This is a genomic window from Pseudomonas sp. ASL4 (genome assembly GCF_056680395.1).
This window is the reverse complement of the sequence record NZ_CM155280.1, coordinates 5422018-5647861: the sequence shown is the minus strand read 5'-3', so window position 1 is coordinate 5647861 and position 225844 is coordinate 5422018. Positions and strand designations below refer to the sequence as shown.

Genomic DNA, 225844 nt, shown 5'->3' with positions numbered 1-225844 from the left:
GGTTGTTCCAATATCATACCTACAATCGTAACCATCATAGATATTCTTACTGCAACTGTCGGCAAAAACTTGATACAGGGGCGAAACAAGAAGCATCGTACCCAGCAGGATAACCTTAGGGTCCATGAAAGCTCCGTTCGAAAGAACTCGATATCACAGGCAAAATTATTAGGCCGCGCGATCACACACATGAGTTTATTTATTGGCATACAGGAGGATGTATGAATATCTTGGTGTCTCGAACTCATTGAACTAGTCAGGGGACAGGGGCACTTTGCTTACCCGAGCGAATCAATAAAGGGTGGCAAGCTGCCATTATCTATACAGGCTGAGCACCTCACACTAAGTTTCCGCTATAAAAATTTATTTTTATCAGGCGCACCGGGGTGCTTCATGCGATTACCGTTCCCGGCCAAGGCGAGACGTGGTGCTTTCGATGACGTCCGATTTGGGCCGACCTCTGCCGGTCACGACAGGCAGAAATCGGCCCCGGCTATCGTTTCAACACCAACATGGGCCAGGGAGCCCAAATCGAGCATCCCGACGGTCTGATCGGAGGCATTCGACCTGCCGCCCTCCCACCAATGCGCAGGGTCGTCCGATGCATCGGTTCTTCAGCATCCCGCTAGGGCAACGTGTCGCGCTTGGCAAGGATGCTTGCCATTTCCGCCATGTTCTCGGTCCCCCAGGTGCACAGCGGGATGATCGCGTCAGCCAAGCTGCGACCGAGCGGGGTCAGCGCGTAGTCCACGCGCGGCGGCACTTCCTTGTAGTCGGTCCGCGCTAGCACTTGATCGGCCTCCAAATCCTTCAGTTGCTGGATCAGCACCTTGTCACTGACGCCCTGGACCAAGCGCTTTAGTTCGCCATAGCGCTTTGGGCCGTCGCGCAGGAAAAACAGGACCAGCGGTTTCCACTTGCCCGAGATGATGCGCAGCGTGGCGTTCAGCCCGCAGCCGGGGTCGCAGGTTTCAGGAGGTGTCGTCATATTGGGTACTTACCTAAAAGTGCATACTTGTCGTTAGGTAATCAGAGTCGCATAGTCGTCCTCCAGCAAGCAACTCCCTGCTTCCATGCAACGCTTAGGAAGGATGCACGACATGACCAGACTGAATGGAAAGACCGCCGTGATCACCGGTGGCGCAACCGGCATCGGCCTCGCCGCGGCAAAACGCTTCATCCAGGAGGGCGCCTTCGTCTTCATCTTCGGCCGCCGGCAGGAAGCGCTCGATGCCGCTATAACCGAACTCGGGCCCAATGCCCGCGCGGTGAAGGGCTCTGTCTCCGATCTGGCCGACCTCGACCGACTTTACGCGGCGGTGAAGGCCGAGCGCGGAACCCTCGACATCGTCTTCGCCAATGCCGGGGCGGGAAGCCAGCTTGCGCTCGGCAAGATCACCGGCGAGCACATTGACGAAACCTTCGACACCAACGTGAAGGGGACGATCTTCACGGTCCAGAAGGCGCTGCCGCTGATGGGCGAGGGCGGCTCGATCATCCTGACCGGATCGAGCGCCGGCACCACGGGCGCCCCGGGAATGAGCGCCTACAGCGCGAGCAAGGCGGCAGTGCGCAACCTCGCGCGGACCTGGGCGGAGGACCTGAAGGGCAGCGGCATCCGGGTAAATGTGCTGTCGCCCGGGGCAACGGCGACCGAACTCGCGAAGGAAGCGCTGGGCGAGGAGGGACAGAAGGCCTACGCCGCGATGACTCCGCTTCAGCGCATGGCTGATCCGGCGGAGATCGGAGCCGTGGCCGCCTTTCTCGCGTCTCCGGATAGCAGCTTCATGACCGCCAGCGAAGTCGCCGTTGACGGCGGTCTTGCGCAACTCTGACGCCCTACGCCTAGGCGCTCCATTCGATTGTTCGGCGCGTCGTAGGACTCGGTAAACCCAAGGAGAACTTATGAGCTACGCAATTATCGGCTTCGGCAATATCGGCCAGGCCCTGGCCAGGGCGTTTGCCCGCAATGGCATCGAAGTAGCCGTTGCAACCACGCGCGACCCGGAAAGCTTTGCATCCGCCGCGGCCGCGATCGGACCCGAGATCATTCCCAAAACACTGGCGGACGCGGTCAAGGCGGACATCGTCTTCCTGGCTGTCCGTTTCGAGTCGCACCCGGACGTCGCGAAGGCGTTGCCGACCTGGAAGGGGAAGACCATTATCGATGTGACCAATGCCTACGGCGTGTCCCCTGAGGAACTGGGAGGAGAACCTTCTTCCAGGGTTGTCGCGCAGGCCTTCACGGGTGGACGACTGGTCAAGGGCTTCAACCATTTGGGCGCTGCCGTCCTTGGCCAAGACCCGGCCGTACAGGGTGGCAGGAGAGTCGTGTTCCTGGCGAGTGACGATGACGGCGCCGCAGCGGAAGTTGGTGCGCTTGCAGAAAATCTCGGTTTCTCGCCGATCACACTTGGCGGACTTTCGGAAGGTGGACTGCTGGTGCAGGCGCGCGGAAATACCTGGGGCCAACTGATCTTCAAAGACTTGGTCAAGTTCGACTGATAAATAGCGATCGCAAATTTTGAGGCGGTCCTGGCCACAACTTATGTGACCAGGTAAGTGCTCAATAATGAAGGAGAGGAATGATGATGCTTAATAATGAAAAAATAGTCAGAGAGCTTTGCGCCGCTGCGGAAGGGCAAGGAACGGATATCGAGAAGTTTGTTTCCATGTTCTCTGAGGAAGGATACATGTGGGATATGGCATCCGGCATGAAGTTTCGCGGGAAGGCCATTGGTGAGTCTATCGCGGGTATGGTCAGTGCGTTCCCCGATGTCCACCGTGAGATATTCAACATCCATGTCGCGGGAGACGTCGTCGTTGTCGAACTCGCGATTCGCGGCACGCACAAAGGTGATCTGCCTCTTCCTTCAGGGACGCTGGCTCCCACGGGCAAGAAGATAGATGTTCCGTCATGCGATGTTTTTCACCTCGAAGGCGGGAAGGTCATTTCTTTCCATTGCTACAACGAGGCTTCCGCGATGCAGCAACAACTTGGCCTCGTCCCCGGCTGAATGACCGACACCACGCGATCCGATGCAAGCGAAATGGAGACGTCTTTATGAGCATTCAAGAGAATATCCAGGTTGTGAAGGACTTTTTTGCAGCAATGGGCGGAGGCGATAGGCAAGGTCTGCTGGCGTTGTGTGCAGAAGATTTCGAGTGGATCATTCCGGGGGAGGATTGGCCGCTGGCTGGCACGCACCGCGGGCACGCGGGATTGGCGGACGTGCTTCAGAAGGCTTCCGCAGAACTGGAAACATCCATGGAGCCCCCCGAGTTTGTAGCGCAGGGCGACCGGGTTCTGGTCGTCGGCGTCGCTACGGGGAAAGTCAAAGCCACGAACAGGACGTTTGAGGATTATTTTGTCTTCGCCATCACTGTTCGCAATGGCAAGCTGACGAACATTCGAGAATATGTCGACACGCAAGCACTGGCCCGGGCCTCCGAGTCGAACGCGAGTCCGTTGCCCTGACCCATCGAACTCACCCGAAACAATTCGCAAAGTCAGCGAATACGTTGAACAGCGATAACGGCGCCAAGTTCGACGCATTCGCAAGTGCATTTCCTGATGTTCACCGTGAGCTATTCAGCATCTATGTCGCGGAGAATGTCGTAGTCGTCGAGCTCGCAATTCGGGGGACGCATAAAGGTGAGCTGACACTTGCCTCAGGGACTGTCGCTGTTGATAACGGCACGTTATGTACCTTACTAACGCCAACTGCGCGCCTCGTTGACTGACGAACCAGGCAAATCGAACTTGGTATAGGCGCCGATCCACGAGTGACTGCGGACTCACCTTCATCGCACCAGGCTGGATGCAACCAATGCAACCTCATGGCCTCATATAAATACAAGCAGCGCCATGGGGGCAGGTACCCTTTGCAATGGCCGATTGCGATTTTATCCCCATAGACAGGTGATTTTTTTTATGACGATGGCTGAAAAAAAAACACGTGGACTGGTTGGTTGAGCAATCGATGCTTCATGCCGCAAGACAGCGGGCCAAACTCTACTCGGGGCAAGGTCGATTGTGGCAACAGCCTTATGCTCATACTCGGCCCCGTGACGCTTCGGCTTTGGCTTCGGTGTGGTTCACCGCGTATCCGGCATCGATTGTCACGCGCGAAAATGGCAGCGTGCTGGAGGCTCTGGGGGATGAAACGTTATGGCACGCGCTGTCGAGAATCGGCATTCAGGGTATTCACAATGGCCCGCTGAAAAGGTCGGGCGGCCTCTTGGGCACCGAATATACGCCCACGATTGATGGCAATTTTGATCGCATCAGTTTCGACATCGACCCGCAACTGGGCACCGAAGCACAGCTTCAGGCACTGACTCGCATGGCCGCCGCGCACAACGCGGTGATCATTGATGACGTTATCCCTTCGCATACCGGCAAAGGCGCGGATTTTCGTCTGGCCGAAATGGCGTATGAAGATTATCCGGGCCTCTACCATATGGTGGAGATCCGCGAAGAAGACTGGCCACCTACCGGACATCGCCGAAGGTCGCGATGCTCAGAACCTCAGCCCATTGCAGGTCGACGTGCTTCGAGACAAGCATTACATTGTCGGCCAGTTACAACGGGTGATCTTCTTCGAGCCCGGGGTCAAGGAGACCGACTGGAGCGCAACACCGATCGTCATTGGCGTCGACGGCAAGCCGCGGCGCTGGGTTTATCTGCATTATTTCAAGGAAGGGCAGCCTTCGCTGAACTGGCTTGACCCGACCTTCGCCGCGCAGCAGATGATCATCGGCGATGCACTGCACGCCATCGACGTCATGGGTGCGAAAATTTTGCGCCTGGATGCTAATGGATTCCTCGGTGTAGAACGCAAACTCGATGGCACTGCCTGGTCTGAAAGCCATCCGTTGTCGATTACCGGTAATCAATTGCTGGGCGGCGCGCAAGAGCCTGACTCACACCTCCAGATTCGACGTTTTTGGGCCTAAACCGCAGAGCCAAACAGACCGCAAACTCACCCGACTTTTTGCTGTTTTGGTGACAAACCATTTTGCCGGTAGTTGGCACCGATTGAGTGCCGCTGAGCCCACGAAAGATCCGTCGGCCGCGGCTTCTAGCGGTCAGCTCGGAATCTCTTGCAAGGTCCTGGTCGGTGCCAAATCTGCTGCTAACTCACACCAGACGATATTCTCTTGGCCCCGTGGATGGTTTTTGGGCTATCGCCGAGGCCACCAGCCAAGTATCAGAGAAAAGGTCTACGTTGAAAGCATTCCCCAGAACATGCCGATCACTACGAACGCCATTGCTATCGTACAGCTCCAACCCAACACCTTAAGCCCTGGGTGGATGACGAAAGAACCCATTATTTTTTCGTGTGATGCCATCAACATCATGATGAACATGATAGGTACCGCAATGACACCATTGACGACTGCACTCCAAAGCAATGCCTTAATGGGGTCAATCGGAGCAAAGCAGATTAATACCCCCAATAATGTTGCCGCAGTAATGATGCTATAAAAAGCTTTGTCTGCTACCGGCTTGGCCGCGAGGCTGTTCTTCCAATTAAATGTTCCGGCTACTGCATAAGCTGCGGAGCCTGCCAGCACGGGGACCGCTAACATGCCGGTGCCAATGATGCCTGCACTGAACAACCAAAACGCAAACTCGCCCGCAATCGGCCGTAAAGCACTCGCCGCCTGTGCAGATGTTTGAATATCTGTGTTGCCATGCATATTCAGCGTGACTGCCGTCGTCAACATTATGAAAAACGCAATGATGTTGGAAATACCCATCCCCACCATGGTGTCCATGTTGATGCGCGTAAAGTTAGCTCTCGCCTGGTTTGGTGCATCAATCAGCGACTGAGCCTTGGGGTCAGCCTCCATGTCTTCAACTTCCTGTGAGGCTTGCCAGAAAAAAAGATAGGGGCTGATGGTTGTGCCAAAAATGGCAACCACCATGATTATGTACTCCGGCTTCCAGGACATCCGGGGCCATAAAGTCCGGTGAATGACCTCTGCCCATGGAATATGCACGGCAAACATAATGCCCACATAAGCCAGCAATACCAGCGTCAGCCACTTGAGTACTCGCACATAGCGCTTATAGGGGATGAAAACCTGTAGAAGCAGAGAAACCACACCAAAGCCGACTGCATAGAAGTGAGGCGATCCGCCTATCAACAGCTTCAACGCCGCGCCCATCGCTGCGATGTCGGCTGCAATATTGACGGTATTGGCAAACATCAACAGGGCGACGATGCTATATAAAAAAGGTCGAGGGTAATGTTTTCGTATATTGGTCGCTAGCCCGTGCCCGCTAACCCGGCCTATTTTCGCGCTGATGATCTGAATGCCGACCATCAAGGGAAAGGTGAAAAACAAAGTCCAGAGCGTATTCAGGCCAAATTGCGCGCCGGCTTGCGAATAGGTCGCGATACCGCTTGGATCATCGTCCGCTGCGCCAGTGATCAGGCCGGGCCCGAGCTTTCTTATCCATGAGCGATGGGCAACAACCGGAGGCTTGTCTATGAGTTCTTTGTTGTTCATTTCTTATTTCTCAGGGACATGGGATGCCACATCTCGTTTTGACTGAGGCGCTTTAACGGGAGTTCCGCAATGTTTATCCGCGGGATTTTTCCAGGCTGAAGGCTTTCAATGGTGAGTTATTGAATCTCCTAATGCTCCAGGGCGTAGCGTCGGCAGTGATTCAGGTATCCCTCTTCATGCTTCCCTACCAGTTGCACAACGCTGGTCCATAGCCAGGACGGCGCATCCAGCTGTCCTGTCCGGTTTACCTGTAATTCAGCGATCCAGCTTTTTCGAGTTGCCCGATCCATCTGCCGCGCATGTGCAATTCCAACAACGCGTGCGAGGTACCCTGCCGTGTGCATGGCATCAATCTCGCTTAATTCATCCAGTTCAAGCTTCATGTCCTGAGGCAGCAACTCTCGGATAAAAAAGCCGTGGTCCAGAAAACGCGTCGTGATCATTCGTTCACCGAGCGAAGGTGAAAGTTGCCGGGCTCCCTCCAGCACTCTTTTGCCGTTGTCGCGCGGCATATGAGCTCGAGCTGCCCGAGGCGCCGCGGCACCTACGGCTTCCTTGATGTCGATCAAACAATATTCCTGTGCTGCTTTTTCACCCACCCCCAGCAGCACCGCGTAACGCAACAAACCGAGCGAACTGCATCCTTTTACCCAGTAAGCCGAATCTAAAAGCTCTACATCAGCGCCATTGGGTCTTCCCTTCAGAGAAGTGACCAGTTGATGGATTTCCGGGGACGCACAAACGGTTTGTATTGCTGCATTTTCTTTTCGGGACAGTGGCCAGAAGTGTTTTCCCAAAGGAATGGTGGGACGGGCATTTTCAATACGTTCCCGGGCAAGATTTTTCCATGTTCGTTGCACGGCACTGCGCATGCTCGCCTTTACTTGGGCTGGGCGCGGGGGCGCTTCATCGGGTCGATCAGCGAACGCTTGCTCATAACCGCGCATCATTTCTTCCAGCATTCGAGCCGTTGTGACACCAGGTAAGTCAGAGCCTCTGGCCGCAGTCGCCAACGACAGGGCCAGACGCACAAGATCATGCGCTGGATTACCGATGACGGCCTGGTCCAGATCGCGAATATGTATATCAATTTCGCCTTTGGAGTTCGCTGTAGGTCCAAGATTGCCTGCATGGCAATCACCGCATATCCAGATTGCGGGCCCTTGAGGCAAGCGCCGGCCTGATTGACTGTGTAGCCATTCGTAAAACTGGACGGTGCTGCCTCGAACATAGGCGTGTGCCGAGCGAGCCATCTTCTTGTTGCGTAGCTGAGTCAAATGCGGAAGGCGTTGCGATGGGCGGGGAGGGGTCATGGAAATAGCTCGGCGTGGGCAACGGTTGACGCTTGGATCAGGCTAAATGTTTCAAAGTGATTCAGGATTTATTGAGCCTGATCTGGCCACCCTTCGTCAGCAAAGCGTGCTGTTGGAGCAGAGCTTCGGTCTTCGCCGTTTGGTGTGGGGCCGTGATTGGCCCCATACGCAACATGAAGACAGCATCAGTTACGGACGGCGGTGGAGCAGCTTCACGCTCTGGAGTGCTCGACACAACTGATGCATTCGTTGCAGCAATCCAAGCGCCAGAAACAATTGATCAGCGGACTGGATGTGCACATCCAGAATCTGGACAGACGGCTCGGCACCAGGCGCACCATTGATAGAGCGCTGTCACGCAGTCTCTGAACGGGCAGTCTGATTAGTTGATCCGACGTTTTGAACCTTCTCATTTTCGGGTAGATCAAACGTGTACAGCGTCAGGCATTGCCTGCCCGGAGATGATCAGATGAAACGCACAACTGCATTAATGTTAGTAATTACAGCCACCCTGCTGCTCGGTGGGTGCTGGCCGTATTGGCATGATGGGCATGGGCATGGAGGTGATCATGGTCGCTACTACGGAGGTCAGGAGTCCCATCGCTACTAGTTCCCAAGCCCAATCCGAAAAGATTGGGCTTTTTCATGGCTGCCAAAAACCTGCTGTCAAACAGTGCCCCATCCTTCCCTGACGGCCCGTCGAATCCCTTCCAGCAGCATCGCAAACGCCGGGTTGTCATTGTTCTCGCGCCAGATCAAATGCAGTTCGCTTTGCACCCCTTCGCCCAAGTCGATATCGCGGAACACCACATTCTTGAACACGACGCTGGTGGCGCAACGCGGCACCAGGGCCAGTCCCATTCCAGCGTTGACCAGGGCCAGAATGGTCAGGGATGAGCCCAGCCACTGCACGTATTCCGGGGCGATACGGGCCGAGCGCAGCATACCGGTCAGCAGTTCGTTGAACGGCGGGTAGGCGGCGTGGGAGTACATTAAAAACGGTTGGGCATCGAGGTCCTGCACCGACACGACTTCTGCGCTGGCCAGCCGATGATTACTGGGCACTGCCAGCACAAAAGGTTCGCGCACCAGGCATTCAGTGGCGTAACCCGTTTCCAGCAACGGCGCGCGGACGATGCCCAGGTCGATGCGGCGAGCACGCAGGGCTTCGTGTTGCTGGTAGGTGTTCATCTCCGACAGATCGATTTTGACGTGGGGCTGTTTGAGCCGCGCTTCGGCAATCACCTTGGGCAGGAATTCATACACCGCGCTGCCGACGAAACTGATGTTGACCGAGCCGATGTCGCCTTCGGCAAAACGTCGGGCGGTGGCGGCCGCTTGCTGGGCGCGCTCCAGCAAGTTCTGGGCTTCGATGAAGAAGGCGCGACCGGCCGCAGTCAGGGCGACACTGCGGGTGGTGCGGGTGAACAGCTCGACGCCCAAGTGGTGTTCCAACAGTTGAATCTGTCGGCTCAGCGGTGGTTGGGTCATGTTCAACCGTTCGGCGGCGCGACGGAAGTTGAGTTCGGTTGCGACCGTGGTGAAGCAGCGCAGCTGGGTAAGCTCGAACATTGATCTAATCCAGGTATCAATCGAATGCCAAGTTAGATTAGACGGGATCAATTACCGCGTCCATGATCGACTCGCCCCTAAAAAAACAAGATCGGGAGTCGCCCCTTGAAAACCCTTCAGAGTGCACCGCAGCCCACGGTACTCGCCCGTGCCGCGGCCAAAGTGAAGCGCCATGTGCTGCCGCTGTTTGTGGTCATGTTCATCGTCAACTACATCGACCGTGTGAACATCGGTTTCGTGCGCAGCCATATGGAAACTGACCTGGGCATTGGCGCGGCGGCCTATGGACTCGGCGCCGGTTTGTTTTTCGTCGGTTATGCGTTGTTTGAAGTGCCGTCCAACATGCTGCTGCAGCGTTACGGCGCTCGCGTCTGGCTGACGCGGATCATGTTCACTTGGGGCTTTGCGGCCATGGCGATGGCCTTCGTCAAAGGCGAGACCAGTTTCTATGTGCTGCGCTTTATCCTCGGCGCGGCAGAGGCCGGGTTTTTCCCCGGCATCATTTACTACTTCACCCAGTGGCTGCCGGCGTCCGAGCGCGGCAAGACCATGGCGGTGTTCCTCCGCGGTTCGGCGATAGCCTCGGTAATTTCCGGCCCGGTGTCCGGGGCGCTGCTGAACATCAACGGCTTGAGCCTGCATGGCTGGCAGTGGATGTTCCTGATCGAAGGCTTCGCTTCCATCGTGCTCTGCGGTTTCGTCTGGTTCTGGCTGCAATCCCATCCGCGCGAGGCGAAATGGCTAAGTGAAGAGGAGCGGGGCGCGTTGATTGCCGCCATCGCGGAGGAACAGCAGACCCGTGAAGCCGCGAAAGGGCCCAAGCCCTCGATGTTCAAACTGTTGGCCGACCGGCAGATTGCGCTGTTCTGTTTCATCTACTTTTCCATCGCGTTGACGATCTATGGCGCCACGTTCTGGCTGCCGAGCATGATCAAGAAAATGGGCAACCTGGGCGACTTCCAGGTCGGCCTGTTCAACTCGGTGCCGTGGATCATTTCCATCGTCGCGATGTACGGCTTCGCCGCGATGGCCAGCAAGTGGAAACACCAGCAGGCCTGGGTCGCGCTGACGCTGGTGATTGCGGCGTTTGGCATGTTCATGTCCACCACCGGCGGCCCGGTCTTCGCCTTTGTCGCGATCTGTTTTGCCGCCATCGGCTTCAAGGCTGCGTCGGCGCTGTTCTGGCCGATTCCCCAAAGTTATCTGGATGCACGCATTGCGGCGGCGGTGATCGCCTTGATCAACTCCATCGGCAACCTGGGCGGCTTCGTCGCGCCCACCGCGTTCGGTTTCCTGGAGCAATCCACCGGCTCCATCGAAGGCGGGATGTATGGCTTGGCGGCGACCTCGTTGGTGGCCGCCGTGGTGATCTTCTTTGCTCGCACAACCCCTCGCAGCCGCATTGGCAAATCAACCGACGTCGTGGTGCCGAGCCACGCCGCAACGCATTAAGCCCTGGATATAGATCAATCGGAGCCTGACCTTGAAAATCAAACGAGTGACCGTGACCCCCATCGCCTTCCGCGATCCGCCACTGCTTAATGCCAGCGGCATTCACGAACCCTTTGCGTTGCGTTCGATCATCGAAATCGAGAGCGACAACGGCTACATCGGCCTCGGCGAGAGCTACGGTGATGCCCCGGCCCTGGCGATCCAAATGCAACTCAAGGATCAACTGATCGGCCTCGATCCGTTCAACCTCAACCAGTTGCGCGCCATCGTCCAGGCCACCGTAGCAGCGAACAAAACCACCAGCGTTGCCGGCGCCGAACTGGCGCCCGGTTCCCACGCAAGCAAAGCCGTGAGCAACGCTTACTCAGCCTTCGAAGTCGCGTTTCTCGACCTTCAGGCGCACTCGCTGAACGTGCCGTTGGTGGACCTTTTGGGCGGTGCGATCCGTGACGAAATCCCGTTCAGCGCCTACCTGTTTTTCAAGTATGAGCAGCACATTGATTCGCCCTATAAGCCAGACAATTGGGGCGAGGCGCTGAACGAAGAGCAGATCGTTGCCCAGGCCCGGCGGATGATCGAAACCTACGGCTTCAAGAGCATCAAGCTCAAGGCCGGCGCATTGGAACCGGAACATGAAGTGGCGTGCATCAAGGCGTTGAAGAAAGCGTTTCCCGGTTACCCGCTGCGGATCGACCCGAATGCTAACTGGTCGCTGGAAACCTCGATTCGCATGGCGGAATTGCTAGGCGATGACCTGCAATATTACGAGGACCCGACGCCGGGTCTGGAAGGCATGGCCGAACTGCACAAACGCACCGGCCTACCGCTGGCGACCAACATGGTGGTCACCGATTTCGATGAATTTCGCCGCAGCGTGGCGTTGAACAGTGTGCAGATCGTGCTCGCCGACCATCACTATTGGGGTGGTCTGCGCGACACGCAGGCCCTGGCCAAAATGTGCCAGACCTTTGGTCTTGGCGTGTCCATGCATTCCAATTCGCACCTGGGCATCAGCCTGATGGCCATGGCTCACGTCGCAGCTTCGGTGCCGAATCTGGATTACGCCTGCGACACCCATTACCCGTGGCAGGAGCCGGATGAAGAGGTGATCAAGGGCGGCAAACTGCCGATTGTCGATGGCTGCGTGAAGATCACCCGGGCAGCGGGTTTGGGTCTGGAGCTGGATCACGATCAGTTGGGCAAACTGCACGATCAATACCTGACGTGCGGTATCCGCCAGCGCGATGACGTAAGGCAGATGCAGCGCTATCAGCCGGATTGGAAGACCGTCAAACCTCGGTTTTGATAAAGAAAAACGCCACTCAATCGAGTGGCGTTTTTGTTTGGGCTTCAGTTGCAGTCAACCAAACTCTTGCAACGCATCCAGCATCGCTTCACGAAAATAGGTCTTCGAGGCTCGATCACACAGGATGTGAAAACTGTCCTGCTGCGCGGTACTTGAGTTGATCACGATCACGTTGATCCGCGCCGCCGAGGTTTGCGCCACGGCGCCGGGGCCGAAGGCCAGAGGACTCAAATCGACGCCGCAGAGCTTGGCCATGACGTTAGCCAAGTGTTCACCACTCAGTTGAAAACAGGCATGGCTGTCCTGACGTGGCAGCAGGTAGTTGGCTTGGTGATCCAGCTCCCAACGGGCTTCTTCATCGGCGATACGCTGGCCCAGGTCCGCGGGGCTACCCAGCAACAGGTATTCGGTCTGGGACAACCGCGCAACCTGGCTGCCATCGGCTTGAGGCACTACACGGTTGGGCGCGTCCGGCAGGACAAAGTCCCGACCTTGCAGGTACGCGGCGCTCTGCGCGCCACGAAAACCCACCCGTGGCAGGTCAGTCAGATCCGTCAGCGTGCAGCCCGGCAAAGGCGCGAGGGCATGCTGCCCGACAGTGTGTTGTTCTCTGAGGCTGGTCATGGCTTAAAGCTCCTGCCGTTGGTTGTCGGGATCGAAGAAGGGCAGCTTCACCACCTCGGCCTGCAGCACAATGCCGCCTTCGACACGGATCGGAATTCGCTGGCCGGGTTGGCTCTGGTCGATGTTCGCGTAGGCCAGGCCGATGATCTTGTCGAGGGTGGCGGAATACTCGCAGGAGGTGACGTTGCCGCTGATGTCCGGGCCGTTGAGTACCAGATGACCTTCAAGCGGTTGCAGGCTGCCTTTGGGCAGGGTGAAACCCACCAGTTTGCGTTTCAGCGGTTGGGCGTCGAGGATGTCCACCGAACGGCGGCCGACGAAGAACGGCTTGTTGCGACTGACCGCCCAACCCATGTCGATTTCTGCCGGGTGGGTCATGCCGTCGGTGTCCTGGCTGATGATCACATGGCCTTTTTCCAGGCGCAGCAGGCGCTGGGTTTCCACGCCGAAAGGGCGAATGTCGTGGGCCTTGCCGGCCTCCATCAGCGCATCCCACAGCGCCAGCCCGTGCCGTGCCGGGACGTGGATTTCATACCCCAGTTCGCCGACAAAACCGACCCGCAACAGCCGCGCCTTGATACCCGCGACCGTGCCCTGGCGCACGCCGAGATAAGGGAAGCCTTCGGCGCTCAGATCAAGGTCGCTGCAAACCTTCTCCAGCACTTTGCGTGAATCAGGCCCGGCGACGTTCACCGCGCAAATGGCGGCGGTGACGTTGGCGACGTCCACGTCCAGCCGCCATTGCGCGTTCCACTTGAGCATCTGTTGATAGATCCGGTCGACGCCGCTGGTGGTGGCGGTGACGTAGAAGTGGTTCTCGGCAAACCGCGCACAGACGCCGTCGTCGATCACCACCCCGTGTTCGTCGGTCATTAGCGCGTAGCGAGAACGACCGATCGGTTGCTTGAGGAAGGCGAAGGTGTACATCCGATTGAGCAGCTCGGCAGCATCCGGGCCGCGCACATCGAGGCCGCCTAGAGTCGAGACGTCGATCAGGCCAACCTTGTTGTGCACGTGCAGGGCTTCGGCCTGCATGCAGCGTTCGCGATCCTTGGCGCTGCCGTAGTAGGCCGGGCGCTGCCAGATGCCGGCGGGCATCATCTTCGCCCCGGCTTGCAGGTGGCGGGCATGCATCGGTGTTTGCCGGTAAGGGTCGAACGCGCGACCGGCGACATGCGCCAGTTTCTCTGCGACAAAGGGAGGGCGTGCCGTGGTGACGCCGGTTTCGCTAATGTTGCGTTGGGTCGCCCAGGCGACCAGCCGTGCGGTTGGCAGCGCCGAGTGACGGCCCTGGGACGGGCCCATGCCCACGGTGGAGTAGCGCTTGACCAGTTGCACGTCGCGATAACCGATCCGGGTGGCGTTGACGATGTCAGCGACTTGCAGGTCTTCATCGAAGTCGACGAAGTCCTTGCCCTTGGGGTGCGGGAAGATTGGCCAGTTGAAGTTGACCTGGCCTTCTGTACCAAAAGGCGCACGCTGGGTTCCGACCTCAAAACCCAATGCGAGCGCCGCATCGGCACCGGCGTTCACGCCATCGGCGATCACGTTGTCCAGCCCATGGCGGCCATTGACCGAGCCGGCGACGCTGAGGTTTTTCGGCAGGCCGCTGAGGGTGAACTCGGCGCGCTGGTCGTCGTAGGCGAGTTTGCCACCGGCCTGGCATAGCAATTGATAGACCGGCATGTAACCGGCTGACATGCACAACAAGTCGCAGTCCAGGCGTTGTCCGCTGGCGGCGACTTGACCTTGGGCGGTGATCTGGCGCACCTCGACGCCGTTGATATGGCGCATTCCTTTTTCGTGCAGGGCTTCAAAAACGGTGCTGTTGCTCAGGCAAGGAATCTTACGTTGCTCCACGGCGTGCAGTAGGGCGGAGTCTCCCGGTGCATGGCGCAAGTCCACCAGAGCAACCACTTCCACACCTTGATCATGCAGATCGAGGGCGGCGAGGTAACCGTCATCGTTGCCGGTCAGCACCACCGCGCGTTTGCCGGGTTTGACCGCGTACAGTTTCATCAAGCGTTGCGCGGCGCTGGTCAGCATCACCCCGGGCAAGTCGTTGTTGCGAAAGATCACCGGCTGATCGAACGAACCGCTGCACACCAGGCACTGGCGGGCGCGCACCTTATACATCCGTTTGCCCTGGATCACCGGCAGGTAGTTGTCGGTGAACCAAGCGTTGCAGGTCGCTTCGGTCAGTACCTGAATATTGGCGTGCTGTTCCACTGCCGCCAGCAACTCGTGGCGCAGGGTTTCGCCGCGCTGGCCTTCGATGTTGAAGCGGCCATAGGTCAGCGAGCCGCCGAGCACCGCTTGCTGTTCGATCAGCAACACCTTGGCTCCGGCATTGGCGGCGGTCAGCGCCGCGTGCAGGCCGGCGGGACCGGCGCCGATCACCGCGACGTCGGTGAACAGGTAGGCCTTGTCGTAGTACTCGGGCTGGAACTTAAGGTCGAGCACGCCGAGGCCGGCCTTCTTGCGAATGATCGGCTCCCAGACTTTCCACATGCCCTTGGGCTTGTAGAGCGAGCGGTAATAGAAACCCACCGGCATGAATTTGGAGAACTTGCCCAAGTAGGCGTCGCGGTCGTTGTCGAGCGAGCCGTTGACGTTCTGCGCCGTGACCTGCAAACCGGCATACAACGCGTGCGCATCGGCCAGCACATTCGGTTCTTCAGGCAATTGCACCAGGCTGTTGGCGTCCTGCCCGGCCATGGTCAGCGGGCCACGCGGACGGTGATATTTGAACGAACGCGAGAGCAGGAAACGCCCGTTGGCCAACAGGGCGCTGGCGATGCTGTCGCCCTGGAAGCCTTGGTAGTGTTGGCCGTCGAAACTGAAATCCAGAGGCTGATCACGGTCGATCAACAGGCCCATCGGGGCGGGGAGGCGGTTCATCCGGCGATCTCCTTGGCGGCGTTGAATTCGACGCGGGTGCTGAACAGTTCTTTGGGGTCGAAGGTGCGCAGGATTTCGTCGGTGACGGTGTGTCGCTCCGCCAGAAACCAGTAGCTGGAGGGGGTGTGCATCCACCACTCACGTACCACGCCGGCGAGGTTGTCGGTGTTGAACACGTAATCGGCCCATTCGCCGTCGCTGCACGTCAGCGGATCGGGCATCGGTTTGAATTCACCGCCGTAGGTGAACTCGCTGATATTGCGCGGCCCGTTGAGCGGGCAAATCATGATTTTCATCGTCTGCTCTCCGTCAGTGGCTGGCCGCTGTGGCGCCCATTTCGTTGACTTGCTGGAAGGTCGAGAAGCGCTCAAGGGCAAAGGGCTTGATCAGGTCCGGGACCTTGCCGCCACTGGCGACCAATTCGGCCATGGTCTTGCCGCAAATCGGCGTGGCCTTGAAACCCCAGGTGCCCCAGCCGGCGTCGAGGTAGTAATTCTTCACCGGCGACAAACCCATGATCGGGCTGTAATCCGGGGTCATGTCAGTGATGCCGGCCCATTGGCGCATCAACTTGGCGTTGGCCAGGAACGGAAACATTTCGATGGCATGGGCCAGCAGGCTTTCCTTGAGTTCCATCGTCGAGCGCGTGTTGAACAGCGGATAGGGATCGGAGCCGCCGCCGAATACCACTTCGCCACGGCTGGTTTGCTGCACGTAGCAGTGCAGCGCCGAAGAACTCACCAGCGGATCGAGGAACGGCTTGAACGGCTGGGTGACCATCGCCTGAAGTGGGAAGGTCGTAATTGGCGAGCGAATCCCGGCCTTGGCCATCAACAGCGAACTGTGCCCGGCAATCGCCTGCACTGCGCAGCCGCACTTGATGGTGCCGCGATTGGTTTTGACCGCGGTGATCGCGCCGTTTTCGATGATCAGGTCCTGGACTTCGGTGAGCTGATGAATTTCCACGCCGCGCTTGGCCGCCTGCTTGGCGTAGCCCCAAGCCACCGCGTCGTGACGGGCAGTGGCGCCGTCGATGTGCCAGAGGCCGGCGATCACCGGCAAGTGGCCAGGATCGAGGTTGAGGCTGGGCACCAGTTCGCGGATCTGCTGGCGGTCGATCATCTCGGTACGCCCGCCAAAGTGTTTGTTCACTTCCGCTCGCTGGCGGAACGAACGCACCGTGGCATCGGTGTGGGCGAGGGTTAGTTGGCCGCGCTCGGAATACATGATGTTGAAGTCGAACTCGTTGGACAGCGACTGGAACATCCGCACCGACTCGGCGTAAAAACGCACGCCTTCGCTGGTCAGGTAATTGGAGCGAATCACCGCTGTGTTGCGCGCGGTATTACCGCCGCCCAGGTAGGACTTCTCCAGTACCGCGATGTTGGTGATGCCGTGGTACTTAGCCAGGTAATACGCGGTGGCCAAGCCATGGCCGCCGGCACCGATGATCACCACGTCATAGCTCGATTTGAGTTCTTTGGGTGGCGGCAAATCCACCTCCACCGGGTACTCCGAACTTAGCCCGTATTTCAATAGATTGAATGGCATACGGCCTCCGATTGGCTGCGTTGGGCCTGGTGTTGATTAAGGGCGGCGGTCACGGTGTTCTTCATCAAAAAGGCGATGGTCATCGGTCCGACTCCACCGGGTACCGGGGTGATGGCGGCGACGTGGGGCAGGGCGCTGTCGAAGTCGACGTCGCCCACCAGACGGCTGCGGCCATTGTCGTCGATGCGGTTGATACCGACGTCGATCACCACCGCGCCAGGCTTGAGCCAACTGGCGTCGATCAGTCGTGGTCGGCCGACGGCGGCGATGACGATGTCTGCCTGGCGACACAGGGCTTGCGCATCACAGCTGCGCGAATGCAGCACAGTCACCGAGCAATCGGCTTTTAGCAGCAGGGCCGCCATGGGTTTGCCGACGATGTTTGAGCGGCCGATCACCACCGCGTGCTTGCCGCGCAGATCGCCGCAGGTTTGTTCCAGCAAGTACAGGCAGCCGCTGGGCGTGCAGGGCGTGAGCACCGCGCGACCCTGGCTGAGGCCGCCGACGTTTTCACTGTGAAAACCGTCGACGTCCTTGGCCGGATCGATGGCTTGCAGTGCCCGTAATTCGTTGATGTGCGCCGGCAGCGGCAATTGCAGCAGGACGCCATTGATCGAGTAATCGGCATTGAGCGTGGCGATCAGGTTCAGCAGTTGTTCGGTGCTGGTGTCCGTGGACAATCGGTACTCCAGGGAGCGGATGCCGACTTCTTCGGCGCGCAGGATTTTATTGCGTACATAAACCTGGCTGGCCGGGTCGCTGCCCACCAGAATCACCGCCAATGCCGGTTGAATGTCTTGCTCGCGCAGGCTGCCCACGTCCTCGCGGACCTGTGCCAACACCCGGGCTGCGGCGGCTTTGCCGTCAATCAGTTTGGGCGCGCTCACCGGAAAACCACCGTTCTGTCCTGGTTGAGGAAAACCCGGTGTTCGAGGTGGTACTTGACCGCCTTGGACAGGGCCACGGTTTCGGTGTCGCGGCCAATCGCGACCAGATCGTCGGGCATGTAGACGTGATCGACGCGCTGCACTTCCTGCTCAATGATCGGCCCTTCGTCGAGGTCGCTGGTGACGTAGTGCGCGGTGGCACCGATCAATTTCACGCCACGCTGGTACGCCTGGTGATAGGGCTTGGCACCCTTGAAACCGGGCAGGAACGAATGGTGAATATTGATCGCGCGGCCCGAGAGTTGCTTGCACAAGTCATCGGAGAGGATCTGCATATAGCGCGCCAGTACCACCAGTTCGGTGCCGGTGTCGTCGACGATCTTCATTAGTTCGGCTTCCTGCCGGGCCTTGGTGTCCTTGGTCACGGGTAGGTAGATGAAGCGAATGCCTTCGCGTTCGGCCATGGGCCGCAGGTCTAGGTGGTTGGAGACGATGGCGGTGATGGTCATGTCCATCTCGCCCTTGTGGTAGCGGTAGAGCAGGTCGGTCAGGCAGTGGTCGAACTTGCTGACCATCAGCAGTACACGCATCGGTTCGCGGGTGTCGTGCAGCTCCCAGCTCATGTCGAAGGCGCTGGCGACGTCGCTGAAGCCGTCCTTGATCTGCTGCAGGTCGCCTTGATGCCCATCGTTGAAACGGAACACCGCGCGCATGAAAAACCGGCCGCTGAAGTCATCGTCGAATTGCGCCATCTCCCCGATGTAGCAACCGTTGTCCGCCAGGTAAGTGGTGACGGCGGCGACAATGCCGGACACCGCGGGACAAGTGATTTTGATGATGAAATGGTTTTTTTCGTGTTGCATGACACGTCCTCGGGATGATGGCGGCAGCTCATCGCATAGCGAAAAAAACGTCAGCGGACAGAGACCTCGTCCATGAGGGTGTTTTCTTATGGGGAATAATATATTCCTGATGTTGGCTTTATAAGGGGAATGGTTGGGTGGCGTCTAGGGATTTTTGTGAAAGTTTTTTAACTGGTGGGAAAATTTTTGAGCGGAAAGGTGAGGGGGCAGGGTCTGATTATCGAGGGGGATTGAGTACATATCCGTTGCTGCGGTCATGGCTGCTGGCGGTTTCGCTCCTACAGCGAGTCCCTTTTTCAAACGCCAAAAAGGAACCAAAAGGCTTTGCCCCTCCATTCGGTGCCTCGCCTAGGCTCGGCATGCCCTCACTCCGGCATTGCTCCGGGGGCCCGCCGCCATCGGCCATCCATGGCCGGGGGCGGCTACCGCGGCATCCATGCCGCGGTGCCCCCTACGCAACGCCTGCGTTCGGCCTCTGGGAAAGGGGCAGGTAGATCAAGATCAAAAGCAAAGCAAAGCAAAGCAAAGCAACAGCAAGATCAAAAGATCGCAGCCTTCGGCAGCTTCTACGGGTGGACGCGCACTTGAGATCAGGCCGGCCGGTCGGCCGCCTCGCTTTTGATGTTGACGCACCGCCCCCTCGAGAGGCCGAGTGGAGGTTCTGCGCAGTGGGCAACCCGGCATGGATGCCGGGTTAGCCGCCCCCGGCCATGGATGGCCGATGGCGGCGGGCCCACGGAGCAGGACCGGAGCGAGGGCATGCCGAGCCTGGGCGAGGCACCGAACGAAAGGGGCAGAAGCGCTTTGGTTACTTTCGCGCTTTTCGAAAGTGACCCGCTGTAAGAGCGGAACCAATAGCCGCCGCTACCGAAGAAATGGATATGTACTCAAAAAAAGAGCTCACCAGGAGTTTCAAACTCACTCCTTATCGTTGCCATAATTCATGATCGACAACAGCCGAATCGGCACCAGCACCAATTCCTCCGGCCCATGGGGAATTTCCCCTTCAAAGGTCAGGCTGTCCCCAGCCTCCATGCGATACAACTGATTGCCGTGGCGATAAATCAACTCGCCTTCGAGCAAGTGCAAGAACTCGGTGCCAGGGTGGGAGAAGGTCGGAAACTCCTCGCTCGCGTCATCCATGCTCACCATGTACGCCTCGAAACTCTTCTTCGGCCCACGGGTGTGGTTGAGCAAGTGGTAGGTATGGCCTTTCTCGGTCCCACGGCGCACCACTTCCATCCCTTGGTCAGCCTTGACCAGCAGTGCGCTGCCACCTTGCTGGTCGTATTCGCTGAACAACTTCGAGAGTGGCAAACCCAGCACGTCGCACAGACGGCTCAGGGTATCGAGGCTGGTGGAGACCTGGGCGTTCTCGATCTTGCTCAACATGCCTTGGCTGATGTCCGCAATCTTGGCCACGTCGGACAGTTTCAAATCCTGGGCCTGGCGCTGACGCTTGATCTGCATTCCCAGGTATTGCTCAAGCTTGAGGCGCGGGGCGGTTTCGGTGGGCATAGTCATCAGGTCCTGCACGGTTTCCGTTCAGTAATATTAGTTTCGCACTGAGAAAGTGCAAAGCGCGAGTCTTGGCTCGCCGGTTGTCGGCGGTATTCCCACCGGGAAAAGAACTTTCCCATATATACAGCACAAAAGCGCCTTTTACGGCGCCTCGACGTTTCACTCGCGAATCTGGCAAGGGCTTTGCATTCCTATTGGGAAACTAACTTTCTTTTTAGGAATAAAAAGAACTTAAGGCCTACCCACAATTGTTTTGCCTTTCGCGAGGAGTGACGAGCAATGTTGCCAGCAGAAACCCAGCGCATCATCGACAAGCACGGGATCAAGTACGTGCTTGCGCAGTTTGTCGATATTCACGGTGCGGCCAAAACCAAGTCGGTGCCGATCTGTGGTCTCAAGGCCGTCGCCGAAGAGGGGGCGGGTTTCGCCGGCTTCGCGATCAGCGGCATGGGCATGGAGCCCCACGGCCCGGACTTCATGGCCCGTGGTGACTTGTCGACCCTGACACCGGTGCCTTGGCAGCCGGGTTATGGCCGGGTGGTGTGCATCGGCCATGTCGATGGCAAACCGCATCCTTATGACAGTCGTTATGTGCTGCAACAGCAGGTGCGGCGCCTGGAGGAAAAGGGCTGGACCCTCAACACCGGCCTGGAGCCCGAATTCAACCTGATGCGCCGCGACGAAAGCGGCAAGCTGCAACTGGTCGACATCAGCGACAACCTCGACAAGCCTTGCTACGACTACAAGGGCCTGTCCCGTTCCCGAGTGTTCCTCGAACGCCTGACCGAAGCCTTGCAGCAAGTCGATTTCGAGATCTATCAAATCGATCACGAAGACGCCAACGGTCAGTTCGAGATCAACTACACCTACAGCGACGCCATGACCTCGGCGGACCGCTTCACCTTCTTCCGTATGGCCGCCGGCGAGATCGCCAATGACCTGGGCATGATCTGTTCGTTCATGCCTAAGCCCGACCCGAAACGCGCCGGCAACGGTATGCACTTTCACCTGTCGATCAGCAGCGCCGAGAACAAAAACCTGTTCCATGATGCCAGCGACCCGAGCGGCATGGGCCTGTCGAAAATGGCCTATCACTTCGCTGCCGGACTGCTCGCCCATGGCCCGGCGCTCTGTGCCTTCGCGGCGCCCACGGTCAACTCCTACAAGCGTCTGGTGGTGGGCAATTCATTGTCCGGCGCGACCTGGGCGCCAGCCTTTATCGCCTTCGGCGCCAACAACCGTTCAGCCATGGTGCGGGTGCCTTACGGGCGCCTGGAATTTCGTCTGCCGGACGCTGGTTGCAATCCCTATCTGGTCAGCGCCGCAATCATCGCCGCCGGTTTGGACGGCATCGACCGGCAGCTGGAAATCGACACCGTTTGCAACGAAAACCTCTACAGCCTGAGCCTCGAACAGATCGCCGCGCGGGGCATCAAGACCCTGCCGCAATCACTCAAGGAAGCCTGCGATGCGCTGGAAGCCGACCCGCTGTTCGCCGAGGTGCTGGGCCCGCAGATTGTGGGCGAGTTCATCAAGCTCAAGCGCATGGAGTGGGTGGAATACAGCCGTCACGTCTCCGATTGGGAGATCCAGCGCTACACCGAATTTTTCTGACTTTTTGCATAGACAACCATTCGGGCACCCGGCACGGCGTCGAGTGTTCACTGCCTCCGAAGGAGACTTGATATGTGTGGAATCGTAGGTCTTTATCTGAAAAATCCGCAGCTGGAATCCCAGCTCGGCAAGCTCTTCGAACCGATGTTGCAGGCCATGACCGATCGTGGCCCGGACAGTGCCGGCTTCGCCATTTACGGCGATGAAGTGGCGGACGGCTGGGTCAAGCTGACCCTGCAGGCGACCACCGAAGGCTTCGACTGGAAAGCCCTGATGGGCGAACTGGAAGGGCGCCTCGGCTGTTCGCTGGACTGGTTCCAGAACGCCAGCGCCGCTGTGCTGAAGATCCATGCCGAAGAGGCACCGGTGCGTCTGGCCCTCGCCGAGCTGGCGCCGAGCATCCGCATCATGAGCGCCGGCCAGAGCATCGAAATTCTCAAGGGCATGGGCTTGCCGCAGGAAATTTCCCAACGCTTCGGCCTCGCCGGTATGAAGGGCAGCCACATCATCGGCCACACCCGCATGGCCACCGAAAGCGCGGTGACCATGGAAGGCAGCCACCCGTTTTCCACCGGCGCCGACCTGTGTCTGGTGCACAACGGCTCGCTGTCCAATCACTTCCGGCTGCGTCAGGAACTCAAGCGCGAAGGCATTCATTTCGAAACCGACAACGACACTGAAGTCGCCGCCGGTTACCTGACCTGGCGCCTGCAGCAGGGCGACTCGCTGAAAGAAGCGCTGGATCATTCGCTGGAAGAACTGGACGGTTTTTTCACCTTCGCCATCGGCACCCGCAACGGTTTTGCGGTGATCCGCGACCCGATCGCCTGCAAGCCAGCGATCCTCGCCGAGACCGACGATTACGTCGCCATGGCCTCCGAATACCAGGCGCTGTCGAGCCTGCCGGGGATCGAACACGCCAGGGTCTGGGAGCCGGCACCGGCCACTATGTACATCTGGGAACGCGAGTCAGCTTAAGGAGCGCACACATGAAAACCATCGATCTTTCCACGGCCAGCGTGCGCGACCTCAATCAGGCACTGCACGACCAGGCCAAAAACGTCACCGACCACGAGTGGCTGGTGACCCATGCCAACGGCAAGCACAACCTTGCGGTCGGGGTGAACCAAGCCGTGTCCATCGATATCCAGGGCCACGCCGGTTACTACTGCGCTGGCATGAATCAACAGGCCTCGATCACCGTCCACGGCAACGTCGGCGTCGGTTGCGCCGAGAACATGATGTCTGGCTACGTGCGGGTCAAGGGCAGCGCGTCCCAAGCGGCCGGGGCCACGGCCCATGGCGGCTTGCTGGTGATTGAAGGCGACGCCGGTGCGCGGTGCGGGATTTCCATGAAGGGCATCGACATTGTGGTCGGCGGCAGCATCGGTCACATGAGTTGCTTCATGGGCCAGGCTGGTCGGCTGGTGGTCTGCGGCGACGCCGGCGATGCGCTGGGCGATTCGCTGTACGAAACCCACATCTACGTGAAAGGCAGCGTTGAGTCCTTGGGCTCGGACTGCGTCGAGAAAGAGATGCGCGCCGAGCACCTGCAAGAGCTGCAAGAACTGCTCAATCGCGCCGGTTTCGAACACAAGGCGGCTGACTTCAAGCGCTACGGTTCGGCCCGCCAGTTGTACAACTTCAAAGTCGATAACGCGTCCGCGTACTGATCCGCGCGAGGAGAACAGATATGAGCGACCCAATTAGCCAAAAAGCCCCTCCCGTGCTGCGCGAGTCGGCCACCTTCGACCGCCTGACCATCCAGGAAATCCAGCGTGCCGCCGAGACCGGCATCTACGACATTCGCGGCGGCGGCACCAAGCGCAAGCTGCCGCATTTCGATGACTTGCTGCTGCTCGGCGCCAGCGTTTCGCGCTACCCGCTGGAAGGCTATCGGGAGAAGTGCGGTACCGATGTGATCCTCGGCAACCGCTTCGCCAAGAAGCCGATTCACCTGAAGATCCCGGTGACCATCGCCGGCATGAGTTTCGGTGCCTTGTCGGCCAATGCCAAGGAGGCCTTGGGCCGTGGCGCGACCATCGCCGGCACCAGCACCACCACCGGTGACGGCGGCATGACCCCGGAAGAACGCGGCCAGTCTCAGCACTTGGTCTATCAATACCTGCCGTCCCGATACGGCATGAACCCGGACGATTTGCGCAAGGCTGATGCCATCGAAATCGTCCTCGGTCAGGGCGCTAAACCCGGTGGTGGCGGTATGTTGCTGGGCATGAAAGTCACCGAGCGGGTGGCCGGCATGCGTACCTTGCCGATCGGTGTCGACCAGCGCAGTGCCTGCCGTCACCCGGACTGGACCGGGCCGGATGACCTGGCGATCAAGATTGCCGAGCTGCGGGAAATCACCGACTGGGAAAAACCGATCTACGTGAAAATCGGCGCCAGCCGGCCGTATTACGACGTCAAGTTGGCGGTGAAGGCCGGCGCCGATGTGATCGTGCTCGACGGCATGCAGGGCGGTACTGCAGCGACTCAGGAAGTGTTTATCGAACACGTCGGGATTCCGATCCTGTCGGCCATTCCCCAGGCAGTACAGGCGCTGCAAGAGATGGGCATGCATCGCAAGGTTCAGCTGATTGTTTCGGGCGGTATTCGCAACGGTGCCGACGTGGCCAAGGCCATGGCGCTGGGGGCGGATGCAGTGGCCATCGGTACGGCGGCGCTGATTGCCTTGGGCGACAACCATCCACGGCTGGACGAGGAGTTGAAGAAAATCGGCTCGGCCGCCGGTTTCTACGACGACTGGCAGAACGGTCGCGATCCGGCCGGGATTACCACGCAGGATCCGGAGCTGTCCAAACGTCTGGACCCGGTGGAAGGCGGTCGGCGTCTGGCCAACTATTTGCGGGTGCTGGTGCTGGAAGCCCAGACCATGGCCCGGGCTTGTGGCAAGTCGCACCTGCATAACCTTGATCCTGAGGATTTGGTGGCGTTGACGGTGGAATCGGCAGCCATGGCCCGAGTGCCGCTGGCGGGGACCAACTGGGTTCCGGGTTCCGGCACTGGCTACTGAGGCTGAATGAAAAACTTGTGGTAAGGGGGCTTGCCCCCGTTGGATCGCGTAGCGGTCCTGAATCCGGCAACCGCGGTCCTTCAGACAGACTTCGTTCGCCGTTCTGCGACCGCTTCGCGGCCGAACGGGGGCAAGCCCCCTCGCCACAACAGCTCGCTCGCCACAGTTATAGGCGCGTCTGAAAGACCGCAGCATGTTTATTTGATCATCAAGAGGCCTCTAAAGAGGCCCGCGCTCATTCACTTCGCTCACTGCCAGACACTTCCCATTTCTTTTGCAGGAGCTTTGAACATGGTCAATCGTCTTCTCGGCAAATCCCTTCTGGTCTTACTGGCGGCCAGCGCACTCGCACCGCTGGCACAAGCGGCCGATGCGCCCACGTTGAACACGGGCAGCACCGCCTGGATGATCACCGCGGCGGTGTTGGTGTTGTTCATGTGTTTGCCGGGCCTCGCGTTGTTTTACGGCGGTCTGGTGCGGGCGAAAAACATGTTGTCGCTGTTTACCCAGTGCTTCGGCGTCGCCGGTCTGGTCGGCATCACGCCAGCGTGCGCGTATGTCGGCGTCGGTGGGGCGCTGGCCATCGGCCTGTTGTGCGGGGTGTTCTGCTACTTGAGCGTCACCGTGCTGAAACGTCGCTTCGGCTATGACGACAGCCTCGACGTGTTCGGCTTGCACGGCATCGGTGGGATGATTGGCGCGGTATTGACCGGGGTGTTCTGCGTGCCATCGATGGGCGGATTGGTCGAAGGCGTGACCATGGGCGCTCAGGTCGTGGCGCAAATCAAGGGCGTGGTGCTGACGACGGTTTACTGCTTCGCCATCAGTTGGGTCATTCTCAAGGTGATCAACGCTGTGATCGGCTTGCGCGCCGATGAGTCGGTGGAGGAGATGGGGCTGGATCTGGCGGAGCACAACGAGCGTGCCTACAACCATTAATCATTGCTGTTGATCAACACGGCCCACCTTCGAGTGGGCCGTTTTCGTTGGGCTCAGCGCAACGCGGCGGCGCGCTGCAACTGGCTGGCGATCAGGGTGTTTTTCAGCAGATAGGCAATCGTCATCGGGCCGACGCCCCCCGGTACCGGCGTGATCGCGCTGGCGACGGTGCGGGCGCTGGCGTAGTCGACGTCGCCCACCAGATGGCTGCCGGATTCGTCAGAAATGCGATTGATCCCGACATCGATCACCACAGCCCCGGGCTTGAGCCAACTGGCGTTGATCAAATGAGGACGACCCACCGCCGCAACAACAATATCCGCCAGTCGACACAGCGCCGGCGCATCGACGCTGCGCGAATGCACCACGCTAACCGAGCAGTGGGCCTGCAACAACAAGGTTGCCATCGGTTTACCGACGATATTCGACCGACCGATCACCACCGCGTGCAAGCCGCTGATATCACCGCACGTCTCTTGCAGCAGGCGCATGCAGCCGCTGGGCGTGCACGGCGTCAGCACTTCCATGCCTTGCACCAGGCCGCCAACGTTTTCGCGATGAAAACCGTCGACGTCCTTGATCGGGTCGATGGCATGGATCACTGCCGCCTCGTCGATATGCCCCGGCAATGGCAGTTGCACCAGAATGCCGTTCACCGTGACGTCGGCGTTCAATTGGGCAATCAGTTCCAGCACTTGCGCCTGGCTGGCGTCGTCCGGCAGACGGTATTCAAGTGAGCGAATCCCGACTTCCTTAGCCCGCAGCAGTTTATTGCGCACATACACATGACTGGCCGGGTCGTCGCCGACCAGCAGGACCGCTAATGCGGGATAAATTTGCTGTTCGGCCAGGGCCAGAACCTCTTCCCGGACTTCATTGAGAACCAGGGCAGAGATGGCTTTACCGTCGATATCCCGGGCCAGTGTTGGGGTACTGCTGATCAAATGCGTCACCGTCGTCATTGAAAGAGCAGGGCGCAGGTTACCAGTCGATGGCTGCTGACTACCACCCGCAGAGGATGGACAGGATGTCGCGGGCGAGATGCGGTCTGTCAAACACCGCAAAACAACTGTGGGAGCGGGCTTGCTCGCGAAGGCGTCAGATCCGGCACCGCTTAAACATGTTTAACGACGGCCGTTTAAAGACACTCGCCGTTACGTCCCAAAGGCTACGACGCCTTGCGCCGTTACCTACGCGTAAGACAGAATCCGCCGGCTTGTGCGTCTTTGGGGTGGGCTATATCGTTTCCCGGTCACTGAAAAACAGTGATCGGGTTTGGTAGCCCATTCATGAGATCTGCATAGCATCACCATTCGCGGCGTCTTTCGTCTCGGCATTATGGTGGTCATGCGCAGGGCACCTTCGGGTGCGCCGGTTTCTCATGTCCGGTCTACCAACCTGCGTATGGCCGCCACCCTTCGTTTGGTAGCGAGGTTGGTTGGCTCCTTTATTGACTACATGAGAGATCTATCTATGTTCAAAGTCACACCGAATCCCCCAACTCTTGATCCAGTACCCTTCGACGCCTCTCTTGACCCCAAGAAACTGAAAGAGGCGGCCGACCGCGCGCTCAATTTCTACCTAAACCCCGGGGCGCCGAAAGAGCCGATACCGCCCCGCAAGCCCGGCATCATCTTCCTTATCGACCCCACGGTGGATGACGAAACGCTGCTGGTCCAAGCCTGCGAATCGTTGGGTTCGGCAAGCGACATGGCGAGTGAGATCGCCAGCTTAATGGACGGCCCACAGCGCAATAAGATGCTGTTGCTGCAACAGGCGATCATGTTGAGTGGGTTAGTGGTCAATCGCGTACTGGATAACCATAAACCTGGGTAGTCGCCAGGCATTGTAGGAGCGAAGCTTGCTCGCGAAGACGGCGGCATAGTCAAAAACTATGTCGCCTGATACACCGCTTTCGCGAGCAAGCCCGCTCCCACATTAAATCGCTGATGTCTTGGGATCAGCGAAACGCCGGCACCACTTGTTTGATAAACAGCTCCAGCGATTTTTTCTTCTCGGCATGGGGCAAGCTGTTATCGCACCAGAAGCTGAACTCGTCGACCCCCAGTTCCTGGTAATACTTGATGCGCGGAATGATTTCTTCGGCGGTGCCGATCATCGCCGTTTTGTGCAGGCTCTCCAGTTCGAACTCAGGGCGAGCGGCGAATTTCTCTTCCGGGCTTGGTGCCAGGAAACCGTTGACCGGCACTTCCTTGTTGCCGAACCAGGCGTCGAAGGTGCGATAGAACTTCGAGATCGCCTTGGCCCCGACTTTCCAGCCTTCAGGATCATCCGCCGCGTGCACGTGGGTGTGACGCAGCACCATCAGTTGCGGGCGTGGCACGTCTGGATTGTTGTCCAGCGCTGCCTGGAATTTGTTCTTCAGGTCGAGAACTTCTTCGTCGCCTTTCATCAGCGGCGTGACCATGACGTTGCAGCCGTTGGCCACCGCGAAGTTGTGCGAGTCCGGGTCGCGGGCGGCGATCCACATTGGCGGGTTGGGCTTCTGGATGGGCTTGGGCACGCTGGTCGAAGTGGGAAATTTCCAGATATCGCCATCGTGGGCGTAATCACCTTGCCACAGGGCGCGAATCACCGGGACCATCTCCCGCAGCGCCTGGCCACCGGACGAAGCAGGCATGCCGCCGGCCATACGATCAAATTCCACCTGGTAAGCGCCGCGGGCCAGGCCGACTTCCATGCGGCCGTTGCTGATCACGTCCAGCAGCGCGCATTCGCCAGCGACCCGGATCGGGTGCCAGAACGGCGCGATGATGGTGCCAGCGCCGAGGTGAATGGTGGTGGTCTTGGCGGCCAGGTAGGCCAGCAGCGGCATCGGGCTCGGCGAGATGGTGTATTCCATGGCGTGGTGTTCGCCGATCCAGACCGTGCTGAAGCCACCGGCCTCGGCCATCAGGGTCAGTTCGGTCAAGTCTTCGAACAACTGACGATGGCTGATGCTGTCGTCCCACCGTTCCATGTGCACGAACAGGGAAAATTTCATGACGCTTACCTCGGATTTTTATTTTTGACGGTCGGTTCAAGCCAGGACGGGCAGGGCGCCCATTTTGCCGTGGCAGTAAACCAGTGGGCCGGTGGTGCGTTGCGGCACAATCAGGTTCTTCACCGCGCCAACCATAATCGCGTGATCGCCACCTTCGTATTCGCGCCACAACTCGCATTCGATAATCGCCGTGGCATTACTCAGCAGCGGGTTGCCCAGTTCACTCAAGGTCCACTCGATGCCTTGCGCCTTGTCCTTGCCTTTACGGGCGAAGGCATAGGCTTCGTTTTGCTGGCCACCGGAAAGCACATGGATGGCAAAGCGTTTGTTCTTGATCAGGATCGGATAGGAATCGGAACTGTAGTTGGGGCAGAACAACACCAGGGCCGGGTCCATGGACAGCGAGCTGAACGCGCTGGCGGTGAGGCCGACGATCTGCCCGTCGTCGTCCAGCGTGGTGATCACAGTCACGCCGGACGGGAACGAACCCATGACTTGTTTGTAGATGGCGGCATCGATCATTGGACGGTCCTCGGACGGTGTACGACGGATTATTATGCTTGTTGGTCTGATGGTATACCGTAATACATCGTTTGCAAGGGCTTTTTGAAGTGAGGCGATAGGCGTAACGTCAGTCAGATAAGCGATAGAAACAGCGATGAATAACCTGTGGCGAGCTTGCTCCCGCTGGGCTGCGAAGCGGCCCCCGCTCTATCTAAAAAGAAGGGGACTGCTGCGCAGTCCAACGGGAGCAAGCTCCCTCGCCACAGTTTCTAACCGGCGCTTGCAGGTCAATGGGCGCCAGCAGCCTTGTTCAAATCGCTTTCGGCCCATTGCGTATAAACGCAGGCATCCGCAGTCGCCCAGCGCACTCGCACCGGATCGCCGGCCTTGAGCGGCATGCCCGCGGCGGACAACGCCTTCACAGTCATCGAGGTCCCGCCCGAGGTCACCACGCTGCACGTCTGGCTCTCACCGAGAAACAGCACTTCCACAACCTTGGCCGACACTTCGTTCCAGCCGGCGGCCAACGGTTCCTGAGTGGCTTGTTCGACGCTCAGTGCCAGGGCTTTTTCCGGGCGGACCATCAGCAGCACATCCTGATCGGTATGCAGGCCGGCAGTCAGGCGAATCGATAGTGACTGACCTTCAAAACTGGCTGCCGCATTGCCCTGGGCCTTGAGCTTGAGGAAGTTCGAGTTGCCGAGGAACGAGGCGACAAACGCATTCGGCGGGTTCTGGTACAGGTCGTAGCCGCTGCCCAAACCGACGATTTTGCCGTGGCTGAAAATCGCAATGCGCTGGGACAGGCGCATGGCTTCTTCCTGATCGTGGGTCACGTAGACGATGGTGATGCCGAGGCGCCGATGCAGCTGACGCAGCTCATCTTGCAGATCCTCGCGCAGCTTTTTGTCCAGTGCGCCGAGGGGTTCGTCCATCAGCAGGATGCGCGGTTCGTACACCAGCGCCCGAGCGATCGCCACGCGCTGTTGCTGGCCGCCGGAGAGTTGCGAAGGGCGGCGATGGGCGAACTGTTCCAGTTGCACCAGTTTGAGCATCGCATCGACCCGACGCTCGCGCTCGGCGCTGGCCAATTTGCGAATCGCCAGCGGGAACGCGATGTTGTCGCGCACCGACAGGTGCGGGAACAGCGAATAACGCTGGAACACCATGCCGATATCACGCTTGTGCGGCGGCACGTTGACCAGCGATTGGCCGCTGACCAGGATCTCGCCGCTGCTCGGGGTTTCGAAGCCGGCGAGCATCGACAACGTGGTGCTTTTGCCAGAGCCGCTGGAGCCGAGGAAGGTCAGGAATTCACCGTCCTGGATGTCCAGCGAGATGTTGTCCACGGCGGCAAAGTCGCCGTAGTGCTTGTTCAGATTGCGCAGGCTGACCAGGGTCTTGTTGTTCTGCTGCGCAGGGTCTTTGATCACGGCACTCATTACTTACTCCTGGGCGCTCAGGCGCTGATTGCATTGCGCCGGCGCAGGGCGGCGGCGATCACCATGACCAGTACCGACAGGCCGATCAGCAGCGTCGAGGCGACGGCGATCACGGGTGTCAGGTCCTGACGCAGGGTGGTCCACATTTTTACCGGAAGGGTTTGCAGGGTTGGGCTGGCCATCATCACGCTCAGCACCACCTCGTCCCACGACACCAGGAAGGCGAACAGCGCACCGGCGACCATGCCCGGACGGATCGCCGGAAAGGTCACCTTGAACACCGCTTGCAAGCGCGACGCACCGCAGATCACCGCTGCATCCTCGATCGACTGATCGAACAGCTTCAGCGAGTTGATGATCGAGATGATGGTGAACGGCAGAGCAACAATCACGTGGCTGACGACGAAGGCAAACATCGTCCCGGTGTAACCGAGTTTGAGAAACAACGCGTACACCGCCACCGCGATGATCACCAGCGGCACGATCATCGGCAGGGTGAACAAACCGTAGAGCATTTCCCGGCCAGGGAAGCGGCCGCGCACCAGGGCGAAAGCGGTCGGCAGGCCGAGGGCCACGGAGAAAATCGTGGTCAGCACCGCTACCTTCAGGCTGGCGAACGCCGCGTTCATCCAGTCGGCGTTAGAGAAAAACTGGCCGTACCATTTCAGCGTCCAGCCCGGCGGCGGGAACACCAGCCACTGGGAGGAACCGAACGACAGCAGCACGATGAACACAATCGGCAACAGCAGGAACAGCGCGATCAGGCCGGTGGTGAAATACAGGCCGAACCGCATGCGCCGGCTCATGGCATTGGGGGTCAGGAGCATGACGGCTTACCTCGCGTTGCTGGCGCCAACCGGGGATTCCGGCTGAAGCTTCAGGTAGAAGTAGAACAACACCAGCGTGATCACAATCAGCAACGCGGCACCCGCACTGGCCAGGCCCCAGTTAAGGAACGACTGCACCTGCTGGATGATGAACTCGGGCAGCATCATGTTCTGCGCACCACCGAGCAGCGCCGGGGTGACGTAGTACCCGAGCGACATCACGAACACCATCAAGCCACCGGAGAACAACCCCGGCCGGCACAGCGGCAGGAACACCCGGAAGAAGTTGGTCCAGGGGCTGGCGCCGCAGATCGAGCCGGCTTGCAGGATCATCGGGTCGATGGCCTGCATGGTCGCCTGCAACGGCAGGACGATGAACGGGATCATGATGTAGCTCATGCCGATCACCACGCCGGTCAGGTTGTGCACCATTTCCAGCGGCTGATCGATGATGCCCATGGCCATCAGCGCCTTGTTGATCACCCCGGAGGCTTGCAACAGCACCAGCCACGAATAGGTCCGCGCCAAGAGGCTGGTCCACATCGAGAGCAGCACGATGCTGAGGATCCAGCGACCCCAACCGCGCGGCACCAGGGTAATCGCCCAGGCCAGCGGAAAGCCCAGCAGCAGGCTGAACAACGTCACCAGCCCGGCCACCGAAAAGGTGTTGAGCAAGACCCGCGCATAAGCCGAGTTGGCGAACAATTGCTGGTAGTTGCCAAGGCCCGGTTCCGGCTCAAGCACACCGCGCAGCAGCAAACCGATCAACGGCGCCAGAAAGAACAGGCCGAGGAACAGCAGGGCGGGGACCAGATTGCCGGCCCCGCGCCAACGCTGAGCCAGCGAAGGGGTTTGCTTCATCACAGCCGCCTTGCCAGGAGCGCCAGCGGCGCTCCCGATCGGAGTGGATGGACGGGACGCGGCCGTCATTTTCATTTGACCAGCCATTCGTTCCACCGTGTCGCGATGGCCGAACCGTTTTTGGCCCAGTACGCGAAGTCTAGAGTGATCTGATCCTTAGCGTAGGCAGTCGGCAGGTTCGGGGCCAGTACCGAGTCCAGGCGCGCGACGCTGTCGACGTTGACCGGGGCATAGGCTGTCAGGTTGGAAAAATCCGCCTGACCCTTGGCGCTGCTGGCGCTGGCCAGAAACTTCATGGCCGCCGCTTTGTTTTTCGTGCCTTTAGGGACCACCAGAATGTCGGCCATGACCAGGTTCTGTTTCCAGCTCACGCCGACCGGTGCGCCGTCTTCTTGCAGGGCGTGAATTCGACCGTTCCAGAACTGACCCATGCTGACTTCACCGGAGGCGAGCAACTGCTGCGACTGCGCGCCGCCGCCCCACCAGACAATGTCTTTCTTGATGGTGTCGAGTTTCTTGAAGGCGCGGTCCAGGTCCAGCGGGTAGAGCTTGTCGGCAGGCACGCCATCGGCGAGCAAGGCCAGTTCAAGCACGCCAGGACTCGGCCATTTGTACAGGGCGCGTTTGCCGGGGTAGGTTTTGGTGTCGAACAGGGCGGACCAGTCCTGGGGTTTGGCGGCGCCGAGCTTGCCTTCGTTGTAGCCGAGGACGAAGGAGAAGAAGAACGAACCGACGCCGTAATCGGAGACAAAGCGCGGGTCGATCTTGTCGCGCTGGATCGCGGTGAAGTCCAGGGGTTCGAGCAAGCCTTCGGCGGCGGCGCGCAGGGCGAAATCGGCCTCGACGTCGACCACATCCCACTGCACGTTGCCGCTTTCGACCATGGCTTTGAGTTTGCCGTAGTCGGTCGGGCCGTCCTGGACGACAGTGATGCCGCTGGCCTTGCTGAACGGATCGGCCCAGGCCTGCTTCTGCGCATCCTGGGTACTGCCGCCCCAGCTGACGAAGTTGACGCTTTCAGCCGCGATTGCCGCGTGGCTGACTGTGGCCAATAAACCTGCAAAAAGAATTGCAGTTGCACCTTTGTTCAACACCATTTTCACGCCCTCATTTGTTGTGTTTTTGAGCGGGTTGTTGATGCCCGCCTATCGGGAGCAGTAGGTCCATCGGGGCCTTAAAGGCGACCGTGCCAAGGGCTTTTGTTTGTGCTGTCCCTGGCGGGCGCACTTGGCAAATTTGTCCGGCCTATGGAATATCATATTATGGTATTCCAAACTTTGTGCAAGCACTTTGCCTTACCGGCTATCAGGCAGAAGTGGGTTTTTTTGGTCGGGTTAACTCAAATATTGGCTGGTTAAGAGATGGAGCGAACAATGAATTACCTGTGGCGAGGGAGCTTGCTCCCGCTGGGCTGCGCAGCGGCCCCAACAATGGGACTGCTGCGCAGTCCAACGGGAGCAAGCTCCCTCGCCACAAAAGCTCATTAACACCATCAAAAATCTGGATTCACTCGGTAAACGGGATGCTCTCAACCACTTCCAGGTCGTAACCAGTCAAACCGGCGTACTTCAATGGCGGGCCCAAGTGACGCAGCTTGCCCACGCCAAGGTCTTGCAGAATTTGTGCCCCGGTGCCTACTTCAGAATAGATGCGCGACTGTGAGCGGCTGAACTGCCGAGGCGGCTGGGTCAGTTGCGGCACCCGCTCCAGCAGCGCTTGCGACGACTCGTGGTTGGCCAGCACCACCACCACGCCGCGACCTTCTTCGGCCACGCGCTGCAACGCTGCCCACAGCGTCCAGTTCGACGGTCCGCTGTACTGCGCGCCCACCAGATCGCGCAGCGGATCGATCACATGCACGCGCACCAACGTCGGTTCATCCCGGCGCACATCGCCCATGACCATCGCCATGTGCACGCCGCCCTCGATTCGGTCTTCAAAGGTGATCAGCCGGAATACGCCATGCACCGTCGGCAGCTCCCGTTCGCCGATGCGCACCACGGTGTGTTCGGTGCTGAGGCGGTAGTGAATCAGGTCGGCGATGGTGCCGATCTTGAGCCCGTGCTGGCGCGCGAACACTTCCAGATCCGGGCGCCGGGCCATGGTGCCGTCATCGTTCATCACTTCAACGATCACCGAGGCTGGTGTGAGGCCGGCCAGGCGCGCCAGGTCGCAACCGGCTTCGGTGTGCCCGGCACGGGTCAGCACGCCACCTTCCTTGGCCCGCAACGGGAAGATATGACCTGGTTGCACAATGTCGGCGGGACCGGCGTCGGAGGCGACGGCGGCTGCGACTGTACGCGCGCGGTCGGCAGCGGAGATGCCGGTGGTCACGCCGATGGCGGCCTCGATAGAGACCGTGAACGCCGTGCTGAACACGCTGGCGTTGGTCGGCACCATTTGCTCCAGGCCCAGGCGCTGACAGTGTTCATCGGTCAACGTCAGGCAGATCAAACCACGGGCCTCGCGGGCCATAAAGCTGATGGCTTCGGTGGTGCAACAATCGGCGGCGATCAGCAGGTCGCCTTCGTTTTCGCGGTCCTCGTCATCGACCAGGATCACCATTTTGCCTTGGCGATAATCTTCGATGATTTCTTCGATGCTGTTGAAGGCCATGCTGGGATTCTCGATGATTGATGGATACGTAATGTGGTATACCATAATACAAAATAAACCGAGAGGTCACTATGAAGGCGTATTGGATTGCTCACGTGGATGTCACCGACCCCGATCAATACAGCCACTACACCCAGCGCGCGCCAGCGGCGTTCGCCTTGTACGGCGGGCGAATCCTGGCGAGGGGCGGGCGCAGCGAGGCGATGGAAGGTCGGCAGACGCTGCAGCGCAGCGTGGTGATTGAGTTCGACTCTTACGAGCAGGCGCTCGCCTGCTACCACTCCGAGCAATATCAAGAGGCGAAGCGGCACCGCGCGGGTGCGGCGTTGGCGCAGGTGATCATCGTCGAGGGCGTGGCGCCGGCCTGACAAACGCCACATAACTTGTAGGAGCGAGGCGTGCCCGCGAAGGCGATTTCAAGGACGCCATCGCGGGCAAGCCTCGCTCCTACAAAGCATGGCGCACGACACTGATCACATCGTCAGCGGATAAAGTGAATCCTGCCGCTGTCGTCGTTGCCGATATAGATGCCATAGACCCCGGCCTGGCGTTCCTCGATGTAGCGTTCAAGGATCTGCCGGATTGCCGGGTAGTAGATGCTTTCCCAAGGAATGTCCTCGGGCGCGAAGAATTTGTAGTCCAGGGTTTCCGGGCCGTACTGGCCGGTGATCTCCAGCGCGATGGCGCGGAAGATGATGTACACCTCGCTGATCTTCGGCACGCTGAAGATCGAGTAGGGTGAGAGGATTTCCGCGCGAACGCCGCTCTCTTCCCAGACCTCGCGCAACGCTGCCTGCTCGGTGGTCTCGCCACCTTCCATGAAGCCCGCCGGCAAGGTCCAGGTGCCCGGACGCGGCGGGATCGCGCGTTGGCACAGCAGGTACTTGCCGTCCTGCTCGATGATGCAGCCGGCGATGATTTTCGGATTGATGTAGTGGATGTAGCCGCAGGCGCGGCACATCAGGCGCTCGTGCGTATCGCCCGGCGGCAGTTGGTGACCGAGGTCACTGCCGCCACACTTTGGGCAAAAGCTCGGGCTGAACATGTTCAGCGACCTATGCGCGGTTCTTTGAGCGCGATAGGGGCGGTGATTTCAGGCATTTCACCGGTCTCTTCCTGCTTGCTCTTGAGGTAATCGAGGGCAACCTTGGCGGCGGAGCGCACGTGATCGACGCAAGCCTGGTGGGCGACCAGCGGATCACCGCTCTTGATCGCCTCGACCATGCGTTCCATTTCCTGGTTGCTGGCGCCGCGACGGTTTTCCTGGGACACCGAGGTCGCCCGCAGGTAGCTGATGCGCGCCTGCAACTGGCGCAGTTGCGTGGCCGCGACATGGTTGCCGGAGCCTTCGAGCAAGACGTCGTAGAAACCTTGAACCGAATCGATCACCTGTTGCAGTTCGCCGTCCTTGAGGGCCTCGCGGTTAACCTCGAGGGCTTTTTCCAACGCCTTGATGTCCTTGGCCTTGGCGCGCAGGGTGAACAGCTGGACGATCAGGCCTTCGAGCACGCAACGCAGCTCATAGATATCGCCGGCGTCGGACAGGGTAATGATCGCAACCCGTGGGCCCTTGGCATCGGCGAACTCCACCAGGCCTTCGGATTCCAGGTGACGCAAGGCTTCACGCACCGATGTGCGGCTAACGCCCAGGCGATCGCACAGATCGCGTTCGACCAGACGGTCACCCGGCAGGAGCTGGAAGTTCATGATGGCGCTTCGCAGTTTATCCAGCACGATTTCGCGCAGGGTAATGGGGTTGCGATTGACCTTGAAGCTGTCGTCGAGTGGCAGGCGTTTCATGGGGTCCGCTCTGAGTGTGGCTGTCCATGCAAAAGAGTACTTCGATCCAGGATCATCCGTGCTCGGTCAGATCAAACAGCCAAGGGTTAACTTGAGGCCTCGGCATCGGCTTCGGCGAAGGCTTCACGGGCAAGCCGGAAACTGTCCACGGCAGCGGGCACTCCGCAATATATGCCGACCTGAAGCAGAATTTCGCGTATTTGCTCACGACTCAGGCCGTTACGCAAGGCGCCGCGCACATGCAGCTTGAGTTCGTGCGGCCGGTTGAGGGCCGAGATCATGGCCAGGTTTATCATGCTGCGTTCTTTAAGCGACAAACCCTCCCGGCCCCAGACATGGCCCCAGCAGTATTCGGTGACCATCTCCTGCAACGGTCGGGTGAAGTCGTCGGCGTTGTCGAGGGAGCGCTGCACATAGGCTTCGCCCAGCACTTGAGTGCGGATCTTCAAGCCTTTTTCGTACTTCTCGTTGTTCATCTCTATGCCTCACATGCAAGCCCGCTCCCACAGGGTTATTCAGTAACCCGTCAGCTGAGTGTGGGCAGCGGGCCCAGCTTGCCTTTGTGATAGATCATCGGCGTTACCGGCAGCTCGGGCAGGATCAGGTTCTTCACCGCGCCGACGATGATCGCGTGGTCACCACCGTCGTATTCGCGCCACAGTTCGCACTCGATGATCGCCGTGGCCTTGCTCAACAACGGGTTGCCCAGCGCGCTCAAATGCCAGTCGATGCCATTGGCCTTGTCCTTGCCTTTCCCGGCAAAGGCGTAGGCCTCGGCGGTCTGGTCGGCGGACAGCAAGTGAATCGCAAACTGCTTGCTGTCGCGCAGGATCGGGTACGTGTCTGAAGCATAGTTGGGACAGAACAACACCAGCGCCGGGTCGATCGACAGCGCACTGAAGGCGCTGGCAGTAATGCCAACGATGCCGCCGTCCGGGTCCAGGGTGGTGACCACCGTGACCCCGGACGGGAAGGAGCTCATGACTTCTTTATAAATGCCGGGTTCGATCATTTTGCAGACTCCTAGCGCATCACAAACGGGTCAGGCATCGGCGCCTGGGAGAGGTTGATCCACACCGTTTTCAGCTCGGTGTAGGCCAGCACCGAATCGATGCCGCTTTCGCGTCCATAGCCGCTGTTCTTGAACCCGCCAATTGGCGCCATGGCCGACACGGCTCGGTAGGTGTTGACCCAGATGATCCCCGAGCGCACATCCCGAGCCAGGCGATGGGCGCGGCCCAGGTCGCGGGTCCAGATGCCGGCGGCGAGGCCGAACTGCGAGTCGTTGGCAATTGCCAGCGCTTCGGCTTCGTCCTTGAAACGAATCACCGACGCTACCGGGCCGAAGACTTCTTCCTGCATGATCTTCATCGAATTGCTGTCGCATTCGAACAGCGTCGGCTCATAGAACCAGCCGTCACCCAGATTCTGCGGACGCTTGCCGCCGAGCTTCAGGCGCGCGCCTTCGGCAATCGCGTCGGCGACCAAACCTTCGACCACCGCCAATTGCTGCGCCGTGGCCATCGGGCCCATTTCGCTGGCGTCATCCTGTGGGTTGCCGATGCGGATACGCTTGGCACGTTCCACCAGACGCTCGACGAATTCGTCGTAGATTTCGTCTTGAACCAGCAGTCGCGAACCGGACACACAGCTCTGGCCCGAGGCGGCATAGATTCCGGCGATGGCGCCGTTGATGGCGCTGTCGAGGTCGGCGTCGGCGAAGATGATGTTCGGCGACTTGCCGCCCAGTTCCAGCGACAGCTTGGCGAAGTTTTCGGCGCTGCTGCGCACCACATGCCGCGCGGTGGCAGCGCCGCCGGTGAAGGCGATCTTGCGAATCAGCGGATGGCGGGTCAGGGCCGCGCCAGTGCTCGGGCCGTACCCGGTGACCACGTTGACCACACCCGGCGGAATGCCGGCTTCGAGGGCCAGTCGCGCCAGTTCGAGGATGGTTGCCGAAGCGTGTTCGGACGGCTTGATCACGATGGTGTTGCCCGCCGCCAGGGCTGGCGCGAGTTTGATCGCGGTCAGGTACAGCGGGCTGTTCCAGGGAATAATCGCCGCGACCACGCCCATGGCTTCGTGCACGGTGTAGGCAAAAAGGTCGGGCTTGTCGAGGGGCAGGGTGCCGCCCTCAAGCTTGTCGGCGAGGCCGGCGGTGTAGTGGAAAAACTCTGGCAGGTAGCCAACCTGGCCACGGGTTTCGCGAATCAACTTGCCGTTGTCGCGGCTTTCCAGTTGGGCCAGTTGCTCCTTGTTCTCGGCGATCAAGTCGCCCAGACGCCGCAGCAGTTTGCCGCGAGCAGTGGCGGTCAAGCTGCGCCATGCCGGGCCGTCGAAGGCAGTTTGCGCCGCTTGCACGGCGCGCTCGACGTCGGCCTCATCCGCATCGGGCAGTTCGGCCCAAGGCTGGGCCAGCGCCGGGTTCAGGCTTTCAAAAGTCTTGCCGGACAGGGCATCGACCCATTCACCGCCGATGCACATCTGGAAGCGTGCGAGTGTCATGCAACGATCCCCTTTATAGGTTTTTGTTGGGCGTGCGCAGTGTCGAGAAACTCCAGCAACAACTGGTTGACCAGGCGCGGCGACTCTACCGGCATCATATGCCGTTGCTCGGCGAGTACGGCAACTCGCGCGCCGGGAATACGCTCGGCCAGTTGCTCGGCCATTTGCGGCGTCGAGCCCGGATCGAGTTCACCGGTCGCGACCAGCGTTGGCGCCTGAATGCTGCCGAGGTCTTCGGCTCGGTACATGTCCTGGGTGGCGAACAATTCGTAAGTGGTCAGGTAACCCTGCGGATCATTGCCGGCCAAGGTCTGGCGCAGGGCGGCGATTTGCGCCGGGTTGGCCGCTTGGTATTCACGACTAAACCAACGCGACAACGCGGCCTCGGCGTTGGCATCCGGCCCGTGTTCGGCGGCCTGAGCAGTGCGTTCGATGACGCCGGCGCGTTGTTCGGCGCTGCGATTGAACACGCTGTTGAGCACCACCAACCCTTGCAGGCGTTGCGGGTAGTGCAAGGCAAACGCCCGCGCCACCAGCCCGCCCATGGAGAAACCGATCACCGTTGCCTGGGGCAAGTGCAGATGATCGAGTAGTTCCAGCAACTGGTCGGCATAACCGAGCAGGCCGGTGCCACTTTGTGGTCGAGGACTGGCGCCGTGGCCGAGCATGTCGTAGGCGATCACGCGGTATTTTGTGGCCAGGCCAACGACCTGGCCGCCCCACATTTCTTTGTTCAGGCCCACGCCGTGGATCAAGACCACGGGCTGGCCTTGGCCGGTCGCCAGGTAACTGGTGCCAGCCGGGGTGCTTTCAGCGGTGAGCCGAATCATGGAGCGCTCCTGCATGCTTTTTTATTGGTGTTGCACCGACGCAATTACTGGGCTTTTTCAGCGGCCAGTTCTTCCAGGTCGATGTAACGGTTGCCGATGCGGGGGTGCAGGCGGCCGCCATCGGCGCAACCCAGCACCACGACGATTTCGTCGGCACGCGGCGCGTCTTCGATCTTCATTTCCAGGGTGATGTAGTGCGAACGCAGGCCTTCGTCGTCCTTGTGCATCATCGGAATCTGGATCGACGTGCCCGGGCCACCGCGCTTGTTGGTGAAACTCAGGTAGCTCTTGGCCTTGACCGCTTCACGGTAGTGATTGCCGAAACGCAGGGTGTGGATCACCGCCGAGGCGTGTTCGATCTCGCCGTCAGCACCGACCACCGCGGCTTTGCCATAGGCTTCGATCTTGTCGGCGCCGCCGATGATCTTCACCAGGCGTTCCACCATCAGCGCGCCGAGGTCGGAGCAGTTGGCGCGGATTTCCGGCTTCAAGTCTTCGACAAAGCCACGGCCCAGCCACGGGTTTTTCATCACCACCGCCAGGCCAACCATGGTCACCGGCGTGTCGGTGGCCTTGCCGCCTTCGATAAAGGTTTCTTCGACGTAGCTGACGATCTTGCGGATTTCGAAACTCATGGGCGGCTCCATATTCAGGGTAAGAGTGTCTGTGCGTATGATGGTATACCATAATACTAGTTGCGCAAGACCCTGTAAGGAGTTTGTGTTGGAGGGAGGCGACCAGCGGCGGGGCGGGGAGTTTTGCGAGGGCGTGCTGATTCTGGAGCGAAGCACAAAACCTGTGGGAGCGGGCTTGCTCGCGAAGAGGCCGTGTCAGTCGATATCAATGCCTCCTGACACACCGCTTTCGCGAGCAAGCTCGTTCCCACAAGGGCTCTGTGGTTAGCCAAGCTAAACACTGAAGTTGGCCGGCATTCAGGACGCCTGCCGATATCGCCCCGGGCGTCTATCCCTTCGCCATGCTGGAAAAACATCAACTGATGCGTGAGCTCGACCGCAGCGTGGTGCACAGCGTGATCGACCGCTTGCTGCAAAACGAACACCTGCGCCTGGGCTGCAACATCTCTGCCCAAAGCGCGATCGTCGACAGCTACTGGCAGCAGATCCTCGCGCAATTGCGCGACGCGCCCTCGGTGGCCGCGCGGCTGGTGATCGAAATCACCGAAAGCGCCACACCGCCGAGCATCTCGGCCGCCATCGAGTTCGTCCTGTGCCTGCGCGAACTCGGCTGCCGGGTGGTCATCGACGACTTCGGCGCAGGCCTGGGCACCCTGGAGTTCATCCGTCAGACCCGCCCGGACATCGTCAAGATCGACCAGGGTTACCTGCAACGCGCGCGCCTGGAAACCAACAACGCCCAGACGCTCGGGCACTTGGTGCAACTGTGCAAAACCCTGACGCCGTGCGTGATCATTGAGGGCATCGAGTCCGAAGCCGATCGTGCCCTGGCCACTGCGTGCGGTAGCGAGTGGGGGCAGGGTTATCTGTTTGGCCGGCCACGAATGGATGCGCTGGGTGAGCGGTGCGTCGTGCAATCGATGGAGACTGAATCGGGGTCAATTGGCTATTGAAGCCCGATAGGCTCAATGTTGAGTAAATCCGGAGTCTGTGGTCCGTTTATGATTGTCGGGCGCCATAAATAAATTGCCAGGGGTCTATTGGCATCCTTCAATCAAGTCGATGACATACATAAGCTTGAGTCTGATACGGAAACTCAATAGTTTCACGCCCACGCAGGGATGGATGGGTCTGGATCAACGCCTGCAATTGCTCAACAACTTTCGCTTTCTCTGCGGGAGGCAGCGCAGCAATGAAACTCACTGACATGAACCGGTCAATGATCACCTCTTGGGCGCTGCCGGTCTGTGTATAGGGAAAGCAGGTCACTTCGGGATCAGAAAAGTAGCGGCCGATGAAGGGCCGTCGCCAGTTCCCGTTGTGAAAGCGTGGAGTGTCGCCTTCGTAGGGAGTGATGATGTCGGTGATGGCTGCCACCCAGTCGACCGACTCATCGCGTACGTTCCAGATCAGCCCGAGTCGGCCGTTCGGTTTGAGCACTCGGTGAATCTCGGCCAGCGCCGGTTCGGTCGCGAACCAGTGAAAGGCCTGAGCGCATACCAGCGCCTGAGCCGTTCCAGATTCGAGTGGGATCGATTCGGCCGTTCCCTCCAGGATCAGGACGTCCGGCAGATTTTTGGCAAACTCGGTTCGCATGGCTTCAACCGGTTCGATGGCAACCACATCGATGCCCAAGGATTTGAGCAGGCGAGTGAACTTGCCAGTGCCGGCGCCCAAGTCGATGACTGTCGATTCGGGATCGATACCGAGCGTTTCCCTGAGCCAGGCCTTAAGGTCGGCTGGGTAGTCCGGGCGGCCATGAGCGTAGGTACTGGCTTCTGTCGAGAAACCCAACTGAGCCGTCTTATGAACACCGGTCATGATCAGCAACTCTCTTTGTGAAGGGCGATTATGAAGCGCGCAGTATCAGGTTTCGTTTCCTTGCCTGGTGGAGGCGCGTCGGTCCACTTGCTTCCAATCTATAGCAAAACGCGCCAGGTATTTTCGCAGCCGATCAGCATCGTTGGGTTGTGTCCTGGGCTGACGGGACACACCAACAGACGTCGATGACAGCCTTCAGTTGCAAGCGATCAAACAGATCGATCTCGACGTACTGGTCAAGTGCAAAACGCAGGGCGCTGATCGGTTACGGCCTACTGCCCCAACCGCGCCATCGTGTGCTGCATCGGCTCCAGCGACACACTGATCAACCCGTCCAGCGGCCGATTCAGCTCTTCAACCAGCAGAATCGTCGCGGCCGTCGATACCGCGCACATCAACAGCACCACCAAAATCGTGGCGTTGCGCGGGGCGAACAAGCCGAACGAGCCGAAGATGATCGACAGCCAGGTGATTAGAATCACCAGCATGATCGGCGGGATCGACTGGTTGGCTTTCAGCAGGGTCAACCAGCGTGCGGCGAACACCGCGTCCATCATCTGCAACGCCGAGGCCTTCAGGCTGCGTTGGTTGTCGGTGCTTGGGGAAAGTGCGGCGACTTGCTGTTGCAGGGCTTCGGAGCGCGTGATCGCCTCGGGGCTGTCGAGCATGGCCAATCGGGAGCGATCCCGGGAGGCGAGGGTTTGCAGGATTTGCTCGTAATTGTGTTTGAGTTGCGTGCGGATCGGCTGGGTCTCCGGGCCATAGCGCGCCAGCACCCGGTCGAATTCGACCACCTTGGCCGCGGCGCCCTCCAGCTCCGCATTGGTGGTATCGAACGTGCCTTTGGCCGAAGAAACCAGCAGGCCCAGCACCAGCGCCGACATGGTCGCAATCAGGCCGGTGGCGAGCTTCAGGACGGCGACTGACTCATCGTTCAGGTGATGCGCGGGCAATCGCTGCCGCACGTACGAGCCCAGCAAAGCACTGCCGAACAGGCAGCAGAACGCGATCAGTGCGATCACCAGATGATTCATTCAACCTCCGTTGATGCGGTCTTCGGGGTGCGACGTTTTACTGGTACTTGATCACAATGCCTTTGAGTTTTCGGCCCTGAATGGTCTGGATATCGCGATTCCACAACGGCCCGCTGACGTAAGCGGCCACCGGTTGGATATGGTCATAAACCACCACCACCGCGTTGCCTCCTAGCTTGGCGGACTCTTCCCGCAGTTTTTGTTCGACATCGGTAATCGGTGGCGCCGGGTCGAGGTTCGCATCGACCAGCACTTCACCCAGTCGCACATGCGGGCGGGTCGGTTCGGTGCGCAGCACTTCGACCTGGCTGGCGACGGTAGGCGCTGGATGTTCTACGCCGACGTAGGCGGTGGTCTGCGCGTTGACGGTGGCGCAACCGTTCAGCGTGAGCATCGCGGCGGCGAGTCCTGCGGCAAGTATCGACAGTTTGAATCGGCTGGACCAAGTGAAGGCATTGTCTGGCATGGCTTGCTCCGGCAAGGAAATCCGTTACTGCACGGGATGGCTTGTTGACGGTAGCAGACGGTCACGGAGTTGCCAGAGAGATGGATGCTGGCACTAACCTTGTGGTGAGGGGGCTTGCCCCCGTTGGACTGCGTAGCAGTTCCTTTTTTGGGGCCGCTTCGCAGCCCAACGGGGGCAAGCGCCCTCGCCACAGGTTTCTGGTCGATCAATGGATATCAGCAGACAGCCCAACCTTTCGAGGTTGGGCTTTTTTATGGCTGGAAGAAATGATGTTTCAGCGATGTGCTTACTGATCTTTCTCGCAGTTAACCATCCACGCTACGCCAAACCGGTCCACCAGCATTCCGAAGCGCGCGGCCCAGAACGTTGCTTCCAGCGGCATCTGTACCGTGCCGCCGTCCGCCAGTGCCGTAAACACGCGCTCGGCTTCGGCCACGCTGTCGACATTCAACGAGATCGAGCAAGCGCTCATGTCATCGGTGGGGCGGTCGGGGGTGGTGTCCGAACCCATGATCGCCTGGTCTCCCACCGACAGGCGGGTATGGATGATCAGGTTGTGATAATCCGCCGGAACGTGATCTTTGGCCGGGGTTTCGCCGAAAGTCATCATGGCGTCGATGTGGCCGGGCAGGGCCTGGGCGTAATAAGTGAAGGCAGCTTTACAGTCGCCGTTGAAGATCAGGTAGGGATTGATTTTCATGCTGTGCTCCCGGTAACCGAGGGGGTCTGGAGGCCAGGGCGACCGCCAGTTTCAATTGGATTGACCCCAAGTAGCAAAGCGTTAGATACGAGGTTTTGCCGGGTTTGTTCAGACGTTTTTTCTATAAATCGGGTGCGCCTTATTGCCTAAGGCTGGTCGCTGGACCTGTGGCGAGGGAGCCTGCTCCCGCTGGGTCGCGTAGCGGGCCCACTTTATCCCCAACAAGAGAGGGACCGCTGCGCAGTCCAACGGGAGCAAGCTCCCTCGCCACAGGGGGACGCAGCAAACGCTCGACGGCGCCGCTCACCAGGTTTTCCAGCAGTTCATCGCGCTCCGCGTCACCCAGCGGATGCTGCGCCAGCCAGCCGGGCGCGCTGTTGAGCAGATTGCCAATCGCGTGCCCGACGGCCAACTGGCCCTGTTCACTGAACCGGGATTTGCTCCCCAGCATTTGCAACAGCGTGCGTTCGTATTGTTCGCGTAACTGCCGAACCCGCGTCTGCTGATCGTCATTCAGGCAACCGCTGTCACGCTCCGCCAGACGAAAATGCCAGGGCATTTCCCGATGCAGGTTCAGGTGTGCCTGAATCAGGCTGGGCAGGGTGTCGCGCCTGGGCTTTTTCTCCAGCCGTCCAAGGGTTGCCAGCAGTTCTTCATAGAACTCTTCTATCAGGTCCAACAGCAAGTGCTGTTTGCTCGGGTAATGGTGATACAACGAGCCCGGGGCGAGCCCCAGGCACGTGGCGAGCTCGCGCATGCCGACCTGGCCGAAACCCTTGCTGGCGAACAGCTCCAGCACTTTGTCCCGGTACTCGGCGAAGCGCGAACAACGCTCAGGCATAGGCATGGAAGCCGCGCCCCGTTTTGCGACCCAGGTAGCCGGCGGCGACCATTTCCTTGAGCAGCGGCGCCGGGCGATATTTGCTGTCGTTGAAGCCGTCGTAGAACGCTTCGAGAATCGCCAGCACGGTGTCCAGGCCAATCAGATCCGCCAGGGCCAGCGGGCCAATCGGCTGGTTGCAACCCAGGCGCATGCCAGCGTCGATGTCGTCGGCGCTGGCCAGACCTTCCTGAAACACCAGGATCGCTTCGTTGATCATCGGCACCAGAATCCGGTTCACCACAAAGCCGGGACGGTTGCCGGCGGTGATCGCGGTTTTGCCCAGGGTGGTGGCCATGTCCAGCGCCAACGCGTGGGTTGCGTCGCTGGTTTGCAGGCCTCGAATCACCTCGATCAACCCCATCACCGGCACCGGGTTGAAGAAGTGCAAGCCGATGAAACGCTCGGGTTGGCTGATGCTGGCGGCAAGTTGGGTAATCGAAAGTGACGACGTGTTGGAGGCGATCACGCACTCGGTGCCGACCTGCGCGGCAATCTGTTGCAGGACGCGCAGCTTCAGGTCGAGGTTTTCAGTGGCGGCTTCAATCACCAGTTGCACGCTTTGCAGGTTGCTGTAGTCGGTGCTGGTGCGGATTTTGTCGAGGGCGGCGTGTTTCTGCTCTTCGGTCAATGTCGCTTTGGCGACTTGCCGATCGAGGTTCTTGCCGACGGTCGCGACAGCCTTTTGCAGCGCGCTCTCGCTGATGTCGATCAAGGTCACGTTGAAGCCAGCGGCCGCGCAGACTTGCGCAATACCGTTGCCCATGGTGCCCGCGCCGATCACGCCGATGTGTTGCAGATTCATGCTTGAAATCCTTGCGATCAAACCCATCGATACCTTGGCCGCCATAACGGCCGAAGGCGTACTATGGCCGCGAGTCTAAAACCGGCAGGGCGGTTGTCCTATGCCGCAACTGTTCAACGGCACTGGTGTTTTTTGCCATTCGGGTGATGGGGAGAAAAGCGTTCACATGCGGGAAACGGACTCAGTGGCGGCCTACTTCATGCAGGCGATGATCCATGGGCTGGCGCACAATCCCCAGCGCCTGACGGCTGTGCTTGAACAAGCTCAAATCGACCCGGCATTGCTCGATCAGCCCACGGCCCGGGTGCCGGCCAGCGCTTTTGCCGCGTTGTGGTTGATCCAGATTCGCGAGCTCAACGACGAATTCTTCGGCCTCGACAGCCACGGCATGCCGCCGGGCAGTTTCGCCCTGATCTGCCGGGCGCTGATTCAGGAACCCGACCTGCACAAAGCCATGCGCCAATGCCTGGTCAACTTCGCCCTGTTCCTCCAGGACTTTCGCGGCACGCTGACCGTGCGCGGCAAGCGTGCGGTCATCAGCCTGCAAACCCGTTCGGCCGACAGTGACCTCAGCCGTTTGGGCGAAGAAACCTTCCAGGTGCTGATGATCAGCCTGCTGTGCTGGCTCGGCGGGCGACGCATCCCCATCGACCGCGCGGATTTTCGCCATGCGCGTGTCTCTCTCAGCGACGACCGTTTGCTCTGGGGCCCCAACCTGACCTTCGGCGCCGAACGGACCGAAATCGAATTCGCCAGCCACTACTTACGCCTGCCGGTGGTGCAGGATCTGGCCTCACTCAAAGTGTTCCTGCGCACCGCGCCGCAATGGCTGGTCATCCGCTTTCGCAACCAGCACGGCCTCGCGTCTCAGGTTCACCAACGCCTGCGCAACAGCCATTACAGCCAATGGCCGACCTTGCAGGCCTTCGCCCTCGAACAACACCTGAGCCCCAGCACCTTCCGCCGCAAACTGGAGCGCGAAGGCTGTTCGTATCAGGAGATCAAGGATGAGGTTCGGCGCGGGGTGGCGTTTGAGCAGTTGCGCCAGAGCAAGGCGAGTATTGGTGACATCGCCGAGCAGTTGGGATTTCAGGAACCGAGCGCGTTTCATCGGGCGTTCAAGAAGTGGACGGGGGAGAGTCCGGGGCGGTATCGGGCGCGGTTTGAGGAAAAAGCGAGGAGTGTGGATTGACGCAGAATTCAGGGCGACAGACCACCATCATCCAGCGGTGGTCTATTACCTGATGTGGTTCAGGAGGGGCGGCGAATTTCTACATAGAAGCGGCTAGATTTGTTTCGGAAACGCCGCGTCTGCCTTCAGCTTCGGAAACCTGATGCAGTTGGCTACGTGCCGTCCCGAATCCCATCTTAACTTCCTGCCAGACGAAAATATTCTTTCCGGGTGCGGCGTCGACTTTCAACATCGTGAAGTTTTCAGCGTCTGAGCCAATGGTGTGTCGTCCGGGTGCGACGTCAGTGACGAGGTAGGTATTGGCAGAGGTTGCGCCGACAAGCCTTCCATCGACGTTAATTGTCATTTTTATCCCCCCGCCAAAATTTTCATTGCGATAAATGTAGATTCTCGACATATCCGGGGAGGCACCGAAGCGTTTCATTTCGGCATCTTGCTGCGGATCTCCCATCGGGACGGATGCGCACCCGGCGGTGAAAGCTGCAAGAGCGCTGACGAGCAATAGTTTTTTCAATGAATATCCCTATTTCAGAACGGATTGAACGCTTGGGTCTTCGCCCGTCGGCAATCCTCGTTCGCCGAGGTGTTCTGCGTCAAGCGCTGGTCAGACGCTCATGTCTTGCATACGACCGTGTGTCGAGCTGAAGTACCATGGCGCATCGTCGTCCGTCTTTGCCGAGCCCATCGTCCTATGCCAACCCTCACCCGTTTCGCCGCTCTGCTCGACCAGGCAAAACGTGCCTTGCTGCTGGTCTGGGGCACCTCCCGCGGGTTGTTTCTGGGGTTAGTCCTGGCAACCCTGATTGCCGGCGTCCTCCCAGCCCTTGCTGCATGGCTCGGCCAACGCATCGTCGACGCGGTAGTGACCGCCATGCAATTGCACGCGCAGCAGGGCAGTGCGCCGTTGTGGCCGGTGGTGCGTTATGTGTTGTTTGAGGCGGGTGTGCTGGCGTTGTTGTCCGGGACTCAACGGGCGCTGTCGGTTCAGCAGTCGCTGTTGCGGGTGCAGTTGGGGCAGAAGGTCAACACGATGATTCTGGAGAAGGCCCAGACGTTGTCGTTGGTCCAGTTCGAGAACTCGGAGTTCTACGACAAGTTGGTTCGGGTGCGGCGCGAGGCGTCGACCCGGCCGTTGGCGTTAGTGATGAAGTCGTTGGGGCTGATCCAGAACCTGATCGTGCTGATCAGTTTCGGTGTGCTGTTGGTGCATTTTTCACCGTGGGCGCTGGTGTTGCTGGTGGTCGGGGCGTTGCCGGTGTTTTTTGCCGAGGCGCATTTCTCCGGGGATGCCTTCCGGTTGTTCACCCGGCGGGCGCCGGAGAGCCGGCAGCAGAGTTACATCGAGACGCTGCTGTCCCACGAAAGTTTTATCAAAGAGGTCAAGCTGTTCGGTTTTGCGCCGCTGCTGTTGAAGCGTTATCGCGACACGTTCAAGCGGCTCTACGCCGAAGATCGCCGCCTGACCCTGCGCCGCGATGGCTGGGGTTTTGTCCTTGGTTTGCTGGGCACCGGGGCGTTTTATCTGGCGTATGCGTGGGTGGTGGTCGATACCGTTCACGGCAATATCACCCTCGGGCAGATGACCATGTATCTGGTGCTGTTCAAACAGGGACAAACCGCCGTCAGCAGCAGCCTGAGTGCGATCAGCGGTTTGTACGAGGATGGTCTTTACCTGTCGGCCCTTTACGAATACCTGGCCGAGCCGGTGGTGAGTGATACCGGCCATCTGACCGTGGGCGTGGTGCCCGGTGATGGGTTGCGTTTCGAGAATGTCGGGTTTCGTTACCCGGAAGCCAGTCGCGCTGCGCTGGAAGGCATCGACCTGCACCTGGTGCCGGGTCGCAGCATGGCGCTGGTGGGGGAGAACGGTTCAGGCAAGACCACGCTGATCAAGTTGCTGACCCGGCTCTATCGCCCCGATCAGGGCCGCATCCTGCTGGACGGCAGCGACCTGCAAACCTGGGAAGAAGATGCGCTGAGACGGCGCATCGGGGTGATTTTCCAGGACTATATTCGCTATCAATTCTCCGTCGGCGAGAACATCGGCGTCGGCGATACCTTGGCTTTCGACGATGAAAAGCGCTGGAAGGAAGCCGCTGCCGAAGGCATGGCTGCGCCTTTTATCGAAGGGTTGGATCGCGGTTATGCCACGCAACTGGGGCGCTGGTTCGCCGGGGGGCAGGAGTTATCGGGCGGGCAATGGCAGAAGATCGCCTTGTCCCGCGCCTACATGCGCCGCGATGCTGACATCCTGATTCTGGACGAACCCACCTCAGCCCTTGACCCGGCGGCGGAAGCGGCGGTGTTCGAGCATTTCAGCCGGCACACCCAAGGTCGCATGACCTTGCTGATCTCCCACCGTTTTTCCAGTGTGCGCAATGCCGACCACATCATCGTGCTGGATCAGGGGTCGATCCTGGAACGGGGCGATCACGACAGTCTGGTGGCCGCGGGCGGGCGTTATGCGCAGTTGTTTGACTTGCAGGCGCGGGGTTATCGCTAGGCTTCAAGTGTCCCGGGAACTCCGGTTCACGGCTGCGACCTGAGCAGGTTTGGTGTTCATCAGATTTTCGATGGCCTGGCGATACTGGCTGCCGCCCAGGCTCATGCTGTTGTTGTGCGTGCCGCCGGGCACCAACAGCAGGCGCTTGGGTTCGTTGGCGGCATTGAACAACTGCTCGCTGAAGCGCGGGGGCATAAACGCATCGGCCAGGCCATGGACCACCAGCAGCGGCATGCCGATGTCAGTAATCTTGTCGATGGAATCGAATTTCTGCGACAGCAACCAACGCACCGGCAGCGATTTTACTGGCAGGTTCTCGTCGGCCACTTGCGCGACCGCATCCCCCAGCGAGGTGAAGGTGGACTCAATCACCAACCCGCGCACCGGCACTGCAACGTGGTTCTTTTTCGCCTGGGCGGCCAGGTCGGCCGCGAGGTCGATGGCCACCGCGCCGCCCAACGAGTGACCGTAGATCAGGCGTTTATTGGCGTCCGGTTGCATCGTCTTGAAGCGTTCCCAGGCGACGTGAGCGTCTTCGTAAACGCTGGCTTCCGACGGCAGATTACCCTTGCTCTGGCCGAACCCGCGGTAGTCGATGGCCAGCACCGAAAAGCCCATGGCCCGTAGTTGCTCGATGCGAAACGCCTGGCCGGTGAGATTCCAGCGCACGCCGTGCAAATAGAGGATCGACGGCGCATCGCGGCGCGCGGCCGGCCACCACCAGGCATGCAGGCTTTGATTGCCCTTGAAGCTGGAAGGCTTGATGTCGAACTCTTGAACATCCTGCGGCAAGCCGTGATACCAGCTGGCGGTGCCTGGCTCGATCCGAAACAGCAATTCGCGTTCTTTGTACTTGAGCACCCCGCAACTCACCGGCAGACCGACGATCAGCAGTGCCATGCACAGCAACGGCAACCAGCGCCGACCCAAGCGGCTCATGAAGGTAGAAAACATGCAGCGGTCCAGTCGATCAAGGGAAAGCACGGGTTTTAACAGATGCGCGCCGGGGACGGGGGATTAATTCGACAGCCGTATGTTGCACAGTGTTATGCGTTACCTCCATCCCCTGTGGGAGCGAGCAGGCTCACTCCCACAGTGGATCTGTGTCGTTCAACCGATCAATGTCCACCGCAGTCCCTTGTAGGAGCGAGGCTTGCCCGCGAAGGCGTCAGCGCAGTCAGTATTGATGTCGTCTGACACTCCGCCTTCGCGGGCAAGCCTCGCTCCTACGGGATTTGCGCAAAGCCGCTCGTCTTTGCCTGCCCACCTGCCCAATAAAAAAGATTGAATAATCACATTAAATGTTATTTAAATAACAAAACAAGAACGCCAGCCATCAGCCTGGCAGCCGCAACAAGGTGGAATAGCAATGAGCAAGATCGCAGTCATCGGCAGCAATATGGTGGATCTGATCACCTACATCGACCGCATGCCGGCTCAGGGCGAGACGCTTGAAGCGCCGGGGTTTGCCCTGGGTTGCGGCGGTAAAGGCGCCAATCAAGCGGTGGCCGCAGCCAAGCTTGGGGCAGATGTGTTGATGCTGACCAAGGTCGGCGATGACATGTTCGCCGACAACACCTTGGCCAACTTCCAGCGCTTCGGCATCGACACCCGCTACGTGCAGCGTGTGCCGGGCGTGTCCAGCGGCGTGGCGCCGATCTTCGTCCAGGCCGACTCGCACAACAGCATTCTCATCGTTAAAGGTGCCAACGCTCATCTCGTCCCGGCCGATATCGACGCCGCTGCGCAGGCCCTGCGTGAGTGCGCGCTGATCGTGCTGCAACTCGAAATCAATGTCGAAACCGTTTACTACGCCATTGCGTTCGGTCGAGAACACAACATTCCCGTGCTGCTCAACCCAGCGCCAGCCCTGGCGGGGCTAAGCCGCGAACACCTGGCGCAGCTGGATTTTCTGGTGCCCAACGAATCGGAACTGGCGCTGATCAGCGGCCAGACTGTCGACTCCCCTGAGTCAGCGCTAAAAGCCGCAAAAACCCTGGTCGCCAGCGGCATTCGCCATGTGATCGTGACCCTCGGCCAGCAAGGCGCGCTGTACGTCGGCGAAGAGGGTGAGTTCCAGATTCCCGGCCTGCGGGTCGCCGCCCGCGACACCACCGGCGCCGGGGATGCGTTCATCGGTTGCTTCATCCAGCACTGGAGTCGCGACCGCGATATCCGCGCCGCCATGACCCAGGCGGTCGCCTATTCCGCCTGTTCGGTCACCGGCCTGGGCACCCAAACCTCCTACCCGGACGCTACTGCATTCGCTGAATTCCAGCGCAACCTCGACGCCTGACGTCGAGCTGATTCACCCCTTAAAACTCACCGGAGAACAACAATGACAAAGCCTCCGCTCCAACAGACGCCCGATGGTTTTTACCTGAACCGCACGCCCTGGTTCGCCTTCATCTTGCTGTGCAGTATCTTCGCGCTGTGGGCGGCGGCCGCGAGCATGAACGACGTGCTCATCGCACATTTCAAGAAAGCCTTTCTGCTCAGCGATTTCCAGACTGCATTCGTGCAGTCGGCGTTTTACCTCGGCTACTTTTTCGTAGCAATTCCGGCGGCATTGGTGGTTCGGCGATTCAGCTACAAGACCACCATCCTCATCGGTCTGATGTTGTACATGCTCGGTTGCTTGCTGTTCTTCCCGGCAGCATCGACGGCCAAGTACGGTATGTTCCTGCTGGCGCTGTTCGTGATCGCGGCAGGCCTGTCGTTTCTCGAAACCGCCTGCAACACCTATTCGACCCTGATGGGCCCACGGGAAACCGGCACCCGTCGCCTGAACATCTCCCAGACCTTCCACCCGTTCGGCGCGATGGCCGGGGTGTACGTCGGCAGTTTCGTGATGTTCAAGGACACCGACGCCACCCGCGAGCAGCTCACGCAAATGAGCGCCTCGGACGCGGCGATCCAGCAACTGCAAATGATCCAGTCCACCTTGCTGCCGTACAAATGGATGATCGCGGTGCTGGTGCTGATGTTCATCCTGATCGCCATCACCCGGTTTCCGAAGTGCAAGGGCAATCAACCGAGCAACAAGAAAACCGCCAGCCTCGGCCAAAGCCTGTCGCGGTTGTGGGGCAACAAGCGTTTCACCTTCGGCGTACTGGCGCAGTTTCTCTATGTCGGGGCGCAGGTTGGTGTGTGGAGTTTCACCATTCGCCTGGCCATGCAGTTGGGCGGGATGAACGAGCGCAGCGCATCGTGGTTCCTGCTGACGACCTTCGCCGCCTACTTCGTCGGCAAAATGATCGCCAACGTATTGATGCGCAAACTGCACCCGGCCAAGGTGCTGGCGGTGTATGGCGTGCTGTGCATCGTGTTGCTGGCCTACACCATCCTGGTGCCGAACATCACGGCGGTGTATGCGGCGGTCGGTGTGAGTGTGTTTCTCGGCCCGTGCTGGCCGACCATTTATGGCCTGACCATCGACGGCCTCGGTGAAGACACCGGCGTTGGCGGTTCACTGTTGGTGATGAGCATTGTCGGTGGCGGGGTGATCCCGATCTTCCAGGGCCTGCTCTCCGACTACAGCGGCGGCAACATGCAACTGGCCTACAGCGTGCCGTTGCTGTGCTTCATCGTGATCGTCGCCTACGCAGTGCGCTGCTTGCGTCATTCCGCCAGTGAGCGGGCGCCGGTGGGTGTGGCGGTGACCTCATGAGCACGCGGATCAATCTCTATCCGGCACTGTTTGGCGACGCGCCGAAAACACTGCTGGAATCTGCGCACTTCAAGGTCAGCGCCAGCACTTATCCCAGCGGTGTGCTGGCGCTGGAAATGACCAACAGCCGTGGAAAACTGGTGGTGCTGCCGTATCAGGGCCAGATGATCTGGGACGCCGTGTTCGACGGCTGCGACCTGACCATGAGCAACCTGTTCAGCCAGCCAAAACCGAGCCCGACGGTGATCGGCACCTATGGCTGTTTCATGTTCCACAGCGGCTTGCTGCGCAACGGTTGCCCCACGCCCGACGACGACCATCCGTTGCACGGCGAGATGCCTTGCGCGGCGATGGATCGCGCCTGGCTTACGGTCGGCGAAGACAGTGCCGGACCCTTCCTGCGCTTGGGCGGTGAGTATGAATACGCCCAGGGTTTTGGCGACCGCTATCTGGCCAGCCCGAGCGTGACCTTGCGTGCCGACTCGGGGCTGTTCGATATCGCCATGAACGTGACCAACCTGGCCGGCAAACCCATGGACCTGATGTACATGGCCCATATGAATTACGCCTACGTCGAGGGCGCCCGGTTCATCGAGCCGTTGGGGTTTGAAAAGGTGCGTTTGCGCAGCAGCGTGCCGGCTCACGTGAAACCGACGCCGGCCTGGAGCCATTACATGGAGCAGTTGGCGCTGGAGCCGGAACAGTTTCAATCCCTGGACCGCCCAGACCTCTACGACCCGGAGATCGTGTTTTTCTTCGACGGCGTGCGCGCCGATTCAAATGGCGATGCGCATTTTCTGCTGAGTCATCCGGACGGCGCGGCGTTCTACACGTGCTATCGCCCCGACCAATTCGACCATGCCGCGCGCTGGATCCTGCACAACGCCGATCAGCAAGTGGCGGCGTTCGTCTTGCCCGCCACCTGTGAGCCGGAAGGCTATCGCGCCGAGTCCGCCAAAGGCCATGTGCGGGCATTGGCGGCGGGGGAGACGGCGGCGTTCAAGGTCACCACCGGATATCTCAAGAAGGCCGAACAACAGGCCTTGATCAGATGATCAGTTGCGCGCCGCTGGCGGCAATCGCGTCGCGGTAGGCCTTGGGGATTTTTTTGTCGCTGACCACGTACTGGAAATCCTCAAGGGCGGCGAAATGCGCAGTGCGCACCGTGTCGAACTTGCTGTGGTCGGCCAGCAGCAAGCGCTGTTGCGCCTGGCGCAGGACCTTCTGCTTGACCTCCACTTCATTGAAGTTGAAGCAGGTCACGCCGAGGTCCTGGCTGATGCCGGCGGCCGAGACAAAGGCCCAGGTCAGGCGCACATTGTCGAGGATGCCGGTTTCGCTGGTGTTCTCGAACACCTGGTTTTTGCGGTGGAACGTGCCGCCGCAGACCACAATGTGACAGTTGGGTTTTTGCGAGAGTTTGAGCAGCACGTTCAGGGAGTTGCACACGGCGGTGAATTCGAGCTCGTCGGGGATGAAATCCACCACAAACGGCGTGGTGGTGCCGCAGTCGAAGAACACTGTGTCGCCGGGCTGGATAAACCGTGCGGCGAGTTTGCCGATACGGCGTTTTTCCTCGACGTGCCGGGTGTCCTGTTCGGCCACGCGGTAATCGCCGGGTTCATTGCCGTCGTGGATTTTGGTGATGTAGCCGCCGAGCAGGCGCAGGTGGTCGGTGTACTTGCTCAGATCGCGGCGCAGGGTCATCTCCGATACGTCCAGCAACGCCGCCATTTCGCGCAGGTGAATGGCGCTCTGGTCTTGCAGGGCTTGTTGAATCAGCTTGAGACGCTCGGCTTTTTTACTGTCCACAGGCATTCCGGGGTTGATTGTTGATGTTATTTAAGTAACATTAATTGTTAGTTTTGTAACGTTTTTGCGCAAATGATCCTCGATTGTGGCGCAGGGGCATTTGAATATACAAACAGGAGTTTTTGCGATGGCCCATCTCCCACCCCAGGCACTGGCGCAGTACATCGATCACACCTTGTTGGCGCCGGACGCTTCCCGCAAGCAAATCGCCACCCTGTGCCGCGAGGCGGCGGAACATGGCTTCTATTCGGTGTGCGTAAACTCCGGGCAAGTGCCCCATGCTGCGCAGTGTCTGGCGGGGCACAGCGTCAAGGTTTGCGCGGTGGTCGGCTTCCCGCTGGGCGCCGGGCTGAGCGACACCAAGGCCTTCGAAGCCGAGCGGGCGATTGCGGCCGGCGCTGGCGAGATCGACATGGTGTTGAACATCGGTGGATTGAAGGACGGTTTGTACGCCGAAGTTCAGGCCGACATCGCCCTGGTCAAACAAGCCTGCGGCAGTGTGCCGCTGAAAGTCATCCTGGAAACCTGCCTGCTCACCGACGCCGAAAAAGTGAAGGCCTGCGAAATCTGCCGCGATCTGAACGTTGCGTTCGTCAAGACCTCCACCGGTTTCAGCCACAGCGGCGCCACCGTCGAGGACGTCGCCCTGATGCGCCGCACGGTGGGTGCAAACATTGGCGTGAAGGCCTCGGGCGGCGTGCGCGATTACCCGACCGCGCTGGCGATGATCGAGGCTGGCGCGACACGCCTTGGCAGCAGCTCAGGCATCGCAATCATCGGTGGCGCCGAGGCGGCGGGTGAAGGCTACTGATCAGTCCATCTGCAACACAATCTTGCCGATATGATCGCCGGCTTCCATCCGCGCGTGAGCCTGTGCGGCGTCGGTGAACGGGTAGACCTTGTCGATCATCGGCAAGCAACGCCCGGCCGACAGTACCGGCCAGACGTATTCGTACAGCCCTTGGGCGATGGCGGCTTTTTCTTCCTTGGTGCGCGAGCGCAGCAGTGAGCCGGTGATGATTGCGCGTTTGGCCATGATCGCGAGCAAGTCGACGTCGTTGGCGTGGGCGCCGCCGAGGAAGCCGAGCATCACCAGCCGACCTTCCATGGCCAGTGCTGCGACGTTGTTGTTGAAGTACGAGCCGCCCATGATGTCGAGGATTACGTCGACGCCTTTGCCGGCGGTTTTTTCGGCAATGACCTGGGCGAAATCCTGATCGCGATAGTTGATCGGCCTGGCGCCGAGTTTGCGAATCGCTTCGCATTTTTCCTCGCTGCCGGCGGTGGCGAAGGCCTCTACGCCGAACTCGCGGCAGAGCATCAACGCGGTGGTGCCGATGCCGCTGGTGCCGCCATGAATCAATGCGTGTTGACCTTTGCTGGCGCCGCCCATTTCAAACAGATTGGCCCACACCGTAAAAAAGGATTCCGGAATCGCTGCTGCGTGAATCCAGTCCATGTCATCGGGAATCGGCAAGGTCTGGCTGGCCGGGGCAACGCAATATTGCGCATAACCGCCGCCATTGGTCAGCGCACAGACCTTGTCGCCCAGCACAAACTCACTGACCCCTTTGCCGACCGCCACCACTTCACCGGCCACTTCCAGCCCGGGAATCGGGCTCATGCCAGGTTTCATCGGGTACTTGCCGGCACGCTGGATCACATCGGGGCGATTGACTCCGGCGGCATAGACGCGGATCAGCACTTCACCGGCGGCAACCACCGGCATCGGCACATCCTTCGGTTGCAGGACTTCGGGGCCGCCGGGCTGGGTGATTTCGATCAGGGTCATGGTTTGGGGCAGGTTCATTTTTTGGGTTCCTGTGCAGAAGATCGTTAATAAGTGGGACCGTGTGGTGTTGCTGAAGATCAAAAGATCGCAGCCTCGTTTTACTCGACAGCTCCTACAGGGTGTACGCGATCCAATGTAGGAGCTGGCGCAGCCTGCGATCTTTTGATCTTGGCTATCAGCCGCATCGCCAATTCCAAAACCAATGCAACCACAATGGCCCCACACGCAATCACAAACAACAACGTGTGATGCCCGCCACTGGCATTGAATATCCCTGAATAGGCAAACCCGGTCAGCGCTTGAAACGCGGCGAACGAAGGCTATCTCTGGCGTGCAGCCTATCGGGGATTGCTGCTGCGGTAATGCAGCGATTTCGCGCTACAGTGATGCGTATATGCATCAGTAGGTGAGCCGCATGAATTGGGATGACGCACGGGTGTTTCTGGCGGTTTGCCGAGAGTCGACGCTGCGCGGCGCGGCACGGGTGTTGGGCGTCGATCAGGCCACGGTCGGGCGGCGGGTCACGGCGCTGGAGAAGTCCTTGAGCGCGACGTTGTTCCTGCGCACCTCTGAAGGTTATGCGCTGACGGCGGTGGGTGAAGCGGCGTTGCAGGCCGTGGAGAAAATGGAGGTGTCGGCGTTGGAGCTGGAACGGCAAATCCTCGGCCTCGATGATCGGCTGAGCGGCACGGTGCGGGTCAGCACAACGGACTCGCTGGCCATCGATTTCCTGATCCCGGCGATTGCCCGGTTGCACGACAAACACCCGGATGTGCGGGTGCAACTGGACGCGTCCACGCAAATGATCAGCCTGGCCAAGCGCGAAGCCGACATCGCAGTACGCAACGCGCGGCCGGACAACCCGGACCTGATCGCCCGGCGCATTGCGCGTTGGCCGGTGGGGCTGTTCGCTTCTCAACGCTACGTGGACACCCACGGTGTGCCGGAGCCGGGGTCGGCGTTCGAAGGGCATGACTTGGTGGTGTATCAGCCGTATCTGGCGAGCAACAAGGAGATGACCCTGGTTTCGGAGCCGTTGAGTCGTGGGCGGATTGTTTCGAGTCTTGGCTCAAGCCTGCTGGTGCGGCGATCCATCGCGGCGGGGATCGGGCTCGGCGAGCTTGCGGTGTACATGGGGGAAAGGGATGGGCTGGTCAGGTTGTGGCCAGAACGCACGCGACCGATGCCCTATGACGTGTGGCTGGTGACCCATGCGGATCTGCGGCATACGGCGCGGGTGAGGGCGGTGATTGATGAGATTGTGGCGGGGTTTTCCGGTACGAATGAGTGAAGTCCCGCCAAGTAACGGTCGAGCACATGACCTGTGGCGAGGGAGCTTGCTCCCGCTGGGTCGCGAAGCGGCCCCAAAACCTGCAACCGAGGTGTATCAGGTACACCGAGTGCGATGGATTTGCGACTGCTTCGCAGCCGAACGGGAGCAAGCTCCCTCGCCACAGGAAATGTGCCGGGCTGATAAATATCTGGGGGCACAAAGGCCCCCAGATCATTCACGGTCATGGCATTTCCGGCAATTCCTGCGGCCGCAAATCAAACACCAACACTTCGGCATCCACGCCATTGCTCAAGGTCAGCACCTGTTCTTCGCGAACCCGCACGCCGTCGCCTTCCTGCAACTGCACGCCGTTGAGTTCAACACTCCCACGAGCGACATGCACATAGGCGTAGCGGTTGGCCGCCAGTTCCAGGGTTGCGCTTTCCTTGCCGTCGAACAGCCCGGCATACACTCGCGCATCTTGGCGCACCGACAGCGAACCCTTGGCCCCGTCCGGGGAGATGATCAGTTGCAGGCGCCCACGTTTTTTCTGGGTACTGAAGTGCTCTTGCTGATAGCGCGGTTTGGCGCCGCTGACCTCAGGAACGATCCAGATTTGCAGAAAATGCACGCCACGGGTGGCCGAGTGGTTGTACTCGCTGTGGGCCACGCCGCTGCCGGCGCTCATCAACTGCACGTCGCCGGGGCGGATCACCGAACCGGTGCCCAAGGTGTCCTTGTGTTCCAGGGCGCCTTCGAGCACATAGGAGAAAATCTCCATGTCCCGGTGCGGGTGCTGGCCAAAGCCTTTGCCGGCTGCCACGCGGTCATCGTTGATCACTAACAGATCGGAAAAACCCTGCTCTTTCGGGTTGCGATAGTTAGCGAAGGAAAAGGTATGGAACGACTTCAACCAACCGTGATTGGCCGCGCCGCGATCCGAGGCTTTGCGAAGGGTCAGCATGATGAAATCTCCTGTCAGGACGTGAATTCGTCCGAGTGAGGAGAAGGTTAATGGTTACTGCTCGATGCAATAAGTAGATGAAAACTGAAATACTGTCCCGTTCAGGTTGACAGTTTTGTGCGCGGGGTCACGTACGCATATTTGATACAAAGGCCATAATGCACAGCGAACAAAACCTGTGGGAGCGGGCTTGCTCGCGAAGGCGGCATCACATTCAACGTTGTGGGTGCCTGATACACCGCTTTCGCGAGCAAGCCCGCTCCCACAGTGGATCGGTGTTTAACCGACGGGCAGTTCTCTTTTTATAACCTCAGTGATGTCCACTCCATGAAAACCGTGGCAATGGTGCTGTTCCCCAACTTTCTCCTGCTCGACATGGCCGGGCCCATGGAGGTGTTTTCCATCGCCAACCGTTATCTGGAACCGGCCGACCACTATGTGTTGTCGATGATCGGCACCGAGCACGGTCCGTTGCGTGCTTCCAATGGCGTCAGCGTCCAGGCTGACTTGCATATCGATCAGGCCTGCGACGGTTACGACTTGCTGCTGGTGCCGGGCGGTCCCGGTGCCTACAACGAAAAAAGCGAGCCTCTGCTGGCCTGGCTGCGCGGGGCCGTTGCCCGGGCCGAGCGTTATGGCTCGATCTGCACCGGCGCGTTTGTGCTCGGGTATGCCGGGTTGCTGGACGGTTTTCGCGTCACCACTCACTGGCACTACACCGAGCGGCTGATCAAAGGTTTCCCCAAAGCCACGGTTCAAACTGACCAGATCTACGTTGAGGACCGCAATCTCATCACCTCCGGCGGGGTCACTGCTGGTATCGACCTGGCTTTGGCAGTGGTCGCCCAGGACCACGGCAAAAAAGTCGCCCAGGATGTGGCCAAAGTGCTGCTGGTGGTGATGAAACGCCAGGGCGGGCAGGCGCAGTTCAGTCCGCTGATGGCTGCTGTCGCCCCGCACGAAACCCCCATTACCCGAGTACAGAACTACGTACTCGAACACCTCGACGAAGCCTTCAGCATCGAACGCATGGCGAGCCTGGCGAACATGAGTTCGCGGCACTTCGCCCGGCTGTTTGCCCGGGAAGTGAACATGACGCCCATGGAGTTCCTGCAAAGTGCGCGCATTGACCGTGCGCGAAATCTGCTGGAAACCAGCGACGCACCGCTCAAGACCGTGGCCTACAAAAGCGGCTTCGGCAGCGTGCGGCACATGCGTTTTTTGTTTAGTGAAAAGCTCGGTTTGACCCCCGCGCAGTACCGCGAACAGTTCAGCTAGAGCGGTTGTGTCCGTTATGCGCACCGCGATGTCCGTAATGCTCCCAGTACGGTAGTTGTGTGGTCATCGATGCCTGCCAAGATACCCGTGAACTCTTTGCGATGGAGATGCGGGAGCCTGGATGGACGTGCTCGACGGACTTTGCAGTACCTTGAGCCGACCAGGTTTTCAGCACGAGAACGTGCATGAACAGCCTCAGAGATTTAACCAGCGATGCGGCGCTGCGGTTCGGCCCCTACGCGTTCCACCCCAACCAACGGCTGATCCTGGACGGTGATCGGGCGCTGCGCATGGGCGGGCGGGCGCTGGACATTTTGCAGGTGCTGGTCGAACGCGCCGGCCACGTCGTCAGTAAGGACGAATTGATCGCCCGGGTCTGGCCGACGTCGGTGGTCGAAGAGATTAACCTGCGCGTACACATCGCGGCTCTGCGCCGGGCCCTCGGTGATGGCCAGAACGGCGAGCGCTACATCGTCAACATTCCGCAGCGCGGCTACAGCTTCATCGCCCCGGTCGAACGTGTGCTGGAAGGCACGCCGGTGTTCATCGACAGCTTGCATAAGCCCCAGCACAATCTGCCGGCACGACTCACATCGATTACCGGTCGAGATTCGATCGTCGGCAGTGTGGTGCGCCAGTTGCCGGTTCGACGGTTCATGACCCTGGTCGGCCCGGCCGGGATCGGCAAGACCACCGTGGCCTTGCGCGTGGCTGAGTTGCTGTTGCAGCACTACCGCGATGGTGTCTGGATCATCGACTTGGCAGCTATCGACGACCCGTCGCAGGTGGTCGATCAATTGCTTCAAACCCTGGAACTCGACGCTGGCCTTGCGCCGCTGGCGCCACGGCATGCGTTGCTGGTGCTCGACAACTGTGAACACCTGCTCGAACGCTGTCGCACCTTGGTCGATGATCTGTTGGCCGCCGCGCCGCGCCTGTCGATCCTGGCCACCAGCCGTGAACCGCTCCAGGCTCTCGGCGAAACCGTGTTGCGGTTGCCGCCCTTGGCGGTGCCGCCAGCCTCGGCATTGCACAATGTGGCCGAAGCCATGGGCTACTCGGCGGTGCAGCTGTTTGTCAGCCGTGCCCGTGCCCGTCAGCAGGGCTTTACTCTGCGCGAGCAAGACCTCAAAGCCGTGCGCGACATCTGTCGGCGGCTCGACGGTTTGCCCTTGGCCATCGAGCTGGCCGCCGCGCAGATTGATGCATTGGCGCTGGTCGGGCTGCACGCGCAACTGGACAACTGTTTCCAATTGCTGACCCAGGGCCGACGCACCGCCGTGCCACGCCATCAGACCCTCAAAGCCGCGCTGGACTGGAGTTACGAACGGCTGAGCCCGCTGGAGCAAACGGTGTGGCAGCGCTTGGCGGTGTTCAAAATGGCCTTCACCCTCGACGCGGTGATTGGCGTGATCAGCTGCGCCTCACTGCCGCCCATGCACCTGTTGGACGTGGTGGAACGACTGGCGCGCAAATCGCTGCTTTCAATAGAGCAGGGCAGTGGCGTGCCCCGTTATCGCTTCCTTCACACCACGCGCACCTATGCCCTGGAGAAACTCGAACACAGCGGCCACCTGCGTGCGCTCGAACTGAGCCATGCGCACTACATCAGCCGCGCGCGCTGGATCTCAGGCGTGCAATTGCCCGGCGAGCTCATCGAGTAAACGCCGGACTTTCGTCAGGTCCGGCGTAGCAAAACCTTCGGTAAATCGCCCATAAATCGGCGCCAGCAACTCATAAGCTCGCTGCGCGTGACCCCGACGCTGCCAAAGTTGCGCCAATGAAGTGGCACTGCGCAGCTCCCAAGCCAGCGCTCCCTGACTTTTCGCCACCGCCAACGCCTCAAGCAGCACCGCCTCCCCCCTGTGGGAGCGGGCTTGCTCGCGAAGGCGCCCGCCCAGACAACCCACCTCTAACAAGTTCTCCTCAGCAACCAACGCCTCCCCCCGAACCCGAAGAATCTCCGCCGTACTCCAACCCGCCGCGCCGCTTTCAGCACGCGCCAACAACGCGCCATCAACAAAACCACCATCCAGCGTCACCATGATCTCTTTCACTAGCCCGACACCCGCTAGCGAAGGCCCCTCGGCCCCTTCAATCACCTGCGCATACTGCCGCGCCCAGTTATAAAACAGCACCACCGAATGCTTCTGCGCTTGCTCCAGCAACATACGCAAGAGTTCGCGGGCGGTAGCCGTGTCGCCGTTGTAATGGGCGATCAGGCAACCGGACAGCGCCAGGGTGTAGCAGATGGACGTGCCGTGGTTGATCTGGATCGCGATGTCCAGCGCCTGCCGGGCAGTGCGCCAGGCTTGTTCCGGCTGGCCTTGCAGCCAGAGAATCCGCGCCAGAATCGTTAGCGCCGCGACGCTCTGATCGTACTGCACGCCAAAACCGTGGGTGAAGCGGTTGAGGTGGCCGCTTTGGGCCATGCGCTGGATGACTTGCTCGGCATGCTCCCGCGCCTGTTGCTGATCCCCGGAAAAGTGCAGCGCCAGCACGCGCAAACGGTGGGTGCTCAGCGACAACACTGCATCGCCGTGCAGCCCCAATCGGTCGAACTGCTGGCTCTGCTCCAGGGCCATTTGATAGTTGCCGCTGCAGAGATTGACCGCCATGTGCCCGGACACCGCCCGCAACTGACCGGCAACGTCATCGTAACGTTCAGCCAGGGTTCTGGCGCTGACGAAGGCGTCGACGGTTTCGGCGGTGCCGCCCTGGGCGTGGTAACAGGAGCTGCCGAGGGCGAGCTTCAGGGCGATGGTCAGGCGAGGGCAGGGCTCGGCGGCGGCATCGAGCAGCGCCAAGGCCCGGCGCACGTACACGCCGTGCTCCTTGAGCAGCGAGAGTTCCTGCCACAGCGGCATTGAGCTGGCGGTCAAGCGGATCGCCAGCATCTGCGGCCCGTTCGCGTGCAAGCCCCATTCGAGGGCGGCGCGGATGTCTTCAAGGCCCCGGGCGTAACGCTCGATCCACAGGTGAGTGGGGGTTTGCTCCCAGTCGTCCTGAGCCTGTTGCATCAAGGCCAGGCAGCGTTCGGCATGCCGTTGACGGGTGTCCGACACCTCTGCGGCCAGGTGAAGTTTTTCCAGGGCATAGCTGCGGGTGGTGTCGAGCAGGCGATAGAACACCTCTTCATCGCCCACTTCCACGTTCAGTAACGACTTGGCCACCAGTTGCGTGATCGAGGCAAGCACCAGGTTGGGTTCGATGTGTTCGCCAACGATCACCGCCGCTGCGGATTCCAGCGTGAAACCGCCCCTGAACAGCCCTAATCGACGAAGGCACGTCTGCTCGCAAACACTGAGCAGTTCAAAGCTCCAGTCCAGCGTCGCGCGCAGGGTCTGATGCCGGCCCAGCGTTGTCTGACTTCCTTGGGTCAGCAGGCGAAAACTGCCTTGCAGTTGCGTCAGCAAGCCATTGATGCCGAGGTCGGCGACTTGCGCGGCCGCCAGTTCGATGGCCAACGGAATGCCGTCCAGACGCTGGCAAATTTCAATCGCCAAGGGCAGCTCTTCATCGCTCAGTTCGAAACTGTCGTGGTTGGCCATCGCCCGCTCGACGAACAATTGCAGGGCGGAAAAACTCAAGGTCTGGGCGCGGTCGAGCACGGCGATGGGTGGCGGGCAATCCAGCGATTCCAGGCGTTGCACGTACTCGCCTTCGGCCCGCAGGCTCTCGCGACTGGTGGCCAGAATATGCACCTGCGGTGCGCCACGCAGAATGCCTTCGCACAGCAGCGCAATCGCATCAATCAGGTGTTCGCAGTTGTCGATCACCAGCAGCATCTGCCGTTCCCGCAGGCAGGTCGCCAGGCTATTCATCGGCTCGCCGTCGTGCAGCGCCAGGTCCAGCAGTGTCGCCAGATGCGCAGTGATCATCGCCGGGTCATTGAGTGGCGCGAGGTCCAACAAGCGAATGCCGTCGCGGTAATGACCGATCAGTTGTTCGGCCACCCGCAGGGCCACGGTGGTCTTGCCGATACCGCCGGGGCCGACCAGGGTGATGAAGCGCTGGCGGGCGAGATGTGTCACCAAGCTGTCCACCAGATGCTGACGCCCGATCAGTCGGGTGCGGCGCACCGGCAGGTTATGTCGGCGCGGTTCGTGGGCCTCGTTGTCGGGGTGCTGCTCGATAGACGCCAGCGAGAACGGCGCCACAAAACTGTAACCGCGCTGAGCCACCGTGACGATGTAGCGCTGGCCGGCCTGACCGTCGCCGAGGGCTTTGCGCAATGCCGCCATGTGCACCCGCAAATTGATGTCTTCGACGACGCTTTTGGGCCACACCTGCGCGATCAATTGCTGCTTGCTGACCACATTCCCGGCGTGCTCCAGCAGGATCAACAAAATATCCATGGCACGTCGACCCAGGCGCAAAGGCTGGTCGCCTTCCAGCACCAGACGTTGTCCCGGGTAGATCCGGTAAGGGCCGAAATGCACGGCCTGATCGGGGGAAAGGGTCAACGGGTTACTCCTGCTTGCATCCGTCTAGTACGCGGTTTCCGAGCATATTCCTCAGGATTGTCCGGCAGTGCAATGAGGGCTCGGCAGACTGTCAGGTATTCGCTGCGACTGTCACGTTCCCTGCACCGCTCGTCACCTCGTATTTATTGGGCGCGAGTGTGACAAAAAGGGCGTTGGGGCATCAGGCGCGGTTTTGTAAATTAACAACGTTTAACTCGTCGAGCATCAGGTCTACGCCCAAAACTCTAGGGCTTCAAGTCCAACGAAGATCTCTGTCTTCGCGCTGTAAAAGGAATGGACACTTCTGGAGGATGCCGGAATGAGCGATGTGGTGGTGGTCTATCACAGTGGCTACGGGCACACCCGAGTCATGGCCGAAGCCGTGGCCCTGGGCGTGGAACGGCATGTGGGCAGCACCTGTCGGCTGATTTCGGTGGAAGACGTGGACACGCAGTGGGAACACTTGCACCGGGCGGACGCGATCATCTTCGGCGCCCCGACCTACATGGGCAGCGCTTCAGCATCCTTCAAAGGCTTCATGGAGGCCACGGCGGCGTTCTACCTGGCTCAGCCCTGGCGCGACAAACTCGCTGCAGGGTTCACCAATTCCGGCTGCCTGTGCGGCGACAAGCTCAACACTTTGCTGCAGATGGCCGTGTTCGCCGCCCAGCATTCGATGATCTGGGTCGGCCTCGACGTGCTGCCGGCGCGCAGCAGCACCGGGCTGTTCGACGGGCAACTCAATCGCCTGGGCAGTTCGCTGGGCGCCATGGCCCAGTCAAATGTCGAACAGTCCCCCGACGACGCACCGCCACCCGAAGACCGTTGCACCGCCGCGCACTTGGGCGAGCGGGTCGCGCGGCTGGCCGAACGTCTGCATCACTCACCGATTTGATCCCTCAACACCCCCAAAGGAGTACGCCTCATGAGCACATTCACCACCCGCGACGGTACCGAGATTTACTACAAGGACTGGGGCACCGGTCAGCCGATCGTCTTCAGCCACGGCTGGCCGCTGAATGCCGATAGCTGGGAATCGCAGATGATCTTTCTGGCGTCCAAAGGCTATCGGGTCATCGCCCACGACCGTCGTGGCCATGGCCGCTCCAGCCAACCGTGGACCGGCAACGACATGGACACCTACGCCGACGACCTGGCGCAGTTGATCGAACTGCTGGACCTGAAAAACGCCGTGCTGTTCGGCTTCTCCACCGGCGGCGGTGAAGTGGCGCGCTATATCGGTCGTCACGGCACTGGCCGGGTCGCAAAAGCCGGGCTGATTTCCTCGGTGCCGCCGCTGATGCTCAAGACCGAAGCCAACCCCGGCGGCCTGCCTCTGGAAGTGTTTGATGGTATTCGTCAGGCCTCTTTGGTGGACCGTTCGCAGCTCTACATCGACCTCGCCAGCGGCCCGTTCTTCGGCTTCAATAAACCGGGCGCCAAACCGTCACAGGGCATGATCGACTGGTTCTGGCTGCAAGGCATGGCCTCCGGCCACAAGAATGCCTATGACTGCATCAAGGCTTTCTCGGAAACCGACTTCACCGAAGACCTGAAGAAGTTCGACGTGCCGACGCTGGTGGTGCACGGCGATGCGGATCAGGTGGTGCCGATTGAGGCGGCGGGGATTGCCTCGGCCCGGCTGGTCAAGGGCTCGACGCTGAAGGTTTATCCGGGCGCGCCGCATGGCTTGACCGATACCCACAAGGACCAACTCAACGAAGACCTGTTGGTGTTCCTTAAGGGCTGATCAAACACCAAACAACTGTGGGAGCGGGCTTGCTCGCGAAAGCGGTATGTCATTCAACATGGATGTTGGCTGACACGACGCCTTCGCGAGCAAGCCCGCTCCCACATGGACGGTGTTCACAGCATTACGAATGTACGCATAACCCTGTAGGAGCACGGCTTGCCGGCGATGGCGTCCTTGAGATCGCCTCAAAGCCTGATCAAACACAAATCAAAACTGTGGGAGCGAGCTTGCTCGCGATAGCGGACTGACAGGCAACTCAGATGTTGAATGTTCAACCGTCATTGCGAGCAAGCTCGCTCCCACATGAATAGTGTTCGGGATTCAGGGGTGTAGGCACAGCTCCGAGGGCTGCGATTTTTTGCGGTTAAACACAGGGGCGCGTACCACCTGACACCGCCACGCAAACGGCGTGATGCCTTCGCTGCGGGTGAAGATGTGGCAGAAGTGCGCTTGATCGCAGAAGCCGCATTCCAGGCTGATTTGCGTCAGGGTCAGGTCGGTGTCGCGGATCAGTTGCTTGGCCCGGCCGATCCGCTGGCAGCGAATCCAGTCCTGCGGCGAGAGGCCGGTGCTGCACTTGAACGCCCGGGAAAAATGACTGCGTGACAGCGCGCAGGCCTTGGCCAGTTCGGTCACTTCCAAGGAGTCGCTCAGGCCTTCGAGAATCAGTTGCTTGACCAGGTTTTCGCGCCAGGGCGCGAGGCCGCCGGTGGTGGTTTTTTGCACTGGCGTGACGGACGCCCTGACGGCGTTGAACTGAACGTGAGCCATGACAAATATCCGTGTCGGTGGGAATGCGCGGGCGCACTGCACGGTGGATCAGCACCTTCCTTATTTAGGAAAGCAGGTCTGTGCAGAGGACTTCATTTTTGGCCGCGAGGCGTTGGCAGGCGAGTTAAACGTTGTTAATTCCACGCCCGGTTCGGGATGGAGAAACCGCGCTAACTCAGCACATCGCTGCAAGTGTGCGAAGGTTGGGTCGGTGCAAGATGGGGGACGTATGGCGCGCCTTGGCAGGTCGCTTTCCTTGAAGACATCAAAGGTGAAGGCATGAAGCATTCTCTGGTTTGCACACTGGGCCTGGCGGTTGCGCTGGCATCCGGTATTTCCATGGCGGCGGCACCGGCTCAGGTCGGCACCCAGGCACCGGGTTACTTCCGCTTGGCAGTGGGCGATTACGAAGTCACCGCACTGTTCGACGGCTACAACGACCTGTCGCCGAAACTGCTCAAGGGCCTGAGCCAAAGTCAGATCCGCGCACTGTTGGCCCGTCGCTCGATTGAAACGCCCGGCGTGCAAACAGCGTTCAACGCGTTTCTGATCAACACCGGCAAGCAACTGATCCTGGTGGACACCGGGGCAGGGCAGTGCATCGGCGCCACGGCCGGCATGCTCTCGGACAATATGAAAGCCGCCGGTTATCAGCCAGACCAGGTCGACACAATCCTGCTCACCCACCTGCACCTGGACCACGTCTGCGGCCTGGTCGACGGCCAGCAAAAACCGGTCTTCGCCAACGCCACGGTCTACGCCGCCAAGGCTGAGGCCGATTATTGGCTCGACCCGCAAGCCATCGCCAAAGCACCCGAAGGCGCCAAGCCGTATTTCAAAATCGCCCAGGATTCGACCGCTCCGTACGTCGCGGCGGGCCGCTTCAAAACCTTCGACGCCGGCCAGTCGCCGGTGCCGGGTGTCGAGGCCACGCTGGAAGCCGGGCACACGCCGGGCAGCACCACCTACCGCTTCACCTCTAACGGCCAGAGCATTTTGTTCATGGGCGATTTGGTGCATAACCTGGCGGTGCAATTCCTGCATCCCGAAGTGTCGATCGGTTTTGACGTCAATAGTCAGCAGGCGATCAAGAGCCGCAACCAGGTCTTCACCGATGCGGCCGCCAGCAAAACCTGGGTCACCGCCGCGCATTTGCCGTTTCCGGGCATAGGTCATATCGCCGCCGAGGGCAAGCATTTCCAATGGGTGCCGGTGGAATACGGCCCATACAAACGAGCGGCGAAAGTGCCGTTGATTGAGTAGAGTTCTGGCACTGTGCTTAGGCAAGGAAGAACACAAAATCTGTGATGAGGGGATTGCCCTTAAGCCAAAGAACGATGAGTAACCTGTGGCGAGGGAGCTTGCTCCCGCTTGAGTGCGCAGCACTCACAAAATCGGCATTGCTGCGAAGATTTTGGGGCCGCTGCGCAGCCCAGCGGGAGCAAGCTCCCTCGCCACAGGGTTTTGCAGTGACTGCCTGGACTGGCTCAAAACACAAAGGACCCACCCTGATGAACCGTAACGACCTGCGCCGCGTCGACATGAACCTGCTGGTGATTTTCGAAGCCCTGATGTTCGAAAAGAACCTGACCCGGGTCGCCGAAAAACTCTTCATGGGCCAACCGGCCGTGAGTGCGGCGCTGGGGCGTTTGCGTGATCTGTTCGACGACCCATTGCTGCTACGCAACGGTCGCGGCATGGAGCCGACGGCGCGGGCGCTGGCGATTCTCAAGGAACTGCAACCGGCGATGGACGTCATCTCCGGGGCGGTCAGCCGCGCCAAGGAATTCGAACCGGCCAGCAGTTGCGACGTGTTTCGCATCGGACTGTCGGACGACGCCGAGTTCGGTCTGTTTCCACCGTTATTGAGTCAGTTGCGGGAAGAGGCCCCAGGCATCATCGTTGTCGTGCGCCGGGCCAACTACCTGCTGATGCCGGCGCTGCTGGCATCCGGGGAAATCTCCGTGGGCGTCAGCTACACCACCGATTTACCGGCCAATGCCAAGCGCAAGAAACTGCGGGACATCCCCTGCAAAGTCCTGCGCGGGGATAATCGGCCTGGCCCAATGACCCTGGACGAATACTGCGAACGGCCGCATGCGATGGTGTCGTTTTCCGGGGACTTGAGCGGCAACATTGACCTCGACCTGGCCAAGATCGGCCGCCACCGCCGCGTGGTGCTGGGCGTGCCGCAGTTCAGCGGTTTGCGCGCATTGCTTGCCGGTACGGAAATGATCGCCACCGTGCCCGATTACGCCGCGTGTGCCTTGGTCGAAGGCTGTGCGTTGCGCGCCGAAGACCCGCCGTTCCACATCGAAGCCGCGCAATTGTCGATGGCCTGGAGCGGCGTGCACGACAACGACCCAGCGGAGAAATGGTTGCGGTCGCGGATCAGTCAGTTCATGTCCGAACCGCTCAATATCCAGACCTCATAACCCCAGACCAACACCCGATCCAATGTGGGAGCAACTGTCATGGTGGTTTTTATTTTGGAGACTTTTCAAAAGACAACCGGGTATCCACGGTTTCAATCCGTGTGATTTTCAACAACCGCGCCACAGGTTTTGTACAGGCCCAGGACATTCGGACAGAAGATCCAATGTGGGAGCGGGCTTGCTCGCGAAGACGGAGTGTCAGCCAGCATAGATATTGAATGACCCACCGCATTCGCGAGCAAGCCCGCTCCCACAGGGGATTTGCTGTGGATGCAGAGTTTGTGGTCGACGGAGATTCATTGTGGGAGTGAGCCTGCTCGCGATGGTGGTTGATCAGTTGATATTGATGGTGGCTGATGGACCGCATTCGCGAGCAAGCCCGCTCCCACAGGGGGTCGGTGTTCAAGCAAGGATCTGTGGTGGGCTTCATGCAGGAGACCACCCGCAAAAAGAGCACGTACATCCAATTTTTCCCCACCTGACCCCGGCACTCTCTCATCAAGTGCCGGCGAAGCCATGCCGGCCATTTATCAATTGCGCAGGTACGCCATGAACGCAGCGGAATGGGATGAATGGGCTCGGGACCTTGGACTGTTGTTTCTGCGGGTCAGCGGCGGGTTGTTTTTGCTGTGGGTGCATGGCTTGCCGAAGCTGCTGGACTACAGCGCGCAACTGCAACAGATCGAAGACCCGTTCCACCTCGGTGCCAACCTGACGCTGATCCTGGCGATTTTTGCCGAGGTGCTGTGCCCGCTGCTGATCGTCGCCGGGGTGCTGGTGCGTTTGGCGTGCTTGCCTATTCTGTGTGTGCTGTTGGTGGCGCTGTTGATTGTGCATCCGCAATGGAGCCTGTTCGAAGGGCAGTTCGGCTGGCTGCTGTTGATTGTGTTCACCAGCATCCTTATCGCCGGGCCGGGACGGCTGGCGCTCAATGATCGTTTCGCCGGAGTCTTTCGTTATGCCTGATGCCAACCACGCCGACGCTGCAAAACCGGGTTTCGAGGAAGTCGTGACCCTGATCGTCAAACACCGGGTCAAGGCCGGTTTCGAGGCGCCTTACGAAGCCTGGCTGCGCAACATCGTGCGCATCGCCGGGCAGCGTGAAGGGCACTTGGGCGTGGACGTGGTGCGCGGCAAGAACGCCGGCCTCGACACCTACACCTGCGTGCTGCGCTTTTGCTCCACCGAAGCGATGCAACTGTGGCTCGACTCGCCGCAACGCCTGGAACTGGTCAACGAAGCCACACCGATGCTGGCTGACGGCGACCAGACCGAGGTCAACCCGGTCAATGAGTTCTGGTTCTCGCCACTGGCCGACGCCGCCTCGCCACCGCCGCGCTGGAAGCAGGCCGTGATCACTTTGCTGGTGATTTTGCCGCACACCTTGCTGGTGCCGCTGATCTGGGGGCCGCTGCTCAAGCTCAACGCCTTCCTGTCCAATTACGTGGTCGCCACTTTCCTGATCACCGTGACCATCGTGGTTTCGGTGGTGTACCTGTTCATGCCTCGGGCGACGCGCCTGTTCGCGCCGTGGCTGACAGCCGACACGTCACATTCCCATCTGCCTGAGGAACCGCGATGAACGCCGATCTGATTTTATTCAATGGCCAATTCCACACCGTCGACCGCGAAAACCCGCAGGCCAGTGCGGTCGCGATCAAGGACGGGCGCTTTGTCGCGGTCGGCACCGATGCCGAGGCCATGGCCCTGCGCGGTTCGGGCACCCAGGTCATCGACCTCAAGGGCCGCTGCGTCATTCCCGGCCTAAACGACTCGCACTTGCACCTGATCCGAGGTGGCCTGAACTACAACCTCGAACTGCGCTGGGAAGGCGTGCCTTCGTTGGTCGATGCCCTGCGCATGCTCAAGGATCAAGCCGACCGCACACCAACGCCGCAATGGGTGCGGGTGGTCGGTGGCTGGAACGAATTCCAGTTCGCCGAAAAACGCATGCCGACCCTGGAAGAACTCAACCAGGCCGCGCCGGATACACCGGTGTTTGTTCTGCACTTGTACGACCGCGCCTTGCTCAACCGCGCCGCCCTGCGCGTCGCCGGTTACACCCGCGACACACCGAACCCGCCGGGCGGCGAAATCGTGCGTGATGCCAACGGCAACCCGACCGGCATGCTGGTCGCCCGTCCGAACGCGATGATTCTCTACTCGACGCTGGCCAAAGGGCCGAAGTTGCCGCTGGAATATCAGGTCAACTCGACCCGCCAATTCATGCGTGAACTCAATCGCCTCGGCCTGACCAGCGCCATCGATGCCGGTGGCGGTTTCCAGAATTATCCGGACGATTATCAGGTGATCGAGCAGTTGGCCAAGGATCAGCAACTGACGATCCGCATCGCCTACAACTTGTTCACCCAGAAGCCCAAGGAAGAGCTCAGCGACTTCAAGAACTGGACGTCGAGCGTGACCCTGCACCAGGGCGACGACTACCTGCGGCACAACGGCGCCGGGGAAATGCTGGTGTTCTCGGCAGCGGATTTCGAGGACTTCCTCGAACCGCGCCCGGACCTGCCGCAAACCATGGAAGACGAGCTGGAGCCGGTGGTTCGCCACTTGGTCGAGCAGCGTTGGCCGTTCCGTTTGCACGCGACCTACAACGAATCCATCAGCCGCATGCTCGACGTGTTCGAGAAGGTCAACCGTGACATTCCGTTCAACGGTTTGCCGTGGTTTTTCGACCACGCCGAAACCATCACCCCGCAGAACATAGAGCGGGTGAGGGCGCTGGGTGGCGGTATTGCGATTCAGGACCGGATGGCGTTCCAGGGTGAATATTTCGTCGAGCGTTACGGTGCCAAAGCCGCTGAAGCGACCCCGCCGATCAAGCGCATGTTGGCCGAAGGCCTACCGGTCGGCGCCGGCACTGACGCCACGCGGGTATCGAGCTACAACCCCTGGACTTCGCTGTACTGGATGGTCAGCGGCCGCACCGTTGGCGGCCTGGAGCTACACGCCGAAGGCCTGTCGCGGCTGACCGCGCTGGAGCTGTTCACCCACGGCAGCGCCTGGTTCTCGTCCGAGCAGGGCAAGAAAGGCCAGATCAAGGTCGGCCAATTGGCAGACGTTGCGGCCCTGAGCGCGGACTTCTTCAGCGTCGATGAAGAAGCGATCAAGTGGATCGAGTCGGTGTTGACCGTGGTTGGCGGCAAAGTGGTGTATGCCGCCGGGGACTTCGAAAAACTTGGCCCGGCCAGCGTGCCGGTGCTGCCGGACTGGTCGCCGGTGGTGAAAGTCCCGGGTCACTGGCGCCCGACCTCGCCGATGCAGGCTCAGGTTCACCATTGCAGCGGGCCGTGCGGTGTGCATTCCCACAGCCATGAAAAGGCGCGCCTGTCGAATGCGCCGGTCAGCGATTTCGCGGGTTTCTGGGGCGCCTTTGGCTGCTCGTGTTTTGCCTTCTGACGAACATAAAAGAGCGCCGGCCCAACGTGTCGGCGCCATAAGCACCATCCCACTACCGAGGAGTTTCATATGAGCAACGTTCCGTACAAACGTCTGAACAAAGATGACGCGGTGGTCTTGCTGGTCGACCACCAGACTGGCCTGATCTCGCTGGTGCAGGATTTCTCGCCCAACGAATTCAAGAACAACGTGCTGGCCCTCGCGGACCTCGCCAAGTTCTTCAAACTGCCGACCATCCTCACCACCAGCTTCGAAAACGGCCCGAACGGCCCGATGGTGCCGGAGCTCAAGGAACTGTTCCCGGACGCGCCGTACATCCCGCGTCCAGGCCAGATCAACGCTTGGGACAACGCAGACTTCGTCAAAGCCGTTAAAGATACTGGCCGCAAGCAGTTGATCATTGCCGGTGTGGTGACGGATGTGTGCGTGACGTTCCCAACCTTGTCGGCCCTGGCCGAAGGCTTCGAAGTGTTTGTGGTGACTGACGCTTCGGGCACTTTCAACGAAACCGTGCAACAAGCCGCTTGGGCGCGTATGTCGGCGGCCGGTGCACAACTGGTCAACTGGTTCTCGGTAGCGTGCGAGCTGCAAGGCGACTGGCGCAACGACATGGAAGGCCTGGCGAACCTACTGTCGCCGCGCATTCCGAACTATCGCAACCTGATGAACAGCTATTCGGTGTTGACCTCGAAATAAGTTTCGCCGCGCACAAAAATGCCCGCCATTGTGCGGGCATTTTTCTATCTGACACACAACACCCCTGTGGCGAGGGAGCTTGCTCCCGCTGGGCTGCGCAGCAGACCCAAAAATCTTTACTATCAGTCCCCATTTTTGGGAGTGCTTCGCCCTCCAGCGGGAGCAAGCTCCCTCGCCACAAAAGCGCGGTGCATCAATGCTTTTGCAGCCACCCCAGAAAACCTCCTTTCTTGATCGGCACCGGTTTAGCCATCAACGCCAACTGACTGTTCTGCTGCCGAACCGCCTGCAACTTATTCAACGCCTGTCCAACCGCGCCACGCTGCTCCATGCAATCGCGGGTCAGGGCTTTGTCGATCCGATAAATGATGCTCGACGTCAACGCCGTAAAGCAGGCCTGGGACGGTGTGTCGGTGAGGATGCTCTGTTCGCCCATGACTTCGCTCGGCCCCATGCGTCCGGCTTCGGTTTGCCCGGTGCCGTCGGGCACGGTGGCGCTGACCACGCCGGTGGCGATGACAAAAAGACTGTCCGGCACTTCATTCAACTCCAGCACCACCTGACCTGCCGCGTATTGCTGCGGGACCATCGCTTGAGCCAGTCGATCACGTTCGTCCTCGCTCAGTGAACGGAAGATTTTCACTTCATCCAGCAACGCCCGCGCCCGGGTCGAAGGCTCGATCCCGCCATCGAGCTGCCGGGAAATACCCGCCGCTTCCAGGTGCCGATGGGCCAGGTCAAACAGTTGATTGCGCACTTCACCTTTCTTGCCCAACTCGGCGATAAATCCGCTGGCTACATACTCGGACATGGTTTCGCCAGCCTCTTTCAACAGCGCTTTCGGCGCCGGGTTGAGCAGCAATGTGCTGCTGCCCTGAAGCGTACGATCCAGCGCATCCAGTACCCGACGCGGGCGGATGTGGTTTGGCACTTGAATGCTGATCGACACGCCGTGCATGTTGCTCGGTCGACTCAGGTTGACGATCTTTGCCTTGGCCGCCACCGAGTTCGGCACCACGGCGGTTGTGCCGGCGCTGGTGAGCAAATGGGTGGCGCGCCAGTCGATGTCGAGCACCTTGCCCTCAACACCGTCGATCACCACAAAGTCATCCACCTGATACGGCTTGGTGGTATTGAGCACGATCCCGGAAAACACATCGCTCAAGGTGCTCTGCAACGCCAGACCGACCACGATCGCCACCACCCCGGAAGTCGCCAGCAGCCCTTTGACCGGGAGCTCCAGTACATAACCGGCAGCGGCAACGATCGCGACCAGAAACACCAACGCGCCGATGACATCCTGCAACAACCGACCGCTGTGACCGATGCGGCGCATCAGCACCAGGCCGATGACTTCGGTGAGTACTCGCGCGGCGTACAGCCACCAGAGAATCCCCAGCGCTGTAGCCCCGAGTTGCGCCACACGGTCGTCGGCGAATATCGGTGCCTGTAATGGGCTGACACCGGCATTGATGATGACCGCGCTGAAGATCAGGAACAGCGTCAGGCGCAGGCCGATGCGGGTGACGCGGTGCTGGATCGGCGCGAGGTGCCAGAGCAGGGCGTCGATCACCAGCAGCAGGGCGCTCCAGGACAGGGGGTGACCGTAGATGAGGGACATGGGCGAACTCCGGAAATGTCGGCGTGGCGCAAAAAAAGATCGCAGCCTCCGGCAGCTCCAACAGGTATTGGTTTTGGGTTCAGAAGCAGTGGCTGTCGCTGCACCATGGACACAGATTAATGGGGTGCCATAAACGGAAAAAGCGGCTATAAAGTGTTTGACTGTCAACCAGGACGTGACAATGAACCCGTTCGAAGATATGCGTATTTTTTGCCAGGTGATGGACTCCGGCAGCTTCACCGCCGCAGCCGATCAACTGGGCCTGTCCAAGCAATTCGTCAGCCGCCGATTGATGCAACTGGAGGAGCGCTTGGGCGTTCGCCTGCTCAATCGCTCGACCCGACGGCTGGATGTCACGCCACTGGGCCAGAGTTATTACGAGTCAGCGTTACGCCTGCTCAGCGAAGTCGAGCAAGTGGAGCAGGGCATCGCCGGCCAGACCACCGAGCCCCGCGGCACCATTCGGCTGAGCGCGCCGTTGTCGTTTGCATTGGCGCATCTGGGCTGTCTGCTGCCAGCGTTTTTGCAGCGCTATCGCGACGTCACCGTGGAGGTGGACTTGAGCGATCGGCCGGTGGATTTGCTCGGTGAGGGTTACGACCTGGCACTGCGCATCGGCGTGCTGGAAGACTCGACCCTGATTGCCCGGCGCATCGCCTCGATTCAGCGGGTTTACTGCGCCAGCCCGGCTTACTTGGCCGAACACGGCACGCCGGCCAAACCCGAAGACCTGCTCAACCATGACTGCCTGCCGTATGGCCACGGTCGTCAGGTGCAATGGCGGTTTGAAGGGAAGGGCAAGCCGCTGACGGTCAACGTCACCGGGCGGATGCGGGTTAACAATGGTGAGCTGCTCAAGGATGCGGCGATTGCCGGGATGGGAATTACCTATCTGCCGACGTTCATTGTCGGCGCGGCACTGAAGGATGGACGACTGGTCCCGGTGCTGGAGGATTTTCGGCCGCAGCCGCTGGCGTTGTCGGCGGTGTACCCGCAGCATCGCCAAGGGTCGCGGCCGGTGCAGGCGTTTATCGAGTTCTTGCGTGAGCGGTTGGATCAGCGTGAGGAAGGGTTATAGAACGTTGACCTGCACGGTAGCGGCTAAATAGCATCATTGGCCCGTCAATCACGATCATTGCGACCTACACTCCCCTCCAAGGCGCGGTCGTATTGACCCGTCAGAAGCAGCAAGGAATCTGCGTTTGTCTCAACGGCAAAGTGACAACGGGAGGGGATATGGGGCACAGCATACTGCTGGTCGAGGATGACGAAATCCTCGCCGAGAACATTCAGACTTACCTGGAGCGCAACGACTTCGAGGTAACGGTCTGCCACTCGGCCGAGGACGCACTGGAGCAACTGGGTGCCTTTGTCCCGGACGTGGTGCTGACCGACAACGCGCTGCCGGGCATGAGCGGTCACGATCTGATCCAGAAGCTGCGCATCAGCGCGCCGGATCTGAAGGTGATCATGATGACCGGTTACGGCAACGTTGAAGACGCCGTGATGGCGATGGAAGAGGGCGCGTTCCATTACGTCACCAAACCGGTGGCCCTGCCCGTGCTCAAGTTGCTGCTGGACAGGGCCCAGGCCACCGACCGGATGGAGCGCATGCTGTCGTTCTACCAGGAACGCGAGGCGCAGAAGTCCGGAGTGCAGGCGTTGATCGGCGAATCGGCGGCGATGCATTCCCTGAAAAACACCATCGGCCAGATGCTCGACACCGAGCGCCGCAAGGCCAACACCGACCTGCCGCCAGTATTGGTGGAAGGTGAAAGCGGCGCCGGCAAGGAACTGGTGGCCCGGGCGCTGCACTTCGACGGCCCGCGCGCCAAGGGTCCGTTTATCGAATTCAACTGCGCTTCGATTCCGTCCAACTTGGTGGAGTCAGAACTGTTCGGCCACGAGAAGGGCGCCTTCGCCGACGCCAGGGACCGTCGGGTCGGGCTGGTGGAAGCCGCCGACGGCGGGACGCTGTTTCTTGATGAAGTCGGCGAGATGGATCTGTTGCTGCAGGCCAAACTGCTGAAACTGCTGGAAGACCGGACTATTTGCCGGGTCGGTTCGGTGAAGGAACGCAAAGTTGATGTGCGGGTGATCAGCGCGACCCAATGCAACCTTGAGCAAATGGTCCAGCAGGGCAAGTTTCGCCGCGACCTGTTCTTCCGTTTGCGGATCATCTCGATCAAGGTGCCGCGCCTGCACGCCCGAGGGCAAGACGTGCTGCTGCTGGCCCGGCACTTCCTGGCCATCCACGGCAAACGCTATGGCAAACCGCGCTTGTGCTTCAGCGTCCAGGCCGAAGAGTTGCTGCTCAGCTACACCTGGCCAGGCAACGTGCGCGAGTTGCGCAACATGCTGGAGCAAACCGTGTTGCTGACCCAGAGCGACACCATTGCAGCCCACCAATTGAACATCTGCTTGAACCTGATGGATGAGCCGCTGATGTTGCCGGAGCCGCCGTACAGCGAACCTCGGCCCACCCGCAATGGCGCCGAGTCGATGAACCTGCCGCAAGTGGAGCGCGACAGGATGCGCAAGATGCTCGACAAGACCGACTGGAACGTCACCAAGTCTGCGCGTCTGCTGGGCCTGAGCCGCGACATGCTGCGTTACCGGATTGAAAAGCTCGGTCTTGAGCGCCCGGACAAGCGTCAGTGGTAGAAGCACCGGTTGGCTGAGGGTCGTTCGTCAGAGAACAACGATGGGCAGGCGGCGCTAAACCCTGTCTGGCCCCCAGGCTGACGCTCAAGGCATTCGCTGATGTCGTCCGCGTTATCCGGATTACAAGATCCCTACAATGACTCAATGTGGTTTTTCCAAGGGCTGATCTAGACTCGTGCCGGTCAATAAAAACGAGATCTGGAGTACGCAATGGACCTGCCGACAAAACAACAGGCTATCGCCAGCAACCGCGATGCCTGGAATGACTCTGCCAGGCACCACAAAGACAATCCCGACTGGCAGACGCTGTTTGATGCAGTTAGTCAGCGGGATTTTTGCTGCATCGATGACACCCTGCGCGGTGTGCTGGAGCAGGTCGGTGTTGAGGGCAAGGACGTGGTGCAACTGGGCTGCAACAACGGCCGTGAAAGTCTTTCGCTGTTCGCGTTGGGCGCCCGCAGCGTGGTGGGGATCGATCAGTCTGCCGCTTTTCTTGAGCAGGCCCGGGAATTGGCGAGCCGTTCGCCTCATGACGCTGAGTTCATCGAAGCGGACATCCATCATTTGCCTGTCGAGCTTCAGAGGCGTTTCGATGTGGCGCTGATCACCATTGGTGTCTTGAACTGGATGCCGGACATCGCCGAATTCTTCCGGCACGTCGCGCAAACCCTCAGGCCCGGCGGCGCGTTGGTGATCTACGAAACCCACCCATTCCTGGAAATGCTCGACCCCGAGGCCGCCGACCCATATCGTCTCGACAGCTCCTACTTTCGCAGCGAGCCGTTCGTGCAACATCAGCCGATCGTCTACGAAGGCAAAGTCGAACAGTCGGCAGCGCCGTCCTACTGGTTCGTCCATACCCTCGGCGCGATCTTCACCGGCGCCATCGACGCCGGATTGCAAATCAGCCACTTCAAGGAATACCCGCACTCCAACCGCGAAGAGCTGTATGACCGGTATGAACGGCAGGTGGCGCAGTTGCCGTTGTGTTTTACGTGGGTGGCGGTGAAACGCTGATTCTTCGAGCCGTAGAATGCGTTGCCTCGACTGACGCCATCGCGAGCAGGCTCGCTCCCACATTGGATCTCCCTGTGACGAAGATCCCCTGTGGGAGCGAGCCTGCTCGCGAACGCGGCCTGGCAGCCAACCCGATTTTGCAGGCGAACTCGGTTTTCAAGCCTGCGCCGTCGCCTCCGCCGCTACTGGCCGTTCCGGTTTGCGCAACGCGTCGAGGCGTGAGCCTTGGTAGCGGGTTTCGCGGTAGAAGCGCCAGCGGCCGCCGAACAGGCCATAGACATGGGTGACCCGGCCTTGCTCCTGGTAGCCCATGCGGATGTGCAGTTTCATGGCCGGGATATTGCGGGTGTCACAGACGTCCACCACCTTGTTGCAGCCCTGGGCCTGCATCGCTTCCCAAAGGTTGACCTGCACATCCACCGACAGACTGGTGCCGAAGTAGGGGCGGGCCATTTCACCGCCGAACTCGAAGAACTCACCGGGTTTGACCGGGAACCAGCAGCCGAAGTAGTGGCGGTCGTGGTAATCCCGCATGCTGCCCCAGATGAAGGCGACGGCGTTGCCTTCTTCGTCCAGGTGCATGTGCCCGGTGTGGCCCTCGGTGGCGAGTTCGGCCATGGTCCCGACGCGATCACCGAAGTATTTGCCGAAGGCCGTGGCGTTGTCCGCGGTAATGGTTACCTGACGCAAGCCGGAATAGGGCCGCAATTTGTGCGGCGGTACCGGGCTGACCAGATCGCGTTCCATCCACAACAGTTCCCAATGGAAGAACACGTAGCGCTTCCAGAATGCCTTGAAGAGGCTGCCCAGGCCTTTTTGTCTGATTCGTTCGCGAAGCTTGCCGATAACGCTCATAAGCCCTCCATGGCGAAAGCCAAGGTGTGGTGGGTGACGCTTTTGATGGGTATGGATCAAGGCTGCACATTCAAGTCAAAGCGCCGGTCTTGGATATGTTGCAACCTATGTAATTCATTCGAGTGCAGCAGCCCCCGTCTGGAAATCCCTGCTCACAACGGCATACGACACCCGCTCGACACCCGCAAGGCGCAGCTCTAAAACCTGCGTCAACGACTCGTCGGGATTCAGATACGCGTCACCAAAGTCGGCCCCGAGCTGGGTTGGATGGGCGACGATCTCCAGCAGCCCGTCGGTCGGCACAGGGGCGTTTCGAAGGTCTACCGGGGTGCAAACATAGTCCGCCGTGGCCCCGGCCAGGTTGAATAAACGCCGATTGAGCAATCCCTTGAACACCCGTTTGGGCAGGCTCAGGTTTTGCCCCAGGTTGCGCGCCAACCGTACGGCCACCCCTTGTCGGGCGGCGAACCGCGCGACGATTTTGCCGATGGGCCAGATGTTGTGCACATGTTGGTGAGAGTCGATATGGCTGGGCCGCACGCCATTGTCCAGGCAACGTTGCCATTGGGCCTCGAGCTCATCCATCACCGCTTCGCGGTCCAGTCGATTGAGCCACAGGCTGTGGCGAGGAAGGTTGAGGTCGAACTCGCCCTGGCGGTCGCAAAACGTCGAACGTCCGAGAATGCCCTGGCTCAGCGGCCGGCCATAAGTCAGGTTAAAGTGCAGGCCGATCCGGTCCTTGAGCAACGGGTGTTGGGCCATGACGCAGGCGGCTTCAAACGCCGGCATGTTGGCCATGGCGGTGGCGGAACTGATGACCCCAGCCTGAAACGCACCGAGGATCACCGCGTTTTCGCACGGGCTAAGGCCGAAATCGTCAGCGTTGACTATGACTTGGCGAGGCATGTTCGCCCTCCGTAGTTTTTTCCGTAGTCGCCGGGGGCTGGGCCGCTGGCGTGGTGACCGTGACAACCGCCGCTGCGCGTTTCGCCCGCCATGTTTGCACGGCCGGTTTGAGCCGTTGCCAGACGCGCAGCGCCAGGCCCAGCGCGAGACCACTGAGGCGCCAGGAATAGAAACTCCAGCGCCAGTGTTCCAGCTGCCCGGTCATGCGCTCGTGGAGTTGATGGCTGGAGTTTTCCAGACTGACCCGCGAGGCATCGATCCAGCGCCAGTTGTCGTCCAGGCCCCAACGAATCCACTCTTCGAGCAGCACCCGGCCGCTGCCCAGGTCGGCGTATTGCGGCAGGAACGCCAGGTTGTAGTCGTACAGCCGACCCTGTTCCAGCAAGCCGAGGCGATAGCTGATGCAGCGCCCATCCAACTCCAGCACCACCACCCGCACCAGACCGCAAGCGGCGAGGGCGGTGAAGGCACGGTCCATCCATTGTCGGTGACGTTCGTCGGCAAAGATGCCGACGCCTTCATCACCTTTCCAGCTCACCGCTTCGACTTCACTGATGGCCTGCAACAGCGGGCCCATGGTCGAGGCGTCCGGGGTGATGCGCCGCACCTGGGCACCACACGCGGCGATGCGTTTGCGTGCGCGGCGCAGTTTGTAACGCGGATCGCCCGAGATTTCCTGGCGATCCGCCTCGCTGATCAGGTGCACCGGCGCCTTGCAACTCAGGCGTCGTTCACCGGTAGAACTGTGGGCCATCCAGACCGCCAGGGCACTTTCTTCACCCGTGGGTTCGGACAGCTCGTTAAGTTGCATCAGCGCGTGGGGTACGCGACGACGGATCACAATCAGTGCCTTGCGGATGCTCTCGGCGTCAAGGCAGGCGAGCAGCGCCAGGCGATCGGTCAGCGGATAACCGAGGTGATGCAACACCCGAAACGGCAGTCCGCCGAAGCGTTCGCGCAACGCCACCAACGGCAGGCACAGCGCCAGTTCATCACCCTGCCAGCCGAGCAGCACGTGCAGACGCTGCCCGTCACTGATCGCCTGTTCCGCGGCGCACAACCAGGCCAGGGTGTTGAACGGCGTGTGGTCCGTCACTCGCAGGCGCAGCGCTTCGTAAGCCGCTGCCGGAAAGTCCGGCGTGCAAAGCGAAGTGCGCCATTCGAATCGCGTTGCCATAAGATCAAGTCACCGTGGCTGCAACAGGTGGACGCGACGGTTTGCGCAAGGCATCCAGGCGCGAGCCGCTGTAACGGGTTTCACGGTAGACGCGCCAGCGGCCGAACAGCTCGTAGACGTTCATGATGCGTCCTTGCTCTTGATAACCCATGCGGATGTGCAGCTTGAGCGCTGGAATATTGTGGAACTCGCAGACATCCACCACCTTGTTGCAACCCTGGGCCTGCATGGCTTTCCACAGTTCCAGTTGCAGGTCCACCGAGAGCGTAGTGCCCCAATAGGCGCGGGTCAGCTCGCCGCCGAACTCGAAGAATTCGCCAGCCTTTACCGGGAACCAGCAGCCGTAGTAGTGCTTGTCGTGATAGTTGCGCGCCGCGCCCCAGATAAAGGCCACCGCGTCCCCTTGGTCATCCAGGTGCATGTGGCCGGTGTAACCCTCACGGGCCAGTTCCGCCATGGTTTCGACGCGGTCGCCGAAGTACCGCGCGAAGGCGCTGGCGTTATCGGGTGTGATGGTGACGACCCGCAGCGGCGGATAAGGCCTGAGGGCGTGTGGCGGGACCGGGCTGACCAGGTCACGCTCCATCCACAGCAGTTCTTCGTGGAAAAATGCGTAGTGTTTCCAAAGGCTCTTGAGGGTGGAGCGCAGGCCTTTTTGTTGGATGCGTTCTCTGAGTTTCTTAAAAGCACTCATTGGATAGTCTCCTGAGTTTCGGCTTGGCGAAGACCTGTGGCGAGGGGGCTTGTCGGAATGCCGCACCACCCCGTTCGGCTGCGCAGCAGTCGTAAACCATTGCATTCGATGTATCTGATACATCGAGGTTGCAGGTTTTGGGGCCGCTTCGCAGCCCAACGGGGCAAGCCCCCTCGCCACAAATTTGGTGTTCGCCGCACCTCTCTCTTAACGGATCGGAATTGGGGGTCATGAAGCGCGCCAGCTCAACGCAAACAGGGTTTGCCCTGGCAGCTCGAAGCTGACGCGACCGTCCTGGCAGCGGTAGGGCGCGTCGCGGCTGCGGTTGTCGGCGCCGAAATAACGCAATGAGCCTTTGTTCAGCGGGCACGCCGCGCCGCTCAGGTCCACACGCTGCAAGCGCGTGCCTTTGTTGACGCCCAGCAGGCTGCGTTGCAGGTCGGCGGCCATGGCGAGCACGTCGACTTCGAACGCGTCGTTTTCCAAGCCCATCACGCTGCCCAGCCAATGCTCCTGAATAAACTGCTGGGCCAGGCCCACGGGTTTGAGTTCGAAATGGTCGTCGCCGAGTACCCGCAACATGCCCTTGGGGTAGTTCGGCTCATCGGCGGCCTGGAACCAGTTGAGCATTTCCAGCAAACCGTCCTGGGACGAATTGATCACCACCGACGCCCACCACAACGCGGCGTAATGGGTTTCCTGATCGTAAGGGCTCAGGCTTGAGCCGCTGGACATGTTGGTCTGGTCCAGCAGCAATGCCTTGCGCGGCCGGCCTTGAGCATCGAGGCCCACCAACTCTGCGGCGCGGCGCACGCTGTCACGGTAGACCCGCGTGGCGAGCAGGTCGCGGATCATCCATTCGTGCCAGGCCAGTGCATCAACCTTGTCCCCTGATTCCGCCAGCAGACGGCGGGCCCAATCGATGCCGCGCTTGTCCGCGGCGTTGTCGGCAAACGGGCCGTTGACCAGCCGTGCACTGGCCGGCATGGCGATGCGGATGCCGGCGCGGGCATTGGCCGGATTGCTGCGAACCTGCCGGGCCATGCTGTTGAAGATGGATTGGTAGTTGGCGTAGCTCGGATAGTTGAGGTTCGGCTCGTCGGCGAAGCCGATGTAATGAGTGCCGTTGCCGCCGAGGGCGCGGGTGCTGGCGAGCCAGGCGTCGAGGCCGCTGTTGCTCAGGGTATCGGCCCGCAAATCGGCCTGGCGCTGGCTGCCGGCTAATAGCGTGATGTCCTGGGTGATGCCGAAGCGATCCTGGTAGACCTGGCGGAACGCATCTTCGTAGTGCGGATTTTTCGCGGTGATGTCGACGAAGCTGTAGTAACTGGCGGCTTTCGCCTTGAGCGCATCGAGCAGCGCATAACTGGAGGCCGGTGGCATCACGTAGGGCAGGGCGACGCCGAGGTTCGGGGTCTTGCCGAGAATCTCCTTGTGCAGGGTCAGCCGGGTCTGGCCGTCGTCTTCGCGCAGGGGCTTGAGCTGCTGCGGATTTTGCGCGAACAGGTTGGCCGTGCCGTCGAGCCAGAACGCCACTTTGCCGCTGCCTTGCAAACGCAGGCGCCAGATTTGTTCGGTCTGGGCCACCGGCAATGCGACCTGATCGAATTGCCAATAGGCCCGATAGGGTTTGAGCGCCAGTGACAGTTGTTGGCCGTCGCTTACCCGCTGGGCTTGCAGGGCGCCGACGCCCCCGTGGAACTTACCGGCGAGTACCGCGTGTTCTCCCGGGGCTACTTTGAAATACAACTCATCGCCGTCATGGGTTTCGGCACTGAAATGCACCTTGGCCGGTTCGAACAAAGCCACCGTGTGTTCATCGTGTTCGACCTTGTAGCGGCGAAAACTGTAGCCCGGAATTTCCAGTCGATAACTGGCGGCGCTTGGCGCCAACGGCCAGCTCTGGGTGCCGCGCGCTTCACTGGCGGCGATCAGGCGTTCGCCCTCAAGTTTGCCTTGGCCATCGATCAGGTAAATGTGTTCTTCGTTGGCATCTGCCTGCCACGCCGGGACCCAGCGCACGGTCACGGTGTCGGGGCGATCCGCTTGCAGGTACAGGCTGCCGTCGCGAATGTCCGTCCAGCGCATCGACGCCGCTTGAGCATCGAGCGCGAAGCCCAACCCCAACAGCAGCGCCAGGCGTTTCATATCGACTTCCGTTGCAGCATGTGCAGCATGGGCGCGACGTCGCTGGGCAGGATGATCAGGGTTTGCCAGACCGGCACGCCGCTCAAGCGGCAATACATCGCGAGCAACGCAATGGTCACTGCAAGGTAGGCGATGGACGAAGCCGCTGCGGCGCCGACGATGCCGTAAGCCGGAATCATCACCAGGTTCAGCGCCAGGTTCAGCAGCGCACCCAAGCCCATCAGCAGCGACACCGTGCCGGGACGATTCTTGCCGAGTAAATCCAGGCGCAGGATGCTCGCGTAGCACAACCCCAACAGCCCGGGCAGCAGGGCGAGCAGGGCCGGATACGCCGGTTGGTAGGCGATGCCGAACAGCGTGACGATCAGCCATTCACCAATGACGGCCATGGTCAGGCACGCACCGAGCATCACCGTGGCGGTCAGGCGCAGGGCCAGCGGGGTCACTTTGTCCATGCCTTCGTCTTGTTGCAGCAGGCGTTTCATCAGTGGCGTGGTGACTGCTTCCGGGACGATCAGCAGCAACTCGGCGGCAGCACTGGCCATCGCGTAATGACCCAGCGCGGTGCTGCCGAGCAGGGCGCCGATGAACAGGTAATCGGAACGCAAAATCACTTGCTGGAACAACAGATCGGGATGGCTGCGGGCGCTGTAGCGCAGCAATTCGTTCTGGCCGGCGCGGTCCCATTGCAGCTTCAGTGGTTGATCGCGCTTGAGCCAGACCCAACCGGCCAACACCACCAGGCTGAGACCCGCCAGCCAACTGATCAGCGCCGCTTCGAGGGCGGCGGTTTTCCACATCCAGAACAACGCCAGAAACAGCAGCAACGGCGCCAGGGATTCCACCAGCCGCAAGGCATTGAACGCGACCACGCCGCCCGAGGCGTTGTGCAAGGTCAGCAAGCCACTCTTGAGTACGGTCAGCGGCACCGCCAGCAGCAGCAGCCAAGCGAGCAAACCCAGTTGTGTGGTGATGTCCAGTTCACTGCCAAATTCCCGGGTCAATGCGACCACCAACAGGGTCAACAGCGCCGCGAGTAAACAGCCGAACACCAGCACTTGGCTCAGCAGCAAGCCCATCGGCCGTTGCTTGGCCGCCTGATAGCCCACCGCCGAATTCAAGCCGCCACTGGTGGCGGCGCTGATCAGGTCGGGCAGGGTGCTGAGCAGCGCAAACAAGCCACGTTCACTTGGCCCGAGAATCCGCGCCAGCAACACGTTGCGCAGCAAGCGCAGGCCAATCATCGCCAGTTTGGTGCCCATGCTCAGGGCCAGGTGCTTGAGGTAGTGGCTGCGGCTCATGGCCGGGCGCCTCGGTAGATGCGCCAGGACAGCAATTCCGGCTTGCGCGCCGCGCGCTGGCTGACGCCAAAACGTGGCAAGGCCAAGGGCTCGCCGTTGCCGCGATAAATCCCGGTGCCGGTGCCCAGCGCAAACGCGAAGTCGTGGTCGGCCACGTGTTGGCGAACCCGCGCGTCGTGGTCGCCGTTGGGGTAGCAATAGACTGGCAGCGGCCGATTGCAGCCGTTCAACAGCGCATCGCGACTGCGACTGAGTTCTTCATCAAGGCGTTGATCGTCGAGGCCGGTGAGGATCGCATGACTCGCCCCGTGAGGACCGAAGCGCACCAGCCCGGTGGCTTCCAGCGAGCGCACTTGCTGCCAGTCCAGGGCCTGGGGCAATGATTCTTCCGGGCATTCGTCGGTCAGTCGACTTAACTCGCCCGGCGACAGGGTTTTAAGGCTTTGCAGGTAACGCAACAACGCCAGGCTGCGGCGTTGAACATCCAGGTCATCCATCAACACCGGTAGCGGTCGGCCGATCTGTTGCAGGCACTCGATCAAGTGGCGCCGGGCTTTTGCGCCATGGCTATCCCAGAGGGTTTCACCGATGCTCTCCCACCAGAAGCGCTGGCGGCTGCCGATGAAATCGGTGGACAGGAAAATGCTCGCCGGCACCTGATATTTTTGCAGCAGCGGGAAGGCATTCACGGCGTTATCGCGCCAGCCGTCATCGAAGGTCAGCGTCACTTTCGGCCGGTCCGAGCGCTGGGTGCCGGGTTGCAGGATGTCCATCAGCGGCACGCAGTCGAAGTGCTTTTTCAGCCAGATCAGCAAGTGCTCGAACGCGTTTGGCCCGACGCACAATTCATTGCGGTGGGGCAGGTCAGCGGCGCGGTCGTTGGCCAGCACCCGGTGCAGCATCAGGATCACCCCGGCGCCGTGCAGTTGACTGCGCCCCACTGATGAATTGAGGTACAGCCAGCCACTGGTGCGTTTTAATAATTGTTTGATCGCCATGGCACGCTCCTTTCATCGATTTTGCTCGGGGTTCCACTGGCTATACCGATGGCCACGCAGGAACTGCCACAGACCGATACTCATCCCGGCAAGCGTCACCAAAAGGAATGCGGCGAGGCGAAAGGGTTTGGGTAACCGGTGTCGCACGTCCAGCAGACCGGCGATGGCCACTGCATAACCGAGCAGTTGCGCCACCAGGAACACTTGATAGAAAAAGTGCTCGTCCCACAGCCAGAAGTTGCTCAGCAACAACGGCACCAGCAGGACTGGCGCCAGCCGCCGGATCAGCTTGTGACTGATCAGCGCAATCGCATACAGACCATGCTTCAGCGGGTTGAGCAGTTCCCGACGCTGAGCGAGGCTTTGCAAGCCGCCGACGGTGACCCGCTGACGCCGACGAAATTGCTTGTCGGCTTCGTCCACGCCGTGGTCGATCACCTGGGCTTCGGGCACATAGATGATGCGTTTGAACGCCACCGGCGCGCAGGTGCTGATGAAGAAGTCATCGTTGACCTCCGCTGGCACGTTCTGGAACAACTCGCGGCGCAAGGCAAGCAGCGCGCCGTCGGCGGACACCATGCAACCGGTGCGGTTCTCCGCCCAGCGCAGCCAGCCTTCGTAGTGTCGATAGAGGCTGTCACCAACGCTCAGGCCATCACCGGTGACCGGGATCACCATGTGCCCGGCGCAGCCACCGACGTCGGGGTCTGCCAGCGGCGCCAGCAAGTGACCAAGCGTCTCGCGGGACCATTGGTTGTCGGCATCGGTGAACACCAGAATGTCGCCGGTGCTCAACGCTACGCCGGCGTTCAGGGTCGCCGCTTTGCCCTGGCGGGGCAGGTCGAGCACGCTGATGCGCGGGTCGATGACCTTGTGCGCGCAGGCCACGGTGTCATCGGACGAGCCGTCGCTGACCAGAATGATTTCGAGCCTGGCAGGCTGATAATCCTGGGCGAGCAGGGTGCGCAGCTTGTGTTCGATGTGCCGTGCTTCGTTGTGCGCTGCGATCACAATGCTGATGTTCAGCGGCGGCGCAGGGTCATGCCGGCGAGGCGCAAACATCGGCGCCAGCAGTGTCAGTAGCAACGGGTAACCGAGGTAGGCGTAGACGGGCAGCAACAGGCACAACCAGAAAATGAATTCAGCCACGGGCGGGCCTCCTGGCATTCCAATGACAAAGGCTGAGGATAAACGCGGCGCCTGCCAGGTGCAGACGCACCCAGTGCAGGCCCCAGAGTTGCAGGGTCAGAAGCAGATCGCGGTGTTTCAGGCTCTGGCGCAGGCTCAGGGCCAGCCCCGGCAGGGAAGTCACCAGCACCATAAACGCCGCATGGTGCGGGAAGCCATTGAGCAGCGCGGAGATCGCCAGGAAGTCGAGCAACCAGACGATGATCGACAGCATCGGAAACCGCAGCAAGCGAAAGCTCAACCCATGGGTACGGAGCAATTGCAGGTGGCTGCCCTGGCGCCACATCTCCTTGCCCATCCACTCGCGCCAACTGCTTTCGTAACCCCAATGCAGGGCGACGCTTTCGTTGACCGCCAACAAGCGCGCGCCGGCTGCACCCAAACGCATGGTGAAGTCTTTGTCTTCACCGGTGCGCAGGGTTTCGTCGAAGCCCCCGACCCGGTCAAACCAAGTGCGGCGCATCAGCAGGTTAGAGGTGGGCAGCCATTGCACCGGGTGCAGGATGTTGCTGCGCGGGCGCAGCGTGCGGCGCTGCCAGGCATCGGCATACCAAGGGGCTTCGGCCGGTGTGTGCAGGTCCAGGCCAAATACTTCGCCTTGGGCCCCTGACTCGAGTTTGCACAGCAGGGTCAGCCAGTCTTCAGGCATCTCGACATCGGCATCGATGAAGGCCAGCCATTCCCCGGTGGCGATGGCCGTACCGTAATTGCGCAGCGCACCGATCAGCACACCGGGCAGCACCAATACCTGCGCACCAAACTGCCGGGCAATCTGCGGGCCCTGATCACGGGAACCGTTATCGACCACAATCAGCTCGCACTCCAGGTTCGCGACATCGGCGGCCTTTTGTGCGGCGAGCAAGGTCCGGCCGATGTGCCGGGCTTCGTTGAACATTGGAATAACGATGCTGATTTTACTCATACCTTGGCCTCCACCAGGGGTGCTTCTTCAGCCTTCAGGCGCAGCACGCTGGTCAGGGCGAGCATGATCCACACGTACTTTTGGCTCGGCGCGCTGAGAAACATCAAAAACAATGTCAGCGACAGAAAGCTCATGCCCAGGTGGGTCATCAGGTCGGTCTGTTCCCAGTTGCGGCGCAGCATCCAGGCGCGGCGGGCGCGGATCAGGTTGTACAAGCCGAGGGCGAGCATGCCGACGAACAACAGGCCGGCGGGAATGCCCAGTTCGCTGAAGACTTCCATGTAAGTGTTGTGCGCCCGGCGATACAAGTCGCCGACCTTGCGGTTGGCGGAAAATGCCTTGGCGTAACCGGTGGTGGCGTAGTGCAGCGGGAAGGTGCCGGGGCCGGAACCCAGCAGCGGGTTCTCGCGGATCATCTGGCTGCCGACCACGATGTACGACGCTCGCCGGCCGAGGGATTCATCGTCGTGCCCCTTGGCCCCGGCGCTGAGCACGCTTAACGACTGGATGCGGGCGATGTAACCCGCCGGCATCGCATAGATTGCCAGCGGGATCACAATCGCCATGCCGAGCATGGCAAATCCCAAATGCCGTGGTCGGATGCGCGGCAACTGCGCGCGATAGTGCCAGACCCCGATGACCAGGCTGAGCATCAACACCACCAGCCCGGAGCGGGATTCGGTCTTGGTCATGCCGCCCAGCAGCAGCAGGCAGCAACCGCCCCAGAACAACCGGTGCAACAGGTTCGGGCTGCGGATCACCAACAGCAGGCCCAAGGGGATGGCGAAGGCGATGAGCAGGGCAAAGGCGTTCGGGTCTTCGAGCAGGCCGGCGGCGCGGCCCTGGTCCTGATACTTGGTGGAAAACATCGCCAGTACACAGGTCAGGCTGACGCTCAGGGTCACCAGTTTGGCGAACAGGTCCAGGTTCAAGTCGCGACCGATCAGCAGGGTAATCACAAACAAAATCAGGCCGACGCTCAGCTCCCGCAGATGCCCGAACGACATGCCCAGGTCATCGCTGTTCATCAGGCTCAGCATGTAGAGGATCATGAACCAGATCAGGTAGCGCCAGATGTTGCTGCGCAGGCGTTCCGACGGCAGTTGATGAATCGCCAGTTGCAGCATCAGTATCAGCGCCAGCGAGGCGCCGACGAATTTGGTCCCTGACAGCGCACTGTCCTTGAAAAAACCTTCGAACGGCACCAGCGCGACGATCCCGAGCAAACCCCAGGTCGGCTTGCGATAGAGCACCGCGACACCCACCAGGCCAAGCACCGCGCCCGGCGCCAGATACGGATAGGGGCTGGCCAGCAAACCGAGGCAGACCAGGCCGAGCAAACTGACGATCGAGAGCGGAAAGATCACGAGCGTGCCTCCCGTGCAGTGCGGATATAAAGCTGCGACCAGCGTTCGGCCAAGGCCTTGAGGTCGTAGCGATCCAGTTGCGTGCGTTTTGCGTTGTTGCTCAACTCGCGGGCCAGCGCCGGTTCCGTCAGCAAGGTGCCGATCTGCCGGGCGAGGGCGGCGCTGTCGGTGGGCGCGGCGAGCAAGCCGTTGTGCCGGTCTTCCAGCACATCGGGTATTCCGCCGACGCCGAACGCCACCACCGGCACCCCGGCCTGCATCGCTTCAAGCAAAATCATCGGCGTGCCTTCGGTGCGTGAGCTGATCACCAGCGCATCGAGTTGTCGCCACCACGGCCCCATGTCGGTCTGGTAGCCGGGCAGGGTGATGCGTTCTTGCAAACCGGCGGTGTTGATCCGTGCCAGCAGGGTTTCCCGTTCCGGGCCGTCGCCAAGCATCACGGCGTCGAGTTGCGGGTGTTGCTGACACAGCGGAATCAATGCATCGAGAAACAGATCCGGGCCTTTTTCACTGCTCAGCCGCCCGACGTAACCGGCCAGCCACCGTGGGTGGTCGACGCTGTGCGGCAGCAGATCGTTGGCCGCCGGCAGGCCGTTGGGGATCACTTGCAGTTTTTCCGCCCGGACACTGGCCTGACGGCACAGTGTGGCGATGCTTTCGGCGACGCAGACCACTCGGTTCACCGAGGCGGTGCGGCACAGTTGCAGGCTGACCCAGGTGTAAAACTTCTGCTTGCGACTGCGTGGCGTAAAACCGTGCTGGGTAATCACCAGCGGCAGACGCAACAGCGTCGCGCCGACCCAGCCAAACAACAGACCTTTGAAATTGTGCGTATTGATCAACGGTTGTTCCGCCCGCCGCTGGCGCAAATGCGCCAGCAACGCCCCCAGCCCCGAGCAGCCGCGACAATCCACCCCGGCCTCGCGAAACCGTGCAATCAGTGCGGGCGGCGCATCGAGAAACAGCACTTGGTGCTGCCCCGGCGTCGCCAGGCAATGGTCGAGCAGCATCCGCTCAGCCCCATAGAAGCCGCCGCTGCTGAGCAAATGAATGATCGGCAGGGCGCTGGAAGGGTTGAGCGGCGCGTTCAATTGCGCACCCAATGCACGAAGCTTGGTACGGTCCAGTTTTTGTGCGGGTTGGTCGGCAGGATGTTTTGATCGTTGATCACCAACAGTACTGGCAGGCCCAGTTCATGGGTGATTTGCGCAGGGTGTTTGAAGCGATGATCGAAGAACTCACGCACGTAGACCAGGGCAATCGCCAGCAACAGACCGGTGAACAAGCCGAACGGGATGATCAGGAACGGCTTGGGAAACGCCGGGTCAGTCGGCTCATATGGCGGGCTGAGTACCCGGGCGTTGGACAGGTCGTTGTCCAGCGAACGGGAGGTGCTGCTTTCGGCAAAGCGTTGGGCATACGTGGAGAACGCCGCGTGCAAGGCGTCGATCTCGGTGTCCATCTGCCGCAGCTTGCTCTGGGTTTCCTGTAACTGGTGGATGCGGTTCTTGAACTCGGCAATGCGCGCAGTTTTCTGATCGATCACCGAGCTGACAATCGCCAGGTCGTTGGTCCGTTCCTGAATCCGGTTGCTGACGATTTTCAGGAACTGCTGGCGGGTGCGTGAGATTTGCTCACGGGTCAGCAGCATCGGTTCACTGCCTGGCTGGAACACCGCCAGATCGTTCATGTAGCGGCTGACCTGAGTGGTCAGTTGCTCACCCAATTGCTTGATCTCCCGGTCTTCAAACGCCACGTTGTCGACGGTGGTGGTGAAGGTGTAGGGGAAGGTGTAGTCGTTGAGCTTGGACGCGTTGGCGGCCGCCAGGCTGGTTTTCAGGTAGTCGAGCCAGCGTTCGCTTTGCAGCCGACGGTCCTGGAACAGATTGAGCGCTTGTTCTTCGGTGTTGATGGCGTTGAGGCGGAAGGTGATCTCTTCCTTGGGATCGGACGAGCCGATGCCTTCAAGCAACGTCAGCCGAGTGCCTTCCAGACCATCGAGACGCACCTGGTACTGCTTCTTCTTGGTTTCATAGAAGCTTTGCGGCAAGTCGATGGATTGCAATTCCTGACGGCTGACCAGGTAGTTTTGCAGCAACGTCGCGACAAACTCGGTGCCCTGATGCGGATCGCCAAAGCTGTAGATGATGGAGATCACGTTGGAGCCCGGCAGGGTTTCGACCTTGAGTTTGTCCATGGCCTCTTGGGTCAGCGCATCCAGGATGGTGTCGCGCACCGGATCGGTCTCCATGCCCAGCGCGGACTTGACCGGGTTGATCACGTATTCGCGCAGCGGGGTGGTGACAAAGCGTTTGAACGGCTGGCTCACCAGTTTGTAGAACACACCAGGGCTGGGTGTGTACTCGCCTTTATCCCGGAGTTCGCTGATGGTCTGACGAATTAGCGCCGGCGAACGCAGGATATTGCTCTCGGTTTCCATATCCGCCAGTGACGGCGGAATGAAACTGGCATTTTCCTGATTCAGGGAGGTCGTCGCGTCGCCCTGAGAGAGTTTCTTGGACTGCACGATCACCTGGGCGGTGATATCGAAGCTTTGTTTGAGCACCAATGGCAAGACCAGGGCGATCACGGCAAAGACCAGGAACACGCGTTTCACCAACTGCTTGTTGGCGAAGAAGATCCTGAAGAACTCATGCAAGTAGTTTTCTTTTGGATTCATGGCCGAGTACCTGGGCGTTAGTTGGTGGTGCTGCCTTTGTTATCGAGGCGGTAGCTGAAGCTCATGCCCACGCCTTGAAACAACACGACGTCTGCCAGTTGCCGGGCCAGTTCACCGGCGCTAGCCAGTTTGGTCTTGGGCACGTAAAGCATGTCGTCCGGTTGCAGGTAGGCGATTTGCGAAGCATCGCCGGCCAGGGCTTTTTCGACGTCATAGTGCACCGCCTGAACGTGGTTGCCGGTGCGGCGCATGATCACCACCGAATCGAGCCGCGCCTTGATGCTGGTACCACGGGCCAGGGTCAGCGCTTCAAGCACCGAGACGGGGCGGCGAATCGGGTAGGAACCCGGCTGGCCGACTTCGCCCAGTACATAGATTTCGTTGCCTGCGGTGGACTTGAGCATTACGTCGACGCTCATCCGTCCCGGCAGGGTCGCGTAGCGTTTGTTGAGGAAGGTTTCCAGTTGGTTGATGGTCATGCCTTGCAGCGGCACCGCGCCAATTTCCGGGAAACTCGCATAGCCATCGGTGCCCACGGTGATCTCGCGGCTCATGCCGGTGGCCGGGTGGTTCATGGCGCTCTTGAGGTTTTGCTCGTTGGTCAGCGGGCTGATGATTTGCACCGTCAGCTGATTGCGGTTGGGCTGGAACAGCTGTTTGCGCTGATAGGCACGCTGGATTTCGTCGCGGGCCTGGTCACTGGTCAACCCGACGATTTTCACCGACGTGTTGGCACCCGGCAGGTTGATGGTGCCGTCAGGCAGCACCAGTTGATTGCCGTTGAGCTGGCTGGCCGCGGTGAAGTTCAGGCCGATCTGGTCACCGGACTGCACGCGGTAGGCTTCAGAGCCGCTGGTGCTGATATGGAAGATCACGTCCAGCACATCCTGAGGCCGCAAGGTCTGTTCGACCCTGGGCATGTCGGTGGCTTGGGCGTTGCCCGGCGTGGCCGTGAGGATCTGCACCGGCATGGTTTGGGTTTCGGTATTGCTGGAGCAACCTGCAAGTGGCAGCAACAGCAGGAGAAGCAATTTGGCGTTCATGGCGTCATCCTTTTCTGGTTGCTTACAGGTTTTTGTAGAGCCATTTAGGCATGTAGTACTTGCGGCGGTTGAACACGCTGCCGACCAGTTTTGCGCCGGCCTGGGTCAGGCGCTGGACGGCGGCCTGGGCCACTTCCCAGCGGGTATCTTCCGAGCGTACGACGATGATCACGCCGTCCACCTGGGTGCTGATGACTAGGGTGTCCGCGGCCGAATACACCGCGTCGCCGTCGACCACCACAAAGCGATAACGGCTGCCGAGTTGGTCGAGCAACGGGCGCAGGCATTCGGCGGTCAGGCGTTCGTTGCCGCGGATGTGCCGGCCGTTGGGCAGCACATGGAAGGGCAGGCTGGAGACCTGCACCACACAATCCTGCAGCAGCGGCGGGTTGTCGGCGTTGAACAGCAGGTCGCGAAAACCGCGTTCTTTTTGCAAGTTGAGCTGAGTCGTAAGGTTGGTTGCCGACTGGCTGGCGTCGACCAGCAGCACCAGGCCGCTGCTCATCTGCGCCAGTTGGCTGGCCAGCGCCAGGGCGCTGGTGGTCGTGCCTGCGCCGGGGTTGGCGGCAGTCAGGAATAGGATCCGCAGATCTTGATCGAGCACGGTCGAGGTCAGGTTGGACTCGCTCGGGTTCGCGATGGTCAGGCTTTTGGTGGATGAACCGTCCATTTAACTCGCTCCGTGGCCGCTGAATACTTTGAAGGGGGTTTTCAACAGGATCTTCAGATCAAGCAACAGGCTCTGCTCGGCGATATAGCTGAGGTCCAACTCAACGCGCTGGTCGAAGTCGATATTGCTGCGCCCGGAGATCTGCCACAGGCCGGTCATGCCGGGGTAGATGCTCAGGCGTGCAAGGTGGTTGTCCTTGTAGCGATACGCGCTGAACGAGGTCGGCCGAGGGCCCACCAGGCGCATGTCACCGGTAAACACATTGATCAGGTTAGGCAGCTCGTCGAGGCTGCTGCGCCGCAAGAACCCACCGATGCGGGTGATGCGCGGATCTTTGTCGATCTTGAAATCGATGGCGTCGGCACCGTGCTTGTTCAGGTGACGCAGGGACTCCTTGAGCTCCTCGGCGTTGGCCACCATGGTGCGAAACTTGTACATGCCGAACGAGCGGCCGCGATAGCCGGTGCGTTTCTGCACGAACATGACCGGGCCAGGGCTGCTGAACTTGATCGCCAGGGCCAGACCGAGCAGCAGCGGCGAAATCAACACCAGGATCATCAGTGCACCGAAGCAGGCGACGACCCGATTGGTGCGCGACAACGTCCAGGGCCGGCCACCGTCACGACCGGTCATCCAGCCGCAACCTTGCATGTGAATAGCGGCGTCCATGCGGATTCGGTGCTCAGGGTCCAGGCGCTTGTCACGGCGCAGTTGCGGAAGGGGCACACCTTTTTCATGTCCAGTCATAGATCCTCCGCTGAAATTCAGCCCTGTAGCTCAGCCGCAAGCGGCATGTGGGCGTGCAGTGGGTAGTAATCGCGGAACCAGGCGATGAAGCGGCCAAGGCCTTCGTCAAGTTCGACGCGTGGATGGAAACCGGTGTCGTCTTCCAGCTCATGGACATCGGCGCAGGTGTTGAGCACATCGCCCGGTTGCAGGGGCAGCAGCTCGACATTGGCTTTGCGGCCCAGGTGCTTTTCCATCAGGGCCAGATAGTCCTTGAGTTCAACCGGGTGTTCGCCACCGATGTTGTAGATCCGCCAGGGCGCCATGCTGCTGGATGCGTCCGGGGATTCGCGGTTCCAGTCGGGGCTCGTGTGCGGTGGGTGCTCGATCAGCCTTGCGATGCTTTCAATGATGTCGTCGATGTAGGTGAAGTCGCGCTGGTGCTGGCCGTAGTTGAACAGCTTCAACGGGCTGCCCTCGACAATCGCCTTGGCAAAACGGATTGGCGACATGTCCGGCCGGCCCCAAGGCCCGTAGACCGTGAAGAACCGCAGGCCGGTGCTGGGAATGCCGAACAGGTGGCTGTAACTGTGGGCCATCAGCTCATTGGCTTTTTTGGTGGCCGCGTACAACGACAGCGGGTGATTGACGCCGTCATGGGTCGAGTAGGGCGTGTGTTGATTGGCGCCATACACCGAACTGGACGAGGCGTAGATCAGGTGCTTCACCGGATGGTGCCGGCAGCTTTCGAGAATATTCAGGAAACCGCCGAGGTTGCTGTCCAGATACGCCTTTGGGTTATCCAGCGAGTAGCGCACTCCGGCTTGGGCGGCCAGGTGAATCACCACTTCCGGTTGCTCACGGGCAAACAATGCATCAATGGCCGAAGCATCGGCCAGGTCAATTCTGGCGAGGTGGAAACTGCCGACTTGCTCCTGTACCCACCGCACGCGATCGTGCTTGAGTTGCGGGTCGTAGTAGTCGTTGAAGTTGTCCAGCCCGCAAACCCGGTGCCCGTCGCGCAACAACCGCAACACACAATGGGCACCAATAAAACCTGCTGCTCCCGTCACCAGAATCTTCATGGGTGCAGCACCTCGGGAACGATGTGCCGAATCCCGATGCCGCTGTAGTGCAATCCGGCGGCTGCCACCTGTTCAGGGTTGTAGAGGTTGCGACCGTCGATGATGACCTTGGAGCGCAATTTGCTCGCCAGCAAGTCGAAGTCCACTACACGGAAATTCTTCCATTCGGTGCAGATCACCAGCGCATCGGCGTCTTCCAGGGTGTCGTCGCGGGTGGCGCACAGGTGCAGGTCGCTGCGGTAGCCGTAGATGCGTCGGCATTCGGACATGGCTTCCGGGTCGTAGGCCTGAACACTCGCGCCCTCTGCCCACAGCGCATCCATCAGATACCGGCTAGGCGCTTCGCGCATGTCATCGGTGTTGGGCTTGAAGGCCAGGCCCCAGACGGCGATGGATTTGCCGGCCAGTCCCTGGGGGAATTGCGCTTTCAGTTTGCTGAACAGAATGTGCCGCTGGGTATCGTTGACCTCGGTGACGCTGCGCAGCAGGCGTAGCGGCATGCCGTTGTGTTCGGCGGTGTGCAGCAGGGCGCGCAGGTCCTTGGGGAAGCACGAACCGCCGAAGCCGCAGCCGGGGTAGATGAAGTGGTAACCGATGCGTGGGTCCGAGCCGATGCCTTTGCGCACCGCTTCGATGTCGGCGCCCAGCAGTTCGGTGAGGTTGGCCAGTTCGTTCATGAAACTGATGCGGGTGGCGAGCATCGCGTTGGCCGCGTACTTGGTCAGTTCGGCGCTGCGGTTGTCCATGAACATGAGCTTTTCATGGTTGCGGCAAAAGGGTGCGTAGAGTTCGGTCAACTGGGCGCGGGCTTCGTCGTCATTGGTGCCGACGATGATCCGGTCCGGGCGCATGCAGTCGGCCAGGGCGCTGCCTTCCTTGAGAAACTCCGGGTTGGACACCACCCGTACGCTCAGGGCGCCTTTGCCCCGGCGTTGCAGTTCTTCACGGGCGGTGGCGGCGACCTTGTCCGCCGTGCCCACCGGCACGGTGGACTTGATGATCAGGGTGCGATCGGCCTCCATGAAGCAGGCGATCTGCCGGGCCACATTCAACACATGGCTGAGGTCGGCGGAACCGTCTTCATCGGCCGGTGTACCGACCGCGATGAAGATCAACTCGGCATGTTCCACCGCATCGCTGGCCTGGGTGGTGAACAGTAATCGGCCAGCCTTGATGTTTTCTTCCAGCGTGCTGGACAGTCCTGGTTCGCTGATCGGCGGGACTGCTTGTTGCAGCTGCTTGATCTTGTTCGGATCAATATCGACGCACAAGACGCGATGTCCGACATCGGCCAGTGCCGCTGCTTGTATCAGGCCGACATAGCCCGTACCAAATACGCTCACGTCCATATTGGCGTGCCTCGTAAGACGGTGGAGAAATCTGAAATGAGACTGTCAAAAGGGGTATAGCCCAGCCTAGGCAAACCATGTCAGCAAAATGACATGTTGCTTTGCTATAACACCCCCATTTTTGGGGGCGATTGGCCATCAAGTGCTTGCTGTTACTGGATTTGCCGCGGTTTTGACGCGTTTTTCACATTTGGAAGAAAGCGATAAACGGTCGAGAGCCCTTAATTACAAGGGCTGTAGCGCCTTGAGTGTGTCAGATTTGAGTCAACAATTTTTTGACGCTTTGGTGAAAAGTCCGGCATTTCTTGCGGTTTGATGGCTCGGTGCTAGTGTCAAAAAATGGCCGACAAACTATTGGCCAAAAGCCCTCGGCGAGCACCGGAAAGACAATGATTCGATATCTCAAAGAGCTGCTGTTAGTTCTCTATTTACTCAAGAATTACGACTATTACCTGGAACGCCTGGGCGCCATGGGTATTGGCGTTGCGGTATTGCTGTTCGGGGCGATGTTTATCGTGCTGACGGTGGCGTTGTTCATGACCGCTTACATCCGCCAAACGCTCATTAGACATCTATTCGCTTTAACGCTGTTTGTGTCGGCGGTGTTCTTTGACGTCTATACGCGGGTGACCGCCGATTACCTGACTTACAGCAGCTTTGTGTCACTGGTTTATTCCGGCGGTTTCATTCAGGAAGCGGCGTACCAGTATCGTGCTCCGCTGATCAGTGGCCTGGTCAGTGGGTTGCTGCTGCTGTTTGGCATCGGGCTCAAGCCGCGTCGGCGATTGCCGTTGCCGGGTGCGCTGTTGGTGGCGGCGCCAGTGCTGGGCGTATTGCTGCTTAGCGCGGTGCTGTTCGTGCGGGCCGGCGAGGGCGCCCGCGGTCTGCCGATCATGTACACGCCGCTGGCCTACCTGAACCTGTTTGCCTATGAAGCGCTGCACAACAGCGTCGGCCCGCGTGAGCCGGTGAAACTGGCGCGGGTTGATCAACCGGTGAATCACGACATCGTACTGATCATCGACGAGAGCATTTCCGGCAACTACCTGGACATCAACGCGCCGTTTGGCGTGCACAGCAATCTCAAGGAGGCTCATCCGGGCGTCGACATCTTCAATTATGGCTACGCCGCCTCCATCGCCAATTGCAGCGCCGACACCAACGTGACCCTGCGTTACGGCGGCACCCGCGCCGACTACGTGCGCATCAACACCACGTTGCCGTCGATCTGGCAGTACGCCAAGAAAGCCGGGTTGCGCACGGTCTACATCGACGCCCAGCGCACTGGCGGCAACCTGCAGAACCTGATGAACGACACCGAGAAAAAGGACATCGACGAGTTTGTGCAGTTCGACCAGACCAGCGTGCGCGACCGCGACATGGCGGCGGCCGCCAAGCTGATCGAACTGCTCAACGATGACACGCCGGAGCTGGTGGTGATCAATAAGGTCGGCGCTCATTTCCCGGTGCACGACAAATACCCGGACGCCTTCATGACCTACCGGCCGACTTTGCCCCGTGGGCAGTTTGTCGAAGTGGCGGACACGGGCAAGCGGGATGGTTTCAACGGTCAGCCCGATGACTGGGTGCTCTACCGCAACGCCTACAAGAACACCTTGCTGTGGAATGTCGGGGAGTTTTTTTCACGGGTGTTCGCCCAGGCGGATTTGAGCCATGCGCTGCTGATCTACACATCGGACCATGGGCAGGATCTGCATGAACGCGGCAATCCGGGACTCAACACACACTGCGGCGGTGACCCGGTGGAGGAGGAAGGGCTGGTGCCATTGGTGGTGATTCAGGGCAGTAGTTTGAAGACGCTGGACTGGTCGGCGCAACTGGCCGGTAACAAGGATCGCTCCAGTCACTACAACATCTTCCCGACGCTGTTGCAGTTGATGGGGTATGACCTAGCGGGGGTGGAGGCGGTGTATGGCAAGCCGTTGAGTGTGCCGACTGCGGATGACTTCACTTTTAACTATCGGTTCAATGCGCGGTTGGGGGCCAAGCCTGCGTGGAAGCATATTGATTTGAAGACGGTCGTTACGCCGGGTGAGCCGGCAACGAGCGTGGTGGTGGGGCAGTAGGTTTTGTATTGCCTGGCCTCATCGCGAGCAGGCTCGCTCCCACATTGGATCTGTGGCGTTCACAATTCCCCTGTGGGAGCGAGCCTCGCGAAGAAAGGTAACGCGCTGGTCAAGCCGTTCAACCCAACGCAATCACCCAAACCGCATTCCCGGATGAGTCGCAGAGATACAGGCGCTTGCCGTCGGCACTGAACACCGGGCTCTGCGGATACTGACCGGCATGAAAACGGCTGACGACCTGCCAGGAGTCGGTGTCGATAAGCGAAATGCTTCTTTCCCCGGTACTGCAACAGCATGCCATGCCACCGTCCGGGCTCAGGATTAAACCATGGGGCAGTGCCGGGGCCGGCAACAGATCCACCACGTCGTAATTCGACAGATCAATCTTCGCGATGATGCCTTCGGTTGTGCGGTAGGGCACATACCCGTAGCCCCCCGTGCGGTCGAGGGCAAATTCTTCGAATGGATCGGGCAACGAGAGGACAGTGGTGATATTGCCGGTTTCTGTATTTATCACCTTCAGTTCATGGTGAAGATAGTCGCAAACGAACAAGCGAGCGTCATGACCCAGAACGGAGGCGCTGATAAAAGGCCCGGTGTCGATACGATCGAGCAGTCTGTCGGTGACGGTATCGATCACACAGATCTGGCCGTGGCTGCGGCTGTTGGCGTTGATGTAAACACGCTCACCCTCGGCATCGACGGCTATCGCATAACCCTCACTGGCAGGGATTTCGCCAACTATCTTGCGTGTCGGAATATCCACGACCACCACCAGCGGTTTGCCCAGCCCGGTCACATAGGCCCGAGTGCCCGTGCGATCAAGGGCGACGGCCAGCGGTTGAATCGGCAGCGCAATGACGGCGCTCACGCGAATGGCCGCGGTGTCGATCAGCGACAGCGTGCTGTCCTGGGTGTTGCAGACGCAGGCTACTGAATCCTGAACGGCCAGTGCCAGGCTGTTCGGCTCATGACCGACCTCAATCACACCGATGACTATCGGCTTGTTCAAGAGCTTGCCAGCGGTTTGCGCTTCGGGACTGTATATCGCGGTTTTCATATTTGAGCACCTGTCCAGCCCAACGCCGGGCGTAGTGCGTTTTCCAACTTCGCAATCAAACGCTCCTTGTGACTTCATTAGATACCCGCGTCTTATTGACCGCTACTGTAAGAACTAACAGGTAGTCTATGGGCGCAAGCGCGTCCGCTATCCTTGCACCACGCTTATCAATCAGGTCTGCCCATGCTGTCTGTTCACGGAGTTTTCAAAAGCTACGCCACCCCGCAAGGTCCGCTGCCAGTGCTGCAAGGTGTCGACCTTGAGTTGAAACCCGGCAGCAGCCTGGCGCTGATGGGCGAGTCCGGCAGTGGCAAAAGCACCTTGCTGCACTTGATCGCCGGGCTGGACAAGGTTGATGGCGGCAGTATCACCAGCGGCGAACATCGACTCGACCAGATGAACGAAGCGCAACTGGCGAACTGGCGGCGCACGGAAATCGGCTTGGTGTTCCAACAGTTCAACCTGATCGGCAGCTTGCGGGTGGAGGACAATCTGGCGTTCCAGGCACGCCTGGCCGGGCGCCACGATCCGCGTTGGCAGGCGCATTTGGTGCAGCGATTGGGCTTGGGCGATTTGCTGCGACGCTATCCGGAGCAGTTGTCCGGTGGGCAACAGCAACGTGTGGCGCTGGGCCGAGCCCTGGCTTCGCAACCGAAGCTGCTGCTGGCCGACGAGCCCACCGGCAGCCTCGATGAAGCCACCAGCGACGAGGTGTTGAAGTTGTTGCTGGAACTGCTCGACGACAGCCCGACGACCTTATTGATGGTCACCCACAGTCCACGGGTTGCCGCGCGATTGGCGCAGAAAGTGGTGTTGCACCATGGTCGTCTGGCTGACGCGGGCGCGCATTGACGTGCGGGTCTTTCGCGAAACCTTACGCGCGCTGCTGAGCCATTGGCGGCAGCACCCGGTGCAGCTTTTCAGTGTGTTGACCGGGTTGTGGCTGGCTACCAGCCTGCTGACTGGGGTGCAGGCGCTGAATAGCCACGCGCGGGAAAGCTACGCTCGGGCCAGCCAATTGATCGGCGGTGAACCCCAAGCCAGCCTGAGTGCGCCCGGTGGCGGGGTGTTCTCCCAGCAACTGTTTGTCGATCTGCGTCTGGCGGGCTGGCCAGTGTCGCCGGTGCTGCAAGGCCGGTTGACGCTCAAGGGCCACGACGATCAGCGCTTGCAACTGATGGGCATCGAACCGGTGTCGTTGCCTGCCGGTTCGGCAGTGGCGGGGCAGGCGTTGGCGATCGGTCGAATCGTCGAGTTTTTCAGTCCGCCAGGCAGTACCTGGATCGCGCCGCCGACCTTGCAGGCCTTGGGTTTGCATGACGGCGACACACCCATTTCCGAGAACGGGCAGACCTTGCCGCCGCTGCGCGCCCAGCCCGACATGGCCCCCGGCGTGCTGCTGGTGGACATTGGTTTTGCCCAGCAGATACTCGGCCTGCCGAATCAGCTGTCACGCTTGCTGTTGCCCAAGGATTTCTCCGCGACCTTGCCGGATCAATTCAAAGGCCAACTGCAGCTCAAAACCAGCGGCGAAGAAAACAACCTCGCTCGCCTCACCGAAAGCTTTCATCTGAACCTGGATGCCTTGGGTTTTCTGTCCTTCGTGGTCGGCTTGTTCATCGTCCACGCGGCGATTGGCTTGGCGCTGGAACAACGCCGGGGTTTGCTTCGAACCCTGCGAGCCTGCGGGGTCAGCGCTCGGATGTTGATTGGCTGCCTCGCCGTCGAACTGGGCGGCCTGGCACTGATTGGCGGGATCGTCGGCGTCGCCAGCGGCTATCTGCTGGCCAGCGTGTTGTTGCCGGACGTCGCTACCAGCCTGCGCGGGTTGTACGGCGCCGAAGTGGCGGGGCAGTTGAACTTGAGTCCTTGGTGGTGGCTGAGCGGTATTGGCCTGAGCCTGCTCGGCGCGTTACTGGCCGGTGCCAACAGCCTGCTGCGGGCGGCGCGTTTGCCATTGCTGGCCCTGGCCAATCCGCAGGCCTGGCATCAGGCTCACGCGCGGTGGTTGCGACGTCAGGGTTGGGTCGCCGCCATTGCAGCCGTGATCGCGCTGCTGGCGTTGATCTGGGGCGACAGCCTGGCCGCCGGTTTTGTGTTGATGGCGGCGCTGTTGCTCGGCGCTGCGCTGGCGCTGCCGGTGTTGCTCAACACGGTGCTCAATCTGCTGTTGCTGCGCAGTCGTTCGGTACTCGGCCAATGGTTTATCGCCGATTGCCGTCAACAACTGCCGGCCCTGAGCCTGGCCCTGATGGCGCTGCTGTTGGCGCTGGCGGCGAACATCGGTGCCGGCAGCATGACCGCCGGTTTCCGCCAGACCTTCAGCGACTGGCTCGAACAACGCCTGACTGCCGAGCTCTACCTCAACCCGCAAAACCCGGCCCAGGCCCGCGAGATGCAAACCTGGCTCCAACAGCAACCGCAGGTCACGGCGGTGCTGCCCAGCTGGCAAGTGTCGATCCAGTTGCAAGGCTGGCCAGCGGACCTCTACGGTGTAATCGACCACCCGGCCTATCGCCAACACTGGCCGTTGCTCGAGGCCTTGGGTGACAACCCTTGGGATCGCCTGGCGAAGGACGACGCGTTGATGCTCAGCGAACAACTGGCGCGGCGGCTGAAGGTGCGTTTGGGGGATCACCTGACGATCCCCACGCCCAACGGCTCGTGGTCGCCGCAAGTGGTCGGGATCTACGCCGACTACGGCAACCCCAAGGGCCACGTGCTGGTCAACGCCAATCACTTGCTGCGTGGCTGGCCGCAACTCACGCCCAACCGGTTCAATCTACGCATCGACCCGGCGGCGATCCCGTCGTTCCTCACGGCGCTGCAAACCCGCTTCGCCCTCGACGACAGTCGTATCGTCGATCAGGCCCGGCTCAAGGGCTGGTCCACCCAAGTCTTCGAACGCACCTTCGCCGCCACCGCTGCCCTCAACAGCCTGACCCTTGGCGTGGCCGGTGTGGCGCTGTTTATCAGCCTGCTGACCCAGAGCCAGAGTCGTCTCGGCCAACTCGCACCGCTATGGGCGCTGGGCGTGACGCGCCGGCAACTGATGCTGCTGAACCTCGGGCAGACCTGGTTGCTGGCGTTGCTGACGCTGATTCTGGCGTTGCCCTTGGGTATCGCGCTGGCCTGGTGCCTGGACACAGTGATCAACGTCCAGGCCTTCGGCTGGCGCCTGCCATTGCGGGTGTTCCCGCTGCAACTGTTGCAGTTGATGGGGCTGGTATTGCTCGCCACATTGCTGGCATCGGCGTGGCCGTTGTACAGCTTGTATCGCACCCAACCGGCGGATCTGCTGAGGACGTTTGCTCATGAAGATTAAGGTCGGCGTGTTGATTTTGGCGTTGTTGAGCGGTTGCGATAACTCGGCACCGGTCGAAAAAGGCTTCGCGGGGCTCGGCGGTGAGGCTTCGGCGTTTACACCGGTGGTGCCGGGTCGGGTGTTCAGTTTTCCGGCGGATCATGGGCCGCATGATGGATTTCGCATCGAGTGGTGGTACGTCACCGCCAATCTCAAGGACGATCAAGGGCATGAGTTTGGCGTGCAGTGGACGTTGTTCCGCAGCGCCTTGAAAGCGACGCCAGAGGTGCCGGGGTGGAGCAATCAAACAATCTGGCTCGGGCACGCGGCCGTCACGTCGGCAACGGTGCATCACGCCGCCGAGCGCTATGCCCGTGGCGGCGTGGGTCAGGCAGGTGTGAGTGTGGCGCCGTTCAACGCGTGGATCGATGATTGGCGGTTTAGCGGTCCTTTGGCCGATATGCAACTCAGCGCCCGGGACAAGGGTTTCAGCTATCAACTGCGGCTGACGTCGACCCGTCCGCTGGTGCTTCAAGGCGATCAGGGCTTCAGTCAAAAATCCGAACAAGGCCAGGCGTCGTACTACTACAGCCAGCCGTTTTTCCAGGCCAATGGTTCGCTGGAAATCGACGGCAAAACCTACACCGTCAGCGGCCCCGCGTGGCTCGACCGCGAATGGAGCAGCCAACCCCTGACCGCCAACCAGACCGGCTGGGACTGGTTCTCTCTGCACCTGGACAGTGGTGAGCAAGTGATGCTCTACCGCATGCGACAAAAGGACGGCGCGCCTTATCTGACCGGCACCTGGATCGACCCCCAAGGGCAAACGCAGTTGCTGCACGGCGACGACATCAGCCTCACGCCCCAGGAAACCGCCAAGGTCGCTGGCCGGGCGATGCCGGTGCGCTGGTCGATCAAAATCCCCGGCAAACACCTCGACATCACTACCACCGCACTGAACCCGAACGCGTGGATGGATCTGCGGATTCCGTATTGGGAAGGGCCGGTGCGGTTGAGCGGCAGTCATGCGGGGCAGGGGTATCTGGAAATGACTGGGTATTAATGCATCCCGGAGCTGCCGAAGGCTGCGATCTTTTGACCTTAATCTTGTCACTTACCCAACCCACCGGAACTCCAACCGCAACCCACCGCTCTACCGTACGAACGCCCCCGCAGGAGTCCGTCATGAGCGACGACCTCAAACCCCCAGACCTCGCCACCTGGCAACGCCTGTTCGACGACACGGCCTACTGGCAACAATCCCCCGACGCCCATTACACCGAACTGCAGCGGGTGGCCGACGACTTGCTGGGGCAGGGCGCCATCGACCTCGAACAATGGCAAACCCTGAAAGCCAGGGCCGAGCAATCCCACAAGGACTCGCCCGCCATCAACGTCGCGCAGGAAGTCGACGACCCCCAAGCCTGAGGAGCATCCCCTGAGGACCATTCCATGAAACCCATCACCGAAACCGAACACCCCGACGAACCCCGGCCACCCGGCGAAGTTGAGCGCGACAACGACGCCCTGCGTCCCACCGACCCGAAAAAACGAGAGGAAAACAGCCAAGGCACCGACAGCGGCGACTCCACCGCGCAAGAAACTGCAAAGACTCCCTGAACAGTGTCTATGCTCATCGGCACGCACGGAGCGCAACCTTGAATGAGCGCCGTGCGCTGCCGCCAATCACAGGGAATGTAATGCATATGAAGCTCAACGCACTGGCCCAGGCCATCACCCTCGCAACCCTCCTGTCCGCCGCCAGCCTCAGCGCCCTCGCTGCCGATATTCCACTGTCTGCCGCCATAGAAGCCGATCAAGTCACCACCAAAGTCCTGGCCGTTGACGCCGCCAAACACCAGGTTGTCCTGGAAGGCGCCGAAGGCCGGCAGGTTCATGTACAACTCAGCGACAAAGCCAAAGACCTCGCCAACCTGAAAGTCGGCGACCAGGTGAACGTCGAAGTGACCCACTCGGTGGCTGCCTACCTCGACACCGACGTCGACAAAGGCCTGCCAGGCTCTACCGAACGCACCGGCGACATCCGCGCCACCAAAGACAACCCGAACCCCGGCGGCGAAGCCTTCCGCCAAGTGCAAGTCCAGCTGAAAATCACCCACATCGACGTGAAGAAAAACCAGGTCACCTTCGAAAACCCGGCCGGCCAATCGAAGACCGTCGATGTTTTGAAGCCTGAAGTTCAGGCGAAGTTGAAGGATTTGAAAGTCGGTCAGAGCGTTGTCGTGACCTACACCGATATCCTGAAAGTGACCAGCCAACACGAAAGTTGAGTATTGGCTCTATATGGAGTGATTATTCTTGTACAGTTTCTTGTATAAGAATAATCAGCTTTGCTGGCCGAGTTGGTGGGTTTGATGTATGTAAATCTGATGTCGATAAATATCTATTAATGTTGTATCCATAAATTTCATGTTTATGTATACGGACATATTCATCGACTTCAATTAAAATGCTTCCCGTTCGCCCAGTGTCAGGGCTCTTTACCGGTGCATGGATTGCCAGGCCATTACACTGGGCGAACACCTTCTTTAAGTGCAAGACGTTAAGATGCGCGGCATTTTCAACTCAAGCATGAAAACCGCCGCCTCCGTTCTGACACGGATGAAACCACTCTCCCTCTACCACCCTGCGCTCTACTGGCTGCGCGTGTGGCAAAAACGACTGTTTCGCCAATTGGCCTGGCGGTTCTCTCGCAAGCAATACGCCGTCTCGCTGAATGCCGCTTCTCGGTTACCACTTCGCTACCTCAAACACACTTCTAAACTGATTCCTGATCAGGGGCGGGTACTGCCGTTTGGGTTCCGGGGCGGCGATTTTTATAACTACGTCGATTTTGTTTTGCACAACCCGGCGGATCGGTGTTTTCAGTTGAAACTGAATTTGGGTGAATAACAGTTGGAAGGGGAGTTGTTGTGTGACCGGGTGAGGGGGGGCCGGTATCACATTTATCAACTTGGGCATCGGTTTGTGCGGGAGGGTGGGTGTACCCCGAGAATGAAATCTGGCGGGATATGCGGACCAAGGGGCAGGGGAGTCAGTTGGTGGTAAGTGAACAGCTGTACAGGAATAGGGTTGTGGTCAAGTACGCAGTCGATAACGCGTTACTTTAAATACCGGTCGTAATATAAAAAAACGGGCGATCTTGAAGTCGCCCGTTTTTGTGAGAATGTCAGCGCGTTATGTGGCCACCCCACGATCCGTCCCTGGTTTGAGAATCAGCAAATCGTCTAACTCTCGATTCCTGCACCGTTCAACAAATGCCAATGCGGCGGCTGAGTCGGTCAGGTACAGCTCATAAGCAGCGCTATCTATCCGATAGTACTCTTCGTAATCCACCATGCGATTGCTCACGGGGATTGAAACGTAAGGCTTGCCTGAAACCTCTTCGATGCCGATGGTGAAGCGCTCGGCTACATTGACTTGTGTGTCGTTGAATTTCATTTTTTCAAGAGTCCGAGTCGATATTCATCGCTATCACCGTCGTTAAACGGAAGGGTACAAGAGCGCCTCAGACCTCTTTTCTCCAACCCGAAAAGATGATGATGGTCCCTTCCTCTTTATCCTTGATCTCGATTTTGTAGGTGCCTCCACCGGCAACCCCATCGACGAGTGCCTTTTTGTCATTCGCACTCAACTCGGCATCTTTTGCTTGTTGCTGATAAAACTCCACGACATCGGAAAACGCCGTGTAGGTCTTCAACATAACCTCGAAATCATGCCGAGGCCGGCCGGCCATTTCGTCGTAGTCACCGTAAATCGGCGCGCCTTTCATGCCTGGTGTGGTGTAAGCACCGTCGACGCCAGCGCCCATTAGATAGGTATTCTTTGGAAGCAGTGGAAGCATCGCCTTAGGGAAATCCGAGGGCAATTGAGCGGCAACCCAGGCGTCTTTTTTCGGCTCCACAGTGATGTATTCGACCGAACCAATTTTCTGCGCCCTGGCACGTCGGTCAGGATTTTCACTTTCCGCCCACATCGCGATCAATGGCGGCAACTGCTTGCTCCAGGCAATAAATAATAGGATCCGCATCAGTCTTCTTCGCGCCTTTCGCCTGAAAGACAGTCAGCACCGTTTCCGGCCCAGGATTACAGGACAACGATTCTTCACTCGATTTGACGGTGCAATGCCCATTGACCAACCCAACAGCGATCAACTGACCCTTTTCGTCTAGCAACAATGCAGCTCGTTCGTTACCGTTGTTACGATCATCCATGGCGGTCAGCATCTTGCGCCCGGCAGGCACACCCTCCTCAAACGTCGAGAACTCTGAATCCAAAGCCCCCAATATTTGCGACACGATCATGTAGTTATCTTTGGTGTAGCTGCCAGCGGCGTAACCGATGAAATCAGCCAGCGCAGCGCGTACTGCTGGATCCTCGTTGAGTTGAGGTGCTCGCTCAGGTGCTGGGTCATCGGTGAGCAACAGCATAGTTGCACCATCTGCGCGGGTTTCTGAGTGAAGTGACAGCGCGGCGGCGTCGTGTGAGACAGCCAATGCCAAAAGCAGGGCGAGGGGGCGTGCGATGGTAAACAAGGGGGGCATTCCTTTGTTGGGTGGTGATCCGGTTACTTTGGGTGCTACTTGTTGGGTGTGATGCGTCTGGTCGCAGTGGGTCTGTTCAACCGTTATAAATAAAATGGGATAGATTTGTTTTCGCTGCGGAAAATAAATCTGTGGCGCCTTTTTTCGATTTGAGTCGATGAGTCCCCCAGTGTGGGGGGTGTTGATAGTGGGCTGCAGAGTAGTTATTGGTGTTTGATTATTCCTTAGAAAACAAAGTGGTACGCTCAATAGGCGGTGTTAAGTAACTGCTGTTACCATAAATCTATTCTCGCACACTCGAATTCAATGATGTTTCCGTTCTCTAATCCACCCGGTAAAAAATCATCGATCGTCAGAAGTATATCCCCGACTGCAAAAATCTGATTTGAGATGTCGACTATTTTGGCTATGACTTTTCTTTCAAGTTTTGTTTCGCTTATATTCCAAATACCCAACGTTGATTTGTCACTAATCATTGCGTTTTTTATCGAAAAGGCGTGGAGGGGCTCAGTTATCTTATCGCCTGTTTTGACACTACATGGTTGAGAGAAAGCAATGCATGTGAAATGTTCGTCACTGATTGTAACCTCCGCCTCTTCAGCTTATTTCGAAATCTATTTAATGCTTTCAATTATCATGTTTTATCACTTCGGTTGTATTGGCTGATATGGATACTTCCACCCAGTTTGTGGGTTAGGTCCAATCGTATCTGTTTTGATTGCTTTTGGCTGCGCTTCCCACCCTAGACTTGGTGCTTTCGATTCGAAGAAAGACACGGGTTTGAGGTGCATTGTTGTGATTTCTCCTGTGGCTCTATCGACTCCTACAAGCAGCCCTTTAGCGCTGCCGGTTCCTCCAGGAATTGCAACATAGCCGTTCAACTCCGGCGCGAAGGTACCATTGCGTATGACAGAATTAGCATCAGCTACATATTGGTCGAGACTATAGTTTTCATGACCGAGAGTTTGACCAATTTCTTGAGCCAAAAGGGGACAGATTTATTTTCAAATTATGAAAATAAATCTGTCCCCATTGTTGATTTTCTTTGCAGAAAATAAATCTTTCCTCTTTTTACTATTGAGGAAAATAAGACTGTCAATTTTTATTTTAGTGTGCGTTTTCGTATCACTCCCACTGTATTGTGAGTCTGTCTGGGCGTTCTGGTGGGATTGTCACCTTTGTGCCGCTAGAAGAAGTCACATGAATAAACTCTTCGTGGAGTTCTATTTTTTCGAAAGGATTTGTTGTGCTTAGTACGATTAGCCAAACCAATTCGTCATTGCTTTTTTTTGTTAGGGATATGAAGCCATCCTCTCCGGATGCTAAACATTCGCCACATTGTATGATGTAGTCTTTAAAGTTTTCTGATATGTAAAGGGTCGCCAGCCCTTCACAAAGCTGATTTTCATCTAAAGCAAAATCTAGTGCTGGCAGCCAAGATTTGTTTTGTAACAACTGACCTTGCTCAGATATATCGAATAGGCAATAAAATCCATTGTTGGACATTATGGAGTTATTGCGAGGATATATTTCCTCCTGCCAGTTATCTTGTATTTTTTGTTTGTCTTCGCGAAACATATTGCTTTACCTATTCGTTAATTTTAGGCAGGGTTTTAATGCCCGTAGCGGGCGCTGGTTTACCATCCACCCAGTTGCGCTGTTCATTCCTTCGCATCTTAAAAGCCTTTTCCCAGGTTTTCTTCGACCCAGGCATGATGTCTTCGGCTGCTACTAGTTCAATAGGTATGTTTCCGAGATCCGCCATTTGAGCTGCTCTTAGTCGCCGATTATCATAAGACACAAGCTGACCATCGACTTCCATTACTCGAATAGGGCCTGATCGCTTCCAATCCCAGGTGCCATTACGCATCTCCTGTTCGTAACCTTGGCCGTTTTTGTTTACACCAGGCTGTGTAAAATTAATATCTTTCGGGTTCGCTGTGCTTGGGCCAACTTTATATTTACGGCCGGAAGCATCAGGTGCATGGCTTTCTCCTGAATCGACACTTGCTCCTGACGGACTAGAGGGGTCTTCAACCGGGATTTTGCACTTTTCCGAGTCTGGACAATTCCCACTCAACCCCAACGGATCCACCCACCCCGTAGGGTTAGGCACGTACTGGTAGTTATTCAACCCACCCGCAAGCTTGATCGGATCCGGCGTCAGAAACCTTCCAGTCCCCGGATTGTAGTAGCGATGCCGGTTGTAGTGTAAGCCTGTCTCAGCATCGAAGTATTGACCCTGAAAACGCAAAGGGTTGTCGATTTCAGCAATGTCCAGCGCTGCAAGGTTGCCATACGCGCGGTATTTCGCCGACCACATGATCTCGCCGCTGTAGTCGGTGAGCTCCTGCGGTGTGCCCAGGTGGTCGAGTTGATAGTAGAAGGGCGTCGCTTTCAGCGGGCCTTCGCCATCAAGCATGGCCAATGGGCGGAAGCTGTCTGGTTCGTAGATGTAGGTGCGATAACGGTTGTCGGCGCTTTCCGCGATCAGGCGTTCGCCTTGCCACATAAATTCTGTGGTTTGGCCGTCTACGGTCTTGGCGATACGGCGGCCGAAGGCGTCGTACTTGTAACTAGCGATGCTGCCGCCGGGCAGGCTGGCGCCAATGAGGCGATGCTGGCAGTCGTAACGGTACTCGGTAACGAGTTTTTGTCCGGTGCCGCGACGTTCGCGGCTCAGGTTGCCGTGAGCGTCGTAGTCATAGTGGCGGTCGCCCTGCATCAGCAGGCGGTTACCTTTGACGTTGGCCAGGTTTGCAGCCTGTTGATCACCTTGGCCGAGCAGGTTTCCCGCCGGGTCGTGGGCGAAGCTTTCCGGGGTAGTGCCACGGACGTTGATCAGGCGGTCGAGCGGGTCATAGTGGTAATTGAGGTTGCCTTTGCGGCTGTCGTCGATGCCGACAAGGTTGCCATTCGCGTTGTACGCATAGCGGCGGCGGAACAGGTTTCGCTCTTGTTGGCTGACGGTATGCGCCTGCAATCGGCCTTGATCATCGTATTGATATTGGCTGAGCAACAGGCCTTGTTGGCGCTGCTGTTCGCGGCCGGCGCTGAACTGGTGGGTGGTCAGGCGCGAGCCGTTGAGGTCGATGCTGATCAGGCCGCCACCGGGTTGGTGGCGATAGTCGACTTTGCTACCATCGGGAAGGCGACAGTGGCTCAGTTGCCCGAGTTTGTCGTACTCATAGCGCAGTGTGCCCCAGCCTTGGTGTTCGGTGATAAGACGGTCTTGCAGGTCATATTCGTAGGCGAGGGGCCAGTTGCCGTCGTTGACGTTAACGAGGTTGCCGCGGGCATCGTAGCTGTAGTGAATTTCTTCACCATCAGCCAAGGTTTTGACCAGCAGGCGGCCAGCGGAGTCGCGTTGGTACTCAGTGATTAATTCGCTGCCGTCATCACCGAACTCGGTTTTCTTCAGCAGTTGGCCGTTGAGGTCATATTCGTAGGCCGTACGACGACCGTCGAAGCCGGTTTCCTGCTGGATCAGCCCATTAGCGTAGTAGTCGAGGTGATACAGCTCGCCGCGTTCGTTTTCGATGTCGCTGAGCAACAGACGTGAGTTGTCGTAGCGGTAGCGCAGTTGGCTACCGTCCGGGTTGATTCGGCGGCTGACCAGATGCAGTCCATCGGCGTACTCATAGCGGGTGACGCGCCCCAACTCATCGCGTTCAGCGGTGACACGACCGTACGGATTGTAGGTAAATGCGCGCGTGGCGCCGCCGGGCAGGGTGATTTGTGCCAGGCGGTTGGCAGCATCCCATTGGTACTGGGTGATCGTGCCTCTTTCGTCCTGACGAGTGATCTGCCGACCCAGTGCGTCATAGCGATATTTGCGTTGACCGCCATCCGGCAGTTGCTCTTCGATCAATTCGCCCAGATTGTTCCAGCCCAGTCTATGACGACTGCCATCCGGGTTCTGGATCTCCAGCAAACGGCCTTTGCTGTCATAACGGTAGTGGGTGGCGTTGCCGTCGGGGTCTATTTGTTGGGTGATGTCGCCCTGGTTATTACGCTCGTATCTCCAGATCGCTTCGTCCCGGCGCAGGACCGTTACAAAGCCGTTGCTGTATTCGTACAGCGTCGGTGTGTCCTCTGGCGGGATGACTGCTTCCAGGCGTCCTGCTTCGTCGTACCGGAACTCTGTAATCGCCCCCAGCGGATCTTTCTCGGCAATCAACCGGCCTTTGTCGTCGTATGCTTTGAGATGTTCTGCACCATCCGGCTCGACTTTGCTGACCAGGCGCGCTTGATCGTCGTGGGTGTAGATTTCTTCACTGCCGTCGGCATTGGTAACGGTGACGCTACCCTTGTCATCCCAAACGTAATGAGCGTCCATCTGCGAAAAGTTCGCCCAGTGATGGATGCAGCGTGACGATTTGCCTTCGTTTTCCCACTCCCAGAAGAAGCTGGCGCCACCGGCCAATTGTCTTTCAAGAATGACGTGCTTTTCATCGTAGGTGTATCGCTCGCTTTCACCGGCAGCGTTCTTCGCTTCAACCAAGTGATGCTGTGCGTCGTAGCGATAACTGACCAATGTCTGGATGGTGCTCCAGGCATCCTCCAGATTGTCTGCCGGGCTGAACTGCTGGTAATCAACGCCGACGATATGTTTGCGATCGTAGCGCAGCAACAAGGCACGACCGGCACCGTTGTCCACACGCTTGATGCGTCCATGAATATCGCGGGTGATGTGCAGACGATTGCCGTATCTACCGCTGATAGCGATCAGCGTGGCGCCCTTGCTGTCGTAGCGGAAATGATAAAAAAGTGTGTGATCGCCGGCCTGGGACAGAATCAGTTCTGATGGATCGTCACCGATGAAAATCGCAGCTTTGGATAAGCTATTGGTGATGGCCGGCCGCTGTTCACTTGGGAGAGGGAACGTCGTTACGCGGTTTTCGTGGTCGGTCCAGATAACTTCGTCGTTGTTGATCTCCACTCGTTGCGCTAGCGCATGGCTCCAGCCGTAGCCGAGACCACAGTCGATTTCTGCGGCACTGGTGCGATACAGACGAGTCCATTCAAATGGAAGCAGTCCGTTGAGTTGACCATCGGTGAGCGTTAGTAATTCTTCACCGGTAACCATCGAAACCGGGCAGCCGTTGACGCAGGTCTCGCGGGTACACGCGACATTTTTGTCATCGTGGTTGGTTGATTGTTTGGACTTGTCATCCAAGTGTTCCGAGGAATGGACTTTCGCGTGGTCCTGCCTGCCCCAACCAATCTTCACTTTGCCTTTTTCAAAGGCCCCTACGGCTGCGCGGGCGGCCACCTTCTTGTATTTATCAATAGATTCCATGAAGGCTTTAAGAATCTTGAAGACGGCTTTTACGAAGCCGACTACGGCCTCAAGAATTTTTGCGCCGTAGTTCGCAAGGCGAACGCCCAAATAGGCAATGCCGGAACCTGCGGCCGCATATGTCAATACCAAGGCCAACACGATGTCGATAAGGATTGTTACCAGAACGCTGGCTGCTTGCTCGGAGAATTTGCCTACGACCACGCTAGGTGGCAATTGAATAAGCCAGAGAGCCGTAGTTTTTAGCAGCAAAAATAAAGCAGCCTGATCACTTGCCAGCAACATGAGCCTTTCCATGGCCGCTGGCGTTTCTTTTGCAAGTTTGATCAGGTCAGTGGCACTTTGACCTAGCTCATGCGCAAATGCTTCAGGATCTTTCAGGATCTCGAATATGCGTTTAATACCGTCAAATGCACCCTTGATTGCATCCCAGGTTCCAGCGGCAGCACCATCGAGTTGCGCCCGGTAGGCTGTCGACAGCGTCTCGGTGGGCCATAGAGGCCTGTAGTTTTTCCATTCGCCATCCAGCCAGGTTTGCAACTGCTGCGTCAGGTTGTCGTAGGAGCCAAATAAGTCGTTAACCTGTTCTTTGGTGACTTGGCTCTGAACGCGGACGTAGTATTTTTCCCCTGCTATTCCCTCGTAGACACCTTTGCCTTGCTCATCAAGCGTGACAGGCTTTGAAGCCCCACCGGCCGTCGGTGTGACATCGACGGTAATGTTGCCTACCGGGATATCGTTAAGCGAGACGAATTTGCTCTCGATCAGCAGCTGCCCGTCTTTTGGGCAAATAGCAACCGTAGAGAAGTCGCTATCGTTGATACTGACGGTCGCGCTCTCGGTCCCGAGTTTGACGGTCCTGTTCATTCCAAATATGGCTGGTCTGTCGAAGAACTGAGGGCCTTTATCCACCCACTGGGCAAAATTGCTTTCGGTCAGTTCACGATAAAGCTTCAGGCTGTCTTTGAAGGTGGCCAGTTGTTCATCAATAAAGGCAACGCGATCCATCAGCCTTGCTCCAGAATAAGGTGGTTTAACAGTGCTTCATTAAGATTTTTCGGAGCATCCGGCCGGCGCACGAAGCGTGCGATTTTCAGCTTCAGGTTGCTCTCGGGATAGGCGGCGTAGATGTCTGGACGTTCCTCTCCCAGCCACTGCATCAGGTTGCCGATCAGGGTCGACTGGTTCTGCTTGGCGAGGCCATCCAACAACCCCTTCGGCACCTCCCACCACGGCCAATCCTTCGCCGGCGGTACCGCTCTCGGCCCAACCTCCACGCTCTGGCCGTTAATCAAATACCGATCAAACACCGGCAACACTTCCCCGGCCGCTTCACCCAACCCTTCAAGAATCGGATAGATATGCCGTCCATCCCAAAACCGGAAGAACACCTCTGTCCCATCCGGCATCCGCACTTGAGTCAAACTCCGCAGATGTTCAAACACCACGTCCGGCGCACTGGTCGAGACTGCCAACCAACCCCAATCCTGGTCATCGGTTTCGGCGATCCACGGCAGGAAGTTGGAGTTGGATTTGATCTCGGTGAGGTAGGGCATCACCGGTTGCCACGCGGCGTAGGGGGTACCGCCCCAGATAGGGGTGACTTGGGTGGCGGGTTCTAATTGATAAAGGCTCTTCAGCGCTTCGGCATCACTGGCGGCGCTGACGATCAAGTAGAGACGTTCACCTGCCTGCAAAGGACGTTCAGCAAGCCATGCCAGCGGGGTCAAAAGATCAGATCGCACAAGCACCTGCCTTGCATTTTTCGCACTCTTCACAGAACGGCGCATTACGTTTCAATGTATTGATCTGCGCCGGGGTCAGGACCTGGCCAGCGGTGTCGGCATCGGCCTGTTTCAGCGCGCCGGGCATCAACGGTGCCGCGCCAGTGCCGTTGCCGGGACTACCCCCGGAATTCATATTGATCACCGGCCCGCTCAGCGTGACGCCGCTGCCGTCGATCTTGATGAAGCTGCCGCCACCCTTTAGGGTCAGTTCGCTGCCGGCTTCGAGCACGACTTTCATGCCGCTGCTCAGGTGAATCTCTTGCCCGGCTTCGATGAATTGCCCGGTGCCCACCTTGATGTGTTGGTTAACGCCCACGGTAAGGTGGTCGTTGGCACGGGTTTCGACTTTGCGGTCGGCGTAGACGGTGTGGTGTTCTTCGGCTTTGAATTCGCTGTAGCTGTTTTGCTCGACGGTGTCGTGGCGTTCGTTGCCGACCCGAATCTTCTGGTCGTGCTCGACGTTTTCGTCCCAGTCGCGCTGGGCGTGCAGGAAGATTTGTTCCTGGCCCTTTTTGTCTTCGATGCGCAGTTCGTTGTAGCCGCCGCCACCCTTGGAGCTCAGGGTTTTGAAAGTGCTGCGGGTTTTGTTGGCCGGCAGGTCGTAGGGGACGACGTTTTCCTTGTGGTACAGGCAGCCGCTGATCAGCGGTTGGTCGGGGTCGCCTTCAAGGAAGCTGACCAGCACTTCCATGCCAATGCGCGGGATGGCGATGCCGCCGTAGTGGGCACCGGCCCAGGCGGAGGAGACGCGCAGCCAGCAGCTGGTCTTGTCGTCGGCCTGGCCTTCGCGGTCCCAGTGGAACTGCACTTTGACGCGGCCGTATTGGTCGCAGTGGATCTCTTCACCTTTGGGGCCGGTGACTACGGCGCTTTGGCTGCCGAGGATCCGTGGTTTGGGGTGGTTCAGTGGCGGCCGATTCGGCACGTCCCACGGGGTGGCCTGGAAACGGTTGCGATAGCCTTGATGGAAGTCGTCTTTCAACGCGGTGGTGTTGCTGGTCACCGACTCTTCCAGCACTTGCGGCTGTTTGCCTTCGTGGAGAATTTCGGTGAGCAGCCACAGGTCGTTCCATTTGGCTTTCGGGTGTTCGGTCAGGGCCAGGAAGTGGCCGCTGACCAGGATCGGCTGATCGCTTCGGCCTTCGGCCAACTGGAAGTTGCTGCGGTGACGTTCGAGGGCACGTTTGGCCAAGTGTTTGCCACGTTCGCGGTCGATGAAGCGACCGGGGTAGTCGTAGTCTTCGAGGTCGGGCAGGGCGTCGCCACGGTTTTCCGCTTCGAGGGTCAGGCGCGGTTTTTCGAAGTCGTAGTCGCGGCGGGTGGTGCGGCTGGTGCGGGTTTCCAGGCGCAGGTCGAAGCGCTTGATCACCGGGTTAGTCGCGACCATGCCGGAGTCTTGCTGGTAGGCCACTGGCGCGAGTTTCGGGAACACCGTCTGGTCATCGCCGAACACCAGTTTGTGGGCCGTGGCGCTGTGCTGGAAGTGGTAGTGGATACCTTCTTCCTCGCACAGGCGCTGGATGAACTGCAGGTCCGATTCATCGTATTGAACGCAGTAGATGCGCTCGGGATAAATCGCCCCGACTTTGAATTCGTAGGCGTTGCTTTGAATGCCGTGCTCTTCGAGGACCATGCCGACGATTTTCGGGACGGTGAGGTTCTGGAAGATGCGTTGGTTGATGCGGTGCGCCAGGTAGGACAGTTGCGGGCGCAGGGTCACCGCGTAGCGGGTCAGGCGTTTGCCGGAATCACCCTGGGCGGCGCGATAGATCTGGCCATGGATGCCGCTGCCGTCAGGCGAGAGCTGCAAGAAGGCCGGTTTGTGCAGCAGCGTTTCGAGGTCCAGGGACGGCTTTTCACTGACCAGCTCCACCTCAAACACAAAAGGCTGGCTGATGGCTTCCCGACCTTGCAGGGCAAGCACCTGGAGATCGTTGTCCAGTCCTTCGATAGTCAGGGCAAAGTGAGTCTGATTGGCCGGCGCGAACATCCCTTGTTCCTCGTGCTGTGCTGCGGCGTAAACCAATACCCGATCAAAGGATCAGCAGACGCAAAATTCTGGAAAGGCGTAAACAACATCGACCAGCAGAGCTGGCCGATGCGTGAAGCGGTCAGCCGCGATTAAGCGACTGGCTGACGCCAGTCATCGGAACCCGAAGTACCGGATACTTCGTGGGTCCAGGTGATTTTGCGGTAGGTGAATTGCACTTCTTCCAGGTGCGTGAAGTGGGAGTTCGACGGATCCTGGCAGTTGTGCATTTTGTTGTTGATGGCGACGATGATCGCGTCTTCCAGTTTGGTGGTGTAGTAGTGCTCTTGGGTCCCTTGGGCCGAAGTGCGGTACCACTGGATAACGATTTCGCTCATGCGCTCGCCGGAGGTCAGAGCAGCTTGCAGCAGTGGCGAAGCCTTGTCGTAGACCTTGGTGATCACAACTGGCTTGTGAACGCGCTGACCGGTTGGTTGGCCGGATTGCGGGTCACGCGGGATGATCACGTCGTGGCTGAAAGCCTGAACCATGACTTGGTCTTCGTGACCTTCTTGGTAGGTGTTGCCAACCGAGTCGGCGGTGAATGCGCCGGCAGTGATCAGACCTTGTTTTTCGCCAGTAACGGACATGTACGCTGGTGTAGCCATGGATGTGCTCCTTGCTAAAAATTTAGGGTGCCCGGGAGGCGAAATCGCCCGGTGGGTGCCTGACTGTTATCAAGGTTCGTGCCAGAAATGTTGAGGGCCAAGTAAACCGGGGGGATGGCCGAGGTTTTTCAATTGCTTGAGTGATTTTCAAGGGAAAACACCCCACAAAGTGCGCAAGAAGTTGCGCAGTACTGCGCAACTTCTTGCGCACTCGGCTGGAGGCCACGGCGGGCTTGGCGCTTAGCGATATTGGAGGGGGGGTTCGAAAAAAAAGTGCGCAACTTCTTGCGCATCAAGGCCATGCGCCATCATTCAGAGGCTGGCGCCGATCTGCTCGACGAATTGAGTGATGGTGGTTTCGTTGCGCCGGTAATAGGTCCACGGCCCGATCCGCTGCGAGGTCACCAGGTTGGCTCGTTGCAGCGCGGTGAGGTACAGCGACACGGTGGACTGCGACAGGCCGACCTTTTCCTGAATGATGCTGACGCACACGCCGATTTCTTCCGGGTCGCGTTCCTGGGTCGGGAAGTGCACGCGCGGGTCCTTCAGCCACAGCATGATTTGCAGGCGTGTGGGGTTGGAAAGGGCTTTGATGATGTCGTTCAGATCAAGGGTCATGGTCGAGCCTGGGAGCCTGTTTGCTGCGTCGAAATAAGCCGAAACCCTGAGGCCGGCAGATCGGCACCTTGAGTCGAAGGCCCGATCTGCCGCGCAGTTTACAGGCTCGGCTGGTAGCGCGGGTAATCGCTGTAACCGGCGGCGGTTCCACCGTAGAGGCTGGAGGCATCCAGTTCATTGAGCGGCCATTGATTCAGCAGGCGCGCCGGCAGGTCCGGGTTGGCGATAAACCAGCGACCGAAACCGATCAGGTCGCCCCAATCAGCGTTCAATACTTTGTCGGCGCGTTCGCCCGAATACTTGCCGGCGTACATCAGCAACCCGCTGAATGCCTCGCGTACGGCTTGGCGAAAGGTGATCGGCAGTTCGGGGGCATTGTCCCAGTCGGCTTCGGCCAAGGACACGTAGGCAATACCGATCTGTTCCATCAGTCTGACGGCTTCCAGGTAAGTTTCGTGCGGGTTCTCTTCTACCAATCCGAGGTAGACCCGCGCTTCATCGGTGCTGGCGAACAGCGGCGCAAACCGTACGCCGACCCGATCCTTGCCAACCACCGTGGCCACGGCTTCAGTGATCTCATACAGAAAACGCAGGCGATTGCTCAGCGAGCCGCCGTATTCGTCGGTGCGCTGGTTGCTGTGGGCGGAGATGAACTGATTGACCAGATAACCATTGGCGCAGTGCAACTCGACGCCGTCGAAACCGGCTTCCATGGCATTGCGCGCCGCTTGGGCGTAAAGCTCAACGAGCTCTTTGACTTGTTCGGTGCTCAAGGCCTGGGGCATGGACGGTTCGGCCAGCGCGCCAGTGCCGGGGCCGGTTTCGATAAACACGCTGACCGCCGTTGCAGGGACGGCCGAAGGTGCGATCGGCGCCGCGCCACCCGGTTGCAGGGAAGTGTGAGAAACCCGGCCAACATGCCACAACTGGGCGAAAATCGGCTTGCCTTCAAGGTGCACCGCTGCGGTGACTTGTTTCCAGCCGTCGATCTGTTCCTGGCTATGAATCCCCGGCGTCCAGGCGTAACCCTGGCCGCGGGGTTCGATCTGGATGCCTTCGGTGATGAGCAAGCCGGCGCTGCTGCGCTGACGGTAGTACTCAGCCATCAGGGCGTTGGGAATGTTGCCGGGTTGAGTGCTGCGCGAGCGGGTCAGCGGCGGCAGTACCAGGCGGTTTTGCAGGGTGAACGGGCCGAGGCGGATGGGCGTGAAGAGGGTGGAACCGGTCATCGGTAAGTCCTGTAAAGCGGAATGAGTGCGTTCGTGCGCCGTCAGCCGTGGCTGAGCAGGGTGCGCTGTGAACGCCTTTATAGGAGTATCACGATATTGTGATATATCAATATCTAAATTCGAAACGGTCCCGTATGATCCGGCCACTCAGTGAAACGAACCACGCAACCGGGTGGTCAATGACTCAGTACCCACGCGCCGTTAAGCGTCCGAATATTCCTGAAATCAAGTGAGAACGACATGAAAGTCCTGATGGTTCTAACGTCCCACGATCAATTGGGAAACACCGGTAAGAAAACCGGCTTCTGGCTGGAAGAATTCGCCGCGCCGTATTACACGTTCAAGGACGCCGGTGCCCAGTTGACCCTGGCCTCGCCCAAGGGCGGCCAACCACCGCTGGACCCGAAAAGCGACGAGCCAGACGCACAAACCGCCGCCACCGAACGCTTTCGCAAAGACTCGGCTGCGCAATCCGCACTGGCGTCGACCGTGCTGCTGAGCAGCGTGAAGGCTGAAGATTTCGACGCCGTGTTTTATCCGGGCGGCCACGGCCCGCTGTGGGATTTGGCCGAAGATAAGCACTCGATCGCGCTGATCGAGGCGTTTTACAAGGCCGGAAAACCGGTCGCGACGGTCTGCCACGCGCCGGGTGTGCTGCGTCACGTCAAGGACGCGGACGGTCAGCCGTTGGTTAAAGGCAAGCGTGTGACCGGGTTCAGCAACAGTGAAGAAGAAGCGGTGCAGTTGACCGATGTGGTGCCGTTTTTGGTCGAGGATATGTTGAAGGCCAACGGTGGGATTTACACAAAAGCCGATGATTGGGCCAGCTATGTGACCACCGATGGGTTGTTGCTGAGCGGGCAGAATCCGGCGTCTTCCGAGGCTACGGCTGAAGCGCTGTTGGCGAAGCTGGCTTAAACATTGGTCGGCTGAGCACTTTCACTGTTTGGCTGACCACTTTAATGGTTTGGCTGAACACCTTCATGTGGCGAGGGAGCTTGCTTGTGGCGAGGGGGCTTGCCCCCGTTGGGGTGCGAAGCGCCCCTCGTGGGTTCTTTCAGATAAACCGCGTTCGCAGGATTGACGACTGCTGCGCAGCCGAGCGGGAGCAAGCCCCCTCGCCACAATGATGTGCACAAACGTCAGGCCAAACTCGGCAATCCCAGAGAGTTGCAGCACTCATCAATCGAGCGCTGCTGCGTCTCGGCATACAACCCCAACTCATCAATCGTCGAGCGCCCCAGCGCTTTTTCGAACGCCTGCTGATTCGAATGCACGCCATAGTGGGTTTGCGCCGCATCCCCCAGGTTCGACTGGAAAATCCCCGCCGCACTGACCGGTAAAAAGTCCTCGTACACCAGCGGTTCAACCCGCACGTATCCGCCGCTCAGCAAGTCATCCAGCGACCTCCCGCCAAGCCCATCCGCCGCCAGGCCTTTTTCCGTCACGAAGTAGCGAAAGTACGCGAGTTCCTGTTGGCGCATGCCCTCGATCGTGTCAGGGAATTCGCCAAAATGCTGAGCCATCAACTCGTTGTAGCGTGCGGCATTGGCTTCGTTCGGGAAGCCCTTCAACTCATCCCGAGCAGCGTTGAGCAAACGATCGTAAAGCGCCCGGCCTTTAGGTGTGAGCGCCGCACCACGTTGCTCGATTTCACCGAAGCGAGCGCTGTGGCTGCCGCGTGTCTCGTCTTGGTCGGTGAAGGCAATCGGCTCGTCCAGCGCCTTGAAACTGGTTTGGCGCAGCAGGATCGGGCACTGCCGGCGCGGGGGGCCTTCGATCACCGCTTTGGGGGTGATGCCGTGGGCCGGCATTTGCGCCTGGACGATGTCGATGTCCAGCGTGCGCGGCGTCAGGTGATTGATGTGCGGGCCTTTGAATGCCACCACGTCAGCGATCAGTCGATGCTGGGCGCTGAGTTGCTGGTATTGCGCGGCGGTGACGGTGGCGCTGTGGTGCCAGCGGAAGGTTTCCAGCGCCTGTTCGACAAACTCCCAGGCTTGTTGTTCTTCAAGCCCGCCCTGGGCTTCGGCCTGCTCGATCAACTCCAGCGCGGCCGGGGTGAAGATTTTGCGTTTATCCAGCACCGATTGGGCGAAGGTGCGCAATTCCAGGTCTTCGATCAGCTCCAGGCGCAGCAGCGAGGTGAACACCCGAAACGGGCTGACCTGCAACGCCGCTTCATGCACCGCGCGAAATGCCGTGGAATGCACCGGCACCCCGGCCGGGGTCAGGTCGTAGTAGCCCACCGGTTGCATGCCCATCACCGCGAACAGCCGGGCGAGGGTCGCCAGTTCAGCCGCGGTGCCGACGCGGATCGCGCCGTGGCGTTCCAGATCCAGGCGCTGGATTTCACCCGTGCTTTCCAATTGCCGGGCGATTTGCGGATCGCTGTCCAGCACATGGCGGTTGGTTTGCTCCACCAGTTCCATCAGCGCGCCGTACAGCGGTACTTCTTCGCGGTACATGTCGGACATCGCTTTGGAGAAGCGTTGGCGGATCAGGTCGGGGCTGACGAAGCTCGGGTGGCTCATGAAAAAAATTCCTGGCACGGTGACAGAGAGGATGGGGGAAAAGATCGCAGCCTTCTGCCGTGCCGACAAACGAAGATTCCTACGGACTTCATTCTCCCAGCGACTGGTCCACCAGTTCGATCCAATGCCTGACCGGTGTTCGTCCGGCGCTGGCGAGGTGGCTTTGGCAGCCGATGTTGGCGGTGACGATCAGTTCGGGGCGGCCGCTTTCCAGCGCGGTGAGCTTGTTATCGCGCAGTTGCCGGGCCAGTTCCGGTTGGGTCAGGGAATAGGTGCCGGCCGAGCCACAACATAAATGACTGTCCGGCACGGCAGTGAGGTTGAAACCCAGCCGGGTCAGCACCGCTTCTACAGCGCCGCCGAGTTTCTGGGCGTGCTGCAAGGTGCAGGGGCAATGAAAGGCAATCCGCCGGTCCGTCGCGGCGCACACTCGTTCCAACGGTTCGACGGCCAGCACTTGCACCAGATCAAGCGCCAGTTCGCTGACCCGCAGAGCCTTGGCCGCGTAGACCGGATCGTCCTCCAGCAAATGCCCGTAGTCCTTGATGAACGCGCCGCAACCGCTGGCGGTTTGCACGATGGCTTCGGCGCCATTTTCCAGATGCGGCCACCACGCATCGATGTTGTGCCTGGCGCGATCCAGCCCTTTGGCCTGACCGTCGAGGTGATAATCCAGCGCACCGCAGCAGCCGGCCTCAGGCGCCGCAATGACGCTGATCCCAAGGCGATCCAGCACCCGCGCCGCAGCGGCATTGGTGTTGGGCGACAGGCCGGGTTGCACACAGCCTTCGAGCATCAACACGCGCCGCGCATGCCGAGGGGCAGGGCGCACACCGGTGGCGGGCAGGTCGTGGGGCAGCTTCGCTTCGACATCCCGTGACAAAAACGGACGGAACGTCGCGCCGATCTGCAGCAACGACTTGAACAGGTTTGGGTTCGGCGCCAATGCCCGCAACCCCTCGCGCAACAACCGTTGACCGGCCGGACGCGGCACCGCTTGGTCGACCACAGCTCGGCCGATGTCCAGCAGGTTGTGATAATCGACCCCGGACGGGCAGGTGGTTTCGCAATTGCGGCACGACAGGCAACGGTCCAGGTGCAATTGGGTCTGCGCGGTGGCGGGGGCGCCTTCGAGCACTTGTTTGATCAGGTAAATTCGCCCGCGCGGGCCGTCGAGTTCATCGCCCAGCAGTTGATAGGTCGGGCAGGTGGCGTTGCAGAAGCCGCAATGCACGCAGGTACGCAGGATCTTTTCTGCTTCGGCGGCCCGCGGTAATTTCCGGGATTGCTCGCTGAGGGTGGTTTGCATGCTAGAGCTCCGCGTACATCCGGCCCGGGTTGAACAGCCCTAGCGGGTCCAGTTGCGCCTTGAGTTGCCGGTGGTAGCGCAGCAGCGCCGGGGCCAGCGGCTGGAACGGTGTTTCACTGGCGCCGTGGCTGAAACAGGTGGCATGGCCGCCCAGTTCATGGGCCAACGACTGGATGTCGTGGGCCTCGGATTTTAACCAGCGTTGTGCGCCGGCCCAGTCGATCAGTTGCTTGCCCGGCAGCGACAAAGGCCCGAGATTATTGGGTAGCGACAGTCGCCACAACGAGGGTCCTTCATCAAAAAATGCCAAGCGTTGTTCATTCAGATCAGCCCAATAACACGAGTCCAGCGGCTCGCCGCCGAGTCGTTGATGGGCAGCCGTCACCGAACCTTCGCCACCCTCCAGCCGCAAATACAAACGCTGACCATCGTGACTCGCGGCGCTGATTGGCAGCGGCTGCTGGCCCCATTCGGCGAGTTTGCTCAGGGCGCGGTCGCTGTCGATTTCCAGGCTGATGCTCAAGCATTGCCGGGGTTTTGGCAGCACTTTGAGCGAGACTTCCGTCAGCACGCCGAGGCAGCCGTAACTGCCCACCAGCAAGCGCGACAGGTCATACCCGGCGACGTTTTTCATCACTTCGCCGCCAAAGCGCAGGTGTTTGCCGAGGCCGGTGATCACCCGCGTGCCGAGGACAAAATCCCGCACCGAACCCGACCATGGTCGCCGTGGCCCGGATAACCCCGTCGCGATCATCCCGCCCACCGTGGCGCCTTCGCCGAATGACGGCGGCTCGCAGGGCAGCATTTGCCCGGCGGCATCGAGTGCCGCCACCAGTTCGCTCAGCGGCGTGCCGGCGCGAACACTGACCACCAGTTCCGTCGGGTCGTAGCTGACAATACCGCGATGGGCGCGGGTGTCGAGCACTTCCCCGGCCACCTCGCGGCCGAGAAACGCTTTGCTGTTGCTGCCCTGAATCCGCAGCGGCGTGGCGTTCTCCCGGGCCTGATTGACCTGCGCGAGCAGCGCCTCGCTGGCATCGAACTCCAGCATCAGAAGCGCTCCAGTTCAGGGAACGGCAGTTGCCCGGCGTGAATGTGCATCGCGCCGAATTCGGCACAGCGGTGCAGGGTGGGGATGTTCTTGCCGGGGTTGAGCAAGCCTTGAGGGTCGAACGCGGCTTTCACCGCATGAAACAGGGTCAGCTCGTCGCTGTTGAACTGCGCGCACATCTGATTGATTTTCTCCCGGCCGACGCCGTGCTCGCCGGTGATGCTGCCGCCGACCTTCACGCACAACTCGAGGATCTGCCCGCCCAATGCTTCGGCACGGGCCAGTTCGCCGGGCTGGTTGGCATCGAACAGGATTAGCGGATGCATGTTGCCGTCGCCGGCATGGAATACGTTGGCGACCCGCAAGCCATGCTCGGCGGCGAGACGGGCGATGCCCTCAAGCACGCCGGGCAGTTCGCGCCGGGGGATGGTGCCGTCCATGCAGTAGTAATCCGGCGACAGGCGACCGATGGCCGGGAAGGCATTTTTGCGTCCGGCCCAGAAGCGCACGCGTTCGGCTTCGTCTCGGGCCTGGCGCACTTCGCTGGCGCCGGCCTGTTGCAGGACTTCGCGCACCCGCTGGCATTCGTCGTGGACATCGGCTTCGACGCCGTCGAGTTCGCACAGCAGAATCGCCTCGGCGTCCACCGGGTAGCCGGCGTGGATGAAGTCCTCGGCGGCGCGAATCGCCAGGTTATCCATCATCTCCAGGCCTGCGGGAATAATCCCGGCGGCGATGATCTCGGCCACGGCGCGGCCGGCCTTTTCCACCGAATCGAAACTGGCCAGCAAAACCTTGGCGACCTGGGGTTTGGGCAGCAGTTTGACGGTGACTTCGGTGATGATTCCGAGCAAACCTTCAGAACCGGTGAACAGCGCCAGCAGGTCGAAACCCGGTGAATCCAGGGCTTCAGAACCCAATGTCAGGCGTTCGCCTTCGACGGTGAGCACTTCCAGTTTCAGCAAGTTGTGCACGGTCAGGCCGTATTTGAGGCAATGCACGCCGCCAGCGTTTTCCGCGACGTTGCCACCGATGGAACAGGCGATTTGTGAGGATGGGTCCGGCGCGTAATACAAACCGAAGGGCGCGGCAGCCTGGGAAATCGCGAGGTTACGCACGCCCGGTTGGACCCGAGCGGTGCGGGCGGCGGGGTCGATGTGCAGGATGTTGTTGAAACGCGCCATCACTAGCAGCACGCCTTTTTCCAGCGGCAAGGCACCGCCGGACAACCCGGTACCGGCGCCTCGAGCCACTACGGGCACCTGTTCTGCGTGACAGATTTCGAGCAGTTTTTGCACTTGTTCCAGCCGCCGGGGCAGGGCCACCAGCATTGGCGTGGTGCGGTAGGCCGAGAGGCCGTCGCATTCATAGGGCTTGAGTTCTTCCTCGCGCCAGAGCAGGTCGAGGTCGGGGACATGCTGGTGCAGCAGGTTGAGCAGGGCGGCTTTGTCCACGTTTGGCAGAACGCCGTCGACGCGCTCGTCGTACAGAATGTTCATTGCGCTGGTCCGTTTCTGCCTTCACTGCCAACCACAGTCCCCTGTGGCGAGGGAGCTTGCTCCCGCTCGGCTGCGAAGCAGTCGCAACCCGGAAAACGCGCACTGACTGAGTAACCGTGGTGTCTGGTTTGGGGGCTGCTGCGCAGCCTAGCGGGAGCAAGCTCCCTCGCCACAAAAGTGGTCCTCGCTCCAATAACTTCCATCACTACAAGAATGCTCACCGCCGCGGTCCCAAAAAATCCCGATACAACCGCGCCGCCCTCGTCGGTTGCTCGACCATCGGCATGTGGCCAATCCCTTCCCAGATGTCCACGCGCAAATTGGCAATGCCCTTGCTCCACACCGCCACGCTGCTGACATCGATCAACCGATCCTTGCGCCCCCACAGCAGCAGTGCCGGGCATTTGATGTCGGCGAGTTTCGGCTCCATCGGCGGGCTGGCGCGAAAGTCCTGGAAAATTTCCGCCAGTTCGTCGCGGCATTGTTCATAGCGCTGGGCGACGGCGTCCAGTATGACGCCGGGTACCCACGGCGGGTTGGCCATGGTCATGGCGTAGAACTGCTGGAATTCTTCCTTGGTGTGAATCAGAAACGGGTTATGGCCCTTGGACAGTTGACGCTCCAGGTCGCTGACTTCCGGGGCGCTGACGCCCGCCGGGTCGATCAGCGCCACCGAGATAATCCGCTCGGGGTAGGTGGCGGCCAGCCATGCCGCGATGTAGCCGCCCATCGAGTTGCCGATCACGTGCACCTTCTCGACTCCGCATACGTCAAGCAACTGGATCATCCGCTTGGCCTGCAGGGCGATGTCGTAGCCGCCACCGGCCTTGAAGCCGGTTTCACCATGGCCGGCGAGGTCGGGGATGATCACCCGGTAGTCGCCGACAAAATGCCGGGCAAAGCGCAGCCAGAGGTTTTTGTCGGCGCTGTAGCCGTGCAGCATCAGTATCCCGCTGGTGGCTTCATACGGCCCGCCTTGCCAGGTCGAGACGGTCATCTCGCTGATCGGCACGACGATCTTGTGCAGCCGATACAGCTTGGCCTCCAGCGCCATGCTCAAGTCATACAGCCAGCGGCCGATGGCCGGGTAACTCAACCAGCTCCAGGCCACGAAAACCGCGATTGCGACAACCAACACAAGCATCAGGCGTGTTCCTTCTACGTGATCAGGACAGAATGTGGTCGGCGGGTTTCAACGCCCGGGTCAAGCGGTGATAGCTGAAACTGAACCCCGGAAACATGGCGATCACATGACCGCTCTTGCTTTGATACCAACTGTGGCAGCCCCCGGACTTCCACACCGTGCGTTCCATTTCCCGGTGGATCATTTCAGTGTAGGTACGTTCTGCTTCGGGGCGCACTTCAATGCTGCGCAGACCCTGTTCTTTTAGTGTGCGGATGCAACCGAGGATGTAATTCATCTGGGATTCGATGATGAACAGCGCCGAAGTGTGGCCAATGCCGGTGTTGGGGCCGGTGACGATAAACAGGTTGGGGAAGTCCGGCAGGCTGGTGCCCAGATAGGCCCGGGGGTACTGGGCCCAAACGTCCTTCAGCTGCCTGCCGTTCTTGCCGGTGACCGGGTAGGAAATGACCCCGTCGGTGGCGTCGTAACCGGTGGACCAGACGATCAGGTCGACGTCGATGTGCTGACCGTCCAAAGTGTTGATGCCGGTTTCGTCGAGGGAAGCGATGCCTTGTTCGCGGCTGTGCAGCGTCACGTTCGGCCGACCCAGCGCCGGGTACAGGGTGCTGGAAACCACCACTCGCTTGCAGCCGATGGTGAAATCCGGCGTCAACTTGCGCCGCAGTTCCGGGTCAGGCACCTGGCGTTTAAGGAAGCGCAGGGCATGTTGCTGAACCATATGAATCGCCGGTTTTGAATATTTGAAGGCGATCACCCGGGTTTCGAATTGCCAGTAGATCATCCAGCGCAGTAGCTTGTAGGCCGGTTTCAGCCCCAGCAACCAACGCTGAAATTTCCCGAACGTTCGATCGGCGCGGGGCAGTACCCAGTGGGCCGAGCGCTGAAACACGTGCAGGTGTCCGACGTTCGGGGCAATCGCCGGAATCACCTGGGCCGCACTGGCGCCGCTGCCGACGATGGCGACCCGTTTACCGCTGTAGTCGTAGGAATGATCCCAATTATTGGTGTGAAAGGTTTTGCCCTGGAAGCGCTCCTGGCCTTCGAAGTGAGGGACCACCGGCTGGCTCAGCGGCCCCGTCGCGTTAATCAGGAACTGCGCGTAGAACGTGCCTTTGGTGCCGGTGTGCACCGCCCAGCGTTTGCCGGCCTCGTCCCATTCGATGCCCTCGACGTTGGCTTCCAGTTCCACTTTGTCCCGCAGGCCAAAGTGCTCCACCACGTACTGGGTGTAGCGGTGCAGTTCGGCCTGTTCGGCGAACATCTGCGTCCACCGGTACGGCGCGAAGGACAGCGAATACAGCGGCGAGGGCACGTCGACGGCCGCACCGGGGTAGGTGTTCTGGCACCAGGTGCCGCCGAAAAAGTCCCGCCGTTCCAGCAGGCGAAAATCGCTGATCCCTGCCTTGAGCAAATTGATCGCCGCGCACTGGCCGCCAAAGCCGCTGCCGATGATCAACACTTCAAAGGTCTGCATGGGCCTCCTTTTTGCCGTTGTTTATCAAATCCTCCCATCATGTATAGCCAAACTGTAGGTGCGCTGCTTCCGCTTTCGTAGGAGCGAGGCTTGCCCGCGATGCTTTCGCTTTTGTGGGAGCCGAGCTTGCTCGCGATACAGGCGCTGCGGTCTATCAGTTCTACCGCGTTATCGTTCTTCGCGGGCAAGCCTCGCTCCTACAGATAGCAAGCTATTCACCGCTAGTCGGTGATGGCTATTTGAGGTTGCCCTGATAGACTGCGTTCACACCCGTAACCCTCGGTGTAATCAGATTCCGTTAGGTGGCAGAGGCCTCTATGGCAAAAACGGGAGGAAAGGGACTTTCACTGGCCAGGAGGCTCTATACGTCGCGAACCTTGGGGTTGGCCCTTGGGTTGTTGTGCGTGAGTGTGGCGATGTACCCGCTCAACCCTGCGCCCTGGGTTTGGGTGGTTATGTTGCTCAATGGCGTGCTCTGGCCGCACCTCGCGTACCAATGGGCCCGCCGCGCCACCATTCCCTACCATGCCGAACACCGCAACTTGCTGGTGGACGCCTTTCTCGGCGGCTTCTGGGTCGCAGCGATGCAGTTCAATCCATTGCCCAGTGCGACCACCATTTCCATGATGGCGATGAACAACGTGGCCATCGGCGGCTTGCGTTTTCTCTTGGCCGGCAGCGTGGCGCAAGTCCTTGGGATCGGCGTCGGATTTTTGATTTTTACCCCTGCGTTCATTCCGCAAACCAGTCCATTGCAGCTGTATGCCTGCTTGCCCTTGATGTGCCTGTACCCTCTGGCTCTCGGCTGGATCTGCTTTCGCCAGGCCCATGTCCTTGGCCGGCAAAAACGTGAATTACTGGCCCTGAGCCGCACTGACAGCCTCACCGGTTTGCTGAACCACGGCACCTGGAAGGATCAACTGGACGTCGAATTCCAGCGTTGTCAGCGACAGAACCAGGGCGGGGCGATTGCGCTGATCGACATCGATCACTTCAAAACCATCAACGACACCTACGGCCACGTCGCCGGGGACATCGTCCTGCGGCAGTTGAGCAAAATGCTCAAGCAAAACCTGCGGGCAGCGGATGTCGCCGGGCGTTACGGCGGCGACGAGTTCTGCGTGATCCTTCCGGACTTGCCGCTCAACAGTGCCGCCGCCACGATGGACGCCTTGCGCGATCGCTTTGCGACGTTGGGCTATGAGCAAAACCCGGCGCTGAAAGTCAGCCTGAGCATTGGCCTGGCGGCCTTCAACCCGACGCACACCGATGCGACCCTGTGGCTCAACGACGCCGACGAGGCGCTCTACGAGGCTAAGACCACCGGACGCAATCGCGTTATCTGTTGCAGTGACGGCAAGCCCCGTCGTGAGATGCTGGATTCGGTTTGACTGATTCACAGCAAATCCCTGTGGGAGCGGGCTTGCTCGCGAAAGCGGTGTGTCAGTCGACATCAATGCTGGATATCAGGGCCCCCTTCGCGAGCAAGCCCGCTCCCACATTTGACCGAGGTTGAACACAAAATCTGTGTAGTACACAGTTCCCTGTGGGAGCGAGCCTGCTCGCGATGGCCGCACCTCGGTCCAAAGCCGAACGCTCAGTGTCGCATCCGGTATAGAGCCTTGCGCCGCAGTCAGGTAGGGTGTTTTTCACCCCCCGACACGAAACAAGGATTGATTCATGACGTTCAAACTCTCTCGCTCCCCACTGGCCACCAGCCTCGCCCTGACCCTCGCCCTCGGCGCTTTCGCTCCCGCAGCCTTCGCCGAACCCCACAAGCAAGTTCTTGCCGACTCCGAGCAATACAAGGCTGAAGCCCTGCAGCTACTGGAAAAACTGGTCAACATCGACTCAGGCTCCGGCTATGAACCTGGCTTGACCCAGGTCCGCGATATCGCCGTCGACGAGCTGAAAAAACTCGGCTTCAGCATCGAACTGATACCGAACACCCCGGATAAAAGCAGCCATGTGATCGCCACGCTCAAAGGCACCGGCAAGGCAAAAATCCTGTTGATGGCGCACATGGACACCGTGTTCAAGGAAGGCTCGGCCGCTGAGCGTCCGTTCCACATCAAGGACGGTCGCGCCTACGGGCCGGGCGTGATGGACGACAAGGGCGGCATCGTCGCCGGGATCTACGCGCTGAAAGCCCTGAAAAATCTCGACTTCAAGGACTATGCCCAGATCACTTTCCTGCTGGATGCCAGTGAAGAAACCGGCTCTGAGGTCGCTACCGACCTGATCAAGAAAACCGCCAAGGCCCACGACGTGACCCTCAACCTCGAACCGGGTCGCCCGGCCGATGGCCTGGTGGTGTGGCGCAAAGGCAGCGCCACCGCAGTGGTCGAAGTGAAGGGCAAAGCCGCCCACGCTGGCGTCGCGCCGGAGTTGGGCCGCAACGCCGCGATGGAAGCGGCGCACCAGATTCTGCAACTGGGCAAATTGGGCGACGAAGCGAAAAAAACCACCATCAATTTCACTGTGATCAAGGCTGGCGACCGCACCAACGTGATCCCGGATCAAGCCATCGCCAAGGCCGATGTGCGCGCGGCGGTGCCGGAAGAGTTCGACCGGATCGAGAAGGACCTGGCGCGGGTGTCCCAGGACAAGTTGATTCCGGATACCGAAGTCACCACCACCCTGCAACGCGGCTTGCCGCCTATGCCGCAGACGAAAGAGTCGGATCGCTTGATGGCCATGGCTCAGGGGATCTACGGCGAAATTGGCCGCAAGTTGACCGAAGAAGGTAGCGGCGGGGCGGCGGATGCGAGCCTCTCTGCGGGAGTGGGGACGCCGACGTTGGATGGGTTCGGGATCGTCGGCGGCGGTATTCACACGCCGGAGGAATATGCCGAGGTGGAGAGCGTGACGCCGCGGATTTACTTGTTGTCACGGATGATTATGGAGTTGGCGAAGCGGTAAGTGGGCGCAGGTCATTCAGGCAAACACTGACCTGTGGCGAGCGAGCTTGCTCCGGGCGGCGATCCGACGCTGGGCTGCGTAGCGGCCCCAAAATTCTGACCATCAGCGCAGATTTTTGTGAGTGCTGCGCACTCAAGCGGGAGCAAGCTCCCTCGCCACAGGGATTTGTGGTGTTGGTGAATTAGAACGGATGTGGTTCAAGCGCGGGCGGTGCAGCGGGAGGCGGGGTTTAAAACTTCGGCTTAGCGGTGTTGCGGCTGACGCTTTCGCGAGCAAGCCCGCTCCCACATGGAGTCAGTGTTGATCACAAAATGTATGTTCAACATTAATTCACTGTGGGAGCGGGCTTGCTCGCGAAGGCGTCCTGTCAGTTCACCCCGGCATACCCGCCAAACGGTCACTCTTTAACGCGCATAAACTCTTCCGCCCAGCGGATGTAATCCTCTGGCTGCGTATAGGTATGCGTTAACTCGGTCGCGCTCAAATCCGACGCCTGGGTAAAGATCTGCCGCTGTTCACGCAAGCTGTCGTAAGTCGCCTTGATCGCCGCAAAGTACGCGCCATGGCCGTCGATGGTGACCCGCACGCCCAGTTCCGCCAGGCGTTTATCGTCGCGCAGCGCCGGGTTGCCGTAGGTGACCAGCATCAGTGGCACGCTCAGGTGTTCGGCGATTTTTTCCAGTTGGTCGAAGTCCTGGACGCCGACCATGCAAATCCCGTCGGCCCCGGCGTTTTGATATTGCTGGGTGCGGCTGATGATTTCCTGGATCGGCAGGATCCCCGCATTGGTGCGGGCGATGATCGCCATTTCTTTGTCGACTCGGGCTTCCAGCGCTGCGCGAATCTTGCCGACGCCTTCAGCGACGCCGATCAAATCGGTGGACTTGCGGCCGAATTGGGCCGGCAGCAGGGTGTCTTCGATGGTCAGCGCGGCGATGCCGGCGCGTTCGAGTTCGACGATGGTGCGCATCACGTTCAGGGCGTTGCCGTAGCCGTGGTCAGCGTCGGCGATGACCGGCAGTTGGGCCACGCGGCCAATACGGGTGGCCTGTTCAGCGAATTCGCTGAGGGTGATCAGTGCGAAATCCGGGGCGCCCAGTACCTGCAACGATGCGACCGAGCCACCGAGGATCCCGACTTCAAAACCCAGGTCTGCGGCAATACGCGCCGACATAGGGTCGAACACCGAAGCGGTGTGGTAACAGGTGTCGGAAGCCAGCAATTGGCGAAAGTTACGGCGCAAATCTTGATGGGAAAGCCTGGACATATGAGTTCCACCACTGCATTGGAATGGAAGGGCTTGAGCAAAAGTGTCAACGCCGAAGGAATAAAAGGCTATCACGCGGGCGGGGTCAGGAGGATGACGAATTTTCAGACAGGTGAAACGATACCGCTCCTTGTGGCACGGGAGCTTGTGCTAATGCCGGTCACTAAAGAGATGAGCGACGCATGACCTGTGGCGAGGGAGCTTGCTCCCGCTCGGCTGCGCAGCAGTCGTAAATTCAGCAAACGCGGTGTGTCTGAAAAATGGGGTGGCAGGTTTTGGGGCCGCTTCGCAGCCCAGCGGGAGCAAGCTCCCTCGCCACAAAGGCGGGGGATCAGGCCGCCACCGCCTGCTGCGCCTGATTCAACAGCGTCACTGCCCGCACCGAATTCCCCGGTTGCAGCTGCAGACGCTTGGCAGTGAGGCGGTCGACGATCAGGCTGTTGCCCACCAGCCGCGCCTTGGCGGTGGTGATGCGGCAGTTTTCCATGCGTTGGTTGTGGATCAGCCACACCGGGGCCTGTTCGTCCGGGGTGCCAATGCCCAGCACCAGCGACTGGCTGTCACGCACGGTGCGGATTTTCGAGACCTGCGCTTCAATCACCGGTCCGCCATCAAAGATGTCGATGTAGTCCTTGTGGGCAAAACCTTCGGCATTGAGGATCTTCAGCGCCGTCTGCGTGTTCGGGTGAGCCTTGCCGATCACAGCCTGAGCCTGTTCGGTAAGCAGACAGGTGTACAGCGGTTGGCGGGGCATCAGTTCGGCGATGAACGATTTGTTGCCCAGCCCCGACAGGTGATCGGCGTGGCTGAAATCCATCTTGAAAAAGTGCCGGCCCAGACTGTCCCAAAACGGCGAGCAGCCTTGTTCGTCGGCACTGCCGCGCAGTTCGGCGATGAGCTTGTCGCCAAACAGCTGCGGGAATTCGGCGACGAACAGCAACCGCCCCAACGACAGCAATCGACCGTTGTTGCCGTAGCGCTGATCGGGGCGCAGGAACAGCGAGCAGAGTTCCGATTGGCCGGTCATTTCGTTGTTCAGGAACAAGGTCGGAATATGCTTCTGGATACCCAGGTCCGGCGACGAACTGACCGTCAGCCCGACCCGGTAGTTGTACCAGGGCTCTCGCATGCCGACGGCCCCCGTCAGGGCACTGACCCCGACCACGCGTTGCTCGTCGTCCTCCAGCACGAACAGATAATCGGCGTCGGCACGTTCGACCTGTTCGGCGAAGGTCCGCTGGGACCAGCGCACGCGGTGGGCCAGGCGATCTTCGTTCGCCGGCAGGGTGGTGAACCCGGGGCCTGCCTGTTGCACCAGCGTCAGCAAGGCGGGCAGGTCGGTGATGTGAACCGGGCGGACAATCATGATGCAGCTCCTTTTGCGCGCGTGCTCGGGCGCTGTCGTTGGGCACGGGTCCCGGTGATGCTCACAGGGCGATCAGCCGGATCGGGCTGCCGTCGGTGACGTTCAGGGCGGCGCACAGGTCGGCGCTCAAGCCCACCGGTTGTCCGGCGGTGTAGTCCAGTTCGGTGATGATGGCCCGGTAATCCTTGAACGAATCGTTGCTCACCAGGTAACTGCCACGGGCGTCGATGGTCTCAACGGGCTGCGCGGTGCCGGTGTGGCTGTGGGCAATAGAGCGAATGTTCGCGGTACGCGCATACAGCGTCGGGCCGCCGTCGAACAGGTCGATGTAGCTGTTGGTTTCAAAGCCTTCGCGCTCCAGGATGTCGAACGCTTCCTGGCCGTCGGGGTGAATCCGGCCAATGCACTCTTGCGCCGCTTTAGGCAGCATCGGCACGTAGATCGGGTATTGCGGCATCAGTTCGGCGAGGAAGGTCCGGCTCTCCAGGCCACAGAGTCGCTCGGCCTCGACGTAAGGCAGGTCAAAAAAGTGTTTGCCCAGGGCATCCCAGAACGGCGACTGGCCCTGATCGTCGCTGTACCCGACGATTTCGGTGATCACCGCCTCTGAAAAACGCGCGGAGTGAGCCGCGATAAACAGCAGCCGGGCCCGTGACAACAACTCGGAAAACGGCGTGCGCACCAGTGCCGCATCAATGTGAAAGCCGCGCAGCAAGGTGTGGCCGCTGAGGTCGTGGCACAACGACAGCGCCGGCACGCCGTGCTCGATGTTCAGTTCCCGTGAGGTGCTGGTGAAGTGGCGGTTGCGCAAGCTGTAGAACGGCTCACTGAAACCGGCGGTGGCAAGGATTTCCGAGCACCCGGTCAGACGTTGGCTGGCCAGGTCTTCGAGGACGAAAAAGTAGTTCTCCGGGCCGTTGCCTTGTACGTCTTTGTCGAACGAGGCGCAGGAGTCGAGAATTTTCTCGCGCAGGCGTTCGCTATCGTCCGGCAGGGACGTGACGCCCACCAGGCTGTCGCGGGCCAGTTGTTGCAACTGGGGCAGGTCGGTTAACTCGACTGGGCGTAAGACCAGCATGGATGTACTCCTGTATCAAAGGGTTCGGCGGTTTGCCGTCGAACCTGACTATCACTGTCGGTGTCCACGCGTTAAAGCAGCGGTCGCCTGATTTGTTGTCAGACGCCGCCCTTTTTGTTGTCAGACGTTGCTCGGGTCCGGCAACGACGTGCTGGCGCCCAGCTTGTTCAGGAAGAACAAATAGACCAGACCCAGAGCAATCCAGATCAAACCGAGCTTTTGTGCATCGACGCCCATGTTGTACATGATGGCCGCGACGATGATGAAGCCGACCACCGGGCAGAGCAGGTGACGGATCACCTGGCCGGATTTCTGCCGGCGCCAGTAGTAGTTGATCACGGTCAGGTGCAGCAGCATGAAGCCACTCAACGCGCCGAAGTTCACCAGGGAGGTGAGGGTGTCCACCGAGTTGATGAACAGGTAGCAAATCACCAGCGACAGCACGGCCACCAGGTAAATGCTGATGTGCGGCGTGTTGTATTTTGGATGGACCTTGGCCAGCACTTTCGGCAGTTTGCCGTCCCGTGCCATGCCGAATATCAGCCGCGATACCGCCGATTGCGAAGTGATGGCCACCGCCACACCCCAGGACAGGGCCGTGGCCACGGCGGTAAGGGTTGCCAGCCAGCTGCCAGCGGCAATTTCAGCAATTTCATAAAACGCGGTGTCAGCGGATTTGAAACCCATGCCGGCAGCCAGATCGGTGGCGATCCAGGTCTGCACCACGAAGATCACGCCCATCACCACCAGGGTAATCAGCGCAGCCTTGCCAACACTGCGGCCCGGGTCCTCTTTGATCTCTTCGGCCAGGGTGGAAATCGCATCGAAGCCAAGGAACGACAGTACTGCAATCGACACCGCTTGCATCAGCAGCGCGAAGTTGAACGTTTCGGGGTTGTACAGCGGCGCCAAGGTCAACTCACCGTGACCGCCGCCGTTGTGCAGGGCATTCCAGGCGTAGAACAGGAAGATCCCCAGCACCACCAGTTGCGCCAGCAGAAAGACGATGTTCATCCGTGCGGTGAAGGTGATGCCCCGCAGGTTTACAAACGTCGCACTGACCAGGAACGCCAGGATGAAACCGACTTTCGGAATATCCGGGTACAGGTGATTCAGCGCCATGGCCGCGTACACGTACAGCAGCGGCGGGATCAGCAGGTAATCAAGCAGCATCAACCAACCGGCAATAAAGCCGACATGTTGATTCAAGCCGCGTTGTGCGTAGGAATACACCGAGCCGGCAATCGGAAAAGCCTTGGCCATGCTGCCGTAGCTGAGGGCGGTAAACAGCATCGCCACCATGCCGATAATGTAGGCCAGCGGCACCATCCCGGGCGCCTCGGCGTTGACGTAGCCATAAACACCGAACGGGGCGATGGGGATCATGAAGATCATCCCGTACACCACCAGATCCGTCAGTGTCAGGCTACGTTTCAACTCCTGCTTGTAGCCGAATTCTTCTATTTCCATGAAGCGTCTCTCCTGGTCATTCCATCGGGCAACTTTTAGTTTTTATTCCGCTACAGCGCACAACGTTTACTTTTTTCCTACAGCAAGGGGGCGAGGTATCCGCTCCAGCGTTCAATTGCCTCGGGCGTGCGCAGCAGATCGTTGCGCACCTCGATCAACACCGATTCCAGCTCGCGAGCATCGCCGTGCACCGGCACGGTCATGTCCCCCAGAGGGTCTATCTTGTACGGCTGATTGCCGGCCACTTTCTTCGAATGCCGGCTCAACCCGTCGATCACCCGTTGGGCGTAATTCCGGGCCCCGCCAAACAGCACGCCGGCTTCCAGCAACCGGGGCTGACCGTAATAAATCGGGGTGAAACTGTGAATCCCCACCACTCGAACTGCTCGCCCTTGCGCCACGCGCTCGTCGATCAGGCTTTGCAAGCGGGTGTGAAACGGCTTGAACAACGTTTCCCGGCGGTACTCCCGGGTGGCTTCACTCAGTTGCTGGTTGCCCGGCACCTGATAAATCTCGCTCTGACCCGGAATGCTGTCCGGGGCATGGCGTGGGCGATTGAGGTCAATCAACAGCCGTGAGTAGTTGGCCGCCAGCAGCGTCACGCCGAGGGTTTCGGACAAGCGCTCAGCCAGCGCCAGGGCACCGATGTCCCAGGCGATGTGCTCACGGGCGGCTTCAAAGCTCAAACCCAGATCATTCAACGCCGGCGGAATAAAACGGCTGGCGTGTTCGCACACCAGAATCAGCGGGTGCTCGGAGGCTTCCCGGATCAAGGTGTACGGGGGCTTGGTGTAGAGCCCAAGTTCAGCAGGTTCAGTACAGACGGGCATAGTGCTCACAAAGGTCGGCGGGCGAGAGCTGTTCCGTCAGCGTCAGTTCCTCGGTTTTCAGGGCGAAATAAGAGTCGAGCAGTGCCTTGGGCAACGCTTCGATCAGCGCCTCACTGTTGCGCAGGCAGTCCAGGGCCTGGGGCAGAGAGGCGGGTAGGGCAACAATGCCCCGGGCCTGGCGTTGTTCTTCATTCAGGGCATCGGGGATTTCATCAGTGATTGCATTCAGTGCCAGGCGTTGTTCGATGCCCAGGCGTCCGGCAATCAGCAGTGCGGCCATGGCCAGGTGCGGCGAGGCGGTGGCGTCCATGGCACGAAATTCGAGGTTGTACTGCGCGGCTACGGATTTACTGCCCAGGGTTACCGTCGGGCAGATCCGCAGCGCCGCTTCGCGGTTGCGCTGGCCGAGGCAGGCATAGGAAGCGCTCCAGTGATGGGGCAGCAAGCGCTTGTAGGACACCGGCGTCGGCGCGGTTATGGCGCAGAGAGCCGGCAAGTAATGCAGGATCCCGGCGGCCCAGTGCTGGCCGAGGGTCGACAGGCCATTGGTGGTGCCGGCGTCGTACAGCAGCGGTTGCCCGGCGAGGTCTTGCAGGCTGATGTGCAAATGCACACCGTTGCACATTGCATGTTCGGTGGTCTTCGGCGCGAAGCTCAGGTCCACGCCCATTTGCCGAGCGACTTCCCGGGTGATTTCGCGCACGTTCACCGCACGGTCGGCGGCGGCGACACCGAGCGCCGGGCGGCAGGTGATTTCGTATTGATGCTTGCCGTATTCCGGCAGGAACATCTCCGGCTCCACGCCACCCGCGCGCAAAGCGCTGAGCAACCAGCCGCCGAATTCGGCACCCTGGCGCTGGGCTTCAAGGGAGAACGCCCGACAATCGGCATCGCCGCTGTCCAGGTTGAATTCGTGTTCGAACGCGGCGTTGACCTGCACCCCCAACTCGGCCCTATAACGTTCCACTTCGTTGCGCAGCAGGGTGCGCGGGCATGTGGCCCACGGCCGGCCATCGGTTTCGCAGAGGTCGCCATGGATGAAGTCCAGAGGCGGGGCATTGGCGTCCGGGCCGTTGCTGACGGTCACCCGGCTGCCCATGTCCGGAATCAATCGCAAGTCACCGTAAGCGCCCCACGGACTGGCCGAGGCGATGACGTCTTGCGGGGTCAGTGCGCTGTTGGCGGGCACCCAACCGATACCGGCGGCTTGATACTGCTCCAGCTCATCGGTGGGAAAGGAGCGACCGCGGGTCACGCCGATCAGGTCGGTGGTGACAATCGTGGTCATCGGGACGGGCAGCAGGCGCGCGCTCATGGCTGCATCTCCTGCAGACGGGCGAGCACGGTTTGCGTGTCCGTAATCCAGCAATAACCTTTGATCGCGTTGAGGCAGGCCTGATGCCGTTCCGGGGTGTAAGTGGCGCAGGCGTCTTCCACCAGCGTCACCAGGTAGCCACGGTCGGCGGCGTCACGCACCGCCATGTCGACGCACTGGTCGGTGACGATGCCGGCGATGACCAGATGCCGCGCCCCGAGGTTGCGCAACACGTAGTCGATGTTGGTGGAGTTGAAGACCCCCGAGGAGCTTTTCGGCAGCACGACTTCGTTTTCTTCCGGGGTCAGGTCCTCGATGATTCGCGCCTGCGGGCATCCTTTGGGCAGGTGCATGTCCGAGAGTTTGTGGTCCAGGGAACGGTCGCGGCCATCGGCGGTGAGGCTTTCGATCAGGGTATGTACTACGTTCTGCCGGGCGCTGCGAAAGGCGCTGAGCAGCCGCCGCTGATTGGGCACTACCTGCATGTGGGTGCGGGTCAGGAAATATTCAGCGTCAGGGTCGTTGAGGTGCGGGTCGAACTGCGGTTCGAGCCAGGCCCGTTGCATGTCGACCAGCAACAGCGCGGTGTGGTCGGTGACAAAAGGCAGGTCGCGCGGCGAGCGGTGGGGGAGCGTAAACATCCTTATTTTTCCTCCAGTAGATGGGTGTCGAATTCAGAACGCAGGGCATCGATGCCTTCCAGGCGATCGGCCAGATCGGGGCTGCGCAAGGTCAGGCAAGCAATCAGTGCTTCAACCTGCGCCAGCGCCGGGACCAGGGTGTCGAACGCCGAGACCGACTCCACCGGCGAGCTGATGATCAAATCGGCCATTTCCCGCAACGGCGAGGTATAGATGTCGGTGAACAGCACTACCCGCGCATAGCGATTTTTCGCGGCACTGGCCACCCGCAAGGCCTGGGACTGGTAGCGGCGATAATCGAACACCAGCACCACGTCCTGGCGCTGTACGTCGAACAGTCGGTCCGGCAACTGGGCGTTGTCTTCCAGGGCAAAACAGCCGGGGCGCAGCAGGCGCAAATGGTTGAGCAAATAGTGGGCGAGGAAACTGCTGAAACGCCCGCCGAAGCAATGCACTTGATGGCGAGCGTCGAGCAACCATTCCACCAGAATCCGTACATCTTCAGGTTGCGTCAGGGCCTGGGTTTCCACCATGGAGCGATGGGTTTCCGCCAGATAATGGCTCCACGGATCATCTTTTTGCAGGTGGGCGCGGGGTTGCAACAGGGTGCTTGGGGAGCGCAAGCGGTGGTCCATGTCGCTGAGCAACGCGTCCTGGAACTCGGCGTAACCGCTAAAGCCAAGTTTTTTGACCAGTCGCACAATGGTCGGGTCGCTGACACCGGCATGCTCGGCCAATCGCGACATCGGGCCCAGTCCGTTACGCGGGTACTGGTCCAGCAAGGCGCGGATGACTTTGCGTTCCGAAGGCGTAAGGTCCAGGCCGGGATCGGTGATCAGGTCTCTAAGAGGGGGCATCCGGGCTCCTGCTGGATGGGTGTGTCGGTTTCATTTCACAATTCACTAAAACAGTATTTATGTAACTCACACTACATGTCTAGTGAATTTTTGCACGCCAGTGTCAGGCCCCAAAACGGGGCGAAACCCCCGTGCCATGGGCCCTACGTGGATGTCGACAGGGCTTGTAGGATATTGCCCATAGCGGTGTCGGAGATTACCGTTTTTCATGATTGAAATAGGCTGTCTGCCCGAGGCAATTGAGCCAAATGAAACGCCCTCAAAGGCCCGTCTTACGGCACAATTGGCCGATTGTTTGCGGCGTTTTGCCGTTTCACATATTCAACAACAGGGTGATTTTCCGTGCAGGTGACCCGTTTGACCTTGATTTGCCACGCGCGAACCGTCGCACAAAAACTGGCGCGTTTTCCTACAGATGAGCCAGTGGAAATGGTTTGGCAATCGGCGAAGTGTTCCCGTCGCGGATCTTCCAAGGTCGCGCCGCGCCTGCTGTGTGGTCCCGAAGCCCGAACCCGCCAGACCGCTGAACTGTTTGGCAGTGATGCGCAAGTGGTCGAGGCCTTGAGGGACTGCGATTTTGGCCGCTGGCAAGGTGTGCGAATCACCGATCTGCAAAAAACCGAACCCGATACGCTCGTGGCATGGCTGGAAGACCCGCATTCTGCCCCCCACGGCGGCGAATCGGTGGTGCAACTCGGTGAGCGGGTGGCGGCGTGGCTGGCAACGTTGGAGGCGACACCGGGCCACATCGTCGCCATCACCCACCCTTACGTGGTTCGCGCCGCGCTGGCGCATGTGCTGCAGAGCACCGCATTCAACCTGATCGACGTTGAGCCGTTGTCGACCATCGAGTTGCGGTTCACCGGGCGCTGGCGGCTACGCTTGATGAGCACTGAGGCTGAAGGAGCGTTTTGATGAAAACTTTGCTGGTGATCGGCATTGGCGCCGGCAACCCGGACTACATCACGATGCAGGCGGTAAAGGCGCTGAATCGGGCGGACGTGTTTTTCCTCATGGACAAGGGCCAGAGCAAAGACAAGTTGATCGATCTGCGGCGTGACATCTGTGAGCGCTACATCACCGATCGCGACTACCGCTTCGTCGAAGCCCATAGCCCGGAACGCGAGCGTGGCGACGTAGACTACAAGGCCAGTGTCGAGGATCTGAACCTGGCCAAGCAGAACACCTTCGAACGGCTGATCAACGAGGAAATGACTGACGGCCAGTGCGCCGGTTTCCTGGTGTGGGGCGACCCCGCGTTGTACGACAGCACCGTGCGTATCTTGCAGGCGATTCTGGCCTCGAGGCACTGCGAGTTTGAGTTCGAAGTGATCCCCGGAATCACCAGCGTTCAGGCGTTGGCGGCGCAACATAAGGTGCCGTTGAATCGCATCGGGCGCTCGATTGAAATCACCACGGGCCGGCGGCTGGCGGCGGGGCAGGTGAGTGATGCGGATAGCCTGGTGGTGATGCTCGATGCGGAAGATTCCTACCATCGGGTGGCGGATCAGGAGACGGAGATTTACTGGGGGGCTTACTTGGGCACGCCGGATGAAATCCTTATCAGCGGCAAGCTCAAGGATGTGGCGGATGAGATTGAACGGGTGCGCAAGGCGGCGCGGTTGGCGAATGGGTGGATTATGGATACCTATTTGTTGCGCAAGCCTTGAGTTTGGCGGTGTCTGGTTGGACGCCATCGCGAGCAAGCCCGCTCCCACATTGGTTTTGTGAACGACACAGACCTAATGTGGGAGCGGGTTTGCTCGCGAAGAGGCCCGCAAGAACACCTCAAAAAACGGCTTGTACCCCGCGCCCAAACCGCTCCCGATACACCGACGGCGGCACCCCGACCACGCTGCGAAACGCCACCCGGAAACTCTCCACCGAACGATACCCGCAATGCTCGGCAATCTGCTCGGTGTTCTGGCGGGTGCTTTCCAGCAACTCCCGGGCCCGGGCCAGGCGTTGATGCTGCAACCAGGTCTTCGGCGACTGGCCGCTGGCTTCGGTGAAGCGGCGCAGAAAGGTGCGTTCACTCATTGCCGCCTCACTGGCGAGGTCGCGCACCTCCAGCGGTTCATGCAAACGCTCCCGCGCCCACTGCATGACACGTGACAAATCACTGCGCGGCGTTGGACTGACCGGTGTAGGAATAAACTGCGCCTGACCGCCGGTGCGCTGCGGCGACATCACCAGTCGCCGCGCCACCGAGTTGGCCACCTGAGTGCCAAAGTCCCGCGCCACCAAATGCAGACAGGCGTCGATACCGGCAGCGCTGCCGGCCGAGGTGATCAACTGACCCGAATCGACATACAGCACGTCCGGGTCGACTTGAATGTTCGGAAAGCGCTCGGCCAGTTCCGTGGTGTAGCGCCAATGGGTAGTGGCGCGGTGACCGTCCAGCAGGCCAGTGGCCGCCAGCACGAACACCCCGGAGCAGATCGACAACAACCGCGCGCCTCGGGCATGGGCCTGACGGAGTGCGCCGAGCAGCGCCTCAGGCACCGGTGCCTGACGATCGCGCCAACCGGGCACGATGACGGTTCGGGCGCGTTCCAGCAGTGGCATGCCACCGTCCGCCAGCACCTGAATGCCACCCATGGCGCGCATCGGGCCTTCATCCACGGCGACGATCTGATGTTCATACCAAGGGAAATCGAACTCCGGCCGGGCCAGGCCGAAGATCTCCACGGCAATGCCGAACTCGAAAGTGCAGAGGCCGTCGTAGGCAAGAATCGCGACTAATCCAGGGTTGGGCAGCATTTGGCGGAAAGTTCCCGGTAGGTGTCTTGTACGCCACTTTAGCGGCAAGTGACGGGTAGATAAAGTCTGCCTACACCCACCGAGACTTTGGAGTACAGCCCATGACCAGCCTTGTTCGCGAGATTTCTGCAGCCCCGTCGGCCATTGCCCTGATGCATTTCAGCAATCGCCTGACCTTTGAAACCGATTGTTCCGACGTCTATGGCAGCCAACAGGCCGGCGAGGTGGATTTTGTGTTGGTGGACACGCGCGGCCCGCTGGCTTTTGAGCGGGGGCATGTGCCGGGGGCGATCAATATTCCGGGGCGTTTGATGAAGGCTGATGGTTTGGCGGTTTATCCGAAAAACACTTTGTTTGTGGTGTATTGCGCCGGACCACATTGCAACGGTGCCAACAAGGCCGCGGTGAAACTGGCGGCGTTGGGCTACCCGGTCAAAGAGATGATTGGCGGGGTGACGGGGTGGCTGGATGAGGGGTTTGAGTTGAGTGTCGAGGGGGTGCCGACGTCAATCGGTTGTGAATGCTGATCATCAAATACCGCTAATCAATTGTGGATAGAGAGCTTCTGTGGCGAGGGGGCTTGCCCCCGTTGGGTGGCGAAGCCGCCCCAAAAATCTCGGTAACGGTCCAGGATTTTTGGGGAGCGCTGCGCACTCCAACGGGGGCAAGCCCCCTCACCACAAGGGTTTGATCGTGGGTTTAGCGTTGGGTTGATGAGTCAGCCCACCAGCCATCCAGCGCCCCCCGCAACCACTCAAACACCGCCGCATGCGCAGCACTGTCATCCTGATCCCGTGGCAACGGCGATTCCTCGCCAAAATGCTGATTGAGCATCACCACCGACTCGGCATCCCACTCCGGGTGAAACTGCAACCCCACTCGCGTCGGCCCGACCCGATACATCTGCTGCTCACACGCCTCACTGCTGGCCAGTAACTGCGCGCCGGGCGGCAAATCGATTGCATCTTCGTGCCATTCCAGCACCTTCAGCACCTGGCCATCAGTGAACGTCACCAACGTCCAGCCCGTTTCCGTGTCGGCCATGCGCCGCACCTTCCCGCCCAGGTTCAAGGCCAATAACTGTGCCCCCAGGCAAATCGCAAACACCGCCGCGCCTTGATCCAGACTGGCCGCCAGCCACTGTCGTTCATTCTCCAGCCACTCTGGCCCAGCGTTGGATTCGTATGGCCCGCCCAACAGAACCACCGGCCCCGCACTCACCGACGGCAACTGCCCAAGATCGGCGCGAAAAACCTTCAGCGTGATCCCGCGCAGCTTCGCCCATTCGGCAATCGCACCGGGACCTTCGGCAGGGTGGTGCTGGATCAGGTTCAATTCGGGCATCACAGTTCTCTTAAGCGGGGGCAGGTGGCGCTCAATGTGCCGCAAAACAGCCTTCATCGCCAGTGACACTCAGCGCCGGTTTTCTTTGCGACTATTCAGTCGGATCAGAGCCAAAATTCTGTAGGTTTTATCCAAAATCGGGTCTTGTCCTACAGTCCTTGCACCGCAGTGGCGCACGCTTCTAAACAGTCCAATCGACGAACCACTTTTCTATAAATATTTGTCGCTTAGGAACAATTTGCCCTGCGGCAGCCGCAATAGACTGCCGGCCACTTCGGTTCTCACACACCGAAACTGCCAATCGAAAGCTGCCAATAAAAGCCTCCGCACACAGGAGTTATAAATGAAGAAGCTAGTGATGTTCGGTGCCCTGGCACTGTCGATGTTGTCCCTGACCGCCGTGGCCGAAGACGCCAAGCCGATCCGCATCGGTATCGAAGCCGGTTACCCGCCATTCTCGATGAAAACCCCTGACGGCAAACTCACCGGTTTCGACGTGGACATCGGCGACGCGCTGTGCGAGCAGATGAAAGTGAAGTGCGTGTGGGTCGAGCAAGAGTTCGACGGCCTGATCCCGGCCCTGAAAGTGAAGAAAATCGACGCGATCCTGTCGTCCATGACCATCACTGACGACCGCAAGAAAAACGTCGACTTCACCATCAAGTACTATCACACCCCGGCGCGCTTCGTGATGAAGGCAGGCACCGACGTGAAGGACCCGCTGACCGAACTCAAGGGCAAGAAAGTCGGTGTGCTGCGTGCCAGTACCCACGACCGCTTCGCCACTGAAGTGCTGCAACCGGCCGGGATTGTCCTGGTGCGTTACGGCTCCCAGCAGGAAGCCAACCTGGACATGGTCTCCGGCCGCCTCGACGCGATGCTGGCGGACTCGGTCAACCTGGACGACGGTTTCCTGAAAACCGACGCCGGTAAAGGTTTCGCGTTCGTCGGCCCGACCTACGAAGACGCCAAGTACTTCGGTGGCGGCGCCGGTATCGCTGTGCGCAAGGGTGACAAGGAGCTGGCTGACAAATTCAGCACCGCTATCACCGAGATCCGTGCCAACGGCAAGTACAAGCAAGTGCAGGACAAGTACTTCAACTTTGATGTGTACGGCGGCGAGTAACCCAGCCGTTTAAAAAAGTGGCCACCGTTGACGCGGTGGCCACTTTTTTATGCCAATCTTCCTCAGAAGAGGAACCTGTGGGAGCGGGCTTGCTCGCGAAAGCGGTGTGTCAGGCAACATCAATACTGACTGACACGACGCCTTCGCGAGCAAGCCCGCTCCCACAGTGGATCTCATCGTTCTGACTATCGGAGTTCCCATGCAACGCATCGACCATCCACTGCCCTGGAGTCATCTGGGCACCGAGCGCAGCCTCAGCGTGTTTCGTTATGGCGCGGGCGCCCGCAAGGTTTATATCCAGGCCAGCCTGCACGCCGACGAACTGCCGGGCATGCGCACGGCCTGGGAGCTGAAGAAGCGCCTGGCCGAACTCGAAGCCCAGGGCCAGTTGCAGGGCGTAATCGAATTGGTGCCGGTGGCCAACCCGATCGGCCTCGATCAGCATTTGCAAGGCGCCCATATGGGCCGTTTCGAACTGGGCAGCGGCAAAAACTTCAACCGCGCGTTCGTCGAACTGAGCGCACCGGTGGCCGCGCTGATCGGTGCTCAGTTGGGCGAGGATGCCGAAGCCAACATCGCGCTGATTCGCCAGACCATGGGCCAGGTGCTCGACGACTTGCCGGCACCGGCGTCGCAATTGGAAGCCATGCACCGCTTGCTGCTGCGTCATGCCTGCGATGCCGATATCACTCTGGATTTGCATTGCGACTTCGATGCAGCGATTCACATCTACGCCTTGCCGCAACACTGGCCGCAGTGGCAATCCCTGGCGGCGCGCTTGAAGGCGGGCGTGGCATTGTTGTGCGAAGACTCGGGCGGCAGCTCGTTCGATGAATCCTGTTCGACGCCATGGCTGCGTTTGGCACGGGCCTTCCCTGAGGCGGCGATCCCACCCGCCAACCTGGCGACGACGCTGGAACTGGGCAGCATGGGCGACACCCGGGTCGATCAGGCCCAGGCCAATTGCGAGGCGATTCTGGGGTTCCTCGCCGAGCACGGCTTCATCAAAGGCACCTGGCCTGCAGCCCCGAGCGAGTGCTGCGAAGGTATGCCGTTCGCCGGCACCGAGTACCTGTTCGCCCCGCACCACGGCGTGGTCAGCTTCCTGCGCGAGGCCGGTGAATGGGTGGAGCAGGGCGATGCGCTGTTTGAAGTGGTCGACCCGTTGAACGACCGGGTAACGACCGTGAAGGCAGGGACCAGTGGCGTGCTGTTTGCGATTGATCGGGGGCGCTACACCGAGCCGGGGACGTGGCAGGCGAAAGTTGCCGGGCGTGAGCCGTTTCGGGTTGGGAAGTTGACTAACGACTGATCCAGCATCTTCGCTGTTTGTCCCGGCCTCTTCGCGGGCAAGCCCGCTCCCACAGTTGATCGCGTTCCAATGTGGGGGCAGGCTTGCTCGCGAAGACGGCATCCGTAACACCGAAAATCCCCAGGCTCGCCGCTCGATGTTAGGGTATCCCCCGAATCCTGCGCCCTGTGAAGGAAGATTTATGCTTAAGTTTCTCGCTCTGTTCATGCTCCTGGCGTCCGCCACGGTCCACGCTGAAACCCCGTTGCACACTGATCTGCCGCTCAAATACCTGGAGCAAGCCAACCCTGATTCGCACAACCAGCCGTTGGTGATTTTTCTCCACGGTTACGGCAGTAACGAGCGGGACCTGTTCGGGATCAAGGATGACTTGCCGGCGCAGTACAACTACCTGTCGGTGCAGGCACCGGTGGCGTTGGATGAGGACAGTTATCAGTGGTTTCGCAAAAAGGGCGAAGGCGCCTACAACGGTGAGACCGATGATCTGAAGACCAGCGGGCAGGTGTTGCTGGATTTCATCGCTCAAGCGGCGAAGAAGTATCACACCGACGCCAACAAGGTGTTTCTGGTGGGGTTCAGCCAGGGCGCGATCATGTCCTACGAGGTGGGGTTGCGTCATCCGGAGGCCGTGGGCGGGATTGCCGCGTTGAGCGGGCGGATTCTGCCGGTGCTCAAATCCGAGCTCAAAAAACCGGATGAAAAACGCCAACAACTGGCGATTTTCATCGGTCATGGCACCGTGGACAAACGCTTGCCTTACGTCGACGGCACTGACGCCGACAGCCTGTTGCAGCACCTGTCACTCAAGCCAGAATTCCATGGCTACGAAGGCTTGGGCCACAACATCAGCGCTGCCGAGATTCAGGACTTGAACGCCTGGTTGCTGCGGCTCAACCCCTGATTCGAACGGGGTTACTTGCCGGTGATCTGGTTGACCAGTGTGTCGTGAGCTGCCTTGTCGTTCGGGCGCGAGATGATCTGAATCACCGCCATTCTGTTGCCGGAGCCGGCCATCAGCGTGGAGGTGAGGGTCTTGCCGCCACCCTGAGTGGCGGTGCTGTCAACCTGGCGCAAACCCAGGCCGGTACTTTTCTGGGTCAGGCTTTTTTCGCTCAACTTGTTGAAGTCCGGCAGGGCCTTGCGTTGTGCCGCATCGAATTCGGACGCCGTGTTGTCGAGGAAATCGCCGTCGTTGTCCTTGACGGTGACACCAGGGGGCAGATTGTTTTCAGCCGCGATCACCACGGTTTTGGTGGCCTCGTTGGCGTACATGGTGCCCGTTGCGCCGGTCGCGCCGGACGGCAGCGGGTTGGCCACGAAGCCCTTGGGCAGGGTGAACGTGAACTTGCCGCCGAGCATCGAAACCTTGGCGGGCGCCGCGTCGCCGGTGGCCTTGGCGGCATAAGCAGTCACGGCCCCCAGGCTGGCAACCGCCGTCAGCAACAGGACAACGGCTTTTTTACTGAACAATGACATCGGAACTCTCCAGGGATGGTCGCGCTAGGTGGCGATCATCCCATGGAGGTTGTGGGTCACTCCAGCCCGAATTCCGCAGCTGTCTGTTCAAACGCAAAAACCTGTGGGAGCGGGCTTGCTCGCGAAGGCGTCGTGTCAGTCAATGCCCATGTTGACTGAACCACCGATTTCGCGAGCAAGCCCGCTCCCACAGGGGATGTAACTGATCAGCTCAATCGGGTTATTGCACCTGATTTTGCGGAAACAGATTGCGGCGGGTTTCTTCATCGAACTCAGCCTTGAGCACCAGTTGTTCCTTCAACCCGTGAGCACGCTGGGCCGCCGGGCGGGCGCTGATTTCGTCGAACAGGCGCTTGACGTTCGGGTACGCCGCCAGACCGTTTTCGCCGAGGACGTACGGCGCGTAGTTGGCCCAGCCCCAGAGCGCCATGTCGGCGATGCTGTAGCTGTCGCCGGCCAGGTATTGATGATCGGTCAGGCGCTGGTCGAGCACGCGGTAGTGGCGTTCGACTTCTTTCAGATAACGGTTTTTCGCGTAGGCCAGGTCTTCCGGCGCGTGGTGCAGGAAGTGCACGGCTTGACCGGAGAACGGCGACAGGCCGGTGCCGATGAACATCAACCAGGACAGCAGCTCAGCCTGACCGGCCACCGAAGTCGGCAGGAAGCGCTGATGTTTTTGCGCCAGGTGCAGGAGGATCGCCTGGGAGTCGAACACCGTGGCGTCGCCGTCCACCAAGGCCGGGACCTTGGCGTTCGGGTTGATCGCCAGGAACCCCGGCAGGTGTTGTTCGCCTTTGAAGGTATCAACGCCGATCAACTCATAGGGCGTTTGCAGCTCTTCCAGCAGCAGGGCGACTTTCATCGGGTTGGGCGAAGGGTGGAAAAAGAATTTCATGGGGTAGGCCTCAGTCAGTGGGTTTGAACTGAGGCTGATGGTGGGCGAAACCCGTTCGATTGACGTACGAGGTTGTTGGTCTACTCGTTCGAAGTTATCGAACGAGTGGTGGGTGCCGGTTTCGCCAACAAACGCCGGGTCACCCCGAGCATGCCCACGGACACCGCCACCCCAAGGGCAAATGCGCTCAAACCGAGGCGGGGTAATGTCAGCGCCAGCACCAGGCAGAACGCCGCGAACGAGTACATGCCAGTGGCGGTGGCGCGCAACAGCGCGGCAGTGAAGGCCGGACCGCGGGTTTGTTGGGAGAACACCGCCATCACGCTGCCGAGTACCGGGAACACCGCGAGCAATCCGCTCCAGCGCTCGCCCACGGTACTGGCCAGTAACGTGACGGCCAACGTCAGCAAAGCCCCGGCGACCATGCGCAGCAGCAGTTTGTCGGACTTGGGCTTTACCCCTGAAACAATCGGTTGGACCGACGGAAACAGGTACGGCGCCGCCAGCAGGGCAGTGGCGGCGGCGATGACCGAGAACGTCAGGGACGGCGGGATCAGCGACAGCACGATGGCCGCCGTGGCCCACACCAGCATGGACGTCGCCAGCGCCCACGGCCAACCGGTTCGTTGAGCGACTTGGGCGTACGTCACGCAGAAGGCAATCATCGCGAACATCGCTGAGAGCGCGGCGGTCGCGGCCTGGGCGGCAAACACCTGGCCTTGTTCAATGGCGAGGAAAAACAGAATCGGCCCGACCACCACCGGCAGCCCCGACAACCAACCGGCCACGCTCGGCCCCCAACGTTTGCCCGCCAAGGAAATCAGCAGCAGAAACCCGGGAATCACCAGCAGTTTGAGCATCAGCACGCACGCACCTCCGACCTGTGTGAGGCGGCCACGTTAGCATCGCGGGCGATGGATTGCTCTAGGGGTTTATGGGTTTTGTATACAAAAATAGGTTTTCAGAAATTGTCCAGAACAGCCTTTAGCGTATAAGTTTTAAAGAGGTCTTCAGCGTACATCGAGCCATCATGAACAGATCACCATCGCGCCTTCGTCACAGTCTCTGGCTGCTCGTGTTGCTCGGCACGCACGCGCTGGCCAGTTGGCAAGACGCACTGCCCGGCGCGCAGATCGTGGGTGCCGGTGAGTTTCGGGTGTTCGGTTTTGACGTCTACAACGCCCGGCTCTGGAGTGCGGCGCGGCCCTTGGCGCCGGACCAGCCATTTGCTCTGGAGCTGATCTACCAGCGCAATATTTCCCGGGACGATCTGGTGAAGGCCAGCGTCGATGAAATCAAACGGTTGTCCGGCTCCTCGGTCAGCGCTGAACAACTGGCCGGCTGGCAGATCCAGATGCAGCAGTCGTTCGTCGATGTCCAGGCGGGCACCCGCATCACCGGGGTGTATTTGCCGGGGCAGGGCGCACGCTTCTTTGTCGGCCAGCAGTTGCAACACGAAGTGAAAGACCCGCAATTCGCCCGAGCCTTCTTTGACATCTGGCTCGACCCGCGCACCCGCAATCCAGAGTTGCGCCAGCAATTATTGGGCACCGCCAAGCCTTGAGGAAATCGCGATCCCCGTAGGAGCTGCCGAAGGCTCGGGCCGCGTTCGGACGATCTTTTGATCTTGATCTTTGGCGAGATTGAAATGGCCGAAGATCGCAGCCTTCGGCAGCTCCTACGCCGGGTGGTGTATAGCCTGGGAGTGGTCGGAACGTCTAAGCTGCGCCTTTCCACCTGTCGACGGATGTTTGCGTGAACTTCAGTTTTTTGCCCAAAGTCGCCACGGCGCCGTTTTGCCCGCCGGAAGTGGCCGGCAGTGTTGCCGTTGACCCCAGCGCTACGTTCTTCAAGCGCCTGCTGCGCTTTGCCGGCCCGGGCTTGCTGGTGTCGATCGGCTACATGGACCCGGGCAACTGGGCGACGGCCATCGAGGCCGGTTCGCGCTTTGGCTACAGCTTGTTGTTCGTGGTGTTGCTGGCGAGCCTGGCGGGGATGGTCGTGCAGTGTTTGTGTTCGCGACTGGGCATCGCCACCGGGCGTGACCTGGCGCAATTATCCCGCGAGCGCTACAGCACTCGCACCGCCCGCACGCAATGGATTCTGGCGGAAATCTCGATCATCGCCACGGATCTGGCCGAAGTGCTTGGCTGCGCCCTGGCATTCCATTTGTTGCTCGGCTGCTCGCTGACCTTCGGCATCGCGCTGACCGCGTTCGACACGCTGCTGGTGCTGGCCTTGCAGAACCGTGGCTTCCGCCGGCTCGAAGCGATCATGCTGGTACTGGTCGCCACCATTGGCGTGTGTTTCTTCGTCGAGCTGATGCTGATCAAACCCTACTGGCCGGACGTCGCCCGTGGCTTCACGCCGTCATTGTCGGCCATCGGCGATGCGGCGCCGCTGTACATCGCTATCGGCATTCTCGGGGCCACGGTGATGCCGCATAACTTGTACTTGCACACCTCGATCGTCCAAACCCGGATGATCGGCCACGACCTGGCCAGCAAGCAGGACGCGGTCAAACTGGCGCGCATCGACACCATCGGCTCCCTGGCCCTGGCGTTGCTGGTCAACGCGGCGATTCTGATTCTGGCGGCGGCTGCGTTTCACGCCACCGGGCATGGCGATGTGGTGGACATCCAGGACGCCTATCACCTGCTCGATCCGCTGGTGGGCGGGGCCTTGGCCAGCGTGCTGTTTGGCGTCGCGCTGCTGGCCTCGGGGCAGAGCTCGACCTTCACCGGGACCATCGCCGGGCAGGTGATCATGGAGGGTTACCTGAACCTGCGGATTCCTTGCTGGCAGCGGCGTTTGATTACTCGCGGGCTGGCGCTGATCCCGGCGTTCATCGGCGTGTGGCTGATGGGCGACAACGCGATTGGCAAGCTGTTGGTGTTGAGTCAGGTGGTGCTGAGCCTGCAACTGCCGTTTGCGTTGTACCCGTTGATCAGCATGACCAACGACCAGAAACTGATGGGGCCGTTTGTGAATCGGCTGCCGACGCGGGTGTTGGCGTGGGGGTTGTTTGGGGTGATCAGTGCAGCGAATGCCTGGTTGATTTTGCAGTTGGTGGTTTGACGCTGAAAGTGTGTTGACTGGGCTGACCTCTTCGCGAGCAAGCCCGCTCCCACAGTGGATCTTCAGCGAACACAAAATCTGTGTACACCCCAATCCACTGTGGGAGCGGGCTTGCTCGCGAAGAACGATAACGCGGTTTACCCACCAAACGCTTCAACCACAAAATCGATAAACACCCGGGTCTTGGCCGGCATCAGCGTGCGGCTCGGGTAGTACAGCGAGATCGGCCCCGCATCCGCGTGCCAGCCCGGCAGCAAGCGCACCAACTCACCGCGGTGGATCTGCGTGACCACATCGGGCAGCACCAGCAGCGTCACTCCCAGCCCAAGCAGGGCGGCTTCGCGCATCGCCGCCGGGTCGTTGAGGACGATGTTTTCGTTCAGCACAGCGCTCTCTTCACGACCGGCCCCATCGCGCATCACCCACTGACGAATCCGCCCGGTGCGCATGCCGCGCATCACGATGCCGGCGTGTTCGAGCAAGTCCGCCGGGTTGGCGGGCAGGGTGCGCCCGGCCAGGTAAGCCGGTGAGGCGACGGCGACGATATCCGCCGTCGCCAGCCGGCGAGAGATGACCCCGGGCGTCAGTTCAAAACCACCGCCAATGGCCGCGTCATAACCTTCGGCAATCAGGTTCACCTGGCGATTTTCGAAGTGCCATTCCGGCCGGATCAACGGATAACGCGCCAGAAAAACCGGCAGCAGCGGCAACACTTGGCCGATCCCAAAGGTCGGCGCCAGGCTGACCTTGAGCACCCCCGCCGGCTCGCCGCGATCACTGCTCACCGCGCTGATCGCTGCCTGCAATGCCTCCAGATTGCCGCCGATGCTTGCCAGAAAGCTGTCCCCGGCCTCGGTCAGGGACAGCTTGCGCGTCGAGCGCTGGAACAGCCGCACGCCCATGTTGCGTTCGAGCGTCGCCACGTTGCGGCTGACGGCGGCGGGGGTCAGTGCGAGCAATCGCGCAGCGGCAGAAAAGCTGCCGGTTTCGGCGCTGCGCACAAAGGATTCGAGGTTGGCGAGGGTTTCCATGGCAGGCACCTGTTAGCAATGCTTGAAAATGATTCAAGCCATTACCGGCTAATCAAGTGCTAATGGCAAGCGCAGTATCGACTCCAACGACAACCCCTTGGAGTGAACAATCATGAGCACTATTGGAATCATCGGCGCTGGCGCTATCGGTACAGTCTTCGCCAAAGCGCTGTCCCGTCAAGGCATCGAATTTGTCATCGCGAACAGCCGTGGCCCGCATACCCTGACGTCGCTGGTGGAAGAACTAGGACCAACCGCCCGTGCCGGCACTCGCGAAGAAGCGGCTGCGCAAGACATCGTGTTGGTCGCGGTGAACTGGCCGAAACTGCCAACGGCGCTGGCAGGCCTGCCGGACTTTGCCGGACGGATCGTGATCGATGCCAACAACTCGATTGAGGTGCCGTCGTATAAAGCGGGGGATTTGCAGGGTCGCGCGTCCAGCGAAGTGTTTGCCGAATGGGTGCCGGGGGCGCGGGTGGTGAAGGCGTTCAATCACTTGGTGGCTCGGTTGCTGGATCGCGATCCGGCAGCGGAGGGCGGCAAGCGCGTGCTGTTTTTCTCGGGCGATGATGCCGAGGCGAAAGCTCAGGTGGCGGAGTTGATTGAGCGGCTGGGGTTCTGAGGGATCGACCTCGGGACGCTGAGTGTCGGGGCACGGCTGGCGCAGTTCCCGGGTGGGCCGTTGCCGATTTTGAATCTGGTGAAGTTTGGCTGAATGCCAGGCAAAAAGAACCCGGTGCATCTGAAGCTACACCGCTCTCACAGACGCTGATCACTTGTGGCGAAGGAGCTTTTGTGGCGAGGGGGCTTGCCTCCGTTGGGTTGCGCAGCAGCCCCAAAATCTCTGTAATAGTCGAAGATTTTTGGGAGCGCTACGCACTCCAACGGGGGCAAGCCCCCTCGCCACAGCAAGCTCCCTCGCCACAAAAAGCTAATCAGCGGCTCAGAAGCACCGGGGTGTTGCCAGACGGCGAACGGATATTCGTGGGTCCCCGCGCCGTCTGTTGAACGCTTTAAGTCCGTTCGATCGCCAGTGCCACGCCTTGACCACCACCGATGCACAGGGTGGCGAGGCCTTTTTTTGCGTCACGCTTGATCATTTCATGCAGCAAAGTCACCAGCACTCGGCAACCCGACGCGCCGATAGGGTGGCCCAGCGCGATGGCGCCGCCGTTGACGTTGACCTTGTTCAAGTCCCATTCCAGGTCCTTGGCCACTGCCAGGGATTGCGCGGCGAAGGCTTCGTTGGCTTCGATCAGGTCCAGTTGGTCAATCGACCAGCCGGCCTTGCTCAGGCAACGACGGGTAGCCGATACCGGACCGATGCCCATGATCGCCGGGTCGACGCCCGCGTTGGCGTAAGCAGCGATTTTCGCCAGTACCGGCAGGCCGAGGGCCTTGGCTTTTTCGGCGCTCATCAGGATCACCGCAGCGGCGCCGTCGTTCAGCGACGAGGCGTTGCCGGCGGTCACCGAACCGTCCTTCTTGAAGGCCGGTTTCAGTTTGCCCAAGGACTCGGCTGTGGTGCCGGCCCGTGGCTGTTCGTCGGTGGCGAAGGACAGCGGATCGCCCTTGCGCTGCGGGATCAGGATCGGCGTGATCTCATCGACAAAACGCCCGGATTCGATGGCGGCCGTGGCTTTTTGCTGGGAGGCCGCGGCGAAAGCGTCCTGTTGCTCGCGGGTCAGGTTGTACTTGTCCGCCAGGTTCTCAGCGGTGATGCCCATGTGGTAATCGTTGAACGCATCCCACAGACCGTCGCTGATCATGGTGTCGACGATTTGCGCGTGCCCCATGCGCAGACCGGTGCGCGCACCGGGCATGACGTAGTTGGACAAGCTCATGTTTTCCTGGCCGCCGGCAATGATCACGTCGGCATCGCCGCAGCGAATCGCCTGGGTCGCCAGGTGCAGGGCTTTCAAGCCCGAGCCGCAGACCTTGTTCAGGGTCATCGCCGGCACGGTAAACGGCAGGCCGGCCTTGATCGCCGACTGGCGTGCAGGGTTTTGCCCGGCACCGGCGGTGAGCACCTGGCCCATGATCACTTCATCGACTTGAGCCGGGTCCAGCCCGGTTTGCGCCAGCAACTGACGGATCACCGCAGCGCCCAGATCAACGGCGGACACACCCGCCAGGGCACCCTGGAAACTGCCAATGGCGGTACGGGTGGCGGCAACAATAACGACGTCTTGCATGGAAAAATTCCTCACTGGGCAGCGAATTGCATTTCCGGAACGTGATCCGGCACGATCAGTTTACCGGCGGTCTTGGCGACAATTTCTTCGACGCTAACGCCCGGCGCACGTTCTTTGAGAATGAACGCGCCGTCCTTGATTTCGAGGTAGGCGAGGTCGGTCAGCACACGCTTGATGCAGCCGGCGCCGGTCAGCGGCAGGCTGCATTTGGACAACAGCTTGGACTCACCGTCCTTGGACGCGTGGGTCATGATGACAATGATGTTGTCTGCGCCGGCCACCAGGTCCATCGCGCCGCCCATGCCCTTGACCAGTTTGCCGGGGATCATCCACGAGGCGATATTGCCTTCCACGTCTACTTCAAAGGCGCCCAGTACGGTCAGGTCGACATGGCCTCCGCGGATCATCGCGAAGGACTCGGCCGAGGAGAAAATCGAAGCGCCAATACGTGCTGTCACGGTTTGTTTGCCGGCGTTGATCATGTCGGCATCGATGGTTTCTTCGGTCGGAAAAGGACCCATGCCGAGCAAGCCGTTTTCCGACTGCAGCATGACTTCCATGCCTTCAGGGATGTAGTTGGCGACCAGGGTCGGGATGCCGATGCCCAGGTTCACGTAAAAGCCGTCCTGCATTTCGCGGGCGACGCGTTGAGCCATTTGTTCGCGGGAAAGTGCCATTGTTGTTATTCCTTCATTCGGGCCGGGGGCTGGGGATCACTTACGCACGGTGCGCTGTTCGATGCGCTTCTCGAACGTGCCGCAAATGATCCGGTCGACGTAGATGCCAGGGGTGTGGATCTGCGACGGCTCCAGCTCGCCGGGTTCGACGATTTCTTCGACTTCGACCACGGTGATCTTGCCGGCAGTGGCGGCCAGCGGATTGAAGTTCTGGGCGGTGTGGCGATAGATCACGTTGCCGAAGTGGTCGGCTTTCCAGCCTTTGACGATGGCGAAATCACCGGTGATGGATTCTTCCATCAGGTACTTGCGACCGTGGAATTCGCGCACTTCCTTGCCTTCGGCAACCGGGGTGCCGACGCCAGTGGCAGTAAAGAAGGCAGGGATGCCGGCGCCGCCCGCGCGCATTTTTTCAGCAAGGGTGCCTTGAGGGGTCAGGTCGACTTCGATGGCGCCGCTGAGCAGTTGCTCTTCGAACATCTTGTTCTCGCCCACATACGAGGCGACAACCTTGCGAATCTGCCGGTCTTCCAGCAGTACGCCGAGGCCGAAACCGTCGACGCCGCAGTTGTTGGAAACCACCGTGAGGTCGCGGGTGCCTTTGCGCTTGATCTCGGCGATGAGGTTTTCCGGGATCCCGCACAGGCCGAAGCCGCCGGAGATCACGGTCATGCCGTCTTCAAGACCTGCAAGGGCTTCCTCGTAGGAACTCACGCGCTTGTCGAAACCTGCCATATGCACCTCTTTTATTCTTTATGGGCGGCTGGCTAGCCGTAGTGGGGATGAGTGTCTCGCCAGAGTATTCATTTGTTAAGTTGATTTTTAAGGTTGATTGATAGATAAAACTCACTAATACCTCTGTAGGAGCTGCCGAAGGCTGCGATCTTTTGACGTTGATCTTTTGTGATCTTCAAGCCGCCGAAAATCAAGATCAAAAGATCGCAGCCTACGGCAGCTCCTACGCAACTGGAGCAAAGCGACCATGACAGTCAAGCAGATCCGCGCCTTTCTGGCCGTGGCCCAGAGCCTGAGTTTTGCCGTGGCCTGCGAGCGGTTGCACCTGTCGCAATCGGCGTTGAGCCTGACCATCAAGGCCCTGGAAGAAGGCCTGGGCGGACGCCTGTTCAGCCGCAACACACGCAACGTGGCGCTGACGCCTGAGGGTGAATCGCTGCTGCCGCTGGCCCGTCGGCTGATCGCCGATTGGGACAATGCCGAAGATGAACTGCGCCAGCGTTTCACCCTGCAACGCGGTCGCGTGACGGTGGCGGCGATGCCGTCGTTTGCCGGCAACCTGCTGCCGCCGATCCTCAAGACCTTCCGCGCGCGTTACCCGAAAGTCAACGTCACGGTGAACGACGTGATCAACGAGCAGGTGCTGGAAATGGTCCGCGATCGGCAAGTGGAGCTAGGCGTTTCGTTTGAGCCGGCTCATAGCTCGTCGCTGGAGTTCACGCCGTTGTACATCGACCGGTTTGTGGCGGTGGTGCCGCATGATTCGGCGTTGACGCAATTGGAGGAGATCGACTGGCAGACCTTGTTGATGGAGCCGTTTATCACTTTGCAGCGACCGTCCACAGTGCGGGTGATGCTCGAAGAACACTTGCAGGCTCGCGGTATGAAGTTGCCGGTGGAGTTTGAAAGTCATCAACTGGCGACGGTGGGACGGATGGTCGCCAGCGGGTTGGGCGTGAGCGCGGTGCCGGCGCTGTGCCGGCAGCAAATGCAGGAGTCGGGCGCGCACTGCATTACTTTGCGTGACCCGGTGGTGGAGCGGGCGATTGGCGTGTTGACCAAGCCGGGGCATGAACTGTCGGCGGCGGCGCAGGCGTTGTTTGATATTTTCAAGGAAGCAAACCTGGGCCAACGCCTGTCTGCCGGATAAACACATAACCCTGTGGGAGCGGGCTTGCTCGCGAAGGCGGAGTGTCAGTCGACGTCAATGTTGAATGTGCCGACCTCTTCGCGAGCAAGCCCGCTCCCACAGGGTTGGGTTTCGTCAGTTTTTAAGTGGTCAGTCGTTGGGTCAGCAAGGGCAGGAGTTTTTCGCAGGACGCCTCGATTTTCATCTCCAAAATGTCATCCGCCCGGGTCTTGCCCAGGTTAATCGCAATCAACGGCTTGCCCTGATCCACCACCGCCCGACACAACCGAAACGCCGAATACGCCATCAACGACGACCCCACCACCAGCAACCCCGCCGCTTGCTCCACCGCCGCCATGGCCTTGGCCGCCGTTACCTGAGCGACGTTCTCGCCGAAAAACACCACGTCCGGCTTCATCCGCGCCTCGCCGCAATGCGGACAGTGTGGCACCTGAAACCGCGCTTCAAACGCCGGGTCGAGCAGGGTGTCGCCATCCGGCGCTTGCACCGCATCGACCCCGGCCAGGTACGGGTTTTGCGCTTCCATCAGCTGTTGAATCGCATCCCGCTCGCTGCGCTGGCCGCAGTCCAGGCACAGCACCCGGTGCAGGCTGCCGTGGAGTTCGATGACGTCATGACTGCCAGCCTGGTCGTGCAAGGTGTCGACGTTCTGGGTGATCAGCCCGCCGATCTGCCGCGAACTCTGCAAACTGGCCAGCGCCTCGTGGGCCGCGTTCGGGTTGGCCAGGCGCACTCGCGGCCAACCGAGCATTGCCCGTGCCCAATAGCGGCGCCGGGACTCGGGGGCGGCGAGGAACTCCTGATACATCATCGGTTGCCGGCCACGGCGCACGCCCTGGTTGTCACGGTAGTCCGGAATGCCCGACGAGGTGCTGATGCCGGCACCGGTCAGGACCGCGAACGGCTGGTCGGCCATTAACTGCTGGAGACGGTCGAGTTGTTCGCGGATGGGGCGGTCGAGCATGTTCAACACTCCGCAGGGCCTTTGAGTGTTTGCAAGATAGCATTTGCCGATCACCCCGACGGATCAAACGCTGATCCCCCCCGTAGGAGCTGCCGAAGGCCGCGATCTTTTGACTTTGTTTTTTAAGATCAAGATCAAAAGAACGCAGCCTTCGGCAGCTCCTACGGGGTGCGGTAGTTATTTACGCGCCTCCAGAATCAGGTTGAACGGCGTTTCCGTGGCCCGGCGGAAATGCTTGAACCCGGCCTCGGTGAACACCTTGCGCAACCGCGCCTCGCCGGCCTGGGCGCCGAGCCCGAGGCCGACTTCCTGGGACAGTGAGTTCGGGGTGCAGATGAACGTTGAGGCCGCGTAGAACAGTCGACCAATCGGGTTGATGTTGTCGTCGAGGGTATCGTTGGCGTAGGGCTCCACGAGCAGCACCGTGCCGTTCGGTTTCAGCGAGTCAAAGGCGTGCCGTGCTGCACCCACCGGGTCGCCCATGTCATGCAGGCAATCGAAATAGCAGACCAGGTCATAGTCGGTGCCAGGGTAACTTTTGGCAGTGCCCTGGAAGAACCGCGCGCGTCCGGCCACACCACCTTCTTCGGCGCGCTGGGTGGCCACGGTGACGGAGGGCGCGTGGTAATCAAACCCGACGAACCGCGAATTAGGGAACGCCTGGGCCATGATCACGGTGGACGCGCCGTGGCCGCAGCCGACGTCCGCCACTTTGGCGCCATCTTCCAGCTTGGCGACCACGCCTTCCAGCGCCGGCAACCACTCGGCCACCAGGTGCGCCTTGTAGCCGGGACGGAAGAACCGTTCCGTGCCGCTGAACATGCACGGATGGTGCTCGCCCCACGGCAGGGCACCGTTGCCGCGCATGGCTTTGACCAGTTTGTCCTTGTCATGGAAAAACGACGCGACCACCCCGATACCGCCGGCGATGTACACCGGGGAGTCTTCGATCGCCAACGCCAGAGCTTGCTCTTCGGGCAGGCGGAACTGGCCGTCACGGTGTTCCATGTAGCCGGAGGCGGCGTGGGCACTGAGCCACTCGCGTAATAGGCGCGGGTTGCATCCGGTCTTGTCGGCGAGGGTTTCGGGGCTGATTGGCTGGCTGTCGGCCATGGCCCGATAGAGGCCGAGTTCTTCGCCGAGAATGACATTGGCCAGCATCGCCGCGCCGCCCATGTCGTTGACCAGTTTGCCCATGAAATCGTTAAGTCTGGCCTCGTCCATCACGTGTGCTCCTGTGAAAGGATCAGGGTCCAGAGGCAGTGTTTTTCGAGGCGTACGCCTCTGGGCGGTGGTCGTGGGAATGAACCCCTGCGGGGTAATCATTAAGTCTAGTTCGCAGCGTGTGCAGCGCTGTGGGAGGCGACGAAGTCCCCTTGTGGGAGCGGGCTTGCTCGCGAAAGCGGACTGTCAGTTAACCAATATGTTGGATGAGATGCCGTCTTCGCGAGCAAGCCCGCTCCCACAGGGAATGTGCAGACTTTCGGCAATCCCGAGGCGCGTGTTACGCCGGTTTAACAGATCGACCGCCATTCATCGGCGAACGCCTGATTCAGGCCAATCACCGGACGACCGGCCACAACGCGGCGATGCCACGGGGCGATAGTTGAGGAGCAGGGTTACTGCCCCAAGCTGTCACCCATAAGAAGCTGTCACCGATAACAAGAAAGAGAGGTTGTCATGCCCAAGTTCATTATTGAGCGCGAGATTCCAGGCGCGGGATCACTGTCAGAACAGGAACTGAAAGGGATCTCGCAAACGTCCTGCAAAGTACTGCGCGAGTTAGGCCCCGAGGTGCAATGGCTGCAGAGCTACGTCACCGGGGACAAGGTCTACTGCGTGTACATCGCGCCGAACGCAGAACTCATTCGGGAACATGCCAGGCAAGGCGGTTTTCCGGCCAACAGCGTGTCGCAGGTCATGAACATCATCGATCCCACTACGGCGGAGTAGTCGTCCGTCAAAGCCTGATCCGTGTTCCAACCCGCGAGGGAGCCACGCTTCATGAGTATACCTATTGATCTTGTTGCCCTGAAAAACCGTCAGATGGTCGCCTGGGCCAGTGGCGACTATGCCGTGATCGGCACCACCTTGCAGATCGTCGGCGAGCAACTGGCCGAAGCCTGTGACTTGCGCTGTGATGAGCGGGTGCTGGACGTCGCCGCCGGTAACGGCAATGCCACACTCGCCGCCGCCCGCCGAGGCTGCAACGTCACCTCCACCGATTATGTGGCAGCGCTGCTGGAACGCGGTGAAGACCGCGCCAGGGCCGAACGGCTGGAGGTGATTTTTCAAGTCGCCGACGCCGAAGCACTGCCCTTCGACGATGGCAGTTTCGACGCCGTCCTGTCGACTTTCGGCGTGATGTTCGCGCCGGACCAGCCCAAGGCCGCCACCGAACTGGCGCGGGTCTGCCGCCCCGGTGGGCGCATTGGCCTGGCCAACTGGACGCCGGAGGGTTTTGTCGGCCAGATGTTCAAGGTGCTTGCCCATCATGTTCCGCCACCGCCCGTAGCGTTACCACCGTCGAACTGGGGCAACGAAGCCTGGTTGCACACGCACTTCAATGACCAAGACTTCCTGACCCAAGTGACGCGCCGGACTTTCAACTTCCGCTACCGCTCGGCTGCGCACTTCATCGACACCTTCCGCAACTGGTATGGGCCGGTGCACAAGGCGTTTGCGGTGTTGCCGGTTGATGGCGCCATAGGGCTGGAAAGGGACCTTGCCGAGTTGCTGAACCGGATGAACCGAGCGGGGGAGGCTTCGCTGGTGGTGCCGAGTGAGTATCTGGAGGTGGTGATCACACGGCGTTGATGATTGGCAATGCAGATCAAATGTGGGAGCGGGCTTGCTCGCGAAGGCGGTGTGTCAGTCACCGCTGATGTTGAATGTTACGGCCTGTTCGCGAGCAAGCCCGCTCCCACACTCAATCGGTGTCTTGCACAAAATCTGCGGCTGACTCGGTCAAGTGGGAGCGAGCCTGCTCGCGATGACGGAACATCAGATCTGCGCAATGTTCACCTCAACCTTCTTCCCCATGCTGATGCGCGGCTCCACCGCATAACCCAGGGATTCATAAAAACCCTTCACGCTTTCATTGGTGCTGACAATCTGCAGATTGATCTTCATGCAACCGCGCGCCGTCAAAGCCTGCTCTGCATGGCGAACCAGCCTGGCGCCCAAGCCTTGTCGGCGCTGCGCCGGATGCACCGCAACCGAATAGAGCCAGCCACGATGGCCGTCGTATCCCGCCAGAACAGTGCCAACGACCACCTCTGCAGCCAGCGCTACAAAAAACAGCCCGTCGGCGATGGCCAGTTTCTTGTCGATCACCAGGCTTGGGGTGTTGTGCGCGGTTTCGTAGCCGAACGCGGTTTCCCAGAGATTGATAACGGCGGTGCGGTGATGTTCGTCGGCGTACTCGACAATCGGGATCATGGTGAGGCCTTTAAATGGGATGGGCTGACGCTATCGTCATGCGACGTGCTCTGTCCACTGTGCAAGCCTGTTGTGGACATACGCTGCGGTCAAAAAGGCTGAACATCTGTGGCGAGGGGGCTTGCCCCCCGTTCGCCTGCGAAGCAGGTGTCAATCCAGCGAATGCGGTCTGCCAGGAGAGTGCCGGGGGCCGCTTCGCGACCCAAACGGGGGCAAGCCCCCTCGCCACAGAGTTTGTGAGGGCCTGAAAATTAAAGCTGGCCCGACAACCACCACATCATGGGAACTGCTTTAATCGAGGTTCCGCAAAATCGGGACGCACGTGCAATGGATGCTTCGAACGCAACAGCCCTGCAAAACCTGCTCACCCGCCGGCGCAGCGTCAGACGTTACACCGACGAGCCCATCTCGCTGAGCGCCGTGCTCAACATTCTGTCTGCCGGGCAGGGCCGCACATCCTCAGAGGGCAAGCGTGCAGCGCCCTCGGCACATGCTTTGTATCCGCTGACCCTGGGCGTTATCGTTCGTCGGGTCGAGGGTCTATCACCAGGTTTCTACATCTTCGAGCCTGATTCGGCGCAGCTCACGTTGTCCGGTCCAAGCCTTGCGGCCGGGGTTCTGAATTGCGCCGCGCTCGGTGATGAAACCTGGCTGGAGGACGCTGCCGTTGTGGTGGTGATCATCGGAAACCGAGACCTGGCCATCCAGCACTTTGCCGAACAGCAAGCGGATGGCTTGCGTGGCGCGCGTTATGTCGATTTTGAGGCGGGAGCGGTCGCGCAAAACATGTACCTGGCGGTGACGGCGCAAGGGCTGGGGTCTGTGGTGGTAATGGGTTTTGACGATGGCGCAATGAAACGTGCTTTGGAGCTGGATGAAACCCGTCAGCCCGTGGCGCTTTTCTGCGTTGGCCAACCGGCAGTTTGATCGGCAGACTGAACATCGCCACTCAACGGATAGCGATTTTTCGACACAGGCAGGAGCCAGTTCGTAGCATGAAAAATACCGATGCACTCTTTCAACCCGATCGCCGTGATGCTTTCGACGAGCCCGCCATGGAGCGTGCAGCCATTGCCTGCATCGGAGCGTTTACCGACGCCTTCAACGCTCGGGACCTGGTGGGCATGGATCGCTTTCTTCACTTTCCTCACGTCATCCTTTCCGGGGAAAACCTGGTGATCTGGGACCGGGCCGGGCAGCTGCCGGATGATTTTTTTGTTGAGTTGACGCGCCAGACGGGCTGGGACCATACGGTTTACCAGGATAAACGTGTGGTCCTGGTGAGCCCTCGAAAGGTCCATTTGTATGTTCGGTATTCGCGCAATCGAGCGGATGGGGCCGTCATCACGTCTCATGAAAACCTGTGGGTGGTGACTTGGGACGAAGGGCGGTGGGGAATAAAACAGCGTTCGTATTGAGCCGCCCGTTCATCAAGACCTCACCGTAGGAGCTGCCGAAGGCTGCGATCTTTTGACGTTGATCTTTTTCGACGGTGCTGAGATCAGGATCAAAGATCGCAGCCTTCGGCAGCTCCTACACAAGATTGTGTGCAGTGGCTGGCCAATTTATTCATTGATCATGATCAACCTTTCATCCGTCCATGCGGCGCAGTCTGGGCTTTGCGCTGAACTCAAGCGCAGGCGCGACCACCGGAGGTGATGATCATTGCGAGGATGAAGGCGGCAATATTCGTTGAAAAGAACCGGATCGTGCTGGAAGACATCGAAGCGGCGTATGAACTGTTTGCACATCAGCGCGACGGCGTGATGAAAGTCGCAATCACCCCTTGAACCCCACATGATCCAGAAGGTAGCGCTGAACCCAATGTGGGAGCGGGCTTGCTCGCGAAGGCGATGTGTCAGTCGATATTGATGGTGACTAACACATCGCCTTCGCGAGCAAGCCCGCTCCCACAGGGGATTTGTGTTGTTCGGGCGATCAGGTGGCTTCGGCGCCCGGTTACTTATTCCGCGAGCCGTCAAACCACTCCATTGCCGTGCGCCAGATGCAGATCCCCAGGAAGTACGCCGACATCAGCAGCCAAAGCCCCATCACCAGCGGGTTGATCACCGGGTGGTTGACCACCAGCGACAAACTGCACAGCAACCAGATGGCGGTTACGGCGATGTTGATCGGCATGAACTTGCGCACCCGAAACGGGTGCAGGAATTTCATTCGGGTCACGGTCAGCAGCGCCAGGCCGATGACGGTGAGCAGCGTCACCCACGGAGACGGGGCGATGATGTACAGGCACAACGCGACGACGTTCCACGCGGCGGGGAAGCCCTGGAAGTAGTTGTCTTTGCTTTTCATGTTGACGTTGCAGAAGCAGAACAGCGACGAGACGAGTATCAGCGACACGGTCAGCAGCAGCGTGTAGTCAGGCAACGGGATGTAGCGGTAGATGAACAGCGCCGGGATGAACACGTAGGTCAGGTAGTCGATGACCAGGTCGAGGATCGAGCCGTCGAAACTCGGCAGCACTGATTGCACATTGACCTTGCGTGCCAGCGCCCCGTCGAGGCCGTCGACGATCAGCGCCACGCCCAGCCACAGCAGGCAATGGACCGGCTGGTTTTCCAGCAGCGCGAGGGTGGCCAGGAAGGCAGTGACCACGCCGGTCGCGGTAAAACCATGGGCGCCCCATGCTTTGAGCCTGGCGATGTGTAAGGTTGATATCACGGGGGCGTTCTCCAAAAAGTGAAGCAAGCCAGTCAGCACCCTTCTATTGGGGGCGTCGGCAAACCGGGTCGGGTTGCAGGTATCGACCGGGAATCCGGGGATAAGGTTCACCACCTTTAAATCTTAGCGCGCTGTAGAAAAATACTTCGGATAAATCTACAGGGATGTTTGCCGAAAGGAGGCACACACACTTTGTGGCGAGGGGGCTTGCCCCCGTTGGGTTGCGAAGCAGCCCCCTATGTTTCCCGCACAGACCGTGTCCACAGGTTTGACGACTGCTGCGCAGCCGAACGGGGGCAAGCCCCCTCGCCACAGGGTTCGCGTGGATGCTGATTTTTGTTACAACACCTTGCTCATAAACACCCGGCTGGTGCCCTCCGGCAGGCATGGCACTTCGCCAAAGCGCTGCCAGCCGTGCTTCTCGTAAAACGCCGGGGCCTGGAAACTCAAGGTATAGAGCACCGCCGAAAGACAGCCGCGACGGCGACCTTCGTCTTCACAGGCCTGGAGCAGTCGTGAGCCGAGTCCGGAGCCGCGCAGCGATTCGGGCAAGTAAAACAAGTCGAGAAACAGCAGGCCTAGCGATGTCCGCCCGGTCATCCCGCCCAAAACCTGTTGGGTCTCAGGATCGCGGATCGTCACCGCCAGTGCCTGCCGGTCGTTGATCCCGGTCGCCTGATCATTAAAAGCACTGAGCCCGGCACTGAGCACGTGCGCGACTTCAGGCTCGATCACGTCGCTGACGACGATCTGATGCTGATCCATGGCTGGGTTGATCCTCTGGGTAGCGGGTTAGCGAGGGTAGAACACTCGCAGCCGATGGTCATCGGGGTCAAGCGCGACGAAGGTGCGACCGAAATCCAGTTCCGTGGGCGGTTGCAGGATGCTCAAGCCGAGGCTGGACCATTTGGCAAAAATTGCATCGACCTGTTCGGCGGACTCAACCGGAAACGCCAGCTCCATGCCGCCGCCGGACATCCCCACCGCCGGCTCAGCGGTGTGCCGCGACCAGAGCCCCAGCTTATAGCCGCCATCAAGCACAAACAGCGCAAAGGTCGGGGATTCTTCCACGGGTTTGAGGTCCAGCAGAAACTCGTAAAACCGCGCACTGACGGCGGGATTTTCGACGAAAAGCAACATATAGCGAGGCGTGATCATGGGACGGCTCCGTTGTAGGTCGCACAAGCATAGAAGGGGGCAGTGTCAGTTTCTGTCAGTAGCGTGAGCGCTCGCGGTTTGACGGGTTCACGTCGGCCAAACGGTGCTGGCGCAATTGCCGGGCGGGGCTATCGTTGCCTGACTGCGTTTTGCCTATTAGCGCCACGCCGATTAATGAGGACGTCGTCATGAACACCAGCGATTTGCTCGAACAACTGTTGCGGGCCGGCCAAGGCTCCACGGCGCAACCGGGTGGCGCTTCGTCGTCCCAGGGAGGCCTGGGCGGTCTCGGCGGATTGCTCGGCGGCCTGCTGGGTGGTGGCGCCGGTTCCAGTGCTGGCGGTAGCGGGTTGGGTGGCTTGCTCGGTGGTTTGCTGGGTGGTGGCTCAGCGTTGGGTGGCTCGACCCAGAGCCGTTCTTCGGGCGGCACCAACTACGCGGCGCTGGCGTCCCTCGGGATGATGGCGTTCCAAGCTTATCAAACCTGGCAGCGCAGCCAGACCTCAGCGCCGCAACAGGCGCCGCGCACAGCCGACCTGTTGTCCGGCCCGGAAGTCGAGGAGCACAGCCACGCGGTGCTGCGCGCGTTGATCGCTGCCGCGAAGGCTGACGGCCGGATCGACGACAAGGAGAAACAGATGATCAGCGCCGAAATCGGCCGCCACACCGACGACCCGCAACTGCAGCAATGGCTCGACGCCGAAGTCGCCCGGCCATTGAACGCCGCCGATGTGGCGCAATCGGCCACCGATCCGGCCATCGCTGCGGAAATGTATTTGGCTAGTGTGATGGTGGTGGACGATCAGCAAGATGCTGAGCGTAATTATCTGGATGAACTGGCGGCGGCGCTGAAGATTGATCCGCAGTTGCAGGTGCATCTGGAGCAGCAGGCCAAGGGCGGTGCGGTTTAGTTGCCCATGTCTTGAGTGATGCGTTGTTTATTCGGCCGCCTTCGCGAGAAAGCCCGCTCCCACAGGGGATTTGTGAACGACACAAATCAAGTGGGAGCGGGCTTGCTCGCGAAGAACGATAACGCGGTCGCTCTGCCGAAACCCCCGCATTCCCTGGAAAAAATCGCCCCTGCCCATGGATTCAATCCCTTAGAATCGCGCCTCGGTTATAAAAACGGCTCAGGGACGCAGTAAATGGCACTCAAGGTAATGGTGATCGGCGGCTACGGAAACTTCGGCAGCATCGTCTGCCGGCATCTGGCGGTGATGTCGGGCATCGATCTGGTGATCTCCGGGCGCGATCCCCGCAAGTTGTCAGCCAAACTCGAAGCATTGAAAACCCAATCCGGCAAAACCTGTGAAGGCTGGTGCGGCGATGCCATGGGCGTCGATTTCAAGTCGGCCCTGAGTTCGCTGGGCGTTCAATTGGTCATCCACACCGGCGGCCCGTTCCAGGGACAGTCCTATGCGGTGGCCGAGGCTTGCATCGAGGCGGGCGTGAATTACTGTGACCTGGCCGACTGCCGCACCTTCGTCAACGGCATTCATGTGCTGGACGCCCGGGCCAAAGGCGCGGGTGTGGCGGTCCTCAGCGGCTGCAGCTCGGTGCCGACGTTGTCGTCGGCGATCATCGATCAGCACCGCGGGCGGTTTAAACGCATCGATTCGATCGAACACGGCATTACGTCCTCGGCCAAGATGCCGGGGCTGTCCACCGTTGCCGGCGTGCTCGCTTACGCTGGCAAACCGATCAAACAGCTGAAGAACGGGCAGGTGCACGAAGTGCTCGGCTGGCAGGACCTGACCTTGCGCAAGATGCCGCAGATGGGGACGCGGGTGCTGGCCAATGTCGATGTGCCCGACATGGACATCTTCGCCGGTCGTTACGGCGCCCACACCTTGCGATTCAAGGCCGGCGCGGGGCTCAAGCTCGGTGGCGTGGCCAACTACTTGTTGGCCCAGGCCCTGCGAACCGGGCTGATTCGCGACTACGCACCATGGGCCGCCCGGTTACACCGCTGGGGCTGCTGGTTCGAACGATTTGGCGATGGCAAAAGTGCGATGTACATCGACGTCCAAGGCCTCGGCATGGATGAAAAGCCACAGTCCTTGACCGTGCAGCTCACCGCGTTCAACGACAAAGGACCCGAAATCCCGAGCTGCGCCGCCGTCGCCCTGGCGGCGAAAATGCTTCAGGGCTATGTGCCCGAACCCGGCGCTCGACCGTGTGTCGGTGAAATCAGCGTCGATGAATACATGGCTGCCATTAACGACCCGGACAATCTGCAGATGTCCGTGGTTTTTTCTGACGGGCAGGGCTGAACATGCTCTACCTCGGCCTCAAATATGCCCACATCATCGCCGCGATTTTTCTGTTTGGTTTCGGTATGGGTTCCTACCTGTATCTGATCGCCGCCAGTCGCACGGCCAATCCGCTGGTGATCGCCCACGTGGCGCGAATGGTGGTGCGGTTCGACACCTGGATCACCACGCCGGCAGGCTTCATTCAAATCTTGACCGGGTATGGGTTGGTGAAACTCAGCGGGCTGCCGTTGACCACGGAATGGGTGCTGACGGCGCTGGTGATTTTCCTGTGCACCGGGGCGCTCTGGCTGCCGGTGCTGGTACTGCAGAAGCGATTGCAGGTGCTGGCGTTGAGCGCGGCGGAAACGGGGCAGGGGCTTACCGTCGAATACGATGCGGTTTACCGCAAGTGGTTCTGGATGGGCGTGCTCGGGTTTCTGGGGATGTTCGTGATTGTGCTGATCATGGTCACCCGAATGACGCCGGGGCAGTGGGTGGGGATGCTTGGGTAGTCTTGCACTTGATTATGATGTTGCTGGATATGCCGTCTTCGCGAGCAAGCCCGCTCCCCCATTTGGAATGCATTCCCTCTGTGGGAGCGGGCTTGCTCGCGAAGAACGATAACGCGGTCTATCTGGCCTAGCGTATAAACGCCTGCAAATCGGCCGTCAGCTTGTTGATCGCCGCTTTGAAGTCATTGACGGTGATCTTCTGACTGGTATTGCTCAACTGCTCGCCAAACACCTTGCGCACCACTTTGGCCACGACCTGGTTGTTGCTCGCGTCCACCAACTCGGCTTCAAGAAACAGCGTGGTGTCCTGAGTGCGATGGCCGGAAGCGGCACTGACCCCGCCAACCACCGCGGCGACCGGTACTACTTCATACCATTGCATACCTTCGTTAGACGCGGTTACACCGGTGATCGCCGCCCGCAGGACAAGCGTTTTGGAGCCTGGCGGTGCTGCCTTGGCACTGCTCACGATGCGGTATTTCTGCCCGAGCACACCTCTGGCGTTGCTGGTCATGTAGTTCTGCAATTCTTGCAGCGTCCGGAGGTCGACTCGATCGTTGGGTTTTGGCGTCGGATACAGTTCCAGCTTCATGAATGCCACGGTGTCATAGGCGTTGGGGTTCCACGACGGGCTGACCCAGCGCATGGCTTTTTCGCCGCTGGTGGTGGTCACTTCCTGAAGGTTGTTGTAGTTGGGCAGGAAGCCCGAGTACTGGTCCTGCTCGGTGACTTTGGAGGTGCAACCGCCCAGCAACAGACTGGCTAGTGCGGCGCCGACGAATATTTTTCGGGACAGGTTCATAGTGCTGTGTGCTCCGTGGGGTAATGTCGTTATTTTTCGATAACGGTAGTTCAAAAACGCCAGGTCATGTTCCCGGTCACGGCTTGAATCCAGGCATTGTCGAACTGACCGGACGTTCGCACGCCTGATACGGTTTTGGTTTGATCCACCGGCATGTCGCCGAGCCAGACCAAGGCCCAGCTGACGTTGACGTCGGTATCCTTGTTCAGCGCATAGGTGGCTCCAGTGCCCAGGCGCCAGGATTCGCCCATGGGGGCGTTCAGCGTGCGGTTGGCGTCCGACACGGCACTGCTGTCATACGCCACGCCGACGTTCCACAACAGTTGACGGGTGGCTTGATATTGCGCGCCGAGCGCCAATTGCCAAGTGTCCTTGAAGTGGGCGTTGACTGTGGTCGATTGCGAACCGGCCGCCGTGGTATCGACCTGCACCGCGACATCGCCGAACTGCGACCAGTCTTGCCAGTTCACCGTGGCCAGCAAGGCCCATTGCGGATCGAGTTGCTGGAAAAGGCTCAGGGTTGCGGTTTGTGGCACTTGCATGTCGAGTTTGGTGTTCAGCCCGTTCAGACGATCAAGTCCGGGACCGGTGCCGTGGATATTGAGCTTGTCTTCGAAATTCAGATCGACTTTGCTGGTGTAGGCCAGTCCGATCCGCGTGCCGGGTTGTGGGGCGTAGATCACACCCAGGTTGGCGCCATAGCCCCAAGTGCTGTCTTCGTATTTAAAATAGCCGTCGCTGCGGTTGGTCAGGCCAAATGGCGAGCGGTCGATTGCTGTCTGGTCCTGCAACATGCCATACATGGCTTTTACTCCAACGCCCACCGACCACTGATCGTTGAAGCGGTATGCCACGCTGGGCACCAGGGACAGTCCGGCAAGGCTGACGTTCTGCGCAAAATAGCGTCCGGACCAGTCATTGTTGTAGTTCGCCGCCAGCCCGAAGTCACCGTAAGAGCCAAAACCAACGCTCCAGTTGTCATCCAGTTGATGACTGATGAAGAAGCTACCGCCGGGGATGGGGTCCAGAGCATTGCCACTGCCGCGGCCTGTACCGTTGGTATTGGCATCCCGGTCGAACGTCAGGTTGCCATAAAGGATTTGCGCACCGGCTGTGATCTGCGTTCCCTGCAAGTAACTCAGGCCTGCCGGATTACTGGCGATAGTGGAGGGGCCTTGAGCCCGAGCGGCGGCACCCGCGTTGGCCAGGCCAACGTTATCGGTGCCAATTTCGTAGAGCATGATGCCGCCGGCATGGGCGTACTGGCAGTAAAGCGCGAGCAGGGTGACGGCGGGCAGGGTGCACGTTTTCTTTTGCATGGAATTCCCCTTTACCTCAACAAACCTCCATCAGAATTGCGGGTGGCGAGCCGTGGCCACCCGCAAGTTCCACTGCTTACTTGGCCATGGCGGCTCGGGCCGCCTCGATCTTGGCCTTGACGGCATCGAGGTTGAAGCTCGCGCCTTTCTGCATCGGCGGATACTCGATCGCCGTCTGCGCCAGTTTGATCACTTGATCCTGCACAAACACGAAGCGCCAGAACTGGAACTTGAACCACTGGAAGTATTCCAGCGAGCCGCTGGCCGCTTGGTCTTCCGGCCAGCCCATGCGCTCGAACGGGTCGAGGCGCAGGTTGGTCAGGATCGGCATGTCCAGCGCGACCTTGGCGCCCAGCCAGCCACCGGGCTGATCGATAAAGCGATACTTGAAGTCATCGATACGAATCGCGCCCAGGGTGCTTTCGCCGAAGTAGAAGATTTCATGGCGATTTGATGGACCTTTGCCGGTGATCATCGGCGTCTGGTCATAGCCGTCGAGGTGAACCTTGTAGGTGGTGTCGCCCAGTTGTTTGCCTTTGAGCAGTTCAGCCGAAATGTTCGGGTTACCGGCCGCCGTGATGAAGGTCGGGAACCAGTCCATGCCGGACATGATGCCGTTGGAGATGGTGTTTGGCGGCACTTGGCCCGGCCAGCGAATGATCGCCGGTACGCGGAAGCCACCTTCCATCACCGTGCCTTTGCCCATGGCAAACGGGGTGGTACCGCCGTCCGGCCAGGTGAAGTTTTCCGCGCCATTGTCGGTGGTGAACATCACGATGGTGTTGTCATCCATGCCGTCTTTTTTCAGCTTGGCCATGACGTCGCCGACGATATCGTCAAGCTGCGCCATCCCCGCTTCCTGCTCCGACCAGCCATTTTGCGAATTACGCATCGCTTCGTATTTGTCAGACAGGTGCGTGACGATGTGCATGCGCGTCGGGTTGAGCCACAGGAAGAACGGTTTGTTGTCCTGTTTGGCCTTGTCGATGAAGGCGAAGGCTTTGGCTTGAATCTCGTCATCGACGGTTTTCATCCGGTCTGGATAAAGCGTCCCGGCGTCTTCGATTTTCTGTTTGCCGACCTTGCCCCAACGCGGCATGACAGTCGGGTCATCCGTGGCTGTCGCCCAACTGTGCACCATGTTGCGCGGGCCGACGGAATCCAGAAGCTCCTTCGGATAATTAGGGTGAGCGGGGTCTTCCATGGCGTCGAGGTGATAGAGATAGCCGAAAAATTCATCGAAACCGTGCACGGTCGGCAGGAACTGATTCAAGTCGCCCAAGTGGTTCTTGCCGAACTGGCCAGTGGCGTAACCCATGGATTTAAGTGCAGTGGCAATGGTCACTGCTTCGGCGGGAATACCAATAGGGGAGCCGGCCTGGCCGACCGTGGTCATGCCGGTACGAATCGGTAATTCACCGGTAATGAAGTTGGCGCGCCCGGCCGTGCAACTGGCCTCGGCGTAGTAATCGGTAAAGCGCATGCCTTCATTGGCGAGTTGATCGAGGTTCGGTGTCCGACCTGCCATCATGCCCTGGTTGTAGACGCCGATATTGGACCAGCCGATATCATCGCCCATGATCACCACGATGTTGGGAGGCGGCTTGTCGGCGGCCATTGACGTTGCGGGTACTGCCATGATCGATAGCAATGCCGTTGCGGCAAACACGGTGGACAGTGATTTACGGTTCATGCCGAGCTCCTGCAAACATTAAACAATGTTTCGAGATGAGCCCCCCTGATAAATCCTCGCTCGATATTCGAATCCCCTGAAAGAGCCTAGGTATGAAGCTCGAAATATCAAGAAAATAAATGATCATCACACCAGAATGCTTGCTGGCATTGATAGCTCGCCCTGTATGAAGGATGAATCGGCGTTGCTTGCGTGAAATTATTGCTGTAGTTTTTCATGAAATTATAAAAACATAATTTCATGGAGCATCCTGTGTTTCAGCAATCCAAGCGACATGTCGCCAGCTATTACGCCCACAGTTGCGCCAATCTCCTGAGCTCTCGGCCTGCGCTGGTGGGGGAGCAAGACACCGAAGTTGTGATCATCGGTGCGGGTTTCAGTGGTCTGCATACCGCGTTGCGTCTGGCTTTGGCCGGCAAGCGCGTAACGCTGCTGGACGCCAGTCGCGTGGCGTGGGCTGCCTCCGGACGTAACGGCGGACAGGCCATTCTTGGCTGGTCGTGTGACATGCCATCACTGGAAGCTGCGCTAGGGTATGAACGGGCAAGGCGACTGTGGGACGGTATGCGCTGGGCCGCACAGGAGTTGCGCGAATTGTCTGGGCGCCATGGTTTCGATTGCGATTATCGCGCCGGCCATCTCTGGACCTCGGTCATGCCCCGTCGGGTCAGTCTGTTGACCGAATGGCAACACGAGGCCAGCCACAAATGGGGCCACGATGGATTGCAGTTCATCCCTCGTGAGCAGTTGCCTGAATGGGTGGCCAGCGAGCGTTATCAGGCCGGTCTCTACGACCCTGAGGGTGCGCACCTCAATCCGCTAAAACTCGCACTGGGCCTGGCGGCTGCTGTCGAGCGTGCTGGCGGCTGTATTCATGAACAAAGCAAAGCGTTGAGCTACCGAGAGGAGGGCGGGCGATTTCTGGTGAACACCGAGCGTGGGTCAATTCGGGCGGATGTGCTGGTGCTTGCCTGTAATGCGTATCTGGATCGACTCGACCCGAAATTGGCCAGTTGTGTATTGCCGGTGGGGACTTATCAGGTCGCCACGGCGCCGCTGACGCCAGAGCAGGCCACGGCGCTGCTGCCGAGCAATGTCTGCGTCACCGACAACCAGTTCGTCCTCGATTATTTCCGGCGCACGCCAGATAACCGCCTGCTGTTCGGTGGTGGCTGCACCTATCTGGGCGGCATGCCCAAGGACATCGCCGGGGCGACGCGACCTTTTCTGGAACGGGTGTTCCCGCAGCTAAAAGGTGTCGAGTTGGAGTTTGCCTGGGGCGGGCATATCGACCTGACCCTCAACCGCACCCCTGACATTGGCCGACAGGGCGACCGCTACTGGCTGCAGGGCTATTCCGGGCATGGCGTCCTTCCAACGCTGGCGGCGGCCCGTGCCGTGGCCGATGCCATTCTCGGCCAGCCGGATGAATTGACGTTGTATCAGGGCCTGAGTAATGGCAGTTTTCCCGGCGGTAAATACCTGGCAGCGCCGCTGGAAGCTATCGGCAAGGCCTGGTATCGGCTGCGCGACAGCATCTGATGGACCATTTTCGGGAATCCCTGGCATGAACAAGCAAGAAGAAATTGCCGCACTCGCGATCCTTATTCACGACCTGCGCAAACACAAGAAATACACCTTGAAGGACCTGGCCGACAAAATTGGCCGTTCGGTGGGTTTTGTGTCGCAGGTCGAGCGTGGCTTGTCACGGCCCACGGTCGCCGACTTGACGGCGATCAGCGAAACCCTGGGCGTGCCAACGACCTATTTCTACAGCTTGCCCAAACCCAAGGAATTGCCATGGGTGACCCGGCCAGACGAACGCCGCACGCTGTACTACGCCAACGGCATTACCGACATTCTGGTTTCACCGAAGATGAGAGCCTCGTTTTCCATGCTTGAAAGTCATCTCGAAGCGGGTGCCAGCAGCGGTGAGCGGCATTTGAGTGACAGCTCGGAACAGGGCGGCTACGTGCTCGAAGGCGAACTGACGCTGTGGCTTGGCGATGATGACGAGCCAGCCACTTTGCAGGCTGGGGACAGCTTTCAATTCGACAGTCACACCCGTTGCCGCTACGGCAATCTCACCGAGCATCTCACGCGAGTGCTTTGGGTCTACACCTGATAACAATAAAAGGAACAACAACGATGGATGCTGCCTGCTCTGATCTGCTGGCCGAAGTGCGTGCCTTTCGCCAACGCTTCCCCGAGGTGCGGTATGTCGATCTCATTTCCCTGGACATTCCAGGGCATTTTTATGGCAAGCGCTACCCCGTAGAAATGCTGGAAAAGGTCGCCGCCGGCAGCGCGCTCAAGCTGCCGCAAAACTGCGTGCTGCTGGGTACGCAGGGAGGGCTGTTCAAGATTGGTGACTACTGCTTCAACGACGGCGACCCGGACGCGTTGCGTCGGCTGGTGCCGGGCACGCTCAAACCGGTGACCTGGGAGGCGCAGCCACTGGGCCAGATGCTGATCACCTCGGATGGCACCCAGAAGCCGATTGTTTTCGAGCCACGCGAAGTGCTCGCACAAGTCCTTGATCGGCTGGCGGGTAAAGGCATTCATCCGGTGGTGGCGTTCGAACTGGAGTTCTATCTGTTCGATAAAAAGCTGCGCGACGGCGTGCCTCAGTTCGCTCGCGATCAGCTGAGCGACGATGCCGATGACCAGCCGAATATGCACATCGAACGCCTGTCGCGCTTTGCGCCCGTACTCGATGAAATGGTCGAAGCCGCGCGGATTCAGGGCATCGATACCACGGTGATCACCGCCGAGCTGGGGCCGGGCCAGTTTGAGATCAACTTTGGTCACCTCGACGATGGGCTGCGTGCCGCTGACTGGGCGGCGCTGTTTTGCCGCAGCACCCGTGGGGTCGCCCTTAAGCACGGTTACCGTGCCAGTTTCATGGCCAAGCCTTACTTGCAGCATCCGGGCAGTGGTATGCATGTGCATGTCAGTCTTTACGACGCGGCGGGTAATAACGTGTTGGCCGCCAACCGCCAACAATCCTTGCGTCATGCAGTGGCCGGTTGCCTGGAGTTGCTGCCTCACTGCATGCCGATTTTCGCGCCGAACCAGAACGCTCTGCGGCGCCTGGGCGGCACGGTGAACGTAGCGACGAAAGCGAGCTGGGGTTACGAGAACCGCGATGCTTGCTTGCGCATTCCCGAGTCAGATTCGAAAAACCTGAGGATCGAACACCGACTGGCCGGCGCCGATGCGAATCCGTACCTGGTGCTGGCGGCAATTCTGGTGGGGTTGGAGCGAGGGTTGGATACGGGGTTGGAGCCGATCCCGTCGCTTAATGACGACCGCAACAGCGGCATCGACTTCCCGCTGGAAATGCTCGATGCCGTGCGTGCCATGCAGCATCAGCCGCAGTTGCGCGAAGGCTTGGGCGCCGAGTTTGTGGATGTGTACTGCGAGAACAAACGCCAGGATCACCTGGCGTTTCTGCAAGAGATCAGCGCTCGCGAATACCGCTGGTACCTTTAAAACCTGAGTCGACATCCTCGTGGGAGCGAGCTCCCACAGGTTGTGCGCCTCAACTGATTTTTCGGCTGGCGCCCTCCCAATATTTCTCCCTGACCTGCCGACGCAAGACCTTGCCGACGACCGAGGTCGGCAGTTCGGTGACAAACACCAGCGACTTCGGCGCCTTGTAGCCGCCCAGCCGAGTACGGGTTTGTGCAATCAACTCTTCGCACGTCACTGTTTCACCCTGACGCAGGATCACTTCGGCATGCACCGCCTCGCCCCATTCCGGATGGGGAATGCCGACCACCGCGGCCATCAATACCGCCGGGTGCGCGGCGAGGGCAGCTTCGACTTCCACCGCGTAGACGTTGAAACCGCCGCTGATGATCATGTCCTTGAGCCGGTCAACGATATACAGATAGCCGTCACCATCGAGATAACCGAGGTCGCCGGACTTCCAGGCACCGTCGTCGAACTCCGCCGCTGTCGCTTCCGGGTTCTCGTAATAACCCTTGATGATGGCTTTGCAGCGAATGCGGATTTCACCGGTTTCGCCCACCGCGAGCGGGTTACCGTCGGGGTCGGCGATGAACACTTCGACACCGGGGGTAGGGCGACCGGCCGATGACAAGTGCCGCAACGCAGCGGCATCGCCGGGTTGGTGAGCGGCCTTGTCCAGCGAGGCGATGATCATCGGCGATTCGGTGGCCGCGTAGCCCTGGACGAAGATCTGCCCGAAACAGGCGACCAGTTCGCCGAGCTTGTCCGGGCTCATGGGCGCGGCACCGTAGATCAGCGTGGTCAGGGACGAAAAGTCCTTGGGCGCCGCCCGTTGCATTTCCAGCAAACGGTAGAGCACGGTTGGCACCAGGAAGGAATGGGTGACCCGCTCCTGTTCGACCTGTTGACGCCAGGACTCCATGTCCAACTGGTTCATGGTCAGGTTGGTGCCGCCGCCATACACCGTCGGGAAAAACAGCATCAAGGTGCCGTGGGACAGCGGCGACACATGCAGCAACCGGGTAGCGCTGGACAGCCCCAGGTCAGTGTTGATGAACGCTGCATCGCGGCAGGCCATCCAGTTGTCGATCGAATACATCGCGCACTTGCCCTTGCCGGTGGTGCCACCGGTGAAGCGCAACATGCAGACGTGTTGGTCGGTATCGAGGCTCACGTCGTTATCGGCATCGGACGCGGCGTCCACCAGCGACCAGAAGCTATGAACCCCGGCCAGTGTGGCTTGCTCTGCGGTGGGCGGGTCCATCACCACAATCTCGCAGCCGCGACTGCGCAGCATGCCGTAGTAACTGTCCAGCAAGCGGGTTTCGATAAACACGACTTTGGGGCGAACCAGATCGATCTGCCGCGCATGTTCGTCGAGCGGGTCGCGCAGATTAGTCATCACCACCGTGCCTTCTTGCTTGAAGGTACTGGGAAACATCATCAGGCTGAGGTTGTCGTTCTCCAGGATCAGCATGAAGCGTTCACCCGCGCGCACCTGCAGCATGTTGCGCAGGACGTCGGCCACGCGGTTGGTCAGCAGGTGGTATTGCTCATAGGTGTAGCGCCGGTTGCGCTCGATGTTGACGATCGCCTCCTGCTCGCGATGACGCAGGGCGAGCAGGCGCATGATCCGGCAAAAATTCATTTTCATGGGTGAGTGCTCTCGGTAGCCCGCAAGGATCGAAACGCCGGGTTACCGGGCACGCATGCGCGACGCAGCATCGAGGCGGATCGTTTCGCCGTTGACGTAGGCGTTCTCGATCAGGAAGGCGCAGCAATGGGCGAATTCGCGGGTGTCGCCCAGGCGCTTCGGTGCTTCCATCTGCTCTTTGAGCGAGTTGAGGATCTTCTCGTCGAGCCCGGCGACCATGGTGGTCAGGAACAGCCCCGGTGCAATGGCGTTGACCCGCACGCCAATCGCGCCCAGCTCGCGGGCCGCCGGCATGTTCAAACCAATAACGCCAGCCTTGGTTGCGGCGTAGGCGCACTGACCAACCTGGCCTTCGTACGCCGCGCCGGACGAAACGTTGATCACCACGCCGCGTTCTTCGCCGGCTTCGGCTTCGTTGTTGGCCATGTGCTCGGCGCACTTGGACATGACGTTGAACACGCCGTTGAGGTTGATCGCCGTCGCCTGGGCGAAACGCGCCAGTGGCGCGGCCTTGCCTTCCTTGCCCAATACTTTGAACCCGGTCGGCACGGCGGCGCCGTTGATGCACACATGGATCGCGCCGAAGCGGGCGATGACGGCCTCGACGGCGTTTTGCACCGAGGCTTCGTCGCTGACGTCGGTTTGTACGAACATTGCGCGTTCGGCGCCCAGTTCAGCCACGGCTTTTTGCCCGGCCTCGACGTTGAGGTCGAAGATCGCCACGCGGGCGGCTTTCTCTTCGATCAGGTAGTGAGCGGTCGCCAGGCCCAGGCCCGAAGCACCGCCGGTGATAACCACGACTTTGTCTTGAATACGCATGTGAGTGTCCCTGTTCGCTGCCCGGCCCAAGTGGGCCGGGTTGTTATTGTTGGAGGTCGAACCGACGGTCGATCAGAACGCGTTGACCCCGGTCAGGGCGCGGCCAATGATCAATTGCTGAATCTGCGTGGTGCCTTCGGGGATCGGCACGATGATCGCTTCACGGGCCAGTTTCTCGACCAGGAAGTCGGTGGTGACCCCGGCGCCGCCGTGAATCTGCACGGCTTGGCGGGCGATGGTCACGGCGGATTCGCAGGCGAAATACTTGGCCATCGCGGCTTCCATTTCCGCCGGGATGCCAGCACCGATCATCTCGGCGGCGCGGTAGGTCAGCAGGCGCGCGGCGTCGACGTTGGTGGCCATTTCCGCGAGCATTGCGCTGATCAATTGGTGGCCGGCAATCACTTTGCCGTGCTGCTTGCGCTCCTTGGCGTAGCGCACCGCTTCTTCCAAAGCGCGACGGCCGATGCCCAGGCCTTGGGCGGCAACGAACACTCGGGAACGCTCGAAGAACGACAGGGTATTTTTCAGCGCTTCGCCTTCGTTGCCGATGATGTTGCTGGCCGGCACCCGCACGTCGTTGAGGAAGATCTGCGCGGTGGACTGGCTGTTCCAGGCCATTTTGTGGATGTTCTGCACTTCGTACGGGTGTTCTTTGCGGTCCAGCAGGAAGTGCGTCAGGCCCTTGCGCGGATCATCGCCGGTGCGGCAGGTGCAGATCAGGAAGTCCGAGTAAGAACCGTTGCTGATCCAGGTTTTTTCGCCATTGATGATGAAGTCATCACCGTCGCGACGGGCGCGGGTTTTGATTTCCAGCACGTTGGAGCCGACGTCGGGCTCGGAGATACCGACGCTGACAAACAGGTCGCCGCTGATCAGGCCCGGCAGGTAGCGTTCGCGCAGATGATCCGGGGCGAGTTTTTCGAGCATTTGCGCGCCGAAGGAGTTGATCACCACTGGCGTCGACAGGTCCACCGAGCAGGCGGCGACTTCTTCGAAGAGCATGATCATGGTCGGCCAGTCCAGGCCCAGGCCGCCGTGGGCTTCGCTGACGGCGCCGCTGATCATGCCGAACTCGGTGAGCTGGCGCATGACCTCGGCCATCTTCTCTTTCGGGATGAACTTGTCGCGGTATTCCTTGTTGAAAATCGGATCGATCTTGTCGGCCAGGAAACGTCGGAAACTCTCGACGGCTTCGAGTTGTTCGGGGCTGCGCATTACGTGTCCCATGGGGTTCTCCTTAAGTATTTTTGTTGGCGAGAATGTTGACGGCGACCACGGCTTCTTCGATGCCGAACAGGCCACCACCGTTTTCCTGAATGGCAATGCGCGCACCCTCGACCTGACGCTTGCCGGCTTCACCGCGCAGTTGCGTGACCAGTTCATGCAGCTGTCCCAGACCAGTCGCGCCAATCGGGTGGCCCTTGGATTCGAGGCCGCCGGACGGGTTGATCGGCATCCGCCCGCCGACCGTGAAATCACCGCGTTCAGCCGCCGGGCCGCCTTCGCCGAATGGCACCAGCATCAGCGACTCGGCGTTGAGGATTTCACCGATGGCCGAGGCGTCATGGACTTCTGCGACATCGACGTCAGCCGGGTCGATGCCGGCCAGGGCGTAGGCCTTTTTCGCCGCCAGGTGCGCGACGATTTTTTCCGGTTCGTCGAGGCCACGATGGGTGCCGGTCTGCACCACGCTGGCCAGCACGCGAACGGCGCGATCGCCGGCGTTTTTCAAGCGCTTGAGACCGTCGGCGTTGCACAGCAGCACGGCGGCGGCGCCGTCGCTGATCGGCGAACACATGAGCGTGGTCAGCGGGTAGCAAATCGGCGGCGAGGCCAGCACTTCATCGATGCTGAAGGCTTGCTGGAACTGCGCCAGCGGGTTGTGCACCGAGTGTTGGTGGTTCTTCGCGGCGACGGCTGCGATCTGTCGTTGCGTGGTGCCGTAACGCAGCATGTGGTTGCGACAAATCGCGGCATACACGTCCATGAACACGCTGTACGGGCGTTCGGAAACCGTGCCCGGCGGCGGCACAATGCCTTCGCCCATGGCCAGCAAGGTGTGCTTGTTTTGCTCGACGGTGGACACGTCCCAGCCGCCATCGAACACGGCAAACATCTTCGCCTTGTCGGGGATGTTCATTTTCTCGGCGCCGACCGCCAGGGCGATGTCGCACTGACCGGCCCGCAGCGCCAGGGTCGCGAGGTTGAACGCCGAGGAGCCGGAGGCGCAGGCGTTTTCCACCGAGAACACCGGCACGCCTTCGATGCCGATGCGGCGCATGGCAATCGGGCCGGGAATGCCGGTCTGGCCCTGCAACATGCCATTGGTCATGGTGCTGTAATACACCGAGCCGACGTCCGCCGTGGTGGCGCCGGCATCCTTCAACGCCAGGCCCACGGCTTCCTCGACCATGTCGTAGACGCTGCGCTCCAGCAAGCGGCCAAACGGCGTCATGCCAACGCCCACTACGTAGATATCGTTCATTGTCTGTTCCTGCTGATTCCGGGGGGTGGGGCGGAGACGTGGCGGCCTAGCGGCCCTTGAAGTTCGGTGCGCGTTTTTCGCCAAAGGCCTGCAAGCCTTCCTGGAAATCGGCGGTGCGCAGGTGCTGGCGCAACATCACTTGCTCATGCAGCAAGGCGTCGTCGCGGGATTTGTCCGCCGAGGCGCGGGCCACTTCTTTCATGCGGCGCAGGGCAATCGGGCTTTTTTTCGCGATCTGGTTTGCCAGCGCCAGGGCGGCGTCGGCGAGTTCGGCATCGGCGTGGACTTCGCACACCAGGCCATAGACTTTCATCTCAGTGGCCGACAGGGATTTGCCGGTCAGCAGCAAGTACATCGCCATGTTCAACGGGATCAGCCGTGGCAATACCGCCGCGCCGCCGGCACCCGGATAGACGCCGAAATTGGCGTGGGCGTCAGCGAGGGTGGCGGTTTGCGCAGCCACTACGATGTCGGCGCACATGGCCAGTTCGAGGCCGCCGGCCATGGTCACGCCGTTGAGGGCGGCGATCACCGGTTTGGGGAAGTTGCGCAACTGGCCGAAGACCTTGTTGGCGCGGTCGAGAAAGTCCGCTTCGCCGGCCGGCAGGCTTGAACCGGCCAACACTTCCTTCAAGTCAGCACCGGCGCAAAAGGCCGGCCCGTTGCCGGTGAGGATCACCACCCGCAGTTCGTCATTGAGGGCAATGTCGTTGAGGCAGTGTTCGAGCTCGGCGAGTGTCGCCAGGTTCAACGCATTCATGGCCCGGGGCCGGTTGAGCGTCAGGCGCGCCACCGGGCCGACGATTTCATACAGCAAGACCTCTTCACTCATGACAACTCCCCTTTATTGTTCTTCGCACTGTTGGCGTCGTTGATGGGCCGATAGTAGGAAGGGCGCCAAGGGCTGCGCAGGTCATTGCAACGAAAGCGGTTGTCCGCAGGGGGAGGTGCAGGTCTTGTGCCCTACGAACACTTTGTGGTGAGGGGGCTTTTGTGGCGAGGGGGCTTGCCCCCGTTTGGCTGCGCAGCAGTCGTCAACCAGTCGGCGCGGTGCGTCAGGCAAATCAAGCTGCTGCTTTTGGGGCTGCTTCGCTGCCCAACGGGGGCAAGCCCCCTCGCCACAAAAGCCCCGCGCCACAAGTGTTATGTGTTCCGCCTCCGCGCCTGTGAAGACAGACGAATTGATCGAGAAGACCGGCAGGTCACGGGCGCTTGCTTGCACCATCGCTACGGCTATCCAATAACAATTAGAGAGAGACCCTGCGATGAAAACATTCCGTGTCGTGCTGACGGTGTCCGTGTTGGCCGCCAGTATTGCCGGTGCTTTGCACTGGTCACGCGGCCAGGCCGGTGTTCCCTGGCAAGCGGTTCAAAACAGCGCAGGGCAGGGCGGCCAGAAAGTGGCGACGGCGGCGACCATTGCGGTCAACGCGGCCACGGCGCACACCATGCCAGCGGTCGATCCGCAGGTCGAAGCCGACATCCAGCACGGATTTATCGCCACCATCCCCGACGCCGAAACCACCGCTGCCGATGGGCATGTGGTGTACAGCCTCAAGGGCTACGAATTTCTCGACAGCGCCGAGGCACCGGCAACGGTTAACCCGAGTCTCTGGGGCCAGGCACGCAAAAGCATGGCCGCCGGGTTGTTCAAGGTCACCGACGGGTTTTACCAGGTGCGCGGTCTCGACCTGACCAACATGACGATCATTGAAGGCCAGACCGGCCTGATCATCGTCGACTGCAACCTCGCCACCGAAGTGGCGCATGCGGCCCTTGAGTTGTACTACCAGCATCGGCCGAGAAAACCGGTGGTGGCGGTGTTTTACAACCACAGTCACGTCGATCACTTCGCGGGCATTCGCGGCATCGTCGATGAAGCGGACGTGAAGTCGGGCAAGGTGCAGATCATTGCCCCGGCCGGGTTCATGGAGACAGCAGTCGCCGAAAACGTGATGGCTGGCAACGCCATGAGCCGCCGCGCCGAATACCAGTTCGGTACCACGTTGCCGCGCAGCGCCCAGGGCCAGATTGACCTGGGCGGCGCGAAGGCGTTGTCCAACGGCACCATCACCCTGATCCCGCCCACCCTCGAACTCAGCAAACCGGTGCAAACGCTGAATATCGATGGCGTCGAGATCGTCAACATGCTGGCCCCCGGCACCGAGGCGCCGGCCGAGTTCATCCATTACTTCCCGCAGTTCAAGGTCCTCGATACCGGTGAATTGGCACTGCCGACCCAGCATCAATTATTGACCCTGCGCGGTGCGACCATTCGCGATGGCCTGGCCTGGTCGAAATACCTCAACGAAGCCCTGCATCAATTCGCCCCCGGCGCCGACATTCTGGTCGGGCAGCATGGCTGGCCGGTGTTTGGTCACGAGCGCGTGGTCAACTATTTGTCCAAGCAACGGGACATGTACAAGTGGTTGCACGACCAGTCATTGCGCCTGATCAACAAGGGCTACAAACCGGTCGAGATGGCTGAATACATGCGTGATCACGTCCCGGCGAGCCTGGCCAGCGAGGCGTTTACCCATGGTTTCTACGGTTCGGTGCAGCGCAACTCCAAGGCTGTGTATCAGCAATACATGGGCTGGTATGACTCCAATCCGGCCAATCTGGATGCGCTGTCCGACACGGATTACGGCAAGAAGTTTGTCGAGTATGGCGGCGGTGCCGATGCGGTGCTGGCCCGTGCCCGCACTGACTTTGCCAACGGTGAATACCGCTGGGTGGCACAAGCCATGAGCCATTTGATCTACGCTGAGCCGAACAACAGCGCCGCGCGTGAACTGGCGGCCGATGCCCTTGAACAACTGGGTTATCAGGCTGAATCGGCGGTCGAGCGCAACAGCTACCTGGCCGCCGCCATGGAGCACCGCAGCGGTGGCAAGAAACTCGCCTCGCCGCTGCGCACCGCCAGCCCCGACATGCTGCGGGCGCTGACCATCAACAATATTTTCGACTACCTGGGTGTGCGGCTGAAGGCTCCGGATGTTGAGGGCAAACACATCGTCCTCAACTGGAACTTCACTGACGTCGGTCCGTCGGGCCAGCGCTACATGCTCAATCTGGAGAACTCGGCGCTGACTTACATCGCCGATTACAACGCTGACAAGGCTGACGCCACGCTCACCCTGACTCGTGAGACGCTGAACGCGATCCTGGCCGAAAAAATGTCTCCGATTGAAGCAGTGTTCAAAGGTGACTTGAAGATCGATGGCAGCAAAATGGCGGTGTATGACGTGCTGGGTTCGTTGGACAAATTCTCCCCGGACTTTGAGTTGGTCGGGCCGAATGCGTCGGCACACTAGAGGCGCAGCGTAAAGGCGCACGGCTTGTCGGCGATGGTGTTCTTGAAATCGCCTTCGCGGGCAAGCCTTGCTCCTACAGAAAGCCATTTTTCGATACTGGAGAGCCTGACCATGCACGCTGCGCTACACGACTCCAACACGCCGGCCGATACGCTCGCCGAACGGGTGGCGGATGTTCTCGCCCGTCAGCAGGCCACCTCTTTGTCCGAAGGACCTCCATCGGCGGACTTGCGCATTGCACGGATCAACCGGGTGATCAAGCTGTTGCTCGATCATCAGCAGCCACTCTGCGAGGCCTTGGCCAAGGACTTCACCTGGCGCAGTCATGACCAATCGCTGATGGCCGATGTGCTGTTGCCGGTGCAGGGGCTCAAATACGCCCGCGACCATGTGCACCGCTGGATGCACCCGCAACGGCGCAAAGCCGAACTGGGCAGCGGTTGGCTGGGCGCCAGGGCCGAGATTCACTTTCAGCCGCTGGGCACCATCGGCATTATCTCGCCGTGGAATTTCCCCATCGCCATCGCGCTGGGGCCGTTGGCCGAGGCGCTGGCGGCGGGTAACCGGGCGATTCTGCTGTTTTCCGACCAGTCCCCGGCCACCGCAGGATTGTTGATTGAGCTGCTGGCCGAACAGTTCGATGACACCGAAGTCGCGGCGTTTATCGGCGGTGCCGAACTGGGCGCGGCCTTCTCCGCGATGCCGCTGGATCACCTGGTGTTTACCGGCAGCCCCCGGGTCGGGCGCCTGGTGATGCGCGCTGCCGCAGAAAATCTGACGCCGTTGACCCTTGAACTGGGCGGTAAGTCGCCGACGATCATCGGCCAGGGCGCTGACCTGGAAAACGCCGCCCGGCGTATCTGGGCCGGGAAGGGCATCAGTAGCGGGCAGGCCTGTATCGCGCCGGATTACGTTTGGGTGCACGAGGCGGATCGCGAGCGGTTGTTGAGCTGCATGCAAGCCGAACTGCGGCGCCTGTTCCCGACGCTGCTCAATAACCCGGACTACACGGCCATGGCCACGCCCGGTCAATACCGACGGATGCAAGCCTGTGTGCACGACGCCCGCCAACACGGTGTACGGGTGATCGAGGTCAATCCGGACAACGAGGACTTGAGCGCTTCGCGCAAGATCGCCCCGACCCTGCTGGTGGACCCGCCGGACAGCACGCTGGCGATGCAAGAGGAAGTGTTCGGCCCGCTGCTGCCGATCCGCAGCTATCGCCACCTCAGCGAGGCGCTCGACTACATCAACGCGCATCCGCGACCGCTGGCGCTGTACTACTTCGGCCACGACCGTGACGAGGCCCGGCATGTGCTGGAACGCACCCATTCGGGTGGCGCCTGTATCAACGAAGTGATGCAGCACCTGTTCCAGAACGACTTGCCCTTTGGCGGCTGCGGCCACTCGGGTTTTGGTCGTTATCGCGGTGGTTATGGTTTCAAGGCGTTCAGCCTGGAACGTTCGGTGTTCACACCACCGTTCTGGGACGTCATGGGCCTGCTGCGGCCGCCTTACGGCACGCTGTTTCAACGGGTGATGGGCGCGCTGTTGAAACCCTGACTCAAGCCATACACAAATCCAATGTGGGAGCGGGCTTGCTCGCGAAAGCGGTGTGTCAGCCAATATCAATGTTGGATGTGATGGCCTCTTCGCGAGCAAGCCCGCTCCCACAATGAGAACAAGGAACTCCTGATGATTGCGTTCAAACCACTTGCCCTGGCAATCTGTTGCCTGGCACTCGGCACCCAGTGTTTCGCCGCACCCAAACGCCCAAACATCGTAGTCCTGGTCGCCGACGACTGGGGCTACAGCGATGTCGGCTCCTTCGGCAGTGAAATCGCCACGCCGAACATCGACACCCTGGCCCGCGAAGGTGTGCGTTTCTCCGATTTCCACGTGACTGCGTCCTGTTCGCCGACCCGCTCAATGCTGATGACCGGCGTCGACAACCACCGCAATGGCGTCGGCAACATGCCGGAAACCATGCCCGACGAACACCTGGGCAAACCCGGCTACAGCGGTGTGCTCAACGACAATGCGATCACCGTCGCCAGCCAGCTCAAGGACGGCGGTTATCACACCTACATCACCGGCAAGTGGCACTTGGGCAAAACCGCCGACACCTTGCCCAACAACCGTGGCTTCGAACGTTCGTTCATCCAGGCCGATAGCGGCTCCGACAACTGGGAAGAGCGGCCCTACGCGCCGCTGTACGACAAGGCTGCCTGGTTCGAGAACGGTCAGCCGGCGCACCTGCCCAAGGATTACTACTCCTCGACCTTTATCGTCGACAAGGCCATGGAATACATCGCGGCGGATCGCAAGGACGGCCAACCGTTTTTCGCCTACCTCGGGTTTCAGGCCAATCATGTGCCGGTCCAGGCGCCCAAGGATGTCATCGACAAGTACCGTGGCCGGTACGACCAAGGCTGGACGGCCTTGCGCCAGGCCCGTCGTGAGCGCGCCATCGAACTGGGGTTGATTCCCGCCGGGAGCGGCATGCAAACCATGGCCAGCACCGCCGACTGGGATGCCCTTGACGAGCATGAAAAACGTTACGAAGCCCGACGCATGGAGGTGTATGCCGGCATGGGCGAAACCATGGACCGGGAAATCGGCCGCCTGATCGCCCACCTCAAAGCCACCGGCGATTACGACAACACAGTGTTTGTGTTCCTCTCCGACAACGGCAGCGAACCTACCGATCCGTACGCAATTCCAGCGATCCGGCTATGGCTGGAAATGCACTACACCCGCGAGCTTGATCGCCTGGGCAGCAAGGGCGCGTTCACCAGCATCGGCCCGAGTTGGGCCAGCGCTGCCGCGTCGCCCCTGAGTGGCTACAAGTTCTTTGCCGGCGAGGGCGGATTGCGCACGCCGTTGATTGTGTCCGGCGTGCCGAGCATGCAAACCAACCGCATCGTCAAAGCGTTTACCCACGTCACGGACATTGTCCCGACCTTGCTCGATGTCGCCGGGGTTGCCGCGCACAGCGGTGAATATCAGGGACGGGCCGTAGAGCCGATGATCGGCAACAGTCTGGTGCCAGTGCTGAAGGGCACAGCGGATCGCGTGCACCCCGAAGACCAGGCCATCGGCTATGAACTGTCCGGCAGCGCAGCGCTGTTCAAGGGTGATTACAAACTGGTGAAAAGCCTGAAACCGGTGGGCAATGAGCAATGGCACCTCTACAACATCGCCACCGACCCCGGAGAAGTGAATGACCTGCAACAGCAAATGCCCGAGCGCTTTGTCAGCATGCAAGCCGACTACGCCGAGTACGCCCGCCTCAACGGTGTACTGCCGATGCCGGCCGGTTATGACTACATGCACCAAGGGCAAATGTATGCCTTGAAGCACGTGGTGATGCCCAAGCTCAAGGCTGCCGCACCGCCGATTGCAGCGGTGCTGCTGTTGTTGGTGGGCGTGCTGGTGTGGCGTCGTCGTCGCAAGCAGGCGGTTTGAATGATGATCGACGAGGTCGATGAGTGGGGGCGCCGGCTGATTCACCGGCGCAAGGTCGAATGCCAGGGCTTTTTGCGCACCGATGGCCTGTGGGATATCGAAGGGCGGTTGAACGACAGCAAAACCCATCCGGTGACCCTTGCTGAAGGCCGGATCGTCGCGGCGGGGCAGACCTATCACGGCATGTGGATTCGGCTGACCCTGGACGATGACTTCATCGTGCGTGAGGTACGGGTGTCGATGCCCGACGTGCCCACCAGCGAATGCCGTGGGGCAATGCCGGCCTATGAAAAACTGCTGGGGGAACGGATCGGGTCAGGGTTTTCGCGGCGGATCAAAGAACTGTTTGGCGGGATCGGCGGTTGCGTGCATTTGACCGAGTTGCTGCTGCCGATTGCCACCACGGCGTTCCAGACGATTCCCATGGCCCGCGCGATGGTTGCGCCGCGTACGGCCGAGGATGTCGAGGCTTATCGTGATGCTACCGGGCGGTTGCTTAACACCTGTCACGCGTTGCGCGAGGACAGTCCGGTGGCGGTGTTCCTGAAAAAATGATGTTAGGTCTTCCTGGACCTTAAAACCTGACACTGACCCTGTGGCGAGGGAGCTTGCTCCCGTTGGACTGCGAAGCAGTCCCTTTCTTTTTGCGAACAAAGGGGGCCGCTTCGCAGCCCAGCGGGAGCAAGCTCCCTCACCACACAAGCTCGCTCCCACAGGGGATGTGTGTTTAGCCGATCTGCAACCGTTCTATCCGGCTCTCATCCAGACCAGCCTTGCGCAAGATCTGCGCCGTGTGCTCCCCACGCTTGGGCACTGAACCCGCTGCCGAAGGCGTCGCCGAAAACCGTGGAGCCGGTGCGGCTTGCAATACGCCTTCGGTGCGCGAATACACGCCACGCTCGGCCATGTGCGGATGGTTCAGGGCTTCGGCCGGGGTCAACACCGGGGCGAAGCAGGCGTCGCTGCCTTCCAGCAGGTCGATCCAGTGCTGGCGGGGCTGGCTGGCAAACACCGTGGCCAGTCGTTCGCGCAACGTGCCCCACAGGCGCGGGTCGTAAGGTTTCTTGAAGTCCGGATCGTCGCCTAACCCCAGTTTGTTGAACAGCAGCGCATTGAACTGCGGTTCAAGGGCTTGCACGCTGACGAACAAGCCATCGGCGCAGGCATACGTGCGGCCCCAATGGGCGCCATCAAGCAACCCGCAACCGCGTTCCAGCGGCTGTTGGCCGGCGGCATGCGCCGACAGCAAGAGGTTCATCAGGTTGGCACTGCCGTCGACAATCGCCGCGTCCACCACCTGACCGACACCGTTGGTGCTGGCATTGATGATCCCCGCCAGAATGCCCATCGCCAGGTACAGCGCGCCGCCGCCCAGATCACCGACCAGAGTCGGCGGCGCCATCGGTGGCTGGCCGGCCTCACCACTGAACCACAAGGCGCCGGACAGGGCGATGTAGTTCAGGTCGTGGCCGGCGGCCTGGGCCAATGGGCCGTGCTGGCCCCAACCGGTCATGCGCCCGTAAACCAGACGTGGATTGCGTGCCAGGCACACTTGCGGGCCCAAGCCCAGGCGTTCCATGACGCCGGGGCGCATGCCTTCGATGAGCGCATCGCAGCCTTCGATCAGACGCAGCACCGCTTCGATGGCTTCGGGGTCCTTGAGGTCCAGGGCTATCGACTGTTTGCCGCGATTGACGATGGCGTGCTGGCCCAGGTCGAGCAGGTCGGCGCCCTTGCTGCCGGCACGCTCCACCAGAATAACCTCGGCGCCCATGTCCGCCAGCAACATGCCGCAAAACGGCCCCGGCCCGATGCCGGCAATTTCGACGATACGAACGCCGTCCAATACGCCCATGTGCGTACTCCTTTGGATCAATGGATTGAGGGATTCAATGTTGCATGGCGAGTGAGGAGGGACAGGTCATTGCGGGTTGAACGGTGATCCGCAGAATGCCCACAGTCCCATGTGGGAGCGGGCTTGCTCGCGAAGAGGGTGTGTCATTCCACACATGTGTTGAATGTGAAACCGCTTTCGCGAGCAAGCCCGCTCCCACATTTGATTTGCGTTGGGTTGGGTTAGCGGCGAAGCAGCAGGAGGGTCATCACGCTGTGAAACACCACTGCGGGCCACAACAAGAGACCGCTGCTGACAAACACCCCGACATACGCCAGGTACAGCGCAATTGCTCCGTTGTAGACCTGCATCGCCCGCACCGCGCCGACACTGATGGGTCTCGGCCAACAAGCAATCCCAAGCGCAATCAGCGCAATCCCGAAAAACCGCGCAAACAGATTGGTCACGTCGGTCCCGACAATCCCCAGCAGCACATTGCTGACAATGCCGGGGGTGAGCAGCAGGGCCACGCCGGTGGCGAGTTCGACGACGGCGGCAACCGTCAGCAGCTTAGGCGTGGTGATGAGCGGCGCTGGGTTCATGATCATCCCTTTGAGTGATGGCGGTGCCGGCCGCGCGGTCCTGGCGGATAAACTCGGCGGCTTTTTCGCCGATCATCACGGTGGCGGCCGTGGTGCTGCATCCAATGATAGTCGGCATGATCGACGCGTCGACCACGCGCAAGCCTTCCAGGCCGTGCACCTTAAGCCGGGCGTCGACCACCGCCATGGCGTCGGCGCCCATTTTGCAGGTGCCCACCGGGTGATAAAGGGTGTCGGAACGGTTGCGCAACACCTGCTCGATCTCGGCATCGGTGTTCATTGGCGCGTCGATTACATCCCGAGGGTTAAGCGCCTTGAAGGCCGGTGTCGCCATGACTTTCTCGATCACGCGGTAGCCTTTGATCAGTGTCTTGATGTCATCGGGATGGGTCAGGAACGCCGGATCAATCAGCGGCGCCACCATCGGGTCGGTGCTGGCGAGGCTGAGCTGGCCGACACTTTTCGGGTGCAGCAGGCAGGCATGCACGCTCAAGCCGTGGCCGCGATACAACGTGCGCCCATGGTCGGCAAACATGGCGATGGTCAGGGCCAGTTCGATGTCTGCCTGCGGCAGGTCCGGGGTGGTTTTGACGAAGGCGCAGGCCTCGGCGAAATTAGTGGTCAACGGGCCGCTGCGCTGTCGCCAGTAGCGAAACGCGGCTTTGGTGATGTCCCAAATGCCTGCCAGCGATAAGCCGATCAGGTGCCGGGATTTGACCCGGTAGGAATGCACGTAATCGATGTGATCCACCAGGTTGCGGCCAACACCGGGCAGTTCATGCACCACCGGAATATCGAACTTCAGCAGTTCTCCTTTCGGGCCGACCCCGGACAACAGCAATAGCTGCGGCGAGTTGAACGCGCCGGAGCTCAGGATCAGCTCATGTCGGGCACGCAAGGTACGCTTGACACCGTTTTGCAGGAATTCGATGCCCACCGCACGCTTGCCGTCAAACAGGATTCGGGTGGCGTGGGCGTGGGTTTCGATGTTCAGGTTCTGCCGCTGGCGGTTGGGCGTCAGGTAAGCGCGGGCGGCGCTGCAACGCTGTCCGTCCTTTTGCATCACTTGCACGCGGCCAAAGCCTTCCATGCTCGCGCCGTTCTGATCCGGGCACGCCGGGTAACCCGCCTGAATGCCAGCCTCGACGAAGGTTTCGCCAAACGGGTTGGGCGAGGAATGGAAGCGTACGTTCAGCGGGCCGTTCTGGCCGTGCAATGGGTCGGTGAAGTGTTCGTTGTGTTCGGCGCGCTTGAAGAACGGCAGCACCTCCTGATAGCTCCAGCCCGGGTTGCCCAGGGCGGCCCAGCGGTCGAAATCCTCCGGGTGGCCGCGGTGATAGGCCATGGCATTGATCGAAGAACTGCCGCCCAGGGTCTTGCCCCGTGGCTGATAACCGACCCGACCATTCAAGCCGGACTGCGCCACCGTCTGGTACTGCCAGTTGTTGATCGAAGTCGGAACCATCGCCGCGACACCGGCCGGCATGTGCACCAGCGGGTTGGTGTCCGGGCCGCCGGCTTCGAGCAGGCAGACCGAAATGTCCGGATCTTCCGACAAGCGACTGGCAACCACGCAGCCGGCAGCTCCCGCGCCAACTACGATGTAATCGAATTGCGTGTTCTCGTTCATGCGTTCTTCTCTTTATTCGCTGCACAACGTGAACGCATTGTGGGCAGAACCACCCTGCCGTTACCGGTCAATTGAATGAATTCAAAGGTCAGCGGGACAGGTGACTAACACGCCAAGCACCGGGACATCCGGGATACTGGCCGGGTGGGTCATTGACCCAAGCGTGGCCTGCGGTGAACATCGGCTTTCGCATCCCTAGCAGGCAGGCTCATGTCAGATTCGAAAATGTCAGGTTCGGAATTGGATTCGCCCGACACCGAACCGTCGTTGCGTGAAGACGCGTTGCAGCCCACCACCATCGGCAGCTACACCGTGGCCATCGCCCGGGCGCTGGACGCCAGCGGTGTGGACAGCAAACGGATCTTTACCGCCATCGGTATTCCGCTGGACGTCTCCACTGACCCGATGACCCGCCTGCCGGCCGCGACGATGAACAAGCTGTATCGAGCCTGCGTCGATGTGACCAACAACCCGTATTTCGGCCTGACCGTGGCCAAACACATTCACCTCACGCATTTGCATGCCTTGGGCTATTCACTGGCGGCCAGTGGCACGCTGCTGGATTTCTGCCGGCGGCTGGAGCGCTATTTCCGTCTGGTGTCCCAGGTTGCCAAGGCCAGTCTCAATCAGGCTGACGAGCAGGTGTTGATGCGCTTCGATCACTTGGTCGGGCTCAGCAACGAGACCGAAGATGCGTTTTTCGGTTTTCTGATTCGTACCATGCGCCTGCTCTACAAACAGGAATTCAAACCGGTTCGCGTGGAGTTGTGCCGGCCGATGCCCCACGAGGGCGCCGGCCCGTATGAAGCGTTGTTCAGGGCGCCGGTGTTGTTCGGGCAGGCGAGTAGTTTGCTGGTGTTCGACAAGGCCGAACTGGCACAACCGCTTAGCGGCTCCTGCCCGGAGCTGGCCCAGGTCAACGACAACATCATCATCAGTTATCTGGCGCGGCTGGACAAAAGTGACGTGATCACCGGGGTGACCCAGAAGATCATCGAGTTTCTCCCGGACGGTGATTGCAGCCGTGACAAAGTCGCCAGTGCGCTGTGCATGAGCCCGACCAAACTGCAGCTCAAACTGTCCCAGCGCGGCACCCATTTCCAGCAACTGCTCGATGACACGCGCAAAGAACTGGCCTGCAGTTACCTGAGCCAGGCCTCACGCCCGGTGACCGAAATCACCTTTCTGCTGGGCTTCAGCGACACCAGCAACTTCACCCGTGCCTTCAAGCGCTGGACCGGACTGTCGCCGACGGATTTCCGGCAGCAGTTCTAAACCGTCCAACGCTAACCCTGTGGGAGCGAGCTTGCTCGCGAAAGCGGTGTGTCAGTCGACTTCGATATTGACTGACGCTGCCTCTTCGCGAGCAAGCCCGCTCCCACATAAATCCCAACCACATCCCACATAAATTGCGCTGACCGACGATTTGGCCCAATTGACCGGCAGCCTGCCGGTCGCTCGCGATACAACAACCTCGACCGATCCGGCCAGCGCCCCCGCGCAGGAGTGCACCGGCCAGTCGCATGTTCTTGAATCAGCCAAGGCGAGCACGCTAGATGAATAACAACAATAAGATCTGCCATCCAAATCTGCGACGTGGGCTCCTGGCATCGGCGGTTCTCGCCGGGCTGGGTATCGGTCCCGTCTATGCTTTTGAGTTCAACACCGGCAACGATGACTTGTCGGTGCGCTTCGACAACACCCTGAAGCTCAACTATGCCCAGCGGGTCGAGGGCGCGAACAGCAAGCTGTCCAATACCTGGAACAGCAACGACGGTGACCGCAACTTTTCGGCGGGCAGCCCGGTCTCCGAACGCCTTGATGTGCTGTCGGAACTGGACGTGGTGTTCAAGCAGAACCTGGGTTTTCGGGTCAGCGCCAACAGTTGGTACGACCATGCCTATGACGACGTTGGCAGCACCAACCCGTCGACCAATCAGCTGAATAACGGCAAGCCCGATTCGAACCGCCAGAGTGGCTATGTCGACCGCTACTACAACGGACCGTCCTCCGAGTTGCTCGATGCGTTTGTGTTCGGCAGCACCGAGATCGGCGACGAATCGTTGCTCAGCGGCAAGTTGGGCAAGCACAACGTGTACTGGGGCGAAAGCATTCTGGCGTTCGCCCATGGCAACAGCTACGGCCAGGCAGGCCTGGACCTGACCAAAGCGCTGACCGTGCCCGGTACCGAATCCAAAGAGCTGTTTATTCCGCGTAAACAGTTGTCCACCAGCCTCACCGTCAACTCCGAATTGACCCTCGCCGCACAGTACTTTTTCGGTTGGGATGCCTCGCGCATTCCGGAGTCCGGCACCTTCCTGGGCTTCAACGACGGGATTCAGAATGGCGGCCACGATCTGTCGCTGATCGGCGGCGCCAACCCGTTGTTCGGCGTGCCCGGGCCGGTGGGGGCGAACGAGTACCTGCGACTCAACAACGGCCATACGTTTACGCCGAGCCAAAGTGGTGACTTCGGCCTGATGGCCAAGTGGAGCCCGGCATGGCTGGACGGCACGCTGGGTTTCTACTACCGCAAAACCTCCGACATGCTGCCCAACATTGCGCTGCAACCGACCGCCGTTGGTATCCCGCAGCTGATCTCGGGTAACGCAGGCAGCTACAACCAGTTTTACGTGGATGACATCGACATCTACGGCATCAGCCTGGCGAAAAACATTGAAGGGGTCAGCTTCGGGCTGGACGTGAACTATCGCCACAACATGCCGCTGTCCAGCGTGCCGGCCACCGTCAATCCTTCGCCGGCAGCGGCGGGGCAGCCGGGTGTTATCAGCAGCTTCAACGGCGAAAACGGCGTCGCCCGCGGCAACACCGTGCACGCGGTGCTCAATGGCTTGACCACCTTCGGCCCGACGCCGGTCTGGGACACCGCGCCGTTGCTGGTGGAAGTGGCGTATAGCCGCTGGCTGGACGTGACCGAGAACCAGCAGTTGTTCAAGGGCGATGACTGGTACCAGGGCATCGATAAGGTCACCAAAGACAACTACATCATGGGGATGAACTTTACGCCGACCTGGTACCAGGTTTTCCCCGGCATCGATATGTACCTGCCGGTCAGCTACAACGTCGGCCTTGCAGGCCAGTCCTCGGTGCAATTGGGCGGTAACAAGGGCACCGGCAGTTACTCGGTCGGGGTCGGCATGGACGTGCGCACTCAGTACCGCTTCGACCTCAAGTACGTTGATAACTTCGGCGACTTCGACACGTGTGGCTCTGCCGGCAGTGCCTCGGCACATGGCGACGGTGCCGCGCCCGGCGCCAACGGCCAATACAACTGCGTTCCAGGCCAGGCCACTTCGTTTGCCGGCATCCCTGCGCAGCTCAAGGATCGCGGCATGGTTGCCCTCACATTCAAAACCACCCTCTGAACCAAGAGCTGTGTGTTAACAGGAGACACCCCATGAATTTCGTCAAATCAATCCTGGCCAGCGCTCTGGCGCTGACCGTTGCCTCATCTGCCTATGCCGCCGTCAGCCCTGACCAGGCGGCCAAACTGGGCAGCAGCCTGACCGCCGTCGGCGCGGAAAAAGCGGCGAATGCCGATGGCACTATTCCGGCGTACACCGGCGGCCTGACCACGATTCCGGCTGAATTCAAGACCGGTGATTCGTTCCGCCCGGACCCGTACGGCAATGAAAAACCGCGCCTGGTGATCACCACCCAGAACCTCGCCGAGCAGAAAGACAAACTCACCGCCACCACCCAGGCGCTGCTCACCCGTTACCCGACTTATCGCCTCGACGTGTACCCGACCCACCGCACCATTGCGTTGCCCAAAGGGGTGCTGGACAACACCGCGAAAAATGCCGTGACCGCCAAGACCACCGACGGTGGCCTCGGTCTGGAAAACGTCTTGCCGGGCGTGCCGTTCCCGATTCCGGCTGACGGCAACGAAGCGATGTGGAACCACTTGCTGCGCTATCAAGGCGTGGCGATGACCAACAAGTACGACTCCTGGAACGTTGACTCCTCGGGCGCGGCCTCGCTGAGTTCCACCGGCAACTTCTTCATCGAATACCCGCTGTACGCGCCGGCACGCCCGGCTGGCCCGGTATCCGCCGATGAGGTGTTCTACAAGATCAAACTGGCTTACTCGGGCCCGGCCCGTCGCGCCGGTGAAGCACTGTTGCTAATGGACTCGGTCAACCCGCTGAAACAGCCGCGTCGCGCCTGGCAATACCTGCCGGGGCAACGTCGGGTGAAGCTCGCGCCGGACCTGGCCTACGACACGCCAAACCCAGGCACTGTCGGCGCCGCCACCTACGACGACGCGTTCCTGTTCAACGGAGCGATGGACCGTTACGACTTCAAACTGGTGGGCAAAAAAGAACTCTACGTGCCGTACAACACCTACAAGTTGAGCTACCACAAAGACGCGGCCGACGTGATGAAGGCCAACCATGTGAACCCCGACCTGCTGCGCTGGGAGCTGCACCGGGTGTGGGTGGTCGAGGCCACGCTCAAACCGGGCAAACGCCACATCTACAGCAAGCGCACCTTCTACCTCGACGAGGACAGCTGGATTGCTTTGGCATCCGACGAGTATGACGCCCGTGGCCAGCTCTACCGTGGCGGCTTCTCGCACCTGACCTACAGCTACGACGTGCAAGCCCCGGACACCATCAACCACATGCTCTATGACCTGGTTTCCGGCGCCTACAACATGAACGGTTTCTACGGTCCTTACGGTGGCTTGAAGTACATCGAGCCACTGTCCAAGGCCCAATGGTCCGCCGAGTCGCTGGCCGGTACCGGCATCCGTTAACCCCGATCCTTGTAGGAGCGAGGCTTGCCCGCGAAGGCGGTGTGTCAGTCGACATCATCGTTACTGATACACCGCCTTCGCGGGCAAGCCTCGCTCCTACAAGGAGGCGGTGGTGTGCACCCGAGATAATAAAAATGACAACGATCAAGTGGTTTTTGCTGGCCGCATTGGCGGCAGCGATGGCGGTGCCGTTTACCCATCCGGCGGTGGCCGGTGAATTTGCCGATGTGCTCGATACACCTGCGCTGCCCAGCGCCCTGGCGGCCCACGCCACACTGACGGGATTGGCCCGGGCCGGCGAGCGGTTGATTGCCGTGGGTCAGCGCGGGCACATTTTGTACTCCGATGACGCCGGCCAACATTGGCAGCAGGCCTCGGTGCCGGTCAGTTCCGACCTGGTGGCGGTGCACTTTCCAAATCCGCAACAAGGTTGGGCGGTGGGGCACGATGGCGTGGTGTTGCACAGCAGCGACGCTGGCCAGACCTGGAACCGACAACTGGACGGCCGTCAGATCGGCCCGATCATGCTCGACTATTACCGGCAGCAACTCGCCCGCCAACCGGACGACGCCGACCTGCAAGCGCGGGTCAATGACGCTCAACGCATGGTCGAGGAGGGCGCCGACAAACCCTTCCTGGATGTCTGGTTCGAAAGCGATCAGGTCGGCTACATCGTCGGTGCCTTCAACCTGATTTTTCGCACCGACGATGGCGGTCGCCACTGGACGCCGTTGCTGGAGCGCACCGACAACCCGACTGCGCTGAACCTCTATGCGCTGCGCCCGGTGGGTGACCAATTGTTCATCGTCGGCGAGCAAGGGTTGGTGTTGAAACTGGATCGTCCAAGCGCTCGATTCAAGGCAACGCCCACGCCCTATAACGGCAGCTTTTTCGGCATCACCGGCAAACCCGGGGTTGCGCTGGTATTCGGCTTGCGCGGCAACGTCTACCGCAGCACTGACGACGGCGCGAGCTGGAACAAAGTCGAACTCGGTTTGCCGATCAGCATCACCGCCAGCAGTGTGACCGCCGACGGCCGGATCGTCCTGGTCAGCCAGGCCGGGCAAGTGTTGGTCAGCGCTGACGACGGCGCCAGTTTTCAGATTCAACCGAACACTTCACTGGCCCCGGTGGCCGCCGCACAGATCACTAAAAGCGGCGCACTGGTGCTCGCGGGCACCCGTGGTTTGCGGCAATTGCCCCTCGAATAAGCCCGGCATAACAAAGAGAACAGCATGATGGGTCACTACGAACTTGAAACAATGCCGGTCATCCGCGAGCTCAAGGGCTTCGATGCCCGCTCCGGAAACACCCTGGAACGGCTGATTTTTAACAACCGACTGTGGGTGGTGCTGGCCTGTTTGCTGGTGACGCTGGCGCTGAGTTTTTTTGCCTCGACCCGGCTGACGCTCAATGCCAGCTTCGAAAAAATGATCCCTCAGAGCCAGCCCTTCATCAAAAACTACCTGGAAAACCGTCAGGCCCTTCGCGGCCTGGGCAACGCGGTGCGGGTGGTGGTGGAGAGCAGCAACGGCGATATTTTCGATCCGCATTACCTCGATGCCTTGAAGGAGATCAACGACGAACTGTTCGTGACCCCGGGCGTTGATCGTGCCTGGATGAAGTCCCTGTGGACCCCGGCCGTGCGCTGGACCGAAGTCACCGAAGAAGGTTTCCAGGGCGGGCCGGTGATGCCCGACTCCTACGACGGCTCGGCCCAGAGCGTTCAGCAGTTGCGGCAGAACATTGCGCGCTCGGGGATCGTCGGTAGCCTGATCGGCAACAACTTCAAGTCGAGCATGATCTTCGTGCCGCTGCTGGAGAAAGACCCGGTTACCGGCCAGGGCATCGACTACCACCAGTTCTCTAAAACCCTCGAAGAGAAGCTGCGCAACAAGTACGAATTCGAAGGCCGGGTGCGGGTTGCGGGGGAAGAGGGCAAAGGCCCGATCAAGATCCGCGTGATCGGCTTCGCCAAACTGGTCGGTGACCTGATCGATGGACTGATGCAGGTGATGCTGTACTTCGGCGTCGCCGCGCTGATCGCCACGGCGATCATTTTTTACTTCACCCGCTGCGTGCGCAGTACCGCGCTGGTGATCCTCTGCTCGGTGATCGCTGTGGTCTGGCAATTGGGCCTGGTGGCGCTGTTCGGTTTTGCCCTGGACCCGTTTTCGATTCTGGTGCCGTTCCTGGTGTTCGCCATCGGCGTGTCCCACGGCGCGCAGAAGATGAACGGGATCATGCAGGACGTCGGGCGTGGCACCCATCAACTGGTCGCTGCGCGCTACACCTTCCGCCGCTTGTTCCTCGCCGGACTCACCGCGTTGCTGGCGGATGCCGTGGGTTTTGCGGTGTTGATGCTGATCGATATCCCGGTGATCCAGGACTTGGCCATCACCGCCAGCATCGGCGTCGCGGTGCTGATCTTCACCAACCTGGTGCTGCTGCCGGTGTTGCTGTCCTACTGGGGCGTCAGTCGCAAAGCGGCCGTGCGCAGTTTGCGCGCGGAAAACGAAGAGCTGCGCGGCAAAGGCATGGGCGCGCTCTGGAGTTTCCTCGACAAGTTCACCGAACGCCGTTGGGCCACCATCGCCGTGAGCGTGGCGGCGGTGTTGGCGGTGGGCGGGATTGTCGTCAGCCATCATCTGAAGATCGGCGATCTGGACCCCGGCGCCCCGGAACTGCGCGCCGATTCGCGTTACAACCGCGACAACGCCTACATTACTGCCAACTATTCGCTGTCCAGCGATCAGTTCGCGATCATGCTCAAGACCCCCAGCGAAGGCTGCCTGAAATACGAAACGCTGGTGGAGGCCGATCGCTTGGGTTGGCTGTTGCAGCAGCAACCGGGCGTGCAAACCACCGTGTCGCTGGTCAACGCGGTGCGGCAGATCACGGCTGGGTCTTACGAAGGCAACCCGAAGTGGCTGACCATCGCTCGCAACCAGAATGTGCTGAATTACGGCGCGCAGCAGGCCTCGGTCAGCAGCCCGGACCTGTTCAACAATGATTGTTCGATGATGCCGATCGTGGCCTACCTGTCCGATCACAAGGCCGAAACCCTGGACCGCGTGGTGCAAGTCGCCGAAACCTTTGCCCGTGAACACAGCAATGGTGATCGCCAGTTTATGCTGGCCGCCGGCAGTGCCGGGATCGAAGCAGCCACCAACATCGTTGTGCGCGAGGCCAACCGGACCATGTTGCTGTACGTCTATGGCGCGGTGATTGTGTTGTGTTTCATCACCTTCCGCAGTTGGCGAGCGGTGGTGGTTGCTGTGGTGCCGTTGATGTTGACCTCGATTTTGTGCGAAGCGCTGATGGTCTGGCTCGGCATGGGAGTGAAAGTCGCGACGCTGCCGGTGATCGCCCTCGGCGTGGGGATTGGCGTCGACTACGCGTTGTACTTGCTGAGTGTGCAGTTGGCGCAGCAGCGTGCCGGGTTGTCGCTGACCGAGGCGTATCGCAATGCGGTGGCGTTCACCGGCAAGGTCGTGGCGCTGGTCGGCATCACCCTGGCGGCAGGCGTCATCACTTGGGCTTGGTCGCCGATCAAGTTCCAGGCGGACATGGGCATCCTGCTGACCTTCATGTTTATCTGGAACATGGTCGGGGCGTTGGTGCTGATTCCGGCGTTGTCGCACTTTTTGCTGCGTAAAGTGCGCTAGCTCTCAAGACCACTGCAGGCCCTGTGGGAGCGGGCTTGCTCGCGAAAGCGGTCTGTCAGTCAACTTATGGGTTGAATGTGCTGGCGCCTTCGCGAGCAAGCCCGCTCCCACAGGTTTTGCGTACTTTCAATGAGGCCTGGTGCTTGCCCGCCGCCGCCAACAGATTTTTCAAGCAAGTGATGCGGCGGTGAAACACTCAGGCATCGCGCAGCAAGTCGTTGGCGTTGAGTAGCTCGTAGGCGATCTCCGGGCGCTTTTCCAGGCTGCGGCGAATGGCGGCCGGAATCGCCGCGCGGGTCTTGCGGCAGAGGCCCGGCAGTTCCTCGATCTGAATGCCGATGCCGCGCATGGTTCGCACTTCATTGAAGCTCGGCGTCAGTTCAACTCGAATGCCCAAGCGCCCGTACATCAGCTGCTGCACGTGTTCAAGGTCGGCCAGGCTTTGCAGGTTTTCCAGACGCTCAAGCAAGCGTTTTTCATCCTGACGGGTCAGAAACAGGATGCGCACGTCCGCGCCGGGAGTTTCCAGCAACGGGTCACGCCCGCAAATGCAGGCACCGGGTGGGCAGGGTGAACGGATCGGGGCCGAGGTCGTCATGGGCTCAATCATAGTGGCCCGCGATCAGTTTTGCCCATAGCGTTCGAGCGCGGACCAAGGGCAGGCATTTATACAAGCCTGCCCCTGATACTCACGCGAGTGAACATAGGTGGTTAGTGAGGCGCTGGCCCTTCGTATTGAACGAGGATCGCATTGGCCAGGTCTTCGTCGGTGGCGTTGAGGCCAGGGTTGTCCTGGCGGATCTGATGCAACACCGCTTCCATGTAGACCCCACGAATAGCGCCGTCACTGGCGACAAACGCAGAGACGTCATCCCGAGCCGGAATCACCATTTTGTGGTCTTTGAAGGTTGAATAAAGGGAAGCGGAAACCCCTGCCGAGGTCGCAACATCCTTGCCGCTTACGGCCAGGGCTGACCCGATGGGCAGGCACAATATCAGAGAAGTAATGAGTAGCATGCGGCGCATGGCGTCGTCCTCCAACAGCGTAAAGCGAAAAGGAAGTAACACATTACTTAGGAGGTGCGGCGGGGCTCAGGAGTTCAATTCCTGCGCACAAACCTTGTAGGAGGGCATCAGTCATAAGTGCTGTAGGGTCCCGTCGTCCCCAAGGAGAGTCGAGATGATTGAACTGGCAACGTGGAACTCGACGATCCCGGTCGGAACACCCGCCAAAGTCATCGATACGCCGCGACTGTTGGACTGCTATATCGATCAGTACTTTAGATCCGGCGATTCACTTTTCTTCTGGTCACCACAAATCCCCCCTGTGGGAGCGAGCCTGCTCGCGATGGTGGAGTGTCAGCCGACATCCTTGCTGGATGTGCCGCCCTCATCGCGGGCAAGCCCGGCTCCCACAGGGTCCGGTGTTGATCGGTAATTACGTGCCCAACGCCGATTCACTGTGGGAGCGGGCTTGCTCGCGAAGGCGTCAGACCAGACACCCTTTAACTGGCAGACAAGTCAGATATGGAAAGCCTGACGCCCAACCAACAACCATTTCCCATGTTGTTTCTGCCAAATCTGCAGGTTCTCGATCTCGGTCGGCACCACTTCAGTACCGTTGAGCGCCTGTGCCGAGAAGTGGTTGCGGACCAGCGCCGTATCACCCGACAGGGTAATGGTCTGGTTCTGCATCTCTAATGTCTTGAACGCGCTTTTGCCCGTTTCGATATCGGCAATGAAGGCTTTCTTGTCCTGGATTTTGCCGCTGGAATGCCCATAGCTCAGGTTGGCCGCTGTCAGTGCTTCAAGACCGGGAATGTCTTTGTGCAGCATGGCTTGGGTCAGATGGTCCACGGCTTGCGCCACGTCTTTGTCCGCAGCAGCCGGGGCGGCGGCGACATAGCCGCTGAAGAGACAGAGAAAACCGATCAGCACTTTGGTTTTTGTCATGGGTGTTTCCTTGTTGTTGTGGGTGGTCGCGACTGATTAATTTGTCAGTCGTCGTACAACGTAGCAGATATTTTAGGGAGAAGTCAGCAAGCGATTCGGGCGTTTACCGCCATTTGTCGGGCGCGAGGAACGGCCCTTCAACTCGACACTTCCAAGGGGAAACGACCCACGGAAGCTCGACCATGAATGATCAAGCAAAGCAGCAAGCCTTGGCTGCGTGGTACCAATTGCTGAGACAACCCGAGATCCGCATGGACAGCGAAGAGCACTACGACGAACTGCTGAAGGCTGCCGATGAGATGGAACGCAAAGGACTCATCAACAGCGCAGAGTGGCGTGTGCTGGTGCGGGAGGCGGGCGTCGTCTTTGCCAATTCGATAGCGGGACTGGGAGGTGGGACCTGAATCGGTGTCCAGAGCGGTTTATATCGGCACCGCAGGCTGGAGCGTGCCCCGGGAACACGGGGCGATGTTTCCTGATACCGGCACCCACTTGCAACGGTATGCCGCGCAACTGTCAGCCGTTGAAATCAACAGCTCCTTCTACCGCCCGCATCAGCCACAAACCTATCGGCGCTGGGCGGAGTCGGTGCCGTCGACGTTTCGTTTTTCGGTGAAGATCCCCAAGCTCATTACCCATGTTCAGCGCTTGCAGAACTGCGAAGCGTTGCTCGACGAGTTCCTTGCTCAATGCACGCAGTTGGGCGACAAGTTGGGTTGTATACTGATCCAGTTGCCGCCGTCGCTGGCCTATGACGCTGAAGTAGCCGCAGGGTTTTTCCGGATGCTGCGCCAGCGTTATGAGGGTTCGGTGGTGCTTGAGCCTCGACATGAAACCTGGCGTGCGGCCAGCGGTTTACTGATCGAACAGAGGATCGCTCGGGTCGCGGCCGATCCATCGCCCATCACCGGTGGCGGGGTCGCGAGCGGGTGGTCGGGCGTACGTTACTGGCGGCTGCATGGCTCGCCACGGATTTATTACAGCGACTATGAGCTGAGTCGATTGCAGGTATTGGCTGCGCAGATTCAAGCGTCGGTGCGGGCGGGGGCCGAGACGTGGTGCGTTTTTGATAACACGGCGGGTGGGTTTGCCACTGGTAATGCGTTGAGCTTGCAGGCGCTTCTGAAACCATCCGTTTGATGGTCTCTGTGGGGGCCTCTTCGCGAGCAAGCCCGCTCCCACAATTGGGCGGTGTCGTATGTGCAGATGTTGTGTTCACCGAAGATCCCCTGTGGGAGCGGGCTTGCTCGCGAAGAGGCCGGCCCAGACACCTCAAACCCACACCATCCACCATCAGGTTTTGCCAGCCACCGCCGATATATCCAGACACAGATACAGACCACCAAGTCGGGAACAGACGCGCGGGTTTGCCGTGTCGTGATATTCTGCCTGCCAACTTGCTTTGACCTATTCAGTTCGTTCGCCCTAGCGGCGTGCAAACAGGATCAATGTCGCTCAAGTAGCTGAAGCCAATAATGATAAAAAGTCAGTTCAGTAGGGACATATAAACTGAGGTCGATGGAACCGTCGGCCTTGTGTGCCCACCCTCCAATCCTGATGTGCGGGAACCCACGACATGCTGCCTGCGTGCCGTGAACCAGGGGCCTTCGCGTGTGAGGATGGAAGGGCGGATGGCGTTTTATCATAGGTGCAACAGATGCTTAAAAAACTGAACACGGCCCTATTGGGGCTGGCTTTGTCGATGGGGATCACGTCCGTTCACGCGGAAGAGGCAAAGAAAGTCGATGTGCTGCTTATTGGCGGCGGCATCATGAGCGCGACCCTGGGTGTGTGGCTCAATGAGTTGCAACCGGACTGGTCGATGGAAATGGTCGAGCGCCTCGACGGCGTCGCCCTGGAAAGCTCCAACGGCTGGAACAACGCCGGTACCGGTCACTCTGCCCTGGCAGAGCTGAACTACACCCCGGAAGACGAGAACGGTAAAGTCCAGATCCCGAAAGCCGTTGAAATCAACGAAGCCTTCCAGATCTCCCGTCAGTTCTGGTCGTGGCAGGTTCAGCAAGGCGTTCTGAAGAACCCGCGTTCGTTCATCAACTCCACTCCGCACATGAGCTTCGTGTGGGGCGATGACAACATCAAGTTCCTGAAAAAACGCTACGAAGCCCTGCAAGCGAGCCCGCTGTTCGCCGGCATGCAGTACTCCGAAGACCCGGCTGTGATCAAGAAGTGGGTTCCGCTGATGATGGAAGGGCGTGACCCGAACCAGAAAATCGCGGCCACCTGGACTCCGATCGGCACCGACGTCAACTTTGGCGAAATCACCCGTCAGTTCGTTGCGCACCTGCAAACCACGCCTAAGTTCGACTTGAAACTGTCCAGCGAAGTACAGGACATCACCAAGAACGCCGACGGCACCTGGCGCGTCAGCTACAAAAACCTGAAAGACGGCACCACCACCGAAACCGACGCCAAGTTCCTGTTCATCGGCGCGGGCGGCGGTGCACTGCACCTGCTGCAGAAGTCCGGCATTCCTGAAGCCAAGGAATACGCAGGCTTCCCGGTTGGCGGCTCGTTCCTCGTGACCGACAACCCAACCATCGCCGAACAACACCTGGCCAAGGCCTACGGCAAAGCCTCCGTTGGCGCACCGCCTATGTCCGTTCCGCACCTGGACACCCGTGTCCTGGACGGCAAGCGCGTCATCCTGTTTGGCCCATTCGCGACCTTCAGCACCAAGTTCCTGAAAGAAGGCTCGTACCTGGACCTGCTGACCAGCACCACCACCCACAACATCTGGCCGATGACCAAAGTCGGCATCAAGGAATACCCACTGGTTGAGTACCTTGCTGGCCAACTCATGCTGTCCGACGAAGACCGCATGAACGCCCTGAAAGAATACTTCCCGAACGCCAAAGCCGAAGACTGGCGCCTGTGGCAAGCCGGCCAACGCGTGCAAATCATCAAGCGTGATGAAGCGGCCGGTGGCGTGCTGAAACTGGGTACTGAAATTGTTACCTCCGCTGACGGCACCATCGCCGGTCTGCTGGGCGCTTCCCCAGGCGCATCGACCGCTGCACCGATCATGCTGACCGTGCTGCAAAAGGTCTTCAAGGATCAGGTTGCAACGCCGGCCTGGCAGGAAAAACTGCACCAGATCGTGCCGAGCTATGGCACTCAGTTGAATGGCAACCCAGCCAAAGTGGCTGAAGAGTGGGCTTATACCGCCAAGGTATTGCAGCTGACTCCGCCGCCGGCGATTCCGCAGTTGGCGGCTCCGGCTGCTGCTCCGGCTCCGGCTGACGCTGCGAAGGCTGTTAAGCCTAACGCTGCAAGTGATATGGCTCTGTAACTAGAAGCCTTATTTGAAAAAGCCCACTGAACCGGTGACGGTCAGTGGGCTTTTTTGTGGGCGGGGTTCAGCTCTGGCAGGCAACGCAAAATCCGATGTTGGCAAATACCTGTGGTGAGGGGGCTTGCCTCCGTTGGGCTGCGCAGCAGCCCAAAGCAACCTCACTCATTGCCACACATCAACTCCAAACTCTCAATCCACTCACTGCTAGCCTCGAACCGCACGTAATACGCCTGCTTCTCCAAACCACTCAACCGAGTAAAGAACGGAAGAAAGTAGTTATCGTTGTAATACCCCTGAGCCCCTTGCATATTGCTTCCCCACCAAGAAGCCTTGTAACCCTCAAACGCAATCCACGGCGGCGGAACAGCCCATCCCGACCCCTGAACAACACCCAGAAAATCGACGCTATTCGTCACCATACGAACCGTTGTGGCGTTGAACTCAGAACCGGAGTTGAAGTAGATCAAGTGCTCGTCTTTACGGCCGTTGGAATAGCGCTTTACGGGATGGTTATTGAATGGTTTTTCAACCACGAAACTGAAATTCGATTCGACCAGTGCTGCGAATTCATCAGCGTCTTCCGGTGTGGTTAGAAAAGTAGAGTAATAGGCGAGAACACCGACATCCTCCAACGGCACCACTGGCGGATAGTCGGCAAAGGGACGAGCGGGGCCTAATAACGGCGGAGTAAAAACCGACTTCAAATCTGGAAGGGAGTAACCGACGACTTGCTCTTGAGGGCCGCGTCTAACGAGGCTTTTCAGTCCACTGAGAATGCTCATTTCCTATCCTCGATCCTTGAGATTTCCAATCAGTTTCGTAAGCGGGCAGGCATCACACCTTGGCTTGCGAAATACGCACAGACGATCACGACTCGGGCAGTCCCTGTACAACCAGTTCGATTAGCCGCATCAGCCCTTTGGCCAACGGGATAACCAAACCGCTGACGTTAGTCGTCTTCGTATCATCACATGCACAGACGACGGGTCAGATCATTCAGAAGCCATCGGCCTGCTTTTCCTAAAGAGCGATTTTGCATGTGCGCTGCGTAGATCGTAAGTGTGTCTGGTGTGCGCTGAAGTTCGGCGGTTAACTCAAGCGGCAGGAGGCGTCCTGAAGCCAGATGATCCGCAATCAGATGCTCTGGCATTCGGCACCAACCGAACCCGGCGAGCAAAAAATCCAGCCGCCGTGCCAAATCTACAAACCGCCACTGATGACTGCCCGTCACCCCATAGCTAGGGCCGTCGGGAGAAACCGGATCGGAAAGTATCAGTTGAACATAAGGCTTGAGGTCTGCACTTGTTGCCCGACGGCCTAACATCGCCAGGGGATGCCCGCTGGCGACTACTGGCCTCAAGTCGACGCTGAGCAGCGGCAGTGCGACGACATCGTCGGGCACTGTCGGAATCAATGTGCAAAGCGCCAGTGCCGCATCGCCGTTGCGCAATCGGCGCTCTGCGCCGCCCAAGCCTTCTGTAGAAAAACTCACTGCCAGATGCGGAAAAGCCTCGCGGATAGCGCGCAGGCTTTCGATGAGCGGTGCGCTAGGGACCAAAGGGTCTATGGCGAGCGTCAACTCCGGCTCAACCCCTGCTGCCGTACTTGCTGCCATTGCTTCAAACTGGGCAGCGCTTGCCAGCACTGCGCGCGCTTGAACCACTAGCACTCTACCGACCTCAGTGAGCGTTGGCCGATGGCCGCTGCGATCAAACAGCCTCACACCTTGAACTGACTCAAGTGTGGCAATCGACTGGCTAATGGCAGATTGAGCACGCCGCAGGTGACGTCCCGTTGCCGAAAAACTGCCTGTATCAGCAATGGTTACAAGGATCCGCAACTGATCCAGGCTGAGATTTCCGATCATGACCCATCACTTAAACAGATGGACTTAATCATATTTACATCACTCCTGCTTAGAGATCGCATTGGGTAGAGTGTGTCGCACATCGCCTAAAGCGACAACGCAAAACCTACCGCCGCGCCACCGCGCAGGAGTTACATCCATGTCCAGGCTTCTCTCCATTGAAACCAGCTCACGTGGGGATGCTTCAATCTCCCGGCAGCTCACTCGCCGATTTGTCGCCGCGTGGGAAGCTGCACACCCTAGGGGCGCTATCAAAATACGGGATCTAACGGACACTCCGCTTACGTTCGTGACGGCCCCCTGGTTACAGGCTTACTTCACCCCGCAAACCCAACATTCGCCTGAAATGAAAGCCGTGTTGCAGCTATCCGATGAGCTTACGGCCGAGTTGCTGGAAACCGATCACGTGGTTATTTCAACGCCGGTCTACAACTATAACGTCCCTGCAGCGCTCAAGGCGTGGGTGGATCACGTGGTACGTAAAGGCCTGACCTTGGGCTTTGATGGTAAAGGGCTGGTGACCGGTAAAAAGGCAACGGTGCTGCTCGCCTCGGGAGGTGTTTACACCAACGACTCCCCGATTAGAGACCGTGACATTGCGACCCACTATTTGAAACTGATCCTCAACGTCCTGGGTATCACTGATGTCACCTTTATTGCGGCCGGCGGCGCTAAAGCGGTAGATCTCGGAGAAATCGGTATGCACGATTTTCTAGATGCATTTGATCATCAAATTCAAAAGTCGCTGGTTTAGACAGCATTTCTCCTCGCCCATATGATTCCACAGCGTCAGCCGTGCAAAGACCACCACAGGACACGCCGCCAGCAGTAGCAGCCCCGCCTGACAGAAGTGTTCCCAGTGAGGCGGGTAGGGCGCCACCACTGACTTTCTTGAGAGGAACGTTTCCTTGTGCATCCGTTTCGCGGCCACCCAGCAACGCAAACTCGCCCTATAGGCTAATCGCATCGGTGGGAATGGCTCCGCTGGGACTGGCGTAGTTGATCGTCCCGTCAGGCAGTGTGCAGGGTTTTGTAAAAGTGCAGCCCGCAACGGCTTGAGCCTTCTTTTGATCGATTGCCTTAAAGCGTTGGTCTTCATCCGCCCTTTGTCGGGCCAGCATGTCGTCATAACCCTTTTGTCTTGCGTCACGTTCTGCCAGCTCAGTGGCTGTCATGTCACGGTAGACGCGAATGCCCCCACCGTCTTTGATGACCTAGGCCCGAACGCCTTAGATAACTGCGAGCATCCCACGAAACGCTTGGGCCTCCATCTCCACGAGACTAGAAGGGCTGCTGCCCTTATGCTCCAACAGGAATCGCTTTACGAGCTGAAATCCAAGGGAATAGCCCAACCATTTTGGGAGGTCGGATGCACCAAAGAACCATGCGTCGTGGCCATAATCCTTGCGACTCCAGTAGCTCGCCGCCATTGCGACATGGCGTCGAATGTCAGACACATCGAGGCGCTCCCATGGTTCAGGTAAACCACCGCAGATTTCCTGTGAAAAAGCGCCCGCCAGCCCCTCCGAAACAAGCGCTTCACCTAATGATGATCCATAACCTGGCCCATCCCATCGGGCAGCATGGTGAAGCTCATGTGCGAACATTCGTTCGAGCGACGCTTCTTGGTTTGCTCTGAAAATGTCACTCGCAGGGTCTACGGTCAAAAAAATAAGGCCTGGTTCGGGTGCATATCCTAGATGCCCCTTTTCTGGAATGACATGAGTGCCAGCTTTCACGATCACATCAAGCGGGCGCAACGGCATCAACGTAATTACTTTTTCGTAGGTCTCTAACAGGCGGGTGTGAAGCCAATTACGGTGATCGATAAGCGCGCCGCACGCGTCGATGAAATGGAAATTTATGGATGTCATTGGTATGCGTCCCTGCATAAAGCCTTGCATAACGAGATGGGTTGCCACCTATGCGGCAACAGCTGATCGATTTCACTCGCCCGCTGCCTCGGCAAGCGCGTGAGCACGTCCTTCAAATAAGCATACGGATCATGCCCATTGAGCCGCACAGATTGGATCAAGCTCATGACGGCCGCTGTCCGTTTTCCGCTGCGTAGCGAGCGAAGAGCCAGTTCTTGTGAAAAGGGGACAGACTTATTTCTCTGTCACCAGTCTAGACAGCAATGAAAAATAAATCTGTCCCCTTTTTTCTAATCGGAAAGTTGCTTAGTTCTGAAGCGCATCAAATCGACTTTGCAGGAACTTAAAATATCTCCAGCGCCCGAGCCACCCATCACCGAGTCACCTTCCCATTGACACTGAGCATCCTTGAACTTCTCGAAAGCCTTCTGAGAGGCGAGCAGCGAGGCAAGGGCTTTGGCCGTCGCACTCGAATCGATTTCCTTTGTCTTGGTTTCCAGTTTTTTGTAGGCGATATTCATTTGTGACGTGACTTCGCGAGTCTTACGCTCAAGGCAAGGCTGCAACGCTGTCCGGGACTGATCGCCAATGGTGTTGTAGCATTCGTTCAATGCTCCAGCTTGAGCGTCGCTGGTCACTGCAGTTTTTGCTGCGATGGCAGTAGGCGTAGATGCCATATTGACCGCGCCATTTGTGATTGGATTCACATCAGGTTTCGCGGGTACTTGAGCGAATGCGGTACCAATGGCAAATGTAGTCGCTACAACGACCACAGAAATGAGTTTTCTCATTTTTATCTATCCTTTGGAAAGCATTTTTCGAGGGGCAGAAACAACTTTGAATACTAGGCCCATTGTGTACTACGTACGCAGGATTAGACCCATTGAGGTCGAGTAGCGCTCACAGCCCCAGCGCCTGTTTGACTGCATCCTGGGCAAGCTGTTCAACGCTGCTAAGAAGAAGCATCAGCAACAGTTTTGGCGTCCGGCAAATACATCACCGCCATGGGGGGGGATGGGTGCATCGGCCAAGCTCTGATCGACGCCAAGCAAACGGGCCGCGACTCGTGCGTCGCCATTAAGGCTGTCATTTCCTGGGACGCCTTTGCCGAGCAAGTCATCGAGGAGTGGTTGGCGCTGATCCCTGCGTTGTCTCATACCCTGTTAAAAGACGGTGAGATAAATCTATGCCTTCGAAGCTGAATGTCAGCTCGCCAATTACGAATGCCGCTAGATAAACACCCCGCCAACCCAATTTAACCGGATCAGGCAATAATTCAGCAGAATGCAGCCATCGCCCCCACCTCCCCAAGCCTTACCCTATCCGCAACGCGGCTCACCGCAGCCGCCAACGTTCCTCGACGGTCGACCACCAAACCGACCATCCCCGTCATCCACTTGAACGATTCAGCACCGACACTACTCCTCTTATATTCAACCTCTGACTTAAAAGGTGACCGCAATGGCCAAGACTTACAGTTACGCCGCGCAGGGTTCCAAGGACTCGCTCAAGCCTTTCACCTTCGAACGTCGCGCCCCAGGCGCGGACGATGTGCAGATCGATATCCTCTATTGCGGCGTGTGCCATTCCGACCTGCACACCGTGCGCAATGAGTGGCACAACACGCTGTACCCCTCGGTGCCGGGCCATGAAATTGTCGGTCGAGTGACTGCGGTCGGTGCAAATGTCAGCAAGTTTAAAGTGGGCGATCTGGCCGGCGTTGGCTGCATGGTCGACAGTTGCCAGCACTGTGCGTCGTGCGCGGAAGGCGAGGAGCAGTATTGCGAGAGCGGTTTCACCGGGACTTACAACGGTCCGGTGTTTGGTGGCGAGAACACTTTTGGTGGTTACTCGGACAATATCGTGGTGAAGGAGAAGTTCGTTCTGCGCATTTCCCACGACAACGCCAATCTGGCCGCCGTCGCGCCGCTGCTGTGTGCGGGCATTACCACGTATTCGCCGTTGCATCACTGGAAGGTCGGGCCTGGCAAGAAGGTCGGGGTGGTTGGCCTCGGTGGTCTGGGGCATATGGCGGTGAAGATTGCGCATGCCATGGGCGCGCATGTGGTGTTGTTTACGACGTCGCCGAACAAGCGTGAGGACGGTTTGCGTCTGGGCGCGGATGAGGTGGTGGTGTCGAAGAATCCGGATGAGATGGCGAAGTTTGCCAACACGTTGGACTTCATTCTGAACACGGTGGCCGCGCCGCATGATCTGGATGCCTTCCTCAATCTGCTCAAGCGCGATGGCACGATGACGCTGGTGGGTGCGCCGGACAGTCCGCATCCGTCGCCTTCGGTGTTTAACCTGATCTTCAAGCGTCGCAGTCTGGCGGGGTCGTTGATAGGCGGGATTCAGGAAACCCAGGAGATGCTGGATTTCTGTGCCAAGCACGGGATTGTTTCGGATATTGAGATGATTGATATCCAGAACATTAACGAGGCTTATAGCCGCATGCTGAAAGGCGATGTGAAGTATCGGTTTGTGATTGATATGAACAGTTTGAAGAAGGAAGTCGAGGTTGCTTGATCGGTTTTTGGATCAAAGGATCGCAGCCTTCGGCAGCTCCTACGGGGGGAGGGTGCATCTGATATGGTTTTTTCGGCGTCACCTGCATCTGTAATGCACCGGGCCGGCGGCTCACAATGCCGGCACGGTTCGCGGTCGCGGCCGGTTTGCACCGCACATTCATGATGTAGGAGGCCCGATGGGTAAGATGGCGATTTTCCTGGGTGGATTTCTGGTCCTGACCATATTGCTGGGGGCCCTTGCCACGATTTCTCCCGTTTAGTCTTTCCTGATCCGCAAACAGTACAACGCCTCCACATTGGGAGGCGTTGCAGTTTTCAGCGTTAGGGTTTGTGTTACTTCACTTCAAAGCGGTCCAGGTTCATCACTTTGGTCCACGCGGCCACGAAGTCTTTGACGAACCGCTCCTTCGCGTCGCTGCTGGCATAGACTTCCGCCAATGCCCGCAACTGCGCATTCGAACCAAACACCAGATCAACCCGGGTTGCCGTCCATTTCACTGCGCCGGTTTTGCGGTCGCGGCCCTCGAATTCCTCCTTGGTCTCCGAAGTCGGTTTCCACTCAACGCCCATGTCCAGCAGGTTGGTGAAGAAGTCGTTGGTCAACGCTTCAGGCCGCTGAGTGAAGACGCCGTGCTTGGCTTGGCCGATGTTGGTATTCAGCACCCGCAGGCCGCCGATCAGCGCGGTCATTTCTGGCGCGGTGAGGGTCAGCAGTTGCGCCTTGTCGATCAACAGTTGCTCGGCCGGAACGCGGTAGCGGGTTTTCAGGTAGTTGCGGAAGCCGTCGGCGATGGGCTCCAGGAAGCCGAACGATTCCACGTCCGTTTGCTCTTGGGTGGCGTCCATCCGTCCTGGGGTGAACGGCACCGTGACGGTGTGGCCAGCGTTTTTTGCCGCTTGTTCGACGCCGGCGTTACCGGCGAGCACGATCAGGTCGGCCAGGGAGACTTTCTTGCCGCCGCTGTTGAACTCGCTTTGGATACTTTCGAGTTTCGCCAGCACCTTCGCCAGTTGTTCGGGCTGGTTGGCTTGCCAGGATTTTTGTGGCGCCAGCCGCAGACGTCCACCGTTGGCGCCGCCGCGTTTGTCGGAGCCACGGAAGGTGGAAGCGGCTGCCCAAGCGGTGGACACCAGTTGTGAAACGCTCAGGCCCGAGGCGAGGAGTTTGCCCTTGAGTGCGGCGATGTCGCTGTCGTTGACCACGGCATGGTCGAGCGCAGGGATCGGGTCTTGCCACAGCAGTTCTTCGGCGGGCAGTTCCGGGCCGAGGTAGCGTGAGAGTGGGCCCATGTCGCGGTGGATAAGCTTGAACCAGGCGCGGGCGAAGGCATCGGCGAGTTGGTCGGGATTGGCCAGGAAGCGCCGTGCAATTGGCTCGTAGATCGGGTCGAAGCGCAGCGCCAGGTCCGAGGTCAGCATGGTTGGGTTGCGGCGTTTGGACGGGTCGTGGGCATCCGGGATGGTGCCGGCGCCGCCGCCATTTTTGGGTGTCCACTGGTGCGCGCCGGCCGGGCTTTTGGTCAGTTCCCAATCGAAGCCGAACAGGTTTTCCAGGTAGTTGTTGCTCCACTTGGTCGGGGTGGTGGTCCAGGTCACTTCCAGGCCGCTGGTGATGGTGTCGGCGCCTTTGCCGGTGCCGAAGCTGTTCTTCCAACCGAAGCCTTGTTCTTCCAAGCCCGCAGCTTCGGGTTCTGCACCGACGTTGTCGGCAGGGCCGGCGCCGTGGGTTTTGCCGAAGGCGTGGCCGCCGGCGATCAGCGCCACGGTTTCTTCGTCATTCATGGCCATGCGGCCGAAGGTTTCGCGGATGTCTATGGCGGATCTGACCGGGTCTGGCTCGCCTTCCGGACCTTCCGGGTTGACGTAGATCAGGCCCATTTGCACGGCAGCCAACGGGTTCTCAAGGTTGCGACCGTGGTCGGTGCGGCTCTCCTCATTTTTTCCCGGTTCGGCTACGAGTGGACCTTCGCCGGGTGCTTCCACGGGGGCGTTTTCTTTGCCGTAGCGGGTGTCGCCGCCGAGCCATTTGTTTTCAGAACCCCAGTACACGTCTTCGTCCGGTTCCCACACATCGGGACGACCGCCGGAATAGCCGAAGGTCTTGAAGCCCATGGACTCCAGCGCGACGTTGCCGGTGAGGACGATCAGATCGGCCCAGGAAATGTTCTGGCCATACTTTTGCTTGATCGGCCAGAGCAGCCGGCGCGCCTTGTCGAGGCTGACGTTGTCCGGCCAACTGTTGAGCGGCGCAAAGCGTTGCTGGCCGGAACCGGCACCGCCACGGCCATCACCGGTGCGGTAAGTGCCGGCAGCGTGCCAGGCCATGCGGATAAAAAACGGCCCGTAGTGACCGAAGTCCGCCGGCCACCAGTCTTGGGAATCGGTCATCAGCGCATTCAGATCGGCTTTGACCGCCGCAAAATCGAGTTTTTTGAACGCATCGGCGTAGTTGAAGCCCTTGTCCAAAGGATCGGACAGGGTCGAGTGCTGGTGCAGGATTTTCAGATTCAGTTGATTCGGCCACCAGTCGCGGTTCGTCGTACCACCGCCAGCGGCGTGATTGAACGGGCATTTCGATTCGTTTGCCATGTAAGAGCTACCTTCGGTCGTGTTCATCCAGCCATCCGGCCCGGCCTGGGCCCGCAATAGCAATGAGCGAAATCAATGACATAGGCTGCTGGGCCAAGCAGTTCGATCAACTGCTCATTGTGGCCACACGGGACGTCTAGAGATTGGCGATCGATTCGCCAGCACGCGGGCCCACGGCAAGCCTGTGACTCTTTTCTTATCTCTTCATCAGGTATTGAACGGCCAGCGTACGCCGGCGCACGGGTAAGACTAGACCCTCTGAGGCGGACTGCTAATAGGCGCAGTGTTGGGGTGTGATAGGCGGAATCTTTTGCGCGCACAGCAGGAGCAAAGCTTGCTCGCGATAGCGGTCTCACGGGTGCCTTCGCCGGCAAGCCGTGCTCCTACGGGTGCGGCAAGCTATAAGTACTCAACACCTTAATGGCTGCTCACCCTGCCAGTTTGTCTGGAGCTGCGTCTAACATGGAAAAACCGCTGAATCTACCCGTCCAAACCGCAGCGAAAGCGGTTTTGCAGCAACTCGTCGAGCACATAACGCCAGACTCCACCGAAGCATCCATTGCTCACCTCTCCGCACAGGCACTGGCCCGATTGGGCTATCCCGACACCTGGTATTACGATTGCCCGGCCTTCGTGCTGCTCGGGTCTCGCAGCTTGCTCTCGATCTCCGGGCGCGATTACCGGCCGAGCGATGAGGCTGTTGGTCTCCACAATTTAATAACGGTCGATTTGAGTCCGAAATCCGGCAATGTCTGGGGCGACTGCGCGCGTTCGTTTTATATGGAGGACGTCGTGTGCAGAGCGGTGCCCATCGGGGATGAATTCGGCAGAGGGTATGCGGTTGAGCGGCTGTTACATGAGTCGATGTGCCGTTTTACCCGGCCAGACACTACCTTTCATGAGCTGTATGAGTTCGCCAATGATTCGATCATTTCGGCCGGGTTTGAGAATCTCGACTTCAGCGCGAATGTTGGGCATAGCCTGTGCGAGCGGCGGGGCGACAGGTTGTATATCGAGGCCGGGAATGACCGGCGTTTAGGGGAGGTGGAGTGTTTTACTTTTGAACCTCATATTCGCCAGGTCGAAGGTGTCTGGGGGTTTAAGCATGAAAACGTTTATTTCTTCAATGAAGCTGGTGCTGCGACAGAACTTTGAGTGAAAAACGGACTGATTTATTCGTTTCTTTGTAGGAGCAGAGCTTGCTCGCGATAGCGCTCTCCCGAACGCCATCGCCGGCAAGCCGTGCTCCTACAGGTGCCCCCGAGCCGTTCGATACCAGGCAACTGGCGAAAGCAGCAGAACCGCCAACAAAAACGCTACCTGTGAAAGATAGAACGGCTCAAGCCATTGCTGATTCACGGCCACGTAAAACGTGTTGTGAGCGACATCTGCGATGATGATGGCCGCCGTGAGTGCGATGCCTGTCCGGGGTTTGATGAAAAGCAGCAGTGCCGCCAAAGGATCAAGAATCGTCAGTGCCCCCCAGAACACTCGGCTGGCCCAATACGCGCCATTCCCGTAGCCGTAGTCCCAGAAAAATCCATGTTGAAAATCCGCCCGCAAATGATTGGCCGTGGCGACCAAAAGACAGCAGGCGAATAACACGCGGATGGCAAATGATGCGCCAGGCATGGGCCTACGATTCACTCTCGCGCCAACGCCGCGCTTGCACAATCACCGCCGGTGCAAAGTGCAGCACCACCATCCGCACCAGGTGATGCGTCAGGATGAACACCACATTCAGCCCGCCACCGAACGCGACGATGGCGATGGTTTCGATGGCGCCGGGCATGTAGGCCATCCACAAGGACAACGGATCGCTGCCCAGGACTCGTCCGGCCACGCCGGCAAATGCGGCGGCGATCAGCAGCATAAGGGCGACGGCCATCATCCCGGCGCGGCCATGGCGTATAAGTTCGCCGAAGGAGATGTCTTTGAATTTCGAGCCAATGAGCACGCCAATGATCACTGTTGCGGCATCGACGCTCCATTCCGGCATTTGGAAGTTGTGGAGATAGCCCATCTTGATAGAGGCGGCGGTGGCGACGATGGCGGTGAGCATGAACGGTGCCGGGACGCCGATGCGCAACAACAAGCGGCCGATGCCGATGCTCAGGGCGATCAACGATAGCACCGTGAGCACGGTGCTGAAGACTAGCGGGCTGCTTTCGGCAAGTGCCATGCTGGTTTGCGCGGGAATCAGAAAACTGACCAGCACAGTGATCGACAGCAGCCGCACCAGGTGCACGACGATGACTTTGCCGGACGCTCGCTCGGACTCGAGCAGATCAAACACCGCAGCGAGGGCGCCGGGGTAGACGGCCAGCAGCGAGTCCTTGAGGTTCCAGCCCGAGACCTTGAACAGCCAAAAACTGGCCATCGCAATCTGGGCGGTCAGGCACAGGAATAGGATGCCGAGGCTGGGTAACATAGCGGCGGCAGTGTGGCTGTCCCACGCCTTGAACATCAGGCCGGTGGCGATCCCCAGCACGATTTGTATGAAGCCGAGGCCCAAGGGCAGGGTGGGGGCGAAGCGCAGGTTGCTGGCGATTAGCGAGGTGGCGAGAATCGAGCCGAGTAACAGGCCATGGGGTACGCCGACATACTGCAGCGCGGTGCCGACACCGGTGGCGATCAGCAAACACAGTAAGGTCTTCATGAGTCTTCCTTGATTCTAGTGTTACTGAATGTGTCGTCCATTTAGGCCATGCACGTTCTCCCATCTAACGGTGCGCGGGTCAAGTGGTTGAGCGCTTCTATCTCGCGATGGCCCAACGTAATCTGTCACCTCGACATTTGGAGGGAACCCAACCATGCCGCTCACCTATCGCCCAGTCAGTGCTGAAGATGTACTGACGATTTGCGAATTTCCTCAAGATCCCCAAGAACTGTTTTTTATGTTCCCGACCGGCCAGTACCCGCTGACGGAGGCGCAACTGGGCGCATCGATTGCCAAGCGCTCGGACTCGACGGTGATCGAGCAGGACGGCGCCATTGTCGGGTTTGCCAACTTCTACAAGTTTGAGCGTGACGGGATCTGTGCGATTGGCAATTTGATTGTGTCGCCCGAGGCGCGAGGGCAGGGTGTGGCGACGTTTTTGGTGGCGACGATGGAGCGGCTGGCGCTTGAGCGTCATGGGGCGCGGGAGGTGCAGTTGTCGTGTTTTAACGAGAATACCGCGGGGCTGATTTTGTATCCGAAGCTTGGGTTTGTGCCGTTTGATATTGAAGAACGGGCGTCGCCGGACGGGCGTCGTGTGGCGTTGATTCATTTGAGGAAGGTTTGGGGATGAATGTTTTCAGGGCTTGAATGTGCGGTGAGTTTTAGGACCTCTTCGCGGGCAAGCCTCGCTCCCACAGTTGATTGCTGGCGTTCACAGGTAGTGGATTCACAGCAGATACCCTTGTGGGAGCGGGCTTGCTCGCGAAGGGGCCGTCATATTCAACATCAATGTTGACTGACACACCGCTTTCGCGAGCAAGCCTCGCTCCTACGGGGGGACGGGGTGATCAACAAAAAAGCCCCGATGCCTTTTATGGGATCGGGGCTTTTGTTAGTGGGCTTTAAACGCTGCCTTCCACGTCTTCGAGGCTGAATGTCTCGGTGTGGTCGTCGTAGGAGAAGATCTCCGCGTAGCGGCCCCAGGTAATCACGCTTTCCAGGGTTTTTTCGACGAACGCATCGGTCAGCGAATCTTCCAGTTCCTGCTCAAAACGCACTCGCGGCGCGCGGTGGCCGTTGCGTTCCTGCAAGACCTGGCGGATGCGGGCCGCCAGTGGCACGTGTTTGACCAGGTGTTCGGCGAACAGGGTTTTGCGCTCTTGGGTGCCGTAGTCGGCAAAGAGTTTGCCGGCCTCGGTCAGGGTGATGTCGGCGCCCTTGAGTTCGGCGAAGCCCAGGTGTTCGAGCATTTCCGCGACCGGGAACAGGTCGTCCACTTCCAGCAAGCGTCGTTCGGCGACGTCGGGCAGGCCGGCTTCGCCGTTATAGGGCTCGGCCGCCAGGGTTTCGATCAGGCCGGCAATCAAGTTGGTAGAGACTTCTGGCAGCGGGCTGCCCATTTTCAGTTCGGATTTGCCTGTGCTCGTGGCGTCTGCGCTGCGGCGGTCGGTCATCAGGGCATAGATGTCGTCGACCATTTGCCGAAAGGTCGGGTCCAGTCGGTTGCGTGGGTGCTCGAACGGTACTTTGATCTCGGCGACCACGCGCCCTGGGTTAGAGGACAGCACCAGGATGCGGTCGCACATCAACACCGCTTCTTCAATGTTGTGGGTCACGATCAGAATGGATTTGATCGGCAGTTGTTTACCGCTCCACAAGTCCAGCAGGTCGGTACGCAGGGTTTCGGCGGTCAATACGTCGAGGGCGGAGAAGGGCTCGTCCATCAACAGCAGCGTCGGGTTGACCACCAGGCCGCGGGCGAAGCCGACCCGTTGGCGCATGCCGCCGGACAATTCCCGAGGGTAAGCGTTTTCGAAACCATCGAGGCCGATCAAGTCGATCGCCGCCAGTGCGCGTTTGCGCGCTTCCTTGCGTTCGACCTGTAGCGCCTGCAACCCGGCCTCTACGTTCTCGAGCACGGTCAGCCAAGGGAACAGCGCAAAGGTCTGGAAGACCATGGCCACGCCTTCCGCCGGCCCGTTGAGCAAGTGGCCGTTGTAGCGGACTTCGCCCGATGTCGGTGGGATCAGGCCGGCAATGATGCGCAGCAACGTGGACTTGCCCGAGCCGGAGCGGCCCAGCATGCCGACGATCTCGCCTTCACGCAGCGTCAGGTCGACATTGGTGAGTACTTGCAACTCGTCCTTGCCCTTGCCAAACGCCCGGCTCACGTTGTTCAACGAGTAGATTTCGGGGGATGCCTGTGTGTGTTCGGTGTAGGTATTCATGACATCGAATCCCGTTAATTGAGACGGAGTTTGTTTTCAGCAATGGCGTACATCGGTCGCCATACCACGCGATTGAAGGCCACCACAAAGAGCGACATCACCACCACGCCGAGGGTGATTTTCGGGAAGTCACCGGCGGCCGTGTTTTCGGCGATGTAAGCGCCCAAACCGTGGGCTACCACCTTGTCCTGTCCCCATGAAACGAATTCGGAAACGATACTGGCGTTCCACGCGCCGCCAGACGCGGTGATCGCCCCGGTCACGTAATACGGGAAGATGCCCGGCAACATGATCTTGCGCCACCACAGCCAGCCGCGAATGCGGAAGTTCGCCGCCGCCTCGCGGAAGTCGTTCGGGAACGCGCTGGCGCCGGCAATCACGTTGAACAAGATGTACCACTGCGTCCCGAGCACGATCAGCGGGCTCAGCCAGATGTCCGGGTTCAACTGGTAACGCAGAATCACGATGACAAACACCGGGAACAGCAGGTTGGCGGGGAAGGCCGCGAGGAACTGCGCCAGCGGCTGGATTTTCTCGGCCAAGTGCGGGCGTAAACCGATCATCACCCCCAGCGGCACCCAAATCAGCGAGGCCACGGCGATCAACAGCACCACTCGCACCAGGGTAATCAGCCCCATGACGAGCACGTGCCCGACCTCGCCAAGTGTCACTTCGCTGCTCATATAGAGGCCGATGTGGTACAGCGTGTAAAGGGTCAACACGGCAATCAGCGTGCCCCACACCCAATCGATCAGCCGTGAAGTGGCCGGGTTGACTGGCGTGGTGGTGCGGTTTGTGCGCGGCAAGCTGAAGCGGCGGTTGCCGATTCGGCCGACGGTGCGGGTGATCGGGCGCAAGATGCGCTGGACCATGCGGGTGCGCTGGATCAGTTTCAACACCCAGGACTCCGGCGCGCCGGCCTGGGAGGCGGTGTTTTCCATGCGGAACTTGTCGGCCCAGGCTACCAGCGGGCGGAACAGGAATTGGTCGTAGATCAGGATCACCGCGATCATCGCCAGGATGACGTAGCCCACGGCATGCAGGTCTTGCTGCTGGATGGCGACGGCCAGGTACGAACCCACGCCCGGCAGCATGACGGTCTTGTCACCAACAGTGATGGCTTCGGAAGCCACCACGAAGAACCAGCCGCCGGACATGCTCATCATCATGTTCCAGACCAATCCCGGGATGGCGAACGGCACGTCGAGCTTCCAGAACCTCTGCCAGCCGGATAGCTGGAGGTTGCTGGACACTTCTTCCAGGTCACGGGGCAGCATGCGCAGTGACTGGTAGAAGCTGAACGTCATGTTCCAGGCCTGACTGGTGAAGATGGCAAAAATGGCGGCGAACTCAGCGCCGAGCACTCGCCCTGGAAACAACAGCAGGAAAAACGTCACCGTGAACGAGATGTAGCCCAGCACCGGTACCGATTGCAGGATGTCCAGCACCGGCACCAGCAATTTCTCGGCGCGCCGGCTTTTGGCCGCCAGGGTTCCGTACAGCAGGGTAAAGACCAGGGAGGCAGCCATCGCTGCGAGCATGCGCAGGGTGGTGCGCATCGCATACTCGGGCAGGCTGGATGGGTCGAGTGAGATGACTTCACCTTGCAAGGTGGACATCGGCGCCCAGGTTTCCCGTGCGGCTATCGAGAAAAATAGCAAGAAGCCAATCACCAGCGGCAAAGCGACCAGGTCCCAGCGGTTGGGCAGTAGTCGCAGCGTCGTGGCCGGGATGTAGTGGCGCAATACCTTGTTCATATTCAGTGATTCCAACAGCGATCTGAGTGGAAGGGCAGGACCACAAGTCAGTACTTTCTTGAGCGCGCGCGTCTGAACCACAACACGGCACACCCTTGAGGGTTGGCAAAGAGCAGAGTGAGGTCACGCAAACGGACGCTGAAGGCACCAGCCCAAACGCCACGTTGAACTCATCAGGCAACAGGGCGTGGGACTTTCGTGAGCTTAGCTTCTGTCTGCATGACCCACCGAGAATGGGCAGGGTCCATGGCCGGACGCTCCTTTGGCAGGTTGGGCATTGGGGGGCCTGATTGAGGCCATCGGGCCAGCAATTGCGGGGTTCATCGACGCTGGCGTCGATGCACCGCTACGCTGGCGCGGATTATACGTTTCCAATTGTTACAAAAACATAAATTACCTGTCATGTTTACGTATTAAAACCATCGAAAAGCGACTAGCGGTGGCGCGTAAGTTGGGGCTGTGGGGGTTGTTCGGGCCTCTCGCGGGCGAGCCTTGCTTCTACAAGGGGAGGTGTCGTTCAGGGAATGGAGGGCGGGATTCGCTCAGGAGTTTGCTGAATGCCTGTTTGTCGATCGGGCGGCTCATAAAGAAGCCTTGCACCTCGTGACATTGATCTGCGCCCAGAATGTTGAGTTGCTCTTCGGTTTCGACCCCTTCGGCGGTCACGGTCAGACCCATGGCCTTGCCCAGTCCGATGATCGCCTGAACCACCGCGCGGTCGTTGCCGCCGCTGCTCATCGAGGCGATGAAGCGTTTGTCGATCTTGATCCCGTCGAACGGGTAGGCACGCAGGTAGCCGAGTGAGGAATAACCGGTCCCGAAGTCGTCCATGTTCAGGCGCACGCCCAGTTCCTTGAGCGCGTTCATGGTGGTGAGGGCGCCGTCGATGTCGTTGAGCATCACGTTTTCGGTAATCTCCAGTTCCAGGCGACTGGCCGGGAAGCGCGTTTCGACCAGCACCTCGCGGACATCCTCGACCACGTCACTGCGGGCGAATTGTGCCGGGGAAAGGTTGACCGATAACAGTAAGTGGGCCGGCCAGGTCAGGGCGGTTTCGCAGGCTTCGCGTAAAACCCAGCGGCCCAGCGGCACGATCAGGTCGGTTTGCTCGGCCAAGGGAATGAACACGTCCGGCCCGAGCAGGCCTTGGGTCGGATGCTGCCAGCGAACCAGCGCTTCAACCGAGACAATTTCCTTGCCGTCGACTTTGTAGCGCGGCTGGTAATGCAGTACAAACTGCTGGTTCTGCACCGCCAGGCGCAGATCGTCTTCCAGTTGGCGACGCTGTTGAATCTGGTCGTTCATGTGCGCTTCGAAATAGCACCAGGTGTTTTTACCGTCGGACTTGGCCTTGTACAGCGCGATGTCGGCGCAGCGGATCAATTCGCCGGGCAGGTAACCCTGGCGGCGGCTGAGGGCTATGCCGATGCTGGCGCCGATATGCAGCGCATGGTTTTCATAAGGGATGGGCCGGTGCAGGCTGGCGATAAGTCGGGTACAGAATTTGTCGATTTCGCTGTGGCTGTCCATGCCGTGCAGCACCACGACAAATTCATCACCGCCCAGCCTGGCCACGATGTCATGGTCGCGGGTGCATTCACGCAAACGGGCGCCGACCTCCTGCAACACCGCATCGCCGGCAGGGTGGCCGAGGGAGTCATTGATGGGCTTGAAGTTGTCCAGATCCAGCATCAATAACGTCAGCGGCGCCGAGTACTCTTTGAGCAGCAACGCCTCGTCAAGGTAGCGCGCAAGCTTGTTGCGGTTGGGCAAACCGGTCAGCGCATCGTGCATCGACAGATGCTGGATTTGCGCGTGGGCGGCGACTTCATCGGTGATGTCGCTGGCGGTGCCCCGATAGCCAATGACGGCGTGGTGGTCGAAAATCGGCCGGGCAGATACGCGGCAGTAGCGTTGTTGTCCGGTGTGATCGCGGTAGGTACAACGCAGCAAGCTGACATCGGCTTGCTCGGTCAGTTTGTTCAACCAGAGTGCCAGGGGCGTGGTGTCGCAATACAGCAGTTGCTCGATGTTTTGGCCCACCCATTGCTGATTGGAGAACCCAGTCACTTCACTGAATCGCCCGGACAGGTAGGTGATGGACTGGCGTT

198 protein-coding genes and 12 pseudogenes (2 of these 210 running past the window's edge) are annotated in these 225844 nt (G+C 59.8%); 85 read left to right on the top strand and 125 right to left on the bottom strand.

Going from position 1 to position 225844, the window contains the following annotated elements; genetic code table 11:
* Together AC1MEW_RS25605 and AC1MEW_RS25600 are read right to left on the bottom strand one after the other, a co-directional pair.
* On the bottom strand, window positions 1–126 hold the 5' portion of the coding sequence (locus tag AC1MEW_RS25605; protein ID WP_480424022.1) for a hypothetical protein. Its footprint begins 108 nt before the window's first position; the window shows 126 of its 234 coding nt (coding positions 1–126); it begins with the start codon at window positions 124–126; its stop codon lies beyond the left edge, outside the window.
* Between the two features lie 499 nt (window positions 127–625).
* A complete protein-coding gene (locus tag AC1MEW_RS25600) occupies window positions 626–988 on the bottom strand; it encodes a winged helix-turn-helix transcriptional regulator (RefSeq protein ID WP_480424020.1) in 363 nt (120 codons plus the stop codon).
* A 112-nt stretch (window positions 989–1100) separates the two neighbouring features.
* Here AC1MEW_RS25600 and AC1MEW_RS25595 point away from each other — a divergent pair, with 112 nt between their 5' ends.
* The 5 genes and pseudogenes from AC1MEW_RS25595 to AC1MEW_RS25575 form a co-directional block, all read left to right on the top strand.
* A complete protein-coding gene (locus tag AC1MEW_RS25595; RefSeq protein ID WP_480424018.1) occupies window positions 1101–1835 on the top strand; it encodes an SDR family NAD(P)-dependent oxidoreductase in 735 nt (244 codons plus the stop codon).
* Window positions 1836–1905: 70 nt separating this feature from the next.
* Complete coding sequence (locus tag AC1MEW_RS25590; RefSeq protein ID WP_480424016.1) at window positions 1906–2505, top strand: NADPH-dependent F420 reductase; 600 nt, start codon at window positions 1906–1908, stop codon at window positions 2503–2505.
* A gap of 80 nt (window positions 2506–2585) precedes the next feature.
* Window positions 2586–3017 carry a nuclear transport factor 2 family protein gene (locus AC1MEW_RS25585; RefSeq protein WP_322268011.1) on the top strand — a complete coding sequence of 144 codons (432 nt, stop codon included), beginning with the start codon at window positions 2586–2588 and terminating at the stop codon, window positions 3015–3017.
* 47 nt (window positions 3018–3064) lie between these two features.
* Window positions 3065–3478 carry a nuclear transport factor 2 family protein gene (locus AC1MEW_RS25580; protein ID WP_323570254.1) on the top strand — a complete coding sequence of 138 codons (414 nt, stop codon included), beginning with the start codon at window positions 3065–3067 and terminating at the stop codon, window positions 3476–3478.
* 505 nt (window positions 3479–3983) lie between these two features.
* Window positions 3984–4914 (top strand): annotated as a pseudogene (locus tag AC1MEW_RS25575) (maltose alpha-D-glucosyltransferase); the annotation flags it as partial.
* 312 nt (window positions 4915–5226) lie between these two features.
* Here the strand turns inward: AC1MEW_RS25575 and AC1MEW_RS25570 are convergent.
* From AC1MEW_RS25570 to AC1MEW_RS25560, 3 genes are all read right to left on the bottom strand, one after another.
* A complete protein-coding gene (locus AC1MEW_RS25570; protein WP_480424013.1) occupies window positions 5227–6522 on the bottom strand; it encodes an NRAMP family divalent metal transporter in 1296 nt (431 codons plus the stop codon).
* Window positions 6523–6650: 128 nt separating this feature from the next.
* Window positions 6651–7835 carry a DUF2252 domain-containing protein gene (locus AC1MEW_RS25565; RefSeq protein ID WP_322268015.1) on the bottom strand — a complete coding sequence of 395 codons (1185 nt, stop codon included), beginning with the start codon at window positions 7833–7835 and terminating at the stop codon, window positions 6651–6653.
* 666 nt (window positions 7836–8501) lie between these two features.
* Complete coding sequence (locus AC1MEW_RS25560) at window positions 8502–9407, bottom strand: LysR family transcriptional regulator (protein ID WP_201256829.1); 906 nt, start codon at window positions 9405–9407, stop codon at window positions 8502–8504.
* A gap of 105 nt (window positions 9408–9512) precedes the next feature.
* Here AC1MEW_RS25560 and AC1MEW_RS25555 point away from each other — a divergent pair, with 105 nt between their 5' ends.
* Window positions 9513–10859 (top strand): MFS transporter, encoded by a 1347-nt coding sequence (locus tag AC1MEW_RS25555; protein WP_480424010.1) that lies wholly within the window; start codon window positions 9513–9515, stop codon window positions 10857–10859.
* A gap of 31 nt (window positions 10860–10890) precedes the next feature.
* Window positions 10891–12165, top strand: a complete 1275-nt coding sequence (locus AC1MEW_RS25550) for a glucarate dehydratase family protein (protein ID WP_480424008.1) — start codon at window positions 10891–10893, stop codon at window positions 12163–12165.
* A gap of 54 nt (window positions 12166–12219) precedes the next feature.
* Here the strand turns inward: AC1MEW_RS25550 and AC1MEW_RS25545 are convergent, their stop codons facing one another.
* The 7 genes from AC1MEW_RS25545 to AC1MEW_RS25515 all read right to left on the bottom strand — a co-directional run bounded on the left by AC1MEW_RS25545 (window position 12220) and on the right by AC1MEW_RS25515 (window position 20515).
* Complete coding sequence (locus AC1MEW_RS25545; RefSeq protein WP_322268018.1) at window positions 12220–12789, bottom strand: sarcosine oxidase subunit gamma; 570 nt, start codon at window positions 12787–12789, stop codon at window positions 12220–12222.
* Between the two features lie 3 nt (window positions 12790–12792).
* A complete protein-coding gene (locus AC1MEW_RS25540; RefSeq protein ID WP_480424005.1) occupies window positions 12793–15690 on the bottom strand; it encodes a 2Fe-2S iron-sulfur cluster-binding protein in 2898 nt (965 codons plus the stop codon).
* A complete protein-coding gene (locus tag AC1MEW_RS25535; protein WP_201256824.1) occupies window positions 15687–15986 on the bottom strand; it encodes a sarcosine oxidase subunit delta in 300 nt (99 codons plus the stop codon). The genes AC1MEW_RS25540 and AC1MEW_RS25535 overlap by 4 nt, the downstream gene beginning before the upstream one ends.
* A 13-nt stretch (window positions 15987–15999) precedes the next feature.
* On the bottom strand, window positions 16000–17241 hold the full coding sequence (locus tag AC1MEW_RS25530; RefSeq protein ID WP_201256823.1) for an FAD-dependent oxidoreductase: 1242 nt from the start codon (window positions 17239–17241) through the stop codon (window positions 16000–16002).
* Window positions 17223–18128: a bifunctional methylenetetrahydrofolate dehydrogenase/methenyltetrahydrofolate cyclohydrolase FolD gene (gene folD, locus AC1MEW_RS25525; RefSeq protein WP_480424003.1), complete on the bottom strand. Its 906-nt coding sequence runs from the start codon at window positions 18126–18128 to the stop codon at window positions 17223–17225. Before folD ends, AC1MEW_RS25530 begins: the two co-directional genes overlap by 19 nt.
* The gene (purU, locus tag AC1MEW_RS25520; protein ID WP_201256821.1) at window positions 18125–18991 is read right to left on the bottom strand and encodes a formyltetrahydrofolate deformylase; all 867 of its coding nucleotides are present in this window, start codon (window positions 18989–18991) and stop codon (window positions 18125–18127) included. The genes folD and purU overlap by 4 nt, the downstream gene beginning before the upstream one ends.
* 918 nt (window positions 18992–19909) lie before the next feature.
* Window positions 19910–20515 (bottom strand): helix-turn-helix domain-containing protein, encoded by a 606-nt coding sequence (locus tag AC1MEW_RS25515; RefSeq protein WP_480424001.1) that lies wholly within the window; start codon window positions 20513–20515, stop codon window positions 19910–19912.
* A gap of 276 nt (window positions 20516–20791) precedes the next feature.
* On the opposite strand from AC1MEW_RS25515, the gene glnT reads away from it, so the two are divergent.
* The 6 genes and pseudogenes from glnT to AC1MEW_RS25485 all read left to right on the top strand — a co-directional run.
* The gene (glnT, locus tag AC1MEW_RS25510; RefSeq protein WP_322268022.1) at window positions 20792–22126 is read left to right on the top strand and encodes a type III glutamate--ammonia ligase; all 1335 of its coding nucleotides are present in this window, start codon (window positions 20792–20794) and stop codon (window positions 22124–22126) included.
* A 72-nt stretch (window positions 22127–22198) separates the two neighbouring features.
* Window positions 22199–23104 (top strand): class II glutamine amidotransferase, encoded by a 906-nt coding sequence (locus tag AC1MEW_RS25505; RefSeq protein ID WP_201255213.1) that lies wholly within the window; start codon window positions 22199–22201, stop codon window positions 23102–23104.
* An 11-nt stretch (window positions 23105–23115) separates the two neighbouring features.
* The gene (locus tag AC1MEW_RS25500; RefSeq protein ID WP_201255214.1) at window positions 23116–23799 is read left to right on the top strand and encodes a GltB/FmdC/FwdC-like GXGXG domain-containing protein; all 684 of its coding nucleotides are present in this window, start codon (window positions 23116–23118) and stop codon (window positions 23797–23799) included.
* A gap of 20 nt (window positions 23800–23819) precedes the next feature.
* Window positions 23820–25160 carry an FMN-binding glutamate synthase family protein gene (locus AC1MEW_RS25495; protein WP_201255215.1) on the top strand — a complete coding sequence of 447 codons (1341 nt, stop codon included), beginning with the start codon at window positions 23820–23822 and terminating at the stop codon, window positions 25158–25160.
* A 291-nt stretch (window positions 25161–25451) separates the two neighbouring features.
* Window positions 25452–25622: pseudogene (locus AC1MEW_RS25490) on the top strand (ammonium transporter); the annotation flags it as partial.
* Window positions 25623–25679: 57 nt separating this feature from the next.
* Window positions 25680–26099 (top strand): annotated as a pseudogene (locus tag AC1MEW_RS25485) (ammonium transporter); the annotation flags it as partial.
* A 53-nt stretch (window positions 26100–26152) separates the two neighbouring features.
* Here AC1MEW_RS25485 and AC1MEW_RS25480 read toward each other — a convergent pair.
* The gene (locus tag AC1MEW_RS25480; RefSeq protein WP_277952854.1) at window positions 26153–27043 is read right to left on the bottom strand and encodes a bifunctional 5,10-methylenetetrahydrofolate dehydrogenase/5,10-methenyltetrahydrofolate cyclohydrolase; all 891 of its coding nucleotides are present in this window, start codon (window positions 27041–27043) and stop codon (window positions 26153–26155) included.
* Between the two features lie 529 nt (window positions 27044–27572).
* Between AC1MEW_RS25480 and AC1MEW_RS25475 the strand changes: the two genes are divergently transcribed.
* The gene (locus tag AC1MEW_RS25475) at window positions 27573–27935 is read left to right on the top strand and encodes a DUF6124 family protein (protein WP_201255218.1); all 363 of its coding nucleotides are present in this window, start codon (window positions 27573–27575) and stop codon (window positions 27933–27935) included.
* A gap of 124 nt (window positions 27936–28059) precedes the next feature.
* Here AC1MEW_RS25475 and AC1MEW_RS25470 read toward each other — a convergent pair whose 3' ends face one another.
* The 7 genes from AC1MEW_RS25470 to ribBA all read right to left on the bottom strand — a co-directional run bounded on the left by AC1MEW_RS25470 (window position 28060) and on the right by ribBA (window position 35353).
* Window positions 28060–29103 carry an LLM class flavin-dependent oxidoreductase gene (locus AC1MEW_RS25470; RefSeq protein WP_201255219.1) on the bottom strand — a complete coding sequence of 348 codons (1044 nt, stop codon included), beginning with the start codon at window positions 29101–29103 and terminating at the stop codon, window positions 28060–28062.
* Window positions 29104–29139: 36 nt separating this feature from the next.
* Complete coding sequence (locus AC1MEW_RS25465; RefSeq protein WP_123512877.1) at window positions 29140–29625, bottom strand: flavin reductase family protein; 486 nt, start codon at window positions 29623–29625, stop codon at window positions 29140–29142.
* Between the two features lie 269 nt (window positions 29626–29894).
* A complete protein-coding gene (locus AC1MEW_RS25460; protein WP_201255221.1) occupies window positions 29895–31049 on the bottom strand; it encodes an ABC transporter ATP-binding protein in 1155 nt (384 codons plus the stop codon).
* Window positions 31050–31066: 17 nt separating this feature from the next.
* A complete protein-coding gene (locus AC1MEW_RS25455; protein ID WP_201203005.1) occupies window positions 31067–31876 on the bottom strand; it encodes an ABC transporter permease in 810 nt (269 codons plus the stop codon).
* 6 nt (window positions 31877–31882) lie between these two features.
* Window positions 31883–32812: an ABC transporter permease gene (locus AC1MEW_RS25450; protein WP_480423996.1), complete on the bottom strand. Its 930-nt coding sequence runs from the start codon at window positions 32810–32812 to the stop codon at window positions 31883–31885.
* Entirely contained in the window at window positions 32809–33834 is a 1026-nt protein-coding gene (locus AC1MEW_RS25445; protein ID WP_201255222.1) for an ABC transporter substrate-binding protein, read from the bottom strand. Before AC1MEW_RS25445 ends, AC1MEW_RS25450 begins: the two co-directional genes overlap by 4 nt.
* 409 nt (window positions 33835–34243) lie before the next feature.
* Window positions 34244–35353 (bottom strand): bifunctional 3,4-dihydroxy-2-butanone-4-phosphate synthase/GTP cyclohydrolase II, encoded by a 1110-nt coding sequence (gene ribBA, locus AC1MEW_RS25440; RefSeq protein ID WP_480423994.1) that lies wholly within the window; start codon window positions 35351–35353, stop codon window positions 34244–34246.
* A 71-nt stretch (window positions 35354–35424) separates the two neighbouring features.
* Between ribBA and AC1MEW_RS25435 the strand changes: the two genes are divergently transcribed.
* Window positions 35425–35721 carry a DUF1330 domain-containing protein gene (locus AC1MEW_RS25435; protein ID WP_480423992.1) on the top strand — a complete coding sequence of 99 codons (297 nt, stop codon included), beginning with the start codon at window positions 35425–35427 and terminating at the stop codon, window positions 35719–35721.
* Between the two features lie 113 nt (window positions 35722–35834).
* Here AC1MEW_RS25435 and AC1MEW_RS25430 read toward each other — a convergent pair whose 3' ends face one another.
* The 7 genes from AC1MEW_RS25430 to AC1MEW_RS25400 all read right to left on the bottom strand — a co-directional run bounded on the left by AC1MEW_RS25430 (window position 35835) and on the right by AC1MEW_RS25400 (window position 41123).
* Window positions 35835–36398 (bottom strand): NUDIX hydrolase, encoded by a 564-nt coding sequence (locus AC1MEW_RS25430; RefSeq protein ID WP_201203014.1) that lies wholly within the window; start codon window positions 36396–36398, stop codon window positions 35835–35837.
* A 2-nt stretch (window positions 36399–36400) separates the two neighbouring features.
* Entirely contained in the window at window positions 36401–37153 is a 753-nt protein-coding gene (locus AC1MEW_RS25425) for a GntR family transcriptional regulator (protein ID WP_201203017.1), read from the bottom strand.
* An 86-nt stretch (window positions 37154–37239) separates the two neighbouring features.
* On the bottom strand, window positions 37240–37629 hold the full coding sequence (locus AC1MEW_RS25420) for a carboxymuconolactone decarboxylase family protein (protein WP_201203019.1): 390 nt from the start codon (window positions 37627–37629) through the stop codon (window positions 37240–37242).
* 50 nt (window positions 37630–37679) lie between these two features.
* Window positions 37680–38165, bottom strand: a complete 486-nt coding sequence (locus tag AC1MEW_RS25415; protein ID WP_480423989.1) for a flavin reductase family protein — start codon at window positions 38163–38165, stop codon at window positions 37680–37682.
* 11 nt (window positions 38166–38176) lie between these two features.
* Complete coding sequence (locus AC1MEW_RS25410) at window positions 38177–39658, bottom strand: aldehyde dehydrogenase (protein WP_201203021.1); 1482 nt, start codon at window positions 39656–39658, stop codon at window positions 38177–38179.
* Window positions 39655–40488, bottom strand: coding sequence for an alpha/beta fold hydrolase (locus AC1MEW_RS25405; protein WP_480423987.1), 834 nt, complete (start codon window positions 40486–40488; stop codon window positions 39655–39657). The genes AC1MEW_RS25410 and AC1MEW_RS25405 overlap by 4 nt, the downstream gene beginning before the upstream one ends.
* Before the next feature lie 44 nt (window positions 40489–40532).
* On the bottom strand, window positions 40533–41123 hold the full coding sequence (locus AC1MEW_RS25400) for an amino acid synthesis family protein (protein ID WP_201203023.1): 591 nt from the start codon (window positions 41121–41123) through the stop codon (window positions 40533–40535).
* 323 nt (window positions 41124–41446) lie between these two features.
* Here AC1MEW_RS25400 and AC1MEW_RS25395 point away from each other — a divergent pair.
* Window positions 41447–42076 (top strand): annotated as a pseudogene (locus AC1MEW_RS25395) (EAL domain-containing protein); the annotation flags it as partial.
* A gap of 97 nt (window positions 42077–42173) precedes the next feature.
* Here the strand turns inward: AC1MEW_RS25395 and AC1MEW_RS25390 are convergent.
* The 7 genes and pseudogenes from AC1MEW_RS25390 to AC1MEW_RS25360 form a co-directional block, all read right to left on the bottom strand.
* A complete protein-coding gene (locus AC1MEW_RS25390; RefSeq protein ID WP_480427339.1) occupies window positions 42174–42944 on the bottom strand; it encodes a class I SAM-dependent methyltransferase in 771 nt (256 codons plus the stop codon).
* A gap of 45 nt (window positions 42945–42989) precedes the next feature.
* Window positions 42990–43185 (bottom strand): annotated as a pseudogene (locus tag AC1MEW_RS25385) (sigma 54-dependent transcriptional regulator); the annotation flags it as partial.
* 31 nt (window positions 43186–43216) lie between these two features.
* Window positions 43217–43978, bottom strand: a complete 762-nt coding sequence (locus AC1MEW_RS25380) for a bestrophin-like domain (RefSeq protein WP_480423985.1) — start codon at window positions 43976–43978, stop codon at window positions 43217–43219.
* A 37-nt stretch (window positions 43979–44015) separates the two neighbouring features.
* Window positions 44016–44444, bottom strand: coding sequence for a hypothetical protein (locus AC1MEW_RS25375; RefSeq protein ID WP_480423983.1), 429 nt, complete (start codon window positions 44442–44444; stop codon window positions 44016–44018).
* A 286-nt stretch (window positions 44445–44730) separates the two neighbouring features.
* Entirely contained in the window at window positions 44731–45144 is a 414-nt protein-coding gene (locus tag AC1MEW_RS25370; RefSeq protein ID WP_201255227.1) for a VOC family protein, read from the bottom strand.
* Between the two features lie 139 nt (window positions 45145–45283).
* Window positions 45284–45991, bottom strand: coding sequence for a TetR/AcrR family transcriptional regulator (locus AC1MEW_RS25365; RefSeq protein ID WP_480423981.1), 708 nt, complete (start codon window positions 45989–45991; stop codon window positions 45284–45286).
* A complete protein-coding gene (locus AC1MEW_RS25360; protein ID WP_480423979.1) occupies window positions 45978–46829 on the bottom strand; it encodes a 3-hydroxybutyryl-CoA dehydrogenase in 852 nt (283 codons plus the stop codon). The genes AC1MEW_RS25365 and AC1MEW_RS25360 overlap by 14 nt, the downstream gene beginning before the upstream one ends.
* A 166-nt stretch (window positions 46830–46995) precedes the next feature.
* On the opposite strand from AC1MEW_RS25360, the gene AC1MEW_RS25355 reads away from it, so the two are divergent.
* Window positions 46996–48021, top strand: a complete 1026-nt coding sequence (locus AC1MEW_RS25355) for an AraC family transcriptional regulator (RefSeq protein WP_480423977.1) — start codon at window positions 46996–46998, stop codon at window positions 48019–48021.
* 79 nt (window positions 48022–48100) lie between these two features.
* Here AC1MEW_RS25355 and AC1MEW_RS25350 read toward each other — a convergent pair whose 3' ends face one another.
* Entirely contained in the window at window positions 48101–48535 is a 435-nt protein-coding gene (locus AC1MEW_RS25350) for a DUF2846 domain-containing protein (protein WP_322268032.1), read from the bottom strand.
* A 177-nt stretch (window positions 48536–48712) separates the two neighbouring features.
* Here AC1MEW_RS25350 and AC1MEW_RS25345 point away from each other — a divergent pair, with 177 nt between their 5' ends.
* Entirely contained in the window at window positions 48713–50524 is a 1812-nt protein-coding gene (locus AC1MEW_RS25345; protein WP_201255233.1) for an ABC transporter ATP-binding protein, read from the top strand.
* A 3-nt stretch (window positions 50525–50527) separates the two neighbouring features.
* Here the strand turns inward: AC1MEW_RS25345 and AC1MEW_RS25340 are convergent, their stop codons facing one another.
* Window positions 50528–51478: an alpha/beta hydrolase gene (locus AC1MEW_RS25340; protein WP_201255234.1), complete on the bottom strand. Its 951-nt coding sequence runs from the start codon at window positions 51476–51478 to the stop codon at window positions 50528–50530.
* A 415-nt stretch (window positions 51479–51893) separates the two neighbouring features.
* Between AC1MEW_RS25340 and rbsK the strand changes: the two genes are divergently transcribed.
* From rbsK to AC1MEW_RS25325, 3 genes are read left to right on the top strand one after another with little or no spacing between them, the layout of a single operon-like run.
* Window positions 51894–52820, top strand: a complete 927-nt coding sequence (gene rbsK / locus AC1MEW_RS25335) for a ribokinase (RefSeq protein ID WP_480423974.1) — start codon at window positions 51894–51896, stop codon at window positions 52818–52820.
* Window positions 52821–52862: 42 nt separating this feature from the next.
* The gene (fucP, locus tag AC1MEW_RS25330; RefSeq protein ID WP_201255236.1) at window positions 52863–54194 is read left to right on the top strand and encodes an L-fucose:H+ symporter permease; all 1332 of its coding nucleotides are present in this window, start codon (window positions 52863–52865) and stop codon (window positions 54192–54194) included.
* Entirely contained in the window at window positions 54191–55249 is a 1059-nt protein-coding gene (locus tag AC1MEW_RS25325; protein WP_201255237.1) for an aldose 1-epimerase family protein, read from the top strand. Before fucP ends, AC1MEW_RS25325 begins: the two co-directional genes overlap by 4 nt.
* On the opposite strand, the gene deoR is transcribed toward AC1MEW_RS25325, so the two are convergent.
* Window positions 55242–56012: a DNA-binding transcriptional repressor DeoR gene (gene deoR, locus AC1MEW_RS25320; RefSeq protein ID WP_201255238.1), complete on the bottom strand. Its 771-nt coding sequence runs from the start codon at window positions 56010–56012 to the stop codon at window positions 55242–55244. The genes AC1MEW_RS25325 and deoR overlap by 8 nt on opposite strands.
* A gap of 121 nt (window positions 56013–56133) precedes the next feature.
* On the opposite strand from deoR, the gene deoC reads away from it, so the two are divergent.
* Window positions 56134–56817, top strand: a complete 684-nt coding sequence (gene deoC, locus AC1MEW_RS25315) for a deoxyribose-phosphate aldolase (protein WP_201255239.1) — start codon at window positions 56134–56136, stop codon at window positions 56815–56817.
* On the opposite strand, the gene AC1MEW_RS25310 is transcribed toward deoC, so the two are convergent.
* Both AC1MEW_RS25310 and AC1MEW_RS25305 read right to left on the bottom strand, forming a co-directional pair.
* A complete protein-coding gene (locus AC1MEW_RS25310; protein ID WP_323570283.1) occupies window positions 56818–57816 on the bottom strand; it encodes an NAD(P)H-quinone oxidoreductase in 999 nt (332 codons plus the stop codon). It lies immediately after the preceding gene.
* A gap of 80 nt (window positions 57817–57896) precedes the next feature.
* Window positions 57897–58115, bottom strand: a pseudogene (locus AC1MEW_RS25305) (hypothetical protein); the annotation flags it as partial.
* A gap of 98 nt (window positions 58116–58213) precedes the next feature.
* Between AC1MEW_RS25305 and AC1MEW_RS25300 the strand changes: the two are divergent.
* On the top strand, window positions 58214–59089 hold the full coding sequence (locus AC1MEW_RS25300; RefSeq protein ID WP_480423970.1) for a LysR family transcriptional regulator: 876 nt from the start codon (window positions 58214–58216) through the stop codon (window positions 59087–59089).
* 223 nt (window positions 59090–59312) lie between these two features.
* Here the strand turns inward: AC1MEW_RS25300 and AC1MEW_RS25295 are convergent, their stop codons facing one another.
* Window positions 59313–60035 (bottom strand): pirin family protein, encoded by a 723-nt coding sequence (locus tag AC1MEW_RS25295; protein WP_201202395.1) that lies wholly within the window; start codon window positions 60033–60035, stop codon window positions 59313–59315.
* 327 nt (window positions 60036–60362) lie between these two features.
* Here AC1MEW_RS25295 and AC1MEW_RS25290 point away from each other — a divergent pair, with 327 nt between their 5' ends.
* Both AC1MEW_RS25290 and AC1MEW_RS25285 read left to right on the top strand, forming a co-directional pair.
* Entirely contained in the window at window positions 60363–61313 is a 951-nt protein-coding gene (locus tag AC1MEW_RS25290; protein WP_480423968.1) for a GlxA family transcriptional regulator, read from the top strand.
* Between the two features lie 185 nt (window positions 61314–61498).
* On the top strand, window positions 61499–62977 hold the full coding sequence (locus AC1MEW_RS25285; RefSeq protein ID WP_480423967.1) for an ATP-binding protein: 1479 nt from the start codon (window positions 61499–61501) through the stop codon (window positions 62975–62977).
* On the opposite strand, the gene AC1MEW_RS25280 is transcribed toward AC1MEW_RS25285, so the two are convergent.
* A complete protein-coding gene (locus AC1MEW_RS25280) occupies window positions 62942–65779 on the bottom strand; it encodes an ATP-binding protein (RefSeq protein WP_480423965.1) in 2838 nt (945 codons plus the stop codon). The two genes, AC1MEW_RS25285 and AC1MEW_RS25280, sit on opposite strands and share 36 nt — an antisense overlap.
* 319 nt (window positions 65780–66098) lie before the next feature.
* On the opposite strand from AC1MEW_RS25280, the gene AC1MEW_RS25275 reads away from it, so the two are divergent.
* Both AC1MEW_RS25275 and AC1MEW_RS25270 read left to right on the top strand, forming a co-directional pair.
* Window positions 66099–66674 carry a flavodoxin family protein gene (locus AC1MEW_RS25275; protein WP_201256116.1) on the top strand — a complete coding sequence of 192 codons (576 nt, stop codon included), beginning with the start codon at window positions 66099–66101 and terminating at the stop codon, window positions 66672–66674.
* Between the two features lie 30 nt (window positions 66675–66704).
* Window positions 66705–67529: an alpha/beta fold hydrolase gene (locus AC1MEW_RS25270; protein ID WP_480423964.1), complete on the top strand. Its 825-nt coding sequence runs from the start codon at window positions 66705–66707 to the stop codon at window positions 67527–67529.
* Between the two features lie 324 nt (window positions 67530–67853).
* Here the strand turns inward: AC1MEW_RS25270 and AC1MEW_RS25265 are convergent, their stop codons facing one another.
* Complete coding sequence (locus tag AC1MEW_RS25265) at window positions 67854–68303, bottom strand: helix-turn-helix domain-containing protein (RefSeq protein ID WP_480423963.1); 450 nt, start codon at window positions 68301–68303, stop codon at window positions 67854–67856.
* Window positions 68304–68582: 279 nt separating this feature from the next.
* Here AC1MEW_RS25265 and AC1MEW_RS25260 point away from each other — a divergent pair, with 279 nt between their 5' ends.
* From AC1MEW_RS25260 to ycaC, 6 genes are all read left to right on the top strand, one after another.
* A complete protein-coding gene (locus AC1MEW_RS25260) occupies window positions 68583–69566 on the top strand; it encodes an MBL fold metallo-hydrolase (protein ID WP_323570286.1) in 984 nt (327 codons plus the stop codon).
* Between the two features lie 248 nt (window positions 69567–69814).
* A complete protein-coding gene (locus AC1MEW_RS25255; RefSeq protein ID WP_201256120.1) occupies window positions 69815–70738 on the top strand; it encodes a LysR family transcriptional regulator in 924 nt (307 codons plus the stop codon).
* A gap of 549 nt (window positions 70739–71287) precedes the next feature.
* The gene (locus AC1MEW_RS25250) at window positions 71288–71704 is read left to right on the top strand and encodes a DoxX family protein (RefSeq protein WP_201256145.1); all 417 of its coding nucleotides are present in this window, start codon (window positions 71288–71290) and stop codon (window positions 71702–71704) included.
* Window positions 71697–72320, top strand: coding sequence for an antibiotic biosynthesis monooxygenase (locus AC1MEW_RS25245; RefSeq protein WP_480423961.1), 624 nt, complete (start codon window positions 71697–71699; stop codon window positions 72318–72320). Before AC1MEW_RS25250 ends, AC1MEW_RS25245 begins: the two co-directional genes overlap by 8 nt.
* Complete coding sequence (locus AC1MEW_RS25240) at window positions 72317–74155, top strand: amidohydrolase (RefSeq protein WP_480423959.1); 1839 nt, start codon at window positions 72317–72319, stop codon at window positions 74153–74155. Before AC1MEW_RS25245 ends, AC1MEW_RS25240 begins: the two co-directional genes overlap by 4 nt.
* Before the next feature lie 69 nt (window positions 74156–74224).
* The gene (ycaC, locus tag AC1MEW_RS25235; protein ID WP_201256122.1) at window positions 74225–74851 is read left to right on the top strand and encodes an isochorismate family cysteine hydrolase YcaC; all 627 of its coding nucleotides are present in this window, start codon (window positions 74225–74227) and stop codon (window positions 74849–74851) included.
* Between the two features lie 193 nt (window positions 74852–75044).
* On the opposite strand, the gene AC1MEW_RS25230 is transcribed toward ycaC, so the two are convergent.
* A complete protein-coding gene (locus AC1MEW_RS25230; RefSeq protein ID WP_480423956.1) occupies window positions 75045–76472 on the bottom strand; it encodes a mechanosensitive ion channel domain-containing protein in 1428 nt (475 codons plus the stop codon).
* A gap of 181 nt (window positions 76473–76653) precedes the next feature.
* Here AC1MEW_RS25230 and AC1MEW_RS25225 point away from each other — a divergent pair, with 181 nt between their 5' ends.
* The 3 genes from AC1MEW_RS25225 (at window position 76654) to AC1MEW_RS25215 (ending at window position 80153) form a co-directional block, all read left to right on the top strand.
* Window positions 76654–77550 (top strand): LysR family transcriptional regulator, encoded by an 897-nt coding sequence (locus tag AC1MEW_RS25225; RefSeq protein WP_322268042.1) that lies wholly within the window; start codon window positions 76654–76656, stop codon window positions 77548–77550.
* 158 nt (window positions 77551–77708) lie between these two features.
* On the top strand, window positions 77709–79136 hold the full coding sequence (locus AC1MEW_RS25220) for a sigma-54-dependent transcriptional regulator (RefSeq protein WP_480423955.1): 1428 nt from the start codon (window positions 77709–77711) through the stop codon (window positions 79134–79136).
* Window positions 79137–79346: 210 nt separating this feature from the next.
* Complete coding sequence (locus tag AC1MEW_RS25215) at window positions 79347–80153, top strand: class I SAM-dependent methyltransferase (RefSeq protein ID WP_201256126.1); 807 nt, start codon at window positions 79347–79349, stop codon at window positions 80151–80153.
* A gap of 156 nt (window positions 80154–80309) precedes the next feature.
* Here AC1MEW_RS25215 and AC1MEW_RS25210 read toward each other — a convergent pair whose 3' ends face one another.
* The 17 genes from AC1MEW_RS25210 to AC1MEW_RS25130 form a co-directional block, all read right to left on the bottom strand.
* Window positions 80310–81008 (bottom strand): GNAT family N-acetyltransferase, encoded by a 699-nt coding sequence (locus tag AC1MEW_RS25210; protein ID WP_201256127.1) that lies wholly within the window; start codon window positions 81006–81008, stop codon window positions 80310–80312.
* A 114-nt stretch (window positions 81009–81122) separates the two neighbouring features.
* A complete protein-coding gene (locus AC1MEW_RS25205; protein ID WP_480423954.1) occupies window positions 81123–81914 on the bottom strand; it encodes a ChbG/HpnK family deacetylase in 792 nt (263 codons plus the stop codon).
* Entirely contained in the window at window positions 81886–83091 is a 1206-nt protein-coding gene (locus AC1MEW_RS25200; RefSeq protein ID WP_480423952.1) for a GNAT family N-acetyltransferase, read from the bottom strand. Before AC1MEW_RS25200 ends, AC1MEW_RS25205 begins: the two co-directional genes overlap by 29 nt.
* A 4-nt stretch (window positions 83092–83095) precedes the next feature.
* Window positions 83096–83785 carry a GNAT family N-acetyltransferase gene (locus AC1MEW_RS25195; RefSeq protein ID WP_201202422.1) on the bottom strand — a complete coding sequence of 230 codons (690 nt, stop codon included), beginning with the start codon at window positions 83783–83785 and terminating at the stop codon, window positions 83096–83098.
* A gap of 228 nt (window positions 83786–84013) precedes the next feature.
* A complete protein-coding gene (locus AC1MEW_RS25190) occupies window positions 84014–85933 on the bottom strand; it encodes a hypothetical protein (RefSeq protein ID WP_480423951.1) in 1920 nt (639 codons plus the stop codon).
* Window positions 85930–87234, bottom strand: a complete 1305-nt coding sequence (locus AC1MEW_RS25185; RefSeq protein ID WP_480423949.1) for a lipopolysaccharide biosynthesis protein — start codon at window positions 87232–87234, stop codon at window positions 85930–85932. Before AC1MEW_RS25185 ends, AC1MEW_RS25190 begins: the two co-directional genes overlap by 4 nt.
* Window positions 87231–88232, bottom strand: coding sequence for a polysaccharide deacetylase family protein (locus AC1MEW_RS25180; protein ID WP_201256130.1), 1002 nt, complete (start codon window positions 88230–88232; stop codon window positions 87231–87233). Before AC1MEW_RS25180 ends, AC1MEW_RS25185 begins: the two co-directional genes overlap by 4 nt.
* Window positions 88233–88244: 12 nt before the next feature.
* Complete coding sequence (locus AC1MEW_RS25175) at window positions 88245–89381, bottom strand: glycosyltransferase (RefSeq protein WP_201202432.1); 1137 nt, start codon at window positions 89379–89381, stop codon at window positions 88245–88247.
* Window positions 89374–90342, bottom strand: coding sequence for a glycosyltransferase family 2 protein (locus AC1MEW_RS25170; RefSeq protein ID WP_480423947.1), 969 nt, complete (start codon window positions 90340–90342; stop codon window positions 89374–89376). The genes AC1MEW_RS25175 and AC1MEW_RS25170 overlap by 8 nt, the downstream gene beginning before the upstream one ends.
* Window positions 90339–91709: an O-antigen ligase family protein gene (locus tag AC1MEW_RS25165; protein WP_201256131.1), complete on the bottom strand. Its 1371-nt coding sequence runs from the start codon at window positions 91707–91709 to the stop codon at window positions 90339–90341. The genes AC1MEW_RS25170 and AC1MEW_RS25165 overlap by 4 nt, the downstream gene beginning before the upstream one ends.
* Window positions 91706–92800: a glycosyltransferase family 4 protein gene (locus AC1MEW_RS25160; protein ID WP_480423946.1), complete on the bottom strand. Its 1095-nt coding sequence runs from the start codon at window positions 92798–92800 to the stop codon at window positions 91706–91708. Before AC1MEW_RS25160 ends, AC1MEW_RS25165 begins: the two co-directional genes overlap by 4 nt.
* A complete protein-coding gene (locus AC1MEW_RS25155) occupies window positions 92797–94389 on the bottom strand; it encodes a GumC family protein (protein ID WP_201202438.1) in 1593 nt (530 codons plus the stop codon). Before AC1MEW_RS25155 ends, AC1MEW_RS25160 begins: the two co-directional genes overlap by 4 nt.
* A 17-nt stretch (window positions 94390–94406) precedes the next feature.
* Window positions 94407–95432: a polysaccharide biosynthesis/export family protein gene (locus AC1MEW_RS25150; RefSeq protein ID WP_201202439.1), complete on the bottom strand. Its 1026-nt coding sequence runs from the start codon at window positions 95430–95432 to the stop codon at window positions 94407–94409.
* A 22-nt stretch (window positions 95433–95454) separates the two neighbouring features.
* Window positions 95455–96102, bottom strand: a complete 648-nt coding sequence (locus AC1MEW_RS25145) for a CpsD/CapB family tyrosine-protein kinase (RefSeq protein ID WP_201202440.1) — start codon at window positions 96100–96102, stop codon at window positions 95455–95457.
* Window positions 96103–96849 (bottom strand): sugar transferase, encoded by a 747-nt coding sequence (locus AC1MEW_RS25140; protein ID WP_201202441.1) that lies wholly within the window; start codon window positions 96847–96849, stop codon window positions 96103–96105.
* A gap of 17 nt (window positions 96850–96866) precedes the next feature.
* Window positions 96867–97913: an NAD-dependent epimerase gene (locus AC1MEW_RS25135; protein WP_201202442.1), complete on the bottom strand. Its 1047-nt coding sequence runs from the start codon at window positions 97911–97913 to the stop codon at window positions 96867–96869.
* Window positions 97910–99262 carry a UDP-glucose dehydrogenase family protein gene (locus AC1MEW_RS25130; RefSeq protein WP_201202443.1) on the bottom strand — a complete coding sequence of 451 codons (1353 nt, stop codon included), beginning with the start codon at window positions 99260–99262 and terminating at the stop codon, window positions 97910–97912. Before AC1MEW_RS25130 ends, AC1MEW_RS25135 begins: the two co-directional genes overlap by 4 nt.
* A gap of 389 nt (window positions 99263–99651) precedes the next feature.
* Between AC1MEW_RS25130 and AC1MEW_RS25125 the strand changes: the two genes are divergently transcribed.
* A complete protein-coding gene (locus AC1MEW_RS25125; protein WP_323570288.1) occupies window positions 99652–101349 on the top strand; it encodes a sulfatase-like hydrolase/transferase in 1698 nt (565 codons plus the stop codon).
* 118 nt (window positions 101350–101467) lie between these two features.
* Here AC1MEW_RS25125 and AC1MEW_RS25120 read toward each other — a convergent pair whose 3' ends face one another.
* On the bottom strand, window positions 101468–102409 hold the full coding sequence (locus AC1MEW_RS25120; RefSeq protein ID WP_480423944.1) for a YncE family protein: 942 nt from the start codon (window positions 102407–102409) through the stop codon (window positions 101468–101470).
* Window positions 102410–102592: 183 nt separating this feature from the next.
* On the opposite strand from AC1MEW_RS25120, the gene AC1MEW_RS25115 reads away from it, so the two are divergent.
* The 7 genes and pseudogenes from AC1MEW_RS25115 to AC1MEW_RS25085 all read left to right on the top strand — a co-directional run bounded on the left by AC1MEW_RS25115 (window position 102593) and on the right by AC1MEW_RS25085 (window position 108844).
* A complete protein-coding gene (locus tag AC1MEW_RS25115; RefSeq protein WP_201256135.1) occupies window positions 102593–103261 on the top strand; it encodes an ABC transporter ATP-binding protein in 669 nt (222 codons plus the stop codon).
* A 1-nt stretch (window position 103262) separates the two neighbouring features.
* Window positions 103263–105734, top strand: a complete 2472-nt coding sequence (locus tag AC1MEW_RS25110; protein WP_480427336.1) for an FtsX-like permease family protein — start codon at window positions 103263–103265, stop codon at window positions 105732–105734.
* Entirely contained in the window at window positions 105724–106776 is a 1053-nt protein-coding gene (locus tag AC1MEW_RS25105; protein ID WP_201256136.1) for a lipocalin-like domain-containing protein, read from the top strand. Before AC1MEW_RS25110 ends, AC1MEW_RS25105 begins: the two co-directional genes overlap by 11 nt.
* Window positions 106777–106898: 122 nt before the next feature.
* Window positions 106899–107141, top strand: a complete 243-nt coding sequence (locus AC1MEW_RS25100) for a hypothetical protein (protein ID WP_201256137.1) — start codon at window positions 106899–106901, stop codon at window positions 107139–107141.
* Between the two features lie 24 nt (window positions 107142–107165).
* Window positions 107166–107333 (top strand): hypothetical protein, encoded by a 168-nt coding sequence (locus AC1MEW_RS25095; protein WP_201256138.1) that lies wholly within the window; start codon window positions 107166–107168, stop codon window positions 107331–107333.
* Between the two features lie 86 nt (window positions 107334–107419).
* Entirely contained in the window at window positions 107420–108004 is a 585-nt protein-coding gene (locus AC1MEW_RS25090; RefSeq protein WP_480423942.1) for a hypothetical protein, read from the top strand.
* 331 nt (window positions 108005–108335) lie between these two features.
* A pseudogene (locus AC1MEW_RS25085) lies at window positions 108336–108844 on the top strand (VanW family protein).
* Between the two features lie 67 nt (window positions 108845–108911).
* Here the strand turns inward: AC1MEW_RS25085 and AC1MEW_RS25080 are convergent.
* From AC1MEW_RS25080 to AC1MEW_RS25035, 10 genes are all read right to left on the bottom strand, one after another.
* The gene (locus AC1MEW_RS25080) at window positions 108912–109175 is read right to left on the bottom strand and encodes a hypothetical protein (protein ID WP_201256140.1); all 264 of its coding nucleotides are present in this window, start codon (window positions 109173–109175) and stop codon (window positions 108912–108914) included.
* A 67-nt stretch (window positions 109176–109242) separates the two neighbouring features.
* Window positions 109243–109728: a hypothetical protein gene (locus tag AC1MEW_RS25075; RefSeq protein ID WP_480423940.1), complete on the bottom strand. Its 486-nt coding sequence runs from the start codon at window positions 109726–109728 to the stop codon at window positions 109243–109245.
* Complete coding sequence (locus AC1MEW_RS25070; RefSeq protein WP_480423939.1) at window positions 109694–110269, bottom strand: hypothetical protein; 576 nt, start codon at window positions 110267–110269, stop codon at window positions 109694–109696. Before AC1MEW_RS25070 ends, AC1MEW_RS25075 begins: the two co-directional genes overlap by 35 nt.
* Before the next feature lie 1134 nt (window positions 110270–111403).
* On the bottom strand, window positions 111404–111856 hold the full coding sequence (locus AC1MEW_RS25065) for a hypothetical protein (protein ID WP_201256141.1): 453 nt from the start codon (window positions 111854–111856) through the stop codon (window positions 111404–111406).
* 10 nt (window positions 111857–111866) lie between these two features.
* Window positions 111867–116588, bottom strand: coding sequence for an RHS repeat-associated core domain-containing protein (locus AC1MEW_RS25060; protein WP_201256142.1), 4722 nt, complete (start codon window positions 116586–116588; stop codon window positions 111867–111869).
* A complete protein-coding gene (locus AC1MEW_RS25055; protein ID WP_480423937.1) occupies window positions 116588–117325 on the bottom strand; it encodes a DUF4123 domain-containing protein in 738 nt (245 codons plus the stop codon). Before AC1MEW_RS25055 ends, AC1MEW_RS25060 begins: the two co-directional genes overlap by 1 nt.
* On the bottom strand, window positions 117315–119357 hold the full coding sequence (locus AC1MEW_RS25050; RefSeq protein ID WP_480423936.1) for a type VI secretion system Vgr family protein: 2043 nt from the start codon (window positions 119355–119357) through the stop codon (window positions 117315–117317). The genes AC1MEW_RS25055 and AC1MEW_RS25050 overlap by 11 nt, the downstream gene beginning before the upstream one ends.
* Before the next feature lie 131 nt (window positions 119358–119488).
* Window positions 119489–120004 (bottom strand): Hcp family type VI secretion system effector, encoded by a 516-nt coding sequence (locus AC1MEW_RS25045; RefSeq protein WP_054051032.1) that lies wholly within the window; start codon window positions 120002–120004, stop codon window positions 119489–119491.
* A gap of 312 nt (window positions 120005–120316) precedes the next feature.
* Window positions 120317–120622, bottom strand: a complete 306-nt coding sequence (locus tag AC1MEW_RS25040; protein WP_322268075.1) for an ArsR/SmtB family transcription factor — start codon at window positions 120620–120622, stop codon at window positions 120317–120319.
* 98 nt (window positions 120623–120720) lie between these two features.
* Window positions 120721–121851, bottom strand: a complete 1131-nt coding sequence (locus tag AC1MEW_RS25035; protein WP_201257084.1) for an alkene reductase — start codon at window positions 121849–121851, stop codon at window positions 120721–120723.
* Between the two features lie 240 nt (window positions 121852–122091).
* Here AC1MEW_RS25035 and AC1MEW_RS25030 point away from each other — a divergent pair, with 240 nt between their 5' ends.
* Window positions 122092–122769 (top strand): type 1 glutamine amidotransferase domain-containing protein, encoded by a 678-nt coding sequence (locus tag AC1MEW_RS25030; protein ID WP_201202467.1) that lies wholly within the window; start codon window positions 122092–122094, stop codon window positions 122767–122769.
* Between the two features lie 224 nt (window positions 122770–122993).
* On the opposite strand, the gene hglS is transcribed toward AC1MEW_RS25030, so the two are convergent.
* From hglS to AC1MEW_RS25000, 6 genes are all read right to left on the bottom strand, one after another.
* Window positions 122994–124385, bottom strand: a complete 1392-nt coding sequence (hglS, locus tag AC1MEW_RS25025) for a 2-oxoadipate dioxygenase/decarboxylase HglS (RefSeq protein ID WP_480423935.1) — start codon at window positions 124383–124385, stop codon at window positions 122994–122996.
* 88 nt (window positions 124386–124473) lie between these two features.
* Window positions 124474–125694, bottom strand: coding sequence for a glycolate oxidase subunit GlcF (glcF, locus tag AC1MEW_RS25020; protein WP_322268079.1), 1221 nt, complete (start codon window positions 125692–125694; stop codon window positions 124474–124476).
* Window position 125695: 1 nt separating this feature from the next.
* Window positions 125696–126745 (bottom strand): glycolate oxidase subunit GlcE, encoded by a 1050-nt coding sequence (glcE, locus tag AC1MEW_RS25015; protein ID WP_480423933.1) that lies wholly within the window; start codon window positions 126743–126745, stop codon window positions 125696–125698.
* Window positions 126745–128244, bottom strand: coding sequence for a glycolate oxidase subunit GlcD (gene glcD / locus AC1MEW_RS25010; protein WP_201257086.1), 1500 nt, complete (start codon window positions 128242–128244; stop codon window positions 126745–126747). The genes glcE and glcD overlap by 1 nt, the downstream gene beginning before the upstream one ends.
* 217 nt (window positions 128245–128461) lie before the next feature.
* On the bottom strand, window positions 128462–129388 hold the full coding sequence (locus AC1MEW_RS25005; protein ID WP_480423932.1) for an alpha/beta fold hydrolase: 927 nt from the start codon (window positions 129386–129388) through the stop codon (window positions 128462–128464).
* Window positions 129389–129410: 22 nt separating this feature from the next.
* Entirely contained in the window at window positions 129411–130865 is a 1455-nt protein-coding gene (locus AC1MEW_RS25000) for a flavin-containing monooxygenase (RefSeq protein WP_323570425.1), read from the bottom strand.
* A 317-nt stretch (window positions 130866–131182) separates the two neighbouring features.
* Here AC1MEW_RS25000 and AC1MEW_RS24995 point away from each other — a divergent pair, with 317 nt between their 5' ends.
* On the top strand, window positions 131183–132256 hold the full coding sequence (locus tag AC1MEW_RS24995; RefSeq protein WP_480423930.1) for a diguanylate cyclase: 1074 nt from the start codon (window positions 131183–131185) through the stop codon (window positions 132254–132256).
* Window positions 132257–132545: 289 nt separating this feature from the next.
* Window positions 132546–133787, top strand: a complete 1242-nt coding sequence (locus tag AC1MEW_RS24990) for a M20/M25/M40 family metallo-hydrolase (protein ID WP_480423928.1) — start codon at window positions 132546–132548, stop codon at window positions 133785–133787.
* A gap of 397 nt (window positions 133788–134184) precedes the next feature.
* Here the strand turns inward: AC1MEW_RS24990 and AC1MEW_RS24985 are convergent, their stop codons facing one another.
* The 8 genes from AC1MEW_RS24985 to AC1MEW_RS24950 form a co-directional block, all read right to left on the bottom strand.
* Window positions 134185–135054: an isocitrate lyase/PEP mutase family protein gene (locus tag AC1MEW_RS24985; protein WP_123513478.1), complete on the bottom strand. Its 870-nt coding sequence runs from the start codon at window positions 135052–135054 to the stop codon at window positions 134185–134187.
* Window positions 135055–135385: 331 nt separating this feature from the next.
* Window positions 135386–136420 (bottom strand): arginine N-succinyltransferase, encoded by a 1035-nt coding sequence (astA, locus tag AC1MEW_RS24980; RefSeq protein WP_201202487.1) that lies wholly within the window; start codon window positions 136418–136420, stop codon window positions 135386–135388.
* 61 nt (window positions 136421–136481) lie between these two features.
* Window positions 136482–137498, bottom strand: coding sequence for an arginine N-succinyltransferase (locus AC1MEW_RS24975; RefSeq protein WP_480423925.1), 1017 nt, complete (start codon window positions 137496–137498; stop codon window positions 136482–136484).
* 120 nt (window positions 137499–137618) lie between these two features.
* Window positions 137619–138968 (bottom strand): APC family permease, encoded by a 1350-nt coding sequence (locus tag AC1MEW_RS24970; protein WP_201202490.1) that lies wholly within the window; start codon window positions 138966–138968, stop codon window positions 137619–137621.
* 77 nt (window positions 138969–139045) lie between these two features.
* On the bottom strand, window positions 139046–139798 hold the full coding sequence (locus tag AC1MEW_RS24965; protein WP_201255241.1) for an N-formylglutamate amidohydrolase: 753 nt from the start codon (window positions 139796–139798) through the stop codon (window positions 139046–139048).
* The gene (locus tag AC1MEW_RS24960) at window positions 139782–141113 is read right to left on the bottom strand and encodes a type I glutamate--ammonia ligase (RefSeq protein ID WP_480423922.1); all 1332 of its coding nucleotides are present in this window, start codon (window positions 141111–141113) and stop codon (window positions 139782–139784) included. The genes AC1MEW_RS24965 and AC1MEW_RS24960 overlap by 17 nt, the downstream gene beginning before the upstream one ends.
* Window positions 141110–141754 carry a cysteine hydrolase family protein gene (locus tag AC1MEW_RS24955; protein ID WP_201202496.1) on the bottom strand — a complete coding sequence of 215 codons (645 nt, stop codon included), beginning with the start codon at window positions 141752–141754 and terminating at the stop codon, window positions 141110–141112. The genes AC1MEW_RS24960 and AC1MEW_RS24955 overlap by 4 nt, the downstream gene beginning before the upstream one ends.
* Window positions 141755–141756: 2 nt before the next feature.
* On the bottom strand, window positions 141757–142611 hold the full coding sequence (locus AC1MEW_RS24950; RefSeq protein WP_201202498.1) for a MurR/RpiR family transcriptional regulator: 855 nt from the start codon (window positions 142609–142611) through the stop codon (window positions 141757–141759).
* A gap of 342 nt (window positions 142612–142953) precedes the next feature.
* Between AC1MEW_RS24950 and AC1MEW_RS24945 the strand changes: the two genes are divergently transcribed.
* Together AC1MEW_RS24945 and cobF are read left to right on the top strand one after the other, a co-directional pair.
* On the top strand, window positions 142954–143526 hold the full coding sequence (locus AC1MEW_RS24945; protein WP_201255242.1) for a histidine phosphatase family protein: 573 nt from the start codon (window positions 142954–142956) through the stop codon (window positions 143524–143526).
* On the top strand, window positions 143526–144281 hold the full coding sequence (gene cobF / locus AC1MEW_RS24940; protein ID WP_480423920.1) for a precorrin-6A synthase (deacetylating): 756 nt from the start codon (window positions 143526–143528) through the stop codon (window positions 144279–144281). The genes AC1MEW_RS24945 and cobF overlap by 1 nt, the downstream gene beginning before the upstream one ends.
* A 118-nt stretch (window positions 144282–144399) precedes the next feature.
* Here cobF and ftrA read toward each other — a convergent pair whose 3' ends face one another.
* Window positions 144400–145374, bottom strand: a complete 975-nt coding sequence (gene ftrA, locus AC1MEW_RS24935; protein ID WP_322268085.1) for a transcriptional regulator FtrA — start codon at window positions 145372–145374, stop codon at window positions 144400–144402.
* A 101-nt stretch (window positions 145375–145475) separates the two neighbouring features.
* Between ftrA and AC1MEW_RS24930 the strand changes: the two genes are divergently transcribed.
* On the top strand, window positions 145476–145901 hold the full coding sequence (locus AC1MEW_RS24930; RefSeq protein ID WP_201255243.1) for a rhodanese-like domain-containing protein: 426 nt from the start codon (window positions 145476–145478) through the stop codon (window positions 145899–145901).
* Between the two features lie 172 nt (window positions 145902–146073).
* On the opposite strand, the gene AC1MEW_RS24925 is transcribed toward AC1MEW_RS24930, so the two are convergent.
* On the bottom strand, window positions 146074–146718 hold the full coding sequence (locus AC1MEW_RS24925) for a type 1 glutamine amidotransferase (RefSeq protein WP_322268086.1): 645 nt from the start codon (window positions 146716–146718) through the stop codon (window positions 146074–146076).
* A gap of 343 nt (window positions 146719–147061) precedes the next feature.
* Here AC1MEW_RS24925 and AC1MEW_RS24920 point away from each other — a divergent pair, with 343 nt between their 5' ends.
* From AC1MEW_RS24920 to AC1MEW_RS24910, 3 genes are all read left to right on the top strand, one after another.
* A complete protein-coding gene (locus AC1MEW_RS24920; RefSeq protein WP_201202514.1) occupies window positions 147062–147844 on the top strand; it encodes an ABC transporter substrate-binding protein in 783 nt (260 codons plus the stop codon).
* A gap of 199 nt (window positions 147845–148043) precedes the next feature.
* Window positions 148044–149156, top strand: coding sequence for a M14 family metallopeptidase (locus AC1MEW_RS24915; RefSeq protein WP_480423917.1), 1113 nt, complete (start codon window positions 148044–148046; stop codon window positions 149154–149156).
* 181 nt (window positions 149157–149337) lie between these two features.
* Complete coding sequence (locus tag AC1MEW_RS24910; RefSeq protein ID WP_201255245.1) at window positions 149338–150057, top strand: alpha/beta hydrolase; 720 nt, start codon at window positions 149338–149340, stop codon at window positions 150055–150057.
* Between the two features lie 11 nt (window positions 150058–150068).
* Here the strand turns inward: AC1MEW_RS24910 and AC1MEW_RS24905 are convergent, their stop codons facing one another.
* From AC1MEW_RS24905 to AC1MEW_RS24895, 3 genes are all read right to left on the bottom strand, one after another.
* On the bottom strand, window positions 150069–150632 hold the full coding sequence (locus tag AC1MEW_RS24905; protein ID WP_480423915.1) for a DcrB/PsbP domain-containing protein: 564 nt from the start codon (window positions 150630–150632) through the stop codon (window positions 150069–150071).
* A 220-nt stretch (window positions 150633–150852) separates the two neighbouring features.
* Entirely contained in the window at window positions 150853–151527 is a 675-nt protein-coding gene (locus tag AC1MEW_RS24900) for a glutathione S-transferase family protein (protein ID WP_322268089.1), read from the bottom strand.
* 80 nt (window positions 151528–151607) lie between these two features.
* Complete coding sequence (locus AC1MEW_RS24895; protein WP_480423913.1) at window positions 151608–152393, bottom strand: hypothetical protein; 786 nt, start codon at window positions 152391–152393, stop codon at window positions 151608–151610.
* Window positions 152394–152557: 164 nt separating this feature from the next.
* On the opposite strand from AC1MEW_RS24895, the gene AC1MEW_RS24890 reads away from it, so the two are divergent.
* Together AC1MEW_RS24890 and AC1MEW_RS24885 are read left to right on the top strand one after the other, a co-directional pair.
* Window positions 152558–153091: a chalcone isomerase family protein gene (locus AC1MEW_RS24890; RefSeq protein WP_201255249.1), complete on the top strand. Its 534-nt coding sequence runs from the start codon at window positions 152558–152560 to the stop codon at window positions 153089–153091.
* Between the two features lie 191 nt (window positions 153092–153282).
* Window positions 153283–154605 carry an Nramp family divalent metal transporter gene (locus AC1MEW_RS24885; protein WP_480423911.1) on the top strand — a complete coding sequence of 441 codons (1323 nt, stop codon included), beginning with the start codon at window positions 153283–153285 and terminating at the stop codon, window positions 154603–154605.
* A 137-nt stretch (window positions 154606–154742) separates the two neighbouring features.
* Here the strand turns inward: AC1MEW_RS24885 and AC1MEW_RS24880 are convergent, their stop codons facing one another.
* Window positions 154743–155636, bottom strand: a complete 894-nt coding sequence (locus tag AC1MEW_RS24880; RefSeq protein WP_480423909.1) for a LysR family transcriptional regulator — start codon at window positions 155634–155636, stop codon at window positions 154743–154745.
* A gap of 112 nt (window positions 155637–155748) precedes the next feature.
* Between AC1MEW_RS24880 and AC1MEW_RS24875 the strand changes: the two are divergent.
* A pseudogene (locus AC1MEW_RS24875) lies at window positions 155749–156351 on the top strand (NADPH-dependent F420 reductase).
* 298 nt (window positions 156352–156649) lie between these two features.
* Here AC1MEW_RS24875 and AC1MEW_RS24870 read toward each other — a convergent pair.
* Genes AC1MEW_RS24870 through AC1MEW_RS24860 form a run of 3 tightly spaced genes read right to left on the bottom strand, consistent with a single transcriptional unit; the run spans window position 156650 to window position 159243 of the window.
* On the bottom strand, window positions 156650–157831 hold the full coding sequence (locus tag AC1MEW_RS24870; RefSeq protein ID WP_201255253.1) for an acetyl-CoA C-acetyltransferase: 1182 nt from the start codon (window positions 157829–157831) through the stop codon (window positions 156650–156652).
* A gap of 11 nt (window positions 157832–157842) precedes the next feature.
* Window positions 157843–158508, bottom strand: coding sequence for a CoA transferase subunit B (locus AC1MEW_RS24865; protein WP_090182831.1), 666 nt, complete (start codon window positions 158506–158508; stop codon window positions 157843–157845).
* A 36-nt stretch (window positions 158509–158544) separates the two neighbouring features.
* Window positions 158545–159243: a CoA transferase subunit A gene (locus AC1MEW_RS24860; RefSeq protein WP_323570422.1), complete on the bottom strand. Its 699-nt coding sequence runs from the start codon at window positions 159241–159243 to the stop codon at window positions 158545–158547.
* A 247-nt stretch (window positions 159244–159490) separates the two neighbouring features.
* Between AC1MEW_RS24860 and AC1MEW_RS24855 the strand changes: the two genes are divergently transcribed.
* On the top strand, window positions 159491–160393 hold the full coding sequence (locus tag AC1MEW_RS24855; RefSeq protein WP_201202523.1) for a LysR family transcriptional regulator: 903 nt from the start codon (window positions 159491–159493) through the stop codon (window positions 160391–160393).
* Between the two features lie 121 nt (window positions 160394–160514).
* Here AC1MEW_RS24855 and AC1MEW_RS24850 read toward each other — a convergent pair whose 3' ends face one another.
* Together AC1MEW_RS24850 and AC1MEW_RS24845 are read right to left on the bottom strand one after the other, a co-directional pair.
* Entirely contained in the window at window positions 160515–161357 is an 843-nt protein-coding gene (locus AC1MEW_RS24850; RefSeq protein ID WP_201255254.1) for an NAD-dependent protein deacetylase, read from the bottom strand.
* 177 nt (window positions 161358–161534) lie between these two features.
* A complete protein-coding gene (locus AC1MEW_RS24845) occupies window positions 161535–162581 on the bottom strand; it encodes a class I SAM-dependent methyltransferase (protein ID WP_201255255.1) in 1047 nt (348 codons plus the stop codon).
* Between the two features lie 456 nt (window positions 162582–163037).
* Here AC1MEW_RS24845 and AC1MEW_RS24840 point away from each other — a divergent pair, with 456 nt between their 5' ends.
* A complete protein-coding gene (locus tag AC1MEW_RS24840; protein ID WP_201255256.1) occupies window positions 163038–163310 on the top strand; it encodes a DUF4242 domain-containing protein in 273 nt (90 codons plus the stop codon).
* A 51-nt stretch (window positions 163311–163361) separates the two neighbouring features.
* Window positions 163362–164174: a class I SAM-dependent methyltransferase gene (locus tag AC1MEW_RS24835; protein WP_322268096.1), complete on the top strand. Its 813-nt coding sequence runs from the start codon at window positions 163362–163364 to the stop codon at window positions 164172–164174.
* 186 nt (window positions 164175–164360) lie between these two features.
* On the opposite strand, the pseudogene AC1MEW_RS24830 reads toward AC1MEW_RS24835, so the two are convergent.
* Window positions 164361–164804 (bottom strand): annotated as a pseudogene (locus AC1MEW_RS24830) (GNAT family acetyltransferase); the annotation flags it as partial.
* A 321-nt stretch (window positions 164805–165125) separates the two neighbouring features.
* Here AC1MEW_RS24830 and AC1MEW_RS24825 point away from each other — a divergent pair.
* On the top strand, window positions 165126–165725 hold the full coding sequence (locus AC1MEW_RS24825; protein WP_480423906.1) for a SagB/ThcOx family dehydrogenase: 600 nt from the start codon (window positions 165126–165128) through the stop codon (window positions 165723–165725).
* 68 nt (window positions 165726–165793) lie between these two features.
* The gene (locus AC1MEW_RS24820) at window positions 165794–166216 is read left to right on the top strand and encodes a hypothetical protein (protein ID WP_480423904.1); all 423 of its coding nucleotides are present in this window, start codon (window positions 165794–165796) and stop codon (window positions 166214–166216) included.
* A gap of 541 nt (window positions 166217–166757) precedes the next feature.
* Here AC1MEW_RS24820 and pcsA read toward each other — a convergent pair.
* From pcsA to AC1MEW_RS24805, 3 genes are all read right to left on the bottom strand, one after another.
* Window positions 166758–167480 carry a phosphatidylcholine synthase gene (gene pcsA, locus AC1MEW_RS24815; protein ID WP_322268100.1) on the bottom strand — a complete coding sequence of 241 codons (723 nt, stop codon included), beginning with the start codon at window positions 167478–167480 and terminating at the stop codon, window positions 166758–166760.
* 339 nt (window positions 167481–167819) lie between these two features.
* Complete coding sequence (locus AC1MEW_RS24810) at window positions 167820–168245, bottom strand: GNAT family N-acetyltransferase (RefSeq protein ID WP_322268101.1); 426 nt, start codon at window positions 168243–168245, stop codon at window positions 167820–167822.
* 27 nt (window positions 168246–168272) lie between these two features.
* Window positions 168273–168638, bottom strand: a complete 366-nt coding sequence (locus tag AC1MEW_RS24805) for a VOC family protein (protein ID WP_322268102.1) — start codon at window positions 168636–168638, stop codon at window positions 168273–168275.
* A 188-nt stretch (window positions 168639–168826) separates the two neighbouring features.
* Between AC1MEW_RS24805 and AC1MEW_RS24800 the strand changes: the two genes are divergently transcribed.
* From AC1MEW_RS24800 to AC1MEW_RS24790, 3 genes are all read left to right on the top strand, one after another.
* The gene (locus AC1MEW_RS24800; RefSeq protein ID WP_322268103.1) at window positions 168827–169549 is read left to right on the top strand and encodes a tellurite resistance TerB family protein; all 723 of its coding nucleotides are present in this window, start codon (window positions 168827–168829) and stop codon (window positions 169547–169549) included.
* Between the two features lie 234 nt (window positions 169550–169783).
* Window positions 169784–170911: a saccharopine dehydrogenase family protein gene (locus AC1MEW_RS24795; RefSeq protein ID WP_322268105.1), complete on the top strand. Its 1128-nt coding sequence runs from the start codon at window positions 169784–169786 to the stop codon at window positions 170909–170911.
* Window positions 170912–170913: 2 nt separating this feature from the next.
* On the top strand, window positions 170914–171405 hold the full coding sequence (locus AC1MEW_RS24790; protein WP_480423901.1) for a DUF2269 family protein: 492 nt from the start codon (window positions 170914–170916) through the stop codon (window positions 171403–171405).
* A 127-nt stretch (window positions 171406–171532) separates the two neighbouring features.
* Here AC1MEW_RS24790 and AC1MEW_RS24785 read toward each other — a convergent pair whose 3' ends face one another.
* The 3 genes from AC1MEW_RS24785 to AC1MEW_RS24775 form a co-directional block, all read right to left on the bottom strand.
* Window positions 171533–172207, bottom strand: coding sequence for a DUF3313 domain-containing protein (locus tag AC1MEW_RS24785; protein WP_480423900.1), 675 nt, complete (start codon window positions 172205–172207; stop codon window positions 171533–171535).
* Between the two features lie 50 nt (window positions 172208–172257).
* Window positions 172258–173526: an OmpP1/FadL family transporter gene (locus AC1MEW_RS24780; protein WP_480423898.1), complete on the bottom strand. Its 1269-nt coding sequence runs from the start codon at window positions 173524–173526 to the stop codon at window positions 172258–172260.
* A 76-nt stretch (window positions 173527–173602) separates the two neighbouring features.
* A complete protein-coding gene (locus AC1MEW_RS24775) occupies window positions 173603–175219 on the bottom strand; it encodes an arylsulfatase (protein WP_323570532.1) in 1617 nt (538 codons plus the stop codon).
* A gap of 252 nt (window positions 175220–175471) precedes the next feature.
* Here AC1MEW_RS24775 and AC1MEW_RS24770 point away from each other — a divergent pair, with 252 nt between their 5' ends.
* The 3 genes from AC1MEW_RS24770 to AC1MEW_RS24760 are packed head-to-tail and all read left to right on the top strand — an operon-like array spanning window position 175472 to window position 178714.
* The gene (locus AC1MEW_RS24770; RefSeq protein WP_480423897.1) at window positions 175472–176761 is read left to right on the top strand and encodes an NAD(P)/FAD-dependent oxidoreductase; all 1290 of its coding nucleotides are present in this window, start codon (window positions 175472–175474) and stop codon (window positions 176759–176761) included.
* A 25-nt stretch (window positions 176762–176786) separates the two neighbouring features.
* Window positions 176787–177344: a helix-turn-helix domain-containing protein gene (locus AC1MEW_RS24765; RefSeq protein WP_201203600.1), complete on the top strand. Its 558-nt coding sequence runs from the start codon at window positions 176787–176789 to the stop codon at window positions 177342–177344.
* A gap of 23 nt (window positions 177345–177367) precedes the next feature.
* Window positions 177368–178714 (top strand): glutamine synthetase family protein, encoded by a 1347-nt coding sequence (locus tag AC1MEW_RS24760; protein ID WP_480423895.1) that lies wholly within the window; start codon window positions 177368–177370, stop codon window positions 178712–178714.
* 49 nt (window positions 178715–178763) lie between these two features.
* Here AC1MEW_RS24760 and AC1MEW_RS24755 read toward each other — a convergent pair whose 3' ends face one another.
* From AC1MEW_RS24755 to AC1MEW_RS24735, 5 genes are all read right to left on the bottom strand, one after another.
* Window positions 178764–180350 carry a class I adenylate-forming enzyme family protein gene (locus AC1MEW_RS24755; protein ID WP_480423893.1) on the bottom strand — a complete coding sequence of 529 codons (1587 nt, stop codon included), beginning with the start codon at window positions 180348–180350 and terminating at the stop codon, window positions 178764–178766.
* Window positions 180351–180392: 42 nt separating this feature from the next.
* The gene (locus AC1MEW_RS24750) at window positions 180393–181169 is read right to left on the bottom strand and encodes an SDR family NAD(P)-dependent oxidoreductase (RefSeq protein ID WP_323570531.1); all 777 of its coding nucleotides are present in this window, start codon (window positions 181167–181169) and stop codon (window positions 180393–180395) included.
* 72 nt (window positions 181170–181241) lie between these two features.
* Complete coding sequence (locus tag AC1MEW_RS24745) at window positions 181242–182399, bottom strand: acyl-CoA dehydrogenase family protein (RefSeq protein ID WP_480423891.1); 1158 nt, start codon at window positions 182397–182399, stop codon at window positions 181242–181244.
* 10 nt (window positions 182400–182409) lie between these two features.
* Window positions 182410–183657 carry a thiolase family protein gene (locus AC1MEW_RS24740; RefSeq protein ID WP_323570530.1) on the bottom strand — a complete coding sequence of 416 codons (1248 nt, stop codon included), beginning with the start codon at window positions 183655–183657 and terminating at the stop codon, window positions 182410–182412.
* Between the two features lie 46 nt (window positions 183658–183703).
* The gene (locus AC1MEW_RS24735) at window positions 183704–184489 is read right to left on the bottom strand and encodes an enoyl-CoA hydratase/isomerase family protein (protein WP_480423890.1); all 786 of its coding nucleotides are present in this window, start codon (window positions 184487–184489) and stop codon (window positions 183704–183706) included.
* A 433-nt stretch (window positions 184490–184922) separates the two neighbouring features.
* Here AC1MEW_RS24735 and AC1MEW_RS24730 point away from each other — a divergent pair, with 433 nt between their 5' ends.
* From AC1MEW_RS24730 to AC1MEW_RS24715, 4 genes are all read left to right on the top strand, one after another.
* Entirely contained in the window at window positions 184923–186974 is a 2052-nt protein-coding gene (locus AC1MEW_RS24730) for an alkyl/aryl-sulfatase (RefSeq protein WP_322268118.1), read from the top strand.
* A 111-nt stretch (window positions 186975–187085) separates the two neighbouring features.
* Window positions 187086–188537: a coniferyl aldehyde dehydrogenase gene (locus AC1MEW_RS24725; RefSeq protein WP_480423888.1), complete on the top strand. Its 1452-nt coding sequence runs from the start codon at window positions 187086–187088 to the stop codon at window positions 188535–188537.
* A gap of 132 nt (window positions 188538–188669) precedes the next feature.
* Window positions 188670–190442, top strand: coding sequence for an arylsulfatase (locus tag AC1MEW_RS24720; protein WP_201257401.1), 1773 nt, complete (start codon window positions 188670–188672; stop codon window positions 190440–190442).
* On the top strand, window positions 190443–190997 hold the full coding sequence (locus tag AC1MEW_RS24715; protein ID WP_322268121.1) for a DUF2889 domain-containing protein: 555 nt from the start codon (window positions 190443–190445) through the stop codon (window positions 190995–190997).
* Window positions 190998–191169: 172 nt separating this feature from the next.
* Here the strand turns inward: AC1MEW_RS24715 and AC1MEW_RS24710 are convergent, their stop codons facing one another.
* The 3 genes from AC1MEW_RS24710 to AC1MEW_RS24700 form a co-directional block, all read right to left on the bottom strand.
* Window positions 191170–192297: a CaiB/BaiF CoA transferase family protein gene (locus AC1MEW_RS24710; protein WP_201257399.1), complete on the bottom strand. Its 1128-nt coding sequence runs from the start codon at window positions 192295–192297 to the stop codon at window positions 191170–191172.
* A 221-nt stretch (window positions 192298–192518) separates the two neighbouring features.
* Entirely contained in the window at window positions 192519–192878 is a 360-nt protein-coding gene (locus tag AC1MEW_RS24705) for a hypothetical protein (RefSeq protein WP_201257398.1), read from the bottom strand.
* Complete coding sequence (locus tag AC1MEW_RS24700) at window positions 192847–194508, bottom strand: GMC family oxidoreductase (RefSeq protein WP_480423886.1); 1662 nt, start codon at window positions 194506–194508, stop codon at window positions 192847–192849. Before AC1MEW_RS24700 ends, AC1MEW_RS24705 begins: the two co-directional genes overlap by 32 nt.
* 210 nt (window positions 194509–194718) lie before the next feature.
* Between AC1MEW_RS24700 and AC1MEW_RS24695 the strand changes: the two genes are divergently transcribed.
* The 5 genes from AC1MEW_RS24695 (at window position 194719) to AC1MEW_RS24675 (ending at window position 202959) form a co-directional block, all read left to right on the top strand.
* Window positions 194719–195783 carry an AraC family transcriptional regulator gene (locus AC1MEW_RS24695; protein ID WP_242486418.1) on the top strand — a complete coding sequence of 355 codons (1065 nt, stop codon included), beginning with the start codon at window positions 194719–194721 and terminating at the stop codon, window positions 195781–195783.
* Window positions 195784–196064: 281 nt separating this feature from the next.
* A complete protein-coding gene (locus tag AC1MEW_RS24690) occupies window positions 196065–197894 on the top strand; it encodes a DUF1302 domain-containing protein (RefSeq protein ID WP_201257396.1) in 1830 nt (609 codons plus the stop codon).
* A gap of 32 nt (window positions 197895–197926) precedes the next feature.
* Window positions 197927–199291, top strand: coding sequence for a DUF1329 domain-containing protein (locus tag AC1MEW_RS24685; protein WP_480423885.1), 1365 nt, complete (start codon window positions 197927–197929; stop codon window positions 199289–199291).
* A gap of 134 nt (window positions 199292–199425) precedes the next feature.
* The gene (locus tag AC1MEW_RS24680) at window positions 199426–200502 is read left to right on the top strand and encodes a WD40/YVTN/BNR-like repeat-containing protein (RefSeq protein WP_480423884.1); all 1077 of its coding nucleotides are present in this window, start codon (window positions 199426–199428) and stop codon (window positions 200500–200502) included.
* A gap of 27 nt (window positions 200503–200529) precedes the next feature.
* On the top strand, window positions 200530–202959 hold the full coding sequence (locus AC1MEW_RS24675) for an efflux RND transporter permease subunit (protein WP_480427333.1): 2430 nt from the start codon (window positions 200530–200532) through the stop codon (window positions 202957–202959).
* 196 nt (window positions 202960–203155) lie between these two features.
* Here the strand turns inward: AC1MEW_RS24675 and AC1MEW_RS24670 are convergent, their stop codons facing one another.
* Together AC1MEW_RS24670 and AC1MEW_RS24665 are read right to left on the bottom strand one after the other, a co-directional pair.
* Complete coding sequence (locus AC1MEW_RS24670) at window positions 203156–203557, bottom strand: hypothetical protein (protein ID WP_201257393.1); 402 nt, start codon at window positions 203555–203557, stop codon at window positions 203156–203158.
* Between the two features lie 113 nt (window positions 203558–203670).
* The gene (locus AC1MEW_RS24665) at window positions 203671–203985 is read right to left on the bottom strand and encodes a DUF2388 domain-containing protein (protein ID WP_201193261.1); all 315 of its coding nucleotides are present in this window, start codon (window positions 203983–203985) and stop codon (window positions 203671–203673) included.
* A gap of 154 nt (window positions 203986–204139) precedes the next feature.
* On the opposite strand from AC1MEW_RS24665, the pseudogene AC1MEW_RS24660 reads away from it, so the two are divergent.
* Window positions 204140–204274: pseudogene (locus AC1MEW_RS24660) on the top strand (polysaccharide lyase family 7 protein); the annotation flags it as partial.
* A 206-nt stretch (window positions 204275–204480) separates the two neighbouring features.
* Here AC1MEW_RS24660 and AC1MEW_RS24655 read toward each other — a convergent pair.
* Window positions 204481–204912 (bottom strand): nuclear transport factor 2 family protein, encoded by a 432-nt coding sequence (locus AC1MEW_RS24655; protein ID WP_201257391.1) that lies wholly within the window; start codon window positions 204910–204912, stop codon window positions 204481–204483.
* A 182-nt stretch (window positions 204913–205094) separates the two neighbouring features.
* Between AC1MEW_RS24655 and AC1MEW_RS24650 the strand changes: the two genes are divergently transcribed.
* The 3 genes from AC1MEW_RS24650 to mqo all read left to right on the top strand — a co-directional run bounded on the left by AC1MEW_RS24650 (window position 205095) and on the right by mqo (window position 208222).
* Window positions 205095–205316: a hypothetical protein gene (locus AC1MEW_RS24650; RefSeq protein WP_201257390.1), complete on the top strand. Its 222-nt coding sequence runs from the start codon at window positions 205095–205097 to the stop codon at window positions 205314–205316.
* Between the two features lie 4 nt (window positions 205317–205320).
* Window positions 205321–206052 carry a DUF72 domain-containing protein gene (locus AC1MEW_RS24645; RefSeq protein ID WP_480423881.1) on the top strand — a complete coding sequence of 244 codons (732 nt, stop codon included), beginning with the start codon at window positions 205321–205323 and terminating at the stop codon, window positions 206050–206052.
* Window positions 206053–206569: 517 nt separating this feature from the next.
* Window positions 206570–208222 (top strand): malate dehydrogenase (quinone), encoded by a 1653-nt coding sequence (gene mqo / locus AC1MEW_RS24640; RefSeq protein ID WP_201257388.1) that lies wholly within the window; start codon window positions 206570–206572, stop codon window positions 208220–208222.
* A gap of 161 nt (window positions 208223–208383) precedes the next feature.
* Here mqo and AC1MEW_RS24635 read toward each other — a convergent pair whose 3' ends face one another.
* Window positions 208384–209007, bottom strand: a complete 624-nt coding sequence (locus AC1MEW_RS24635; RefSeq protein WP_480423880.1) for a hypothetical protein — start codon at window positions 209005–209007, stop codon at window positions 208384–208386.
* A 185-nt stretch (window positions 209008–209192) separates the two neighbouring features.
* A complete protein-coding gene (locus tag AC1MEW_RS24630; RefSeq protein ID WP_201257385.1) occupies window positions 209193–210092 on the bottom strand; it encodes a LysR family transcriptional regulator in 900 nt (299 codons plus the stop codon).
* 139 nt (window positions 210093–210231) lie between these two features.
* Between AC1MEW_RS24630 and AC1MEW_RS24625 the strand changes: the two genes are divergently transcribed.
* On the top strand, window positions 210232–210846 hold the full coding sequence (locus AC1MEW_RS24625) for an FMN-dependent NADH-azoreductase (RefSeq protein ID WP_242486417.1): 615 nt from the start codon (window positions 210232–210234) through the stop codon (window positions 210844–210846).
* Window positions 210847–211321: 475 nt separating this feature from the next.
* Here AC1MEW_RS24625 and AC1MEW_RS24620 read toward each other — a convergent pair whose 3' ends face one another.
* The 3 genes and pseudogenes from AC1MEW_RS24620 to umoC form a co-directional block, all read right to left on the bottom strand.
* A complete protein-coding gene (locus AC1MEW_RS24620) occupies window positions 211322–211966 on the bottom strand; it encodes a DUF2268 domain-containing putative Zn-dependent protease (RefSeq protein WP_480423877.1) in 645 nt (214 codons plus the stop codon).
* Window positions 211963–212166 (bottom strand): annotated as a pseudogene (locus tag AC1MEW_RS24615) (transposase domain-containing protein); the annotation flags it as partial. The gene AC1MEW_RS24620 and the pseudogene AC1MEW_RS24615, both read right to left, overlap by 4 nt.
* A gap of 90 nt (window positions 212167–212256) precedes the next feature.
* Window positions 212257–212757 (bottom strand): UmoC family flagellar biogenesis regulator, encoded by a 501-nt coding sequence (gene umoC / locus AC1MEW_RS24610; RefSeq protein ID WP_480423876.1) that lies wholly within the window; start codon window positions 212755–212757, stop codon window positions 212257–212259.
* A gap of 124 nt (window positions 212758–212881) precedes the next feature.
* Between umoC and AC1MEW_RS24605 the strand changes: the two are divergent.
* Window positions 212882–213090: pseudogene (locus AC1MEW_RS24605) on the top strand (hypothetical protein); the annotation flags it as partial.
* Between the two features lie 337 nt (window positions 213091–213427).
* The gene (locus AC1MEW_RS24600) at window positions 213428–214495 is read left to right on the top strand and encodes an NAD(P)-dependent alcohol dehydrogenase (RefSeq protein WP_480423875.1); all 1068 of its coding nucleotides are present in this window, start codon (window positions 213428–213430) and stop codon (window positions 214493–214495) included.
* A gap of 335 nt (window positions 214496–214830) precedes the next feature.
* Here AC1MEW_RS24600 and katG read toward each other — a convergent pair whose 3' ends face one another.
* Complete coding sequence (gene katG / locus AC1MEW_RS24595) at window positions 214831–217086, bottom strand: catalase/peroxidase HPI (RefSeq protein WP_480423874.1); 2256 nt, start codon at window positions 217084–217086, stop codon at window positions 214831–214833.
* 462 nt (window positions 217087–217548) lie between these two features.
* Here katG and AC1MEW_RS24590 point away from each other — a divergent pair, with 462 nt between their 5' ends.
* A complete protein-coding gene (locus tag AC1MEW_RS24590; protein ID WP_480423873.1) occupies window positions 217549–218241 on the top strand; it encodes a M24 family metallopeptidase in 693 nt (230 codons plus the stop codon).
* A gap of 93 nt (window positions 218242–218334) precedes the next feature.
* Here AC1MEW_RS24590 and AC1MEW_RS24585 read toward each other — a convergent pair whose 3' ends face one another.
* Both AC1MEW_RS24585 and AC1MEW_RS24580 read right to left on the bottom strand, forming a co-directional pair.
* The gene (locus AC1MEW_RS24585; protein ID WP_480423872.1) at window positions 218335–218718 is read right to left on the bottom strand and encodes a hypothetical protein; all 384 of its coding nucleotides are present in this window, start codon (window positions 218716–218718) and stop codon (window positions 218335–218337) included.
* Between the two features lie 4 nt (window positions 218719–218722).
* A complete protein-coding gene (locus AC1MEW_RS24580; RefSeq protein ID WP_480423870.1) occupies window positions 218723–219745 on the bottom strand; it encodes an AbrB family transcriptional regulator in 1023 nt (340 codons plus the stop codon).
* Between the two features lie 154 nt (window positions 219746–219899).
* On the opposite strand from AC1MEW_RS24580, the gene AC1MEW_RS24575 reads away from it, so the two are divergent.
* On the top strand, window positions 219900–220379 hold the full coding sequence (locus AC1MEW_RS24575; RefSeq protein ID WP_201257373.1) for a GNAT family N-acetyltransferase: 480 nt from the start codon (window positions 219900–219902) through the stop codon (window positions 220377–220379).
* A 271-nt stretch (window positions 220380–220650) separates the two neighbouring features.
* Here AC1MEW_RS24575 and AC1MEW_RS24570 read toward each other — a convergent pair whose 3' ends face one another.
* From AC1MEW_RS24570 to AC1MEW_RS24560, 3 genes are all read right to left on the bottom strand, one after another.
* Window positions 220651–221976, bottom strand: coding sequence for an ABC transporter ATP-binding protein (locus tag AC1MEW_RS24570; protein ID WP_201257372.1), 1326 nt, complete (start codon window positions 221974–221976; stop codon window positions 220651–220653).
* Window positions 221977–221990: 14 nt separating this feature from the next.
* Window positions 221991–223733, bottom strand: a complete 1743-nt coding sequence (locus AC1MEW_RS24565) for an ABC transporter permease (RefSeq protein ID WP_201257371.1) — start codon at window positions 223731–223733, stop codon at window positions 221991–221993.
* A gap of 498 nt (window positions 223734–224231) precedes the next feature.
* A protein-coding gene (locus AC1MEW_RS24560; RefSeq protein WP_480423868.1) for a bifunctional diguanylate cyclase/phosphodiesterase crosses the window boundary here: on the bottom strand, window positions 224232–225844 show its 3' portion. 973 nt of this gene lie beyond the right edge of the window; the window shows 1613 of its 2586 coding nt (coding positions 974–2586); the start codon falls outside the window, past its right edge — the gene reads right to left on this strand; the stop codon is at window positions 224232–224234.

Excerpts from the sequence above, each read along its gene's own strand:
- AC1MEW_RS24985 (WP_123513478.1), bottom strand. The coding sequence starts at position 135,054 with ATGTCCAGGCTTTCCCATCAAGATTTGCGCCGTAACTTTCGCCAATTG.
- AC1MEW_RS24805 (WP_322268102.1), bottom strand. The coding sequence starts at position 168,638 with ATGATCACGCCTCGCTATATGTTGCTTTTCGTCGAAAATCCCGCCGTC.
- glcE (WP_480423933.1), bottom strand. The coding sequence starts at position 126,745 with ATGCTGGAGTTCGATGCCAGCGAGGCGCTGCTCGCGCAGGTCAATCAG.
- katG (WP_480423874.1), bottom strand. The coding sequence starts at position 217,086 with ATGGCAAACGAATCGAAATGCCCGTTCAATCACGCCGCTGGCGGTGGT.
- deoC (WP_201255239.1), top strand. The coding sequence starts at position 56,134 with ATGGCCCATCTCCCACCCCAGGCACTGGCGCAGTACATCGATCACACC.
- AC1MEW_RS24780 (WP_480423898.1), bottom strand. The coding sequence starts at position 173,526 with ATGCAAAAGAAAACGTGCACCCTGCCCGCCGTCACCCTGCTCGCGCTT.
- AC1MEW_RS24635 (WP_480423880.1), bottom strand. The coding sequence starts at position 209,007 with ATGAGCATTCTCAGTGGACTGAAAAGCCTCGTTAGACGCGGCCCTCAA.
- AC1MEW_RS25450 (WP_480423996.1), bottom strand. The coding sequence starts at position 32,812 with ATGAAAATGACGGCCGCGTCCCGTCCATCCACTCCGATCGGGAGCGCC.
- AC1MEW_RS24750 (WP_323570531.1), bottom strand. The coding sequence starts at position 181,169 with ATGCGTATTCAAGACAAAGTCGTGGTTATCACCGGCGGTGCTTCGGGC.
- AC1MEW_RS25410 (WP_201203021.1), bottom strand. The coding sequence starts at position 39,658 with ATGACACTCGCACGCTTCCAGATGTGCATCGGCGGTGAATGGGTCGAT.
- AC1MEW_RS25205 (WP_480423954.1), bottom strand. The coding sequence starts at position 81,914 with ATGCCTCGCCAAGTCATAGTCAACGCTGACGATTTCGGCCTTAGCCCG.
- AC1MEW_RS25455 (WP_201203005.1), bottom strand. The coding sequence starts at position 31,876 with ATGCTCCTGACCCCCAATGCCATGAGCCGGCGCATGCGGTTCGGCCTG.
- AC1MEW_RS25380 (WP_480423985.1), bottom strand. The coding sequence starts at position 43,978 with ATGAATCATCTGGTGATCGCACTGATCGCGTTCTGCTGCCTGTTCGGC.
- AC1MEW_RS24960 (WP_480423922.1), bottom strand. The coding sequence starts at position 141,113 with ATGAGCGCGCGCCTGCTGCCCGTCCCGATGACCACGATTGTCACCACC.
- AC1MEW_RS25125 (WP_323570288.1), top strand. The coding sequence starts at position 99,652 with ATGATTCGATATCTCAAAGAGCTGCTGTTAGTTCTCTATTTACTCAAG.
- AC1MEW_RS24580 (WP_480423870.1), bottom strand. The coding sequence starts at position 219,745 with ATGAAGACCTTACTGTGTTTGCTGATCGCCACCGGTGTCGGCACCGCG.
- AC1MEW_RS25495 (WP_201255215.1), top strand. The coding sequence starts at position 23,820 with ATGAGCGACCCAATTAGCCAAAAAGCCCCTCCCGTGCTGCGCGAGTCG.
- AC1MEW_RS25120 (WP_480423944.1), bottom strand. The coding sequence starts at position 102,409 with ATGAAAACCGCGATATACAGTCCCGAAGCGCAAACCGCTGGCAAGCTC.
- fucP (WP_201255236.1), top strand. The coding sequence starts at position 52,863 with ATGACAAAGCCTCCGCTCCAACAGACGCCCGATGGTTTTTACCTGAAC.
- AC1MEW_RS25050 (WP_480423936.1), bottom strand. The coding sequence starts at position 119,357 with ATGTTCGCGCCGGCCAATCAGACTCACTTTGCCCTGACTATCGAAGGA.
- AC1MEW_RS24995 (WP_480423930.1), top strand. The coding sequence starts at position 131,183 with ATGGCAAAAACGGGAGGAAAGGGACTTTCACTGGCCAGGAGGCTCTAT.
- AC1MEW_RS24695 (WP_242486418.1), top strand. The coding sequence starts at position 194,719 with ATGTCAGATTCGAAAATGTCAGGTTCGGAATTGGATTCGCCCGACACC.
- AC1MEW_RS25590 (WP_480424016.1), top strand. The coding sequence starts at position 1,906 with ATGAGCTACGCAATTATCGGCTTCGGCAATATCGGCCAGGCCCTGGCC.
- AC1MEW_RS25275 (WP_201256116.1), top strand. The coding sequence starts at position 66,099 with ATGAGCGATGTGGTGGTGGTCTATCACAGTGGCTACGGGCACACCCGA.
- AC1MEW_RS25180 (WP_201256130.1), bottom strand. The coding sequence starts at position 88,232 with ATGGCGATCAAACAATTATTAAAACGCACCAGTGGCTGGCTGTACCTC.
- AC1MEW_RS25200 (WP_480423952.1), bottom strand. The coding sequence starts at position 83,091 with ATGGCAACGCGATTCGAATGGCGCACTTCGCTTTGCACGCCGGACTTT.
- AC1MEW_RS24705 (WP_201257398.1), bottom strand. The coding sequence starts at position 192,878 with ATGAACCCAGCGCCGCTCATCACCACGCCTAAGCTGCTGACGGTTGCC.
- glcD (WP_201257086.1), bottom strand. The coding sequence starts at position 128,244 with ATGAACATTCTGTACGACGAGCGCGTCGACGGCGTTCTGCCAAACGTG.
- AC1MEW_RS24665 (WP_201193261.1), bottom strand. The coding sequence starts at position 203,985 with ATGCGCCGCATGCTACTCATTACTTCTCTGATATTGTGCCTGCCCATC.
- AC1MEW_RS25360 (WP_480423979.1), bottom strand. The coding sequence starts at position 46,829 with ATGAATCTGCAACACATCGGCGTGATCGGCGCGGGCACCATGGGCAAC.
- AC1MEW_RS24965 (WP_201255241.1), bottom strand. The coding sequence starts at position 139,798 with ATGCCCGTCTGTACTGAACCTGCTGAACTTGGGCTCTACACCAAGCCC.
- AC1MEW_RS25530 (WP_201256823.1), bottom strand. The coding sequence starts at position 17,241 with ATGCCATTCAATCTATTGAAATACGGGCTAAGTTCGGAGTACCCGGTG.
- AC1MEW_RS25600 (WP_480424020.1), bottom strand. The coding sequence starts at position 988 with ATGACGACACCTCCTGAAACCTGCGACCCCGGCTGCGGGCTGAACGCC.
- AC1MEW_RS25390 (WP_480427339.1), bottom strand. The coding sequence starts at position 42,944 with ATGACCGGTGTTCATAAGACGGCTCAGTTGGGTTTCTCGACAGAAGCC.
- AC1MEW_RS25465 (WP_123512877.1), bottom strand. The coding sequence starts at position 29,625 with ATGATCGATGCCGCCATCTACAAACAAGTCATGGGTTCGTTCCCGTCC.
- AC1MEW_RS25250 (WP_201256145.1), top strand. The coding sequence starts at position 71,288 with ATGAACGCAGCGGAATGGGATGAATGGGCTCGGGACCTTGGACTGTTG.
- AC1MEW_RS25115 (WP_201256135.1), top strand. The coding sequence starts at position 102,593 with ATGCTGTCTGTTCACGGAGTTTTCAAAAGCTACGCCACCCCGCAAGGT.
- AC1MEW_RS24890 (WP_201255249.1), top strand. The coding sequence starts at position 152,558 with ATGAACAGATCACCATCGCGCCTTCGTCACAGTCTCTGGCTGCTCGTG.
- AC1MEW_RS24790 (WP_480423901.1), top strand. The coding sequence starts at position 170,914 with ATGCTCTACCTCGGCCTCAAATATGCCCACATCATCGCCGCGATTTTT.
- AC1MEW_RS24730 (WP_322268118.1), top strand. The coding sequence starts at position 184,923 with ATGAAAACATTCCGTGTCGTGCTGACGGTGTCCGTGTTGGCCGCCAGT.
- AC1MEW_RS25040 (WP_322268075.1), bottom strand. The coding sequence starts at position 120,622 with ATGACCCTTGATCTGAACGACATCATCAAAGCCCTTTCCAACCCCACA.
- AC1MEW_RS25195 (WP_201202422.1), bottom strand. The coding sequence starts at position 83,785 with ATGAGTGCTTTTAAGAAACTCAGAGAACGCATCCAACAAAAAGGCCTG.
- AC1MEW_RS24735 (WP_480423890.1), bottom strand. The coding sequence starts at position 184,489 with ATGAGTGAAGAGGTCTTGCTGTATGAAATCGTCGGCCCGGTGGCGCGC.
- AC1MEW_RS25420 (WP_201203019.1), bottom strand. The coding sequence starts at position 37,629 with ATGAACAACGAGAAGTACGAAAAAGGCTTGAAGATCCGCACTCAAGTG.
- umoC (WP_480423876.1), bottom strand. The coding sequence starts at position 212,757 with ATGAGAAAACTCATTTCTGTGGTCGTTGTAGCGACTACATTTGCCATT.
- AC1MEW_RS25505 (WP_201255213.1), top strand. The coding sequence starts at position 22,199 with ATGTGTGGAATCGTAGGTCTTTATCTGAAAAATCCGCAGCTGGAATCC.
- AC1MEW_RS24570 (WP_201257372.1), bottom strand. The coding sequence starts at position 221,976 with ATGAATACCTACACCGAACACACACAGGCATCCCCCGAAATCTACTCG.
- AC1MEW_RS24990 (WP_480423928.1), top strand. The coding sequence starts at position 132,546 with ATGACGTTCAAACTCTCTCGCTCCCCACTGGCCACCAGCCTCGCCCTG.
- AC1MEW_RS24930 (WP_201255243.1), top strand. The coding sequence starts at position 145,476 with ATGACCAGCCTTGTTCGCGAGATTTCTGCAGCCCCGTCGGCCATTGCC.
- AC1MEW_RS25445 (WP_201255222.1), bottom strand. The coding sequence starts at position 33,834 with ATGGTGTTGAACAAAGGTGCAACTGCAATTCTTTTTGCAGGTTTATTG.
- AC1MEW_RS25145 (WP_201202440.1), bottom strand. The coding sequence starts at position 96,102 with ATGGACGGTTCATCCACCAAAAGCCTGACCATCGCGAACCCGAGCGAG.
- AC1MEW_RS24760 (WP_480423895.1), top strand. The coding sequence starts at position 177,368 with ATGGATGCTGCCTGCTCTGATCTGCTGGCCGAAGTGCGTGCCTTTCGC.
- AC1MEW_RS24905 (WP_480423915.1), bottom strand. The coding sequence starts at position 150,632 with ATGTCATTGTTCAGTAAAAAAGCCGTTGTCCTGTTGCTGACGGCGGTT.
- AC1MEW_RS25230 (WP_480423956.1), bottom strand. The coding sequence starts at position 76,472 with ATGTCCCTCATCTACGGTCACCCCCTGTCCTGGAGCGCCCTGCTGCTG.
- AC1MEW_RS24825 (WP_480423906.1), top strand. The coding sequence starts at position 165,126 with ATGGATGCTTCGAACGCAACAGCCCTGCAAAACCTGCTCACCCGCCGG.
- AC1MEW_RS25105 (WP_201256136.1), top strand. The coding sequence starts at position 105,724 with ATGAAGATTAAGGTCGGCGTGTTGATTTTGGCGTTGTTGAGCGGTTGC.
- AC1MEW_RS25260 (WP_323570286.1), top strand. The coding sequence starts at position 68,583 with ATGAAGCATTCTCTGGTTTGCACACTGGGCCTGGCGGTTGCGCTGGCA.
- AC1MEW_RS25475 (WP_201255218.1), top strand. The coding sequence starts at position 27,573 with ATGTTCAAAGTCACACCGAATCCCCCAACTCTTGATCCAGTACCCTTC.
- AC1MEW_RS24855 (WP_201202523.1), top strand. The coding sequence starts at position 159,491 with ATGACAGTCAAGCAGATCCGCGCCTTTCTGGCCGTGGCCCAGAGCCTG.
- AC1MEW_RS25430 (WP_201203014.1), bottom strand. The coding sequence starts at position 36,398 with ATGTTCAGCCCGAGCTTTTGCCCAAAGTGTGGCGGCAGTGACCTCGGT.
- AC1MEW_RS24800 (WP_322268103.1), top strand. The coding sequence starts at position 168,827 with ATGAACACCAGCGATTTGCTCGAACAACTGTTGCGGGCCGGCCAAGGC.
- glnT (WP_322268022.1), top strand. The coding sequence starts at position 20,792 with ATGTTGCCAGCAGAAACCCAGCGCATCATCGACAAGCACGGGATCAAG.
- AC1MEW_RS25405 (WP_480423987.1), bottom strand. The coding sequence starts at position 40,488 with ATGATTCGGCTCACCGCTGAAAGCACCCCGGCTGGCACCAGTTACCTG.
- AC1MEW_RS25095 (WP_201256138.1), top strand. The coding sequence starts at position 107,166 with ATGAAACCCATCACCGAAACCGAACACCCCGACGAACCCCGGCCACCC.
- AC1MEW_RS24860 (WP_323570422.1), bottom strand. The coding sequence starts at position 159,243 with ATGGCAGGTTTCGACAAGCGCGTGAGTTCCTACGAGGAAGCCCTTGCA.
- AC1MEW_RS25265 (WP_480423963.1), bottom strand. The coding sequence starts at position 68,303 with ATGGCTCACGTTCAGTTCAACGCCGTCAGGGCGTCCGTCACGCCAGTG.
- AC1MEW_RS24590 (WP_480423873.1), top strand. The coding sequence starts at position 217,549 with ATGGAAAAACCGCTGAATCTACCCGTCCAAACCGCAGCGAAAGCGGTT.
- AC1MEW_RS24810 (WP_322268101.1), bottom strand. The coding sequence starts at position 168,245 with ATGGATCAGCATCAGATCGTCGTCAGCGACGTGATCGAGCCTGAAGTC.
- AC1MEW_RS24765 (WP_201203600.1), top strand. The coding sequence starts at position 176,787 with ATGAACAAGCAAGAAGAAATTGCCGCACTCGCGATCCTTATTCACGAC.
- AC1MEW_RS25470 (WP_201255219.1), bottom strand. The coding sequence starts at position 29,103 with ATGAAATTTTCCCTGTTCGTGCACATGGAACGGTGGGACGACAGCATC.
- AC1MEW_RS24690 (WP_201257396.1), top strand. The coding sequence starts at position 196,065 with ATGAATAACAACAATAAGATCTGCCATCCAAATCTGCGACGTGGGCTC.
- AC1MEW_RS25245 (WP_480423961.1), top strand. The coding sequence starts at position 71,697 with ATGCCTGATGCCAACCACGCCGACGCTGCAAAACCGGGTTTCGAGGAA.
- AC1MEW_RS24655 (WP_201257391.1), bottom strand. The coding sequence starts at position 204,912 with ATGACAAAAACCAAAGTGCTGATCGGTTTTCTCTGTCTCTTCAGCGGC.
- AC1MEW_RS25500 (WP_201255214.1), top strand. The coding sequence starts at position 23,116 with ATGAAAACCATCGATCTTTCCACGGCCAGCGTGCGCGACCTCAATCAG.
- AC1MEW_RS25435 (WP_480423992.1), top strand. The coding sequence starts at position 35,425 with ATGAAGGCGTATTGGATTGCTCACGTGGATGTCACCGACCCCGATCAA.
- AC1MEW_RS24725 (WP_480423888.1), top strand. The coding sequence starts at position 187,086 with ATGCACGCTGCGCTACACGACTCCAACACGCCGGCCGATACGCTCGCC.
- AC1MEW_RS24650 (WP_201257390.1), top strand. The coding sequence starts at position 205,095 with ATGAATGATCAAGCAAAGCAGCAAGCCTTGGCTGCGTGGTACCAATTG.
- AC1MEW_RS24740 (WP_323570530.1), bottom strand. The coding sequence starts at position 183,657 with ATGAACGATATCTACGTAGTGGGCGTTGGCATGACGCCGTTTGGCCGC.
- AC1MEW_RS25515 (WP_480424001.1), bottom strand. The coding sequence starts at position 20,515 with ATGACTATGCCCACCGAAACCGCCCCGCGCCTCAAGCTTGAGCAATAC.
- AC1MEW_RS25285 (WP_480423967.1), top strand. The coding sequence starts at position 61,499 with ATGAACAGCCTCAGAGATTTAACCAGCGATGCGGCGCTGCGGTTCGGC.
- AC1MEW_RS25565 (WP_322268015.1), bottom strand. The coding sequence starts at position 7,835 with ATGACCCCTCCCCGCCCATCGCAACGCCTTCCGCATTTGACTCAGCTA.
- AC1MEW_RS25170 (WP_480423947.1), bottom strand. The coding sequence starts at position 90,342 with ATGAGTAAAATCAGCATCGTTATTCCAATGTTCAACGAAGCCCGGCAC.
- AC1MEW_RS25560 (WP_201256829.1), bottom strand. The coding sequence starts at position 9,407 with ATGTTCGAGCTTACCCAGCTGCGCTGCTTCACCACGGTCGCAACCGAA.
- AC1MEW_RS25100 (WP_201256137.1), top strand. The coding sequence starts at position 106,899 with ATGAGCGACGACCTCAAACCCCCAGACCTCGCCACCTGGCAACGCCTG.
- AC1MEW_RS24630 (WP_201257385.1), bottom strand. The coding sequence starts at position 210,092 with ATGATCGGAAATCTCAGCCTGGATCAGTTGCGGATCCTTGTAACCATT.
- AC1MEW_RS25090 (WP_480423942.1), top strand. The coding sequence starts at position 107,420 with ATGAAGCTCAACGCACTGGCCCAGGCCATCACCCTCGCAACCCTCCTG.
- ribBA (WP_480423994.1), bottom strand. The coding sequence starts at position 35,353 with ATGGCCTTCAACAGCATCGAAGAAATCATCGAAGATTATCGCCAAGGC.
- AC1MEW_RS25240 (WP_480423959.1), top strand. The coding sequence starts at position 72,317 with ATGAACGCCGATCTGATTTTATTCAATGGCCAATTCCACACCGTCGAC.
- AC1MEW_RS24685 (WP_480423885.1), top strand. The coding sequence starts at position 197,927 with ATGAATTTCGTCAAATCAATCCTGGCCAGCGCTCTGGCGCTGACCGTT.
- AC1MEW_RS25325 (WP_201255237.1), top strand. The coding sequence starts at position 54,191 with ATGAGCACGCGGATCAATCTCTATCCGGCACTGTTTGGCGACGCGCCG.
- AC1MEW_RS24700 (WP_480423886.1), bottom strand. The coding sequence starts at position 194,508 with ATGAACGAGAACACGCAATTCGATTACATCGTAGTTGGCGCGGGAGCT.
- AC1MEW_RS24820 (WP_480423904.1), top strand. The coding sequence starts at position 165,794 with ATGAAAAATACCGATGCACTCTTTCAACCCGATCGCCGTGATGCTTTC.
- AC1MEW_RS24950 (WP_201202498.1), bottom strand. The coding sequence starts at position 142,611 with ATGCCCCCTCTTAGAGACCTGATCACCGATCCCGGCCTGGACCTTACG.
- AC1MEW_RS25135 (WP_201202442.1), bottom strand. The coding sequence starts at position 97,913 with ATGAAGATTCTGGTGACGGGAGCAGCAGGTTTTATTGGTGCCCATTGT.
- AC1MEW_RS24670 (WP_201257393.1), bottom strand. The coding sequence starts at position 203,557 with ATGACGACCTCGGCCCCGATCCGTTCACCCTGCCCACCCGGTGCCTGC.
- AC1MEW_RS25585 (WP_322268011.1), top strand. The coding sequence starts at position 2,586 with ATGATGATGCTTAATAATGAAAAAATAGTCAGAGAGCTTTGCGCCGCT.
- AC1MEW_RS25065 (WP_201256141.1), bottom strand. The coding sequence starts at position 111,856 with ATGTTTCGCGAAGACAAACAAAAAATACAAGATAACTGGCAGGAGGAA.
- AC1MEW_RS25365 (WP_480423981.1), bottom strand. The coding sequence starts at position 45,991 with ATGCCTATGCCTGAGCGTTGTTCGCGCTTCGCCGAGTACCGGGACAAA.
- AC1MEW_RS24585 (WP_480423872.1), bottom strand. The coding sequence starts at position 218,718 with ATGCCTGGCGCATCATTTGCCATCCGCGTGTTATTCGCCTGCTGTCTT.
- AC1MEW_RS25210 (WP_201256127.1), bottom strand. The coding sequence starts at position 81,008 with ATGAGCGTTATCGGCAAGCTTCGCGAACGAATCAGACAAAAAGGCCTG.
- AC1MEW_RS25595 (WP_480424018.1), top strand. The coding sequence starts at position 1,101 with ATGACCAGACTGAATGGAAAGACCGCCGTGATCACCGGTGGCGCAACC.
- AC1MEW_RS24915 (WP_480423917.1), top strand. The coding sequence starts at position 148,044 with ATGCAACGCATCGACCATCCACTGCCCTGGAGTCATCTGGGCACCGAG.
- purU (WP_201256821.1), bottom strand. The coding sequence starts at position 18,991 with ATGCAACACGAAAAAAACCATTTCATCATCAAAATCACTTGTCCCGCG.
- AC1MEW_RS24715 (WP_322268121.1), top strand. The coding sequence starts at position 190,443 with ATGATGATCGACGAGGTCGATGAGTGGGGGCGCCGGCTGATTCACCGG.
- AC1MEW_RS24910 (WP_201255245.1), top strand. The coding sequence starts at position 149,338 with ATGCTTAAGTTTCTCGCTCTGTTCATGCTCCTGGCGTCCGCCACGGTC.
- AC1MEW_RS25215 (WP_201256126.1), top strand. The coding sequence starts at position 79,347 with ATGGACCTGCCGACAAAACAACAGGCTATCGCCAGCAACCGCGATGCC.
- AC1MEW_RS24975 (WP_480423925.1), bottom strand. The coding sequence starts at position 137,498 with ATGCTGGTCTTACGCCCAGTCGAGTTAACCGACCTGCCCCAGTTGCAA.
- AC1MEW_RS24625 (WP_242486417.1), top strand. The coding sequence starts at position 210,232 with ATGTCCAGGCTTCTCTCCATTGAAACCAGCTCACGTGGGGATGCTTCA.
- AC1MEW_RS25255 (WP_201256120.1), top strand. The coding sequence starts at position 69,815 with ATGAACCGTAACGACCTGCGCCGCGTCGACATGAACCTGCTGGTGATT.
- AC1MEW_RS25295 (WP_201202395.1), bottom strand. The coding sequence starts at position 60,035 with ATGCTGACCCTTCGCAAAGCCTCGGATCGCGGCGCGGCCAATCACGGT.
- AC1MEW_RS24680 (WP_480423884.1), top strand. The coding sequence starts at position 199,426 with ATGACAACGATCAAGTGGTTTTTGCTGGCCGCATTGGCGGCAGCGATG.
- AC1MEW_RS25045 (WP_054051032.1), bottom strand. The coding sequence starts at position 120,004 with ATGGCTACACCAGCGTACATGTCCGTTACTGGCGAAAAACAAGGTCTG.
- AC1MEW_RS25535 (WP_201256824.1), bottom strand. The coding sequence starts at position 15,986 with ATGAAAATCATGATTTGCCCGCTCAACGGGCCGCGCAATATCAGCGAG.
- AC1MEW_RS24785 (WP_480423900.1), bottom strand. The coding sequence starts at position 172,207 with ATGAACCTGTCCCGAAAAATATTCGTCGGCGCCGCACTAGCCAGTCTG.
- AC1MEW_RS25035 (WP_201257084.1), bottom strand. The coding sequence starts at position 121,851 with ATGACCGGTTCCACCCTCTTCACGCCCATCCGCCTCGGCCCGTTCACC.
- AC1MEW_RS25540 (WP_480424005.1), bottom strand. The coding sequence starts at position 15,690 with ATGAACCGCCTCCCCGCCCCGATGGGCCTGTTGATCGACCGTGATCAG.
- AC1MEW_RS24795 (WP_322268105.1), top strand. The coding sequence starts at position 169,784 with ATGGCACTCAAGGTAATGGTGATCGGCGGCTACGGAAACTTCGGCAGC.
- AC1MEW_RS25400 (WP_201203023.1), bottom strand. The coding sequence starts at position 41,123 with ATGAGTTTCGAAATCCGCAAGATCGTCAGCTACGTCGAAGAAACCTTT.
- AC1MEW_RS25460 (WP_201255221.1), bottom strand. The coding sequence starts at position 31,049 with ATGAGTGCCGTGATCAAAGACCCTGCGCAGCAGAACAACAAGACCCTG.
- AC1MEW_RS25005 (WP_480423932.1), bottom strand. The coding sequence starts at position 129,388 with ATGCTTGTGTTGGTTGTCGCAATCGCGGTTTTCGTGGCCTGGAGCTGG.
- AC1MEW_RS25375 (WP_480423983.1), bottom strand. The coding sequence starts at position 44,444 with ATGCCAGACAATGCCTTCACTTGGTCCAGCCGATTCAAACTGTCGATA.
- AC1MEW_RS24575 (WP_201257373.1), top strand. The coding sequence starts at position 219,900 with ATGCCGCTCACCTATCGCCCAGTCAGTGCTGAAGATGTACTGACGATT.
- AC1MEW_RS25080 (WP_201256140.1), bottom strand. The coding sequence starts at position 109,175 with ATGAAATTCAACGACACACAAGTCAATGTAGCCGAGCGCTTCACCATC.
- AC1MEW_RS24865 (WP_090182831.1), bottom strand. The coding sequence starts at position 158,508 with ATGGCACTTTCCCGCGAACAAATGGCTCAACGCGTCGCCCGCGAAATG.
- AC1MEW_RS25190 (WP_480423951.1), bottom strand. The coding sequence starts at position 85,933 with ATGAAACGCCTGGCGCTGCTGTTGGGGTTGGGCTTCGCGCTCGATGCT.
- AC1MEW_RS25355 (WP_480423977.1), top strand. The coding sequence starts at position 46,996 with ATGCGGGAAACGGACTCAGTGGCGGCCTACTTCATGCAGGCGATGATC.
- AC1MEW_RS25150 (WP_201202439.1), bottom strand. The coding sequence starts at position 95,432 with ATGAACGCCAAATTGCTTCTCCTGCTGTTGCTGCCACTTGCAGGTTGC.
- ycaC (WP_201256122.1), top strand. The coding sequence starts at position 74,225 with ATGAGCAACGTTCCGTACAAACGTCTGAACAAAGATGACGCGGTGGTC.
- AC1MEW_RS24925 (WP_322268086.1), bottom strand. The coding sequence starts at position 146,718 with ATGCCCGAATTGAACCTGATCCAGCACCACCCTGCCGAAGGTCCCGGT.
- AC1MEW_RS25060 (WP_201256142.1), bottom strand. The coding sequence starts at position 116,588 with ATGGATCGCGTTGCCTTTATTGATGAACAACTGGCCACCTTCAAAGAC.
- AC1MEW_RS24600 (WP_480423875.1), top strand. The coding sequence starts at position 213,428 with ATGGCCAAGACTTACAGTTACGCCGCGCAGGGTTCCAAGGACTCGCTC.
- hglS (WP_480423935.1), bottom strand. The coding sequence starts at position 124,385 with ATGAGCCACCCGAGCTTCGTCAGCCCCGACCTGATCCGCCAACGCTTC.
- AC1MEW_RS25290 (WP_480423968.1), top strand. The coding sequence starts at position 60,363 with ATGAAAACCGTGGCAATGGTGCTGTTCCCCAACTTTCTCCTGCTCGAC.
- AC1MEW_RS25310 (WP_323570283.1), bottom strand. The coding sequence starts at position 57,816 with ATGAACCTGCCCCAAACCATGACCCTGATCGAAATCACCCAGCCCGGC.
- AC1MEW_RS25185 (WP_480423949.1), bottom strand. The coding sequence starts at position 87,234 with ATGAGCCGCAGCCACTACCTCAAGCACCTGGCCCTGAGCATGGGCACC.
- glcF (WP_322268079.1), bottom strand. The coding sequence starts at position 125,694 with ATGCAAACCACCCTCAGCGAGCAATCCCGGAAATTACCGCGGGCCGCC.
- AC1MEW_RS25370 (WP_201255227.1), bottom strand. The coding sequence starts at position 45,144 with ATGAAAATCAATCCCTACCTGATCTTCAACGGCGACTGTAAAGCTGCC.
- AC1MEW_RS24565 (WP_201257371.1), bottom strand. The coding sequence starts at position 223,733 with ATGAACAAGGTATTGCGCCACTACATCCCGGCCACGACGCTGCGACTA.
- AC1MEW_RS24920 (WP_201202514.1), top strand. The coding sequence starts at position 147,062 with ATGAAGAAGCTAGTGATGTTCGGTGCCCTGGCACTGTCGATGTTGTCC.
- deoR (WP_201255238.1), bottom strand. The coding sequence starts at position 56,012 with ATGCCTGTGGACAGTAAAAAAGCCGAGCGTCTCAAGCTGATTCAACAA.
- AC1MEW_RS25425 (WP_201203017.1), bottom strand. The coding sequence starts at position 37,153 with ATGAAACGCCTGCCACTCGACGACAGCTTCAAGGTCAATCGCAACCCC.
- AC1MEW_RS25545 (WP_322268018.1), bottom strand. The coding sequence starts at position 12,789 with ATGACCAGCCTCAGAGAACAACACACTGTCGGGCAGCATGCCCTCGCG.
- AC1MEW_RS25220 (WP_480423955.1), top strand. The coding sequence starts at position 77,709 with ATGGGGCACAGCATACTGCTGGTCGAGGATGACGAAATCCTCGCCGAG.
- AC1MEW_RS25580 (WP_323570254.1), top strand. The coding sequence starts at position 3,065 with ATGAGCATTCAAGAGAATATCCAGGTTGTGAAGGACTTTTTTGCAGCA.
- AC1MEW_RS25300 (WP_480423970.1), top strand. The coding sequence starts at position 58,214 with ATGAATTGGGATGACGCACGGGTGTTTCTGGCGGTTTGCCGAGAGTCG.
- AC1MEW_RS24970 (WP_201202490.1), bottom strand. The coding sequence starts at position 138,968 with ATGGAAATAGAAGAATTCGGCTACAAGCAGGAGTTGAAACGTAGCCTG.
- AC1MEW_RS24840 (WP_201255256.1), top strand. The coding sequence starts at position 163,038 with ATGCCCAAGTTCATTATTGAGCGCGAGATTCCAGGCGCGGGATCACTG.
- AC1MEW_RS25000 (WP_323570425.1), bottom strand. The coding sequence starts at position 130,865 with ATGCAGACCTTTGAAGTGTTGATCATCGGCAGCGGCTTTGGCGGCCAG.
- AC1MEW_RS25155 (WP_201202438.1), bottom strand. The coding sequence starts at position 94,389 with ATGAATCCAAAAGAAAACTACTTGCATGAGTTCTTCAGGATCTTCTTC.
- ftrA (WP_322268085.1), bottom strand. The coding sequence starts at position 145,374 with ATGCTGCCCAACCCTGGATTAGTCGCGATTCTTGCCTACGACGGCCTC.
- AC1MEW_RS25225 (WP_322268042.1), top strand. The coding sequence starts at position 76,654 with ATGAACCCGTTCGAAGATATGCGTATTTTTTGCCAGGTGATGGACTCC.
- AC1MEW_RS24755 (WP_480423893.1), bottom strand. The coding sequence starts at position 180,350 with ATGAAAATGAATTTTTGCCGGATCATGCGCCTGCTCGCCCTGCGTCAT.
- AC1MEW_RS24675 (WP_480427333.1), top strand. The coding sequence starts at position 200,530 with ATGGGTCACTACGAACTTGAAACAATGCCGGTCATCCGCGAGCTCAAG.
- AC1MEW_RS25570 (WP_480424013.1), bottom strand. The coding sequence starts at position 6,522 with ATGAACAACAAAGAACTCATAGACAAGCCTCCGGTTGTTGCCCATCGC.
- AC1MEW_RS24845 (WP_201255255.1), bottom strand. The coding sequence starts at position 162,581 with ATGGACGAGGCCAGACTTAACGATTTCATGGGCAAACTGGTCAACGAC.
- AC1MEW_RS24955 (WP_201202496.1), bottom strand. The coding sequence starts at position 141,754 with ATGTTTACGCTCCCCCACCGCTCGCCGCGCGACCTGCCTTTTGTCACC.
- AC1MEW_RS24745 (WP_480423891.1), bottom strand. The coding sequence starts at position 182,399 with ATGGGACACGTAATGCGCAGCCCCGAACAACTCGAAGCCGTCGAGAGT.
- AC1MEW_RS24710 (WP_201257399.1), bottom strand. The coding sequence starts at position 192,297 with ATGGGCGTATTGGACGGCGTTCGTATCGTCGAAATTGCCGGCATCGGG.
- AC1MEW_RS24720 (WP_201257401.1), top strand. The coding sequence starts at position 188,670 with ATGATTGCGTTCAAACCACTTGCCCTGGCAATCTGTTGCCTGGCACTC.
- cobF (WP_480423920.1), top strand. The coding sequence starts at position 143,526 with ATGAAAACTTTGCTGGTGATCGGCATTGGCGCCGGCAACCCGGACTAC.
- mqo (WP_201257388.1), top strand. The coding sequence starts at position 206,570 with ATGCTTAAAAAACTGAACACGGCCCTATTGGGGCTGGCTTTGTCGATG.
- AC1MEW_RS25030 (WP_201202467.1), top strand. The coding sequence starts at position 122,092 with ATGAAAGTCCTGATGGTTCTAACGTCCCACGATCAATTGGGAAACACC.
- AC1MEW_RS25140 (WP_201202441.1), bottom strand. The coding sequence starts at position 96,849 with ATGACTGGACATGAAAAAGGTGTGCCCCTTCCGCAACTGCGCCGTGAC.
- AC1MEW_RS24620 (WP_480423877.1), bottom strand. The coding sequence starts at position 211,966 with ATGACATCCATAAATTTCCATTTCATCGACGCGTGCGGCGCGCTTATC.
- AC1MEW_RS24870 (WP_201255253.1), bottom strand. The coding sequence starts at position 157,831 with ATGCAAGACGTCGTTATTGTTGCCGCCACCCGTACCGCCATTGGCAGT.
- AC1MEW_RS25345 (WP_201255233.1), top strand. The coding sequence starts at position 48,713 with ATGCCAACCCTCACCCGTTTCGCCGCTCTGCTCGACCAGGCAAAACGT.
- astA (WP_201202487.1), bottom strand. The coding sequence starts at position 136,420 with ATGATTGTCCGCCCGGTTCACATCACCGACCTGCCCGCCTTGCTGACG.
- AC1MEW_RS25270 (WP_480423964.1), top strand. The coding sequence starts at position 66,705 with ATGAGCACATTCACCACCCGCGACGGTACCGAGATTTACTACAAGGAC.
- AC1MEW_RS25130 (WP_201202443.1), bottom strand. The coding sequence starts at position 99,262 with ATGGACGTGAGCGTATTTGGTACGGGCTATGTCGGCCTGATACAAGCA.
- rbsK (WP_480423974.1), top strand. The coding sequence starts at position 51,894 with ATGAGCAAGATCGCAGTCATCGGCAGCAATATGGTGGATCTGATCACC.
- AC1MEW_RS24900 (WP_322268089.1), bottom strand. The coding sequence starts at position 151,527 with ATGAAATTCTTTTTCCACCCTTCGCCCAACCCGATGAAAGTCGCCCTG.
- AC1MEW_RS25415 (WP_480423989.1), bottom strand. The coding sequence starts at position 38,165 with ATGATCGAACCCGGCATTTATAAAGAAGTCATGAGCTCCTTCCCGTCC.
- AC1MEW_RS24835 (WP_322268096.1), top strand. The coding sequence starts at position 163,362 with ATGAGTATACCTATTGATCTTGTTGCCCTGAAAAACCGTCAGATGGTC.
- AC1MEW_RS24880 (WP_480423909.1), bottom strand. The coding sequence starts at position 155,636 with ATGGAAACCCTCGCCAACCTCGAATCCTTTGTGCGCAGCGCCGAAACC.
- AC1MEW_RS25340 (WP_201255234.1), bottom strand. The coding sequence starts at position 51,478 with ATGTTTTCTACCTTCATGAGCCGCTTGGGTCGGCGCTGGTTGCCGTTG.
- AC1MEW_RS24850 (WP_201255254.1), bottom strand. The coding sequence starts at position 161,357 with ATGCTCGACCGCCCCATCCGCGAACAACTCGACCGTCTCCAGCAGTTA.
- AC1MEW_RS24775 (WP_323570532.1), bottom strand. The coding sequence starts at position 175,219 with ATGAACCGTAAATCACTGTCCACCGTGTTTGCCGCAACGGCATTGCTA.